The organism is Thalassospira sp. Z349TD_5 (assembly GCF_056173045.1).
This window is the reverse complement of record NZ_CM149654.1, coordinates 1,535,344-1,752,500: the sequence shown is the minus strand read 5'-3', so window position 1 is coordinate 1,752,500 and position 217,157 is coordinate 1,535,344. Positions and strand designations below refer to the sequence as shown.

At 52.6% G+C, this 217,157-nt stretch carries 188 protein-coding genes, 4 tRNA genes and 6 pseudogenes (2 of these 198 only partly in view); 86 read left to right on the top strand and 112 right to left on the bottom strand.

Annotated features, from left to right (window positions below):
- From AC0VXT_RS07855 to AC0VXT_RS07845, 3 genes are all read right to left on the bottom strand, one after another.
- A protein-coding gene (locus tag AC0VXT_RS07855; protein WP_475548191.1) for an IS1182 family transposase crosses the window boundary here: on the bottom strand, window positions 1–148 show its start. The gene continues 1,280 nt to the left of window position 1, outside the view; 148 of the gene's 1,428 nt are visible here — the first part of the coding sequence; its start codon is at window positions 146–148; its stop codon lies beyond the left edge, outside the window.
- 117 nt (window positions 149–265) lie between these two features.
- Complete coding sequence (gene upp, locus AC0VXT_RS07850) at window positions 266–916, bottom strand: uracil phosphoribosyltransferase (RefSeq protein WP_022733600.1); 651 nt, start codon at window positions 914–916, stop codon at window positions 266–268.
- A 283-nt stretch (window positions 917–1,199) separates the two neighbouring features.
- Window positions 1,200–2,291 carry an SPOR domain-containing protein gene (locus AC0VXT_RS07845; RefSeq protein ID WP_475548190.1) on the bottom strand — a complete coding sequence of 364 codons (1,092 nt, stop codon included), beginning with the start codon at window positions 2,289–2,291 and terminating at the stop codon, window positions 1,200–1,202.
- A 685-nt stretch (window positions 2,292–2,976) separates the two neighbouring features.
- On the opposite strand from AC0VXT_RS07845, the gene AC0VXT_RS07840 reads away from it, so the two are divergent.
- Window positions 2,977–5,292 (top strand): methyl-accepting chemotaxis protein, encoded by a 2,316-nt coding sequence (locus AC0VXT_RS07840; protein WP_475548189.1) that lies wholly within the window; start codon window positions 2,977–2,979, stop codon window positions 5,290–5,292.
- A 102-nt stretch (window positions 5,293–5,394) separates the two neighbouring features.
- Here the strand turns inward: AC0VXT_RS07840 and pepN are convergent, their stop codons facing one another.
- On the bottom strand, window positions 5,395–8,034 hold the full coding sequence (pepN, locus tag AC0VXT_RS07835) for an aminopeptidase N (protein WP_475548188.1): 2,640 nt from the start codon (window positions 8,032–8,034) through the stop codon (window positions 5,395–5,397).
- A gap of 417 nt (window positions 8,035–8,451) precedes the next feature.
- On the opposite strand from pepN, the gene AC0VXT_RS07830 reads away from it, so the two are divergent.
- Together AC0VXT_RS07830 and AC0VXT_RS07825 are read left to right on the top strand one after the other, a co-directional pair.
- Window positions 8,452–9,123: a response regulator gene (locus AC0VXT_RS07830; RefSeq protein ID WP_101303961.1), complete on the top strand. Its 672-nt coding sequence runs from the start codon at window positions 8,452–8,454 to the stop codon at window positions 9,121–9,123.
- A 157-nt stretch (window positions 9,124–9,280) separates the two neighbouring features.
- Window positions 9,281–10,048 carry an outer membrane protein gene (locus tag AC0VXT_RS07825; RefSeq protein ID WP_475548187.1) on the top strand — a complete coding sequence of 256 codons (768 nt, stop codon included), beginning with the start codon at window positions 9,281–9,283 and terminating at the stop codon, window positions 10,046–10,048.
- Window positions 10,049–10,220: 172 nt separating this feature from the next.
- Here AC0VXT_RS07825 and AC0VXT_RS07820 read toward each other — a convergent pair whose 3' ends face one another.
- Window positions 10,221–10,799: a TetR/AcrR family transcriptional regulator gene (locus tag AC0VXT_RS07820; protein ID WP_475548186.1), complete on the bottom strand. Its 579-nt coding sequence runs from the start codon at window positions 10,797–10,799 to the stop codon at window positions 10,221–10,223.
- A 110-nt stretch (window positions 10,800–10,909) separates the two neighbouring features.
- Here AC0VXT_RS07820 and AC0VXT_RS07815 point away from each other — a divergent pair.
- The 5 genes and pseudogenes from AC0VXT_RS07815 to AC0VXT_RS07795 all read left to right on the top strand — a co-directional run.
- Window positions 10,910–11,002, top strand: a pseudogene (locus AC0VXT_RS07815) (hypothetical protein); the annotation flags it as partial.
- 72 nt (window positions 11,003–11,074) lie between these two features.
- Entirely contained in the window at window positions 11,075–11,710 is a 636-nt protein-coding gene (locus AC0VXT_RS07810) for a YdhR family protein (protein WP_475548571.1), read from the top strand.
- A 222-nt stretch (window positions 11,711–11,932) separates the two neighbouring features.
- Window positions 11,933–13,147 carry an AI-2E family transporter gene (locus AC0VXT_RS07805; protein ID WP_475548185.1) on the top strand — a complete coding sequence of 405 codons (1,215 nt, stop codon included), beginning with the start codon at window positions 11,933–11,935 and terminating at the stop codon, window positions 13,145–13,147.
- A gap of 135 nt (window positions 13,148–13,282) precedes the next feature.
- Entirely contained in the window at window positions 13,283–14,068 is a 786-nt protein-coding gene (locus AC0VXT_RS07800) for an AraC family transcriptional regulator (protein ID WP_475548184.1), read from the top strand.
- 221 nt (window positions 14,069–14,289) lie between these two features.
- The gene (locus AC0VXT_RS07795) at window positions 14,290–14,904 is read left to right on the top strand and encodes a LysE family translocator (RefSeq protein WP_475548183.1); all 615 of its coding nucleotides are present in this window, start codon (window positions 14,290–14,292) and stop codon (window positions 14,902–14,904) included.
- A gap of 80 nt (window positions 14,905–14,984) precedes the next feature.
- On the opposite strand, the gene AC0VXT_RS07790 is transcribed toward AC0VXT_RS07795, so the two are convergent.
- Together AC0VXT_RS07790 and AC0VXT_RS07785 are read right to left on the bottom strand one after the other, a co-directional pair.
- Entirely contained in the window at window positions 14,985–16,058 is a 1,074-nt protein-coding gene (locus tag AC0VXT_RS07790) for a hypothetical protein (protein WP_475548182.1), read from the bottom strand.
- Window positions 16,059–16,132: 74 nt separating this feature from the next.
- The gene (locus AC0VXT_RS07785; protein ID WP_475548181.1) at window positions 16,133–20,104 is read right to left on the bottom strand and encodes a hybrid sensor histidine kinase/response regulator; all 3,972 of its coding nucleotides are present in this window, start codon (window positions 20,102–20,104) and stop codon (window positions 16,133–16,135) included.
- A 147-nt stretch (window positions 20,105–20,251) separates the two neighbouring features.
- Between AC0VXT_RS07785 and AC0VXT_RS07780 the strand changes: the two genes are divergently transcribed.
- A complete protein-coding gene (locus tag AC0VXT_RS07780) occupies window positions 20,252–20,665 on the top strand; it encodes a hypothetical protein (protein WP_475548180.1) in 414 nt (137 codons plus the stop codon).
- Between the two features lie 74 nt (window positions 20,666–20,739).
- Here AC0VXT_RS07780 and AC0VXT_RS07775 read toward each other — a convergent pair whose 3' ends face one another.
- The 3 genes from AC0VXT_RS07775 to AC0VXT_RS07765 all read right to left on the bottom strand — a co-directional run bounded on the left by AC0VXT_RS07775 (window position 20,740) and on the right by AC0VXT_RS07765 (window position 23,884).
- The gene (locus AC0VXT_RS07775) at window positions 20,740–21,840 is read right to left on the bottom strand and encodes a TRAP transporter substrate-binding protein (protein ID WP_276653885.1); all 1,101 of its coding nucleotides are present in this window, start codon (window positions 21,838–21,840) and stop codon (window positions 20,740–20,742) included.
- 275 nt (window positions 21,841–22,115) lie between these two features.
- On the bottom strand, window positions 22,116–23,207 hold the full coding sequence (locus AC0VXT_RS07770) for a TRAP transporter substrate-binding protein (RefSeq protein ID WP_475548179.1): 1,092 nt from the start codon (window positions 23,205–23,207) through the stop codon (window positions 22,116–22,118).
- A gap of 158 nt (window positions 23,208–23,365) precedes the next feature.
- Window positions 23,366–23,884 carry a hypothetical protein gene (locus tag AC0VXT_RS07765; RefSeq protein ID WP_022733582.1) on the bottom strand — a complete coding sequence of 173 codons (519 nt, stop codon included), beginning with the start codon at window positions 23,882–23,884 and terminating at the stop codon, window positions 23,366–23,368.
- Window positions 23,885–24,125: 241 nt separating this feature from the next.
- Here AC0VXT_RS07765 and AC0VXT_RS07760 point away from each other — a divergent pair, with 241 nt between their 5' ends.
- Entirely contained in the window at window positions 24,126–25,451 is a 1,326-nt protein-coding gene (locus AC0VXT_RS07760; protein ID WP_475548178.1) for a protoglobin domain-containing protein, read from the top strand.
- 161 nt (window positions 25,452–25,612) lie between these two features.
- On the opposite strand, the gene AC0VXT_RS07755 is transcribed toward AC0VXT_RS07760, so the two are convergent.
- Window positions 25,613–26,476 (bottom strand): helix-turn-helix transcriptional regulator, encoded by an 864-nt coding sequence (locus tag AC0VXT_RS07755; RefSeq protein ID WP_475548177.1) that lies wholly within the window; start codon window positions 26,474–26,476, stop codon window positions 25,613–25,615.
- 322 nt (window positions 26,477–26,798) lie between these two features.
- Between AC0VXT_RS07755 and AC0VXT_RS07750 the strand changes: the two genes are divergently transcribed.
- The 4 genes from AC0VXT_RS07750 to AC0VXT_RS07735 all read left to right on the top strand — a co-directional run bounded on the left by AC0VXT_RS07750 (window position 26,799) and on the right by AC0VXT_RS07735 (window position 30,459).
- Window positions 26,799–28,424 carry a TonB-dependent receptor plug domain-containing protein gene (locus AC0VXT_RS07750; protein ID WP_475548176.1) on the top strand — a complete coding sequence of 542 codons (1,626 nt, stop codon included), beginning with the start codon at window positions 26,799–26,801 and terminating at the stop codon, window positions 28,422–28,424.
- Window positions 28,425–28,500: 76 nt separating this feature from the next.
- On the top strand, window positions 28,501–28,815 hold the full coding sequence (locus AC0VXT_RS07745) for a hypothetical protein (RefSeq protein ID WP_475548175.1): 315 nt from the start codon (window positions 28,501–28,503) through the stop codon (window positions 28,813–28,815).
- 110 nt (window positions 28,816–28,925) lie between these two features.
- Window positions 28,926–30,071, top strand: coding sequence for an ABC transporter substrate-binding protein (locus AC0VXT_RS07740; RefSeq protein WP_475548174.1), 1,146 nt, complete (start codon window positions 28,926–28,928; stop codon window positions 30,069–30,071).
- A gap of 94 nt (window positions 30,072–30,165) precedes the next feature.
- Window positions 30,166–30,459, top strand: coding sequence for a DUF2218 domain-containing protein (locus AC0VXT_RS07735; RefSeq protein ID WP_475548173.1), 294 nt, complete (start codon window positions 30,166–30,168; stop codon window positions 30,457–30,459).
- 69 nt (window positions 30,460–30,528) lie between these two features.
- Here AC0VXT_RS07735 and AC0VXT_RS07730 read toward each other — a convergent pair whose 3' ends face one another.
- The 10 genes from AC0VXT_RS07730 to AC0VXT_RS07685 form a co-directional block, all read right to left on the bottom strand.
- A complete protein-coding gene (locus AC0VXT_RS07730) occupies window positions 30,529–31,488 on the bottom strand; it encodes an energy transducer TonB (RefSeq protein ID WP_475548172.1) in 960 nt (319 codons plus the stop codon).
- A gap of 1 nt (window position 31,489) precedes the next feature.
- Entirely contained in the window at window positions 31,490–31,897 is a 408-nt protein-coding gene (locus AC0VXT_RS07725; protein WP_102782624.1) for an ExbD/TolR family protein, read from the bottom strand.
- Window positions 31,894–32,283: an ExbD/TolR family protein gene (locus AC0VXT_RS07720; protein WP_475548171.1), complete on the bottom strand. Its 390-nt coding sequence runs from the start codon at window positions 32,281–32,283 to the stop codon at window positions 31,894–31,896. The genes AC0VXT_RS07725 and AC0VXT_RS07720 overlap by 4 nt, the downstream gene beginning before the upstream one ends.
- 23 nt (window positions 32,284–32,306) lie before the next feature.
- The gene (locus AC0VXT_RS07715; RefSeq protein ID WP_475548170.1) at window positions 32,307–33,206 is read right to left on the bottom strand and encodes a MotA/TolQ/ExbB proton channel family protein; all 900 of its coding nucleotides are present in this window, start codon (window positions 33,204–33,206) and stop codon (window positions 32,307–32,309) included.
- A 268-nt stretch (window positions 33,207–33,474) separates the two neighbouring features.
- Window positions 33,475–33,550, bottom strand: a tRNA-Lys gene (locus tag AC0VXT_RS07710).
- Window positions 33,551–33,808: 258 nt separating this feature from the next.
- Window positions 33,809–33,884, bottom strand: a tRNA-Lys gene (locus AC0VXT_RS07705).
- A 152-nt stretch (window positions 33,885–34,036) separates the two neighbouring features.
- Window positions 34,037–34,540, bottom strand: a complete 504-nt coding sequence (locus AC0VXT_RS07700; RefSeq protein ID WP_102782620.1) for a peptidylprolyl isomerase — start codon at window positions 34,538–34,540, stop codon at window positions 34,037–34,039.
- Between the two features lie 62 nt (window positions 34,541–34,602).
- The gene (gene coaD / locus AC0VXT_RS07695) at window positions 34,603–35,130 is read right to left on the bottom strand and encodes a pantetheine-phosphate adenylyltransferase (RefSeq protein WP_101303930.1); all 528 of its coding nucleotides are present in this window, start codon (window positions 35,128–35,130) and stop codon (window positions 34,603–34,605) included.
- Window positions 35,131–35,141: 11 nt separating this feature from the next.
- On the bottom strand, window positions 35,142–37,946 hold the full coding sequence (gene gyrA / locus AC0VXT_RS07690; protein WP_102782619.1) for a DNA gyrase subunit A: 2,805 nt from the start codon (window positions 37,944–37,946) through the stop codon (window positions 35,142–35,144).
- A gap of 165 nt (window positions 37,947–38,111) precedes the next feature.
- Window positions 38,112–39,107, bottom strand: coding sequence for a DMT family transporter (locus AC0VXT_RS07685; protein ID WP_475548169.1), 996 nt, complete (start codon window positions 39,105–39,107; stop codon window positions 38,112–38,114).
- 355 nt (window positions 39,108–39,462) lie between these two features.
- Here AC0VXT_RS07685 and AC0VXT_RS07680 point away from each other — a divergent pair, with 355 nt between their 5' ends.
- The gene (locus AC0VXT_RS07680) at window positions 39,463–39,699 is read left to right on the top strand and encodes a hypothetical protein (protein WP_475548168.1); all 237 of its coding nucleotides are present in this window, start codon (window positions 39,463–39,465) and stop codon (window positions 39,697–39,699) included.
- Between the two features lie 32 nt (window positions 39,700–39,731).
- Here AC0VXT_RS07680 and AC0VXT_RS07675 read toward each other — a convergent pair whose 3' ends face one another.
- A complete protein-coding gene (locus AC0VXT_RS07675; protein ID WP_475548167.1) occupies window positions 39,732–40,598 on the bottom strand; it encodes a DUF547 domain-containing protein in 867 nt (288 codons plus the stop codon).
- A 163-nt stretch (window positions 40,599–40,761) separates the two neighbouring features.
- Here AC0VXT_RS07675 and AC0VXT_RS07670 point away from each other — a divergent pair, with 163 nt between their 5' ends.
- The gene (locus tag AC0VXT_RS07670) at window positions 40,762–41,700 is read left to right on the top strand and encodes a putative metalloprotease CJM1_0395 family protein (RefSeq protein ID WP_475548166.1); all 939 of its coding nucleotides are present in this window, start codon (window positions 40,762–40,764) and stop codon (window positions 41,698–41,700) included.
- 76 nt (window positions 41,701–41,776) lie between these two features.
- Here AC0VXT_RS07670 and pyrC read toward each other — a convergent pair whose 3' ends face one another.
- Window positions 41,777–42,820: a dihydroorotase gene (pyrC, locus tag AC0VXT_RS07665; protein ID WP_475548165.1), complete on the bottom strand. Its 1,044-nt coding sequence runs from the start codon at window positions 42,818–42,820 to the stop codon at window positions 41,777–41,779.
- 185 nt (window positions 42,821–43,005) lie between these two features.
- Here pyrC and AC0VXT_RS07660 point away from each other — a divergent pair, with 185 nt between their 5' ends.
- Window positions 43,006–43,563, top strand: a complete 558-nt coding sequence (locus tag AC0VXT_RS07660) for a hypothetical protein (protein WP_475548164.1) — start codon at window positions 43,006–43,008, stop codon at window positions 43,561–43,563.
- 150 nt (window positions 43,564–43,713) lie between these two features.
- Here AC0VXT_RS07660 and AC0VXT_RS07655 read toward each other — a convergent pair whose 3' ends face one another.
- Both AC0VXT_RS07655 and AC0VXT_RS07650 read right to left on the bottom strand, forming a co-directional pair.
- Entirely contained in the window at window positions 43,714–44,724 is a 1,011-nt protein-coding gene (locus AC0VXT_RS07655; protein ID WP_475548163.1) for a serine hydrolase domain-containing protein, read from the bottom strand.
- Window positions 44,725–44,957: 233 nt separating this feature from the next.
- Window positions 44,958–45,034 (bottom strand) — tRNA-His (locus tag AC0VXT_RS07650).
- 333 nt (window positions 45,035–45,367) lie between these two features.
- On the opposite strand from AC0VXT_RS07650, the gene AC0VXT_RS07645 reads away from it, so the two are divergent.
- Window positions 45,368–46,369 (top strand): Gfo/Idh/MocA family protein, encoded by a 1,002-nt coding sequence (locus tag AC0VXT_RS07645; protein WP_475548162.1) that lies wholly within the window; start codon window positions 45,368–45,370, stop codon window positions 46,367–46,369.
- A gap of 83 nt (window positions 46,370–46,452) precedes the next feature.
- Here the strand turns inward: AC0VXT_RS07645 and AC0VXT_RS07640 are convergent, their stop codons facing one another.
- The gene (locus AC0VXT_RS07640) at window positions 46,453–47,625 is read right to left on the bottom strand and encodes an aminotransferase (protein ID WP_475548161.1); all 1,173 of its coding nucleotides are present in this window, start codon (window positions 47,623–47,625) and stop codon (window positions 46,453–46,455) included.
- A gap of 580 nt (window positions 47,626–48,205) precedes the next feature.
- Here AC0VXT_RS07640 and AC0VXT_RS07635 point away from each other — a divergent pair.
- The 4 genes and pseudogenes from AC0VXT_RS07635 (at window position 48,206) to AC0VXT_RS07620 (ending at window position 53,801) form a co-directional block, all read left to right on the top strand.
- Complete coding sequence (locus AC0VXT_RS07635) at window positions 48,206–48,544, top strand: P-II family nitrogen regulator (protein ID WP_007091888.1); 339 nt, start codon at window positions 48,206–48,208, stop codon at window positions 48,542–48,544.
- A gap of 62 nt (window positions 48,545–48,606) precedes the next feature.
- Window positions 48,607–50,017: pseudogene (gene glnA, locus AC0VXT_RS07630) on the top strand (type I glutamate--ammonia ligase).
- Window positions 50,018–50,219: 202 nt separating this feature from the next.
- On the top strand, window positions 50,220–51,974 hold the full coding sequence (locus tag AC0VXT_RS07625; protein WP_475548160.1) for a tetratricopeptide repeat-containing sulfotransferase family protein: 1,755 nt from the start codon (window positions 50,220–50,222) through the stop codon (window positions 51,972–51,974).
- Between the two features lie 102 nt (window positions 51,975–52,076).
- A complete protein-coding gene (locus AC0VXT_RS07620) occupies window positions 52,077–53,801 on the top strand; it encodes a tetratricopeptide repeat-containing sulfotransferase family protein (protein ID WP_475548159.1) in 1,725 nt (574 codons plus the stop codon).
- 71 nt (window positions 53,802–53,872) lie between these two features.
- Here the strand turns inward: AC0VXT_RS07620 and AC0VXT_RS07615 are convergent, their stop codons facing one another.
- Window positions 53,873–55,534, bottom strand: a complete 1,662-nt coding sequence (locus AC0VXT_RS07615) for a diguanylate cyclase domain-containing protein (protein ID WP_475548158.1) — start codon at window positions 55,532–55,534, stop codon at window positions 53,873–53,875.
- Between the two features lie 159 nt (window positions 55,535–55,693).
- The gene (locus tag AC0VXT_RS07610) at window positions 55,694–56,035 is read right to left on the bottom strand and encodes a hypothetical protein (protein ID WP_101303906.1); all 342 of its coding nucleotides are present in this window, start codon (window positions 56,033–56,035) and stop codon (window positions 55,694–55,696) included.
- A 200-nt stretch (window positions 56,036–56,235) separates the two neighbouring features.
- Here AC0VXT_RS07610 and AC0VXT_RS07605 point away from each other — a divergent pair, with 200 nt between their 5' ends.
- The 3 genes from AC0VXT_RS07605 to AC0VXT_RS07595 all read left to right on the top strand — a co-directional run bounded on the left by AC0VXT_RS07605 (window position 56,236) and on the right by AC0VXT_RS07595 (window position 59,099).
- Complete coding sequence (locus tag AC0VXT_RS07605; RefSeq protein WP_102782606.1) at window positions 56,236–56,640, top strand: OsmC family protein; 405 nt, start codon at window positions 56,236–56,238, stop codon at window positions 56,638–56,640.
- 151 nt (window positions 56,641–56,791) lie between these two features.
- Window positions 56,792–58,108, top strand: a complete 1,317-nt coding sequence (locus tag AC0VXT_RS07600; RefSeq protein ID WP_475548157.1) for an alpha/beta hydrolase — start codon at window positions 56,792–56,794, stop codon at window positions 58,106–58,108.
- A gap of 49 nt (window positions 58,109–58,157) precedes the next feature.
- A complete protein-coding gene (locus AC0VXT_RS07595; RefSeq protein ID WP_475548156.1) occupies window positions 58,158–59,099 on the top strand; it encodes an alpha/beta fold hydrolase in 942 nt (313 codons plus the stop codon).
- Window positions 59,100–59,112: 13 nt separating this feature from the next.
- Here the strand turns inward: AC0VXT_RS07595 and AC0VXT_RS07590 are convergent, their stop codons facing one another.
- A complete protein-coding gene (locus AC0VXT_RS07590; protein WP_475548155.1) occupies window positions 59,113–60,057 on the bottom strand; it encodes a cupin domain-containing protein in 945 nt (314 codons plus the stop codon).
- Between the two features lie 148 nt (window positions 60,058–60,205).
- Between AC0VXT_RS07590 and AC0VXT_RS07585 the strand changes: the two genes are divergently transcribed.
- Complete coding sequence (locus AC0VXT_RS07585) at window positions 60,206–61,177, top strand: phytanoyl-CoA dioxygenase family protein (protein ID WP_475548154.1); 972 nt, start codon at window positions 60,206–60,208, stop codon at window positions 61,175–61,177.
- A gap of 98 nt (window positions 61,178–61,275) precedes the next feature.
- On the opposite strand, the gene AC0VXT_RS07580 is transcribed toward AC0VXT_RS07585, so the two are convergent.
- The 3 genes from AC0VXT_RS07580 to AC0VXT_RS07570 all read right to left on the bottom strand — a co-directional run bounded on the left by AC0VXT_RS07580 (window position 61,276) and on the right by AC0VXT_RS07570 (window position 65,255).
- Complete coding sequence (locus AC0VXT_RS07580; RefSeq protein ID WP_475548153.1) at window positions 61,276–62,250, bottom strand: adenosine deaminase; 975 nt, start codon at window positions 62,248–62,250, stop codon at window positions 61,276–61,278.
- 71 nt (window positions 62,251–62,321) lie between these two features.
- Window positions 62,322–64,097 carry a tetratricopeptide repeat-containing sulfotransferase family protein gene (locus AC0VXT_RS07575; RefSeq protein ID WP_475548152.1) on the bottom strand — a complete coding sequence of 592 codons (1,776 nt, stop codon included), beginning with the start codon at window positions 64,095–64,097 and terminating at the stop codon, window positions 62,322–62,324.
- Window positions 64,098–64,394: 297 nt separating this feature from the next.
- Entirely contained in the window at window positions 64,395–65,255 is an 861-nt protein-coding gene (locus tag AC0VXT_RS07570) for a helix-turn-helix domain-containing protein (RefSeq protein ID WP_475548151.1), read from the bottom strand.
- A gap of 135 nt (window positions 65,256–65,390) precedes the next feature.
- Here AC0VXT_RS07570 and AC0VXT_RS07565 point away from each other — a divergent pair, with 135 nt between their 5' ends.
- Both AC0VXT_RS07565 and AC0VXT_RS07560 read left to right on the top strand, forming a co-directional pair.
- A complete protein-coding gene (locus AC0VXT_RS07565; protein ID WP_475548150.1) occupies window positions 65,391–66,980 on the top strand; it encodes an adenylate/guanylate cyclase domain-containing protein in 1,590 nt (529 codons plus the stop codon).
- A 167-nt stretch (window positions 66,981–67,147) separates the two neighbouring features.
- On the top strand, window positions 67,148–68,218 hold the full coding sequence (locus AC0VXT_RS07560; protein WP_475548149.1) for an EAL domain-containing protein: 1,071 nt from the start codon (window positions 67,148–67,150) through the stop codon (window positions 68,216–68,218).
- Window positions 68,219–68,224: 6 nt separating this feature from the next.
- Here the strand turns inward: AC0VXT_RS07560 and AC0VXT_RS07555 are convergent, their stop codons facing one another.
- A complete protein-coding gene (locus AC0VXT_RS07555) occupies window positions 68,225–68,794 on the bottom strand; it encodes a TetR/AcrR family transcriptional regulator (RefSeq protein ID WP_475548148.1) in 570 nt (189 codons plus the stop codon).
- 222 nt (window positions 68,795–69,016) lie between these two features.
- Between AC0VXT_RS07555 and AC0VXT_RS07550 the strand changes: the two genes are divergently transcribed.
- Window positions 69,017–69,850, top strand: a complete 834-nt coding sequence (locus tag AC0VXT_RS07550; protein ID WP_475548147.1) for an NAD(P)H-binding protein — start codon at window positions 69,017–69,019, stop codon at window positions 69,848–69,850.
- A gap of 85 nt (window positions 69,851–69,935) precedes the next feature.
- On the opposite strand, the gene AC0VXT_RS07545 is transcribed toward AC0VXT_RS07550, so the two are convergent.
- Window positions 69,936–71,972, bottom strand: a complete 2,037-nt coding sequence (locus AC0VXT_RS07545; RefSeq protein ID WP_475548146.1) for an oxidoreductase — start codon at window positions 71,970–71,972, stop codon at window positions 69,936–69,938.
- A gap of 149 nt (window positions 71,973–72,121) precedes the next feature.
- On the opposite strand from AC0VXT_RS07545, the gene AC0VXT_RS07540 reads away from it, so the two are divergent.
- A complete protein-coding gene (locus tag AC0VXT_RS07540; RefSeq protein ID WP_475548145.1) occupies window positions 72,122–72,748 on the top strand; it encodes a TetR/AcrR family transcriptional regulator in 627 nt (208 codons plus the stop codon).
- Window positions 72,749–72,776: 28 nt separating this feature from the next.
- On the opposite strand, the gene AC0VXT_RS07535 is transcribed toward AC0VXT_RS07540, so the two are convergent.
- The 6 genes from AC0VXT_RS07535 to AC0VXT_RS07510 all read right to left on the bottom strand — a co-directional run bounded on the left by AC0VXT_RS07535 (window position 72,777) and on the right by AC0VXT_RS07510 (window position 78,251).
- Window positions 72,777–73,493 carry a GntR family transcriptional regulator gene (locus AC0VXT_RS07535; RefSeq protein WP_475548144.1) on the bottom strand — a complete coding sequence of 239 codons (717 nt, stop codon included), beginning with the start codon at window positions 73,491–73,493 and terminating at the stop codon, window positions 72,777–72,779.
- Between the two features lie 55 nt (window positions 73,494–73,548).
- Window positions 73,549–74,829 carry a TRAP transporter large permease gene (locus AC0VXT_RS07530; protein WP_102782591.1) on the bottom strand — a complete coding sequence of 427 codons (1,281 nt, stop codon included), beginning with the start codon at window positions 74,827–74,829 and terminating at the stop codon, window positions 73,549–73,551.
- Window positions 74,829–75,281, bottom strand: a complete 453-nt coding sequence (locus AC0VXT_RS07525; protein WP_475548143.1) for a TRAP transporter small permease — start codon at window positions 75,279–75,281, stop codon at window positions 74,829–74,831. Before AC0VXT_RS07525 ends, AC0VXT_RS07530 begins: the two co-directional genes overlap by 1 nt.
- Window positions 75,282–75,369: 88 nt before the next feature.
- Window positions 75,370–76,350, bottom strand: a complete 981-nt coding sequence (locus tag AC0VXT_RS07520) for a C4-dicarboxylate TRAP transporter substrate-binding protein (protein ID WP_101303871.1) — start codon at window positions 76,348–76,350, stop codon at window positions 75,370–75,372.
- A gap of 487 nt (window positions 76,351–76,837) precedes the next feature.
- Window positions 76,838–77,773 carry a helix-turn-helix domain-containing protein gene (locus AC0VXT_RS07515; protein ID WP_475548142.1) on the bottom strand — a complete coding sequence of 312 codons (936 nt, stop codon included), beginning with the start codon at window positions 77,771–77,773 and terminating at the stop codon, window positions 76,838–76,840.
- 133 nt (window positions 77,774–77,906) lie between these two features.
- A complete protein-coding gene (locus tag AC0VXT_RS07510; protein WP_475548141.1) occupies window positions 77,907–78,251 on the bottom strand; it encodes a hypothetical protein in 345 nt (114 codons plus the stop codon).
- Between the two features lie 160 nt (window positions 78,252–78,411).
- Between AC0VXT_RS07510 and AC0VXT_RS07505 the strand changes: the two genes are divergently transcribed.
- The 5 genes from AC0VXT_RS07505 to AC0VXT_RS07485 all read left to right on the top strand — a co-directional run bounded on the left by AC0VXT_RS07505 (window position 78,412) and on the right by AC0VXT_RS07485 (window position 82,603).
- Window positions 78,412–79,311 (top strand): LysR substrate-binding domain-containing protein, encoded by a 900-nt coding sequence (locus AC0VXT_RS07505; RefSeq protein WP_475548140.1) that lies wholly within the window; start codon window positions 78,412–78,414, stop codon window positions 79,309–79,311.
- Window positions 79,312–79,483: 172 nt separating this feature from the next.
- Window positions 79,484–80,392 (top strand): DMT family transporter, encoded by a 909-nt coding sequence (locus AC0VXT_RS07500; RefSeq protein ID WP_475548139.1) that lies wholly within the window; start codon window positions 79,484–79,486, stop codon window positions 80,390–80,392.
- 225 nt (window positions 80,393–80,617) lie between these two features.
- Window positions 80,618–81,670: a DMT family transporter gene (locus AC0VXT_RS07495; RefSeq protein WP_475548138.1), complete on the top strand. Its 1,053-nt coding sequence runs from the start codon at window positions 80,618–80,620 to the stop codon at window positions 81,668–81,670.
- Between the two features lie 95 nt (window positions 81,671–81,765).
- Window positions 81,766–82,110 carry an ArsR/SmtB family transcription factor gene (locus AC0VXT_RS07490; protein ID WP_475548137.1) on the top strand — a complete coding sequence of 115 codons (345 nt, stop codon included), beginning with the start codon at window positions 81,766–81,768 and terminating at the stop codon, window positions 82,108–82,110.
- Window positions 82,100–82,603 (top strand): SRPBCC family protein, encoded by a 504-nt coding sequence (locus AC0VXT_RS07485; protein ID WP_475548136.1) that lies wholly within the window; start codon window positions 82,100–82,102, stop codon window positions 82,601–82,603. Before AC0VXT_RS07490 ends, AC0VXT_RS07485 begins: the two co-directional genes overlap by 11 nt.
- Window positions 82,604–82,655: 52 nt before the next feature.
- On the opposite strand, the gene AC0VXT_RS07480 is transcribed toward AC0VXT_RS07485, so the two are convergent.
- Window positions 82,656–83,543, bottom strand: a complete 888-nt coding sequence (locus AC0VXT_RS07480) for an SDR family oxidoreductase (RefSeq protein ID WP_475548135.1) — start codon at window positions 83,541–83,543, stop codon at window positions 82,656–82,658.
- 141 nt (window positions 83,544–83,684) lie between these two features.
- On the opposite strand from AC0VXT_RS07480, the gene AC0VXT_RS07475 reads away from it, so the two are divergent.
- Both AC0VXT_RS07475 and AC0VXT_RS07470 read left to right on the top strand, forming a co-directional pair.
- Window positions 83,685–84,623: an AraC family transcriptional regulator gene (locus AC0VXT_RS07475; RefSeq protein WP_475548134.1), complete on the top strand. Its 939-nt coding sequence runs from the start codon at window positions 83,685–83,687 to the stop codon at window positions 84,621–84,623.
- Between the two features lie 37 nt (window positions 84,624–84,660).
- Window positions 84,661–84,912, top strand: a complete 252-nt coding sequence (locus AC0VXT_RS07470) for an EamA family transporter (RefSeq protein ID WP_475548133.1) — start codon at window positions 84,661–84,663, stop codon at window positions 84,910–84,912.
- Window positions 84,913–85,359: 447 nt separating this feature from the next.
- Here the strand turns inward: AC0VXT_RS07470 and AC0VXT_RS07465 are convergent, their stop codons facing one another.
- The 4 genes from AC0VXT_RS07465 to gstA form a co-directional block, all read right to left on the bottom strand.
- The gene (locus tag AC0VXT_RS07465) at window positions 85,360–85,578 is read right to left on the bottom strand and encodes a hypothetical protein (protein WP_475548132.1); all 219 of its coding nucleotides are present in this window, start codon (window positions 85,576–85,578) and stop codon (window positions 85,360–85,362) included.
- 118 nt (window positions 85,579–85,696) lie between these two features.
- Entirely contained in the window at window positions 85,697–85,918 is a 222-nt protein-coding gene (locus AC0VXT_RS07460; protein ID WP_475548131.1) for a tautomerase family protein, read from the bottom strand.
- Between the two features lie 3 nt (window positions 85,919–85,921).
- Window positions 85,922–86,302: a nuclear transport factor 2 family protein gene (locus AC0VXT_RS07455; protein WP_475548130.1), complete on the bottom strand. Its 381-nt coding sequence runs from the start codon at window positions 86,300–86,302 to the stop codon at window positions 85,922–85,924.
- On the bottom strand, window positions 86,302–86,910 hold the full coding sequence (gstA, locus tag AC0VXT_RS07450) for a glutathione transferase GstA (protein ID WP_475548129.1): 609 nt from the start codon (window positions 86,908–86,910) through the stop codon (window positions 86,302–86,304). The genes AC0VXT_RS07455 and gstA overlap by 1 nt, the downstream gene beginning before the upstream one ends.
- A gap of 112 nt (window positions 86,911–87,022) precedes the next feature.
- Between gstA and AC0VXT_RS07445 the strand changes: the two genes are divergently transcribed.
- Window positions 87,023–87,910 (top strand): LysR family transcriptional regulator, encoded by an 888-nt coding sequence (locus tag AC0VXT_RS07445; RefSeq protein ID WP_475548128.1) that lies wholly within the window; start codon window positions 87,023–87,025, stop codon window positions 87,908–87,910.
- Window positions 87,911–88,039: 129 nt separating this feature from the next.
- A complete protein-coding gene (locus AC0VXT_RS07440; protein ID WP_475548127.1) occupies window positions 88,040–88,240 on the top strand; it encodes a hypothetical protein in 201 nt (66 codons plus the stop codon).
- A 715-nt stretch (window positions 88,241–88,955) separates the two neighbouring features.
- On the opposite strand, the gene AC0VXT_RS07435 is transcribed toward AC0VXT_RS07440, so the two are convergent.
- From AC0VXT_RS07435 to cysE, 13 genes are all read right to left on the bottom strand, one after another.
- Window positions 88,956–89,032, bottom strand: a tRNA-Met gene (locus AC0VXT_RS07435).
- Window positions 89,033–89,211: 179 nt separating this feature from the next.
- Window positions 89,212–90,357, bottom strand: coding sequence for a tRNA 2-thiouridine(34) synthase MnmA (gene mnmA / locus AC0VXT_RS07430; RefSeq protein WP_475548126.1), 1,146 nt, complete (start codon window positions 90,355–90,357; stop codon window positions 89,212–89,214).
- A gap of 117 nt (window positions 90,358–90,474) precedes the next feature.
- On the bottom strand, window positions 90,475–91,173 hold the full coding sequence (gene tenA / locus AC0VXT_RS07425) for a thiaminase II (RefSeq protein ID WP_417823456.1): 699 nt from the start codon (window positions 91,171–91,173) through the stop codon (window positions 90,475–90,477).
- A gap of 146 nt (window positions 91,174–91,319) precedes the next feature.
- A complete protein-coding gene (gene iscX, locus AC0VXT_RS07420; protein WP_022733520.1) occupies window positions 91,320–91,517 on the bottom strand; it encodes a Fe-S cluster assembly protein IscX in 198 nt (65 codons plus the stop codon).
- Window positions 91,518–91,577: 60 nt separating this feature from the next.
- The gene (locus AC0VXT_RS07415; RefSeq protein ID WP_475548125.1) at window positions 91,578–91,913 is read right to left on the bottom strand and encodes a ferredoxin family 2Fe-2S iron-sulfur cluster binding protein; all 336 of its coding nucleotides are present in this window, start codon (window positions 91,911–91,913) and stop codon (window positions 91,578–91,580) included.
- Window positions 91,914–92,059: 146 nt separating this feature from the next.
- The gene (gene hscA, locus AC0VXT_RS07410; protein WP_475548124.1) at window positions 92,060–93,958 is read right to left on the bottom strand and encodes a Fe-S protein assembly chaperone HscA; all 1,899 of its coding nucleotides are present in this window, start codon (window positions 93,956–93,958) and stop codon (window positions 92,060–92,062) included.
- Window positions 93,959–93,984: 26 nt separating this feature from the next.
- Window positions 93,985–94,629 (bottom strand): Fe-S protein assembly co-chaperone HscB, encoded by a 645-nt coding sequence (hscB, locus tag AC0VXT_RS07405; RefSeq protein ID WP_475548123.1) that lies wholly within the window; start codon window positions 94,627–94,629, stop codon window positions 93,985–93,987.
- Window positions 94,630–94,801: 172 nt separating this feature from the next.
- Window positions 94,802–95,143, bottom strand: coding sequence for a HesB/IscA family protein (locus tag AC0VXT_RS07400; RefSeq protein ID WP_022733516.1), 342 nt, complete (start codon window positions 95,141–95,143; stop codon window positions 94,802–94,804).
- A gap of 44 nt (window positions 95,144–95,187) precedes the next feature.
- Entirely contained in the window at window positions 95,188–95,592 is a 405-nt protein-coding gene (iscU, locus tag AC0VXT_RS07395; RefSeq protein WP_022733515.1) for a Fe-S cluster assembly scaffold IscU, read from the bottom strand.
- A 74-nt stretch (window positions 95,593–95,666) separates the two neighbouring features.
- A complete protein-coding gene (locus tag AC0VXT_RS07390) occupies window positions 95,667–96,890 on the bottom strand; it encodes an IscS subfamily cysteine desulfurase (RefSeq protein ID WP_101303720.1) in 1,224 nt (407 codons plus the stop codon).
- 28 nt (window positions 96,891–96,918) lie between these two features.
- Entirely contained in the window at window positions 96,919–98,046 is a 1,128-nt protein-coding gene (locus AC0VXT_RS07385) for a cysteine desulfurase family protein (protein ID WP_475548122.1), read from the bottom strand.
- Window positions 98,047–98,106: 60 nt separating this feature from the next.
- Window positions 98,107–98,589, bottom strand: coding sequence for an Rrf2 family transcriptional regulator (locus tag AC0VXT_RS07380; protein ID WP_022733512.1), 483 nt, complete (start codon window positions 98,587–98,589; stop codon window positions 98,107–98,109).
- A 97-nt stretch (window positions 98,590–98,686) separates the two neighbouring features.
- Window positions 98,687–99,415 (bottom strand): serine O-acetyltransferase, encoded by a 729-nt coding sequence (cysE, locus tag AC0VXT_RS07375; RefSeq protein WP_475548121.1) that lies wholly within the window; start codon window positions 99,413–99,415, stop codon window positions 98,687–98,689.
- A 245-nt stretch (window positions 99,416–99,660) separates the two neighbouring features.
- Between cysE and AC0VXT_RS07370 the strand changes: the two genes are divergently transcribed.
- Entirely contained in the window at window positions 99,661–100,299 is a 639-nt protein-coding gene (locus AC0VXT_RS07370) for an alpha/beta hydrolase (RefSeq protein WP_022733510.1), read from the top strand.
- Between the two features lie 48 nt (window positions 100,300–100,347).
- On the opposite strand, the gene AC0VXT_RS07365 is transcribed toward AC0VXT_RS07370, so the two are convergent.
- A complete protein-coding gene (locus AC0VXT_RS07365) occupies window positions 100,348–101,463 on the bottom strand; it encodes an anhydro-N-acetylmuramic acid kinase (protein ID WP_475548120.1) in 1,116 nt (371 codons plus the stop codon).
- 199 nt (window positions 101,464–101,662) lie between these two features.
- Here AC0VXT_RS07365 and tyrS point away from each other — a divergent pair, with 199 nt between their 5' ends.
- A complete protein-coding gene (tyrS, locus tag AC0VXT_RS07360; RefSeq protein WP_475548119.1) occupies window positions 101,663–102,916 on the top strand; it encodes a tyrosine--tRNA ligase in 1,254 nt (417 codons plus the stop codon).
- A 99-nt stretch (window positions 102,917–103,015) separates the two neighbouring features.
- On the opposite strand, the gene AC0VXT_RS07355 is transcribed toward tyrS, so the two are convergent.
- Window positions 103,016–106,540, bottom strand: coding sequence for a YhdP family protein (locus AC0VXT_RS07355; protein ID WP_475548118.1), 3,525 nt, complete (start codon window positions 106,538–106,540; stop codon window positions 103,016–103,018).
- 289 nt (window positions 106,541–106,829) lie between these two features.
- Here AC0VXT_RS07355 and AC0VXT_RS07350 point away from each other — a divergent pair, with 289 nt between their 5' ends.
- From AC0VXT_RS07350 to adhP, 5 genes are all read left to right on the top strand, one after another.
- On the top strand, window positions 106,830–109,802 hold the full coding sequence (locus AC0VXT_RS07350) for a bifunctional [glutamine synthetase] adenylyltransferase/[glutamine synthetase]-adenylyl-L-tyrosine phosphorylase (RefSeq protein ID WP_475548117.1): 2,973 nt from the start codon (window positions 106,830–106,832) through the stop codon (window positions 109,800–109,802).
- Between the two features lie 157 nt (window positions 109,803–109,959).
- On the top strand, window positions 109,960–110,424 hold the full coding sequence (gene bcp / locus AC0VXT_RS07345; protein ID WP_475548116.1) for a thioredoxin-dependent thiol peroxidase: 465 nt from the start codon (window positions 109,960–109,962) through the stop codon (window positions 110,422–110,424).
- Between the two features lie 162 nt (window positions 110,425–110,586).
- Complete coding sequence (locus AC0VXT_RS07340) at window positions 110,587–111,420, top strand: PleD family two-component system response regulator (RefSeq protein ID WP_475548115.1); 834 nt, start codon at window positions 110,587–110,589, stop codon at window positions 111,418–111,420.
- A gap of 142 nt (window positions 111,421–111,562) precedes the next feature.
- The gene (locus AC0VXT_RS07335; RefSeq protein ID WP_475548114.1) at window positions 111,563–112,387 is read left to right on the top strand and encodes a ferritin-like domain-containing protein; all 825 of its coding nucleotides are present in this window, start codon (window positions 111,563–111,565) and stop codon (window positions 112,385–112,387) included.
- A 123-nt stretch (window positions 112,388–112,510) separates the two neighbouring features.
- On the top strand, window positions 112,511–113,536 hold the full coding sequence (adhP, locus tag AC0VXT_RS07330) for an alcohol dehydrogenase AdhP (RefSeq protein ID WP_475548113.1): 1,026 nt from the start codon (window positions 112,511–112,513) through the stop codon (window positions 113,534–113,536).
- Window positions 113,537–113,584: 48 nt separating this feature from the next.
- On the opposite strand, the gene AC0VXT_RS07325 is transcribed toward adhP, so the two are convergent.
- The 9 genes from AC0VXT_RS07325 to AC0VXT_RS07285 form a co-directional block, all read right to left on the bottom strand.
- On the bottom strand, window positions 113,585–114,106 hold the full coding sequence (locus AC0VXT_RS07325) for a methylated-DNA--[protein]-cysteine S-methyltransferase (RefSeq protein ID WP_475548112.1): 522 nt from the start codon (window positions 114,104–114,106) through the stop codon (window positions 113,585–113,587).
- An 11-nt stretch (window positions 114,107–114,117) separates the two neighbouring features.
- The gene (locus tag AC0VXT_RS07320) at window positions 114,118–115,635 is read right to left on the bottom strand and encodes a DNA-3-methyladenine glycosylase 2 family protein (RefSeq protein ID WP_475548111.1); all 1,518 of its coding nucleotides are present in this window, start codon (window positions 115,633–115,635) and stop codon (window positions 114,118–114,120) included.
- 46 nt (window positions 115,636–115,681) lie between these two features.
- Window positions 115,682–116,287, bottom strand: a complete 606-nt coding sequence (locus AC0VXT_RS07315) for a deaminase (protein ID WP_475548110.1) — start codon at window positions 116,285–116,287, stop codon at window positions 115,682–115,684.
- A 134-nt stretch (window positions 116,288–116,421) separates the two neighbouring features.
- Window positions 116,422–116,676 (bottom strand): hypothetical protein, encoded by a 255-nt coding sequence (locus tag AC0VXT_RS07310; RefSeq protein WP_101303699.1) that lies wholly within the window; start codon window positions 116,674–116,676, stop codon window positions 116,422–116,424.
- Between the two features lie 265 nt (window positions 116,677–116,941).
- Window positions 116,942–118,070 (bottom strand): peptide chain release factor 2 gene (gene prfB / locus AC0VXT_RS07305; RefSeq protein WP_475548109.1). Its coding sequence is split into 2 segments (ribosomal slippage): window positions 116,942–118,000 and window positions 118,002–118,070, totalling 1,128 coding nucleotides; the frame shifts between segments, so codons are not numbered across the junction.
- A 171-nt stretch (window positions 118,071–118,241) separates the two neighbouring features.
- Complete coding sequence (locus AC0VXT_RS07300) at window positions 118,242–119,813, bottom strand: alkaline phosphatase D family protein (protein ID WP_475548108.1); 1,572 nt, start codon at window positions 119,811–119,813, stop codon at window positions 118,242–118,244.
- Between the two features lie 255 nt (window positions 119,814–120,068).
- A complete protein-coding gene (locus tag AC0VXT_RS07295; protein WP_475548570.1) occupies window positions 120,069–120,761 on the bottom strand; it encodes a penicillin-binding transpeptidase domain-containing protein in 693 nt (230 codons plus the stop codon).
- A complete protein-coding gene (locus AC0VXT_RS07290) occupies window positions 120,694–122,427 on the bottom strand; it encodes a penicillin-binding protein 1A (RefSeq protein WP_475548107.1) in 1,734 nt (577 codons plus the stop codon). Before AC0VXT_RS07290 ends, AC0VXT_RS07295 begins: the two co-directional genes overlap by 68 nt.
- Window positions 122,428–122,800: 373 nt before the next feature.
- Window positions 122,801–124,096, bottom strand: a complete 1,296-nt coding sequence (locus AC0VXT_RS07285; protein WP_475548106.1) for an N-acetylmuramoyl-L-alanine amidase — start codon at window positions 124,094–124,096, stop codon at window positions 122,801–122,803.
- 691 nt (window positions 124,097–124,787) lie between these two features.
- Between AC0VXT_RS07285 and AC0VXT_RS07280 the strand changes: the two genes are divergently transcribed.
- The gene (locus tag AC0VXT_RS07280; protein ID WP_475548105.1) at window positions 124,788–127,853 is read left to right on the top strand and encodes an Rne/Rng family ribonuclease; all 3,066 of its coding nucleotides are present in this window, start codon (window positions 124,788–124,790) and stop codon (window positions 127,851–127,853) included.
- 283 nt (window positions 127,854–128,136) lie between these two features.
- Here AC0VXT_RS07280 and AC0VXT_RS07275 read toward each other — a convergent pair whose 3' ends face one another.
- Genes AC0VXT_RS07275 through AC0VXT_RS07255 form a run of 5 tightly spaced genes read right to left on the bottom strand, consistent with a single transcriptional unit; the run spans window position 128,137 to window position 133,049 of the window.
- On the bottom strand, window positions 128,137–129,339 hold the full coding sequence (locus AC0VXT_RS07275; RefSeq protein WP_475548104.1) for a M20 metallopeptidase family protein: 1,203 nt from the start codon (window positions 129,337–129,339) through the stop codon (window positions 128,137–128,139).
- A gap of 55 nt (window positions 129,340–129,394) precedes the next feature.
- The gene (locus AC0VXT_RS07270) at window positions 129,395–130,375 is read right to left on the bottom strand and encodes a TRAP transporter substrate-binding protein (RefSeq protein WP_412775969.1); all 981 of its coding nucleotides are present in this window, start codon (window positions 130,373–130,375) and stop codon (window positions 129,395–129,397) included.
- Window positions 130,376–130,394: 19 nt separating this feature from the next.
- Complete coding sequence (locus AC0VXT_RS07265; protein ID WP_475548103.1) at window positions 130,395–131,210, bottom strand: creatininase family protein; 816 nt, start codon at window positions 131,208–131,210, stop codon at window positions 130,395–130,397.
- Window positions 131,211–131,240: 30 nt separating this feature from the next.
- A complete protein-coding gene (locus tag AC0VXT_RS07260) occupies window positions 131,241–132,518 on the bottom strand; it encodes a TRAP transporter large permease (protein WP_475548102.1) in 1,278 nt (425 codons plus the stop codon).
- Window positions 132,519–132,527: 9 nt separating this feature from the next.
- Window positions 132,528–133,049, bottom strand: a complete 522-nt coding sequence (locus tag AC0VXT_RS07255) for a TRAP transporter small permease (RefSeq protein WP_475548101.1) — start codon at window positions 133,047–133,049, stop codon at window positions 132,528–132,530.
- 138 nt (window positions 133,050–133,187) lie between these two features.
- On the opposite strand from AC0VXT_RS07255, the gene AC0VXT_RS07250 reads away from it, so the two are divergent.
- Entirely contained in the window at window positions 133,188–134,111 is a 924-nt protein-coding gene (locus AC0VXT_RS07250; RefSeq protein ID WP_475548100.1) for a LysR family transcriptional regulator, read from the top strand.
- Window positions 134,112–134,186: 75 nt separating this feature from the next.
- Here the strand turns inward: AC0VXT_RS07250 and AC0VXT_RS07245 are convergent, their stop codons facing one another.
- Both AC0VXT_RS07245 and AC0VXT_RS07240 read right to left on the bottom strand, forming a co-directional pair.
- The gene (locus AC0VXT_RS07245; protein WP_475548099.1) at window positions 134,187–135,338 is read right to left on the bottom strand and encodes a pyridoxal phosphate-dependent aminotransferase; all 1,152 of its coding nucleotides are present in this window, start codon (window positions 135,336–135,338) and stop codon (window positions 134,187–134,189) included.
- Between the two features lie 81 nt (window positions 135,339–135,419).
- Window positions 135,420–136,808 carry a gamma-glutamyltransferase gene (locus tag AC0VXT_RS07240; protein WP_475548098.1) on the bottom strand — a complete coding sequence of 463 codons (1,389 nt, stop codon included), beginning with the start codon at window positions 136,806–136,808 and terminating at the stop codon, window positions 135,420–135,422.
- Between AC0VXT_RS07240 and AC0VXT_RS07235 the strand changes: the two genes are divergently transcribed.
- From AC0VXT_RS07235 to AC0VXT_RS07225, 3 genes are all read left to right on the top strand, one after another.
- On the top strand, window positions 136,795–138,162 hold the full coding sequence (locus AC0VXT_RS07235) for a M48 family metalloprotease (protein ID WP_475548097.1): 1,368 nt from the start codon (window positions 136,795–136,797) through the stop codon (window positions 138,160–138,162). The two genes, AC0VXT_RS07240 and AC0VXT_RS07235, sit on opposite strands and share 14 nt — an antisense overlap.
- Entirely contained in the window at window positions 138,159–138,872 is a 714-nt protein-coding gene (locus tag AC0VXT_RS07230; protein WP_475548096.1) for a hypothetical protein, read from the top strand. Before AC0VXT_RS07235 ends, AC0VXT_RS07230 begins: the two co-directional genes overlap by 4 nt.
- A 76-nt stretch (window positions 138,873–138,948) precedes the next feature.
- The gene (locus AC0VXT_RS07225; protein ID WP_475548095.1) at window positions 138,949–139,710 is read left to right on the top strand and encodes a DsbA family protein; all 762 of its coding nucleotides are present in this window, start codon (window positions 138,949–138,951) and stop codon (window positions 139,708–139,710) included.
- Window positions 139,711–139,837: 127 nt separating this feature from the next.
- On the opposite strand, the gene thiS is transcribed toward AC0VXT_RS07225, so the two are convergent.
- Window positions 139,838–140,836: a sulfur carrier protein ThiS gene (gene thiS, locus AC0VXT_RS07220; protein ID WP_475548094.1), complete on the bottom strand. Its 999-nt coding sequence runs from the start codon at window positions 140,834–140,836 to the stop codon at window positions 139,838–139,840.
- 14 nt (window positions 140,837–140,850) lie between these two features.
- Window positions 140,851–141,636, bottom strand: a complete 786-nt coding sequence (locus AC0VXT_RS07215; RefSeq protein WP_475548093.1) for a hypothetical protein — start codon at window positions 141,634–141,636, stop codon at window positions 140,851–140,853.
- Window positions 141,637–141,873: 237 nt separating this feature from the next.
- On the opposite strand from AC0VXT_RS07215, the pseudogene AC0VXT_RS07210 reads away from it, so the two are divergent.
- The 5 genes and pseudogenes from AC0VXT_RS07210 (at window position 141,874) to AC0VXT_RS07190 (ending at window position 145,473) form a co-directional block, all read left to right on the top strand.
- A pseudogene (locus tag AC0VXT_RS07210) lies at window positions 141,874–142,215 on the top strand (type II 3-dehydroquinate dehydratase).
- Window positions 142,216–142,243: 28 nt separating this feature from the next.
- Complete coding sequence (locus AC0VXT_RS07205) at window positions 142,244–142,687, top strand: acetyl-CoA carboxylase biotin carboxyl carrier protein (protein ID WP_475548092.1); 444 nt, start codon at window positions 142,244–142,246, stop codon at window positions 142,685–142,687.
- Window positions 142,688–142,704: 17 nt separating this feature from the next.
- Window positions 142,705–144,045 (top strand): acetyl-CoA carboxylase biotin carboxylase subunit, encoded by a 1,341-nt coding sequence (accC, locus tag AC0VXT_RS07200; protein ID WP_022733479.1) that lies wholly within the window; start codon window positions 142,705–142,707, stop codon window positions 144,043–144,045.
- 255 nt (window positions 144,046–144,300) lie between these two features.
- Window positions 144,301–144,948 carry a leucyl/phenylalanyl-tRNA--protein transferase gene (gene aat, locus AC0VXT_RS07195; RefSeq protein WP_101303675.1) on the top strand — a complete coding sequence of 216 codons (648 nt, stop codon included), beginning with the start codon at window positions 144,301–144,303 and terminating at the stop codon, window positions 144,946–144,948.
- A gap of 42 nt (window positions 144,949–144,990) precedes the next feature.
- Window positions 144,991–145,473 carry an N-acetyltransferase family protein gene (locus AC0VXT_RS07190; RefSeq protein ID WP_475548091.1) on the top strand — a complete coding sequence of 161 codons (483 nt, stop codon included), beginning with the start codon at window positions 144,991–144,993 and terminating at the stop codon, window positions 145,471–145,473.
- 158 nt (window positions 145,474–145,631) lie between these two features.
- On the opposite strand, the gene AC0VXT_RS07185 is transcribed toward AC0VXT_RS07190, so the two are convergent.
- Complete coding sequence (locus tag AC0VXT_RS07185; protein ID WP_475548090.1) at window positions 145,632–146,606, bottom strand: ElyC/SanA/YdcF family protein; 975 nt, start codon at window positions 146,604–146,606, stop codon at window positions 145,632–145,634.
- 227 nt (window positions 146,607–146,833) lie between these two features.
- Window positions 146,834–148,075, bottom strand: a complete 1,242-nt coding sequence (gene serA / locus AC0VXT_RS07180; RefSeq protein ID WP_475548089.1) for a phosphoglycerate dehydrogenase — start codon at window positions 148,073–148,075, stop codon at window positions 146,834–146,836.
- A gap of 227 nt (window positions 148,076–148,302) precedes the next feature.
- On the opposite strand from serA, the gene AC0VXT_RS07175 reads away from it, so the two are divergent.
- Together AC0VXT_RS07175 and AC0VXT_RS07170 are read left to right on the top strand one after the other, a co-directional pair.
- Window positions 148,303–149,457 carry a GNAT family N-acetyltransferase gene (locus AC0VXT_RS07175; RefSeq protein WP_475548088.1) on the top strand — a complete coding sequence of 385 codons (1,155 nt, stop codon included), beginning with the start codon at window positions 148,303–148,305 and terminating at the stop codon, window positions 149,455–149,457.
- A gap of 104 nt (window positions 149,458–149,561) precedes the next feature.
- Window positions 149,562–151,030 (top strand): annotated as a pseudogene (locus tag AC0VXT_RS07170) (IS1182 family transposase).
- Window positions 151,031–151,076: 46 nt separating this feature from the next.
- On the opposite strand, the gene AC0VXT_RS07165 reads toward AC0VXT_RS07170, so the two are convergent.
- The 6 genes and pseudogenes from AC0VXT_RS07165 to AC0VXT_RS07140 form a co-directional block, all read right to left on the bottom strand.
- Window positions 151,077–152,759, bottom strand: coding sequence for a methyl-accepting chemotaxis protein (locus tag AC0VXT_RS07165; protein WP_475548087.1), 1,683 nt, complete (start codon window positions 152,757–152,759; stop codon window positions 151,077–151,079).
- A gap of 11 nt (window positions 152,760–152,770) precedes the next feature.
- Window positions 152,771–153,388, bottom strand: a complete 618-nt coding sequence (locus AC0VXT_RS07160) for a hypothetical protein (protein WP_475548086.1) — start codon at window positions 153,386–153,388, stop codon at window positions 152,771–152,773.
- 531 nt (window positions 153,389–153,919) lie between these two features.
- Complete coding sequence (locus AC0VXT_RS07155) at window positions 153,920–154,459, bottom strand: hypothetical protein (RefSeq protein ID WP_475548085.1); 540 nt, start codon at window positions 154,457–154,459, stop codon at window positions 153,920–153,922.
- 103 nt (window positions 154,460–154,562) lie between these two features.
- Window positions 154,563–156,880, bottom strand: a pseudogene (gene clpA / locus AC0VXT_RS07150) (ATP-dependent Clp protease ATP-binding subunit ClpA).
- A gap of 3 nt (window positions 156,881–156,883) precedes the next feature.
- A complete protein-coding gene (gene clpS / locus AC0VXT_RS07145; RefSeq protein ID WP_022730317.1) occupies window positions 156,884–157,210 on the bottom strand; it encodes an ATP-dependent Clp protease adapter ClpS in 327 nt (108 codons plus the stop codon).
- A 280-nt stretch (window positions 157,211–157,490) separates the two neighbouring features.
- Window positions 157,491–158,315 (bottom strand): phasin family protein, encoded by an 825-nt coding sequence (locus tag AC0VXT_RS07140; protein WP_475548084.1) that lies wholly within the window; start codon window positions 158,313–158,315, stop codon window positions 157,491–157,493.
- On the opposite strand from AC0VXT_RS07140, the gene AC0VXT_RS07135 reads away from it, so the two are divergent.
- Window positions 158,302–158,610, top strand: coding sequence for a hypothetical protein (locus AC0VXT_RS07135; RefSeq protein ID WP_475548083.1), 309 nt, complete (start codon window positions 158,302–158,304; stop codon window positions 158,608–158,610). The two genes, AC0VXT_RS07140 and AC0VXT_RS07135, sit on opposite strands and share 14 nt — an antisense overlap.
- A gap of 3 nt (window positions 158,611–158,613) precedes the next feature.
- Window positions 158,614–158,946 (top strand): hypothetical protein, encoded by a 333-nt coding sequence (locus tag AC0VXT_RS07130; protein ID WP_475548082.1) that lies wholly within the window; start codon window positions 158,614–158,616, stop codon window positions 158,944–158,946.
- A 226-nt stretch (window positions 158,947–159,172) separates the two neighbouring features.
- Here AC0VXT_RS07130 and AC0VXT_RS07125 read toward each other — a convergent pair whose 3' ends face one another.
- Window positions 159,173–159,922 (bottom strand): hypothetical protein, encoded by a 750-nt coding sequence (locus AC0VXT_RS07125; protein ID WP_475548081.1) that lies wholly within the window; start codon window positions 159,920–159,922, stop codon window positions 159,173–159,175.
- Between the two features lie 181 nt (window positions 159,923–160,103).
- Here AC0VXT_RS07125 and AC0VXT_RS07120 point away from each other — a divergent pair.
- Window positions 160,104–160,857 (top strand): annotated as a pseudogene (locus tag AC0VXT_RS07120) (D-alanyl-D-alanine carboxypeptidase family protein); the annotation flags it as partial.
- Between the two features lie 84 nt (window positions 160,858–160,941).
- Entirely contained in the window at window positions 160,942–161,409 is a 468-nt protein-coding gene (locus AC0VXT_RS07115) for an SPOR domain-containing protein (protein WP_475548569.1), read from the top strand.
- A gap of 111 nt (window positions 161,410–161,520) precedes the next feature.
- Here the strand turns inward: AC0VXT_RS07115 and pgmG are convergent, their stop codons facing one another.
- The 6 genes from pgmG to AC0VXT_RS07085 all read right to left on the bottom strand — a co-directional run bounded on the left by pgmG (window position 161,521) and on the right by AC0VXT_RS07085 (window position 167,863).
- Window positions 161,521–162,936: a phosphoglucomutase/phosphomannomutase PgmG gene (pgmG, locus tag AC0VXT_RS07110; protein WP_475548080.1), complete on the bottom strand. Its 1,416-nt coding sequence runs from the start codon at window positions 162,934–162,936 to the stop codon at window positions 161,521–161,523.
- 7 nt (window positions 162,937–162,943) lie between these two features.
- Entirely contained in the window at window positions 162,944–164,260 is a 1,317-nt protein-coding gene (locus tag AC0VXT_RS07105; RefSeq protein ID WP_475548079.1) for a UDP-glucose dehydrogenase family protein, read from the bottom strand.
- An 82-nt stretch (window positions 164,261–164,342) separates the two neighbouring features.
- Window positions 164,343–165,230 (bottom strand): UTP--glucose-1-phosphate uridylyltransferase GalU, encoded by an 888-nt coding sequence (gene galU / locus AC0VXT_RS07100; RefSeq protein WP_022730311.1) that lies wholly within the window; start codon window positions 165,228–165,230, stop codon window positions 164,343–164,345.
- 113 nt (window positions 165,231–165,343) lie between these two features.
- Window positions 165,344–166,171, bottom strand: a complete 828-nt coding sequence (locus AC0VXT_RS07095) for a DnaJ domain-containing protein (RefSeq protein ID WP_475548078.1) — start codon at window positions 166,169–166,171, stop codon at window positions 165,344–165,346.
- A complete protein-coding gene (locus tag AC0VXT_RS07090; protein WP_475548077.1) occupies window positions 166,171–166,893 on the bottom strand; it encodes a VWA domain-containing protein in 723 nt (240 codons plus the stop codon). The genes AC0VXT_RS07095 and AC0VXT_RS07090 overlap by 1 nt, the downstream gene beginning before the upstream one ends.
- A 70-nt stretch (window positions 166,894–166,963) precedes the next feature.
- Complete coding sequence (locus AC0VXT_RS07085; RefSeq protein WP_475548076.1) at window positions 166,964–167,863, bottom strand: division plane positioning ATPase MipZ; 900 nt, start codon at window positions 167,861–167,863, stop codon at window positions 166,964–166,966.
- 360 nt (window positions 167,864–168,223) lie between these two features.
- Between AC0VXT_RS07085 and AC0VXT_RS07080 the strand changes: the two genes are divergently transcribed.
- The 4 genes from AC0VXT_RS07080 to AC0VXT_RS07065 all read left to right on the top strand — a co-directional run bounded on the left by AC0VXT_RS07080 (window position 168,224) and on the right by AC0VXT_RS07065 (window position 172,417).
- Window positions 168,224–169,252, top strand: a complete 1,029-nt coding sequence (locus AC0VXT_RS07080) for a hypothetical protein (protein WP_475548075.1) — start codon at window positions 168,224–168,226, stop codon at window positions 169,250–169,252.
- Window positions 169,253–169,308: 56 nt separating this feature from the next.
- Window positions 169,309–170,445 (top strand): NAD(P)/FAD-dependent oxidoreductase, encoded by a 1,137-nt coding sequence (locus AC0VXT_RS07075; protein ID WP_475548074.1) that lies wholly within the window; start codon window positions 169,309–169,311, stop codon window positions 170,443–170,445.
- Window positions 170,446–170,547: 102 nt separating this feature from the next.
- Window positions 170,548–171,708 carry a hypothetical protein gene (locus AC0VXT_RS07070; protein WP_475548073.1) on the top strand — a complete coding sequence of 387 codons (1,161 nt, stop codon included), beginning with the start codon at window positions 170,548–170,550 and terminating at the stop codon, window positions 171,706–171,708.
- A gap of 118 nt (window positions 171,709–171,826) precedes the next feature.
- The gene (locus AC0VXT_RS07065) at window positions 171,827–172,417 is read left to right on the top strand and encodes a DsbA family protein (RefSeq protein ID WP_475548072.1); all 591 of its coding nucleotides are present in this window, start codon (window positions 171,827–171,829) and stop codon (window positions 172,415–172,417) included.
- Window positions 172,418–172,521: 104 nt separating this feature from the next.
- Here AC0VXT_RS07065 and AC0VXT_RS07060 read toward each other — a convergent pair whose 3' ends face one another.
- Complete coding sequence (locus tag AC0VXT_RS07060; protein ID WP_022730303.1) at window positions 172,522–172,755, bottom strand: hypothetical protein; 234 nt, start codon at window positions 172,753–172,755, stop codon at window positions 172,522–172,524.
- A 584-nt stretch (window positions 172,756–173,339) separates the two neighbouring features.
- Between AC0VXT_RS07060 and AC0VXT_RS07055 the strand changes: the two genes are divergently transcribed.
- Window positions 173,340–174,398: a Glu/Leu/Phe/Val dehydrogenase dimerization domain-containing protein gene (locus tag AC0VXT_RS07055; RefSeq protein WP_475548071.1), complete on the top strand. Its 1,059-nt coding sequence runs from the start codon at window positions 173,340–173,342 to the stop codon at window positions 174,396–174,398.
- Window positions 174,399–174,506: 108 nt separating this feature from the next.
- Here the strand turns inward: AC0VXT_RS07055 and AC0VXT_RS07050 are convergent, their stop codons facing one another.
- The 3 genes from AC0VXT_RS07050 to putA form a co-directional block, all read right to left on the bottom strand.
- Window positions 174,507–174,740 carry a (2Fe-2S)-binding protein gene (locus AC0VXT_RS07050; protein ID WP_102785386.1) on the bottom strand — a complete coding sequence of 78 codons (234 nt, stop codon included), beginning with the start codon at window positions 174,738–174,740 and terminating at the stop codon, window positions 174,507–174,509.
- 155 nt (window positions 174,741–174,895) lie between these two features.
- Window positions 174,896–175,525, bottom strand: a complete 630-nt coding sequence (locus AC0VXT_RS07045) for a BON domain-containing protein (RefSeq protein WP_475548070.1) — start codon at window positions 175,523–175,525, stop codon at window positions 174,896–174,898.
- 300 nt (window positions 175,526–175,825) lie between these two features.
- The gene (gene putA, locus AC0VXT_RS07040) at window positions 175,826–179,629 is read right to left on the bottom strand and encodes a bifunctional proline dehydrogenase/L-glutamate gamma-semialdehyde dehydrogenase PutA (protein WP_475548069.1); all 3,804 of its coding nucleotides are present in this window, start codon (window positions 179,627–179,629) and stop codon (window positions 175,826–175,828) included.
- A gap of 204 nt (window positions 179,630–179,833) precedes the next feature.
- Between putA and AC0VXT_RS07035 the strand changes: the two genes are divergently transcribed.
- From AC0VXT_RS07035 to AC0VXT_RS07005, 7 genes are all read left to right on the top strand, one after another.
- Window positions 179,834–180,307 (top strand): Lrp/AsnC ligand binding domain-containing protein, encoded by a 474-nt coding sequence (locus tag AC0VXT_RS07035; RefSeq protein ID WP_475548068.1) that lies wholly within the window; start codon window positions 179,834–179,836, stop codon window positions 180,305–180,307.
- Between the two features lie 127 nt (window positions 180,308–180,434).
- Complete coding sequence (locus AC0VXT_RS07030; protein ID WP_022730297.1) at window positions 180,435–181,046, top strand: 2-hydroxychromene-2-carboxylate isomerase; 612 nt, start codon at window positions 180,435–180,437, stop codon at window positions 181,044–181,046.
- 282 nt (window positions 181,047–181,328) lie between these two features.
- Window positions 181,329–182,939, top strand: a complete 1,611-nt coding sequence (locus AC0VXT_RS07025) for a carboxyl transferase domain-containing protein (RefSeq protein WP_475548067.1) — start codon at window positions 181,329–181,331, stop codon at window positions 182,937–182,939.
- A gap of 7 nt (window positions 182,940–182,946) precedes the next feature.
- Window positions 182,947–183,759, top strand: coding sequence for an enoyl-CoA hydratase/isomerase family protein (locus AC0VXT_RS07020; protein WP_475548066.1), 813 nt, complete (start codon window positions 182,947–182,949; stop codon window positions 183,757–183,759).
- 1 nt (window position 183,760) lies between these two features.
- Window positions 183,761–185,764 carry an acetyl/propionyl/methylcrotonyl-CoA carboxylase subunit alpha gene (locus AC0VXT_RS07015; protein ID WP_475548065.1) on the top strand — a complete coding sequence of 668 codons (2,004 nt, stop codon included), beginning with the start codon at window positions 183,761–183,763 and terminating at the stop codon, window positions 185,762–185,764.
- Complete coding sequence (locus tag AC0VXT_RS07010; RefSeq protein WP_475548064.1) at window positions 185,764–186,693, top strand: hydroxymethylglutaryl-CoA lyase; 930 nt, start codon at window positions 185,764–185,766, stop codon at window positions 186,691–186,693. The genes AC0VXT_RS07015 and AC0VXT_RS07010 overlap by 1 nt, the downstream gene beginning before the upstream one ends.
- A gap of 3 nt (window positions 186,694–186,696) precedes the next feature.
- A complete protein-coding gene (locus AC0VXT_RS07005; protein ID WP_475548063.1) occupies window positions 186,697–187,203 on the top strand; it encodes a GNAT family N-acetyltransferase in 507 nt (168 codons plus the stop codon).
- Window positions 187,204–187,233: 30 nt separating this feature from the next.
- Here AC0VXT_RS07005 and AC0VXT_RS07000 read toward each other — a convergent pair whose 3' ends face one another.
- From AC0VXT_RS07000 to AC0VXT_RS06980, 5 genes are all read right to left on the bottom strand, one after another.
- Window positions 187,234–188,607, bottom strand: coding sequence for an MATE family efflux transporter (locus tag AC0VXT_RS07000; protein ID WP_475548062.1), 1,374 nt, complete (start codon window positions 188,605–188,607; stop codon window positions 187,234–187,236).
- Between the two features lie 74 nt (window positions 188,608–188,681).
- Window positions 188,682–190,034 (bottom strand): hypothetical protein, encoded by a 1,353-nt coding sequence (locus AC0VXT_RS06995; protein ID WP_475548061.1) that lies wholly within the window; start codon window positions 190,032–190,034, stop codon window positions 188,682–188,684.
- Between the two features lie 402 nt (window positions 190,035–190,436).
- A complete protein-coding gene (locus AC0VXT_RS06990) occupies window positions 190,437–190,952 on the bottom strand; it encodes a DUF934 domain-containing protein (RefSeq protein WP_022730289.1) in 516 nt (171 codons plus the stop codon).
- The gene (locus tag AC0VXT_RS06985) at window positions 190,939–192,594 is read right to left on the bottom strand and encodes a nitrite/sulfite reductase (RefSeq protein ID WP_475548060.1); all 1,656 of its coding nucleotides are present in this window, start codon (window positions 192,592–192,594) and stop codon (window positions 190,939–190,941) included. Before AC0VXT_RS06985 ends, AC0VXT_RS06990 begins: the two co-directional genes overlap by 14 nt.
- Window positions 192,595–192,605: 11 nt before the next feature.
- Complete coding sequence (locus AC0VXT_RS06980) at window positions 192,606–192,899, bottom strand: DUF2849 domain-containing protein (protein WP_101304476.1); 294 nt, start codon at window positions 192,897–192,899, stop codon at window positions 192,606–192,608.
- Window positions 192,900–193,118: 219 nt separating this feature from the next.
- On the opposite strand from AC0VXT_RS06980, the gene AC0VXT_RS06975 reads away from it, so the two are divergent.
- Window positions 193,119–193,535 (top strand): DUF1489 family protein, encoded by a 417-nt coding sequence (locus AC0VXT_RS06975; RefSeq protein WP_475548059.1) that lies wholly within the window; start codon window positions 193,119–193,121, stop codon window positions 193,533–193,535.
- A gap of 20 nt (window positions 193,536–193,555) precedes the next feature.
- On the opposite strand, the gene gcvA is transcribed toward AC0VXT_RS06975, so the two are convergent.
- Entirely contained in the window at window positions 193,556–194,497 is a 942-nt protein-coding gene (gene gcvA, locus AC0VXT_RS06970) for a transcriptional regulator GcvA (RefSeq protein WP_475548058.1), read from the bottom strand.
- A 139-nt stretch (window positions 194,498–194,636) separates the two neighbouring features.
- On the opposite strand from gcvA, the gene AC0VXT_RS06965 reads away from it, so the two are divergent.
- From AC0VXT_RS06965 to AC0VXT_RS06955, 3 genes are all read left to right on the top strand, one after another.
- A complete protein-coding gene (locus AC0VXT_RS06965; RefSeq protein WP_475548057.1) occupies window positions 194,637–194,894 on the top strand; it encodes a DUF1127 domain-containing protein in 258 nt (85 codons plus the stop codon).
- Window positions 194,895–195,082: 188 nt separating this feature from the next.
- A complete protein-coding gene (gene ppk2 / locus AC0VXT_RS06960; RefSeq protein ID WP_475548056.1) occupies window positions 195,083–195,961 on the top strand; it encodes a polyphosphate kinase 2 in 879 nt (292 codons plus the stop codon).
- A 134-nt stretch (window positions 195,962–196,095) separates the two neighbouring features.
- On the top strand, window positions 196,096–196,965 hold the full coding sequence (locus AC0VXT_RS06955) for an NAD(P)-dependent oxidoreductase (protein ID WP_475548055.1): 870 nt from the start codon (window positions 196,096–196,098) through the stop codon (window positions 196,963–196,965).
- 137 nt (window positions 196,966–197,102) lie between these two features.
- Here AC0VXT_RS06955 and AC0VXT_RS06950 read toward each other — a convergent pair whose 3' ends face one another.
- Together AC0VXT_RS06950 and AC0VXT_RS06945 are read right to left on the bottom strand one after the other, a co-directional pair.
- Window positions 197,103–198,530, bottom strand: a complete 1,428-nt coding sequence (locus AC0VXT_RS06950) for an IS1182 family transposase (RefSeq protein WP_475548054.1) — start codon at window positions 198,528–198,530, stop codon at window positions 197,103–197,105.
- A gap of 104 nt (window positions 198,531–198,634) precedes the next feature.
- A complete protein-coding gene (locus AC0VXT_RS06945) occupies window positions 198,635–200,035 on the bottom strand; it encodes a S41 family peptidase (RefSeq protein ID WP_475548053.1) in 1,401 nt (466 codons plus the stop codon).
- 432 nt (window positions 200,036–200,467) lie between these two features.
- Here AC0VXT_RS06945 and AC0VXT_RS06940 point away from each other — a divergent pair, with 432 nt between their 5' ends.
- The 7 genes from AC0VXT_RS06940 (at window position 200,468) to rsmA (ending at window position 210,050) form a co-directional block, all read left to right on the top strand.
- On the top strand, window positions 200,468–202,249 hold the full coding sequence (locus AC0VXT_RS06940) for an acyl-CoA dehydrogenase (protein ID WP_475548052.1): 1,782 nt from the start codon (window positions 200,468–200,470) through the stop codon (window positions 202,247–202,249).
- 242 nt (window positions 202,250–202,491) lie between these two features.
- Window positions 202,492–203,565 carry an LPS export ABC transporter permease LptF gene (lptF, locus tag AC0VXT_RS06935; RefSeq protein WP_475548051.1) on the top strand — a complete coding sequence of 358 codons (1,074 nt, stop codon included), beginning with the start codon at window positions 202,492–202,494 and terminating at the stop codon, window positions 203,563–203,565.
- Window positions 203,562–204,665 (top strand): LPS export ABC transporter permease LptG, encoded by a 1,104-nt coding sequence (lptG, locus tag AC0VXT_RS06930; RefSeq protein WP_475548050.1) that lies wholly within the window; start codon window positions 203,562–203,564, stop codon window positions 204,663–204,665. Before lptF ends, lptG begins: the two co-directional genes overlap by 4 nt.
- A gap of 64 nt (window positions 204,666–204,729) precedes the next feature.
- On the top strand, window positions 204,730–206,847 hold the full coding sequence (locus tag AC0VXT_RS06925; protein WP_475548049.1) for an LPS-assembly protein LptD: 2,118 nt from the start codon (window positions 204,730–204,732) through the stop codon (window positions 206,845–206,847).
- Window positions 206,848–206,853: 6 nt separating this feature from the next.
- Window positions 206,854–208,134, top strand: a complete 1,281-nt coding sequence (locus AC0VXT_RS06920) for a peptidylprolyl isomerase (RefSeq protein ID WP_475548048.1) — start codon at window positions 206,854–206,856, stop codon at window positions 208,132–208,134.
- Window positions 208,135–208,157: 23 nt separating this feature from the next.
- A complete protein-coding gene (pdxA, locus tag AC0VXT_RS06915; protein ID WP_475548047.1) occupies window positions 208,158–209,174 on the top strand; it encodes a 4-hydroxythreonine-4-phosphate dehydrogenase PdxA in 1,017 nt (338 codons plus the stop codon).
- A gap of 6 nt (window positions 209,175–209,180) precedes the next feature.
- On the top strand, window positions 209,181–210,050 hold the full coding sequence (rsmA, locus tag AC0VXT_RS06910; protein ID WP_475548046.1) for a 16S rRNA (adenine(1518)-N(6)/adenine(1519)-N(6))-dimethyltransferase RsmA: 870 nt from the start codon (window positions 209,181–209,183) through the stop codon (window positions 210,048–210,050).
- A 24-nt stretch (window positions 210,051–210,074) separates the two neighbouring features.
- On the opposite strand, the gene gmk is transcribed toward rsmA, so the two are convergent.
- Window positions 210,075–210,707 (bottom strand): guanylate kinase, encoded by a 633-nt coding sequence (gmk, locus tag AC0VXT_RS06905; RefSeq protein WP_022730273.1) that lies wholly within the window; start codon window positions 210,705–210,707, stop codon window positions 210,075–210,077.
- Between the two features lie 23 nt (window positions 210,708–210,730).
- Window positions 210,731–211,615, bottom strand: a complete 885-nt coding sequence (locus AC0VXT_RS06900) for a YicC/YloC family endoribonuclease (RefSeq protein ID WP_475548045.1) — start codon at window positions 211,613–211,615, stop codon at window positions 210,731–210,733.
- 207 nt (window positions 211,616–211,822) lie between these two features.
- Between AC0VXT_RS06900 and AC0VXT_RS06895 the strand changes: the two genes are divergently transcribed.
- Window positions 211,823–212,611 carry an SDR family NAD(P)-dependent oxidoreductase gene (locus AC0VXT_RS06895; RefSeq protein WP_475548044.1) on the top strand — a complete coding sequence of 263 codons (789 nt, stop codon included), beginning with the start codon at window positions 211,823–211,825 and terminating at the stop codon, window positions 212,609–212,611.
- A 119-nt stretch (window positions 212,612–212,730) separates the two neighbouring features.
- Here AC0VXT_RS06895 and mltG read toward each other — a convergent pair whose 3' ends face one another.
- From mltG to fabD, 5 genes are all read right to left on the bottom strand, one after another.
- Window positions 212,731–213,705: an endolytic transglycosylase MltG gene (mltG, locus tag AC0VXT_RS06890; RefSeq protein ID WP_475548043.1), complete on the bottom strand. Its 975-nt coding sequence runs from the start codon at window positions 213,703–213,705 to the stop codon at window positions 212,731–212,733.
- A gap of 33 nt (window positions 213,706–213,738) precedes the next feature.
- The gene (gene fabF, locus AC0VXT_RS06885; RefSeq protein WP_102785361.1) at window positions 213,739–214,998 is read right to left on the bottom strand and encodes a beta-ketoacyl-ACP synthase II; all 1,260 of its coding nucleotides are present in this window, start codon (window positions 214,996–214,998) and stop codon (window positions 213,739–213,741) included.
- A gap of 87 nt (window positions 214,999–215,085) precedes the next feature.
- On the bottom strand, window positions 215,086–215,322 hold the full coding sequence (locus AC0VXT_RS06880) for an acyl carrier protein (RefSeq protein ID WP_022730267.1): 237 nt from the start codon (window positions 215,320–215,322) through the stop codon (window positions 215,086–215,088).
- 169 nt (window positions 215,323–215,491) lie between these two features.
- Window positions 215,492–216,232 (bottom strand): 3-oxoacyl-[acyl-carrier-protein] reductase, encoded by a 741-nt coding sequence (fabG, locus tag AC0VXT_RS06875; RefSeq protein WP_022730266.1) that lies wholly within the window; start codon window positions 216,230–216,232, stop codon window positions 215,492–215,494.
- 43 nt (window positions 216,233–216,275) lie between these two features.
- Window positions 216,276–217,157, bottom strand: partial view of an ACP S-malonyltransferase gene (gene fabD / locus AC0VXT_RS06870; protein WP_475548042.1) — the 3' portion only. Its footprint extends 60 nt past the window's final position; only the last 882 of its 942 coding nucleotides appear in the window; the start codon falls outside the window, past its right edge; its stop codon occupies window positions 216,276–216,278.

Here is a 217,157-nt window from a genome sequence, read left to right as displayed (position 1 = left end):
CGGCGCAATACAAATGCGCGACACGGTCATGGATGAAACTGAAATCAATCACTGCGTCAATCTTGCGCAGCAGATGATCCGATGGCACCAGAGATGACAAGGTCACCATCTCAAGTTCTTCCTGATGGGATGTCTTCTTCTTAAGCATCCCTCATTGAATCAAAAGTCCCCGCCAATGGCGAGGACTTTGTCAGCAGTCTGAGCCCGGCTTCTTGCCGGGCTTTTTTAATGGTCGTTTTTCGATCGCCCCGTCGTCTTGCAGAGACTAGCGCGTTCCAAACAAACGGTCGCCCGCATCGCCGAGCCCTGGCACGATGTAAGCTTTTTCATTCAGCTTCTCATCAAGGCCAGCGGTATAGATCGGCACATCTGGATGCGCATCCTGGAAGACCTTGACCCCTTCGGGGGCGGCAACCAGTGCCATAAAGCGGATGTCCTTGTCCGCGACACCGTATTTATTGAGCGTATCGATTGCTGCCACAGCCGAGTTCCCGGTCGCCAGCATCGGATCAACCAGAATAAAGGTGCGGCCTTCGACTTCGGGCAATTTCACCAGATATTCAACCGGCATATGGGTTTTGGGATCACGGTACAGACCAATGTGACCGATACGTGCAGACGGCATCAGTTCGATCAAGCCATCGGCCATGCCCGACCCCGCACGCAGGATCGGCACAACGGCAAGTTTGCGCCCCTGAATGGTCGGTGCCTTCATCGCGCAAATCGGCGTCTGGATTTCCTCATAGCTGACGGGCAGTTCGCGGGTAAGCTCGTAGCCCATCAACAGTGCAATTTCCTTGAGCAACTGCCGGAAGGTTTTGGTCGAGGTATCGACCTTGCGCATGTGCGTCAGCTTATGCTGGATCAGCGGGTGATCAAGAATATGAAGATTGGGGAAATCCTTATGCGTGGTCATGTTCTGCCAGCCATCCTGTCTTGCGGCGCAGCAGCCAAAGAAACATTGCTGCCACCTGTAATGAGCTTATGGGCCTACCGCCTAAAGCCTTTGCCCAGTGATGGCAAGTAGAATGCCGCAAAAGAAACGCAAAAACAAACCCCATCCGGGCAAATTCACAAAATCGGACCAAGACGTCGGGGTAACAAACAAAGACGGGGCGATACATTGCTGTATCGCCCCGTGAAACAAGCGCGCTGTAATCGACAGCGACCTTTATATGCCGACCAAAATTGGGATGGCCCTATTTGACTTCGCGGTCATTGGGTTCCGCGCGTACCGGGAAACCATCAACGCCCTGATTCTTTTTGATCTTTGCCGCATCATCGCGTGCCTGTGCGAGATTGGCATATTTACCAACACGGACATAATACCATGCCCCCTCGCCCTCTGGACCGCGAATGACCACCGCGACTTCGAGCCCGGTTTTGCGCAGTTCTTCGGCACGCTGACTGGCATTTTCATGCACCTTGAAAGCACCAACCTGAACCGAGAACGGGGTCTCTTCGTTGGACGCCGCCGCCGTGGGCTCGGATTGTTTTTCTGCTGGTTCCGAGGTCATTGGCTCTGAGGTCTCCGGTGCTTTTTCGGCGGTATCCGTTTGCTGTGCGGTAGCGGGTTCTTGTTCCTCTGCGGCCGGGGCTTCGGCTTCTGCTGTTTCAGCAGGCTCTTCTGTTTCACGAATTTCCGGCGCACTCAGAGCTTTTTTATCGGCCGGTTCATCCAGATCCGGAGCCGCTGGTGTTTCCATCGGCTCTGATGCGGCATCCGCATTGTTTGAGGTCGTCTCATCCCCTTCGGGCGCATCTGGTACCGTTTGTGAGAGCGTATCGGTGCGTTCCGCGATCAGATCGCCAACGGGATCATTGCTCGTTGTATCTGTTTGCGCATTGCCTTGTGACGGAGCCGGTTCCATTTCAGGGTCAGGCACCGGTTCGCTCATTACGGGCGCGTCCGGTTCGGTTGCCAGCATTTCAATCGGTGCCGGGTCTTTTTGTGCAACGGTGTCGGTATCACTGGACTCCATGAACAGGCCTGCACCGACCAGCATGCCCGCAAAGAACAATACCAGGCCCAGCATGCCAGCCCCGGTCACGAGGCCAAGGAGAGTTTTACGATCCATATCACCTATCCATGCATTGAAGTTTTGCCGATCAGCAAAGCGGTTGCCCTGTCCTTGTGCATCACCACGTCCGTCCCGACCATAAATGAATGCAGGAAGTGGTGCATCCTTTTGTTCGGGTTCGGGTTTTTGTTCGGGTTCGGGCGTTTGCCCGGCATCCGGATTTGGGTCTGCCCGCAAATCGGGTTTGTTGGTCGGGTCCTCGCCAGCCATCCGCTTGGCCTTTCTTCACGACATTAAGGGTAAGGAGTTTTGTAACCGCCAGCCCGTTTATAAAACCCTAAAGCCGTTCAATCAGAGACATAAAGGTCGCAATTACGTGCAATTGCGGCAAAAAAGCCGATGCCCGATGATGAGCATCAAAAGCCATCGTCGCATTCAAACAGCATAAGGACAGAATTTTGGATAAAAAAAGGGGGCTGGTATTTTCCCCGGCATTGTCCCGCACAATGATCCGGATACCAGCCCCTCGAGTGAGAGAGATCGACCTTCGGGGAGAGAGAGTCCCGAAGATAAACAGGTCATCAGCTACGCCATGTCAGTCTGATGACCGGGTCACAAACGGCATTGCCGTCTGCATTTGACGAAGACAGTCATAGAACATCGAAAAAGTAATTGCAAACGATTATCACACACATTCGCATATTTTTTTGAATATTTTCAATGCGCCCCATCGAAACCCTTCTTTGAAACGCCAACCAATGCGCGAAATTCACCCCGAAAACCCACGAATTTAAGTTGCCACGCCCAGCAATTTCCGCACGGGACACCAAGTAAATGATTGTTTTCCGAATTAACCTCTGATTGGATTAGTGGAGCTACTCTTAAGAAGTAGGTCCGGCGGGAGTGAGACACCCAATCAAAACTAAAAACAAACGGTTTGCTCTGGAGTGTTTGAATGACGGGAGAAAAAGCCGCAAAGACGGCTATGACAGAAGGCAGCAACAGCCTTCTGACGTTACGGCGAATCTTGCTTGTAACGGGATTACTATTGTCAGGTGCTGTCACCTGGATGTTACTTTGGACTGGCGATACCTATCGCAATTTTGCCATTGAAACCTTGAACAATTCGGTCAGTGGCACAGTCAATTTCTTTGTCGGATCCCGCGTGGCACAGGATTACGGCGACAAGGTTACCCCCATTGTCAACGAATGGTCGCGACTAGGCAGCCTGGTCAAAAGCTTTCAGGAAAATGATCAGACCCGCATGAAGGCGGAGCTGAACATTCTGTCGAATGCCCGTCAGGTGGTGCAAGGCGAGCTCGATCTGATCGAAACGGTGGCCTATGACGAGAACTTCACCAAACTGGCAACATCGGATTCCGAACTTGGTGCCAGCATCACCGATGATCCAGCGGTTCTGGAATATCTGAAAAACCGTGAGAAGGCAGAAGCCCGTAAACCGGCGACCTATATGTGGTCAACACCGGACGGACGCCCTGTGTTTAGTTTTATCCTGCCCGTGGGCGGTTTCCGCGCGGTTGGTTTTCTTGAAGTTGTCACTGATCCGCTGCCGACATTGGCGGGCATTGGCAAGGTGCTTGGTGGCAATTTCCGGATTTTTGATACTGATGGAACTCTTTTGTTTGAAAGCCTTGAAGATGGGCAAACAAGCGAAGGGGATGAACAAATTGCCGCTGCTGACGGTAGTGATGCGGCAGAACCCGGCGACACCGAAACAACGCCCCCCGAGGCGGCCAATACACAAGACAGTGAAAATGCCAGCGCAAAACAGCGTGCTGCGGTTGACATCTTGATTTCTGATGGACGCGGCGGCACTTGGGCCAAGGCGACATTTGACCGCGACATTACGGATTTCTATTCCCAGACCAACGACCTGCGGATGCTTTCGATTGAAATCCTGGTTGCGGTGCTTGTGGTGGGCTGGTTTGCCGGATGGGTCTTGTTGCGCACAACGGTATTTCGCAACTTGCGGGCCTTTGCCCGTGCCATGACATCCATCTCGAACGGCGATACCAATGTTGATCTGCCCAAAGTCGGGTCGGATGAAATTGGGGATATGAAAAAAGCCCTGATTGGTCTTCGCGAATCAGTCCGACAAGCCATGATCTTGCAAAACATGGTGGAAAATACCCCCACCATGACAGCGTTGATTACACCTGCGGGCACTTTGAGTTATCTTAATGCCAGTGCGCAGGATTATGTTGGCGGAAATACCGATACAGTTTCGGGTGACTTCCTTAATCTTGGGGATGATTTCCAGACCAAGCTTTCGAACCCCGACAATCTTCCCTTTACCGAGGTCATGCAGAATGACCGCGATTACCTTGAACTTCTGGCGGCCCCGGTGCGCGACAAGGACAATGTTCTTTTGGGCACCATGCTGGCGTGGAACAAGGTAACCGAACGTGAAGAAAGCCGCATGGCGATCACGGAAATGATGGCCGAGGTTGCGCGTGTTGCCCAATCGGTGACGGAACAATCCGAAGGGTTGCTTGGCCTTGCCAGCGAACTGACAAACCAGTCGGAAAATACCGTCGCGCAATCTGGTGGGGCACTTGACGTGTCGCGTGAAGCGGCCTCAAACACCCAGAATGTTGCAACGGCGGTCGAGGAACTTTCATCGTCGATTGCCAAGATCAACCGTCAGGCATCCGAAGCATCCAACGTGACCAATCGGGCACAGCAGGAAGCCGAGGAAAGTCAGCGCAATATCGGGTCGCTTGAAAAGGCCAGCTCGGAGATCGGATCGATTATTGATCTGATCAACGATGTTGCCCACCGCACCAAGCTTCTGTCGCTTAATGCGACAATCGAAGCCGAACGTGCCGGGCCACTTGGCAAGGGCTTTGCCGTGGTTGCCAACGAGGTTAAATCGCTTGCCGATCAAACCGCAAGTGCGACCGGAAAAATCGGCGAACTTACCGCCGCCATCCAGCAGGAAGTCCAGAAGGCTGCGCATTCTATCAGCACGGTTGGCGACGTTATTCATCAGCTCAATGACATCCAGTCAACCATCACCCAGTCGGTGGATGAACAGCGGCGCGCAACTGGCGAGATTTCCGAAAACGTGCAGCGAATTGCGGCGGGTGCCGGATCAATGGATGAAATGATCCAGTTTGTGAATGACGGTGCGCAAAGCACCGGTAAAAATGCCCATGACCTCAACACCGCCAGCCATCAGCTTTCGGAAATGGCGCGCAACCTTTCAGAACGGATGCGGGCCTTTAGCGAGCGGATGAAACTGACGTAATCTAATCCCGGCATTCTCGCCAACACACATAACGCAAAAGGCGGCCCCGCAAGGAGCCGCCGTTTTTAATGGAGATCGCAAAATCACCGTGCGGATAACCTGTTACGCCGCCGCGGATTTTGACGCGATTTCATACAGATCGCGCGAGATGTCTTCCTTGGCCAGAATGCGCTGCAAGGCAGCCTTCATCATGTCGGCCCGGTCGTCATCATATTTCGCCCATTTGCCAAGCGGTGCGCACAAACGTGCGGCCACCTGCGGGTTGATGTCATCAAGTTCAATCAGACGATCGGTATAGAATTCATAGCCCGAGCCATCCTTGGCATGGAAATGACGCGGATTGCCAATGGCAAATGCGCCAATAAGCGACCGGACCTTGTTGGGATTGCGCATGGTAAAGGCCGGATGCCCCATCAGATCCTTGACGCGCGCCAAGGTATCATCGCGCGATGACATCGCCTGAAGCGCGAACCATTTATCAAGAACAACACCGTCCTTGGCAAAGCGATTTTCAAAATCAGCCAAGGCATCCGCACGGCCCGGATGATCAAGATGGTTGAGCACCGAAAGGGCTGCCATCTGATCGGTCATGTTATCGGACGCCTTATACTGATCAGACGCCAGATCGGCAAAGCGGGCTTCGCCAGATGCGACCAGATAGCCAAGAGCCGTTGCGCGCAAGGCACGTTGCCCGGCCGATAGAGCATCGGGGGTAAAGGCCGCGTTCGAGGCGTTTTGATGATAGGTGTTTTCGAAGTCATCCATCAGGGCCACGCCAATGCGCTTGCGCAGGGCATTGCGGACCTGATGGATGGCGTCCGGGTTGGCAGGTTTGCGTTGCTCGGAAATAAACTCCTCACCCGGCAGAACCAGCGCATCCGCACGGAACGCCTTATCAAGCCCGTCATTCAAAAGAGTCGCCTGCATCGCGCCAATAAAGGCATCCACCGCAACTGCCACATCATTTAAGGCCGTATCGGCATTGCCGTCATTTTCCTCAAAATTGGAAATCGCCGACAGGATCAGGCGGGTGGCGTATTTCTGCCCCGCTTCCCAGCGGTTAAACGCATCGGCATCATTGCCCATCAGGAAGGCAAGTTCTGCGTCGGGCTGATCGGTCATGACATTGACCGGGGCCGAGAAACCACGATTGAACGACACGACCGGTTTTTCGGTCACACCGTCAAAGACGAAGTCCTGGGTTGCTTGCGTCAATTCAACCGTTTTGGCCGCCAGGTCATTGCCATCGGCACCAAGAAGCCCGATCGATACCGGCATATGCAGCGGTTTTTTATCGCTCTGACCCGGGGTTGGGTCGGTTTTCTGGGTCAAGGTGATACGGTATTGTTTGGCATCGGCGTCGTAGTCGCCTTCCCACCAAAGTTTCGGCGTGCCGGCCTGTGAATACCAAAGTTTGAGCTGGGTGAAATCGATGTCGTTGGCATCTTCCATGGCCTTGGCGAAATCATCACAGGTCACGGCCTGCCCATCATGGCGATCAAAGTAAAGGTCAATGCCCTTACGATAGCCATCGGGCCCGAGCAGCGTATGCATCATGCGAATAAGTTCGGCGCCCTTTTCATAGACCGTGGCGGTATAGAAATTGTTGATTTCCATATAGCTGTCGGGACGGACCGGATGGGCCAGCGGCCCGCCGTCTTCGGGAAACTGACGGGCACGCAATTGCGCGACGTCCTTAATCCGCTGCACCGGACGGGATCGTTGATCGGCGGAGAATTCCTGATCGCGGAAAACGGTCAGGCCTTCTTTGAGCGACAATTGGAACCAGTCGCGACAGGTTACCCGGTTGCCCGACCAGTTGTGGAAATATTCATGGGCCACAATGGATTCTATCAATTCGAAATCCATGTCGGTCGCGGTATCGGGCTTGGCGAGAATGTATTTGGCGTTAAAGACATTAAGGCTTTTGTTTTCCATCGCGCCCATATTGAAGTCCGACACGGCAACGATGTTGAACAGATCAAGATCATATTCAAGACCATAGACGTCCTCGTCCCACTTCATGGAGCGTTTCAGGCTGTCCATCGCATAGTCGCAGCGATCTTCGTTGCCATGTTCAACAAAGATGCGCAGCGCAACATCGCGCCCCGAAACGGTTTTAAAGCTATCCTCGACACAGGCCAGGTCGCCCGCCACCAGTGCAAACAGATAGGACGGTTTGGGGAACGGATCTTCCCACACCGCGAAATGACGCCCGCCGTCGAGATCACCGTTATCAATCAGGTTGCCGTTTGACAGCAACACCGGGCAGGATGATTTATCCGCATTGATGGTGACCTTGAAGGCCGCCATGACGTCGGGACGATCCGGGAAATAGGTAATGCGGCGGAAACCTTCGGCCTCGCACTGGGTGCAAAAGGCACTTTGCGAAACGTATAAACCTTCTAGGCGCGTATTGTTGGCTGGTGAAATCTGGGTTTCGATTTCCGCGATGAAGGCTTCGCGGGGTGCCGTAAAACGCAGACCTTCCTGATCAACGGTGAAATCGCCCGATGCAAGACGGCGCTCATTGATGCTGACTGAAACAAGTTTCATGTCCTCGCCGTGCAGGAAAACTTCGTCGTCAACGCCGGTACCCCGCGCAGGATTCGCATGTATGAAAAGGCGCGATTTGACGTTTGTGACCTCTCGTTCCAGATCAAAGACCAGTTCGACCTTTTCTACAAAAAAGTCAGGTTCTTTATAGTCTTTACGCGAAATCACGTGGCGCTGATCAGACATTTTTGCGTCCTTTTTCCCTTGGTCTGCGCGGTATTGGAATGGATTGTATAAAATCCACTTTTTTGCACCGCGATGTGGTTTGTAAGAACTGAATTTCGTTCATTACCCTAAGTGATAGGATAAAATTCATTTTTCGACAAATGCGGAGTTTACGGCGCCGAATTTAGTATGCATAATCCCAAACGGTGGCGCGAGGGGGGCCGAAGTTTCACATTTCGTGGGGCGAGAGTGATCTTTGGTTTCCCTCACTCCTTCTGCCCGCCAGTGGCTGTGCAGACGGACGCAATCCGGGTCGCACCCAAGCCAATAATCAAACTATCCCAATCATATTCTCACCTTCTGTTTTGTGAGTCCGATTAATCGGAATAGAATAATTGCGACCTGACGGGGAAAAATCACTTCCAAGGGAAATCGCCAATGTCCGAAACGTTCCAGATTCTGATCGCAGATGATCACCCGCTTGTGCGTGGTGCCCTTAAACAAGCATTGTCAACAGAACTGGATAACGTGACATTATATGAGGCCGGAAGCCTGTTTGAAGCCATCGAGCAGATCGAAGCCCACAAGGGCGATATCGATCTTGTTCTTCTTGATCTTCATATGCCCGGTATGAACGGTTTTACCGGCCTGTTTACCCTGCGCGCGTCGTATCCCGACATCCCGGTATCGATTGTTTCGGCCAGTCAGGACATGCCGGTTGTGCGCCGGTCCATCGAATACGGGGCATCGGCATTCGTTCCGAAATCCGCCCCGGTCGATCAAATCGGTCTTGCGGTCAAAACCGTTCTGGATGGCGGGATGTGGATGCCCGACTGGGCACGCGATGCCATGGAAAATGGCCCAGCCGACGACGAGGCCACTAATCTGGCGGAAAAAATTGGCCAACTGACCCCGCAACAGCTTCGTGTTTTGAATATGCTGACCGAAGGCAAGCTTAATAAGCAGATTGCCTATGAGCTTGATGTCACCGAAGCCACGGTGAAGGCCCATGTATCGGCGATCCTGCGCAAACTTTCGGTCCATAGCCGTACTCAGGCCGTAATCATTGCCCGTGAGTTACAGCTTCAGGAACCGGCAATCGAGACATAAAGTCACCCGGCTCGCGAAGCACTTCTTCTACGCAAGTTTCTTCTAGACAGCCTTGTAGTCATCGACTTAGGTTAGGAAGTTCTGATGTTTTGTCGGTAGATTCACCAGATAAAACTGTCCAGAATCAGATAATCGCGCCATTTCAGGAGGAACACAGGTGCATCGTTCTTTAAAAGCATTCGCCGTCGTTTGCACTGCTCTGAGCAGTTGCACGTTTTTCACAACCATCGCTTCTGCCGATCAAACTGCAAATTGGCAGGGTCTGTATGGTGGCTTGGCGCTTGGCGGTTCCTACAGCGCAGTAAAACCTGACAGTCGTGCGCTTGAAAGCGATTACTTTACGAACAACGGTACAAGCAGCGATAGCGCACAACTCAATCCACTCCTGAACCAAAACATTGAGGATCTGGATGTTACCGGTGCCGCCCTTTTTGGCTACGATTTCCAATCGGGCAATATGGTGTACGGTTTTGAAGGTGATTTAAGCTTCATTTCCTTTTCAGAGACAGAAGCAATAAGCCGCATTTACAACACCAACAACCAACCGTTTAACAGCGAATTGAAAGTTGAAAGCGACTTCTCGCTTAGCCTGCGCCCAAAGATTGGGTATGCAGTTGACAACTATCTGTTGTACGCGTCTTTCGGACCGTCAGTAAGCCGGTTCAAAACAACCCACAAGTTTAGTGACAATGCAGAAAGCCTGACATTTAGCGACACAAAGACAGTGCTTGGCCTGTCATCAAGCATTGGCGCCGGGTATCAACTCGATAGCGATTGGGTCCTGCGCGGCGAGTATCTGTTTAGCTATTATCCGGGTATTGTAAACGGCTCCGGCTATTTAGACGCTGGAAACACTGCTGATTTCGACTATGATGCTGACTTCATGTCCCACAATATTCGCTTTGCACTGATCAAACGCTTCTAATTATGTGATAGTGGATAACCAAATCGAAACGGCGTCCAGACGGATGCCGTTTTCGTTTTAGGTCCGTTGAATTACAAAACCGCCAGCATAAGTTTCGCCCTGCCGGGAGGCCATCCATGTTGGTGAGATGAAGTGTGCATTCGCCAGAGTCCAATTCGTGATCGTCAACACATCAGGCTGTCAAAAGCCCTGCTGCGGCGACCTTGATCGCGACGGAGACGTCATCTATGGCGCTGTCGTCACCTAAGGCGCGCGCCATGGTCAGCCCGCCGATCAATATCCCCAGAAAAGCCCATGCCTTGGCGCGTTGCTGTTGCGGATCGAACTGCGGCAGTCCTTTGGCAATCAAGGTTGCGATGGTTTGCATTTTGCGGTCGTACAGGGCGCGCGTTTGCGCATCTGCGCGCGTCATTTCCGGCGAAAGACTGGTCATCGCACAGCCACACGCAAAATCATCGCGATGCGCACGCCCGAGATAATACTCAATGAAGGCGTCGGTCCAGCCATCGCCATACTCACGCTGAAACCGTGGGATACCATCGATCACTTCATCAAGCCCAAGATCAAGTGCGGCCCGAAATGCCCCATCCTTTGACCCAAAATGGGCATAAAATGCGCCGGACGTCGCATTGGCCGCCTTGGCAATGCCATCAACCCCCACCCCGGCAAATCCGTTTTCACGAAAACCGCGACTTGCCGCGTCCAGCATGTTGCGGCGGGTTTCTTCCTTGCGCGTCAGGTTTTTAACCATGGGATCCTCAAAATATATCGGTCGTTATATTTTTAATTGACAGCCACACGATTGTCGATCATTCACTTATATAACGTTCGTTATATTTTTAACTTTACGGATCAACCACGATGACATCCGACATCAAACATACCGTGGATTTACCCCCAACCCAGATTGACCGCCGTGAATTCTTGACGTTCGCGGCGGCCGGCTTGGCCGCAACAGGCACAGGCCTTCTTATCCCGTCTTTGGCCGATGCCGGCCCCCTTTCGCAGAAAACAGGAACCCATCCCATGTCACAGAAAGCTTTTGTCTATACCGAACTTCAAATCTCGGCCCCTTTTGATCAGGTGCCGTGGCAGCAGATCAACGAGACGATTAAAACCAAACCGGGATTTTTGAACAAGACGTGGCTGTCGGGGGTTGGCAACAATTCGGCAGGCGGTATCTATGCCTTTGACTCAATCGAAAATGCGCAAGCATTCGTTACCGATTACTTCCCGGCCGAGGCCCGCAATTTCGGTGTCGCCCAGACCACCCGCATTTTTGACGCCACCGCAACAGCCGAGGCCAGCATTGATATGAATTCAGTGCATTACGGCGCGTCCCCGAAAACAACCCCGGCCGCATTTGTCTATACCGAGGTGCAACTTCATGTTTTGCCGTTTGATAATGGGCCATGGCGGGCATTTAATCCGGTTTTGAAACAACAACCGGGCCTTTTGTCCAAAACCTGGCTAAGCGGCCTTCACACCGGAACGGTTGGCGGTTTCTATGCCTTTGACTCCCTTGAAAACGCCCGAAAATTTGCCCTTGATTACTTCCCGGGTGAAGCCAAAACGTTGAACGCGGCCTTTTATACCCGCGTGTTTGATGCCCCGGTTACCGAGGCGGCAAGCCGTGACATGGCATCGCCCTTTTATGGCTGAGTGCTGAAACCTTCTTGATCAAAATCTTTGGGCGCACCATGCATTTGATGGTGCGCCCTTGATCTATTTGCGTGATTTTGCGTGATGCGGCACACTGATCACTACATACTTTGCCATCTGAGAACCCGATAGTGCGGAACATCCCCATCCGACAGGGCGTTAAACACGCGTAATGCTGCCGCTTGCAATTTTGCCCGGCAGGGACGAAGCGGAGCAAATTGCATGAGCGATCCAATCGCAGCGCAAGAAGACAGTCTGGATCAAACCAAAGCCAATGATACCCGGCAAGATGATGCCCGACAAGCAGCACGCGCGCGTGCCTACCGCCGTGCGCGGACAATATCGGTGATCGGGACGTTTGGGGTTCTGAGCCTTGGCTGCATTTACATCGCGCAGGACCTTTTATTCCCCATCACCCTTGCCTTTTTGCTGTCGCTGGTCTTTTCACCCGTGGTTCGGACATTCGCCCGGGTGCGTATTCCGCGTGTCCTGACGGCCTTTACGATTGTGCTGGGCTTAACTGCCACGGCCATTGCCGGGGTTTACGGGCTCAGTGGGCCGGTATCGGGCTGGATCGATGAAGCCCCGCAAATCGAACGGCAATTACGCTTGCGTCTGGCTGATCTTGGCGAACCGCTTGATAAGCTTCGCGATGCGCAAAAACAGGTGTCAGAGGCCACCGACCAAAACAATGAGGGCGACGACATTCAAAAAGTTGTCGTCGCCGAACCCAACCTGATCAGTCAGGCTGCCCAGGGCGCACCGGGCATTGCCACAGGCATTGCGCTGATGCTTGTTTTGTTGCTGTTTATCCTGTCGGGTGGGGATTTGGTTTATGAAAAAATGGTGCGCGCCCTTCCGACCTTTGGCGACCGGCGCAAGGGGTTGCGGATTGCCCATGACGTTGAACGCGAAGTATCGCGGTATCTTGCGACGATTTCGGCAATCAACATCATCCTTGGCATTGTCATTGGCACGCTTATGGCCGTTATTGGCATGCCCAACCCGTTCCTGTGGGGTGTTGCCGCCGCGGTTCTGAACTTTGTTCCGGTCCTTGGCGCGCTGTGCGGGGTCATGCTGGTGGGTGTTGTTGCATTGGTATCGGTCCAAACCACGAGCGAGGCGTTACTCGCCCCTGCCCTGTATCTTGCCTGCACCGCCCTTGAGGGACAGCTGATCACACCCGCCCTTGTCGGCAACAGGCTTCGGATCAACTCCATCGCCATCATTCTGGCGATTGCGTTTTGGGGTTGGCTTTGGGGCTTTGTCGGGGTGCTGGTTGCCGTACCGCTTTTGATTGTCACCAGTGTCATTGCCAATCACGTCGAAGGGTTGGGCGGGTTGCGCGAACTTTTGGGCCCGCATGTACCGGGCAATAACGGGACGGGTCTGGCACGGGGCAAACCCAAACCACCGGCACAAACCGAAACGCCGTAGGGTCATGTCGTCAAATTTCGGTACTCTTTCGCCCATCTGATGATTGCCAATCGCACGATATGCTGCCACCTTTGCGCCATGTCGCGCGATGAAATCACCATCCTTTCCCATGATTGCACAGGGGTCGAGGCCATTATGGCCAAGACACGGCACAGCTTTGCCAAACACACCCATGAAACATTCGGGATCGGATATATGTATGCGGGGGCGCAAAAGTCCGCATCCGGGCGCGGCATGGTCGAATCCGGTGCGGGCAACATCATCACGGTCAATCCGCGCGAAGTGCACGATGGTCATCCAATTGGTGATGGGCCGCGTGGCTGGAACATGCTGTATTTCGCGCCCGACCTGATTGCCGATGCCGCGCGCGATATGACGGATGGCAAAAGCGACCAATATAGCTTCGTCCAGCCGGTGATGGACCGACCAGATGTCCGCAACTGTTTTGCCGCCCTTTTTGATGCCATCACCAACGGCACAGCCAACGCGGCGCGATTGCGCCGTCAGGAAATGTTGTTGATCTTGCTGCATCATGCGGTGATGACACCGGACCACCCCGGCGCGCCGGGCTTGCCCACAGCATCACGCACCGCAGTTGCCAGCAACCGCATCCGGAACGCCAAGGCATTGCTTGACGATGCCCCGACCACATCGCACAGCCTTGACGACCTTGCCAAGGCAGCAGGCTTGAGCAAATTTCAAACCCTGCGCGATTTCACCCGCGCGACGGGCCTGACCCCACATGCCTATTTGATCCAGCGGCGTATTGACCTTGCACGCGATATGATCAAACGCGGCGAAACGCTTGCTGATATCGCCCATGGGGCGGGCTTTGCTGATCAAAGCCACCTCAACCGTCATTTTGTCCGGGCCTTTGGCATGACACCGGGCCGCTATGCCCGTGCAGTGCGGGAGAACTGAGCCAAGCATTCACAGACGACAAACAAAACAACAACCAACCAACCGTCATTCCCACGAAGGTGGGAATCCACCTTAGCCTCGACAGCCCATGGATTCCGGGCCTCCGCTTCGCTCCACCCGGAATGACGGACTTGGCGAAATCATCCTGCAATTTCGTTCAAGAATGCCCTGCCCGATCCGCCTATTTTGGCGATCAGTACAGCCAATTGAACGGAACCGCCATGATCACTTTTGAATATCTTCTGACATCGCTGATTGTTGTTTTACTGCCGGGAACCGGCGTGATTTATACCCTTGCGCTTGGATTGGGGCGCGGCACAAAAGCCAGCATCTGGGCGGCCTTTGGCTGCACGCTTGGCATTGTGCCGCATATGGCCGCCTGCATCCTTGGCCTGTCCGCCTTGCTTCATACAAGTGCGGTTGCGTTTGAGGTCGTGCGCTATCTTGGGGTGGCGTGGTTGCTTTATATGGCGTGGGGGATGTGGCATGGCACGGGCGCGATGAAAGTCACCGCCAATGACAGCCCGGCCAGCATCGCCAAAATCATCCGCGACGGGATTTTGCTTAATTTGCTCAATCCCAAACTGTCGGTTTTCTTCCTCGCCTTCCTACCGCAATTTGTTAGCGCTAACACGCCCGATACGACTGGCGAAATGACCCTGCTTGGCCTTGTTTTCATGGCGATGACGTTTGGGGTGTTTGTGGTGTATGGGGTCTTTGCTGCGGCCCTGCGCCGCCACATCATTGAACGCCCGAATGTCATGGGCTGGCTGGGCAAAGGTTTTGCCGGAGCCTTTATTGCAATGGGGACAAAGCTTGCGCTTACAAATGCCTAACACCGTTTGTTGAATTATTTGAGAGCGACAAACTGATTTACGTTCAAGATGTCCTGCTGACAAAGTCTCAGGATGACCTATTAATCATCATTGGAAATTTCCAACATGCCCGCAAAGTCCATGGAGCGGCAATAATTATACTCAGCTGAGCGTGTCAGTTGATCCACGTATCCTTCGACTGACAGTACACTCTTGCAGTAAAAGTCATCAAAAAACGCAAATCGATAACATAAGTTCAATTTGTCCGGATGGTTTTCATCACACCAGTTAAGCGGGCTATCTCGTTCAAAAGACTTGTAACGTTGCACCCAATCCTCTACGGCCTCAGGAAGCGTAGATTTAGCGTACTGATTTGCTGCCTCACGCAGTTTAAAAATCGATAATTCATCTACATTTTCGAGTTCCCACGCGTGAGACATTTCAGTAACAAAAAACTCGGAAATCAGTTTTGGCTTGACCGCATGAGTAGAAATGAAATTCTCAACATGCTCACAGTCATTCTCTCGAAGCAAAACAAGCATTTGTGCAAATTCAGGGGCCTGCCAATAGTGCTCAAGAACAAGCGGCTCGGGCGCAGGTGGATTCTTGCTTGGAAACACGGTCGAATAAAAGCAAGTTCTGTTCAAATGGTTGAGCAACTGATTGACTGCACTTAAATGCCCTGTGCCCAGAGGCTTGAGGTTCTCAACATAGTTTCCCGCCCACTTTTTGTCCCTAAACAGCCCCATGTAAGTTACGTAGGCACTTCCGTACAAACTACCGCGCTTTACACTTTCAAAAAGATACGAATATGTCTTCCGGCCCTTATCGCTAGCAGTGAGCGCGCCCTGTATGAAACTCTTACGTATGCTGAACGCCTTGAAATAACTTTCGGCGGATTTTTCTGAATCCGGCACAGCCAAATCTTCAATGACGTGCTCTTCCTGATTACGGTATAGCCCTATTAATGCGCTCTGAAGGTAAGAGTGCCCTAACGCTTCATCTTTGCATTTTTCTGCCAGTTCGACCGTCTCATCAATCTCCGTATCCGAGACAAAGATAATCGAAGATAAATCTGAACATTCTTTTATATCAGTGGCATTGGCCCCATCCATGGCACTTACACCAAAGAAGACAAAAGCAGCACAAGGAATCAAAAACCGATATATTGCCACGCCTTACCACCGAATTATTTATTCGCCTTAAAGTAGTAGGTTAATGCAGCCACACCTTAAGTGACAAATAATTATTACTCCGCCGCATCACTCCCCAACCGATTAAGTGCGCGCGTCATCAATGCCCGCAGTTTCGCTGGCCGCAGAGGCTTGTTGAGCAGCGAGAAACCCTGATCGCGGATCAGGTCGCTGGTTTCTGTGGCGCGGTCGGCGGTGATGAGCACGCCCGGTACGTTAACGCCGTGAACATCGCGCAGTTTGATCAGGCAGTCGAGGCCGGTCTGGCCGGAATCAAGGTGATAATCGGCAAGGATGATGTCGGGTGCAAAGGCTGGTTTGCCATCTGTGCCGTCCTTGGTCAGCATTTCTTCGGCAACTGCGCCAGAGCGCGCGGTTGCGACGACGCAATCCCAGTTTTCGAGCATCGCGCGCATGCCATCCAGAATATCGGGTTCGTTGTCGATACACAGCACGCGCAAGCCCCCCAGTTCGCCCGCCATGCGGCGTTTGGGCTTGGTCGCGGTTTGCGGGGCGGCGATGCCCAGTGGCACATCAACGGAAAACACCGTGCCGCGTCCGGGGCGGGATCGCACCGAGACAGCGTGATCAAGGGACCGGCCCAACCGTTCGACGATGGCAAGGCCAAGCCCAAGGCCCTTTACATCGGTGGTTTCGGGGCCTTCAAGGCGATGGAATTCGCGGAAGATGATTTTCAGTTTATCCTCAGGGATGCCCGGCCCGCTGTCCCAGACCTCCACCCGCACATGATCACCGCGCACACGGCACCCGACCACCGCCCCGCCGGTTCGGGTATAGCGCATGGCGTTGGAAATGAAGTTTTGCAGGATACGACGTAGCAGGCGTGAGTCACTTCTGACCCAAAGGTCGCGTTTATGGACCTTAAAGCTAAGCCCCGCGTGTTCGGCGACCGGGCCAAATTCGGTTTCAAGCGCGCCCAACACATCGCCCAGCGCAAAGTCGCGAATGGTTGGCTTCATCGCGCCTGCATCAAGTTTGCAGATATCAAGAAGCTCGTTGAGCAGTTCCTCAACCCCCTTAAGCGATAGGTCCACCTTACCGACCAGATCAAACACATCCTCGGCCAGGCCATGCTTGCCGCCAAGGGCGACGGTGAACAGACGCGCGGCGTTGAGCGGTTGGAGCAAATCGTGGCTGGCGGCGGCAAAGAACCGTGTTTTGGTATCGTTGGCGGTTTCGGCCTGTTCCTTGGCGACCGACAATTCGGAATTAAGGACTTCCAGTGCGTGGGTACGTTCGGTGACGCGGGCCTCAAGCCCTTCGTTGGCTTCTTTGAGCGCCTGTTCGGCGGTTTTGCGTTCGGTGATGTCGTGATAAATACAAAAATAGCCCAGCACTTCGCCGGTTTCGTCAAAGTGCGGGATATAGGTGCCTTCGGCATAGCGGCCTTCGCGCACGCCGAGAATTCCGCGCTCGTCATTACGGTTGCGCGTGATCGCCGGGAATTCGATTTCAAAGCTTTGGCGGTATCCTTCAAGGACGAGCGCAATCATCGGGGCAAGATGGACATAGCGTTCCTCACCCACCGCTTCGCGGACGGCCATGCCATGCGCCTCAACCCGGCGCAGGCCAAACATCTTTTCATAGGGGCGGTTGGTAAAGCGAAGGCGCTGATTTTTATCGGCATAGGCGATCATTACCGGAATATTATCGGTGTAAATGCGAATGTTGCGTTCGCTTTCGCGCAAGGCCTCTTCGGTGCGCACACGCGCGGTGATGTCGGCAATGGTGGCGACAAAGCCGCCATCGGGCATCGGGTTGGTGCGGATTTCAAGCACCATGCCGTCGGACCGTTTGCGCTCATAGGTATGGGGCAAGCGGCGCATTTGCGGGGCGGCATTGCGGCCGAGGATAATATCAATATCAACCGCGCGCACAGTGTTTTCACGGCAAATCGCGACCAGTTCAGACAGGGGCAAGGTGACCTGAATGTCGCTGGTGGCAAGGCCCAGAAGATCAATGAAGCGATGATTCCAGGTTGCCAGACGCAGGTTCTGGTCAAACACCCCGACCCCCTGGGAAATGTTTTCAAGCGTATTGAGCAAAAGGTCGCGGTTAAACTTGATCGCCTCGGACGCCTCATCAAGCAATTCCATCGCATCGCGGCGCGATACGGCCTTATCGGGCAACAGCAACGCCATCACCACGCGCGATGATGCGGCACCAACCGCGCCAGATAGCAAATGTTCGGTAAAGTTTGCGGCATCAACATCGGCAATGTCGGACCGCTTGGCCGCACCCGCGCGTTGTTGCAGGTAATTGCGAAACGCACGCTGCGCCCAGTGTTTGCCCAAGAACCGTGCGGCGAGGTCTTCAAGATCGCCCAGCGTCACCCTGCCCGGCCATGTATCGGTGCGCGCACGGGTGTCTTTGCGCCAGACATCGACAAAGCGTTGGGCCTGACGACGTTGGGTCACCCCCTGCACGCCGACAGCCGACCCAACAAACATCAGAACGAAGTTCAGCCCCAGCGACCAGACCACCCCATGGGTCAGCGGATCTTCGATCCCAACACCCAGCAAGGCCTGCGGGCGCAAAATGCCGATGCCAAACGGCCCGTCGGTCAGGATCGATACCGGCAACAGACCACCCTGAACAAAGCCCGGCAGCAAAAGCGTATAGGCCCACAGAATGAACCCCCACGCCAGACCAAGGCGCACCCCGGTCCGGTTGATTGATTTGAGGTAAATCGCAGCCAAAACCGCCGGGGCAAATTGCGCCATCGCGGCAAAGGACAGCATGCCGATATCAGCCAGCGCATATTTTTCCGACAGAAACCGGTAAAACCCATAGGCCAGAAACAACAATACAATCACCGCCGCCCGGCGAACTTTGAGCAACACCTGACTGACATCGCCCGACATGCGGCTTTGCAGTTTTTCCGAGCGCAGCAAAAGCGGCATGACCAGATCGTTACAGACCATAGTCGAGACCGCGACGCACGATACAATCACCATCCCCGTACTGGCTGACAACCCGCCAATAAAGGCCAAAACCGCCAACCAGTTTTGCCCGGCCAATAAGGGTAAGGTCAGAACGAATGTATCGGGATTAACCGTCGGATCACCGCGAAACAGAAACAGCCCCGCCACCGCAATTGGCACAACAAAGATATTGATCGCAATCAGATAAGCGGGAAACAGCCAGCGCGCACTGGTCAGGTTGCGGCTGTCGTCGTTTTCCACAAAGGTCACATGGAACTGACGCGGCAGACAGAAAATCGCAAAAGCCGCCAGAAGCGTTGAAATAAAGAAATGCGAGGTTAGCCACGTATCGGGTTTAAATATTTGGCGCACGGTCGGATCGGCAATGGCGCGCGCATTCATATCGCCAAATCCGTCAAATAGCCCATAGACGACAAACACACCAACCAGCAAAAGGGCGACCAGTTTGACGATGCTTTCGAAGGCCACCGCCAGGATCAAGCCGTCATGATGTTCTGATGCGTGGATGTAGCGCACGCCAAACAGGATGGCAAAAACCGCCATCAAAATCGTGACATAAAACGCGGTGTCCTTGGAAAAGTCCGATGCCGAATGGCTGACGATCTGTTCGCCCAACTGACCAATCAAAACATCGAACGACAAAGACACGGCTTTGAGCTGAAGCGAGATATAGGCAAGCACACCCACCACTGCGATCACCGCAACAAGGGCGGCCAGACTTTGGCTTTTGCCATAGCGCGATCCCAGAAAATCAGCAATCGAGGTGATGTTTTGTTCGCGGCAGACCGTGGCGATTTTGGCCATGATGCCAAAACCGAAAATCATGATCACCAATGGCCCGATATAAATCGGCAGGAATGCCCAGCCGCGTGTTGCCGCCGTCCCGACCGAGCCAAAGAACGTCCAACTGGTGCAATAGACCGCCATGGAAAGCGCATAGATGGTCGGCTTAAGCTTGGACGCCCGCCATTTATCGGCATACTTGTCACCATAATGGGCAATGGCGAACAAAAGCCCGATATAGGCCATGGCAACAATAAAGATCAGTCCGCCCTGAAGCATCCGTGAATGGCCCTGTATAAGTATCTGTAATCTGGCTGCCAATTCAGGCAGTTATAATTATCTGTTATCGGGACTATACCACGACTGACATATTGTCTAAAACGACCCAAATCTCATTGCGACCAAAGACCTAAGAGAGTTGTTAAAATGGCTTCCGATTACGGATTTTACGCTGGTATTTTGCGCTTTGTCGCGAAGAAAACTGAAACCGAAGACCGGGAAATTCGCATCATGATGGGCCATCTGGCAGGGATTGCCGATGCGATTGAACAGACCGGGCGCTTCATGGTCGAACGCGATAATTGCGAAAGTGCCGCGCGCGCCTTTGCCGGTGTTGCCAAATTCCTTCAGGAACGCATCCTGCCCGAAGCATTGAATGCTGGCAATGAAGCCGCGGTCGAGCAGCTTAAATGGACAATTGAGACATCGTTGGTGCTGGCGGCTGAACTGGTCAAACGGGCGGCGAATGAGGAGCTTAAGGATCAGGACGCCTTTACGTTTGATGTGCCTGCTGCACCTGGCACCCAGCCTTCGGCATCGGGCGCGCCGACCGTCCACTAAGCCAATCGCAGCACACAAACAAAAAGGCCGACACCCGAAAGTGCCAGCCTTTTATTATTGTCAAATTCCTGCAATCAGGAAGCGTCGCGGGCAAATACCTTGGCGCGCTGCAAGAGTGCCGTTGCCTCGAATTCCTTACCATACGGTGCGGCTTTTTTGGCAAAATCCATCATCGACGCATAGATACGACCATTCAGGTCGTTCTTGTTCGCGATTTCTTCGACTGCGGCCTTGGACGCATCAGCAAAGGCAAGGATCAGATCGTCGTTGAAGTGACGGATTTCCGTCCCCTTATCAAGGATCGCCTGATAGGACTGAACGTTATTGAACGCAAAGTCGGCAAGGGTCTGATCGGTGTTGGCCTGTGCGGCAACCGCAACGATTTCGCGTAAATCTTCTGGCAGCTCGGCAAGTTTGTCCTTGTTGATAAAGACTTCAATGCCCGAACCCGGTTCGGCGAATGCCGGGGTGTAGTAATATTTGGCGACACTTGCCAGCCCGAACGCGTAATCGTTCCAGGGGCCGACCCATTCCGCCGCATCAATCGCACCGGACTGCAAGCTTGGCAGAATGTCGGAAGCCGGAAGCAGGGTCGGATTTGCACCGAGACGGCGCATGGCTTCGCCACCGATACCGGCATAACGGACTTTAAGGCCCTGAAGGTCATCAACGCTGTTGATTTCCTTATTGAACCAGCCACCGGCCTGAAGGCCCGTGTTGCCCGCGAGGAACGGCTTGGCGTTGAACTGGGCGTAAAGTTCATCCCAAAGTTCCTGACCACCGCCAAAGCGCAGCCAGCCGGAAAGTTCCCAGCCCATCAGGCCAAACGGAATGGTGGTAAAGAACGAAACCGCCGGGTCCTTGCCAAACCAGTAATACGGGGTGGCGTGTGCAAGGTCAGCAACGCCCTGCTCAACCGCATCCATGCATTCAAGGGCCGGAACCAGTTCACCCGCACCATAAACGGTGATGTTCAGACGACCACCGGACATTTTGTTCACACGCTGTGCAAACAGTTCACCATTGGCACCAAGGCCCGGTGTACCTTTCGGCCATGGCATTACCATCCGCCAATTGATGGTTTCTTCGGCTTTGACGATGGCTGGTGCGGCGGCTGTCGCGGCAAACGCGCCCGCTGCAACACCAGCACCGCTCAGAAACTGACGACGTTTCATTGTGGGGCTCCCAATCTTTTATTGGCAAATTTTTGCGTTAAACGATCACGAAGGTAATTTCGTAACCTTACATGCAGCCAAAGTTACGGTTTTTGCCGCCCCCAACAATTCATCTTTGCGGGATGCTGCATCACGCGCCTTGCATGGCATTTACATTACTTCCTTACAGTTCACCCTGTGGTTTCCATGCGAAAGGGACGGCCACATGGCCGCCCCTTTGTCTGACGGGACTTAAACGTCCCCAATGTGTGGTTCGTACGATGCGCTTTTTGGGCTTAGAAGCCCCAGACTTTCGCGCGGTGCAGAAGACCGGTGGCCTCGAACTCCTTGCCGTAGCGTGCGCCCTTCTTGACCAGATCAAGATAGCTTGCGGCAATGCGGCCAGACAGTTCATCCTTAGCGGCAATTTCATCAACAGCGGCCTTGGACTGTTCGGCCAGCGCCATGATGACTTCATCAGGGAACTGACGGACTTCAACACCCTTGTCGATCAGCGGTTGATAGGACTGCAGGTTATTGAAGGTAAAGTCCGCAAGGGTGTTTTCAGCAATCGCCTGTGCGGCATAGCGAATGATCGCCTGCATATCAGGTGACAGGCTGTTGAACTTGTCCTTGGAGATGAAAATCTCAAGCCCGGGTCCGGGTTCGTGGAAGGCCGGGGTGTAGTAGTATTTGGCGACCTGATACAGGCCAAATGCCAGATCGTTCCATGGACCAACCCACTCGGCTGCGTCAATCGCGCCACTTTGCATCGCAGGCATGATTTCGCCCGGCGGGATCATGGTCACGTTTGCACCGACACGGCGCATGGCTTCACCACCCAAACCGGCATAGCGCATTTTAAGGCCCTTAAGATCCTCAAGCGAATTGATTTCCTTGTTGAACCAGCCACCGGCCTGCATGCCCGAGTTGCCGGCATAGAACGGAACAACATTGAATTCGTCGTAGGCTTCTTCCCACAATTTCTGTCCGTCACCAAAGCGCAGCCAGCTGGACAATTCCCACGCGGTCAGACCAAACGGAATGGTCGAGAAGAAGTTCAGCGCCGGATTTTTACCCTGCCAGTAATACGGGGTGCCGTGGGCCATTTCGACCACACCCTGTTCCACCGCATCCATGCATTCGAACGGCGGGACGATTTCACCACCGCCAAAGACGGAGATGTTCAAACGGCCACCCGACATTTCCTTAACCATGGCGGCGAATTTTTCCGCATTGGTTCCAAGGCCCGGCGTGCCCTTTGGCCATGGCATCACCATGCGCCAATTCAGGCTTTCCTGCGCAGAAACAACTGCCGGTGCGGCAACGGATGCGGCAACCGCGCCGACACCGACACTGGCCCCTTTAAGGAACTGACGACGTTTCATTGGAATCCCCTTAAATTCTTATAATTTGGTGGTTTTTTGCGCGACCACCGACGTTCGTTGGGGGATTTTGGCTAAAACAGGCGTGGGTTTCCACTATTTTTGCGAAATCGATGAATTATTTTTTCATCGACGTTACGGAAAGCAGAGCTTAGAGCCCCCTACCCGATATAACGTTGATAGTCGGCAACGAACTGTTCGGGCGTTCCGGCACCAAGCGGGGTGTTGTAATACTGCTTCCAATAAGCCGCGAGTGCATTGATATCGTTTGGATCAGACGGCATTGCTGCGGGGGCGCGGTAATAGCGAATACGACACATCGCCGTTGCATAGGCCAGGTTGGTCGCAAGCTGGCTCGCCTTATCAGGCTGATCACCCGAACCGGTTGACGACGCCACAGCCGGACTGACGGCAAGATACGCATCGACCTTTGCCTTTAACGCCGCCCGGCTGGAATAATCGAGATAGTTTTCATAGCAATCATTTAGCGTGGCCGGCTCCATCTGATAAATGCCCATTGCCGGGCCGCCGCCAACCTGCTTGATGAAATCGCCCAGATGGCTTTCATGGGCGGCGGTCCCCATGATCAGATTTTCGGCCACATCCGGAGCAGACAGATCCAGCGCGGCAAGAACCGGGCGGACGACGAGGGTACGTAATTGATCGGGATTAATTGGCATGTTCGCACCTTTGCGATCTATGTGAATGAAACCATCAGACACACGACGCGGCAGGTCGGGTTTTGGGAAAAATTTCAGCCCGTTTTGACGTTTAAAACGTCTTGCAAAGGTAAAACTATTCTAACGGAAGGCGGGAAACCATACCAACGCATAGTTCACAATGAAGATCAGTACCCAACCTAGACTTACAGAAGGATATCCAATCACATAGAGCGCATTTTATCGCCTTGGGGGACAATACATGCATCCGGAAATTCGACGTCGCCTTGAATTTATTGATTTCAACGACACAAAGGCCAAATTGCTTAAAAAAGCGTGGCCGGTCATTGATAAGAACATCGCGCCAATTCTGGATGTGTTTTACCAAAAGGTCATGGGACGCCCGGACCTGGCCAAGATCATTGGAGACCCATCGAACATCGACAGCTTAAATAATGCGCAGCGCAAACATTGGGGAAAGCTGTTCGAGGGCACGTTTGATGATTCATTCTATGAAGATGTCCGGCGTATTGGCAAAGCCCATGAACGCATTGGTCTGACGCCTGAGTCCTATGTCTCGGCCTATAATTTCATGCTTGGTGAAATTACCTCCCTGTTGTTGAAGCATTTCCGCAAGGATGCAGATGTATCCATGATGGTGGTTGCGGCGACCAATGCCTTACTGGTTGATGTGGAAATGGCCATCACTGTCTATTACGAGGAAACTCAGAATACCTACAACCGCAAACTTCATGACATGTCGACCGAGTTTGAAACAACCATTGGCACCGTCGTTTCCGCGGTTGCGACATCTGCTGACGAAATGTCGCATGCGTCAAACACGCTTCTTGCCAGCATGAATGAAACCCAGTCCGAAGTTGAAAAGGCACGCGGTGCTGCGGAAATATCGGCTGATAATGCTACGACAGTTGCCGGGGCGGCAGAAGAACTTGATAGCTCCATCCGTGAAATATCCAGTCAGATTTCACGCGCATCGACCATATCAAACGAGGTGGAAGCATCGGTCAAATCGACGTCCGATACGATCGAAACCTTAAATACCGCAGCAGAGCAAATTGGTACCGTTGTTGATCTGATCGATAAAATTGCCAGTCAGACCAACCTTCTGGCCTTAAATGCGACGATTGAGGCTGCCCGCGCGGGTGAAGCCGGCAAAGGCTTTGCCGTGGTCGCAAGCGAGGTCAAGAATCTTGCCAATCAAACCGCCAAGGCAACCGGCGATATCACCGAACAAATTGATTCTGTTCAGGCAAGCACCGGTGCAGCTGTGACGGCGATCCGTGAAGTCGCGGGGCAAATCGGTGCGATTGTTGATGCCGTAACCGCTATTTCAGCCGCTGTTGAACAACAGGCCGCTGCCACCACCGAAATCAGTGGCAACATCAATACAGTTTCCTCGGCCAATCGGGATGTGAATACCAGCCTTGAAACCGTCAACGGGACGGCCAGCAGAACCAGTTCCGTCGCAGCAGAGGTGTCCGAAGTCTCGAAAACACTTCAACGCAATTCTGAACAGTTGCGTGCTGATGTTGATGCCTTTGTTAAACGTCTGACATCTAACGACTAAGCACGGCCCAAATCCATCCGCAGCCCAAAGCAGGCGCAAGGAACGTCCTCCTTGCGCCTGACGTCGTTTTACCGTGCAGGTGTTAGACGTAAACCAAGGCAAAGTAGGTTGATTAATGATGTTCCAATTTAATCATATAATCAGATAAAATGATCTGTTTCTTAACGATCACGAGAATCTGACGGGGACATGCCAAAGACGCGTTTGAAGGCCGTGGCAAAATTGGCTGGACTTGAATATCCAGCCAGCCAAGCGGCCTGTCCAATGGTCAGGCCGTCTTTTTCCATGGCATCCCGCGCAGCGACAAGACGGGTTTCTCGGATAAAATCCTTAATTGTCGTACCATAAGCATTCTTGAAAATACGCTGTAGATTGGCAACGCTCATCCCCAAAGATAGTGAAAGAGTGGTCAGGCTCAAATCATCAGGTATATGCTCAATGATAAATTCACGAATTTCTTGTGCTTTGAAATACTGATCAATCGGATCTGGTTCTTTCTGGGTATTCTCTTCCGCCTGTAAGGCGCCAAGAGCTTCGGCAAAAATCTCAAGACCACGGCTTTCAGAATAAAGCTCACGAAGCAGCGGCTCGTCCGTCTGTGGATAGATCAACTGATTTGCCAGCGCAAGTATCCGTCGCGAAGGCTGCCAGGTACGTACGGAAATACCCGATTGAAAAAAATCGACAATTCCACGATAGCGCGACGGTGATTTTTTCAATTTCTCGACAACCCAATCCAGATGGGCCGAAATCATGACTTTGCTGATTTCGCTTCCTTTATGGATGTAGCGCCGCACCTTGGATGGCTGTGACACGGACCAGATAAAACCAACCGGATGGTCACGTGCGTCCAGATCAACCGGGACGCCATCAAACTCCGCCTGCACACGTCCTTTAAGAACAATGGCAACCTTGACCGCTGCCCCGACTTCATAATCGGCAATTGCGTCCGTCATCTCCATCGTATCGGAGGTGTGAATGTCAAGATATGAACGGGTATCGCTAAATGACATTCGACCGCTCATAAGCGCCCCGCCTCCTGCCAATAGTCCGCCCATGCCTTTGACACGGGAACCAAGTTTTTCCAATTCGCTCCTGGTAATAGAATCACGCCGTGTTACTGGCCGTTGCACTGTTACCACCACAAACCTCTCCTGCCGTTCCGACTTTTACGAAGTAGCATTAAGCAATTGCGCGAATGGCTAAAAATGCCTGTTGCGCAAGCACGTTTGACGATTCCGCAAACATCTCCGGCGATTTCGCAAACATCATTCCTGTTGCCTTACCGCTCTAGATAATAATATTCACAATCATTCGCATTTGCAATTTATTTGATAGGGAATGAACATGCCTCAGTTACACTTGCAAGACACATCTCCCCGGTTCGGGGGGCTATTCCGTTCCACCCTTCTTGCCGGTGTTGCTATAGCCGTGCTGCCTGTTGCAGCCTTTGCCCAAGCCAATCAAACCGATGAGGCCGAGAACGTTCTTCCGCCTGTGGAAGTTACCGCGTCCGTACAGTCCGGGCCAAGTCTTCCAGGTGGTGTGGAAATTGATCAGGACGATCTAGACCGTGCCAACCCGCAAACCATCAAAGATGTGTTTGCCAATGAGCCCTCAGTTCAGGTTTCTGGACCAACGGCAATTTCGCAAAAGATTTATGTTCAGGGCATTGAGAACACCAAACTCAATGTGCAGGTCGATGGCACCCGGCAGGTTGATTCCAGCTTCCACCATATTGGCACGGCGATCATTGATCCGGGCATGCTGAAATCAGTTGGTGTCGAGGCCGGAATTGCCCCGGCAGACGCAGGTCCGAACGCACTTGGCGGTTCCATGTCATATGAAACCAAAGATGCGCGCGATATTCTTGACGAAAATGATCCGTTCGGTGGCTGGGCAAAAATCCAGTACAACAGCAACACTCAAGGCTTCAGCGAATGGTTGACGCTTGCTGGTCAGCACGAAGGCTTTGAAGCACTGGCCTATGTTCAGAACAGCAATCAGGGCAACTATAAGGATGGTGACGGCAACGAAGCCGCTGGCACCGCTGATGGCAGCGAAAATGGCATGGGGAAATTTGCCTTTACCGGAAATGGTGGCGGTCGGTTTGAAGCATTTGCCAGCCACCTTGAAGATGAAGGTGTTCGTCCTGCCCGTCCGAACTTTGGCTCCTTGACCAACGGGGCTTCTCCCCAATGGATTTCATACAAGGATACTTCGCTTGGTGTCAGTTATGTTGATGAACAACCATCCGACATGTTGGCCCCGGACCTTAGCCTGAATTACAGTAAAACCCATCTTGATATTCCAGCACTCAATGGCAATACCCATCTTGAAGCCGAAATTGAAACACTTAACGGTAAAGCCGCCAATACCTTTGATATCGGCATGGGCAATATCACAACCGGTGTTGATTTCTATCACGACGAGGCAACCGGCGGCGGTGACACGGCCCGTCCTGGCGGTCTTGCAGGCCGGTTCACGGAAACATCGACGAATATCGGCCTATTCACCCAAGCGCGCCTGTCGCTGACGAATCGTTGGCGTGTCTCGGTTGGCGGTCGTGGTGACCAGCAATGGTTTGAAGGCATCGACGGATCGGATTTCAGCGAGTTTGGCCTAAGCGGCAACGCCAACACCGAATATGACCTGACTGATGACCTGATGGTTTATACCGGAATGGGAACGTCATTTGGCGGTCTTCCGATCGGGGAGACAGCAATTTATAACTATTCGGGCATGTGGGATTATACCGGATTCAAACCTTCACGGTCACACAACTATAAGGCAGGAACACGTTACCAGATTGGCCAAATGTCCTTTGACGGTAGCTTGTTCTACAACAAGATCAATGGTTCCCATTCGCTTGAATACACGACACGTAACACCACAAGCGAACTCGACACCCGCGGGTATAACCTGTTCGACAACCTGGAACTATGGCCCAGGCTTCGCACGCGTTGCTTATAGCCATACCGATGTTGAACGAAACGGTGGTGTTCCGCTGAGTAACGATGCGTCATACCAAGGTGTCCTTATTGGCGACATGATCAACTTCGAAGTCGGACATCGCTTTGAGGATTTGGGTATCCTGGTTGGCGGCAATTCCGAATTGGCCTTGGCCAACGATGATCCGGAAAAAGTTGGTAATGAAAAGCTAGATACCTATTTCGTTGCCAATCTTTACGGCGAATGGACGCCAGAGGCTCTTTCACGTTCTGTGACACTGCGTGTTGACGCGCTAAACATCTTTGACCGCGATTACGTGGCCCGCACAACTCCGGGCTATGACAGCAGTGCAATTGAGCCCTATCACGAGCCGGGCCGGACCTTCCTTGTCTCGGCGAAGGTTACATTCTGATCAGGTTCCTTATCCATAAACTTTCAATCCGTAATGAGTGACATTCTGTGCCGCTCATTACGGCGTTTTAGCCAAAATTCTTTGCGCATATCCCAACAGGATCAATCGAGATGAAATTAAACCGTTTCTTGAGCTTTCTCGCTGCAACCGTCATCGGCACCAGTGTGGCACAGGCTGGTGAGACCGTCACACTCGTTGACGTTTCGGGACGTGAAGTCACCGTTGAGGTGCCGGTGAAACACATGATCCTTGGAGAAGGACGTTTTTTGCCGTCTATCGGGATTCTCGATCCTGAAAATCCGGTCCGCTGGATTGCCGGGATGATGGGAGAGTTCAAACAACTCGATCCAGCATCCTTCGCCCAGTATCAGGCAAAATTCCCTGAAATTGACGACATCCCGCTGATTGGACGCAGTAATGAAGCGACCTTTTCAACCGAAAAGGCGATTACGGTTGAACCCGATGTCGCGGTCTTTGGGCTGTCTGGCGGGCATGGACCGGGATCAAGCAGCCACACAGTCCTGTCGCAGCTTGGTGCGGCCCATATTCCGGTGGTGATGATCGATTTTCGCAGCAAGCCGTTTAAAAATACGCCCAAAAGCATTCGCCTTCTGGGCAAACTGATGGGCAAGGAAGATCAGGCTGAGGCGTTCATTGAATTTTATACCAAAAATCTGACCAAGGTGACTGACCGCACCAAAGACATGACCGACAAGCCCAATGTTTTCCTTGAAAGCCGGGTTGGGCTTCAGGACCATTGTTGCGAAGCAATGGGCAATGAAATGATCGGGAAGTTCGTTCAGGTTGCAGGCGGCACCAATATTTTTGCCGATGACATCCCCGGTGTGATCAGCCAGATTTCGGTCGAGAAGCTGCTGGTTACGCAACCCGACATCTATGTCACCACAGCGGTTGGTTCAAACGGACTGGATGCCGAACAAAACGAAAAACGCATTGTTTTGGGGGCATCGACCAATGCCGAAAGTGCGCGAAAGTCACTTGCGCATAGTATGACACGTGTTGGCTTACCCGAGCTTGACGCCGTCAAATCCGGGCATGTCTATTCCGTTTGGCATCATGTCTATAACAATCCGGTCAATGTCGCGGCCCTGCAAGCCATGGCCAAGTGGTTCCACCCGACCGAGTTTGCCGATCTTGACCCGGATGCGACGCTAAGCGAGTTTTTTGAGCGTTTTCAGGCCGTCGATCTGAATGGTGTTTACTGGATTGGTCTTGATCAGGCGTCATCCTTGTAAACAACCACAGACATCGGAGCACATGATGAAAAACTACGCCAACGGCGCAGCATCTGCTGCGCCGCCGCTTTCGCGCCCGTAAGGAGACACAAAGATGTTTACCACCAAGGGATCGGTCAAAACGGATCATGCGGCAAAATACCTACAACAGCTTTGCAAGCATTTCGCCCACAAGGTTGCGGTTGAGCTTGATGATGTCAAAGGCGAGGTTGCCTTTCCAATGGGCCCCTGCACCATTAAGGCAACCAAGGGATCGCTGACCTTTTCCGGTCAGTCGCACAAGGCCGAAGGCATTGAAAAGATGAAAGCCGTGATCATTGTCCATCTTGATAAATTCGCGTGGCGTGAAGTCCCACTTGATTACCAGTGGGAAGATGGTACTGCCTGATCGGCATTGCGTCCCATTTCTCCAAGCAAAACCAAGAACGCCGACCAGATAAATGGTCGGCGTTTGTTTTTAGCGAATATTGTAGATCACAGGAATCGTGAGTGTGATCCGTTCCTCGATCATGTGCTCAGGAAAGGGCGGGAACTGTTTGACGCGTTCGATCATGCGTTGGGTTTCCCGATCCAACAGTTTTGATCCGCTGCCTGAAATCATCTCGAACACTTCAATCGATCCATCCTTGGCGATCACAACACGGATGCTGTTCTGACCCTCGATCCGGCGGCGCTTTGCCCGTTCGGGATACTCGCGGTAGCGGTTGAGCATCTGAACAACCGACGATTTATAATCAACCATGGCGGCCCGGCTGGCGGCCCCACCCCCACTGCCGCTTGATGAACTGGCAGCCTGACTTTGCGCGACCTCACCAACCGTCCCTTCGGAGTGGCTGGAATTGGTTGCCCCGGCGGGCGGTGTTGGTGCCGGTGCCTTTTGCGGTTTCGGGGTCTCGACCTTTTTGACCGGTTTGGGGGCTTCCACCTTTGTTACCGGCGGCTTTGGCTTCATCTGGACCGGCATCACATCGGCAAGTTTTTGAACCACGACCGGTTCGGGTTCAGGTTCCGGGACCGGCTCAACGATTTCAGGTTCGGGTTCGGGTTCGGGTTCTGGCACCGGTTCAGGTTCGACGACTTCGTCAACGACCGGTTCTGGTTCCGCAATTGGCTCGGGTTCCGTGACGGGTTCTGATTCCGGCTCCAGCTCGACCACCGGTTCGGGCTCTGGTTCCGGCTCGACCTCTTCAACCGGTTCTTCGGCCATACGGCTTTCGACGGAATCGGCGGCCTGCTGATCGGTTTCGGTTTCACCTGTCGTTGCTTGCCCAGCACCAAGCGAGATGCTGATACTTTGAACAGATCCCGCCCCGCCCCAGCCAGAAGGCTGCGGATCGGGCATCGCCAAGACGACACCCCCGGCAAGAACAAGCCCGGTCAGCCCGGTTGCAATCAGGAAATCTACGCGTTTTGACATATCATTCCTGTTCGGCTTCCATCGCGGTCATCAACTGCACTTTATCGATGCCAAGTTCCTGCAACCGTTTAAGCAATGCGACGACCTTTACACCATCTGTTTCACGATCAGCGCGGATTTCCACAGGACGACCGATATAATCAACCGGCAAGAAGGATGACAGGTTTTCAAGTGTGCCTTTCTGATCATCAATGCCGACCTCGCCCGCCTTGCCGAACCATAGAACGATGGTGTCTTCGGGCTGGCTTTCGGCCGTCTGGCTTGCTGGTGGATTGACGTCAAAGGGCCCTAGCTTTTGCAGGCTGCCGGCAATCATGAAGAAAATCAGCAGCAGGAACACGATGTTGATCAGTGGCAGCATCGGTTCTTGAACCGGACTATCATCGGCAATCTGAATACGGCGCTTCATTCCACAAGATCCACATCAGTAACGCCACCCCGGCCCAGCGCATCCATCACTTCGATAAGATGTTGCAAGTTTGCCCCGTTGATTGGGCGCAAGCGCACCGGCGCGCTGGCGTGATCACGCACCAGCATCTGTGCCAGCGCACTCAGCGATACAGCTTCGCCATTAAGAGATAGCTTGCCGTTTGCATCAACATTGATGGTCACGGGGCGGACATCGCTTTGACTGGTTGCCTTGCCATCCGTAATTGCCACCGACATCTCAAAGCCCTTCCAGTCAAGGAAGCTTGAGGCCAACATGAAAAAGATCAGCAGGATGAAGACGACATCAATCAGCGGCGTCAGACCGATCATCGGCGAAGAACCGCGATTACGTTCACGCAATTGCATTGGGCGTATTCCGGGATGGGTTTCTATTCAGCTGCGTGCCGCAGCTCTGCGACGTTGGAAGCCGGTGCGTGTGCCTTGTGCGACAATTCGTTGCGATTGACCACGATGGTACAGACGTCTTCCATAACGGCTGCTGTACGGCTGATAACGCCCTGCATCCACATATGAAACGCCGTTGCCGGGATCGCCACGACCAAACCGATTGCCGTCGTCAGAAGTGCCAACCAAATACCGCCAGACAATATTGAAGGATCAATGCGGCTGCCCGCCCCTTCCATCTTCTGGAAAGCATCGATCATGCCCATCACGGTCCCCAGAAGCCCAAGCAGCGGACTTAGGACTGCTACGGTCAACATAATGCGTAAACCACCACTAAGGCCGTCCACCTCCTTGCGTGCGCGTGCAGCAATCAAATCAGATGCCGCTTCACGCTCGGACGGGGACGCAACCGAAAGGCTCATGCCCGAAAGCCCGATACGTGCCGCAGGATGACGGCGGCGCGCCATCAGTTCGGCGGCTTTGGCCTCATCGCCATTGATCAGGTGGCGTTCAACATCACCGACGAAACCGTCTGCAAACACCCCGCGGCGCAGGAACCCGACAAGCTTGTAAAAGAACACCACCAACCCGATCAGGGCCATGGCCGCCAGAACCCAGCCGACAACACCCGCACGGTCCACTTGCTCAATCAACGGCAGCCCCATCAAACCATCGCCAAGAAAGCTTGTCTGGGTCGTTGCTGTGGTATCGACCGGCAGCCCAGTACTTGGGTCAACCAATACGGTTCCGTCCGCAGCAAGAGTTCCGGTCGCAGGTACATCGGCGGTCGCCACCGGCGGGTTTTGCAGCGCGCTTTGCATCGAGCTTTGCGGGGAGACTTGTGCATCACCGGATGTGACCTGCGGATTTACGGGTTCAGGCATGTGTCTATTCCGATCAAATATGTGATCATCACCGGAGACCCTGCTCCGGTGCGGGTGAAAATGATTTGCATTCTTTACATGAAATAGAATTGCGATGCAATCGCAACAGAACAGTTTTGCAGCTTTTTCGTGCATATCAGCGTCGCACCTCGTGCGCGGCCAATTGCCGTTACAGACAAAACACGCAGGACCAAAGACGGGAAAATAAAGTGGACCAAAGCCCGAATAAGCAAAACCCCCGGAACGTTTGGTTCCAGGGGTTTTGAAATGGTGAGCCCGACAGGATTCGAACCTGTGGCCAACTGATTAAAAGTCAGTTGCTCTACCAACTGAGCTACGGGCCCTCAACGTTGGTGAGCGGCGTTTTAATGGGACTGGCGTCATCGGTCAACCCCCCTTTTTACAGGAAATTGCATGCCTGCCATTCCGCCTGCGGAAAAGCTCCGAAAACCGAGCGTTTTTTCCATCAAAAAAACAGCCCCAAAATAACATTTCAAACGCCTGATTAAAATGTAAGGTAAAACAGGTGCTTGGCCTCGGCAGGATTGAAAAGTTCCGGAAAAGAAAAAACCTCCGAAACCGAAAAGGTTTCAGAGGTTTTTTGGTGAGCCCGACAGGATTCGAACCTGTGGCCAACTGATTAAAAGTCAGTTGCTCTACCAACTGAGCTACGGGCCCGTCGTGTTGGTGAAGCGCGTTTTAATGGCACAGGCGGCGCTGGTCAACACCTCTTTTCCATATTTTCCCGCTTTTTATGCTTTCAGGCCCTAAAACGCGAAAGCCGCCCCACAAAGGGACGGCTTTCGGTTGCAATTGATCGGGTCGCGCGCTTAGCTGGCGTCGGCTGCAACCTGCATTTTGATAATCTGATCAGGATCAGCGACCGAGCCATTGGCCCAAGGCGCACCTTTCTTGATCATATCGACATATTCCATCCCTTCGGTCACCTGCCCCCAGATGGTGTATTGGCCATCAAGGTGCGGTGCATCGGTAAAGCAGATGAAGAACTGTGAGTCTGCACTGTTCGGATTGGCCGAACGGGCCATGGAAACAGTGCCGCGACTGTGATGTCCCTTGGAAAATTCGGCATCGAGTTTCTGGCCGGAGCCCCCCGTACCGTTTCCGTCAGGATCACCGGTCTGGGCCATAAACCCTTCGATCACACGATGGAACACCAGTCCATCATAGAACCCCTCGCGGGTCAGTTCCTTAATACGGGCCACATGATTGGGCGCAAGGTCGGGGCGAAGCTGGATTACAACGCGGCCATCTTTCAGATCAAGATAAAGCGTGTTTTCCAGGTCCTGCGCACCGGCGTCGTTTGCGTTGGACATGGTTACAATTCCTAGTGCGAGTACAAATAGCGATAAAATACGAATAAGACGCATGGCCTGCGTTATTCCTTTTCCTCTGCCAGCTTCTGATGCAGGCGTTTAAGCACGTTGGCAGGGACGAATTCAGTAACGTCGCCCCCCAAACGGGCAATTTCCTTCACAAAGCGCGAAGAAACAAACTGCTGCTTTTCAGAAGCCATCAAAAAGACGGTTTCAACTTCCGGGGACAGCCGGGCATTCATCCCGGCCATCTGGAATTCATATTCAAAGTCAGAAACAGCCCGAAGTCCACGGAGGATCGTGCTTGATCCGTTTTCTTGGGCAAACTGCATCAAAAGCGAAGAAAATGGCTTTACCGAGGTACGGGCAGCAACCTCGCCCCCCGCAGCCTTAAGGGCCTCTTCAACCAATGTACAGCGTTCGTCTACACCGAACATGGGACCTTTGCCGGCGTTGATCGCAACGCCGACAATAAGCTTGTCCACAATTCGGGTCGCACGACGAATAATATCCATATGCCCCTGGGTAACCGGGTCAAAGGTGCCCGGATAAATCCCGATACGTGAGGCGGTAGCAGACATTTCAGTCATCGAACTTCCACTTAATCGTCGCTGTCCACACCATCGGATTCCGGTGCATCACCGGCATCTTCGGCACTTGTCGGCACGGCGTCATCGGTGATTTCGACGGCATCTGCGACACCTTCGATCAGACCTTCTTCGCCCTCGATTTCGTCATCACCACCAAGATTTGACAAACGTTCAACAGCAACGACTTCTTCGTCCTGTGCTGTCCGGAACAGTGTCACACCCTGCGTCTTACGACCGGCCATGCGAATGTCATGGGTTGGCATACGAATGACCTTGCCACCATTGGTGACCATCATCAGTTCGTCGCCTTCTTCAATTACGAAGGACGCGGCAACGTCGCCATTACGTTCAGACATTTCGATGTTGGCAAAGCCCTGACCGCCACGACCGGTTACACGGTACTCGTAGGCCGAGGTCCGCTTGCCATAGCCGTTTTCCGTCACAGACAGGATCATCTGATCGCCGCTGAGAATTTCCTGATAGCGTTCTTCGGACAATAGTTCGAGCGGAAGGCTATCCGCCGTGATTTCCTCGCGACGCAGTTTACCTGCAATCGAAAGATACTCACCGCGTTCTTCCATCGAAACGTGGTTGCCAAACAGAACCGACATCGCGATGACTTCGTCTTCGTCTGCCAAACGGATACCGCGGACACCAACCGAATTACGGCCGGTAAACACGCGCACGTCCGTCACACGGAAACGAATGCATTTACCCTTGTGGGTAGTCAGCAAAATGTCGTCATCATCGGTACAGGTCTGAACCGCAATCAGTTTATCGCCACGATCTTCTTCAAGTTTCATGGCGATCTTGCCGTTCGATTTCACATTCACGAAATCGGCAAGACTGTTACGCCGCACATTCCCGGTCGAGGTTGCAAACATCACATGCAGGTTCGGCCATTCTTCCTCATCCGGAAGAGGGAGAACGGTAGTGATATATTCGCCCTCAGACAATGGCAGCATGTTCACAAGGGCCTTCCCGCGCGATTGCGGTGTGCCCTGTGGCAGACGCCAGACTTTCATTTTGTAGACCATCCCCTCGGAGCTAAAGAACAGCACCGGTGTATGGGTATTGGCAACAAACAGTTTGGAAACGAAATCTTCTTCGCGGGTCGCCATGCCTGAGCGCCCCTTGCCACCGCGACGCTGTGCGCGATAGGTCGAAAGCGGAACACGCTGGATATAGCCAGTATGAGACACGGTCACGACCATATCTTCACGTGCGATCAGATCTTCGATGTCATGTTCAAAGTCGCCTTCCTGAATTTCACTACGACGTTCGTTGGCGAACTCGTTGCGCATTTCAGTCAGCTCATCCTTGAGGATCGTCAGCTTCCGCTCACGCGAGGCCAGGATATCAAGGAAGTCTTTGATTTTCTCACCCAATTCGGTCAATTCGGCCGCGATCTTGTCGCGTTCGAGACCGGTCAGGCGATGCAGGCGAAGTTCAAGGATCGCACGGGCCTGTGCTTCGGACAGACGATACTGACCATCGGTGGAGCCCACCTGAAGCGGATCGGCAATCAATTCGATCAGCGGCACAATGTCGCCAGCCGCCCAATCGCGCGCCATCAGCTGTTCACGTGCAATCGTCGGATCGGCAGCAGCCCGGATCAGTCGGATCACTTCGTCAATATTGGCAACCGCAATCCCAAGACCCACGACAACGTGGGCACGATCACGGGCCTTTTTAAGAAGGTGGATGGTCCGACGCGTAATGACTTCTTCGCGGAATTCGACGAATGCCTGAATGATTTCCTTCAGGTTCATCAGTTCCGGCTTGCCCCGGTTCAGGGCCAGCATGTTAACGCCAAAGGACGTCTGCAACGCGGTAAAGCGGAACAGCTGGTTTAGGACAACATCGGAATTGGCATCGCGTTTAAGTTCGATCACCATACGCACGCCTGAACGATCAGACTCATCGCGCAGATCGGAAATGCCTTCGAGTTTTTTGTCGCGCACCAGATCAGCGATTTTTTCCATCAGGCTCGCCTTGTTCACCTGATAGGGAACTTCGGTGACGATGATGGCTTCGCGGTTGGCACGGACTTCTTCGACATGGGTGCGGGCCCGCATGATCACCGACCCACGGCCGGTTTTAAATGCAGAATGGATGCCCGAACGGCCCAGAATAAGCGCGCCTGTCGGGAAATCCGGACCATGGACGAATTCCATCAGGCCTTCGATGGTGATTTCCGGGTCATCGACATAGGCCATGCAGCCATCAATAACTTCACCAAGGTTATGCGGCGGAATGTTGGTTGCCATACCAACCGCAATACCACCCGCACCATTGACCAGCATGTTGGGAAAACGTGCTGGCAGAACCGATGGTTCCTTGGTGGTTTCGTCATAGTTGTCGCGGAAATCGATGGTGTCTTTGTCGATATCTTCGAGCAGGAAGTGCGCGGACTTGGCCATGCGGGCTTCAGTGTAACGCATGGCGGCGGCTTTATCGCCATCCATTGACCCAAAGTTGCCCTGCCCGTCAATCAGTTGCAGGCGCATGGAGAAGCTTTGCGCCATACGAACCATCGCGTCGTAAATCGCGCTGTCGCCGTGCGGATGGTATTTACCCATCACGTCCCCGACGACACGGGCCGATTTACGGAACGGCTTGTTATAGTCAAATCCGTTTTCATGCATGGCGTACAGAATACGTCGATGCACCGGCTTCAAACCGTCTCGGACGTCAGGCAGCGCGCGGCTGACGATCACGCTCATTGCGTAATCGAGATAGCTTCGGCGCATTTCTTGTTCGATGGATACCGGGAAAATATCGCGGCTCTCGGAATTGGTCTCTTTGGTGGACAAAGGCCGTGACCTCTTAAACGCTTGATCTGAAATGATTCAATCGGCGTGACACGTACCTGTTTTCAAGCACATGCCGGACCAGAAAGGCGGAAAGTATCAGGTTTGTCGTTGACAAACAATATTGACAAATCCCATCTGTCCGCATTGGACGACAAAGTTCGGTTTTTATCGCTTATTTTGGCTTTTCGTACTGACCTGACTGGATTTTTCAAGGGTGTCTTTTTCCAGCACCGGCGCAATCGGATCAGCTTGTGTATCACTGTTTTCGACCCGCAGCGATTTTCGTGTGAAACGCACCTGCGATGCGGCAATACCTGCAAGAATAATCACCATCGCCAGGATCGCGGTTGGCTGGGGCACTTCGCCCAGAACAAGGAAGCTGATCAAAACCCCGACTGCGGGCACAAGATAGTTGTTAAACACCAGAAAACTGGTGCCCGCTGCGGCAACCAGTTGCAGGATCAAGAACATCGCAATGCCGGTCGGAAACACGCCAAGATACATGATCGAAAGCGCGCCTTCGACGTCCCATGTCATGGTCCATGGCTGATCAAGGATCAATGTAAACGGCATCAGCATCAGGGATGCGAATGTCAGAATGACGGCCGTTGACCCAATGCGCGGCTGATCGCGCAGGTTCCGGGTGATCAGCGATGACACGGCATAGCCGACTGCGGCAATCAAAATCGCCAACTGGAACAGGAATTCACCGCCCAGCCCCGACAGGGTTTCCGGCCCAACCAGAACAACAACCCCGATTGTGCCCAGAATAATCCCGACCACCTTGCCCAGTGTCAGCTTCTCATCGGCGGTAAAGAAGTGCGCAAGCACCACAGCCGTCAACGGTACGGTGGACATCAAAATGGCCGCCAGACCAGCATCGACCTGAGTTTCGCCATAGCTGATCAAAAAGAACGGTATGGCGTTACCAATCAGGGCAATGAAAAAGGTCGAAACCCATGCTTTTTTGCCCTTGGGCAGTTCGGATTTACGTACCCATGCAAACCCCCACAGCACAAGTGCGGCAAACGTCAAACGTCCGCCGGCAACCACCAGTGGCGAATAGGCATGAACGCCAATTTTGATAAAGGTGAACGAGCTGCCCCACATACCGGCCAAAAGCAGCAGCAGAACATATTCGCGAATTCCCGGACGTGTCATCTTCAGAGCCTGTTTTTGCCATATTTATTGGGCTTTATAACAACGGCAATAAAACCGGGTTACAGCGTTAGAGGTGACGCATCAAAGAATCAAGAAAATAGCGGCACGGGCATTGACCCCATAACACTTTGAAGCTGTGGCGTTAACGCCTCTGTCGAAGCATGAAGGCCAACAAGCGACGGGAAACCCCGCCCGCAAACGCGCGCCGTGAAGACGGCATAGCTTACGGTGATTGGGATGATGACCTGGAACATAATCGGAAAGATCGAAAAAAGTGCTTCAGACACAACTTTTTAATTGCGAATGACTTTCAATATCATTACACTACAAATAACAAAAAACGGGATATGAGCAGATGAGTTACGTTGATCAGGAATTGTCGGTCGAAGATATGCTTGCCGACCCGATCGTGCAGACATTAATGCGCTATGATGGCATTTCTGCCAGTGACGTTCGTCACACGATGAAACAAGTAAATCTAAACCGCCCTGACATGCCGGCCGGCGCACACAAGAAATCCCTTGATGGCACCAGCAAACATTGGGGCACGCCGCGCCCGATCAACGGCGGCGCACGCCACAAAGCCGCCTGAGCCAAGACGGTTGGTGCCCTGCCCGCCATGCATCATTTGGCGGCGGCGTTTAACGTCCAGTCATATTCATACCCGGCAATATCCAAACGCGGCGCATCGGCCTTTAGCTGCGCGGCAAGCCCCGGCCCTGCATAGCGGGTTAAATGCCTGATGAAATCCGCATCACTTTTGCCAAAATCATCCCGATACCAATCATATAGCTGTGACAGCACAAACGCCCCATCCCTGTTGCGGCGCACAGACCGGGGATGATTGATGAACCCCTTGGCCGCCTGATCAAGTTGCGCGTCAAGAATGTCTGCATCATAGGCCATTGGCGCCAATGCCGGACAGCCAATGGACGCGCAATTAACCGCGTAATGAATACGCGGGTCGTGCCAGATCGGGCGTAAAATACGATGTTCGATGTCATCAAGGCTCAGCGTGCGGCCTTCGACCGTGATCAGCTTCTTACCCCACGGCCCGGATGAAAACAGCCCCGGCGAAATGTCGATATCGCGGATGGATGTGACCGGATAGTGATCAAGCACCACCTGCACGGTCAGGGCGTTATATAGATTAACCCAATAAGCAAATTGCTGATCACGGTTGAGACCATCAACGTCAACCTGCGCCATTGATGCGATATAGCCCGATATGGCGTCATAACCGCCTGACTTGGCCGACGCATAATCAAACGCGGTGACGCCGGGTTCAACCACCACCAAATACCGATCCAGAACGTTTTGCCATGCGCTGTGATCCACCTTATCCGTGCTTTGCGGATCATGGGCCTGCCAATCGGGCCAAAGGTCGGCATCAGGTGCGCTGTGCGCAGCGCCGGGGCACAGCAACAAGACCAAAACCATAAAGATCGAGACACGCATCATCGACACCATATTCCAACGTGATTGCAGCAAGCTTCCAGCTGCTTTTCGCAAAAACCATTGATAGCCTTGCCCAGCCGCCGCAGTCACATCAAACCAACGTGATCGCCCCAGACGCAAAATCAATTGGTTAAGTCAGGCATTTCATCCATCGGCCTTATATACATTTAACCCAAGGTTGGGTTATAATGGCCCCATGATACAGGCAGGTGCCATACAGGTTATCCCCGGAAGTGGTGGGCAACTTGGCCAAGTCATAGCCACACGCGCCCTGCCCGGCTCCGGGAGCCAACCGACGGTCAATGGATCGGGCGGAACCAATACCGTTGCGCCATCGACCCAGCCCGCCGCCGTTGCGATTGCTCCGCTGGCCTCAAACGCCCCGAAACCGCTGCCGCCCGCATCGTCACCGCCAACCTATCAGCAAGCATCGCAAACCACATCCGCACAAGCGCTCAATAACCAAAGTGCTACGGGGCAAAGTGCGACTGGACAAGGCGCTGGTGGGCAACCTGCCGTGCCGCAAACCCCAGCCGCACCACCACCGCCACAGCAAACTACGCCGATCCAAAGTGCGGCCTCGGTCGTTACCATCATTCAGCAACTTGATCCGCGCGACATTGACGGCGAAGCCGCATCCCAGCAAACCGACACCCAAAGCCCGACCGAACGCCAGCAGCAGGAGCGCGAAGCGACACCCCAAAACGCACGACAACCAACATCCAATCCGGCGATTTTAACCGCCAGCGAACGCGAGATTATTCAGGAATTAAGTGCGCGTGATGCCATCGTTCGCACCGAAGAAGAAAGTCACCAGACCTTGGCCGGAGCCAATGCCGGCATGATCAGCTACAGCTATAGTGCGGGGCCAGACGGGCGGCTTTATGCCACCGGCGGGAAAGTCAGCATCTATCCGCTTCAGGGGCTGGATGGCATTGCGGCGATTGCCAATCAGGCCGCCATTTCGCGTGCCGCATCGGTGCCGGGAAGCTCCGCCGCCGATTTTAACGTCGCCAAGGGTGCCTCAAAGAATATCTCGACCATGATCGCATCACAGGCCAGCGCCGCAGCAGAAAGCTACCGCAACACAATTGGCCTCAATGCCGCCCCCGGCACCGTTGATTTGAGCGGGTAAAAGCCCCAACCCAGCCACACAACAAAAAAAGCGGCCCACATGGGAGCCGCCTTTTATGTGGGTTGATCGCCGTTGATCAGGCGTAATGCCAGAACACGTCAAAGCCGGGATTAAATACTGTCACCGGACCTTCGCCCGTTTCGATCTTCTCAGCAAACTTGGCCGGTTCGGCACGTTTTTCCAGCGTGATTTTATCGCCATTCAGCGGCAGGCCATAAAACTGCGGGCCATTCAGTGACGCAAACCCTTCGAGCTTATCAAGGGCGTCTTCCTGCTCAAACACATGGGCCAGCAATTGCACGGTGTTATTGGCGGTAAAGATACCGGCGCAGCCACACGGGCTTTCCTTACGTTCATCGGTATGCGGGGCTGAGTCCGTGCCAAGGAAGAAACGGCGATCACCCGATGTTGCCGCCGCACGCAGTGCCAAACGGTGCTTTTCACGCTTGGCCACGGGCAGGCAATACATATGCGGATGAATGCCGCCAACCAGAATGGCATTGCGGTTAATGATCAGATGATGGGTGGTGATGGTCGCACCAAGGTTCTTGTCATGCGCCTTGACATACTCAACACCGTTTTCGGTGGTGATATGCTCCATAATCACGCGCAAGTCCGGCACCCGTTTGCGCAAAGGGTCCAGAACCCGGTCAATAAACACCGCTTCACGGTCGAAAATATCAATCTCGGGATCAGTCACTTCGCCGTGGACACACAGCGGAATGCCAAGTTCAGCCATACGCTCCAACGCAGGCATTGCCTTGTCAAAATCACGCACGCCACTGTCGGAATTGGTCGTCGCCCCGGCCGGATAAAGCTTAAGTGCAGTGATCACACCGGCCTTATAGCCTTCCTCGATATCATCGGGATTGCTGCCCTCGGTCAGATAAAGCGTCATCAGCGGGGTAAAATCATGGCCCGCCGGGATGGCGGCGGTAATCCGGTCGCGATAGGCCACCGCATCATCGGTTTTGACCACCGGCGGCACCAGATTGGGCATGATGATCGCACGGGCAAAATGCTCGGACGTTTCGCCAATCACCGATTTCAGCATATCGCCATCACGCAAATGCAAATGCCAGTCATCGGGACGGCGAAGGGTAATGCGGTTTGTTGACATGCGGGGATCTCCTAGCAAGCAATGAAACACAATCTGTAAAAGTGCTGCGGTTACCTAGCAGATTGGTTGAGATTTTGGAATTGGAATTGAAAACAGAACCTGATCAACTATGAATGGACGCTACCGCTTGATCACCCCATACGAAAGCGGAAAAATCTATTTAATATTTTCTGGAAGGTGCGGCTATGAGCCACGAAGAGAGATGGTTGAATATCGTTCCTTTAACTATTTTAGTGATGGTTGCCTTCCTCATCGGAACTATTTACGGGCAACAATACGAGAATGTAAGTTGGTCAACAATTTTAGCAGGGTTTTTAGGCTTAATTGGCGGGTCCTTCGCATTCTTAGCTGCAGTACATCATCGAAACAGGGAACAATCTCAGAAAACGCTCGCCTTCAAAATACGGCTGAAACAGGCCCTAGGAAGAATACAATTGCGTGCAAATCTCTTCATTGAGCCACAAATATCATCATCAATATATGATGGGTTTTATGATTGGGACCGCAGCGATACAACTTCACTGGATTACGTTCGCAAAGCACTTGAAGAACTGCCGGAAAATATTCCAGACGAAATCATCACAGAAGAACTGAATGAAGCGCACCTGAGCTTGCGCACTCTCCTCACCTCTTATGAGTATCTTTTTAGCCAGCGGCACGCTGTCGAAAAGCGTAACATTGAAAATTGCTTCTTAGAAATATCGAAACATTGCCAGAATTACTTGTCGCTGCTGGAACAATAGACATTTCAGGCACACAAACGAAAAAGGCCAAGCATTTCTGCCTTACATTTTCACAGTGGGACGATTGATTAAAAGGAGAAAATGGGGACAGATTTATTTTTCTGCATCCATCCTGTCCGCCCCTTTTTTTCATGCTCTTTGTCGCCGTATTCAGGCCAGTGAAAGCACTGGTCCCTCAAGCAGGTCCATCAGTTGCCCAAAATATCCGCCTGATCGTGCGGGCGACGTCGGATCAGAGGTGATGGCCACCGCCAGGTCCTGTTCCGGATGTGCCGCGATGATCTGACCGCCATAGCCGCGTGCGATAATGAAGCCGCTGCGGGTCAGGAACCAGCCATAGCCATAATCAAAGCCCGAATAAGGTGATCGGGTGCGGGCTTGGGTTGATTGGTCTATCCAGTCGGCCGGAATGATCTGGTCACCATCGAACCGGCCTTGGTCACGCATAAGAGCAGCGATGCGCAACATCCCACGCGGTGTCAGCGCCATCTCGTTGCCGCCGAAATAATAGCCTTGCGGATCCTGTGTCCAAGCTGGAATTTCAATGCCGAGCGGCTGACCAAGGACAGCGCGCGCCTGCGCGAGCAAGCTTTTTCCTGTCGCAACCGCAAGCACAGCGCCAAGGATATGCGTGGTGCCGGTGGAATAGATCATACGCCCGCCCGGGCTTGCGACCATCGGGCGGCGCAGCGCAAAGGCAACCCAGTCTTCGGAATTGACCCAAGCGCCGTAGTTTCTCCCTGATGTGCCCTCAAGCCCAGCCCTGAGCGTCACCAGGTCTTCGATGGTCAGGTCTTCCACACCGGGGGTGGCATTCGAAGGAATGAGAGACGGCGCGATTTCGCCTATGGTGGCATCGACAGACGGGATCGAGCCTTGTGCGATCGCGTTGCCCGTCAGCAGACCGATGATGCTTTTCGAGCAGGACTTGATGTTCGCAACCCGATCCAAGCCGCGCCCGCGGGGTGCTTCGGCAACGATAATCTCGTCACCGCGCTGCACCAAAATTGCATGAAGCTGGGACATTTTAGCAATTCGCGAACGAATGTCGGACGGCGCCTGTGCGAAGGCCTTGGCGGAAAAGGGAACGGCCATCACCCCCAGAAGGGTCGCCGAAAAGGCACGACGGGTCAGCATCGGGTTTGGTCTGTCGCTGGGCATATCCATCAGTCCTTGGAGGTAGGGATCATGTGCGTGCCCAAACTATTCGCAGTCCATATGACCACGGGCTGCAACACACAACTTTCCAGTCAATCGGCCCGGAAGAAAAAACCATTATTTGGAATTATTTAGTCAACAATGTGACACCAAACCAAAATCGGACAAGACCGTGTCGCAGCGTTTTGTAACCAGAACCGAAAAAGGCCAGGCATTTCTGCCTGACCTTTTCACAATGGGGCGAGTGATGGGGATTGAACCCACGGCCTCCAGTGCCACAAACTGGCGCTCTAACCGACTGAGCTACACCCGCCATCGTGTGGCGCGGTTTATATGGCCCGAGGCCCCCAACGTCAAGCGCATATTTTGACTTTTTTGCAGCGTTTTCCCCAACAAAGCACAAAGCGCCGATTTTTGCGGCCTTTGAGTATCGCCGCCGGTAAATCGCGATTGATTTGATCACAAATGCCCCAACCTACCCGTCCGAACATCTTGCATGTCACGTCATATGCCTTAATTAATTCAATTCAATACCACATCCTGTTGGTATCGCGTTCGGCCAAGGGCTGATTGCGACGCCGATGATCAGGACTGCCTGTGTTTATCAATGCAGGCCACGAACGAGAAAAACAGACGGAGTATCGGAATGAAGTGGGGCGTTATCAGCACCGCCAAGATTGGCACGGAAAAAGTCATCCCGGCCATGCAGGAAAGCGATCAGCTGGAAATACTGGCGATTGCCGGCCGCGATCTTGGGAAAACCCGCGAGGTTGCCGAAAATCTTCGCATCCCGCGCGCCTATGGCTCCTATGAGGAGCTTCTGGCCGATCCGTCGATTGAGGCGATTTATAATCCCCTGCCCAACCACTTGCATGTCGAATGGACCATCAAGGCACTTGAAGCAGGCAAGCATGTCCTGTGTGAAAAGCCGATTGGCCTCGATACCAATGATGCCAAGCGCCTGATTGAAGCACGTGATAAAAGCGGCAAACAGGTGCTTGAGGCATTCATGGTCCGCCATCATCCGCAATGGGTTGAGGCGCGCAAGATCATTGAAAGTGGTCAGATCGGCGAGCTGACCACCGTGCAAAGCATCTTTACCTATTTCAATGCCGATCCGAACAATGTGCGCAACAAGAAGGATATCGGCGGCGGCGGTTTGCTTGATATCGGCTGTTACTGCATTGTTGGTCCGCGCTATGTTACGGGCAAGGAACCGATACGGGTGGTATCCCTGATGGACAAAGACCCGAAATTTGGCACGGATCGGCTTGTGTCGGGCATGCTTGATTTTGGATCAGGGCTTCAGGCAAGCTTTGTCTGTGGCACACAGTCCGCCGCAGTTCAGCGCGTGCATATCCTTGGCACCGAAGGTCGGATTGAAATCCTGATGCCGTTTAACCCGATCCCGGAAAATCCGGCGATCATTCGCGTTGCCGGACAGAAACAGCCGGGCTTTGACGACGCACGCGAAATCAAATTCCCGATTTGCAATCACTATACCCTGCAAGGTGAGTCCGCGACCGCGATATTCAAGGGCGAAAGCCCGGTCGATTATCCGATCGAAGACGGCATTGCCAATATGCAGATTTTGGATGCCATGGCGCGTTCAGCCAAAACCGGTAGCTGGGAAATGGTCAAGACCTGATCATCTCATTATAACCAGACAAAAAGCCGCAAAGCATACGCTTTGCGGCTTTTTTAATCTGCGTTTTGACTGCACAAGCAGACTTACTTGGCAAAGGCCTTTTTCATCCGCTCGATGGCTTCGGCCATTTTGGCTTCTTCCTTGCAGAAGCAGAACCGCACGAAATTACGCACGCCGCCGTCTTCGCCCTGGTAGAAGGCCGACACAGGAATGGCGACAACGCCGGCTTCCTTGATCATGATCTGGCAAAACTCGACATCATCACAATCATAGCCAAGCGGTCGGAAATCACAGGTGATGAAATAGGTGCCTTGGGAATCAAGCACATCAAACCCGACATCCTTGAGCCCCTTCATCAGGAAATCACGCTTTGCCTGCATTTCCGCGGTGAAGTTTTCAAAGTACGCATCGTCCTTGTTCAGGCCATAAGCCACCCCATGCTGCAATCCTGGTGGCACGGTGAAAACAAGGAACTGGTGGGCCTTTTTGATCGGCTCCATCAACCGTGCACAGGCGGTGACATAGCCGATTTTCCAACCTGTCAGCGAGAATGTCTTCCCGGCCGAGCCAATTCGAACGGTGCGGTCATGCATCCCCGGGAAGGTCATCAAAGGTTTGTGTTTGCGCCCGTCAAAGACAAGATGCTCATAAACCTCGTCACACAGGGCGATCACATCATGTTTGATGCACAAATCAGCGATAAATTGCAGTTCATCGTCGCCATAAACCTTTGAACACGGGTTTTGCGGCGAGTTGATCAGGATCAGTTTGGTTTTTTCAGAAAAGGCCGCAGCCAATTCATCGCGCGGCAAATCCCAGTGCGGCGGGGTAACGCGAACCAGTTTTGGGATACCACCGGCCAGCTTCACAATTGGAAGGTAGCTGTCATACAGCGGCTCAATCAGGATGACTTCATCGCCCGGAGCGACAAGACCAAGGATCACATCGGCCAACCCTTCGGTCGCGCCGACGGCGACCAGGACTTCGGTTTTGGGATCAACATCAATGCCATAGAAACGCTTGTTGTGATCGGCTACCGCCTGCAAAAGTTCCGGCACCCCGGCAAGTGGGGGATACTGATTGGACAGTTCCATCGTTGCGCGGGCAGCGGCTTCGCGGATATCGGCCGGGCCATCGGTATCGGGCGCACCCTGCCCCAGATTGATGGCCTGATGTTTCTGGGCCAGTTCGTTCATCACTTCAAAAATCGTGATGCCGCCCGAAGCAAAAAGAGGATTACCGACAAATTCGGTCATGAGGCGTCCTTTTCTTTGTGGTCCTGTTACCGGATGGTGGCGCCATGGTAGATTACGGTGGCGTCCGGCATTTGATCCCAGATATTTATCCAACCCTGATGCCATGACTATATACTATATCGCCAGCGATACATCGTATCGACATGATCCGCCGACGCAAAGCCAGCAACAAACATTCTGATTTGGTCCCGTTCAGGACCCCGAAAAGTCCGCAGTCCGGCACCAAGATCGAAAGATCGTCGAGTCACCCGCATCATACGGATTTTTCAGTAACATTTGATCTGTTATGCCAAATTCTGTCGCATGACGGGGTAAACTTGGCAAGTGCTGATCCGTCTCAGCCCGGCGGCGACACGCCGACAACACGGATTTGCATATTTTTTGATCATCTTGCCTAAAACTAAGTCACACCCATCGCAGAAAATGTGAAAAATTTCATGGGTTTTGCTGGGTTTTCATGCAGAGAATCCCTAGAATGCGTTGGCGGACCTGAATTGGCATGGTCCGTGCAAATAGAGAGCGAGCGAAGCATTATGCTTTCCGAGTTCTACGCAACTCTCGCAAAAGCAGAGGGCGCTTAATGAAAAAGATTGAAGCCATCATCAAGCCATTCAAGCTTGACGAGGTAAAAGAGGCCCTTCAAGAGATCGGCCTCAAAGGGATTACCGTCACCGAAGCCAAAGGTTTCGGCCGTCAGAAAGGTCACACGGAGCTGTATCGCGGCGCCGAGTATGTCGTGGACTTTCTGCCGAAGGTAAAGCTGGAAATCGTTGTCGAGGACACGCTTGTCGAGCGTGCGATTGAAGCAATCCAGCAAGCCGCTCATACCGGCCGTATCGGCGACGGTAAAATTTTCGTTTCCTCTCTTGAGGACGCGATCCGTATTCGTACCGGTGAACGGGGCAATGACGCGATCTGATCGGTCTTGTCTGTTATTGAACACCGTACGGTAACTAATTTTGAGTTTTAAAGGGTTGCATCATGTCTGACGCCGCTTCTGTACTTAATCTGATCAAAGAAAAAGGCATCCAGTTTGTCGATCTGCGCTTTACCGATTCCAAAGGTAAATGGCAGCATACTGCGCAGGATATCTGCACGATCGACGAAGACGTCTTTGTTGACGGCATCATGTTCGACGGTTCGTCGATCGCCGGTTGGAAAGACATCAACGAATCCGACATGATCCTGATGCCGGACCCGGCATCGGCTGTTGTTGATCCGTTCACCGCACAGCCTTGTCTGATCCTGTTCTGCGACGTTATCGAACCGGCCACCGGCCAGGGTTACGAGCGTTGCCCGCGTTCGACCGCGAAACGCGCACTTGCTTACATGCAGTCGGCTGGCATCGGTGACACCGCATACTTTGGTGCAGAACCAGAATTCTTCCTGTTTGACGACGTCCGCTGGACCACCAGCCAGGACAGCATGGCTTACGCGCTTGACTCCGAAGAAGGTCCGTACAACACCGGTACCGAATTCGAAGGCGGCAACCGTGGCCACCGTCCGGGTCCGAAGGGCGGTTACTTCCCGGTTCCACCAGTTGAACTCGGCAAACGATATTCGTGCCGAAATGGTGAACTACATCAACGAAATGGGCGTGCGTTGCGAAAAGCACCACCATGAAGTTGCACCGTCCCAGCACGAGCTGGGCATTGCCTTTGGCACCCTAATCGACCACGCCGACGCGATCCAGATCTATAAATATTGCATCCAGATGGTTGCACACCAGTATGGCAAAACCGCAACCTTCATGCCGAAGCCTGTCTTTGGTGACAACGGTTCTGGCATGCACGTGCACCAGTCGATCTGGCACGAAGGCAAACCACTGTTTGCTGGCAACGGCTATGCCGATCTTTCTGACACCGCACTTTACTACATCGGCGGTATCATCAAGCATGCCAAAGCACTGAATGCTTTCACCAACCCGACGACCAACTCCTACAAACGTTTGGTCCCGGGCTTTGAAGCGCCGGTTCTGCTGGCATATTCAGCCCGTAACCGTTCGGCTTCCTGCCGTATCCCGTACACTGCTTCGCCAAAAGGCAAGCGTGTTGAGATCCGCTTCCCGGATGCCCTGGCAAACCCGTACCTTGCATTCACCGCAATGCTGATGGCTGGTCTTGACGGCATCCAGAACAAGATCCACCCGGGCGATGCCATGGACAAAAACCTCTATGACCTTCCGCCGGAAGAGCTCAAAGACGTTCCGACCGTTTGTGGTTCGCTGCGCGAAGCACTTACCAGCCTTGATGCAGACCGCGAGTTCCTGAAAAAAGGCGACGTGATGACCGACGACCTGATCGATGCATACATCGGTCTGAAAATGGAAGAAGTCATTCGCTTCGAACAGTCACCGCACCCGGTCGAATTCGACATGTACTACAGCGCATAATCCTTTCACCCGAAAGGACGACGCCAAAGCGAAACGCCCGGTCATCACGACCGGGCGTTTTTCTTTGGGATTTAAACAAAACAGCCTTCCGAATAGTGTTTGACCCATATTTAGTATAGTCATTAAATAGATTTACGGACGAGGCATCTGCAACTGATAGCTTTGTCCCCAATGCACCAAACACTCTCAGGAGAGCGTCTGCATGGCAGCACAGCATTTGTCGGAGAAATTTCACGACAAGCAACTTCAAAAGATCAAGGACCAGTGGAAAAAGGGCGACCGCCAAAATGCGGTCAATCAATGTCAAGAAATATTGCGTAGTGCACCGCAGTATGCACCGGCCCATTTGATCTATGCTGGTTTTCTAAATGATAGTGGCAATGCACAGGAAGCAGCCAAACACTATGAAGCGGCCTGCAGCCTCCCCGAAACAGCGCCGGAATGCTTCCTTGACTTTGCCGACTTTCTTAAACGGGGCGGTCAGCGGCTTAATGCTCAGGAAGTTCTATCAGTTGGCATTAAGAAGTGGCCTAAAACTGCAGTGATAGCGCGCGAACTGGGAGTGCTACTGTCGGAAAACGACCAGAACCACCAAGCACTTCAGATGTTTGAACATTGTTTGAAACTTCATCCCGATGACTGGATTTGCTGGAACCACTTGGGCTGCAGTCGAGTACAAAATAACCACGCCGAAACCGCACTCGAATGTTTTGACAAGAGCCTAGCACTTATAACCAAATCGCCACTGCAAATGGCCACTGGGCGTGACATCGAAAATATAGAACTTAATAAAGCCAGTGCTCTAATCCACGCAGGCAAGACAGAAGTCGCACGCCGAATGCTTGAAGAAATTTTGGCGAAGACTCCAGAAAGCCATAGAGCGTGGCCCATGCTTGCGAAACTTATAAAATGTAGCCCTGAACAACTAGAACAGATGGAAATCTGCGTTCAAAATGCACAAAATTCGGGGGACGAGGACGCACTACGTGATCTTCATTTCGCACTTGGCCGAGCCTGGGACAATGCGAAAGACCCCAAAAGGTCTATGACCCATCTAGATGCAGGAAACAGGATTGTTCGCTCTAAACTGGACTATGATTCTTTTGCTGTCTGTCACCGTATCCGGCACACACCCGATTTCTTTCCCCCCAAGACCTTCATAAATATCGAGAAACAACGCAAATCGAACAAGTTAAATTTACGACCGATTTTTATTGTTGGAATGCCACGTAGTGGATCTACCCTAACCGAACAAATTATTGCGTCGCATCCTCAGATTATCGGCGCCGGGGAACTGACGTCCTTGCCCGTCATAAAAAAAGGGCTTCTCGGCGCGGATTTCCCAAGCCGCCCGGAACATCGAGCTCTCGCGCATGCCCCTGAAACAATAAGTCAGCTCCGCAAGGCCTATCTAGATGAGATTGCACGCGTTGTTTGTGACCTTCATCCCGACCACGACCTTGAAAAGGATCAATTTCTTGTTGTCAACAAGATGCTGGGAAACTTCGATATGATCGGCATGATCTTGCAAGCTATTCCTGAGGCGCAAATCATTCATTGTCGGAGAAACAAGATCGACACCTGCTTGTCTTGCTACTCCATGCGGTTCAGCTCCCCGGTTAACTATTCATATGACCAAAAAGAATTGGCCGAGTTCTATAACGCCTATGAAGAACAGATGAAATATTGGCACGCACATGCCCCCCCCTCGTCCCTGATTGAAAGTCGGTATGAAGACATGATCGCCGACACAGAGGGACAAGCACGTAAACTGCTCGATTTCCTTGGCATGCCTTGGGATTCGAAGGTGCTCGACTTTTACAAGCAAAAGCGAACAGTAAGCACAGCCAGCATGTCTCAGGTCCGTAAACCGATATACAAAAGCAGTGTGGAACGTTGGCGTCCATTTGAACCCTATATACGACCAATGTTGGACATTCTGGGCGAGGACGGTTAGCCGCATACTAAGCTTTCTTTATCGCCTGCAGTACTGCGCCACTACAAAATGAAAAACTTCCGCAGCATTGGGTAACTTGGATAACGAACAAGGCAGCTAAACATGAGCGACACCGCACGGAAGAAAAATCTTTTGGCCACGGCCTTTAGGCAATTCAACTCAGGAAACCTGGCTGCGGCAAAGAACGCTTTATTCGAGTTACAGACGTACTCGGTATTAACGTCTGGCGTGAAGCATCTCGAAGCCAAAATCCTGCAAGTGAATGGAAAACTTGCCGAAGCGGCCAAGGCTTATGAAGTCGCCTGCAACATGTCGGATACACACCCGAACTGCTTCCTTGACCTCGCCGACATGATGCGGCGCACAGGTAATAAGAAGCAGGAACGCGAAATTTTGGTCGTGGCGTTCAGGCGCTTCCCCCAGGATGCCCGCATTGCCGCCAAACTTGGATTGGCGATGTTCGACGAGGGACACATGAACCAAGTACGAAAGCTGTTAGAATACGCACTTAAGACTGACGAAAACAACATTGATGTACGTCAGGCTGCAGGCACATTCTATCGTGCTATTGGACAGCCCGATTTAGCCACAACACATTTCAAGCAGGCCTTGAAAGTCACGGGAAAAACCACAGGAACGAAAAATACACCGAGACGTGAAGAACTGTTCTTATTGGTGGCCGAGGCTGCGAGGGATAACGGGGATATACTGACAGCAGAAAACACATTACGCCGAGTAATAAGGCTCAATCCTAAAAATACCCGCGCATGGCTAATTCTGAGCGATATTATCCGGTTCACCCCAAGCGCACCAGAGATTACGAAAATGTCCAGCCTTCTGGTAGACCGAAAGAGCATTCTCTCTGCGTCTGACCGAATTGACTTGGGCTTCGCTCTTGGCAAGGCATTCATCGATTCCGGTCAGCCAAAACAGGCAATGGAACATTTGATCCCTGCCAATCGCCTGCGCCGAGATCAATTATCCTACGATATTGATGCTATCTGTCGCAGACTGGAAAATTATCGCACGTGTTTTTCCCCGAAGATTGTACAACAAAGGCGTGCATCTTTACAGGACCAGAACGAATCCGGACCAGCCCCAGTTTTCATTGTTGGCATGCCTCGTTCAGGAACAACACTGATTGAACAAATACTTGCAACCCATGAACAGGTATTCGGCGCAGATGAACTCACCACCCTCCCCCGACTAAAACGTACAATTTTCGGGCCTGATTTCCCCGATGTTGCCGGCAGCATCGATTGGGCAATGTCAAAAGAGAGGCTGTCTCTCCTTGCTGCATCCTACACCAACGAAAGTCGGCAATATATTGACAAACCGACAAACCACTACCGTTACCTGATTGATAAACTGCCAGGAAACTTTGTGTTCTCCGGGTTAATTACGATGGCCATGCCCAATGCCCGGATTATTCATTGCCACAGAAACCCGATCGACACCTGCCTGTCTTGTTTCAGCAAGTATTTCGTATCGGGACAGAGTTTCAGTTATGATCTATCTGAACTCGGTCGTTACTACCGCGCCTATGAACAACTGATGGCACATTGGCATAATGTGTTGCCCGCCAGCAACTTCATCGAAATCCGTTACGAAGATATGATTGCTGATACTGAAACCGAGGTCCGGCGTCTAACAAACTTTCTTGACCTTGACTGGGATCCGGCGTTGCTTACTTTTCACAAAAACCGCCGCTCAGTCCGCACCGCAAGCGCCAATCAGGTCAGAAAACCAATTTATAGTAGCAGTGTCGAGCGCTGGAAACCTTACGCCCCATACATCCAGCCTTTACTTTCAGCACTGAACAAATAACCGCGCAAACGTGATCAGGTGTGCGTTTATGGCTCACGACACTTGAAACTTGCAAACCTAGGTCTATGCCCCTACTCGACATCATCCTGATGAATTTCAGGTTCAAGGGCTGGACTATACAAGCAGCTTTGCGCTTTTCCGGAATTTTTGGCCTCATACATGGCCTTATCCGCGCGGCGGAGCTGTTCACTCATATCGCTGTTTCCGCCCGCGAAGACAGAAAAGCCGATCGAGGCAGAAATACCGCAATCATGCTCTTGCCAAATGAACGGCTTTGACATTTCCGCAAGGATGTCATCTGCCATCTTGGTCATTTCGTCTTCTGTGCCCTTGTTGATGAACAACAGACAAAACTCGTCCCCGCCAAGACGTGCGACTTCATCAGCCCTCCGCGAGACACGTTTTAGTCGCTTGGCCGTTTCCACCAGCACCCAATCCCCCGCAGCATGCCCCTTGGTGTCATTCAGATTCTTGAACCCATCCAGATCTAGAATAAAGATCGATGCCGGTGTATCTGTTCCGCGTAAAACAGCTTCGCACTGATCAAGTTTTTGCATGAACCGCGCGCGGTTCGCCAAACCGGTCAATTCATCATTATTGGCTTTGTTTTGAAGTTCGCGCGCTGCGTGCTTTTGCTTGGTGATGTCACTTGTCCACCACAGAACGGCTTCTTCGCCTTCGAACGTCAGCGGCTCAAGCGACGTTTTCAACCATCGGGCTTCTGACATGCCAGGCCGCCGCAATCGCAACTCGACATCTTTCAGTTCGCCAAGCATGTCCATGTCTTTAAGCGACTGCTTACGGTAGCGTTCTGACAGCAAAATGGAATCAGTTGGGTCTTTTACCTCGGCTATATCAAGCAGGGTTTCAAATGTGCGGTTAAAGAAGCGGAAAACACCGTCATCACGGTTTGAGATCGCAACCCCGACCGGCGCACTTTCAAGAAGCCCCGTCAGACGCTGAGTTGCTTGCGCCACCTCAGTCTGGGCCTTTTTAAGCGAACTGACATCAATCAAGGATCCAATTGTACCTGCGATGGCGCCACTTGGTGCTTTAAGACTTGATGCGGCAAATAAAGCCACGCGTTCCTGATCGCCAAGCATGAAGGCAATTTCATCACGCACCTGACCTTCATGCTTTAAAAGCGGTGCTTCGTGGTCGGCAACCGTTTTATTGAGGCTGTCCGGGGCTATTTTGCTGAACCTTGCCCCAATGACATCTTCCGGCTTTTGTTCGAAAAACGCGGCGAAGGCCCCATTGCAGCGGCTGATCACCCCATCAAGGTTTTTGATGTAAACTGGCGTGGGCAGAACATCAATCAGGTGCTGAATGAAGATTTTGTGGTCGGCCAGTGCCTTGGCAAGTTCCTGCGCCTTGCCAGCATCGCGCAAAACAAGTGCTGTCGTATCTAACGGACCCTTGGCGCAATGCCACGTGAATATCTTGCCAGACAACCGAAATCCGGGCAAATCGGCCTGCTTACCTGCTGAAATACTTGCCAGTGCATCACGCACGGCACCCACACCGTCGCCGCTGACGAATTCGCCATTCTTGGCAAGATAGGCAAGGAACTGTTTAATCTCTGTTCCTGCCCGCATAACGGACTTGGCATCTTCAAGATACGTTGCCGCAGCCGGGTTGGTATGCACGACCTTAAGACTGGATCGTTCAAGAAGAATAAGACTATCGCGCGACAATGCCGCCGTCGCAGCAACTTCAGGACTTATTGACAATACACCCGTAACGCCGAAATACGGCGCACTCCCACGTTGGTATTTTCAGTGATGTCCCAAACCCAGCAGACCTTGTTTTTCGGTCTTTGTCTTTATACGCAAGCCATTACATATACAGAAGAATAAGTCATTATAATTCTTATGGAGAGGTATAATCAACTATGATTTTGCCGCCGAAACCGGCAGATCGATATAACCACGGTCGATGCAATGCTCCAGCTCACGCGCAGCAGCCAGCATTTCCTGATAGGTTTCACGAAGATGCTTTAGCTTGGCAAGTTCTTGCTCAGTCGGGTGCTGGTCGGTACGGTCTGCACTTAATTTGAACGCGTACTTCAGGTATTCCGCACGCAAACGGGCGACCGTAATCATCAGTGGCACGGCGTTTTCAACCGACATATCGGGAATTGCCGGACTAATGATCTCGTGATTGATTTCGCGAAGCACATGTTCCATGCCCATCATGAAACGGCTTTTGCTGCGAGCTGCATCCTGCGACATGACCTATACTCCTTATGCCATAAGGGTCTAATTCTGACGTAAGTATCACGCCGGAAAGTAAAAACTCCAATAACAGTTTACCACCAACGGTCGCATTAATCCCGCGCTGTGTTGTGGGGACAAAACTGATCGTAACTTGCAGGCACGCGCCAACCGCGCTAGACGATGGGTCAACAGTTTTCAAAAACAGGAATTTGATCATGGAAGCACGGGTAAAGTGGCTTGAGAACCTGACCTTCACAGGCACCAGCGGCAGTGGCCACGGTGTTGTCATGGATGGCGACCGGGAAAATGGCTTTGGCCCAAGCCCGATGGAAATGCTTCTTCTGGGCATTGCCGGGTGTTCGTCAATTGATGTCGTTCATATCCTTAAAAAAGGACGCGAGAACGTTCTGGATGTGCAAACCGATGTCAAAGCCGAACGTGCTGAAACCGATCCTAAGGTTTTCACCAAGATTCACCTGCATTTCAAGGTGAAGGGGGATAACCTGAACGAAGCTAAAATCGGTCGGGCCGTTGAATTGTCTGCGGAAAAATATTGCTCTGCCTCGATCATGCTGTCCAAGGCGGCAGAGATCACCCATAGCTGGGAAATCATGGAATAACCAAGACACACCATGATATCTCGATGCCGAAAGTTGACATACTTTCAAAGCGGTCTGATAAAGGCCGCTTTTTTTGTTGCTCGCACATGATCGATGCCCGCGTTAAGGTTGCAGTTGATCAACACACTCGCCCCAGTTCTGGAGATGCCCCATGTCCGTCCGTCACGCGATAGGATTACGACTTTGTTCCATCAGTATCGCAACCGGCCTGCTTGCGGGGATAAGCACAATACAGGCCGCCAACGCCGATGCCCTTTCCCCATCTGGCATGGCAGTTCAGGCCCCCTCGCCCAATGGGACATTTCCTGACTATGTCAAAAACACTCGCAGTCAAATTCGCGAGGTGTTGAAAAACACACGTTTCGCCGATGAAAAACAGCCGTTTGGATCGTTCGGTCTGGATGAAGTTGTTGAAATGCGCGCACCTTACGACATTGCGCCAGACCAGAAATCCTGTGCGGATGGTGACGTCACCTTATCGCGCGGCGAGAATCTGGGCTTTGTCATGGTCCATGGGCTTACGGACAGTCCATATTGGTTAAGTGATGTGCGCGATGTGTTACGCGATAAATACCCGTGCGCATCGTTCCATGGTGTGTTGTTGCCTGGGCATGGCACGGTTCCCGCCGACCTTATGGACGTTGCGTATCAGGACTGGATGGATACGGTTAAATTCGGTGTTGAATCGTTTGGCCCGGAAGTAGAACAGATCATTCCCATCGGCTTTTCAACCGGTGCGGCCCTGATTGGGCGTTACTATGATATGGCTGATCACGATGATCGCCTGAACGCCCTTGTCATGCTGTCACCCGGCTTTTCTGCGCGCAGCGGCATGGCATGGCTCACCCCCTATGTCCGCTATGTCAAAGACTGGGCGGGCAAGGGTGAGAACAATGATCCGGGGAAATATGGCTCGATGGCGATGAATGGTGCGGCAGAGTTTCATTTGCTCACCTCCCCCTATCGCGATGGATCAATTGGCGCTGTTGACATTCCGGTATTCGTTGCGGTCAGTTCGGATGACCAAACCATCGACCCGCTTGTCGTACTTGATTTCTTCTGTGAAAAGGTGACTGTCCCGAACCGTCATATGGTCTGGTATCAAGGGGAAATCGAAATCCCCGACGAACAAACCCAATGTGACGGTATTGACGTTGTTAAGTCTGCAAATGCGGACTTCAGAACGTTAAACCATGCTCATACCGGCATTACTCTTTCGCCGAACGATCCTGTTTACGGGCTTGATGGCAAACACCCTGATTGCGGCCACTATGACAACAAAGAAGACAAGGAAACCTGCGAAACAGCACCCGATGCAGTTTACGGTGAACGCAACCTTGTTGACGGTGCGACACCCGGAACCCTGCGACGTGCGACGTTTAACCCGGATTTTGACACCATGATGAAGAAAATCATGCATTTCATCGCGGTGTCACGTGCCCCGGCGACCCCAAATCCCTTAGAATAGATATGCGGTTTTGACGTCGGCTTGAACGGAACTTGAGACAGGCATTTGAATGAATTTCTCCCTGCATCACGTAACCAATAAAGATGGCGTGCGGTTACGCTATGGCATCAGCCCGCCTTCTCGGGATAATTCGGATGCCTATGTCCTTATTCTGCAGGGGCGCGGCGAATATATCGAACGATATCAAGAAACTGCCGAGGACCTGACCCAACGCGGGTTGGGCTGCGTCACGTTTGATTTCCGCGGGCAAGGTGGTTCTGATCGCGCGACGTCAGATCCCATCATGGGCTATATCAAAGATGTCATGGAGTATGTGTCTGATACCGGGTGTATTATGGCCCATATCAAAGATCAGCATGACATAACATGCGAAATGCTTTTAAGCCATTCGACGGGCGGGCTCGTGGCCATGAAGATGCTGCTATCGCAACCAGATCTTTGGAAAAGTGCTGTGATGTTGGCCCCGTTTTTTGGCATGGGTGGTCCGGATTGGCTGACGATTGCGGCACAGTTCTTATCCGCCAGCCTCTGCCGATACGGTTTTGATCGGCAATACCTTCCGGGTCAAAAAACATTATCACCGCTGAATGCATTTGAGCCGGAAAACCTTTTGACTTCGGATGCCGAACGATATGCTCGTAATGTTGCGCTGCTGACAGCTCAGCCAGACCTTGTCATTGGCGGCGTTTCTGCAGGGTGGCTTGATGCCTGTTTTCGTACTCAGGCCAACCTCATGGGCAAACTTTCAGCACCTTCAGGCGCCATGGAACTGCCGCCTATCACCATGGTTCTCGCTGGCAACGATCAGGTTGTGTCAAACACCACGACAAATGACCTTTTTGGCAACCATCCCAATGTGACCATGTGCGAAATTCCCGAAGCCCGGCATGAAATCCTGCAAGAGCAGGACTATCTTCGCGATCAATTCTGGGCAGCATTTGATTTGCATGTTTCACGCCATCATGCCGAGTGGCTTTCAAATGCTGGCTGACATCCCAAACAACTCACCGGGATGACGTGCTGATTTCTACCCCGTCAAAGCGCATTTTTCGAAATGCACTTGGCGCCACGCCACGATGACGACGGAACTGACGGTTAAAGTGTGACAGATTCTGAAAACCGGCTTCCTCTGCTACGCAGTAAATCGGCATATCTGATGACAGCAACAGACTGACCGCACGCCCAAGCCGCAACCCCATCAGATAATCCTGAATATTTGTGCCCATATGGCGCTGAAAAAAGCGCCGCAATGTCCGTTCGCTCATACCTGCATTTTGTGCGATCACACGACTGCTGACGGGCTCGACATAGGCACCATGCAATTGATCAAGCACCTTGCCGAGCCGACTGGCATCGTCGCGACCCGGAACATCGGTATTAAACCGATCAGAGGCCAGCGGCTTGAGGTCTTTGGCTTCAATCAAAGTGCGCAGGACTTCGATCAAAAGCACAAGCTGATCTGCCGGTTTTCCCTGATCAAAATTTGTTGCAAGCTTGGCCACCTTACGCGCAATTTTTGAATCGAACTTCACGCCACGCCGCGACAGAAGCAGGATTTTTCCCAGCGATGATAATTCGGGGATGGTTTTGCAGATCGAATTGATCCAGTCCACCGTGAACCAGAAAACAAACGCCTGATGCCCCTTACGCCGTCCCTTAACCTGAAGGGCTGCGTCATGAGCACGCATACCACCCGGCGTTACCGACGGTGGGCCGGCATTTTTTGAGTGCCATGTGTGGGGTAAATTCGGCCCCAATAGAACCAAGTCATCCTCGCCATACGACCCGATATGGTCGCCCACGTATCGCTGTCCATGGCTGCCTAGCGTCAGGGTTAGTTCATATTCAGGATGGAAATGCCATTCGAACGGAATTGCTTCCAGATTACGGTGCAATCCCTTCCAAGACCGGTCTGCTGCAATCTGGACATGCTCAAACAGCAACTTCATTTAAATACCAATCACGCTTATACGGCATATATATCGAAAAATATTGACCGAATAGTATCAGTATTTGTCCGTGCTGTCAGTGGGCAAATTCCCGGATCAGAGGTTAGAATTCAACCTGTCACAAACAAAGCACTCGGGAGATACCGCAATGTCGATGCTGGCAAACGCCCCAATGTCAAACACCCCCAATGCCGATCGTCCCGGCAATGCGTCGGTTAAGGAGGTTCGTGGTGCACAGTTGCGCGACCTTGCAAAGACGTTACCGCTTCGCGTTTTATCCGAGGATGATTTTACCCATTGGCAGACCTATGGCTATGTCGTCGTGCCAAATGCGGTTCCCGATGAACAGGTCCGTGCGACCCGCGATTTCCTGTGGGAATTTCAGGAAATGGACCCGAATGATCCGGCCAGTTGGAGCCGGCCGCAAATGCGCGATCACGCAATGACCGAACTGAACAATTCAGGCATGGTCGAAGTCTATAATCATCAGACACTTTGGGACAACCGTCAGACACAGTGGGTTTACAACGCCTTTGTTGATATTTGGGATCGAACTGATCTTTGGGTGTCGATTGATCGTGCCAACCTGAACACGCCCAATACAGGTAAACGTGCATTTGACGGCTTCATTCACTGGGATACAGATACGACGGTCGATCCTTTGCCAATTAATGTGCAGGGTGTTTTATCGCTGGTTGATACCACCGACGATATGGGTGGCTTTCAATGCGTGCCTGATTTATTTGCCAATTTCGAGCAATGGCGCAAAACGGCACCATCAGGTCGCGACCCGTTCCGCCCGGATATGGACAGCATCCCCTATGAACCAAAGCGCATAGCGATGAAGGCTGGTGACCTTGTGATTTTCAACAGCTTGCTGGCGCATGGCATTCGCGCAAACCGGTCGGATCAGTCGCGTATTGCGCAATATATCTCGATGGCACCGGCAACGCCCGAGGAACAGGACCTTGTCGACTGGCGGGTCAAAAGCTGGTCCGAACGTCTTCCCGCCCGCGGCCATGCCTTCCCCGGCGATCCACGCAACTGGGAACAAACCTGTTATGATCGGGCAAACCTGACGCCGCTTGGCGAAAAGCTTCTGGGGAAAACGCGCTGGTAATCCAACCCTGCACGCATCATTTAAAAAGCGCCCTTCTGACAGGGCGCTTTTCATTTAGGACAGAACTCACCTTGCTGTCATAGACAGCAGAAACGCGGTCAAAGCTTTGCGATCAGCAAAGCTTTGGTGTCGTCATCGACAAAGGCCGCTTCAAGGGCGGTTCGGGTAATGCCAAGAAGTTCCGCATCACTGAACCCGAAATCATCCTGCGCACACTGATATTCATCCGCCAAACTTGTGTGGAAGAACGGCGGATCGTCAGATCCCAGCGTCACCTTGACCCCGGCATCATAAAGTTTACGCAAAGGATGCGCCGCAAAATCGGGATAAACCGAAAGTGCGATGTTTGATCCCGGGCACACCTCAAGAACGATGCCACGCTTAACAAGTGTCTCAACCAGTTTCGGGTCTTCGATTGAGCGTACACCATGCCCAATTCTGGTCACTGGCAGTTTATCAATCGCATCCCAAACACTCTGGGGACCTTGAACCTCGCCCGCATGGGTCGTGCAGCCAAGACCGCCATCTGCGGCAACCTTGAATGCCGGGTAAAAGGTTTCTTGCGAAAACATGCTTTCATTACCGCCCATGCCAAAGCCAACGACATAGGGGTGGCCGCATGCAACAGTATCTTTGGCAACTTCAACGGCGATGTCACCGCCGACATGGCGCACGCAGGTCATGATGATCCGGCCAATGATGCCACATTCCTTTTCTGCGCGGTCAATGCCATCAGCAACCCCGTCAAGGTGATCATCAAACGAAATCCCGCATTCAGCCGCATGGGTTGGCGAGCAGAACAGCTCGACATAAAGCGCACCTGATTTGGCCTGCTCGGTCAGATAGAAATGCGTCAGATCGGTATAATCTTGCTTCGTGCGGATCGCGGCACTTGCCTTATCAAAACTCTTGAGAAACTCGGGAAAATCCGACCAGATATACCGATCCTGGTCATCATAAATCCCAGCAGGCAACGTAAGGCCATTTCGCTTGGCAAAGGACCGTACAAGCGCCGGCGTCATCGCACCTTCAAGATGCAAGTGCAGCTCTGCTTTTGGGATTTTATAGGTCATTTGGGCGCTCCGGCATTTTCATGTTTCTTGATCTTGTAAGAAACCTTTCTAACCCGAAAGCCCCAATGACGTCACGCCGCAAACGTTTTGCGGGACGATTTCTTATCTGCTTTTTTATCAGGCACTCCGATGTTGACAGCCAAATCGGCAAGTGGTCCGATAAAGGGCTCAAACCGTTGCCACTTACCAAGGGAATCCTTATTAATCGGGCGACGCACCTGTATCATGCTTGCAGTCGTCGATGTCTTACCGTCGCGATAGAATTCAAGGCATTGCTCATGCCAATCCAATCCGCAGTGAGCAAGATAATCTTTGGCAACAGCTTCGGGGTTTGCGACCAGATCTTCATAGCGCAGGTCATAAAGCATCCCGTGCTGATCGGTTTCAAAGAACACGTTCATCAGAGTATTATAGCCACGATAGTAATCGGCTAAATCGCCAAGATCATCGGCAAAGCGCATCGGCACAGCAAACGGCGTTGTATAGATAGAAAGACACGTCGCCAGAGGATGACGATGCGTGTGAATGATCGGCGCATCTGGAAATATACGGCGGATCGCTTCTAATCGCAGAAAATTGGCAGGTGTCTTGTTCGCGACAAATCGTGAATTCGGTGCATATGCCGTCATCGCCGCAAGATAGCGTTTGCGAATTTCAGCGATGTTTTTCTTAGTCAACCGCGCAACCTGCTCAGCAATGGAGTAACGACCTACGACCTCAGTCAAAATCCGTGCAAGGTCGCCAATTTCTCCCGCGGCATAGACATCTGGGTGCGCCCCAAGAATCCGCTCGCACAGAGTAGTTCCCGATCTCGGCATGCCAACAATAAAGATCGGCATGGGCCCATCTTCTTTCTCCGCCGAGACGTCTTTGACATCGCCAAGATCGACGGTGACGTTATCACGCGCCAATTCTGCGATACGCTTCATTTCGTGAAACTCTGCGACCATGTCAATTGGTCGTGCTCTGCGGTTTGCATCATGTCCGGTTTGATACCAGTCGAATGCGGACTTCATATTGCCATCGGCCTCATCCATCCGCGCCAACGCGAATGACGCCTTATAAACCTGTCCCGCATCGTTTTGCGGGTTAATGGCAATCTCAGTCAGAACCTCGCGTGCGTTTTCCGGCATGGATTGCGGGCGCATAAATGAAATGATGATAAAAGGCTGCGCCCCTGCATCAGGAAAATCATGGATGATTGCAAGACTGGTTGAAACGGCTTTTTCAACTTCCCCAGCAATCGCATAACTGGACGCCAACAGCTCACGTAACGCCCTGTTTTGGGGTTGCTTTTGGGTGATATTTTCAAGCAATGGAAACGCTTTTTCATGCTCTTCTTGATACAGATAAATCCGCGCTAAAAGTGTTTGCATGTCTCGATAGCACGGGTCAGACGGTGCCGTGTTTTCCAGAAGTTCAATTGCCTGAGCCAGTTTTGGCGCATAACTGCGCCCCGGACTTAACTTGCATTGGTAACGGAAAATGACATCCGCAAGCATCAAGGCAAAAACGGAATGCTGCGGCGCGGCGCGATGGCGTTCTTCCAGCACCGACTCGACTGAACTAAAGTCATTTGTAATATAAGCATATTGCAGAAGATTCTGCGATATAGGCCCAAAAAAACGGTCATTCGGAAGTAATGTGCGGAAGATACGTCGTAATCTCTGCCCGGCCTGCAGAGGGTTCTTTCCCTGCATCTCGCTCACAGCAGTCATGACCTGTATATCGGTTCGCTTTGGGTGCAGCCTTAGAATCCGGGCACCAATTGTGGCCGCCTTGTCAAACTCAGCGGCCGACATTGCCAATTTTAAATCCTGTGCAATGTCCGCTTTTACCTGCGTCATTTACGTGTCCTTGGTGCGTAAAATATTACAAACGCCCCCTCCCCAAGTACCGGGCGACTATAAGTCATTTACATAACACTGCACAGCACAAATATATGTATTACTACGTATGGTCACGTAAATGTGAGTGCGGCATCATTTCATGCGACACGACAGGAGCACCGGCGAAGATCATCAAACATCCAACGACGATGGTCCGCGTTACCTCCATTTTGCCAAAGACGACACCCAAAATTATGCTGAGCAGCGCCCTACCTACTGCAATCGATCCGACAAAGTTTTTTGATTTTTGTGTGGTTAGATGTCACCCAACTGATCGGGTAGCTGGCGAAGCATCCTGATTGGGGGATGTCCGAACCGGCGTGAAAACGCGCGCGAGAACGCGCTTTGATCGGTGAACCCGACCTGCGATGCCACTACCCCGATTGAGGTCTGTTCATCAGAACCAAGCAATAATTGACGTGCGGCAAGCAAGCGTTGCGCGGTAAGCCAGCGCATCGGCGTTGTGCCAAGATATCGCTGAAAACTGACAAAGAAGCTGCTTTCCGACTGAACCGCAACAGCAGCCATATCCCCAACAGTAATCGGGTCGGCCATTCGTACGTCGGCCCAATCGAGAACGCGTTGCAAACGGGATGGCAAAACACCGGGCAACTCCCAATCATCAGCAGACGTCGTCAAAGCCGCCGACGTTCCCGACAAAATGCGCCGTAAACCGTCGCAAACAATCCCGTCTTCACCTGTTAGGTCATCAATCATGGCCCCGCAGTCGCCAACCCGGCTCGGCAGTCTGATATGATTGCCGTCGCGCATGGTTTTTGACAGAACCTGCAACAGGTCGGAAATCACCGCCTGTTGACCCGCCGCCATTTGAAGATAAGGTGATGCATTGGTGTTCCGACGCCACAGCTTTTCAATACCGGTCCGCTGGGCAACGGCAATATCGACATCAAGCACAAGAAACCTGTTTAATCCCTCGGCTCGATAGGCATGCGTATCACCAGCGGGCACAAAGGCCATCTTTGTACCGCGCACCTGACCGCCACGACCTTCAATTTCCATTTCCAGAAGTCCAAGATCGGAAATGATAATCTGGTGAAAATCAGTGTGGTTGTGGCTTGCTGCCTCTGCCTGATACTGTCGAAGACTAAACTGCATGATTTTCCTATCTGCCCCACATCATCATAGGTGCAGCAAGGCACCCTGCCAACCTGACTTTGACTGCATCTAATCGAGATCAAATGAACCTGATTGCCGTTCTGCTCGTATGAATTGAAAACAACAGGAAAATCCGTGACCCAGGATATGAGCAACATCGCACAAAGCATTTTGCGCCCGACAACGGTAAGCACCGATCAATCCGCATCGGCACCCTTTGTCGTGCGCTATGTCGTTGCGATGATTGGTATGGCAATTATTGACGTGTGTTTTTCTGGGGCGTATGTCCTGATTTCCGGTAACACATCCCTGATCTGGCGCGCAGCCCTTGTCAATATCGCCATTCTGGTCGGGTTAAACGCGATTGGTGCATGGTTTTTATTCCACCCAATCAGTAAAATGATCGCCGGCTTGCACACCAACTCGTCCCAGCGCCTTAGCCCGGGATTGCGCAGGCTACGGCAGCTTGCGCTTGCTTCATCCATCTGGGCGTTTTGTGTTGGACTGATCTATTCTGTTGCAGCATTTGGACTTGGCATTTTCAATACCTATCCGGAACTTTCCGCACAGGTGCCAACCATCTTGAAGGTCTATGGCAGCCTTTGGTTCAGCTTTGCCTATGCTGCCCATTTTGCGATTTACGCCTTCTTTGCTGCGGCCGCATGCAGCGAAACAATCAAGCACGACATCCATAAAAAATGGGGATTTAATTTCCGTCCCGGTCGCGCGCGGATCGGTCATCGGCTGGCGGTTGTTATCCTTGCCCTGACCTTGATTTCGTCAATGGCCATTCTTTTGGACCTGACAGTCTTTCGCGACATTCGCGCGACGCAAGGCCTAAGTGTCGAACAGGCCGTGATTTTGGACGTCATTGCGACCGAAACAGCCGCTGTTCTGTGTCTGTATTTCATCAACCGCACCCTGACCTCCCCCATCAGCCGCCTGACCGAGGCAGTCCGCGACATCGGCCAGGGCAAGATAGACACCCGCATTGCCGTCACCAGCGACGACGAAGCCGGAAAACTGGCCTTTGAATTTAACCGCATGGCCGAAGGCCTATCGGAAAAAGATCGCATGCGCCGGGCTTTTGAACGCTATGTCAGTCAGGATGTTGTCAATCTGGCAATGGAACGTGAACGCAACGATGACCCACGTGCATCGGGCGAGTTGCGCTATGCGACAGTGATGTTCACCGACATCAGCGGCTTTACCCGCATGGCAGAGCAACTTGAACCGGCAGAAGTTATCTCGTTACTCAATGAATATTTTGATCTGGTGAATGCCCCGATCCGCGATCATGGCGGGGCGGTACTTAATTATGTTGGTGACGCGCTGCATGCCGCCTTTAATGTGGTCCATGATGATCCTGATCACGCGGCGAATGCCGTGCGCGCGGCCATTGCCATGCAAAAACTTGGCCGTAAACATCTGTTTGCAGGCCATCAAAAAATCGAAACCAGAATTGGCATTCATACCGGCCCTGTGGTTGCCGGTCCGGTCGGCTCACGTGATCGGGTCGATTTTACCATTCAGGGAGATGCTGCCAATCTGGCATCGCGACTTGAAAACATGAACAAGGAAACTGGTACTGAAATCCTGATCAGTGCAACCACAAGTGCGCTATGTCATGAGCTTGAAGACGCCGGTGTCGACTTTCGTGCGCTTGGCACCTTTGACATTCGCGGTCGCCAACAAACCATCGACTTGTTCACCATCGATATTTGAGGTGCTGCTTCCCTTGATCTATCCCTTTAGAATTGAAATTTTTTCAATCTGGGCTCTCGTGCTTTGGCACGGCAAGGCCCAAATGGCACTATTATGGGCCATTCAAATTGCCACCTAATCTCTTTTCGTTCAGTATGTTGGGCAAAGATGACACCGGGGAGGAACAAGTGACCTACTGCAATAAGTGTGATTCCATTCCGGAAATCGCCCCGAAAGAAGGTCAGCTGTTTTTATGGCCACCGGTGTCACACATAACGGGCAAAATTCTTGCCGCGGCCAAGTCTATCGACCTTCCCGTTGAAAAAACGGCGTCCGTTGCAACATTGACCATCAATTATACCCGCCCGGGGTTGCGTGACCTGATTGATGCGATTTCAAAAGATCTTCTACCCGAAGAAATGGCCGCAACCAAAGCATTGATCATGCCCCCCAAACAATCACCGGAAATCGATGATATTTCCCGGATCACAAGCCTGAATGCGATCAGAGCTGCGATTGGCGCAGAATGGCTGGGGGATGTTTTACGCGAAAGCCGCCTGAATTCCGCATTTCAGCCGATCTTCCCGATCAGCGACTTCACCGCACCCTATGGACATGAATGCCTACTGCGGGGTGTTGCCGCAGACGGCAGCGAAATTACACCCGGGCAACTGTTTGACGCCGCACAATCCGCGACACTTTTGTTCCAGCTTGACCGCGCCGCGCGTGCGGCAAACGTGCGCAATGCTCATAAGGCAGGCGTGAATGGCAATCTGTTTATCAATTTCACGCCGAGTTCGATTTACGATCCCGATTTCTGCCTGCGATCCACCATCGAGGTGGTCGAAGAATGCCAAATTGACCGCAGCAGCATTGTCTTTGAAGTCATTGAAACCGAAAAAGTCCGCAGCACGTCGCATCTTGGCCACATCCTGCGATCATATCGGGACTCAGGTTTCAGGGTCGCACTTGATGATGTTGGGTCAGGATATTCGACGCTCAACATGTTGCCGGATCTGCGTCCGGACATCATTAAAATTGACCGCGAACTGATCGACCATGTTGATCATGACAACTACAAACAGGCGATTGTCAGCAAACTGATCGACCTTGCCAAACAGCTCGGCATCGAGGTTATTGCCGAAGGCATTGAACGACAGGAAGAACTCGACTTCCTGACAGAGCACAAGGTCGATTATGTGCAAGGCTTCCTGCTCGGACGTCCGGGACCAAAACCATTCACGACAGGCCGCGCATAACCGTCCCTATGACGCATCAAGCATTTCAGTGATTTCACGGCGCGTCATGCGCTTATAGCTGCCAACAATTTCGCGACCTTCGTCAACCGGAACAGAAATCGCCAATCTCATGGTGGCCTCCCCCATGCTCATGATCAAAAGACACCGGGCCGAAATGGACGGGTTGGCAGTCTGTTCATTGCGCAATCGCGCGATTGTCCGGGCAAGGAACGCACCATTTTCCCTACTGACTTCAAGCTCCATATCACGCAGCGTCTTATCGGCCTGCGTACCCGTCCAGATGTCGCATATGACCGGTTCGGCAAGGAACAGTTCGAAATAGGTATCAATCAGATGGTCAAAAGCCGCGATCAAGTTGTGCGCAGACGTGACCTCTGACAGTGCTTCTTCGATACAGTGGCGGGATTCATCGTTGTAGCGATCGGCCAGCGCATGAATGATCGCCGCCTTATCGGGAAAATATTGATACAGCGATCCGATGGAGACTCCCGCCTTTTCTGCGAGTTCTCCCATCTTCATCCCGTCACTTCCCTGCAATGCAATCAGCTCGCACGCCACCTTAAGGATGTTTTGCACCCGCTCGCGACTTCTTTTTTGCGTGGGGGCACGGCGCATCTTTTTCGCGTTATCTGACAAATACTTACGTCCTGTTTTCATAAACTCAGCTAGGTGTTTTTAGGCAACAGCAGCAGGCCGGTTCCCTGTCAACTCTCTTGACGAACAGAATACGAGGATTTATCACATTTAGCAAATGTGAGGATTTATCATATTTAAACCCCCAATGTCAGGAGCCCAAAAATGACAGTAAGAACCCGTTTTCTCGTGCTTGGCGCAACGGCCAAAACCGGCCGACGTGTCGCTGAACAACTGCAAAACCTTGGCCATTCGGTACGTGCTGTATCGCGCGGCACCACGCCATCGTTTGACTGGACGAAGCCCGACACATGGGATGATGTCTTACGCGACATTGATGCCGTTTATGTCACGTTCCAGCCTGATCTGGCTGTTCCCGGCTCGGATCAGATCATCGCTGATTTTACAGCCCGCGCCCTAAGCCATGGCGCGAAACGACTTGTGATGTTGTCGGGCCGTGGGGAAGATGCTGCACAGGATGCGGAACGCACATTGCGAAATTCGGGGGCTGAATGGACCGTGCTCCGGGCCAACTGGTTCTTCCAGAATTTTAGCGAAGACCTGTTCTTGCCCTATCTTCAAAACGGCGTACTTGCCCTGCCTGCTGGCGACATTCCCGAGCCGTTCGTTGATGCCGACGACATCGCCGAATGTGCGGTCACAGCCCTTCTTGACCCAACGCATATTGGCAAGACGTACGAGCTTTCAGGACCTGATGCCCTGACCTTTGAAGAAGCAACCGCCATCATCGCCAGTTCCGCCAACCACGACATTGCCTTTGTTCCCATCACACTTGATCAGCTTGATGCTGGCCTTGAACAGGATGGCGTACCCGACGACGTCCGGGGTTTGATCCGCTATCTGTTTTCAGAAGTTCTGGACGGTCGGAACAAAACACCGACAGGTGACGTTGAACAGATCCTTGGCCGCAAACCAAAACCCCTTCGGACATATGCCCATGAGGCTGCACAAACCGGCGTTTGGGGCACCCCGGACTAATCCTGACCTTGGATGCGTGCCGCAAATAATGTGCGGCACGCACCAGTTCATTGGGTAATAGCACAACCGACCTGAGGACGACCGCCTAAATATCCTTCAGGAGCCTGAGGGCATCATAAATCGCCGCATGCGTGTTGCGTGCCGATACCGCATCACCAATGCGGAACAACTGGAACGTTCCGTCCGCGTTGCGCACAACTGACTGGGGCTTTCCGGCAATCAGTTGATCATGCGACATCTCGCCATGGTTTGAGGATGCCGATTTGAGCTCAAAGTAAAGATCATCAAGCGGAATGGTCCCATGATTAATCACTACCTGATCAACCGTGCGCTGTTTGGCAACGCCACCATAATCACTTCCGACATGGGCCGTCAGATGATTGCCGTCTTTCTCAACCGCCGCCAGACGATATGTCACCGTAAACGTCACATCGAGTTTTTGCATGGAGCGCATGTAGGGAACAAGGTTCATCGCCATGACTTCCGGCGCGAATGAACGGTCCGGGGTCATGATTTCAACCTTTGCACCAGACTGCGCGATAAGTTCGGCAGCCTGAAGTCCTGAATGATCGCCTGCGTCATCAAACACCAGAACATTGGTACCCGGCTTGACGTCACCGGAAATAATATCCCACGAAGAAACCACCAGATCGTTGCCGCGTGACAGCACTTCGGTATCGGGCAAGCCGCCGGTTGCAATAATCACAACGTCGGGATTTTGAGCCTGAACGGTGTCAACTTCCGCCCATGTATTGAAATGGAAGGTAACACTATGCTTTGCGCACTGGTTCATACGCCAATCGATGATACTGATCATTTCCTTACGGCGTTTGTTTTGCGCGGTTAACCGCACCTGCCCGCCCGGTTTGTCGGCGGCTTCAAAGACAACAACGTCATGTCCGCGTTCACCTGCAACCCGTGCCGCCTCCAACCCCGCGGGGCCGGTCCCGACAACGACAACCTTTTTGCGGGTTTCCGCTTTTGGGATGATATGGGGCATGTCCAGTTCACGCCCGGTCGCCGCATTATGGATGCAATAGGCCGCCCCACCCTGATAAATACGGTCAAGGCAATAGTTCGCGCCGACACAGGGGCGAATTTCCTCTTCGCGTTTCTCAATGATCTTACGCACAACATGCGGGTCGGTCATATGGGCACGGGTCATGCCAACCATATCGACCTTGCCCGAGGCAATCGCATGACGTGCGGTTGCGACATCGGGGATTTTCGCCCCATGGAAAGTCGGGAAGTTGGTCGCAGCCCGAATTTCACCGGCAAAATCAAGATGCGGCGAATTTGCCATCCCCTGGATCGGGATCACATCGGTAAGGCCTGCATCGGTATCAATATGGCCCCGAACCACATTGAGAAAATCGATCATTCCGCTGTCTTTCAGGCGCTTTGAGATCGACAGACCGTCTTCTTTTGTCAGACCACCCTCAAGGCATTCATCCCCGGAATAGCGCACACCGACGATAAAATCGGGACCGACCCGTTTGCGAATTTCGGTAAGAACGTCAAAGGTAAACTGCAACCTGTTATCGATTCCCCCGCCATATGGGCCATCAAGATCGTTGGTCAGCGGCGACCAGAACTGATCCATCAAATGGCCATAGGCCTGAAGCTCAATCCCATCCATGCCGCCCGCTTTCATCCGTTCGGCTGCATCGGCATAATCCTTAATGATCCGCTCGATGTCCCAGTCTTCCATCTTTTTGGGGAAGGCACGATGGGATGCTTCGCGGTTGTGCGATGGCGACACAACCGGCAACCAGAATTCTTTATCCCACCGCGTCCGACGGCCAAGATGGGTTAACTGGATCATCACCGCCGCACCGTGTTCGTGAATGGCATCGGTCAAATCCTTCATCCACGGCACAACTTCGTCCTTATAGACAAGCAGGTTGTTGAAAACCGGCGGGCTGTCCCTGGATACCGCAGCAGACCCCGCTGTCATGGTCATCGCCACACCACCCTTTGCGCGTTCCACGTGATAAGCGCGGTAACGTTCCTTTGGCATGCCATCCTCTGGATAGGCTGGCTCATGAGACGTCATGATAATCCGATTGCGCAGGGTAAGATGCTTGAGCTGATAGGGCTGAAGAATGGGATCGTTGGACATGTGCGGGACTCCAGTTTCGAACTCTCTCTTCTCAACCATATGGATAAATGTACACTTATGTCAATTTTAAGTTCATAGGTGTATATTTATAGTGCATTCATGTTTAGTTTGCTTGTTGTGCACCCCGCAGTTTGCTATGGACTGAAGCCATGGAAGAACAATCACAAAATGGTGGCTGGCGCGGTTCGCCCGACGTCTGGCTGAATGCGGCCTATGACGCGCTGCTTGAAACCGGAGTGGACGGGGTTAAAATTCAACCCCTTGCCAAGCGGCTTAACCTGTCACGAACGAGTTTCTACTGGTTTTTCAAGGATCGGAAGGAACTGTTGGATGCCTTGATCACGCAATGGCGCGAGAAAAACACCGGCAACCTCATCAAGCAGACAAAGGCATTTGCCGAAACCGTGACCGAGGCGATGCTCAATGTCATTGATTGCTGGTTAAAGCCGGAACTGTTTGACGCCAAATTTGAATTTGCCATTCGGGGCTGGTCCGTCCGGTCCCCGGCATTGCTCAGGGAAATACAGTCTGCCGACGAACAACGCCTTGATGCGCTTAAACAAATGTTTATGCGCTTTGGCCAGAACGAGCGTCTGGCTGATACCCGTGCAAGAACCACATATCTGGTGCAAATCGGCTATATCTCGATGCAGACAGACGAAGACCTTGCGGTACGCCTGCAGCGCATTCCCGAGTATGTCGAAGTCTTTACCGGTCAACCGCCCGCGCAACGAGAACTCGATCGCTTTCTTGCCCGAAATCAACATCCGGCCTAACGATCAACGATGAAAGACATAAGGATGGTTAGGAAAACAGATCCTTGTTTTCCTCGATAATCTGGGGCAAGCGTTCCATTGTTCCTGAGAGGTGCTGACGCATCTGCGTGGTCGCCTCATAACCATCACCTGATTGGATGGCGGCAATAACGGCCTTATGGCCTTCGAGAACCGAAAACATTTTTCCCGCACGTGGCAAATCAAGGGTCCGAACCCTTTCAAGATGCCCACTACGCGCGGTAATCTGCAAATGCAGGTTGGACTGATTGACGCCATTAAAAAGTGCCGCGTGGAAGCTTTCATCGAGCTGTTTGAACAGATCAATCTGTTCAATATCGCCGACCAGCGCTTCTTGCATTTTGACAATGCCCTTGGCCTTGACAACCGCACCTGTTTCCGGTGCTTCAGACAATTGACGAACCGCTTCACATTCTGCAGCCACCCGCAGAAAATGCTCTTCGCGAATGCGCGCAACATCAATCTTGGTCACAACTGTCCGTGACTGCGGATAGGACACAACCAATCCGTCTTGTTCAAGCCGCATGATCGCTTCACGCACGGGCGACTGGCTGACACTAAAACTGTCAGCCAGCTCCGCACGCACAAGCGTTGTTTCAGGCAGAAGCGTCAAAGAAACAATCTGTCTTCTGATTTCTTCATATACCAAGGCAGAGGCAGGTACATGAGCGTTGGTTTTAATCCCGCCCCCCTGCACCGCAATCAATCCACCAGTAGAAGTCTTCATGTTCGATATATCTCCTTGGCAATTCTTCTGGTGCCTGAATTTCTCAGGTCATCGATTACATCAATGTATTGGGCAAGATCAACGTCAAGCTTGGTACTGCAGCCATCAAAATGAAAAATATTCCCATCGCGATAAAAAACGGGATGGACGCGCGGCTATAGGCGCCAGTCTTGACATCAAGAATGCCACAGACCGTAAACATGATGACCCCGACAGGCGGTGTCAGCCCGCCAAAATTGATCAATGTGACAATCAGAATGCCCATGTGCACAGGATCATAACCAGCACTGATCAGCACCGGCATGACAATCGGTGTAACCAGAAGAATATTGGCTGCCCCCTCAAGAAACATGCCGCTGACCACCAGAACCGCGACCACCAGCATCAATATCATCGTCGGGTTTTCCGTCAGCGTCGTGACAAATTCGGTGATTTGTTGTGGGGCACGTTCGATGGTCATCGCATAGCCAAGAACAGCAGCCATAATGATCAGCAACATGACCATTCCCAGATCGGAAATTGAGCTTGTCACAGCTTCGCGGAACTTCTTGAAATCAAGTTCACGATAAATGAACAACCCGACGCCAAGCGCGTAGAAGACAAGGAAAGCACCGGCTTCGGTCGCGGTAAAAATGCCAAAGCGGAATCCGACAATCAGAATGACCGGGAACGCCAACGCCCAGACACTTTCAGAAAAACTCGACACCAGTTCCTTGCCACTTGGGACGGTTGGTAGGTCGGGCTTGTATCCGTTTTTGCGCGCAACCAGCCAAGTTGTGATCATCAAAACGATTGTCAGGAAAATACCGGGCACAACCCCGGCAAGGAACAGGCGACCAATAGAGACCTCGTTGACAAAGCCAAACAGGATCAAGCCGATGCTCGGCGGAATGGTTGCGGTAATCACCGAACCAAAAGCCAAAACAGCGGCCGTCATCGCCTTGGAATACCCCTGCTTGATCATGCTGGGGCCCAGAAGGCGTGCCTCCATCGAGGCATCAGCAACAGCCGAACCGGAAATACCGCCCATCATGAAGCTCAGCACAATGGAAACCTGCGCCAAACCACCCGCCATCCAGCCGGTTAGCAATCGGGCAAATTTAACCAGGCGATAGGTAATGCCTGTCACGTTCATCAGGTTGCCGGCAAAAATAAAGAAGGGTACAGCCAAAAGCGGAAAACTTTGTGTTGCCGTCACCATTTTCTGAATAACCACCGTCGGTGGCATGGCGCCGCTTACAACAAAAACCGGAATAGATGCGAGCCCAAGCGCAAACGCCACAGGCATGCCGATAATGAGGAAAACCGTGAATAGAACCGCGATCAAGATCAACATCAGTTTGCCTCCCTGCGTCGCGTACGTCGGATAAGTTGCGATACCATGGTGCGGATCATCAAAAGGATGCCAACGACCATCGACGCATGAATGTAGGAAGCATTGATCTGGGCCGCACCGACAAGACGCGGATGCATCAGAACCATGTTGCCCCAAGCGTAATAAAGGAGAAACGCGAGGAAACCGATGATCACAATGATGTTGAAAACCTCGATCAGATCGGCAGTACGCGCAGAAACAACTTCCCTTACGATTTGAAGCCCGAAATGCCGGTCTTCCTGCATGGCGATATCTGCTGCCAACATGCACAGCCACGCAAAAATCAGCTGAGCCATTTCGACCGACCAGATAATCGGCGTTCCCATTGCCCTTGAAACGGATGCGACGGCAACAAGTAACACAACGGTGACAAGCAGCATTCCGCCAAAGGCAAACTCAATTCGCTTGAGCATGTATTCAATTCCATCTTGAAATTTGAAGTGCGTTGCTGCGCAGGCGCGGCAACGCACTTTTGTTCGGCACGTTTTCTAAGCGCTGGAATTAGCGTCCAAGAACCTTGTTGACGATTTCTGCCTCGGCTTCGAGATCAAGCATCTGATAAACCGGAGCAACGGCTTCCTTGAACGGAGCCAGATCAACTTCACTGACCTCAACGCCACTTGCCGCAACGTCTTCAAGCGCCTTTTCACCAAGTTCGATGGTCAGCTTGGACGCATATCGACCATTTTCGACAGCCAGATCACGGACAATTTTCTGATTTTCCTCAGAAATCTCGTCCCAGGCATCTGCGCCAACAACAAGTGCTGTAACCAGCTGGATATGTCCTGTTTTCGTGACATTCTTGATCACTTCGTAAAGTTTGGCATTCCAAATCGCCGTTGGCTGAGCTTCAGCCGCATCAATTGTGCCAAGCTGCAATGCGCTGTAAACCTCACCCCAAGCAATCGGGGTGGGCTCAGCCCCCATCGCACGGATGGTTTCAATCCACACAGGCGCTCCGATGGTCCGCATCCGAACACCAGAAAGATCATCCGGACCCGAAATAGGTTTCTGGGTCAACGCATGACGTGCGCCCTGATACCAATTCGATGCAATCATCAAGAGGCCGGATTTCTCGCGAAGTTCTTCACCCCAAGCAAGGTATTCATCGGAAAGGGCGAATTTGTCCGCCTGTTCATAATTATCAAACAGAAACGGTGCCGACATAATGGCAAGTGACGGTACAAAACTGGAAAGACGGGCAACATCGGTCACCGTGCCAACAGCAGCACCCGCACGAGCCTGATCGATCATTTCGGTGGTATCGCCCAATTGGGAATTATGGAACACCTCAATGAGGACGTCGCCATTGGTCGCTTTTTCGACGTCGGTCTTAAACTTTTCAAGCCCCTGTCCCATCGGATCATTCGGCGATAAAACCGTTCCGATACGCAGCGTGGTCTCTGCGTAAGCTGACAGAGGCGCGGCAAGTGCGCCTGCAAGCACCGCACAGAGTCCGAGTGTTTTGAACGTGGTTTTCATTTGGATATCCTCCCGTTGGATTGGCTTTTGCCATTAATTGATATTTTAGTTGTTGTAAAATCTTAGATACCAAACGCCAATCTTGTCAACGAAATTATCAACTTGTAAAAATTGATTAATACCAACAACTTAATAAAATTATGTCATTTTCTGATCGCCAACTTGTAATCAACCGCAGCACGATTAACCGCAAATGCACATGGTGCGAGACAGAAATCATCGCTGCGAATTGACGAACACACCATCACGGCGGCAATCGTTTTCGGGCCTTATGGGGGATCATTTGCGAACAGCCACACAAGTGTCTTATGCGTGCTGATACGCGCCAAGGTGATGATGGAAATGGGCTAGAAAAAATAAGGAAAACAAGTAAAAGATCATGGCAACCGATGGTCACGCGACCAGACCGTACTTGTCATGACAAAAAGCCAGACGGCACATGCCCCTTGCACGATGTTAGCGCTAACACTCTTTTGAAATCAGTGCCTTAAGATATATCGCGGTATTTTGCCGGTGTCACACCGGTCATGGCGCGAAAACGGGTGGTCAGATGCGCCTGACTGGAAAAGCCGGTGGCATGCGCAATTTCCGCCACCGCATACTGCCCGGATCGCAACATCGTCATCGCCAGTTCGATCCGACGCCGCAAGACAAACTTATGTGGTGCTTCGCCGACCGATTTTCGAAACATGCGGGCAAAGTGATAGGGCGACAGGCCGGAAACCGCCGCCAATTCCTCAATCGTCAGGGCTGCCTCCAGATTGGCATCGACATAGTCAAACACCCGGCGTTTGATCACTGGGGACAATCCACCGCGCACCTTAAAGCCCAGATCACGCCGCGTTGAATAGCTGCGCAACATATGGCCCATCAACGATTGCCCGGCATGTGACATCGCCATCCGGTCGGCCGGAATATCCCAATCAAGGGGCAACATGGCATGCCGCACGGTTTGTTCGATCAAGGGATCAAGAAAGAAGGTCTTTTCGGGGACTTCGACGCCGTTGGGTTCAATGTCAAAGGCCTCAACCACCGCCCGTTCCCAAGACGCATGCGGGATATAAAGGTGAAACAGTTCCACCTCGCCCTGAACAACCCAGTCTGACGTCATGTGTGCTGGCATCAGACAACAGCGCCCGGGCCCACCGCCCGTCAAGGGATCTGCACCGATTTTACGCTGAATGCCGGTCCCGCCATTCACATAAAGACTGATGGTATGATGGTCCGGATCGGTATAGCGCGTCAGGACATCGGCCTTACGCCGCCAGTGTGCCACCGAAATGCTGTCACCAAAATCCCCCGCACGCAGCAGATTTGCATCGCCAATCAACTGATTGAAGACTTCAAATTTCTGATAGCGCCCATTGGGTTCGAACTTTGCCTGCTCGGCCCCGGGGACAGATGCGAATTGCGGTTCTGGCATCGGTATTCCTGACTTTCTGAACACAGATCATCGCACCGTGCATCTCAATTGCAAAGCCCCATGCGCGCATCCCTGCCCTGTTTTGCGCAAGAATGTGAAAACAGGGCAACACGGATGTCGTTTTCAAAACGCCTCAATCCTTTTTCTTTGGGCTGGGCCACGCCAAAACCATACCGGCAAGCACATCGTGCGCGCCAAATCCCCGCCCGGTTTGACGGCCGTTTGGGCCCTGCATCTGTTCGAACAATTCGGCCGCCGTCATGCCCGAAATATCGCGCAGTGTTTCCGGATCAAGCGACAGCGTTTTCTTCAATGATTTTTGCTTCTGACGATTTTCGCGCCATGCCGTCAAGGTATTCAGGAAACGCCTGACAAAACCCTCAGACTTTGAGGATGACAGCGTCACACCAGCCTGAGCACACGCCTGTGACGCATGGGTTCGTTGAGTGTTTTCGTAGGATATGAAGGATGCAGCCATGAGAATCTCCAATCGTTGTTTTTAAAACAATGAACATTTCTCATTGATGAGACAAACGAGAAGATTTAACATCATGGATTAGATATTCTCATAGATGTGGCTTTCTGTCGGTGGCAGCACTCACAACAAGATGCCATTCACCAAAACAATGAGGCTGGCGATGAACACGACACCCGCCCTGATTCATAACCTTGATCTGGACCTTGCCCGAACCTTCGTTGCCATCTGCGAAACCGGTAATTTTTCGCGCGCGGCCGAAAAGGTCCATCGCAGCGCATCGGCCATCAGCCTGCAGGTCAAAAAGCTGGAAGGCATGGTGGAACGCGAACTGTTCAAACGTGAAACCCGCCGCGTCAGCCTGACCGAAGACGGCGAAGTGCTTTTGGGCTATGCGCGGCGGTTACTCAAACTCAATGACGAAGCCATGTCGCATTTTCATGCGCCGGAATTTTCCGGAATCGTGCGGCTGGGCGTTCCCAATGATACCGGCATCATCGCCATTCCCGAAATCCTCAAACGCTTTGCCGACAGCCACCCGCATGTTGATATCGACGTCCATCTTGGCCCGACCTATAATCTGCGCCATCGCGTTTCCGATGGTGAAATTGACGTGGCGGTGTTTAGCTACGATCCCGAACTTGACCCGCAACCACCGATACATTCCGAACCGCTTGCCTGGCTTGGCGCGCGGCATGGAACGGCCCTTGATAAACGTCCGGTCCCAATGGCGATGGCCGAGCAGGGGTGCTATTGGCGGACCATGGCGCTCAAGGCGCTTGACGAAGCCGACGTCAATTACCGCATTGCCTATACCAGCGAGTTTTGTCAGGCCCAGATTGCCGCAGTGCGTGCAGACCTTGCGATTGCGCCCCTACCGATCAGCGTGATTTCCGATGATCTGGTGCATCTTGGCCCGCGCCATGGCTTGCCGAAACTGGGCGAATACCGCATGACCCTTGCCAAACGTGATGGTCACGGCCCGGTCGAAGAAGCCCTTGCCGCGCATGTTGTCGCCGGATTCAGAAAAATATCGGAACGCGGCATGCGGCTTTTTGCCTGATCCTGCCTTCTGCGCAAAAAACATAAAAAACACCGCAAGAACGTGAAAGCCATCGCAGCGGTTTTCGGGCTTAATCAGGTGTATCGGGTATGCCCCACATATCCGTTGCACACCCTTGGCCACCCCCTCGCGCGCCACCAATCGCGCCTGCCTTTGATTGAAAGCCCCGCATATGACCGCCCTTCTGTTTGTCATCGTTACCGCCTGCTGGGGATTTACCTGGTACGCGATCAAGCTTCAAATCGGGCCGATCCCGGTTGAAACATCGATCTTTTACCGTTTTGCGCTGGCGGCCATTGTGCTGTGCGGGTTCTTGCTGATCAGCCGCAAATGGCGCCCGGTGCCATGGTGCGCCCATCCGTGGTGTGTGCTTCTGGGCTGCGGGCTGTTTAGCATCAACTTTATCCTGATGTACTCCGCCACCGCCTACATCGCCAGTGGCATTGTCGCGGTGATCTTCACCACCTCGACCATTTTTAACGCGCTGGGCAATTGGGCGTTTTATGGCAACCGTCCGGGGATGCGCTTTGTGTTTGGTGCCGCCTTCGGTCTTGCCGGGATTGCTTGTCTGTTTGCCAATCAGATTTACGCGCTGTCGCATAATCCGCATGCCATCACTGGCATGTTGCTGGCGCTTGGCGGTACGGCGGTGTTTAGCTGTGGCAACATGGTGTCGGTCAAACTGCATGCCATGGGCATTCCCAACCGAGATGCGGTGGCGCGCGGCATGGTCTATGGCACGGTACTCTTGTTTATCTTTGCAGGTTTGCGCGGCCAAACACCGGTGATGCCGACAGAACCGCTTTATATCGGTGGCTTGCTCTATCTTGCCATTCCGGGGTCGGTCGTTGCCTTTCTGGCCTATCTGGCGCTGGTCAACCGGGTTGGGGCTGACCGGGCGGCCTATGTCACCGTGCTGTTCCCGGTCGTGGCCCTTACGGTATCGACCTTCCTTGAAGGCTATGTCTGGACACCGATTGGCGCCTCGGGCCTTGCGATGATCCTGCTGGGTAACATCACCATCTTTGCCAGACTGCCAAAATTCATTGGTATGAGGAATAAAACAGCCCCTGCCGACTAACGATTTTTACATCACACAACAAACGGGGCGGTTCGATTTTCGGGCCGCCCCGTTTTGCGTTTAAGGAGACCACGGCGGCAATCAAGTCCGCCAGACATCCATCATCCTTGCAACATCTTATGCTCACATCCCGACTGGCATTCACGTCCGAAAGTGGCCAGCCGTCCGATTGGTTTTGCCATAGGCTCCGTTTGTCATCACGCGCCACATAGGATGGAACAAACGATGTTGCCCCATGAAACAAAGACACGCCGCCTTGAACTTGACGAATATGCCGATAGCCGCACCAGTGGTCACACCGACCGTGCACGACATGCGCCTTCCCCACAACAAATCAAACCGTCCGCACGGAAAACCAACGCGATGGATGGCAAAAGCTGGTTGATGCTGATTGTGCTGTCGATCCTGTGGGGTGGATCGTTTTTCTTTACCGAAATCGCGCTTGTCGATTTGCCACCCTTTACCCTTGTGCTGTGCCGGGTGGCGATTGCATCGCTGATCCTGTGGTGGGTGGTGTTGCTGCGCAATGTTCAAATCCCGCGTGATCCGAAATTCTGGGGTGCGATTGCGGTGATGGGGGCGCTGAATAACCTTGTGCCGTTTTCGCTGATTGTCTGGGGCCAAACCCATATCGCCAGTGGCCTGGCGGCGATCCTCAATGGCACCACGCCACTTTTCACCATCATTATTGCCCACATCGCCACCGACACCGAAAAACTGAACCTGCGCAAGGCGGCGGGCGTTTTAATCGGCTTTGCCGGGGTTCTTGTCGTGATTGGCATGCCAGAGGCAAAGACATCCGTCGCGACGGACCTGCTTTCCACGCTCGCCCCCTGCGCGGTTCTGCTCGCCGCGATATCCTATGGCTGTGCCGGGGTATATGGCCGCCGGTTTAGCACCACATCCCCAATCCTGACGGCGGCGGGCATGACCAGCGCATCCAGCCTGATGCTAATCCCGTTGGCCGGTTTTATCGACAAACCTTGGGAACTGCCGACCCCATCCACTGACACAATCTTTGCGGTTTTTGGTATCGCAGCACTTAGCACTGCACTCGCCTACATTCTGTATTTCGCGATCCTCAAACGGGCGGGTGCAAGCAACCTTCTGCTCGTCACCTTCCTGATCCCGGTCAGCGCAATCTTGCTTGGGGTTGGGTTTCTGGGCGAAGCGCTGTTGATGCAGCATATACTTGGTATGGGCGTGATTGGGGTCGGGTTGGCGGTGATTGATGGCCGATTGCTTCCCCGCCTCAGGAAAAACCCGGTCATCGACTAGGGATCAAAACCCAAAACAACCGGGGTATAGAGACAACATCCCGCTCATATACTTAGCCATTGACCTAACTTTATAATGAAACTATAGTTAGCCATATGGATAAGTATAATGAACCACTCGACACCATCTTTCACGCACTGGCCGACCCGACCCGCAGGGCGGTGGTCCAGCGTTTGGTAAAAGGTCCGGCACCGGTCAAGGAATTGGCAGCGCCGTATAATATGGCTCTGCCTTCCTTCATGAAGCATATCAGCGTGCTGGAACAGGCAGGACTGATTGCCTCACAAAAACAGGGCCGCGTGCGCACCTGCACGTTTAATCCCGACAAATTGGCGGCAGCAGAAAAATGGTTCGAGCAACAGCGTGCCATCTGGGCAAGCCGCTTTGACAATCTCGACAATCTACTGACAACCCTTCAGGGAGAAACCGATGAAACCTGATCTGCGCTTTGACTTTATCGCCGACATGCAAAAAAGCACCCTGACCGTCCGGCGCGAATTTGCCGCCAAACGGCAACTGGTGTGGGATTGCTATACCAAGTGCGAACTTCTCGACCAATGGTACGCGCCCAAGCCGTTGACAACGAAAACCAAGTCTTTTGATTTCCGCGAGGGCGGGCATTGGCATTTTGCCATGATCGACCCGAATGGCACCCATTACTGGAGCCGCACGGATTACGAAACGATCACCCTGATTGACGGCTATACCGGTTATGACGGCTTTACCGACCAGACCGGGGTGATCAATCCTGATCTGCCGCGCTCTCACATCAACATGACATTTACCGACAAGGGGGAACATACGCTGACCGAAACGGTGGTGAGCTATAATGCACCCGAAGACCTGCAAACGGTCATTGATATGGGCATGGAGGGTGGCATGGCCTCGACCCTTGAGCGGCTTGACGAATTGCTGGTGAAATTGACGGCTTAAACTACCGTCCAAAATGCAAACAGGACCGGAACTGCCCGGTCCTGTTTCTGTTTCATGCAGCAAAATATCCGGCGTTTTTCATATCCGTGATCAGCCCCACCTCGCCGGGTTTCCAGCCCAGTGATTTTTGCGTCATGGCGCTCGATGCCCGGCAGTCAATTGCGGCGAAATGGGTAAACCAAGTAAAGTAATCTTTGGCCTGCTCCATCGTCAGGGACTTGAGCGGCACGCCCAAACCTTCGCTGATTGCATGGGCGATATCGGCAAAGGCAATCGCACCTTCACCGACCGCATGATAAACCCTATTTAGCGCGCCCTGTTCAATTGCAAGCCGATAGGCGCGTGCCGCATCAAGTCGATGCACCGCCGCCCAATGGTTTTCGCCGTCATCAATGCAGGCTGCAAAACCCTTTTCACGGGCCAAATTGATCAGGATCGGAATAAACCCGTGATCACCAGCCCCATGAACCGACGGCGGCAAACGCATAAGTGATGCATTAACCCCCTGTGCTGCAATTTTCGCGACGGCTTCATCAGATGCCTTGCGCGGCGTATCTTCCCCGACCGTGTCGGTTTCAACAACGGGACGGTCAGCCCGCAATAAAGCGATCCCCGATGTCACAATGAACGGGCGGTTCGACCCCACCAAGACCGACCCCATCGCCTCAATCGCAAGACGGTCTTTTTCGCAATTTTCGGCAAATTTCGAGAAATCGTGATTAAATCCAGTATGGATGACCGCGTCGCAAGACGCCGCCCCGCTTTTAAGGCTTTCAAGGTCCTCAAGATCACCTCGAAAAACCGTTGCACCCGTTTTGGCAAGCTTTTGGGCCGATGCATCAGACCGCACCAGACCAAGCACCGAATGCCCATGATCCAGAAGTTCACGCACCACCGCAGAACCAACAAACCCTGTCGAACCGGTTACAAAAATACGCATGCTTACTCCATCCTGACATTTGGAAAACAACCGGGAAACATAACCTTCCCGTTTCAAGCAAGATACCGCCTGTCATCTGGATGATCTATGCGTTACACTCCATTATTCATCTTCAATCGTCCAATTACGCAGGTTTTTCCCATGGATCCGCTTTCCGATATTCTGTCTTTGATCCGGCCCGATAATTACCTGTCTGCCGGGTTTGATATCGCAGCCCCTTGGGCGATCCAGTTCCCCGATCAGGGGCAAAACATCAAAACCGCTGCCGTGGTCAAAGGCGAATGCTGGCTTGCTGTGGATGGCGTCGCCGATCCCGTAAACCTGAAAACCGGCGATTGCGTGCTTTTGCCGCATGGCAAGGCGTTTCTGATGGGAAGCAGCCTTGACGCGCCACCGATGGAAGCTGGGAAAACCTTCAAACCTACCGGATTTGGCCAAATCCGCACGCTGAACGGTGGCGGTGATTGTGTGGTGGCGAGCAGTCGCTTTGGCCTTAAAGGCCCGCAGGCGGATTTGCTGCTTAAAATGCTACCACCTCTTGTCGTCATTCGCGACCGGGCGGAAAGTACGGAACTTCGCTACTGCATTGAACGCACCATGGCCGAAATGCGCAAAAACGATCCGGGCAGCAAACTCATCCTGCAACATCTCGCCCACATGATGCTGATCCAGGCATTGCGGATGTACCTAAATGAAGACGCCAAGGGGGTTGGCTGGTTCTTCGCCCTTGCCGACCCGCAAATCAGCACCGCCATCTCCGCCATCCACGCCGCTCCGGCGCGGAACTGGACTGTGGAACGCCTCGCCCAAACCGCCGCTATGTCCCGCTCCGCCTTTGCGGCCCGCTTCAAGGATAAGGTCGGCCAAAGCCCGATGACCTATCTTACCCACTGGCGGATGCTGCTCGCGGGTGAAAAGCTGCTCAATTCCCGTGAACCGATCTCACAAATCTCGCTGTCACTGGGATATGAGTCCGAAAGCGCGTTTAGTACGGCCTTCAAACGGGTGATGGGATGTGCGCCGCGCGGGTATTCGAAAGCATTGGAAAGCATTCCGCACTCGTCCCCTGTGCCATCCTAATTGCAGCTTTAAGCTATGGCCTGCGACCACCACCATTATGGCCGTGCTGGGGATTGCCGCACTCAGCACCGCCCTCGCCTATATCCTCTATTTCGCCATTCTCAAACGTGCAGGTGCCAGCAACCTGCTGCTTGTTACCTTCCTGATCCCGGTCAGCGCGATTTTGCTCGGGGTTGGTTTTTTGAGCGAAACATTGTTGATGCAGCAGGTCGTTGGGATGGGCGTGATTGGGGTCGGGTTGGCGGTGATTGATGGGAGGTTGATGAGGCAGCAGCGCGGAGATGAATAAATCTGTACCGTTTTTCTGCACACATAATTTTTAAGTTGCAAATCATATTAAGGCGACGTCAAATAGCTGCGTTATTCGTATTTCAGAAAGGATAATAAAACAATGCAAGTGCTTCCACAATCGATTGAAAGCCTTCAAAAAATCGGCGATAATTTTGTTAACTTTAGAAATATACCAACGGGTGTCACAACCCTTGTTCAACCCTAGCGCCAATCAGAATGGAATGATAATACGAACACTCCATATGGCGCTAGATGCAGAGACCAATGCATCTATATTCGTTTCTTCCACACCACCAAGTGGCCCAGAGGACACAACGAAACGCTCGTTGATTTTCTATTGGGGAGCAAACGTAGATAACATTATCTATCCCTACCAAGTCTTTATCCCAGCGGGCGAAGGTATCTATCTCGCGAACGAACCGGCTGGCGGACGTCTTTCTCTGACTTACGACTTAGTTGGCTGATCAATTTCAAGAACGATAAAAAAGGGACTGTCCCCTTTTCCCAATAATGTCCCAGCAAGCAGCGCAGCCAAAAACACGGCAAAAACCGCTGTCGGGGCGCCGACCCGCTGGCCGACTTCTGCGCTCATTGAAGCCATGATGGGGATCGCCACCCCGACCACAACCATTATCATATAGGCTCCACCACCGCCTGCAGTCATTCTGTTTACTTCCGGTCCTGCCAAGCAGCATGAGTTCAACGATTTGATGCACGCCGGTCCCGAACTTTGGGAACCGGCGTACTGTTGATTTAGTCGTGTCTGCATAAATGATCAGGGCTTAGCTTTCTGTCGCCCTGATATCGCGCACGGATCGTCCCGACATGCCCCAATCATCAAGTGACACCTCGTCAATCACGACGAACGTGGTTGCTGGCGACTTATTCAGAACGTTCTGGAGCAGGTCCGTAACGCCCTTGATCAATTGCGTTTTTTCCGCTGGTGTTGGGCCGGTTCCGTCCGGCCCACCTTCGCGGGTTACCTTGATATTGACGTAGGGCATCGCTCAACCCTCCTTTTCCTGATAGGCAAAAACCTTGGTGAGCACCTGCCAGCCCGCATCGGTATGAATCAGCGTAAGCAGGTCTTGATAATCCCGGCCCATCATCGTCATGCGGGCTTGTACCAAGCCCATTTGACGACTGATTAGCTTGACCCGATCAACGCTTTCGCTGCGATTTTCGCCGCGTTTGGCCGGGGGCTCGCGGTTATCGATCCGCGTCATATAGGCCTCAAGATCCATGAATTCGTGATTACCTTCGCTGGCATTGATGTAGGCAAGCTTAGGATGAAACACCGTGCGCAGAACCTCACTGTCGGAGTGATAAAGGCCATCGAAATAGCGCTCCATCAACGCTTCGACTTCCAATTCATCAGTGGATTTCATCACACAAGCCCCTCGGCCTTCATCGCAGCCAGCGTCGCCGGGCGTGCCTGAACGCGTTTGACGAACTTGGTAAGGCGCGGCCAGTTATCGAGGTCGATGTCTTTGACATTCGCCCAGTTCACCAGAACAAACGTATAGGCATCGGCGACAGAAAACTGGTTCGCGACAAGGTAATCACGGCCGTCCGCCAAAACGCTTTCGAGATGGTCAAACTTTGTTGCGACCTTGCCCTTTGCAGCGGATTTATCCACCTCGCTCGACCCATCAGTAAAAAGGGGGCCCCAGGATTTATGCAGCTCTGCCGCGGCAAAGTTTAAAAACTGCTGAAGGCGCGCACGGGCTACCGAACCGGGCTCTGGCGAAAAGGCACGGTCCGGGTGGGTATCGGCAATGTATTGGAGGATTGCGACACCTTCGCTGAGGTATTCACCCGTTTCGATCTCAAGTGCTGGAACATAGCCATTCGGGCTGATGTCGCGGTATGTGCGGCCGCTTTCGGTGCGCCCTTCCTGAGTATCGACGCCTTCGATATCAAAACGGGCACCCACTTCATGCAACATGATGTGGCTGGCGAGCGAGCATGCGCCGGGCATATAATAGAGTTTCATAGGTAGCTCCTTTGGTTTGATGTATGGCCTCTGTATGCCAACCCAAACGAGCAATTGATAATATTGACTTTTCATATTAATGATCGATAAATAAGATCATGTTGAGGCACGGATGAACCTGGAACAACTCATTGCCGTTGACGCAGTTGTCAGCACCGGCACATTTCGCGGCGCTGCAGACCGGCTGAACAAGGCGCAATCGGCGATCAGCCATCAAGTTCGAAAGCTCGAAGATGAGCTGGGTTTTGCCATCTTCTCACGCGAAGACTACCGCCCTCGCCTATCATCGGAGGGCGAGGTCTTTTTGCGCGAGGCGACCCGCGTGCTTGATCAGTTTCGCAAGCTTCAGGCGACAGCGCAGGAACTGCGCAGTACACAGGAACCGCTCGTTCGTATCACGCTTACGGCAACCATATCGCTCGAACCTATCCTGAAAGTTCTGGGTCAGATCGGTGACAAGTTCCCCAATACCCACATCGCTGTCGCAACCGAGATGATGGGCGGTCCCCTGGCTCGATTAATGAAGGGGGATGCCGATCTGATTGTCGCGGGTCTCGAGGGTGTAGAGATCGATCACGTCGAAACCACGCCTGTCGGCTCTGTCGTAATACGCCCCGTCGCGCATCGCAGCTTCGCCGTCGCCCAACGCAGTGGCATGCGATCACGCATGGAAATGCAAAGCTATGTTCAAGTCATCGTCTCTGGCACCGGCGGACCGGATTACGATCAGACACGCGATGTCCTTGCTGGCGGTCGGCGTTGGACCGTATCGGATTTTGCCACCAAAAAATCGATCATTATGAATGGACATGGATGGGGAGGCCTCCCCGAACACATGATCACGGATGAGCTTAAAAGCGGCGAACTCGTCGTGCTTAATATCGAAGGATTTCGCCCCCGCCACACCGAAGTCTTCGCGATACGACGACGCGATCAAACCATGGGTCGGGTAATGGGTAAAATCTGGCGGGCGCTTCAGACGCAGGCTGGGGTGACTTAGGCCAGACACTCCGCGATACCTACGAAGGATGGAATTGTAAGAATCAGCCTTTGGGCTGCTTTTTATCCTTGGGCTTTGCCCGGCGGACCGTTGCGCGTTCCCCGCAAAGTCTCTCGAAAGCTGCGTGCCTTGCTTTCTCGGGGTAATGAAAAAGGGGACAGTCCCCTTTTTTCTCCGATCGGGATTGTCGCGATTACCGCGACCATTCCGGGGAAAAAGCGACGCATCAACCTGACACTTGATGCCAACCTGATCGATCTGATCGAAGCCAAATACGGCAAGCGAGCGGTTTCAAGTTTTCTTGAGGAAGCTGGGCGCAAGGCGCTTTAACCGTTGATGCTAAAAAACGGGACTGTTCTTTTTGGGAAAATAAATCTGTCTCCTTTTTCCTCGTGCCCCCTTTAAAATATTTACCCGTTAAAAGGGTAATTTTCTTTAGACATACTTTCCAATTAACATTAGTGTTTTATGAACTACAAGAATCTCTTCGGTCGAATAGTGCTATTATGTACTGAAAAACCATTTTCAGAGATTAGCGAAACCGAAAATTGAAATAAAATCACAAAAGGACTTATCTAATGGCCATAAAATGTAACAATACAGAAGCATTAATGGAATTTGTAAAATCAAAACACACCTCAGCAAAAATTGAACACCCCACAGGACTCCAAACAAAAATAACCTTTACTTGCGGATTAATTATGAATGTTTACAACACAGGAAGCATTAATTTTCAAGGAAAGAGCTTTGAAAATCATACAGCCAGTGACTTGGTAAACGTAATAGAGGCAATAAATAGGTAGTTAAATATTTTTACATGTTGCGAAAAAAAGACAGCCACCTTTTCTATAAGGACGATTGACCAACTTTGAAACCGGGGACAGATTTATTTAATTTTCAGAAACCAAAATCACTGCTCACGTGAACAAACCGGAGGGAATTGTAAGAATCAGCCTTTGGGCTGCTTTTTATCCTTGGGCTTTGCCCTCTCCGAGGGAGCCAATAAAAAAAACCCGCCAGGCCTTTACCTGACGGGTTTTTTAATTGGTAGCCGAGGAGGGACTTGAACCCCCGACACGCGGATTATGATTCCGCTGCTCTAACCAGCTGAGCTACTCGGCCACAGGATATTCTGTGGTGTTCCGCAACGTTTGGAACGAGGCGGTTTTTAAGTCAGGGATGGCTCCCCGTCAAGCGCCTTTTTGACGTTTTGATCAAAAAAGATATCCACAAAACCAGTGGGCGAGGAACATCTGCCCTCGCCCACCGTAATCGTTGATCCGTCGCTGATCCATTGGGGATCAGGCCGCGGTTGCAGCCCCGGCCATCAGTTCTTCGCGGGTGATCCAGCCGCCACCAAGGACGCGCTCACCCTGATAGAACACACCCGCCTGCCCCGGCGCGATGCCAAACTGGGCATCGTGAAGCTCGATCCGGGCTTCGCCGGTCGCTTCGGGGTAAACGGTGGCGGTGGTCGGTTGCATGGCCGAGCGCAGTTTGACTTCGACTTCAACACCGTTTTCATCAATCTGATCGCCATCAAGCCAGTTAAGGTCTTTGACATAGACCAGTTTCTTGGCCAAGGCGGCCTTTGGCCCCACAACAACCTGACGTTTTTCGGGCACCAGTTTGACCACATAAAGCGGTTCTGCGGTGCCACCGATGTTCAGGCCGCGACGCTGACCAACCGTGTAATGGATCAGCCCCCGGTGATCGCCCATGACATTGCCGTCAACGTCAACGATCTGGCCGGGTTCACCGGCCTCAGGGCGCAGACGTTCGACCAGACGGGCATATTTGCCATCCGGGACAAAGCAGATGTCCTGACTGTCGGGTTTGTCGGCCACTTCAAGGCCGAACTTGGCGGCCAAAGCACGGGTTTCGGCCTTGCTCATCAAATGGCCGAGCGGGAAGCGCAGGAAATCAAGCTGTTCCTGTTTGGTGGTAAACAGGAAATAGCTTTGATCGCGGTTGGCATCGGCTGCGCGGTGCAATTGCGCCTGCCCGTTGGCACCCAGTTTACGCTGCACATAATGGCCGGTCGCCATGCAGTCCGCACCCAAGTCGTGCGAGGTTTCGAGCAGATCGCGGAATTTGACGGTCTGATTGCATTTCACGCAGGGGATCGGGGTTTCGCCGCGCATATAGCTGTCGGCAAAATCATCGATCACTTCTTCGCGGAAGCGTGATTCGTAATCCAGCACGTAATAGGGAATATCGATATCCTCGGCCACTTTGCGCGCATCATAGATGTCACGCCCGGCACAGCAGGATTTCGCACGGGTCGGGGCATTGGCCCCCATATCATAAAGCTGAAGCGTAATGCCGACCACGTCGTAGCCTTCTGATTTCAGAAGGGCCGCAACGGCGGAACTATCGACCCCGCCCGACATGGCAACAACCACGCGGGTATCTTCCGGGGCTTTATCAAAGCCAAGAGAGTTCATTTTTTCTCACCCATCCGCGGGTCAAGGCCGCAGCGACAAGAGGTTAATACAAAAGGCAACGGGTGGCCTTCAAACCACCCGTAAAATTCGGTTCGCACTCATATAAGGGATTTCACCCTATTTTGCCAGATCAAGTCCCATTTGCCAGAAATCGGCTTCAAGACGGCTTGCCATGGCGAATGTTTCAGTCAGGCTTTCGATCCGGGCATGCCCGCCACGCTTGGCAGCAGTATGTTCCAGCAGATCAATTTCGGCCTTTGCCACATCCTGAAACTCATCGGACGCATACATTTCAATCCATGCCCGATATGGATTGCCGTCAAGCACTGTATCAGAACTTGCCATCAAGCGGTTTGCGATTTCGGCATAGCCCACCATACAGGGCATCAGAGCGACCTGAAGGTCCACCACATCGCCCTGAACGCCGCGGTCGAGCACATAGCGCGTATAGGTGACGCACGCCCGTGCTTCGGGCTCTGCGATGATGTCAGCCTCGGAAAGACCCCATCCTTTGCAAAATTCAAGATGCAGGCTCATTTCCATATCAAGGATCGCATGCACAGTGCCGGAAAACTGACGCATCGCGCTTAGGTCTTCGGCCTTATAAACCGCCAGCGCATAGGCACGCGCAAACTGGATCAGGAACAGGTAATCCTGAATAAGATAATGCTTGAATGATGCTTCGGGCAGTGTGCCATTGCCAAGCTGCTTGATAAAATCATGGCAGACATAGCTTTGCCATGCATCGGGGGCTTGGGCGCGCAATTTGCCAAACAGGCTGTCGGCCGGGATGATGTCAGTGAAGGTTTGGTTCATGGTCGCCCTGCTCTGATCGGTTATGCATATATGCGGATATGAAAAGGCCAGCCTGCGGAATATTTCCGGGCTGGCCTTAACGATATGGAACGATGCAGCGATGGATTCCCGCCTGCGCGGGGATGACACATCACCCAAGCGCGACTTTAATCTTCGCGTTCGTCGATCCAGGCCATCTGAATGGCTTCGAGAATTTTCTCGTTCGATTTTTCGGGATCGTCGTCGAACCCTTCAAGCGCGCAGACCCATTTGTGCAGGTCGGTATAGCGCAGGTTGAGGTTATCCTTCTCAGGATGGGCATCCTCAAGCTCGATCGCGATGTCCTGAATATCTGTCCAGCGCATATCAGTCTCCTTTGGTGGCCGAATGCCACGATGTGCATCCGGTCAAAAAGAAGGTCAAACTTACTTGTTGACCATCATATTGCGGGTCGCAGACGGCAGCTTAACGCGCAGCCCATCAAGTTCGTCACTCATGATGATCTGACAGCCAAGACGCGAGGTTTCGGTCAAGCCGAAAGCAAGGTCAAGCATGTCTTCTTCATCTTCTGACGGCTCGTCAAGTTTATCAAACCAGTCTTCATCCAGAACGACGTGACAGGTCGAGCACGCAAGCGAACCTTCGCACGCACCTTCAAGGTCGATGCCGTTTTTATGGGCGGCTTCCAGAACGGACAAACCGTCGGCGACGTCGAATTCTTTTTCGGTGCCATCCGGCTCAACAAAAACGATCTTAGGCATCTGTGCCTTTCTCCTCGGTAATACTTTTTGTTCGATCTCTGTTTAACACCCAATCAAAGATTTGGGTGCTGTGTCCGACCTGACCTTTGGCGGTTGCACGGGACAATCGCCGCAAGTGGCCGGTTTGTCAATTATTCGGGTCGTGTTTAGTTAACAGCATCCACATTCTGCCCGGTCAGGGCCTGACGAATGCGGCTATCCATCCGGCTTTCGGCAAACGGGCGCGATGCATTTTCAAGCGCCTCGGCCGCGTCATTAATCACATCTCGGTCATCGCCGCCCATTGCCGCTTCAAGTTTGGCAATGGCGTCATTGATGTTTTTGTCATCCTCAGGCGTTAGCAACGCGCGGTCTGCGTCCATCGCGGCCTGAACGGCAAGGATGTTGCGTTTTGCCTCAACGCGGGCTTCGGTCAGAAGACGCATCAGCATATCTTCGCGGGCATGGACCATGCTATCGCGCAGCATGTTGGCCATATCCACCTCATTGATGCCATAGGTCGGTTTGACCGCGACTTCCTGCTCAACGCCGGTGGTTTCTTCACGGGCCGACACGGTCAAAAGACCATCGGCATCAACATTGAACTGTACGCGAATGCGCGCGGCCCCTGCGGCCATCGACGGAATACCAGTTAGGGCAAAACGGGCAAGGGACCGGCACTGATCAACCATTTCACGTTCGCCCTGCACCACATGGATCATCATGGCCGACTGACCATCCTGATAGGTGGTGAATTCCTGTCCCTTGGCGACCGGGATCGGGGTGTTGCGGTCAATGACCTTTTCAACAATCCCGCCCATGGTTTCCAGACCAAGCGACAGCGGTGTGACATCCAAAAGAAGGTTATCAGACCCACCGGTCAATGCTTCGGCCTGAAGGGCTGCACCAAGGGCGACAACTTCGTCCGGGTCAATGTTGGAAAGCGGTTCTTGTTCGAACAAATCGGCCACGGCCTTACGCACCGCAGGCACACGGGTTGAGCCGCCAACAAGAACCACGCCCTTGACGTCTTCGGGCAACACATCCGCATCATCAAGAACCTGCTCGGTAATCGCGGTTGTCCGCGAGACCAGCTTGGCAATCATGGCCTCAAAATCGGAACGGGTCACAGAATGGGTGGTTTTGGTGCCATTAAGGTCCACCGCAACGTTGACCGCATCGCTATCGGTCAGGCCTTCTTTGACCTTACGCGCAGTTTTAAGCAGACGTTTGGCATCCGACGCGTCAAGGGCATCGGTCGCACCGCCGTCTTTGCGCAAAGCCAAAAGATGTTCGGCAATGGCGTGATCAAAATCATCACCACCAAGGGCGGCATCACCGCCGGTTGCCTTGACCTGAAAAACGCCTTTTTGCATTTTAAGCAGCGAAATATCAAACGTCCCGCCCCCAAGATCGTAAACGGCATAAAGCCCCTCTGCCCCGTTATCAAGGCCATAGGCAAGGGCAGCAGCAGTTGGCTCATTAACCAGACGCAGGACTTCAATCCCGGCAAGGGTCGCGGCATCCTTGGTCGCGGTGCGTGCACCATCATCAAAATAGGCAGGCACCGTAATCACCGCCTTTTCGACCGGCTGATCAAGGCTTTCTTCGGCGCGCGTACGAAGGGCACGCAAAATATCGGCCGATACTTCGACCGGGGTCAAAACGCGGTTACCGACATTAAGGCGCACCATCATCGGACCTGCGCTATCATCATCGGATTTTTCGGGAATTTCAACGTCATAGGGCAAAGTGCCCGCAAGCGATTTGACGTCTTCAATGCCGCGCCCCATCAGGCGTTTGACCGACGAGACAACCCGACTTGCGTCGGTGTTGATATGATCACGGGCGGCTTCGCCGACCACGGGGGTGTCTTCACCGTAATAGACAACAGACGGCACAATCGCATTGCCACCCGATTTATCGCGCAGGACTTCTGGGGTTTCATCGCGTGAAATTGCAACCACCGAATTGGTGGTCCCAAGATCAATACCGACCGCAATCTGGCGTTCGTCTTCGTGGGGAAGTGGCGTTTCGCCCGGTTCGTGAATCTGTAGCAAGGCCATGAATTCTATCCGTTATCTTGAAATGATCAGGCTGCCGCGAGACGCGATTTCTTCGCGCGCGCTTCCTCGGTCATTTTCATCAGGTATCTAAGACGGGTGGTCAGTTTTTTTGCCGCATCAAAGGCATCCTTGGCAAACGCATTGGCAAGATCATTTTCGCATGCACGCGCCTGTTTGCGGGTATCCTTGATCATGGCATCAACCGTCATACGGTTGTCAGCATCATCAAGGGCTTCGCGCATTTCCATCGCTTCCATCAGAAGTTCAGGATCATTGACCGTATGCCCGCCGCCGCCTTCGGGCTCAACCCCGGCCAGACGCAACATATAATGCGCCCGTGCGACCGGATTTTTCAGCGTTTCGAAGGCTTCGTTGAGGCTGGCGGCCTGCTGCGATGACAGCGCCTGTTCACGCCCGGATTTCGATGCGAAACGATCCGGGTGCAGTTTTTGTTGCTGCTTAAGGTACGTCGCCTCAACCGCATCGATATCGACAACAAAGGATCGTTCAAGACCAAACCGCTTGAAATGATCAAGCTGACCGGGGGCCTGAATGGCGTTGCATGTATCGCAAAACAGCGCACTGGCCTCAACAGGCCCCTTACAGGACCAGCAAACCTTATGTGCGGGGTGTTTCATCGTACCCGTATCTTCGGTACCGGTGTTGCTCACGCTATGCACTTCCGAGGATTTAAAACAAATTCAAATTACATCTTACGTCGAACAGGACATATGCAGGTGCAAACAGCCCCATTCAGGCGACGGCCCCGGTGAATTCCTGCGAACTCACTGGGGCCATAACCATCTTCAAAGCAGGTAAAGACCTGACAATCCGCAGGTGATCCTAGATGTGGAAGGACTCACCACAACCACAACGACCTTTTTCGTTGGGATTGCGGAAGACGAACCCTTCTTCCATCTTGGTGACCTCATAATCCATTTCTGTTCCAAGAACGAACATCATGGCTTTTGGGTCAATCAGGATTTTCACGCCATCCTCAAGCTGGACAACTTCTTCAAAGCCACTGGCTTCGTCGGCATATTCCAGCGTGTAGGACAAGCCCGAACACCCTTTGCTGCGCACACCAAGCCGGATGCCTTCGGACGGTTTGCCGCGGCTATCAAGCAACGCCTTGATATGAACAAGCGCTTCTGACGTGACAGAAATCGGTGACGGTAATGCCATGGTCTTCTCCCAAATTCCCGAAAACGGGGGAAAGGCAAAGCTGCTTATTCAGCAGCTTCGACTTCGCCCTGACCGTTTTTGGTTTTGTAGTCGCTGATTGCGGCTTTGATCGCATCTTCGGCAAGGATCGAGCAGTGAATTTTAACCGGCGGAAGTGCCAGTTCTGCTGCGATCTGCGAGTTCTTGATCGAACCAGCTTCATCAAGCGATTTGCCCTTGACCCATTCGGTGATCAGCGAGCTCGACGCAATGGCCGAACCGCAACCGAAGGTCTTGAACTTCGCGTCCTCGATGATGCCTTCCGGGGTTACTTTGATCTGCAGTTTCATAACGTCACCACAGGCCGGAGCACCAACAAGACCGGTACCGACGAACGTTTCATTTTTGTCCATCGAACCAACGTTACGCGGGTTTTCGTAATGGTCGATCAGCTTTTCACTATAAGCCATGATAGGAATCCTCCTAAAAGTTCTGTGTCTCTCTCACGAGATAAAAAACGTCGATAAGTCGTCGTCTGTCGTTCTTAGTGCTCAGCCCACTCGATCGACTTGATGTCGATGCCTTCCTGGGCCATTTCCCAAAGCGGGCTCATGTCGCGAAGACGCTCAACCGCAACACTGATTGACTCGATCGCTTCATCAAGCTCTTCCTTGGTCGTATAACGGCCAATCCCGATACGTAGCGACGTATGGGCGAGTTCTTCGTCAACACCCAGCGCACGCAGCACATAAGACGGCTCAAGCGATGCCGACGTACATGCCGAGCCCGAAGAAACCGCAATGTTTTTGATGTCCATCTGCAGGCTTTCGCCTTCGACGTACGCAAATGAAACATTGAGGTTACCCGAAACGCGGGCTTCTTCGTCACCGTTGAGGTAAATGTCAGCCAGACGATCACGGAACTTCTTAAGCGTGTAATCGCGAAGCTCGGTGATGCGGGCGTTTTCTTCTGCCATTTCGTTCGACAGAATATCACACGCCTTACCAAAACCAACAAGCAACGGTGTCGGCAACGTGCCCGAACGCATGCCACGTTCCTGACCACCGCCGGTGATCTGTGCGATAACGCGGACACGTGGGCGACGGCGCACGAACAATGCACCAACGCCTTTCGGGCCATAAAGTTTGTGGGCGGAAATCGACATCAGATCAATGTTCATGTCTTCGACATCAAGATCAATCTTGCCAACAGCCTGTGCGCAATCGGTGTGGAAGAACACTTTGCGTTCACGGCAGATAGCACCGATTTCCTTAAGGGGCTGAATCACACCGATTTCGTTGTTCACACCCATGACGGACACGAGTGCAGTTTCATCGGTGATGGCCGCTTTAAGTTCTTCAAGGTCGATCAGGCCGTTATCCTTAACGCCAAGATAGGTAACCTTGTACCCTTCCTGCTCAAGGTGACGGGCACTGTCGAGCACGCATTTATGCTCGGTCACGACCGTGATCAGATGCGGCTTTTTCTTACCATAGAACTTCATCACACCTTTAAGTGCGAGGTTGTTCGATTCTGTCGCACCCGAAGTAAAGATAACTTCCTTGGCCGATGCACCAATGACCTTGGCAACCTGTCCGCGCGCGACTTCAACCGCGTCTTCGGCTTCCCAGCCAAAGCTGTGGTTGCGCGAATGCGGATTACCGAACTTCTCGGTGAAGTATGGCAGCATCGCATCCACCACCCGCGGATCGGTCGGCGTCGTTGCCTGGTAATCCAGATAGATCGGCTTTGCTTTAAGCTCGTTCATAATTAAGACTTCCTCACTCACTCTCTTGTCAGGCAGCGTGACGCGCCTTCTTGCGCGCTGCATTGCCCCTCATCCGGCTCCAAACTCGGACAAACGTATCGATATCTTCGTCGGTTGTTTCCAATCCCAGACTGACCCTGATGGCCGATCCGGTATCGGAAATTCCCATTTCCTTAAGCACGTGGCTTTCACGTACCTTGCCTGACGAACAGGCAGATCCCGAACTGATGGCAACACCACCTAAATCCAGTGCCATCACCTGGGTTTCCCCGGGCATTCCTGGCAGGATCAGGCAACTTGTATTCACCAGCCGCTTCGTTCCTTTTCCGGCAATAACAAGCTCAGGGGCTTCTGATGCCAATTCCGTTTCAAGACGGTCGCGCATGGCAGCAACATCCGCCATTTTCGCCATTCCGACCTCGGCACGCTGGGCGCTGGCGGCAAAGCCTGCGATGCCCAAAACGTTTTCCGTGCCGCCACGGCGGTATTTTTCTTGGCCACCACCGCGAATTTGCGGCACCAGCATCACACCGGGCGCAATCGCAAGGGCGCCAATTCCTTTGGGGCCGCCGATCTTGTGGGCCGAAATCGACACCATATCAACCAGCAAACGTCCCATGTCTAACGGTATACGGCCCAAAGCCTGTACTGCGTCACAATGGACTTTTGCCCCGTATTCGCGCGCCAGCAAAGCAACCTTTGCCACGGGCTGGATCACGCCGGTTTCGTTATTGGCCAGCATGACCGAAACCAAAACCTTTTCACCCTTCTGCGATGCGTCTTTCAGCATTGCCTCAAGGGCCGTTAGATCAATCACCCCATCGCCATCAACCGGGATGCGCTTGGCATCGGACCGGGCCTCGATCACCGATGGGTGTTCAACCGCACTGGTGAAAACCGTGACATCTTCCAGCCCATTCAGGGCAAGGTTGTTAGCCTCGGTCCCGCCGCTTGTAAAGATCACCCGTTCGGGATCACCCCCAAGCAGATCGGCAATGGTACGGCGCGCATGATCGACAATCTTGCGAGCTGCGCGGCCGCTGGCGTGAACTGAGGACGGGTTCCCCGTGATATCCATCGCAGCGATCATTGCCTGTTGTGCCTCGGAGCACAGCGGCGCGCTTGCGTTGTAATCAAGGTAAACCTGATCGGTCATCAGTTTAAAATCATCCTTATTCGCATTTGCCGTCCCTATACGCACGATATAGAGGACTAATCACTGTGCCGCAACCTGTGACGGCTCTTCTATTTGCGTGGTTTTCGACGGGAAAACCCGCAAGGAACCACTGACGTTGCGTCCAACCACATCGGCCAGGCTAACGGACGCCAGATAAAGGTAAATCTGATTGCCAAGTTCTTCCCACAATTCATGGGTTTGGCAGCGACCCTGATTGGCCTTGCATCCTTTTGGCGACCCGGACTTACAGCGGGTTGCGCGGATCGGCTCATCAACAGCCAAGATCACATCGGCAACGCGGGTTTCCTGCGCTGTGCGCGCCAGAAGGTATCCGCCTCCCGGACCACGCACGGAACGGACCAAGCCGCCTTTGCGCAATTTGCCAAAAAGCTGTTCAAGATAAGACAGTGAAATTTCCTGACGGTCCGCGATATCCGCAAGTGCTACCGGTCGGTCCTTGCTGCTTTCAGCAAGGTCGACCATCGCCATCACGGCATAGCGGCCTTTGGTACTCAGCTTCACGGTTCATCCTCCTGCCTTGCTGCTCCGGTTATGCTATTTTGGTTGCAAACCTGACAGCGGGCTCTGTTCGTATTCGTGGCGCGAACCTGCGCCTAACTCATTCCGATGACGCGACGATGCGTGGCTTGTCGGCAATCACATCACCATCATCAGATGACTTGTTATCTGTTTTAAGCTCTGCAACCTGACCACGCAGTTCCGTTACTTCTCGACCAAGCTCTTCAAGCGCACGCGCCACGGGATCAGGCAGATCACCAATCGGCGTGCCATAGGCACAGAAACGATCATCGGCTTCGTGGCGTACGATCTTGGCGGGGATCCCGACCACCGTCGCACCTTCAGGCACTTCCGACAGCACCACCGCATTACCACCAACACGCGCATTCTTGCGCACCGTAAACGGGCCGAGAATTTGCGCGCCCGAGCCAACAATCACGCCATCTTCAAGCGTAGGATGGCGTTTAAGGCCACGTTGGCCGTCGCTATTAACGCTCGGCGACGTTCCACCAAGGGTCACCCCTTGATATAATGTCACGTCATCGCCGATCTCGGCCGTTTCACCAATCACAACGCCCATGCCGTGGTCGATAAAGAACCGTTTGCCAATTTTTGCGCCCGGGTGAATTTCGATCCCGGTCAGCCAACGCAAAATCTGCGAAATGAAGCGGGCTGTGATACGAAAACCACGCTGCCACAGCCAGTGTGTGCCGCGATATCCCATGATTGCGTGAAACGCCGGATAACAGAGCGCGATCTCCAAACGGGAGCGTGCCGCAGGATCGCGGGCAATCATCGCGTCAATTTCCTGACGAATTAGCTTGAACATGGGGCGGTCCACTGTGTAATTAGTATCTTCGATTCCCGGCAACCACGCCAACACCCGGCCTTACGCAAGACGTAAGATCGGGTTTACATGGCGCCATTGCGTTAGCCGGAATATAGGATAACCGAGTAACTTGGTCAAGTATTTGCCCAAAGCAATTTATGCGCAAACACGAAAAAACTTACAAAAACACTCGGATATTTTTGTTGCACACATTATTCCATTCGTGGACAGGAGCAGTCTGATCCATGCCTGAGGTCATTTTTAACGGCCCCGAAGGTCGCCTTGACGGTCGCTACCACCATAACAGCGCTGACGATTCGCCCATCGCACTCATTCTCCATCCGCACCCCCAGCAGGGCGGCACAATGAACAATAAATTGTGCTTTAACATGTTCAACATGTTCAAGGATCGCGGTTATTCGGTCATGCGCTTTAACTTCCGCGGCGTTGGTCGCTCGCAGGGCGTCTATGATCAAGGGATCGGTGAGCTGTCTGATGCGGCATCGGCTCTTGACTGGATGCAAACTTATAACGCCAATGCGCGCGCCACGTGGGTCGCAGGGTATTCGTTTGGGTCCTGGATCGGCATGCAGCTTTTGATGCGCCGCCCGGAAATTGACGGGTTCGTTTGCGTCGCACCGCCGGCCAGCGAATATGACTTCACCTTCCTGGCACCCTGCCCGTCATCGGGTCTGATGATCCATGGCACGCAGGACAGCAACATTCCGCTGGCATCGGTCAATAAACTGGCTGACAAGCTTAATGCCCAGAAGGGTATTGAAGTGGATTTGCGCACGATTGACGGTGCCGATCACTATTTTGCCAAACAGCAAGACGACGTAATCAAGCACACGGCTGCTTATCTTGAGAAGCGTGGCGCGTAAAGCGACCCGCCGCGAGTAGGCAACGACAATAGACCAAAGGCCGCCTGATCAGGCGGCCTTTTTCGTTTGGTATAGCTTTCCACCGCAACAGGGCTCCGCCACCCCGGTTGTGCCCGGAAAGCTCAGCGGTAAATTGCGCAGATGGCGCACGGCCAGATAGCCAAAACATTCGGCCTCAACCGCATCGCCGTCCCAATCGAGTTCGTCAACTGATCGCACCGGAACTCCCAGCCGTTCATTAAGCTGTGCCATAACATATTGATTATGCCGACCGCCGCCACAGACGAACCAGCCTTTGGGGGCTGTCGGCAGATGGTTCACCCCGGCAACGATGGCCGCCACCGTACAATTGGCAAGGGTCGCCGCCCCATCCGCCATGCTTAGCTTTGCCTCGGCTACCAGCCCATCAATGGTTACGACCATGTCTTCACGGTCAAGGGATTTCGGTGGCACGCGATCAAAATACGGGTCTTCAAGAAATTTCACTTCAACCATCGGATCGGCCTGCCCGGACGATGCCGTTGCACCGTTCATATCAACTGGTGTGCCGGTATGGCGCAGCATCCAGTCATCAAGGCGTGCATTGCCCGGCCCACAATCAAACGCCAGCAGCGCATCATCCGGGCCGATCCATGTCACGTTGGACACACCGCCGATATTTAGAACCGCGATGGGCATTTCAACGCCTGCACTTTTCATCAGAGCCGCATGGTAGACTGGGGCAAGTGGCGCACCCTCGCCCCCGGCGGCAACATCAGCAAGGCGAAAATCGGCAACAACGGGAATGCCCGTTTTTTCCGCCAGCATATAAGGCGTTCCGATCTGGCGCGTGATCCCGGAGGCCGGTTCATGGAAAACCGTCTGGCCATGAAATCCGATGACGCCTATTTCACCCACCACCACACCAGATTTCTCCAGCAACATATTAACAGCATTAACATGAACGTCTGTCAGATCATCTGCCACTACCTGTTCGCTGTTGGTGGCCGCGCGGTTGCCAAAGCACGCCCGCATCCGTTCACGAAGGGCTACATCATAGGCCACAAACACCGAATGACCGGTACGGCGAACCTCGATCCCATCGGTTTCAATTAGCGCAGCATCAACGCCGTCTAGTGACGTTCCGCTCATCATTCCGATTGCCTTGATCCAGCCGTTCGTCATTGGAAACTCCGTATAGGTTTTCTGGGTGTTTTGCTGCGTTGTGGAGCAGATTAAAATCAATTTATCGCGAAATCGTTACCGCCATAGCAGAACTGCATGTCGATGCGTTGCCCCGCGAATGTTTTTTGTGCTAGATCATCGCGTCCGCAGTAATAAGCGGCTCGATTTTTTTATCACAACCAAACATAGCGCAAAAACCATGACTGAACTTAAGTCTGATTTTCTCCGCGTCATGAATGACCGCGGTTATATCCACCAATGTACGGACCTCGAAGGTCTTGATACCTATGCGACGGAAAATACGGTGGTGTGCTATGTGGGCTATGATTGCACCGCAGACAGCCTTCATGTCGGATCGCTTGTATCGATCATGATGCTGCGCTGGTTACAAAAAACCGGCCATAAACCGATTGTCCTGATGGGGGGTGGCACCACACGTGTTGGCGATCCAACCGGCCGTGACGACGCCCGCCCGGTTCTGACTGATGAAATCATTGCCGCCAACATGGCTGGCATCAAAAAAGTGTTTCAGCAGTTCCTGACATTTGGCGATGGCCCGACCGATGCGATCATGGTCAACAATGCCAACTGGCTTGATAAACTGAACTACATCGAATTTCTGCGTGATTTTGGGCGGCATTTTTCGGTCAACCGGATGCTGAGCTTTGACTCGGTTAAAATTCGTCTGGAACGTGAACAGTCGCTGAGCTTCCTTGAGTTCAACTACATGATCCTGCAGGCCTATGACTTTGTAGAACTGAACCGTAATTATGCCTGCACGCTGCAGATGGGCGGATCGGATCAGTGGGGCAATATTGTCAATGGTGTCGAGCTTGGTCGTCGTGTTGATGAAAAGTCACTGTTTGGCCTGACCACGCCGCTGATGACCACCGCGTCAGGGACCAAAATGGGCAAGACGGCTTCTGGCGCTGTATGGCTCAACGAAGAACGCCTGTCGTCCTATGATTACTATCAGTTCTGGCGCAACACCGAAGATGCTGACGTCATCAAATTCATGCGTTTGTTTACCGAAATGTCGCTTGAACAGATTGCGGAATACGAAAAGCTCGAAGGATCGCAGATTAACGAAGCCAAAAAGGTTCTCGCCCTTGAAGCGGTCAAGCTGTGCCGCGGTGAAGAAGCCGCCCTTGCCGCTGCTGAAACCGCGCGCAAGACCTTTGAAGAAGGCGTTTTTGCCGACGACCTGCCAACCGTCGAAGTTGCCAAGGCTGAACTTGATGCGGGCATTCCGGCATTTGATCTGTTCCGCCGGGCGGACCTAGCCAAAACCGGCGGTGAAGCACGCCGCCTGATCAAGGGTGGCGGGGCCAAAATCAATGATGAAAAAGTCAGCGATGAAAACGCCACGATTAATGCCGATGCCATCAATAAAGACGGTGTGATCAAGGTTTCTGCGGGCAAAAAACGCCACGTCCTGATCAAGCCGGTCTGATCAAGGCATCTCATCAAAATACAAAAACCCCGCAGCCTGTGCTGCGGGTTTTTTACATTCAAAGACGAAGACATGCCCGACAATATCGCCTGGAGGACGTTACCCCGGTTCCGCCCCGGTGATGAGGTTGCGAAACACCCCCGGCACAAAGGTCGATAGCGGGTTCACATTGACATCCGGCTCATTCAGATCACCTTCAATGGTATATGTCGGGGCAAAGATGCCACCGCCCTCTTCGCCAACCAGAAGGTCTCCAAGGATCGGAATAACACCAAGGGCAGAGTTCAACGCATAGATCGGCACAATTGATCCCGCCAATCGGATTTCAGATTTCGCAAGATCAATCGATCCATTCGCCGTCACCCCGACAGCCGTTCCGTTTGCCGCCACCTTCCCAAGGGTCAGCACATCGTTGACGTAGGTGAAATCACCGTTCAGTTCGTCAAAGGCAATGCCATTACCCGCCAAAACATCACCTAAGCCTGTGAGCGAGGCCGCGCCGAGTACCCGTGCCGCAATCGGTGCATTCACCACCCGGAATTCATCCATGTTGATTTTGCCAGTGAACGGTTGGGCTTCATCGCCCTCATCGACCGTTCCTTCGACCACCATACGCCCGCCCAGAAGATTGTCGTACATGTCCAGCGCACGCAAAAACCGCCCGGCATTTTCGGATGTCAGCCTGACGGTACGGGTTTTGAAATCAGTGCGTTCAACCTGGGCGAAAATGTTGGCACGATCGCCAAGGGTCCCGTTCAGAACGAGGCTATCCCATTCTTCGCCGATCATATGGATCGCGCCTTCAACCTCATTGATCAGTTCGCCATTGGCCATGACCATCTGATCAACATTCACGAAAACATCTGTTTTGCCACCAACCCGTGATGCCCTCTCTCCGATCCCACCACTGTTGGGGTTATTGCCCGCAGGCAGATCATTCTGATCGCTGTCATCACTGACAATCCATGGGGTTAAAATCGCCTGTTGGGCATTGATTTCGATTTCCTGATTTTCACCCATCTTGTTGAGGATGATTTTGCCCCCCGTCAATGTGGGTTCATCCCCCTTTATCAGGAAACGATCCCCCGCAAGGGTAACCTTTGTATCCTGCGCAATCGGAGTTTCTGACGTTGTGGCCGCAGCATCGTTTGTATGACTCTCAACAAAGGGCCGCAAATCAAATTGCTGCCCGCGCAGATCAACAAACAATTTCTGATCTTGAGACAGCCGAACCGATCCCGAAAGACCAAGGTTCTCACGGAAATTCGAACTATCAAAGTTAAGCGCCCAAACATCGGAAATCTTGCTGTCGCCACTCCATTTCGCTTTGCCATTTGCGTTAAGCAATGGTGCAGAAACGCTAAACGTATTCAGACTGCCGCTGTTATCACCAAGAACGACAAGATCAAATGTCGCCGTCGCAGGAACATTCACTGCCTTTTGATAGTCAACTGCGTTAATGCTGATCGCCACCTGTTTAAGGCCGACATCACCAGTCACCCCAACGGTGTTTTCCCCAACCTTGATGTTGACAGTTCCATCTGCAACGCCGGTCAAATAGGGGGCAACATCAAGATCGACTTTTGCCAAAGCCGACAAATCAAGGTCCCCCGACAGGGTGTAATGGCTGCGCAGTGCGGTTTTATCGGCGAAACTTTCAATCCAATTGATGTTGGTTCGCCCCTTCCCGATAGCTGCATCACCGCTAAGATCAAGCCCCTTGGTATTGACCTGCAATTCAAATGCACCGTCTGCGATATCAAGATCACGAAATGCTTTGGTCACTTTGGCATTTTCAATCCGGGTGGCGGCAGCCACCTCAACGTCATCAAATGTGACCGCACGTAATAGTGGGAAATAAAGCCTTACGCGGGTTGCCTGATCGCCCGTGATCTGCTTGGGGTCAATCCCCAGACGCTTTGCAAAACCAAGCGGCTCGGCATCAATCAGCTCAAGAGCTTTTTGCACACTGCCGTGGGCGACGACTTCGATATCTGCCGATGGGACAGGTTCATCAAGCTTGGTAAATTCGATGGATGCATTTTCAACAATCAGGCCATCCGCATTGCCTTGATCGGCATAGATTTTAAAGCTGGTTGCATCAAACTCAGCCCGCCCGGCCGCGTCAAGAACCACAGGCATCTCGCCAAGATAATGCACTGTGACCCCCGACATCGTCATCTGTCCGCCCAGAGCATCCAGAATGACTTCACCGGCCTCATCCTGATGCAGCTCGGTATGCATGGTTGCCTGATGAACAATGCCCTCAGACAGGTTTTCAATCACCCATTCGCGCGCATCATACCCGACGTTTTCCGGCCATAACCGGTTTAAATCATTGGTCGCAACGTCTGTTGCCGACACATCCAGATTGATTTTCCAGTCTGAAAACGGATCAAGGACAACCCCCTTAAGGCTTGCCACCGAAGCACCGACATTCAGAGTAACATCATCAAAGCTGATCCGACCGGGTACATAGCTTGTGGCAATACGCCCGCCCGTCACACGATAGGTTGCGCGCATTTCTTCTGGCAAGGAAACAACGCCACTTCCGACAGACAAATCCGCACTGGCCGAAATCAACTCGCCATTCGCGTCATACTTTGCCTTAAGCCCCCCGGAAACCGGTACAAAAGCATCGCGCAGGCCATCAAATACATTTGAAATGGTCGCAAGTTCCGCAAGCTCAATCTCGCCAAGCTTAGCGGTAAGGTCAATCTCGCCGGTTCGGGTGCTGTAGTCGCCGGTGACATCAATATGGGTTGCAACAGAACCAGCTGAAACCTGCATGGATGCTTCGGCTGAAACGCCGAACTTCCCACGTGACAAAAGAATATCTGCCTGCGGGGCGGCCCAGATAACACCAATCTTTTCATCACGCACCTGCAGGTCAGCATTTACAACGCCGAAGTTTTCAAAGTAATCCGCTGCGGGGAAGTCTGTCCGTGCGCCCGACAGAATATCAACAATATCGCGCAACGCCTGACTGCCGGAATGCACATCCGATCCAGGATCAGCGTCATTCGCACCATCCTCGGGCAACGCGTCTGTCCCCTGATCATCCCCCGGAACTGGCGGCAGATCAATCACAAGGGATGGCACGCTGTCTGACTGATTTAAAGCGTCCGTTGATGCGCTGTCTTCTGTCGAAAGGCTGCTGCCATCCGCTGCTCGATTTGCGTCATCTAACACATCCCCCTCGGCGGCATATCCGATATTCACCGTGCCATCGCGTCCCCGTTCTAGCCGTATCCGCGGTCCGATCAGGTTTAATTCGCGCAGGGCAAGGACACCTTCAAAAAGTGCCTTGGTTGAAAACACGACGTCTGCCTCGGGGACTTGCAGAAGTTCGCTATTGTTTGGCCCGCGCACCGACACATCGCGCAGACGCACATCAAACTTTTCGTCCCAGCCGCGCCAATACAAAACAAGGTCGTCAACGGACAGGCGGTTTTCGCCCATCGACTGATTAAGACGATCCACGATGTAAGGCGTAATACGATGCAGCGAGACAGGTCCCTCTGCGACGCGCCAGACAGTAACCGCGCCAAACACACCGACAAAAAGGACGAGGGCCCCAAATATCAGCCCCAACCATCCAGAAAAGGTTTTTAACAGGCGCACCCTATTTACCTTGAATTTTCGGTGTCATACACAGATTTACCAATAGCCAAAAACAGTCCAATACAGTTTATCGCACGAAACACCGTGCTAAAACCGGTAAAAGAAACAAACTGTTATTGATCTTATCCCTTTTTACCGATCCACAGAAAAGATAGGGTCGGCGTCGTAACTAGAAACATGTTTCCCCGGCCCTCGGGATCACGATACCATCATAGGTCTTATGCTATCAGCCGTAAATCTGTGCATAGCCCGGTTCGTCACCCTTTCGCAATACAAGGAAAGCAATAAAGTGTCTCTTTCCTGGATATCACATGATCTTCCCAAACCATTTGATCCTGAACGCACAGCCAACGCATTTGAACGCTGGCGGGCATTGGCAGAACGTTCTGCCTTTGAAAGTATTTCTGATCAAATTGTCGAGATTGCGACAAACGCGCAAACATCGTCTGTTTTGGCGGCTCTTTTTGGCAACAGCCCGTATCTGACGAACCTGTGTTTGCGCGATCCGGGCACGGTCTGTGATGTCTTTGCCAATGGCCTTGATGATGCTTTTAAAACGGCTCTTGATCCGGTCCGTGAAAGTGCCAATGCCGCCCCGCTTGATCAACCAACCACCATGGCCATCGTTCGCACCGCAAAACGCCATGCCGCATTGGTGATCGCCATTGCCGATATCACAAACGCATGGTCGCTTGATAAAATCACCGCTGCGATCAGCGACACGGCCGAGCTTACCCTTGGCTTTACCATGGCCCATTGTTTATCCGCCTTGGCACGTCTTCGCAAATATGATCTGCCAAATCCGGAAAACCCACTGAAAGGCAGCGGGATTTTCGCCATTGGCATGGGAAAACTTGGTGCGGGTGAGTTGAATTATTCATCCGATATCGACCTGATCTTCCTGTATGATCAGGATGTTGTGACCTATGTTGACCCGGACCGTATCCATCAGGATCTGGTGCGTATGGTCCGCGATATTGCTCGCATCATGGAAGAACGCACCGGCGACGGATATGTGTTTCGCACCGATTTACGGTTGCGCCCCGACCCATCATCAACCCCACCAATTTTATCAATGCTGGCGGCTGAAACCTATTATGAAACAGTGGGGCAGAACTGGGAACGTGCGGCCATGATCAAGGCCCGCATTGTTGGCGGCGATCACAATGCTGGAAATGCGTTTCTTGAAATATTGCGCCCCTTTGTCTGGCGCAAGCACCTTGATTTTCTGGCAATCCAGGACATTCATTCGATCAAACGCCAGATCAACGCCCACAAGGGCGGCAGCAAGATCAACATCCCGGGGCACAACATCAAGCTTGGCCGTGGCGGCATTCGCGAGATCGAATTTTTTGCCCAGACCCAGCAACTGATTTGGGGCGGACGCGAGGTCTCCCTACGCTGCAAGGCAACCTGCGAAACATTGCGCGAATTGACCAAATTCGGACAAGTATCAGAAAATGTCCGCGATGAAATGCTCAGCGCCTATGCGTTCCTGCGCACCGTCGAACATCGGCTGCAAATGATCGATGATCAACAAACCCAGACCCTGCCGGAAAGTGATGAAGGCCTGCATGCCTTGGCAACCTTCCTTGGCTATAACGACCGGGTCGGCTTTGTTGCTGACTTGTTGCAGCATTTGCGCAACGTTGAAAACAATTACGCAGAACTGTTTGAGGATGACGTTCCCTTGGCCGGTGCGACCGGCAACCTTGTCTTCACCGGCACCGAAGACGACCCCGAAACATTGGCAAACCTGCGCCAAATGGGGTTTGAGAATGCCGAGAATGTATCGGTTACGGTGCGCGGCTGGCACCATGGCCGATATCGCGCCACCCGGTCGCGTCGCGCGCGCGAAATCCTGACTGAACTGATGCCAACCCTGCTTGGTGCCTTGGCCAAAACCACCAATCCGGGCATGGCATTTCGCGCCTTTGATGATTTCCTCAAAGGACTTCCGGCAGGTGTTCAGGTTTTCTCACTGTTTACCGCCCACCCGGAACTTCTTGAACTGCTGGCCCAGATTGCCGGGACCGCCCCGCGCATGGCCAAATACATTGGCCGGAATGCGGCGGTCCTTGACTATGTGCTGATGTCGGGCTTTCATGAAGAACTGCCCGATGCGCAGGATATGATCATGGAACTTGACGCGCGCCTGTCGCGCGAAGACATGGTTGAAGACTGGCTTGATTGCGCCCGGCGCTGGGCCAATGATCAGAAATTCCAGATTGATGTACAAACCATCCAGAACCGCCATACCCCGCATGCTGCGGGGCGCGCCTTGGCCGATGTCGCCGATGTTGCCATTCGGTCCCTTTTCCCACGCATTGCCGATGATTTTGCCACCAAACATGGGCAATTCGAAGGTGGTGGCTTGGCGGTATTTGCACTTGGCAAGCATGGCGGTCAGGAACTATCGCCGGGCTCGGACCTTGATATGGTCTTTATCTATGATGTACCCGAAGACGCCGAAGAGTCAGATGGCGATAAACCGTTATCACCGGGGCATTATTACATCCGGCTAAGTCAGAGATACATCAATGCCCTGTCGGCCCCGACCGCCGAGGGTATCTTGTTTGAAACCGACTTGCGCCTGCGTCCCAGTGGATCAAAAGGCCCGCTTGCGACCCATTTCAAAAGTTTCGATACCTATCAAAACAACGACGCATGGACTTGGGAACATATGGCACTGACCCGCCTGCGTCCGGTCTATGGTCCGGAAAATCTGTGTAAAAAGGTCGTTGCGACGACCAATGCGGTGCTGTGCAAAAAGCGGGACCCTGATCGGTTGGTGCGCGAAGTCTTTGACATGCGAAACCGCATGGATGCTGGCAAGGGCGACAATCACCCTTGGGCAATCAAAATGCGGCGTGGTGGTCTGGTTGATCTGGAATTCATTGCACAGTATCTGCAATTGCGCCACGCCCATGATCATCCTGAAATATTGTCGCCAACCACCCGCGATGTGTTCAAAAATCTTGATGCAGCGGGAATTCTGGATGGGGAACAGGCAAAGTTTCTTGCCAATTCCGGATCGTTCTGGCTGGCGATACAGGCCATGTTGCGGCTCACCACCGAGGGCCCGTTTGATCCGCAAACGGCCAGCACCGATTTGCGCAAAATGCTGGCCACAGCCGGGAAATGCGACGATTTCGAACAATTGCAGGCCAAGGTTGACGAAACAGCCACCAAAACCAAGGCCATCTATGACCTGATCATTAGCGACCCGGCCGAAAAAGCGGGCCCGATCCCTGAAAGCTGATGAAAGCCTACGACAATGGTGAAAATATCAATGATCCGGATGCCCTTGCCATCCCTATAATGGATTATATTTTTATGCCCGCGCCTTCAAACACGGCGAACGATGGATGCGCGACACTGCGGATCACACATGCGCACGAACAGACAAAGGATAGAACATGACACTTGATACAGGCGCGACAGCCCCGGATTTTGAACTGCCGACCGACGGTGGCGGCAGCGTGAAACTGTCTGATCTACGCGGTAAGCCGGTGGTGATCTATTTCTATCCCAAGGACATGACACCGGGCTGCACGACAGAATCCTGCGAATTCCGTGATGCCGAACCAGATTTTAGCGCCGTTGACGCACAGATCATTGGCATTTCCAAAGACAGTGCGGATCGCCATGACAAGTTCAAAGCTAAACATGACCTGAACTTCATTCTCGCCTCTGACGAGAGTGGCACCACCTGCGAAGACTACGGTGTGTGGAAGGAAAAAAGCATGTATGGCAGGAAATTCATGGGCATTGAGCGAACCACCTTTGTCATTGATGCCCAAGGGACAATCCGTAATGCGTGGCACAAGGTCAAAGTCAAAGGCCACGTCGCAGAGGTTCTTGAAGCCGTCCGCGCCCTTTAAAAACTGCGCCATGATACGTTAAGGCCCGACTATCATCCTGTCGGGCCTTTTTTATTCGATCTTAAAATGCTTTAAGTTCAATGTCGTGACCGATGAGGCCCATATTGATTTGGTTGCCTTACCTTGTTTCTCAGGCTAAGAATTTGAATATGGGAATAATAGGTGAGCACAAATTTCACCTATCAGGAGAAAACAAACCGGTTCACCGGCAAGGCGGGTAATTCAATGAACAAGAATGTTGTCGATCTTGACGATCAGATGCTTGCAGACTTTCGCGATGAAGCCCACGACATCATCAATTCGATCGATGTCCATTTGCAGAATGCGCGTGGTAAAACCGACCCCATCCACCTGACAGCCATTCAGCGCGAAGTTTTCAATTTGCGGTACAAAGGCAAATCGGTCGCCGCCCCGCTGATCAATCTGACCAGCCATCGCCTTGCAGATTATGTCACGACCTGTAAGGAACTCAATGAAGGTGCTATCGAAGACATTCAGGCCTTTGTCGATAAAATCCAGACCCTTCTTGACGGTGACATGACCGCAGGCGGCACCGATACTGCCGAGTTCGTCCGCGAATTGCCCTCAAAACGCACACCAGACATTGATCCCAACTGGCTCAAACAAACTAACGTCGAGGCCCTTTTGGTCATTCCGCAACGTTCAATGGCGGTTATTGTTGAACGTGAACTGGCTGCTTGCGGATATCGCAGCTCCGTGACCCAGACATCGTTTGAGGCCATCGAACTTGCTGTGCGCACCCGCCCAGATTTCATTATTGTCGCCAAGACCATCGATGAACTCAGCGGCGTTGATCTTGCCAATGCGCTGCAAGCCATGCCCAAAACGCGCAACATCCCAACCGCGGTTCTGACATCGGATGCGCCGAACCATCCGTCCTTGCAGGACCTTCCCTGCCGAACTGCGATCATCCGCAAGGGGAACTCGTTTGGAGAAGACCTGGCAGAAGCCCTTGCGCGCTTTAACATCACCTGATCAAACGATCAGATGATCATCCATCTTTGCGGGCGTTCCGGCATTGTCATGCTGGACGCCCTTTTTCTTTGCCCATTGACCAGACGTCTGGCAGATGTCAGACACAGCCTGCCCTTAACTCCTGTACCAGTTCCGGATGATCATGACCAAACTGACCCTCGCCGAAGCCGCCAAGCGTGCCCTGCTCACCGTAGATGCCATTGAGAAGGCGAATGTAACCGCCGAAATGGCTGCACTGTGGCGCAATGGCGAGATCACGGAAGTTGGATCAACCGATCTTCCTGATCGTCCGGGACGCCCGGCAAAGCCGGAACTGCTGCCACCCAACAAAATGCCCAAACGCAAAAAAGGCAGTGTTCAGGGACGTATCAGCCTTTTGCATGCGCTGGCCCATATTGAACTCAATGCCATTGATCTGGCATGGGATTTATGCGTGCGCTTTCCCGATGCAGAGATGCCAAAACACTTCCATGATGCATGGGTTCAGGTCGCAGATGACGAAGCCCGTCATTTTAAAATGATCGTTACACGGTTGGGCGAAATGGGGGCGGCCTATGGCGACCTTCCGGCTCATGACGGGTTGTGGGAAACATCGATGGATACGGCCTATGACATTTTGCCACGTCTGGCCGTGGTGCCGATGGTGTTTGAAGCACGCGGGCTTGATGCCGCCCCGCCGACCATTGAACGGTTAATGGCCCACGGGGACACCGAAAGTGCCCGTATTCTCGAAATCATCGCCCATGATGAAATCGCCCACGTCGCAGCAGGCCGGAAATATTACGAATATGTCTGCGATCAGCGCCGCCTTCCGTACTACACAACCTGGCATGACATGCTGCGCAAGCATTTCCGTGGCTCGTTAAAGCCCCCCTTTAACGACGAAGCCCGTTACGAAGCCGGCATGCCACCTGATTATTATCAGGACTATGTGCTTGAACTGCCTGATATCGGTTATGACGCCTGATTGATCTTTTCCGGCAAGATTGATTCAAAGCAAGGCTTTCAAACGCCCATCGCCCTATTCTTTTGACGTGAATTAAACAGACCCAAGCAAACGGGTCTTTTCCTTCCGTCAGGAGGTCCGAACATGCCTGCCACGATGAAAGCTGCCTTAGTCCGCGAATTTGGCAAACCCTTGTCGATCGAAGAAGTCAAAGTACCCAAAGTCACACCGGGCAAGATCCTTGTAAAAATCGAAGCGTCGGGCGTGTGTCACACCGACCTGCACGCCGCTGAAGGCGACTGGCCGGTAAAACCCAATCCGCCGTTTATCCCCGGCCACGAAGGTGTCGGGATTGTTTTCGAAGTTGGCGAAGGTGTCACATCCGTCAAGGAAGGCGACCGTGTAGGTGTGCCGTGGCTGCATTCGGCTTGTGGTCATTGTCATCACTGCGTTACCGGCTGGGAAACCCTTTGCGGTGAACAAATCAATACCGGCTATTCGGTCAATGGCGGTTTTGCTGAATATGTTCTGGCCGATCCGAACTATGTCGGGCATCTGCCGGACCGGCTTGAATTTGGCAATGCGGCACCTGTGCTATGTGCCGGTGTCACGGTCTATAAGGGACTTAAGGAAACCGAATGCAAACCGGGTGAAACGGTTGTCATTTCGGGTATCGGCGGCTTGGGCCATATGGCCGTGCAATACGCCAAGGCCATGGGCATGAAGGTCATTGCGGTTGATATCAGTGACGATAAGCTGACCTTGGCCAAGGATCTTGGCGCAGACTGGACGCTGAACGCCAAGGAAACCGATGTGGTTGCCGAAGTCCAAAAACAAATGGGGGGAGCCAACGGGGTACTGGTAACAGCCGTTTCCAAGTCCGCCTTTTCCCAAGGCGTTGGCATGCTGGGCCGTCATGGCACCATGGCGCTATGTGGATTGCCGCCCGGAAAATTCGAACTTGATATTTTCGATACAGTTCTATCGCGCAAAACCATCCGTGGGTCGATTGTCGGCACCCGCGCCGACCTTCAGGAAGCGCTTGATTTTGCGGGCGACGGCAAGGTGCATTCGCATTACACCACCGAACCGATGGAAAACATCAATTCGATCTTTGACCGCATGCGGGAAGGAAAAATCGATGGCCGTATCGTGATGTCGATCTCATAACGTCATGCCGGAAAAGAACGGGCAGCCGTCTGGCTGCCCGTTTTGGCGTTAGGCTGCTTTTGCCAAAATGCTGGCTTCGTACTCCAGCAACCACTTCTTGCGCTCCAGCCCGCCAGCATAACCGGTCAGGGTGCCGTTTGAGCCAATCACCCGATGACACGGCACAATGATCGACACCGGATTCAAGGCGTTCGCCCGCGCAACTGCCCGTACGGCCTTTGGGTTGCCCAGCTGATCGGCCAGCCCGGCATAGGATACGCTTGTGGCAAACGGGATCGTGATCAGTGCATCCCACACGGATTTCTGAAAATCTGTACCGATCATATTGATATCGGCCATCGGCAAAGCTGAGCATTCACCATCAAAATACCCCTCCAGCCATCTGATGACAGATGCTGGAACGTTACCGTTTTCAGCCCATTCAAGATTTTTGAAACGGCGGTTCTGAATGGTTTTAAGTCGATCATCATTGCCGTCAAAATCCAGATGCACCAACTTACCCTTAACACTTGCAAGGCTCAGCATCCCAATCGGGCTGTCATGGCGTGCGACATTGATTTTGGTGGTCATGGTTGTTGTCATCATCCTTCTCCTTCAAGGGCAGACCAAAGATATTGCGCCGCATAGGCACGCCATGGCCGCCAGCTTTCCGAAAGTATTTCGAGTGCCTTGGCTTTATCTGGCCCTCCGCCCATGGCCGATGCCTTTAAAATTCCAAGGTCGGCGGCCGGGAAAGCATCGGGATCGCCTAAACCGCGCAGGCCAAAATAATTCAGGGTCCATGGCCCGATCCCCTTGATCGCTGTCATTTCCGTGATCAAGGCATCGCCACTTTTCTGATCGCAATCGGGGGCGGCAAACATATCAATCACATCCGACACGGTTTGTGCGCGCCGTCGCGTTAACCCAATGCCAATCAAGTCCAACCCCAACAGTCTGTCAGGCTGTGGAAACACGTGATTAACGCCGGTATCCTCGGTCAGATCGTCCGGCAAAGCATCGCCATATCCCTCTACCAATCGCCCGGCCAGCGTTCGGGCCGCGGCCACCGAAACCTGCTGCCCCAAGACAGCCCGGATCGCCAATTCAAATTGATCCCAGCATCCGGGCACACGCAGCCCCGGACGTTTATCAATCAACGGGGCAAGCAACATGTCATTGGCAAATTGTGCGGTGATGGACGGGACATCGGCATCAAGATCAAACAGACGTCGTACCCGGGACCCAATTTCAAGAACCGCCCCACGGGCAGGACCGCGTAAGATTACCTCTACCCCGCTGTTATCATTTGGGAAACGACAAATCATCAGACCAATCAAACCGCCAATCCGAAAGCCCCGCACATACGTACGATCGCCAACCGTTTCCAAACCGGGAATGGCGCGCGCACGGAAAAATGCCAAAAGGTAATTGGCATCAAATGGCTGTCGGGCGCGCAGGCGCAAAACCAAATCATCATCGCGGCGCGCACTTGGATCATCTTTTTTCATGCCCGCGAGTGGTGGCGATTTCAGGCCCCGACGAAACGCCGTTGGCGCCTGCCCATAGGCCTTTTTCATCGCATCATTAAACCGGCGCAAACTGCCAAACCCGGCAATGTCGGCAATGTCTGTCATTGAAAGGTTGCTATCGACAATCAATTGACGGGCGCGGAGCAATCGGCGCGCCTTGGCGTGATCTTGCGGGGTGACACCGGTATGTTCCTTGAAAATTCGGCGCAAATGCCGGCCCCCAACGCCCAGCCTGTCTGCCAGATCGGCAATCGAGCCGGTTTCCAGCATGCCCTGATCAATCAGACGCACCGCACGTGCGACCGTGGCATGCACCCCTGCACTGGCGGGGCTGCCGGGGGCGGCTTCGGGTCGGCACCGCAAACACGGGCGAAACCCGTGGGCGATGGCCGATTCTGCGCTGGGGTAGAATTCGACATTCACCCGCTTGGGCGTCACGGCCGGGCAAATCGGGCGACAGAAAATCCCGGTGGTCAGAACGGCGGTATAAAACCGTCCGTCAAACCGACGGTCCCGGGTTTTGAGTGCTTGATAGCATATGTCATTATTGAGCTGTTCCATGCCGCACAGTGTAGCAGAACGCGACAATAAAACTCGCCAGTTTCGGACTCAGACGTCAAACCGCCAACATGCTTTAGTTCAGCGGAATGTCGTTGTCCGATTTTGTGTCCTGATACTGTGTGGAAAGCTGATCATACTGATCTGAAATTGACTGCGCACGCGCAAGGTATATACCTTGCTGGTCTTTGGGCAGTTCAGCGATCATGCCCATCATCGAATGACTGTCCCAGAACGCGTTTGATTTATTGTATTCGCCGTCTTTCAGGGTGAATACTTCCTGCATGATCTTGAGATCATGGGGAATGGCGAACGCATCGCGGGAATCCTCATACGAAAAGAAATAATAGAAATTATCAAACCCGGCCCAAGTAATTGCCGACAGGCACATCGAACAAGGTTCGTGGGTTGATAGGAAGATAAGGTCTGATGTTGCAGGTCGCTGACCGGCAGGCATTTCATAGAACCGCTTCAAACAATGGACTTCGCCATGCCACAGCGGGTTTTCCATTTCATTATTGGTTTCGGCAATCACCAGCGCATGGTCGGATTTACGCAAAATAGCGGCGCCAAAGACCTTGTTGCCCGCCGCAACGCCAGATCGTGTTTTGGGTAAAACATCGTTTTCCAGAACGGAAAACAGGGTATCAAGCAGTTCCGTTTGCAACGTTCCGTGTGACATGTTGGCGGCCCCTGATGGCATGGATTGAAATTTGATCCATTTCACCGCGTGTGGGCCGCCATGCCAACTTCTTTCTTGCGAACATTCTCGTGAAACAGCCTATTGCCCGATAGTATAATCGCGCAGCATGCACCTCAGGAACCGCGCAAGATGCCATCGTTATCAGCAGTTTGGCGGTTTTCCGGTGCAACCGGAATGTAGAAGTCACGGTTCAACAATGTGGTGACGGCAATAAGGGTTGGCGATTTGGTATCCCGGACTTTTGTGATCTGGGCGTGATCAACGGGCTTCATTTCACGGATTTTAACCACCACGAAGACCGGACCATTGGGAGTTGCAAGTTTGAACTGGTCGCCGACTGCGACCGGGCCTAGGGACTGTTGGGCCATTTTGGACTTCACCTGAATGATAGACGTTTGCTCAGAGCTGTTCCTGCCAGGAACCAGTCATGATCTGGTCATTTGTTATTGCTTGGCAGGTGTCGCTTAGCCACACCGTGACAGGCATATCCGGCAATTGTGTGACAGAAATGGAATTTTTACGGGCAAAGCGCAGAATTATGCAGGTTAACGCCCGGTAAACACGCCAAGCCTTTGAAATAGAACACCCCGCCAAAACCGGCGGGGTGTTCTCATTTCGATCACTTTGGTGCGATCAATCAATGTCTTCGATTTCGCCTGCTGATCCGGTGACTTTTGCCGCCAGGGCAGCCGCCATAAAGGCATCAAGATCACCGTTCAAAACACCCTGAGTATCGGATGTTTCGGTTCCTGTCCGCAGATCCTTGATCATCTGATAAGGCTGCAGTACGTAGGACCGGATTTGATGGCCCCAACCGATGTCGGTTTTGTTGTCTTCAACGGCCTGTGCTTCGGCTTCGCGTTTTTTAAGTTCCGCCTCATACAGGCGGGCTTTGAGCATCTTCATCGCCGTGTCGCGGTTTTTATGCTGCGATCTGTCGTTCTGGCACTGGGCAACAATCCCGGTCGGGATATGGGTCATACGTACCGCGGAATCGGTCCGGTTGACGTGCTGACCACCGGCCCCGGATGCACGATAGGTATCAATGCGAAGATCCTTATCGAGAATTTCGATCTGAATATCGTCATCAATCACCGGATACACCCAGACCGATGAAAAGCTGGTATGGCGACGTGCCGAACTGTCATAAGGCGAAATACGCACCAGACGATGCACCCCGACTTCGTTCTTTAGCCAGCCATAGGCATTGTGACCAGAAATCTTATAGGTCACCGACTTGATACCGGCTTCCTCGCCATCGCTTTCTTCGAGCATCTCAAGCTTGTATTTTTTAGACTCTGCCCAACGATAATACATGCGTGCCATCATGCTTGCCCAATCCTGCGCCTCAGTACCACCGGCACCAGCATGGATTTCAAGATAAGCATCATTGCTGTCGGCTTCACCTGAAAGCAGGCTTTCAAGTTCGCGCTGTGCGGCAATCTTGTGGATGGACCGCAGGCCGTCTTCGGCCTCAGCAACAGTATCGTCGTCGCCCTCGGCTTCGCCAAGTTCGATCAGTTCGACATTGTCATCAAGCTCTTGCGCGAGCTTTTTATAGCCGTTAATCGCATCGTCAAGCTGGGTACGTTCGCGCATGATTTTCTGCGCATTGCCCGCATCGTCCCAAAGGGTTGGGTCTTCGGCCAGTGCATTCAGTTCGTCCAGGCGCCTAAGTGCGTTATCCCAGTCAAAGATGCCTCCTCAGCAGCGCCATCGACTGCTTGATTTCATCGACCAATGCCTGTGCTTCAGCGCGCATTGATGTCTCCGTTATTCAAATGAAATTCTGTTCGACCATACATGACATATGGCCATGTAGGCGGCGGTTATAACAGTTTTTGTCTCAGTTGAAACCCCTGCAACCATGCAAAAACCCGGCACAGTGAATGTGCCGGGTTTCATCAACAGGACAAGGCCCGAAAACTAAGCGTCAGCTATAAACCGGATCGAGTGTCACGGTGTAAAGCTCTTCGTCGGCAACATCGCGCAACGACACTCGGAACTGTTCAGTGTCGGCATCAATGTCAACGAGACCAAAGAACTGCATCCCAAATGATGGCGGCAGGTTGATGCCTTGTTCTTTGCTGGGATGCTTGGTGAATTTCACCTGTGGACCGAATGTATTGTCCATGTCCTGGGGGCCGAATGTCCCGGCATGGAGCGGACCTGAAACAAATTCCCAGAACGGTTCGAAATCCTGGAACTGGGCCTTGTTCGGATCATAATAATGGGCGGCGGTGTAATGCACGTCAGCTGTCAGCCAGACCGTGTTATTGATTTTGGCCGATTTGATAAACCGCAACAATTCGACGATTTCCAGCTCTCGCCCCTTTGGTGCACCATCCCCATTTGCCAGATTTTCAAATGTGCTTTTGGACTTCCAGTCATCATACACAATCATGCCAATCGGCATATCTGCTGCGATGACCTTCCAAGTTGCCTTGGAATTGAGCAGGCTGCGTTTAAGCCATTCAATCTGTGTGCGGCCAAGGAAATCCGTATCATTGGTTGGAACCGGGCTATCATTCGCATCGTTCGGCCCGCGATAGGTCCGCATATCAAGGAAGAAAATTTCAAGAGACGGTCCATAGGACACCTTGCGATAAACACGGCCAGGTTCGGTATCAAACTCGGTAATCGGCAGCATTTCCCGGAAGGCCCGATTGGCCCGCGATGCCAAAAGCGAAACCGACTTTTCGCTATAACGGTCATCACCGGTCAATATTTCACCCGGATACCAGTTATTGAGAACTTCGTGATCATCCCATTGATAATAAACCGGCATCATACGGTTGAATTCCAGAACGTTCTTATCAAGCATGTTGTATTTGTAGTTACCCCGAAACTCGTCAATCGTTTCTGCAACCTTGCCGGTGTGTTCGGTGGTGATATTTTTCCAAACGTCACCATCTGGCATTTTCGCCTGTTTTTCGAACGGCCCATCAGCATAAATCGTATCACCCGAATGGATAAAAAAATCGGGATTGTGCTTGGTTACGGTGGCATATGTTTTCATACCGCCGCGGTCCTCATCAATGCCCCAGCCTTGCCCGGCGGTATCACCAGACCAGCCGAACCGGATATTGCGTTTGGCTGCCGGAGCAGTTCTGAAATGACCGATAAGCGGTTCGGATGACGCGCGGCCATCGTCAAGGTTTTCAAAATGAACCTTGTAAAAGATGTCCTGTCCGGCAGGTAAATCCTGCAATGTCAACTTGCCCGCGAAATCACGCTGGGGCACGACATTCATATGCGGAATACGCACCGAGTTCTTGAACCCTTCGGTCGTTGCAATTTCGGTCACCATCTTTGATGCACGGTCAGCACGCCCCCAGATGCAGGCGCTATTTGCGGTAACATCACCACTTTGTACACCATGGGTAATCACTGGGCGATCCGCAGCACGCGAAATCGACGGCATGAAAAAGCCGCCCACCGTCGATGCGGCACCAGCTGTTGCCGTAGTGGTGAGGAACTTGCGGCGGGAAAGACGAAAAGTCATTTTTAAACCTCTTCAAGGCATGAACTGAAATCTTGAAGATCATGACAAAACTGCATGACATGCCAGTGTCACACGGTTGATGATTTTATCAATATTTGATGACGGTTGATGGGGTATTTTCGGCCCAAACGAACGTAAATTCTTTCAGACGAACACTCGCAAACACAGAAAAAGCCGGATGCTGCTCACATCCGGCTTTGTTCATATATTGAGTGTCATAAACATCAAATTTACGACTCTCGCATTTCGGCGTGATCAGTAAATTCCGCCTGGTCCCGAAACGGCACCACTGCCGCCGTCTGATCCGCTGTTTCCGTCATAACCGCCATCAATAACATTATCATTTGAGGCCGGAATGGTGCCGGGCTTGAAGGCTTCCCAGATCACATCCTGAGCCCCCGGACCGGCCGGAAGCCCGGTACGGGAATCCACCCGGACCATACGGATACCCGGCGGGGTACGGAATGGAATGGCTTTGGTGCCTTCGAGTGCGCCGCGCATGAACTCTTTCCAGATCGGCGCTGCGGCACTTGCCCCCTGTTCGCGATCGCCAAGGGATCGGTTATCGTCAAAGCCAACATACACCCCAACTGCCAAGTCAGGCGCAAAACCGACGAACCATGCATCACGGGAATCATTGGTTGTCCCGGTTTTACCGGCCAAAGGATACCCAAGTTCAGCAATCGTCCGGCCAGTACCGCTTTGAATCACACCTTCCATGATGTGGACCATCTGGAACGCACTGGCCGGGTCGGTCAGCTGTTCACGGGTATCAGGCAAATCTGGCGGCATTTGATTGCGGAACGCAACATCCTGGCACTGCGCACAGTCACGTTCATCACGGCGATAAATCACACTGCCGCGACGGTCCTGAATACGATCAATCAGGGTCGGGGTGATTTTCTTGCCCCCATTGACCAGTTCGGCATAGGCCGCAGTCAAACGCATCACTGTCGTTTCCGCAGCACCAAGCGCCATGGAAAGAACTTCCGGCAGTTTGTCGAACAATCCCGAAACGTTCGGCGTAATCGGCAACCACCGGCATGCCAATGGTTTGAGCCAAACGAACAGTCATCAGGTTTCGCGATTTTTCAATCCCAAGACGCATGGTCGAGGGACCATAGAAATTACCGCTATAGTTGCCTGGCTTCCATTTCCCAAGCCCCGGCCCCTGATCAATCACGAACGGTGCATCAAGAACCAGTGTAGACGGGGTAAAGCCCTGATCAAGGGCCGCCAGATAAACAAACGGCTTAAACGCTGAGCCCGGCTGACGACGCGCCTGTGTTGCGCGGTTAAATTTTGACAGGTCGTGCGAAAAGCCACCCGACATTGCCAAGACACGTCCGGTGTGCGGATCCATCGCCACAAGCGCCCCATTCACGTTGGGAATCTGACGCAGACCATACGTGTTGGGTGGCAGTTGTTCTCCATCCAGTTCGGCAAAATGCTTCACATAGATCACATCTCCAGCATTGATCACATCGGATGGTTTATTTACCACCGGCCCCAATGTCTGACCTTTTTGCCACGGACGCGCCCATGTCAGGAACCGTTTCGGAATACGACCCTGCTCGCCGGTCATAAGGCCAAGAATTGCCTCATCGGCGTCCGTCAACAAGACAACAGCCCGGTCCCACGGGATATCGGCAGGGACTTCAACTTCACGCAGTTTTTGTTGCCAGTCATCGGCAAGCTCAATTGTCGTGATCGGACCGCGCCAGCCATGGCGGCGGTCATAATCCACCAATCCTTCAAGCAGGGCTTTGTCAGCAATTGTCTGTATGCGCGGATCAACGGTTGATCGCACCGAAAGTCCGCCGTCATAGAGCATCCCCTCACCGTAGCGATCCACCAGTTGGCGACGTACTTCCTCGGCAAAGAAATCAGCCTGATAGGTATCGACCAACTCACGTGTTTTGCCAATCAGCGGAGCCGCCCATGCGGCCTGCGCTTCGGCCTCGGTGATGTATTTTTCTTCAAGCATCCGACCAATCACCCAATTGCGACGCGCCTTGGCTTCGTCGTGGTTGAGGACCGGATGATAATTTGAGGGTGCCTTTGGCAGTGCCGCCAGATAAGCCGCTTCTTCGACGTTCACCTCATCAAGCGATTTATCGAAATAGCGAAGGGCCGCTGCGGCAACGCCGTAACTGCCACTGCCAAGGTAAATCTCGTTGAGATACAGCTCAAGAATATGCTGTTTGGAAAAGGCGCGCTCGATGCGGAATGACAGGATGGCTTCCTTGATTTTCCGTTCGTAGGAAACTTCGTTGGTCAAAAGGAAGTTTTTTGCAACCTGCTGGGTAATTGTTGACGCCCCAACCGGACGACGCCCGGTGCCAAGGTTGACGACATTGGTCACAGCAGCGCGCAACACCGATGCAAAATCAATTCCCGGATGCGACCAGAAATTCTTATCTTCGGCGGCAACAAAAGCGTCCGTGACTTTGTGCGGGATGGCGGTGATTGGCACAAACACGCGTTTTTCGCGGGCATATTCCGCAATCAAGGCACCATCGGCCGCATGGACACGCGTCATGACCTGGGGCTCATAGTCTTCAAGCTGTGTGTAGTCAGGCAAATCCTGACCAAAATGCCAAAAGATCGCCATAACACCGGCGCCCCCCGCGACAGCCATCAAAAACAGAAAGCCGAAGATAATCATTAATATTCGCATTTATGCAGGTCTTTTTCGTTTTGTTGGCCGGATCGGAAAGATCGCGCATCATCATGCACAATCCCCCCAAATGCAATCATCCCAAAGGAACACGCCGCTGTTGAGGCATATCCCCCTCACTTAAGATGACTATAGCGGTTAAAAAGTGACGAGGTTGTGACAGCTCGCACTGTCATTGTTTTTTCCATCGACATGGCTTTTTCAACCGGCCCGATCCCATCATTACGATATTGGGCTTTTGCGTGTGTGAAAAAGCCCCGTGCAGGCATAATTTTGAATTTTCACACGGACCGGAAAGGCCGCTGTCTTAGAATTTGTGGGTATCGAAATAAATATCGATGGCCCGCATGACAGCCTCGGCAACTTTTTTACGGTGGGCGGGACTTTGCAGAAGCTTGGCATCCTGCGCGTTTGAAAGATACCCCATCTCAAACAGTGCCGAGGGAATATCAGGTGCCTTGAGCACCGCAAACCCGGCAAAACGGTGCGTTCTGCGCTGCAATTCGATGCTTTTCGCCAACTGGCTGACCATATTGGCCGCAAGGGTTGCCGACAGGTTCATGGTTTCGCGCTGGGCAAGATCAATCAGGATACTTTGTACCAACGTATTTTCGTCTGACAAATCAAGACCGGCAATCACGTCGGCCTTGTTTTCCTTGGATGCCAGTGCGGCGGCTTCTTTATCCGACGCATTTTCAGACAAGGTATAAACAGACGCGCCGCGATGTTTCGGATTGGCGATAAAATCGGCATGCAACGAGATGAAAAGGTCTGCACCGTTTTTACGTGCAATTTCGACACGCTGACGTAATTTCAGGAAAACGTCCTTATCGCGAGTCAAAAGAACGCGATACCGGCCCGATGCGGTCAGGGTATCGGCCAATTGCCGGGCCGCCGCAAGGGTCAGGTTTTTCTCGTAAACACCATCAACCCCGATGGCACCGGGATCAACACCGCCATGACCGGCATCGATTGCAATCAACGGCTTATTATCCCCCGGACGTCCTGATTTGACAGCCACATCAGCACTTTGTTCGGTTGCACTGGTATCATTTCGGCTGCGTGCGGAATAGGCGACCATGCTTTCACGCGATGCCTCCATAAAGGCTTCGCGCTTGGCCGGGGTTAAATCGACGACAAGCCGGTTCGGTTTATCCGCCGATGCTGGAAGCGAGAAAATCTTTGATACCAGCGATGGCTCGGCAACATCCAAAACAACACGGAACGTACCGGGCTTAAACAAGCCATAGCGCAAGCCGGAAATCAGTCCGCCGCCCGACGTTACATTACCCGGAGGCGCGCTCCAGTCGATTTCGGGCATATCGATAATGATGCGATACGGATCGGGCAGAAGGAAATATGTGAAATCAACATTCCGATCCAGATCAATCACAAAACGGGTGTAATCCGGATACACGCCAAGGCGCGCACCAAGGACTTTGGCACTGTCGGCCAGTGCTGTTCCCATGGCAAAGTGAAGGAAAAACAGGAACAAAAACAGCAACGTAACCGCCTGCCCGGTTTTGCGAGTAGCGTTACCGACGCGACCGGACCATTTTACATTTTGTGCATTGCAATGCACGTTTGCCGCTGGTGATGCCATTTACCCTGCTGTGCCCATTTTCACGATTGGAGCCATTGATAAGCGCTTATAGCAACGCGTTGGTTAACGGGCAATTGACCAAAGGCTGACTTTAGGGTCTGAACCCAATTGAATGCTTGAAATGGGTTCAGACCCTAATCACAAGGATGATCACTATTTCGAGAACAAAGGCATTTTAATGCCCCGGTTAAAAACATTGCGTTTTCATAGATTTGCCCGACATTGGCCGTGCGCGGCGAAATAGAGCGGAAAACTTCCTGATTTTTGAACAAGACACCAAAAACACGACAAAAGATGTAACAAAACTGTTTGTCGCAGACGCATAAACCAGATATGTTGCAGACGAGATTCCTAATGCTTTGTGGTAAGACACTAAAAATCCACCAAGTTGAGGACGCGACTAGAGTAGTTCTTACGGTCGGTGTCTCGGTGACGCGGCAATTCCCGCTCCCGATAGAGCCCTCCTAAAAAAGGCTGTCTTGGCGCGCTCGAAAATACGCAACCAAGTTTTTTTTTCAACACCAAGACCAGGTCCAAACCGGAAGAGCAGCCGACACGCGATGAACCAGAGACATACAGGACATATCGCGGACTCAATGTACGGCGCCTCCGGTCACGCCGGTTTGTTTGCATATCAGCACAACTACGCTTTAGGCATTGAACTGGCGGGGCCTCCAGGAACAGGTTCCGAATGGTTAAACGCATGCTCATCGATGCAACGCACGCGGAAGAAAGCCGCGTCGTTGTTATTAACGGAAATCGCTTAGAAGAATACGACGTCGAAACTTCGACGAAGAAACAAATCAAGGGAAACATCTATCTCGCGAAAGTGACGCGAGTAGAACCGTCATTGCAGGCGGCATTTGTTGACTATGGCGGAAATCGCCATGGTTTCCTTGCTTTTAGCGAAATCCATTCCGATTATTATCAAATCCCGGTTGCTGACCGCGAAGCCTTGACGCAAAGCCATACGCGCAACGTCAAGGATGCTGAAATTGTCGAAGACAATGTCAGCGACGGTGAAGACAGCCCGAAAAAAGAAAAGAAACCGACGCGTTCGCGCCGCAAACCGCGTGCGAAAGACAAGGACGAGACGGTTGAAGCCGCAGACGGGGATGCTTCGCCAGTCGAAGCAACCGCAACGGCGGACGCAACAACATCCCCTGACAGCAAAAACGATGCGACCACGGGCTCGGACGAAGAAGACGCCAAACCGCGTCGTCGCCGGACGCGCAACCGTCGTAAAAAATCCGATGAAGTAGATGCTTCAACGGCCGATGCCGATGCAAAAGACGCCTCACCTTCTGAGGATAACACGTCAGATGCAAACACCGGTTCTGATGGTGATGACACCCCGACGGGTGGCAATGCCGCGATGTCAGCAGAAGTCGCTGAACTGACGGTCAACATTGATGCCGATGGCAGTGATGGCGATACGGTTTCTGAAATCAACGCGAAATCAGACGAAGAAGACATCGAAGACCTTGGCGGTGACGATGCCGACGAGTTTGTCGAATCGCACAGCCGTCAGCTTCAGAAACGCTACAAGATTCAGGAAGTTATCAAACGTCGCCAGATCCTTCTGGTACAGGTTGTTAAAGAAGAACGCGGCAACAAGGGTGCTGCACTTTCGACCTTCCTGTCGCTTGCAGGTCGCTATTGCGTTCTTATGCCCAACACCCCGCGTGGTGGCGGCATTTCGCGCAAAATCACCAATGCGCAGGATCGTAAGCGTCTGAAATCCATTCTTGCCGAGCTGGAAATTCCGGACGGCATGGCTGTAATCGTTCGTACAGCAGGTGCCGAACGGACCAAAGCCAAGATCAAACGCGATTTTGATTATTTGATGCGTCTGTGGGATCGTATCCGCGAAACCACCCTTCAAAGTCAGGCACCTTGCCTGATTTACGAAGAAGCCGATCTGATCAAACGCTCCATCCGCGACCTTTATGCACGTGATGTTGATGAAGTTCTGGTTGAAGGTGACGAAGGTTACCGGATCGCCAAAGACTTCATGAAAATGTTGATGCCGTCACATGCCAAGCGTGTGCAGCCTTACAAAGATCAGGGCGTTCCGCTGTTCCATCGTTTCCAAGTGGAAAGCCAGCTTGATGCGATGCTCAATCCGGTCGTTCAGCTTAAATCGGGTGGTTATATTGTTATCAACCCGACCGAGGCCTTGGTCGCGATTGACGTTAACTCCGGCCGTTCGACCCGTGAACGCAACATCGAAGAAACTGCTTACAAGACCAACCTTGAAGCCGCAGAAGAACTGGCACGCCAGCTGCGTCTGCGCGATCTGGCCGGTTTGATCGTTGTCGATTTCATCGACATGGAAGATCACCGCAATCAGGGTGCGGTTGAACGCAAGATCAAAGAAGCCATGCGCAATGACCGTGCACGTCTTCAGATCGGTCGTATCAGCCCGTTTGGTCTGCTTGAAATGTCGCGTCAGCGCCTGCGTCCGTCGCTGGTTGAAAGCGCATTTGAAGTTTGCACCCATTGCCGTGGTGTTGGCCTTGTCCGTTCGATCGAAAGTGCGGCCCTTCATTTGCTGCGCGTGCTCGAAGAAGAAGGCATGCGTCGCCGGTCCGGCTCCCTGACCGTTCATGTTGCAAGTGAAGTCGCCCTTTATATCCTGAACCGTAAACGCGAAACGCTTGCCGAGATCGAACATCGTTACGGTTTCACGGTGATGATCTTTGGCGATGACAGCTTGATTTCGCCTGATCATCGCATCGAACGCTCACGTGCGAAGAAAGGCGATGAGCTCGAAGACGTTCCTGCCGTCCTCAATACCGACAGTGTTTCACTCACCGCGATTGAAAACCCGGTCGATACTGACGATGACGACGAGGAAGAAGAAGAAGCTCCGTCGGCCAAAAACACTGCGCAGGATGACGAAGAACAGGGCGGCAAACGTCGCCGTCGACGTCGTCGCCGTCGTGGTCGCAATGATGACCGTGATGATCGCAATGATCAGCAGCAGGAAGCGTCAGACGCCGAAGCAGGCAATGACGACAATGCAGATCAGAACAGCGACAACGAAGATGACGACGACGAAGAAAGCCAGCGCAAACGCCGCCGTCGCGGCAAACGTGGTGGTCGTCGCCGTTCGCGTCGTCAGGACTTTGAAGCCAAAAGCACACGGTCGCCAAATGATGATCCGGCCCTGACGGCAGCACGCCGTAACCGTGATCACGAAGCACCGGACGGTACCGAAGAAAGCACTGTGATTGACGCCGAAAGCGAAGGTCAGGATGCCGACAGCTTTGATCAGGAAGGTGTTCGCGAAGGCCGTTCACGCAGTACAACTGCACCAGCCCCTGCGCGCCCGCGTCGTGATCGCAATGACAACCGTCGTAACCGTCGTGATCGCAATGATCGTCCTCGTGGCAAAGACAGCAACAACGACGGCGGCAATGATCGCGGTGATGTGAAAAACATCCCGATCCAGAGCGGCCCGGCCCCTGAAGCAGATGCAAACAGCAAACCTGACGTCACCGCAGCAGCCCCTGCTGCTGCACCGGCGGAAGTAGCTGCACCTAAGGCAGCCACACCGGCACCAAAGCCAGAAGAAAAGGTCGCACCGAAAGCCGAGAAACCGGCAGAAAAAGCACCTGAACCTAAGGCCGAGGCAAAACCGGAACCGGTTGCTGCTGAAAAACCGGCACCAGAATCAGCTCCGGCTGCAGAACCGGCAAAAGATAAAAAATCCGAACCGAAGAAACGCGGTTGGTGGAGCCTTGGTCGCTAAGACGATTGGCCGATAAACGTCAGAGGCACATCTCAGAGCGTTAACCAAACATTTCAAAACCCCGTCATTTTTTTGTGGCGGGGTTTTGTTTTGGTCGCTGGTTGGGCGATGCACAAACGATGCAACAGCATCAGGCCAGTTGGTGTCATCACTTGTAACAGATAAACAGCACATAAAAAAAGACCGAGCTCAAAGAACTCGGTCAGTCGTCGCGGCGAATAGTAATATCCGCCTAAATGTGGCCAGTTGAAAAAGTGGGTGGCATTCAACCGGCGAGGGAGACCTATTTCGCGGCGTTTAGCCACACGACAGCGTTTGCAATTACACGAACAGCTGTGGCGATGCAGATTTCGTCAAGATCAAAATTGCTGCGATGAAGCATTGTCTTGCGATCTTTTGCCTTAGAACCAATGCGCAGATGCGCACTTGGAATACGTGAAGAAAATTCTGCAAAATCTTCGCTGCCCATGGACCCTTGGGGCAAACAGATAACGTTATCCTCGCCAAGCACATCGCGCGCGCAACCGACAACATTTTCAAGGATGTCAGGATCGCTTTTGACAACGCCAACCCCTTGTAAGAACGCAACGTCAATCTTGGTGCGCGACGCAATTGCGACACCATCGGCGATGCGCAAAATGGCATCTTTGGTCGCTTCGCGTATTTCTTCGGAATGGGTGCGAATAGCGCCCTGAAGGGTCACGGTATCAGGGATCTGGTTACGGGCGGTACCACCCTCGATTTTGCCGATGGTCACAACCGCAGAACTCAGTGGTGCGACTTCGCGAGAAACAATTGATTGTAGCTGCGCGATTAATTGACTAGTGGCGACAATCGGGTCAACAGACAGATGTGGGTGCGCACCATGTCCCGACATCCCGGTGATTGTCACATCGAACGGATCGGATGAAGCAAACGATACTTCCGGATGCCACCCAACAGTACCACCGTCAAGCAAAGGCCAATTGTGATAACCCAGCATGATATCTGGTTTGGTTTGATCGAAGACGCCATCAGCAAGCATTGCGCGCGCGCCGCCCAGCCCCTCTTCTGCTGGTTGGAAAAGCACCATCGCCGGTCCGGCTTCTTCGGAGGACAGTCTGGACAGAACCGTCGCAACGCCAAGTGCAATGGCGGTATGGGCGTCATGACCACACGCGTGCATTACACCCTTATTTTCAGAGGCAAACGGAAGGTCTGATTCTTCGGTGATTGGCAACGCGTCAATATCGCCGCGAATACCAACAAGCCGACCCGCTGCCTCAGGATTGATAAGGGCTGCTATCCCGGTTTTGCCATAACCGGTTTGATAGCTTATGCCCAGATTATCGAGATACTTCTGGATCTGTCCCGAAGTCCGAACCTCTTCAAATCCAAGTTCCGGATGACGGTGCAAATCACGGCGAATTTCAATCAGTTCATCACTAATCTCATCGACGATTGCATCAATTTTACTCGAAATCTCGCTGGTGGCGCGTGGGGACATATTCATCAATCCTGTTTGGTAGCGGGCCGGTTTTGTTCGTTGGTGTAACTAAGGATCAGTCGAAGTCTTTCTGACCGATCTCAGACACCTTCTTGTAGACTTCCTCACCCCACATTTCGGTTCCCAACTCGTCACGTACCGACTGGGTTGCTTCAATGAAAGGCTTGGTATCTGGGTGGGTGAAGACGATGCCCGCGGCCTTCATTTCCGCGATCATTTTCTCAGTCTGCACTGGAAGCTTTTCAGCAATAACCGCATTCGAGGCATCGTTCGCCTTTTTCAGGAGTGCCTGGTCTTCCGGGCTCAATTCCTGCCAGAAGGCATCACTGATCATCACATATGCCGGTTTCTTGATGTAATTGACCATCGCGATAGATTTCTGAACTTCGTAAAATTTGCCCGCGTAGATGGTTTCAATCGGGTTTTCCTGACCATCAACGACACCGGCTTGCAAACCGGTATATACCTCGGCAAAGGCCATTGGGGTCGGGTTTGCACCCAGTGCGCTCAGCGATTTGACATAGTAATCACGTTCAGGAGAACGCAGTTTCAACCCTTTAAGATCATCAATGCTATTGATTTCGATATCCGCACTGATCTGGCGCGGATTACGCGGCATAAAACCAAGAAGGCGAATTTCCCGCTCATCAATCAGCTTTTGATTCCATTCCTGACCAAAGTCAGTATCAAGAACCGCACCATAGTTTTTGATCCCCTTCATCAAATAAGGGATCGCAAGATATTCGATTTCCTTGATCCCCGGATCGCCACTTGCCGAAATCTGGGTTACCCCCAAAGCAAGCTGGGTGAACAATTCACGTGGGGTGCCAAGCTGATCGCCCCCATAGACAGAAACGGTGTAACGTCCGTCAGACCCTTCTTCGACAACGCGTTTGAATTCAAGTGCGCCTTCGTACTGAGCCTCGCCCTGATTGGCCCAGATCGCATAGCGAATTTCTGTTGCGGCGTGGGCCTGAACAAAGCCGAGTGCCGATAGACCAGCTGCAAAAATTGCGGTTGTAAGTGTCTTACGCATGCTAAAACTCCCTGATTGGTTATGCTGCGGTTTTTGGATTTTGAGTAGAAAAGTAAGTCACGAAATCGGCGCAATAACCGACGAGATAATCGACGATTTTCTGCCCCTTTTCGGCACTTGATTGTGCAGGTTCGCCGCCTGCTACGCCGTTGCCACAGCGATCAGTAACATCGACGGCAAGCGCAATTTCATTGTCCTGGAAACGGATTCCGGCCAGACCTGCGGTTGGCAGGCCAAGCATTTCGCCTTTTTTGTCTTCCTTGGACAGAAGATCCATTCGCATCAGTTCCGGGAAAAGGTGCAAATAAACCGAGGTCAAGGGATCACCACCATGACCAAATGCCTTCATGCCGAGTTCCGGGTGCAGTTCTTGCCACATCGAGGCGGGGATCAGGCGCCAGAGGTTAAGACATGGAATCAAAAGACCTTTGTCACGTTTCATTTTGCGAATGACCTGATCGATCAACGGGTAGTTCCCGCTATGACCATTCAAAACAACAATCTTGCTGATGCCGTGATCGGTGAAGTTTTCAATCATGTCGGTCAGGATCGCGCAGAATGTTTCAGGACGCAGTTGCATGCCGCCCGGAACAGTTCGGAAATAATCCGCATAGCCAAACGGCATGATGGGGGCAGCAATGGCACCAGACTTTTGGGCAATGCGACCAGCTAAAACGTCGGTCAGCATGTAGTCACCCATTGGTGCAACAGGGCCTTGTTCTTCCTGTGAGCCCAACGAAATCAGGATTACAGGATCTTCGTCCATACGTTCGCGAAACTCGACGAAGGTCATGTCTTTAAGCAAGTGCTTGCGTGCAGCGTTTTTCGCTGTCATGTGGGGCTCCGGTATTCGGGTTGGTGGGTATTAGGAACCGAACACAAGGTTCGGCAGTAACAATGTGATCTGCGGGAAGGCAGCAAGCAGAACCACGGCAAAAAAGAGCGGGATGTAGAACGGGATCATTGCCCGCACCATCTGAGCGTGAGAGATCTTTGCAATGTCTTGTGCAATGAACATCAAGATGCCAACAGGGGGCGTCGCACCGCCAATAATCAGGGTAAAAACCATCAAGACACCAAAATGGACCGGATCAATGCCAAACTGCATCACGACAGGCACCAGAATGGGGGTCAGGACAATTTCGGCAGACGACGCCACCATGAACAGCCCGACCAGAAGCAGAACGACAAGGACGATGCCAAGCACAATCAGTGGCTGATGTGAGATTGTCGAAATAGCGTGACCAATACCTTGGGGAACATTTTCACGCACCATCACCCAGCTAAAGGCTGCGGACGCCGCAACGATCAATAGAATTCGGCAACTGCCAAGGCCAACATTGACCATAACCGTACATAGTTTTCGCAGGCCCATTTGGCGATACAAGAACCCCAAAACCAGACCATAAAGTACGGCAACAGCAGCGGCCTCAGTCGGCGAAAAGACACCAAGCAGGATACCGCCAACAATAATGACCGGGAACAGCAGTGCCGGGCCACCATCCTTGACGGACTTCGTAATCTCACCAAGGCTTGCGCGCGGATACCTTGGGTAGCCACGCTTACGTGCGATGAAATAGGTGAATATCATCTGCGACGCGATGATCACGAAGCCTGGAATAATGCCCGCAACCAGCAAGCGACCAATCGAAACATTAGCAAGCGTGCCGTAAATTACCAGTGCAACACTGGGTGGGATCATAGGACCAACAAGCGCAGAGGCCACCGTAACAGCGGCAGAAAATGGCGCTGGATAGCCTTCCTTTTTCATCGCTGGAATCAACACAGACCCAAGTGCCGTAGTGTCGGCCGTTGCTGAGCCGGACATGCCCGAGAAGATCATGCTGGCAAAGATATTGACCTGTGCCAAACCACCATGAATATGCCCAACAAGCGCACGCGACATGTTGATAATCCGATCCGTCAATCGGCAGGCATTCATCAATTCGCCTGCCAGATAGAAGAACGGAATGGCAAGGATTAGAAAGCTGTCGACAGACGCGGTCATGCGCTGGGCCAACATGCCCGCATCAATGCCAGTCATATACAGATACACAGTCGTAGCGACACCCATTGCAAAGGCGAGTGGCATGCCTGTAAGCAATAGAACAATCAGTATGGCAAGAATAATAGTGACGGTCATGATTTGCCCTTACAGCATCGAGTGTTCGTTGTTGTCGGACTGTTTTTCATGAATCCGACGTGAGAAGAAAAGCCGCGAAACAATGGCAACAATCATGAGGATCGCCCCGACGGTGGCAGCAAGACGGACAGTCCCCGCCGGGAGCGGCAAGATGCTCATTTCCTGAAAATTCTCTAGCTTAACGATCCTGAAGCTTTTCCAGGTCAGTACGCATAAAAAAACAAGGGCAAGAAGTTGATTGATCACCCGCAGCACTCTCTGAACACCGCGCGGCAGATGGCTGACAAAAACATCGACAGACAGATGCCGCCCCTGCCAACAAACCACCGCCGCACCGATAAATGTCATCCAAACGACCATCAAACGGCTCAGTTCGTCGCTCCAAAGGAGGGGGCTATCAAAAAAGTAGCGTAAAACAACCTGCGCCAAGGTAAGCGCAACAATAATTGCCAAGGCTGCGCCGACGGCAATTTTGAACGGAAGTGTAAAGTCGAATTGTCGCTTGGCCGGAGCCTGTTCGTTTGGCTGCATAAGCTGTCTCTCCAATATGGTGTTCCCAGTGCACAAGGCTTCTTGTTGTTCTCTTGAATCTGGGTCCGCCTCCTATGTGCATCAAATCAGGCGAGCATTAATCTTGTCAAATATATAAATTAAGCCTATTTATATCCAATGGATATCAATTATCATATCGAATTACGGCATCTGCGTTACTTCATTTATGTTGCTGACGAGATGCATTTTGGTCGTGCTGCAGAGCGACTTGGAATTGCCCAGGCGCCACTAAGTCAGCAGATCAAGCAGCTTGAAGAGCGTGTTGGCGTTCAGTTATTTGAACGTACAACCCGTTCCGTGCGCCTGACCCATGCTGGTGAGGTGTTCCGCGAAAAGGCCCTTCTTGCCTTGGGAAATGTCGGAGACGGGATCGAAGCGGCAAGACAGGTTATGGGCAAAGCGAATCGAAAGCTTACGATTGGTTGCGTTTCACCCGTAATTTTCACATGCCTTCCGGAAATTCTACGTACATTCCACGCAAAGCGTCCGAACACCCGAATTGACATTAAAATCCTGACCACGGACGAACTGCTCGATGCAATGGTCGAAGGACGCATTGATGTCGCGTTCATTCGGCCCCCCAGGGCCAAGGCACATCTAAATATCGAACATTTGTTTAGTGAGGCTTTTGTGGGACTCGTGCCGAGCGATCATCCGTTAGCTTCGAAAGACGATGTGACACTTCATGACTTTGCAGAACTACCATACATCGCCTATGCGCCCATCCTCGGCGTTGGATATCAAAATGTCGTCATGCAGCATGCCCGCAATATTGGCGTATCGATTAATATCGTCGAAGAGGTTGGACACACGCTGGGGATCGTTGCCTTGGTTGCTGCGGGTATGGGTGTCGGTATCGCCCCCAGTTGGGTTACGCATATGCCACATCCAGGCGTAACCTATCTCCCGATGCATGATCTTCCGGGAGATGCCGTAACACTGGCACTGGCTTGGCCAATCGACAGCACGTCATCCGTCGTCGGAGAATTCGTTGAATGCTCCCGCGCCTTCGTTGCAGAAATGACGGATCGCAACATTTAATTTTTCAGACGATGAGGTTCACGCAAAGTGCAGACAAACCCCGTCATAGTTTAACGGGGTTTGTCGCGAAGCGCGCTAACGCTTCCAGTCCTGAAGTGCCTTAACCGCACCGATCATGGTTTCTTCGCTGTGCGCGAAGGAAAACCGCACATATCCCTTGCCACGCATCCGGTCAAAATCGGTTCCCGGCGTGGTTGCAACGCCGGTTTCATCAAGCATCCGTTTGCAGAACGCTTCGCTGTCGTTGGTCAGTTCGCGCACATCGGCATAGAGATAAAATGCACCATCCGCCGGGGCGAATTTGGTGAACCCGGCCTTCGGCAACCCATCAAGCAGGATTTCACGGTTGCGCGCATAGGCTGCGATGTTGGCCTGAAGTTCGTCTTCGCAATCAAAGGCCGCAACAGCGGCAATCTGGGACAATGCGGGGGCAGAAATAAACAGATTTTGCTGCAAGCATTCCACAGCGCGCATCAAATCAGGCGGAACAACGGCCCAGCCAAGACGCCAGCCGGTCATCGAGAAATATTTCGAGAAACTGTTGATGATGATCGCATCATCGCCGAACTCAAGTGCGGTGCAATCCTTGACGTCACCAAAGGAAATCCCCTGATAGATCTCGTCACTGATCAAGCGAATGCCATTTTCCCGGCAATAGGTTGCCAGTTCCCGATACGTTTCAACATCAATCATACTGCCCGCGGGGTTTGACGGGCTGGCAACGATCAAACCGTCAATCGGGTCTTCGAGGTCGCGCAACATTGAAACCGTCGGCTGATAATGGGTTTCTGGCCCGGCAGGAAGATTGACCGTCTCAATCCCAAGCGCACTTAGAATGTTGTGATAGGCCGGATACCCCGGTGCGGCCATCGCCACTCGATCACCCGCATCAAAGGCCGCCAGAAACGCCAACACAAAGATCGAGGACGAGCCACTGGCAACACAGACCCGTGCCGGATCGACCGATACATCAAACTTGGATTTGTAATGCCCCGCAATGGCTTCGCGTAGGGGATCAATGCCCATGGCATTGGTATAGCCAATCAAATCGGTCTCAAGGGCCTTGGCCGCGGCTTCGCGTACTTTGCGCGGTGCAGGCGTCCCGGGCTGACCGACTTCAAGATGAAAGACAGCCTTGCCGTCATTTTCGCGCGCATTGGCCGCACGCATCACGTCCATAACGATAAAGGGTGAAATTGCACCGCGAAGCGACTGTTTCAATGCCATGTGTGGGTCCTGCATTATCGTGAAAAGCAACAGGGCAAGACCGACGCCATGCCCTGTGATCTCAAACCTGTATGTATCGGTTTATCGGGTTCCGGCCATGCCGCCGCCTGCCGGATCGGCAATGAAGCGGCAACTTTCCGGATGAAGTGGCGTTCCTTCAAGGCAGCGAATGACATTGACCGACGCTTTCCCGTCTGTACTCATCGCAATCCCTGACGCAGCCCCTGAACCAATCAAATCTTCGGCCATGGTCGCAATCTGTTTGGTCGCACCTGCCGGTGTGCCGGTGCCTGCAATACCGTAATAGTATTCCCAAACATACGGGTTCACCATCAAGGCTGGCCCGATCAAGGGGGTCGCAGCATGGGCAACATCCCCGGCGGCAAGGCCAAGGCCGAAGGCCTCTGCCCCCAGTCCGGCACCAAACGGTTTGTTCATCGTGGTGACACAGGCGACCGCATTGGCCGCGCGGTCCACAACAACAAAGCCACTGCGCCCTGACGCAGCCTGTGCGCTATTGTCACCTGCGGTAATATCGGCAAGGTAACGGTTTAAGATGTCACCAAGTTCTTCGCCTTGACTGATTACCGACGGACCACTATCGGAGCGCGGCGGATAGGCAAAATAAAGGGTTTCATTGCCAACCTTGACCTCGGTCGCGGTTTTCCATTCCGGGCGATAATTGCGCAGATCATCCGCCGTCAGCGTCCCACCGGCTTCCTGAACAGCATCGGCAACACGCGCACCAAGGGCACTGTTGTAAAACTCGCCCGGCCCCTGAACCCGCAAGGATGTCAGAAGGGCTGCAAGGTTAACTGATCGAATGCGATCGCCGACCTGCAATACCTTGCCATTGGGCATAAGGCTGTTACGCAACATCGGGCTTGCGTAAACCTGATCCTGGTTGGCTTCAATATCATTAACCAACGAACGCGACACCGGCACGCCAAGACGGGCATATTGTTCCGCGGTACTAAGCAACGAGCGCCATTCAAGACGACCATAACGCGCACTTAGGGCATAAAGCCCGCGCGGCACAGCTGGAATGGTCGTTGCAATCTGATCAGATGACGTCCGGGTGCCCGGGCGAGGCCAGAAATCAAGAACTTCGACTTTTTTCGATACGCGATCGTGGACAACACACACACCGCCGCCACCAATCCCGGCAACCGATGGTTTGGTAACCGTCATGGTCGCATAAAGGGCGACAGCCGCATCCGCAGCCGTGCCGCCGGCAGAAAGAACATCGCGTGCATTGCGTACAGCGCGCGGTTCATCAGCAACCACGCCCCCAAGATAACCGCTTACTGCCCCGATTTGACCAATATTTTCAGGTTCATTGGAACTGCAAGCCGCCATACCAGCAGTCATTGCGATTGCGACCGCGATCCGCCATGATGGCTTGCGCGTCGGACGCGACCCGACATCAGATGAACGAAAATATGGAACGCACATTTTGCTCAGACGCATTGTAACTCTCACTGCCATTTTCCTTGTTGCCCTGCCTAGCATGGTTTTCGCACAGGGTCGTTCTTTTATCCGCGATACCGAGATCGAGGAAACCTTACGTATGTATGCCACGCCGATTTTTCAGGCGGCGGGGCTCGATGCGAATGGTGTGTCTGTTTACATCGTTTCCGACAACAGCCTGAACGCATTTGTTGCAGGCGGCCAAAAGCTTTTTATCAATACTGGGCTGTTGTTAAAAGCAGATACTCCAGAACAAGTTATGGGCGTCATGGCCCACGAAACCGGGCACATTGCCGGTGGGCACCTTTCGCGCATTCATGATCAGCTGCGTAACGCGTCTGCAATCTCCATTCTTTCGACCTTGGCTGGTGTTGCGGCTGGCGTTGCCGCGGGGCGTTCCGATGTTGGTACCGCGGCAATTCTTGGCGGCCAGAATGTTGCTCAGCGTAACTTTCTGGCCTATTCGCGGACACAGGAAAGCAGCGCAGATCAGGCGGGCGTCAAATTCCTGACAGATGTTGGCATTTCATCGCGCGGAATGCTGGACTTCATGAAAAAGCTTGAAGGTCAGGAACTTCTCAGCACCTCCAGTCAGGACCCGTACCTGCGCAGCCACCCTTTGACCACAGAACGTGTTGATTTTTTGGCAAACTTTGTGGCCAACTCCAACCTTAAGGACAAAAAGGTCAGCCCGGATCTATACAAACGCCATGCCCGCATGCGCGCCAAGCTTTATGCCTTTACCAATCACATCCAGAATACATTACGCACCTACCCCGAAACCGATACCAGCATCGCAGCACGCTATGCGCGCGCCATTGCCTATTATCGCGATTCGCAGCTTGATCCCGCCCTTGAAATCATCAAGGGCCTGATCGCTGATGAACCTGAAAATCCCTATTTTGAAGAACTTGAAGGTCAGGTCCTGCTTGAATTCGGGCGTGCCGCAGATGCCGTGCCGCCGTTGCAAAAATCAGTAGATCTTTCTGGTGGCGCGCCGCTTATTCGTTTGCTTTTGGCCCATGCGATGATTGAAACCGGTGATCCGGCAATGCTCGAACCGGCAAAAGCCAATCTGATCGGGGTTCTATCACGTGAACGTGGCAACTCATCTGCGTGGCGTTTCCGTGCCATTGTCGAAAGCCGTCTTGGCAATGAAGGCGAAGCATCGCTTTCACAGGCTGAATACAGCCTTCTTTCCGGCGACCGGCAGGCCGCGAGCTATCACGCGGTTCAGGCTGAACGAAAATTGGAAAAAGGGACTGCTACTTGGTTGCGGTCGCAGGATATTCTTCAGGCCACCGATCCAGACGGGCAAGACAAAAAGAATGCAGAGAAAGACGCACCGAAGTGACCGGTTGCCTTGGCAACCACCCACAATTTGATGCATGGATATCAGCACTGATTACAGGTCATCGTCGTTTTCGCCTGTTTGGCCTTCTTGTGGCTGCGGGTTTGCATTTATCTGCGTGCACATTGCCCGGGTCCGGGGTCGATGTCGGCGGCGATTTAAAATTGCTTTATGCGCCTTTTTCTCTCTCGAACCCGCCAAAATACTGGCAATACAATCATCAGACCAATGCTTCTACGCCGGGTCAGTCACCGTCGGCGGCACTTGAATGGCAGGACAAGGACGGCAAAATTGCACTGGCTGCACGCCCGGCGGCAGGCCCGTTTGAGTTGGGGCGTCGCACCAATATTCTAGTGCTCGCATCCCCTTATTTGTCGTTTGACTGGCAACAAAACAGCACCGCACAGGTCGGTGATGTTGAGCTTGTTCTGGGATTTCGTCTGCAAGATCAAGGCGATTGGGGCGAGAATGACCTTGGCACGGGCAAACCACCAACCGACCACACCGTCCGTATCCCGGTTGGGAACAGGCAGGTTACCTATGGCCAATGGCAACGCGAATATTTCGACCTTGCGGGCGTCTATCGCCGGTATTGGCCAGATGCACCGGGTGACGAGGTTCGGCTGGTCTGGATCGGTATCGCGTCAGGCAAGGATAAGTTGGCTGCTGTGACCAGCGTAACATATCTAACGCAGATTTTACTTTCCCGTTAGCCACTCGATCCCGTATCACAGAGCAATGACATTTTCCGTCGGGTAAAATACTACCCAATGACAATAAGGACGTCCTATGAATTCTCAGATCGTTAAACGCCTTCTTGGTGGTGCTGGTATTGCCGCAGCCATGCTGTTTGCTGTTCCGGCTGCACAGGCAGATGACCAATTCAGCCCGGCGCAGAAAACCGAAATCGACGCGATGATCGAGGAATATCTGATTAAGAATCCGGATGTTCTTTTGCGTGCGATCCAGAATGTTCAGAGTTGGCAGGCTGCTGAACAGTCCCGTCAGCAATCCGAAGCCATCATCCCGGTCTGGGATGCATTGGTCGCGGATGCTTCGGTTCCATCCATTGGCCCCGCCGATGCGCCCGTCACCGTGATTGAGTTTTTTGATTACCATTGCGGCTATTGCAAACGTGCGCTTGATGGCGTGATGGAGATTGTCGAAAATTCCGATGGTAAGGTCCGGACCATTTTCGTCGAACTCCCCATCCTACGCGAAGAAAGTGCAACCGCCGCACGTGCCGCCTTGGCTGCGGCCAAGCAAGGCAAATACATGGAAGTCCATCAGGCCTTCATGACCAATCGTGGTTTACTTGACGAAGACCGCATCAATGATCTGGCGGCTGCTGCCGGTGTTGATGTTGATCAGATGCGCGCAGATATGCAATCGCCGGAAATCAATGGCATGCTGGCGCAATATTCCGCCATGGCACAGACTGTCGGGATCAGTGGAACCCCGGCCTTTATCATCAATGGCACCATGGTCTCGGGTGCGGATATGGAACGGGTCAACGCGCTGGTACAGGCGGGTCTTGAAAAGGCATCTTGATCGCGGATTAGACGCTGACTGACTACATTTGCAGTCAAGCCGTTTCGTATACCCAACAAACAACAAAAGGCCGTTTCGTTCATGAAACGGCCTTTTGTTTGCACGGATTACCGTCGAGCAAGCGTACTCAGATGATCCCGGCCAATGGCGATGACGGATCAGCATATTGTTTCTTTGGCATCCGTCCAGCCAGGAACGATTCACGTCCGGCAATGATCGCATGCTTCATCGCACGCGCCATACGAATTGGGTCCTTGGCACCAGCAATGGCTGTATTCATCAAAACCCCGTCACAGCCAAGCTCCATCGCAAAGGCCGCATCCGACGCCGTCCCGACCCCGGCATCAACCAGAACCGGAACATTGGCGTTTTGCTTGATCAGGGCGATGTTCACCGGATTAAGAATGCCCATACCCGACCCGATCAAGGAGCCAAGCGGCATAATCGCACAGCATCCCATGTCTTCGAGCATCTTGGCCTGAATAGGATCGTCGCTGCAATATACCATGACATCGAAGCCATCCTTGATCAGCGCTTCGGCCGCCTTGAGTGTTTCGGGCATGTTCGGATAAAGCGTTGCCTGATCGCCCAGAACTTCAAGCTTCACCAGATTCCACCCCCCCGCTTCGCGCGCGAGACGCAAGGTCCGCACGGCATCATCAGCGGTAAAGCAGCCTGCGGTATTGGGCAAATACGTGTACTTCTTGGGATCAACGTAGTCAACCAGCATCGGCTGGTTCGGGTCGGTCAGATTGACGCGGCGTACAGCGACCGTGACAATTTCGGCACCCGATTGCTCAATCGCGATACGGGTTTCATCGAAATCCTTGTATTTCCCGGTGCCAACCAGCAAACGCGACGAGAACTTTTTACCCGCGACAACAAACCCGGCGTCATCGGCTGCTGCCAAATCAGCTTCCTGCGAGCCGCCGCCAATGAAATGAACGATTTCGAATTTATCGCCATCAATCAGCGGGGTATCGCCATAAGCTGTCTTGGGTACGATTTCCAGATTGCGTTCGACAGCAACCTTGGTCGAGGGGATCCCTAACGATTCAAGTAAGGTCAAAACATTGGAAACATTGGCTTCCGGGACGAAAGTCTCACCGTTTAATTCGATATTCATTCTTGTCCAACGCTTTAAAATTCTACGATTGGTGCATTCGGGTATATGTAGTTGAAATAGTCATAGACGTCCATGACCTCATCCCCCCGAATACGATGAATTGTGAAGGTCTTCTCAATATCGAATTTGCTTCGACTCAAAAGGAAAACGTCACGATCTCGGTAATATACACCTTTGTAAAAATCGTTTTTCCCTACAGTCGTCTTGAGCACGCGATCTGTCAGGCATCCACTTTCGTCACAAGTTCTAAAATCGCTGGGAACCGTCAACTTCATCAGATCACTAAGAGACGCCGTCGCACCGTCTGATCGTAGATATTTCACATTGAAGTCTACATCATGAACCTCAAGGCGCCCCGTCTCAGGGTTGGATGCTTCAATCACAACATGACTATTTTGATTGGGATTCGCCCCTGTATCATTATAAAGATAAACGGTGTCTGCCGATATACCGTCAGCGGCGAGAAGACTTTTCATTGCCTTTACACGCCATCCACACGCAAGATCAGGTCGTTCAGCATCTGATGCAGATATGGCCGTCTTATAAAGGTGCTCCAAGACATACGGCAGATCTTCCGCGTGGGCTTTGTACCAGTCACTTTCCATGTCGTGATCGGTATTGCGGAAAACAAAGACGCGTGCTGCATCTACATAAGGAACATCCAGCTCTTTGGCTAACGCCTGCACCAGTGGACGCGAGAGCTCTGCAAACTTCTCCGTCTCACCCGCATCATACCAATCCTTTACGGTCAAAGCTCCATAGGTAACAAACCCAATAGCCACAAACGTGCATGCCGCCAACAAGACTTTCCACTTTGATGGTAATAAACGCCTCATAAACCTGTCTCACGTTAATAAGTTATATTCACAACAATAATATACTATCTGAAGAAAGGTTGCATTTAGTTCTAACGTTGCCTGTCAACGTGAAAGTGTTATAAAAGCTGCACAAAATGTTGGGCATGTGGGAACGAATGACGAAACCCGTCTACATTCAAAATGAGCCGAATTTGAACCTGTCAGGGTACATCCGCGAGGATTCCTTGGGCGCGGGAACACTCAATCGATCAGGAAGACTGTTACAATGACAGCACATCCCGTGTCGTTCGTGTTATCAGCCGTTCAAGCTCCCCTAAAGGCGGTTCGGTTGACTGGAATGAGCACGCCCAACAAGAAGATTCTGGTATTCTTATCGATGCTGGGGCATATACGCACATATCGGTTGCGATCTTTGAGGTCCATCTGTCCAATTTTTAAAAGCGGAATGCCTTCAGACATCATTCTTACGTCTCGAAAGCTGCAAACGGCATGATCTACGGGTTTGGCTCCCAGAGCTATATACACGTTATATCCACGCCCTGGATGCCATGCGCGGATTGATCCACTCACCATCATAAAAGATATCGAAATGAGCAAGTTCAACATCGACAATGACGCCATTCGCCAGCTCGCCGAGCTGCTTGACGACACCAAGCTGACCGAAATTGAAGTTGCCGCTGGTGACAACCGCATTCGCGTTGCCCGTCAGGGCACCATGGTTGCCGCCGCACCGGCAGCAGCCCCGGTTGCAGCAAGCGCACCTGCTGCAATTGCAGCACCGGCCGATGCAGGCGCCCATCCGGGTGCTGTCAAATCACCAATGGTCGGTGTGGTCTACTTTGCACCGGAACCGGGTGCAGCACCTTTCATTTCGGTCGGTTCGTCCGTTACCGAAGGTCAGACTCTTATGCTGATCGAAGCAATGAAAACATTCAACCCGATCCGTGCGCCGAAATCCGGCAAGGTGTCCCAGATTCTGGCCACCGACGGCCATCCGGTCGAATATGACGAACCGCTGATCATTATTGAATAAGCCGGGGCAATAACCGCATGTTCGACAAAATCCTGATTGCCAACCGTGGTGAAATCGCGCTGCGTATTCAGCGCGCCTGCCGCGAAATGGGCATCAAAACTGTCGCGGTGCATTCGACCGCCGATGCAGACGCAATGCATGTCCGCTTGGCCGACGAATCGGTCTGTATCGGACCGCCCGCATCCAAAGACAGCTATCTTAACGTTCCTGCCATCCTGTCGGCCGCCGAAATCACCGGGGCAAACGCCATCCATCCGGGATATGGTTTCCTGTCGGAAAGTGCCGACTTCGCATCGATGGTTGAAGAACACGGCTTTACCTTTATCGGTCCGACGCCAGAACACATCCGCACGATGGGTGACAAGATCACCGCAAAACAGACTGTGGAAAAGCTTGGTATTCCGGTTGTTCCGGGGTCCGACGGCGAAATCACGACGGTCGAAGAGGCGCGTAAATGTGCCAATGAAATCGGCTATCCGGTGCTGATCAAGGCATCTGGTGGTGGTGGTGGCCGCGGCATGAAAGTCGTAGAGCGCGACGAAGACCTTGTTGATGCCTTTTCCATGACCCGTAAGGAAGCATTGCAGAACTTTGGCAATGCAGCCGTTTACATCGAAAAGTATCTCGGCAAGCCGCGCCACATCGAACTGCAGGTGATTGGCGACACGCATGGCAATGCCGTGCATCTGTTCGAACGTGACTGTTCGTTGCAGCGTCGCCATCAGAAGGTTCTGGAAGAAGCACCTTCACCGACCTTAACGCCCGAAGAGCGCCAGCGTATCGGCACCACGGTCGCCAATGCCATGATCGGCATGGGCTATCGCAATGCCGGCACGATCGAGTTCCTCTATGAAAATGGCGAGTTCTATTTCATTGAAATGAACACCCGTCTTCAGGTCGAACATCCGGTCACGGAAATGATTTCCGGCGTTGACCTTGTCCGCGAACAGATCCGCGTCGCAGCGGGTCTTGAGCTGTCGTTCAAGCAGGAAGACCTTGAAATCCACGGCCATGCGATTGAATGCCGCATCAATGCCGAGGACCCGGAAACTTTCGTTCCGTCACCGGGCAAGATCAAGGAATACCATGCACCGGGTGGTTTGGGCGTGCGTGTCGATAGCGGAATTTACACCGGCTATTCGATCCCGCCCTATTATGACAGCATGATTGCAAAACTGATCGTGCATGGTCGTGACCGCGAAGAATGCATGATGCGCCTGCGCCGTGCGCTGGCGGAATATGCGATTGGCGGGATTAAAACCACCATTCCGCTGCATCAAAAGCTTCTTGCCAACCCGGACATCCAAAAAGGGGATTACGACATCCACTGGCTGGAAAAGTTCATGGGCATGAAATAAGCAATCAATCGATTGCCACGAAAAGCGGGGACCTTTCAGGTTCCCGTTTTTTTATGATCTGCCGTCATTCGCCAGATAAATCATGCAACTTTCATTTGTCTTGCCAACGATTGGCATCAAATATTTAATCAAAGGCGCCTAAGATGAAAAAAACATCATAACCAAACGCCTTGAACAGTCTTGTCAGGGCGAACGACCGCCACATATGTACAGTGTCGTCAGATAGACAGGACGGAAACCATTATCACTGCCATCATGTCAAACCAACTGACACCTGATCTATTGATCCGGGCATATTCTGTCGGACTTTTCCCGATGGCCGAAAGCCATGACGATCCAACCCTTTATTGGATTGATCCGGAATGGCGCGGTATATTGCCCCTTGATGGATTTCACGTGCCGCGCTCCTTGCGAAAGGCCGTGCGCAAGGGTGATTTCAAAATCCATGTTGATCGGGCTTTCCCGGATGTGATTCGCGCCTGTGCAGAACCAACTGACGACCGTGATGACACATGGATCAATGACAATATTCTCGATGCCTATTGTGCGCTTCACAAAATGGGTTGTGCACATTCCATCGAAGCCTGGAAAGACGGCCAGCTTGTCGGCGGCCTTTACGGGGTCAGTCTTGGCAAAGCCTTCTTTGGCGAAAGCATGTTTTCACGTGCGACCAACGCATCAAAAATCGCCTTGGTCCATCTTGTCGCGTTAATGCGCCAAGGCGGCTACAGCCTGCTGGATACTCAGTTCGTCAATGATCACTTAAAACAGTTTGGCGTTCTCGAAATACCACGTGAGCGGTATCGCAATGAACTCGCACAGGCGCTTGCCGGGCGGGCGAACCTTCCGTTTGAGGTCGAACCGGAATTTCTTGAACTCACACTGTCGGGCGGCGATAAATAGAAACACATTATCGTGTCTCACAGTTTAGAAGTTTGCCATCCCATGCACATCCGAGAAGCCGCCCCACGTGACAAGGATGCCATCCTTGCCATTGTCGAACCGATCCTGCGCGCGGGTGATACCTATGCGATTGATCCCAACCTGACACGCGACCAGATCGCCGATTACTGGCTGGGCGCCGACAAGACCACACTGGTCGCAGAGCAAGACGGTCAAATTCTTGGCACCTATTACATCCGGACCAATCAGGCCGGTGGTGGCGCACATGTCTGTAATTGCGGCTATATGGTTGCCCCAAACGCCAGCGGGCAAGGCCTTGCACGCAAGATGTGTGAAGACTCGCTTGTTCGGGCCAAGGGCCTTGGCTATCGCGCGATGCAGTTCAATTTCGTCATCGCCAGCAACGCCGCCGCCATTCACCTGTGGCCAAAACTCGGCTTTGAAGTTGTCGGCCGCCTGCCCGATGCCTTCATGCATCCAACACTGGGTCAAACAGACGCACTGGTGATGTATCGTAAACTTTGATCTTTTTGCTGCGTCACCAAACATAAACTGACGCCCGCCGGGCGTCCGTTTATTGATTTACCGGGAATTTTAAATTGTTTGATTATTGCTGCAAGCCCGGAAACGCCCAAATGCCCGATACGCGCAGCATATCGCGAAAAACGACAAGCTTTTCGCTGTCACTGACCTTCGATGCTGTCAAAATCAAGTGCAATCAGCGGATGAACCGGTGCATCAAGACCATATTGATCAAACGCGTCCTGAATTACTGTTTTGGCACGGCGCATGTGACTGGCACTGGTGACCAGAATGACGTCATCGGTTGTGTGCCGATTCAAAAGGTTTGCGATATTAAGCATATTTCCGACGGTGTCTTTTGATTTGTCCTCGACCATGATCCGGTCACGATCAACGCCCTGCTCAACCAGCCAGCGCATCATCATATCGCCTTCGGTTACGCCGGATTTCGGCTGACCGCCGGTGACCATCACACGGGCGGTCGGATTTGCTTTGGCCGCTTTCAGACCGATTTCAAGACGCTGCATCAAAGGGTCACGCATTGTACCGTCTTCGGCAAGCGCATAGCCCAGAATGACGATGGTCGATTTTTCACCCAGAACCGGTACATCCTGATTGGGGGCTTCGGCCATATTAGCATCGGCGCGCAGGAAGCGTTTGCGGTAAGCATCTGCATTGTCGCGGTCAATCCCAGCCATCGCATCCATATAGTTGCAATACTGATCATCATCGCCACGGATATGCGCCAGTGCTGCCAGCCACGTATAAGCATCAAAGGCATGCGGATCGACACGGGTAATGCCGATATAGGTCTCCGCCGCCTCGTCGAGCTTCTTTTGCAAAATACGGGCTGATGCAATCGCATAACGCAGATCAATCCGTTCGGGTGCCAGTTTGGACGCCTCGGCAAAGGCCTGTTCGACAACATCATATCGCCCATGCAAGGTGATGCCCTTGAACACCTCGGCCTCGGCTTTTTTAATGTCGCCACCCGACCAGTAATAATGCATTCCCGTATCAACCAGTTCACGGATACGGGCACCTTCCGTGGCATCGGCCGCCATTGCCGGGGCAAAGGCAGCCCCCGCCAACATCAGCGATACACCAAAACCAGCTGCCATTCTTTTTATTGTCATTTTTATTCTCATACTGTGAAGCCAACCAAACGCAGCAGGACAATCCAAGCATGAAAAATACCTTTTGAATACCACAATGTTACATATTTATGACAATTCTAGGTTTTTCGAGGGATTGGTATTTATTGGTATTTCTTTAAAGATACCAATTATCTCTGGACTATAGAAAAAGGGCGGGTCCCTTCTGGCACCCGCCCTTTTAAATTCAATGCATCACTCTACCTTGATCAGAACAGGAAGCGCACCCGCAATGTACCTTCGATTGCAGCCAGTTCCTTGCGCACGCCAAGGCCCGGTTTGATTTCCTCGTCGACTTCGACGACGACATACCCAACCCCCCCTTCGGAGCGCAAGTACTGGCCACTGATGTTCATGCCGCGCGTTGAAAACACGTCGTTGATTTTCGACAGAACACCCGGAACGTTGCGATGAATGTGCATGAAACGGGTATGAGTGCGGTCCTTGACCGGAAGGGAGACTTCCGGGAAGTTTACAGCCCCCAATGTCGAACCATTATCGGAATATGTGATCAGCTTATCCGCAACTTCAAAGCCGATATTTTCCTGTGCTTCCTGCGTCGAACCACCGATATGCGGGGTCAGGATCACGTTGTTCATACCGCGCAGCGGACTTTCGAACTGTTCATCCTTACCTGCCGGTTCAACCGGGAACACGTCAAGCGCCGCACCGGCCAGATGACCACTTTCAAGGGCAGCAGCCATATCTTCGATCACAATAACATTGCCGCGTGCCGCATTGATCAGATGTGCTCCAAGCTTCATTTTGCCGATCTCAACTGCCGTGATCATGTTTTTGGTCTGATCATTGGCCGGAACATGCAGTGACACCACATCCGATTGCGCCAGCAATTCATCCATCGATGTGCACGTGGTTGCATTGCCCATGGCAAGCTTGTTGATCACATCATAGTAAATGACGTTCATGCCAAGCAATTCTGCCAGAACTGACAGCTGCGAACCGATATGACCGTAACCAATAATGCCAAGCGTCTTGCCGCGTGCCTCATAGGACCCTTTGGCATTTTTCAGCCAGCCCCCCGCATGGGCAGCAGCATTACGCTGCGGAATACCGCGCATCAACATGATGATCTGGCCCAGAACCAATTCAGCCACCGAACGGGTGTTTGAATAAGGCGCGTTAAAGACCGGAATACCACGCATGGCAGCCGCCTTCAGATCGACCTGATTGGTGCCAATACAGAAACAACCGATTGAGGTCAGCTTGCCTGCTGCGTCGATAACTTCTTCGGTCAGTTTGGTGCGAGAACGGATGCCCAGAAAATGCGCTTCGGAGACAACGGATTTCAATTCATCCGCGTCGAGCGCAGCAGGGTAATGGTCAACATTAGAGTAGCCGGCCTGTTTGAACATCTTTACAGCGTTTTCATGGATACCTTCGAGCAGGACGATCTTGATCTTGTCCTTCTCCAACGAAAGTTTGCTGTTCACGGCGCACCATCCTTTTCTTAAGCGAGGGCGACACGGGAAAATCCCGAGCCGTCAGTGATCGTCACAGGACAATCATGGCCCAATGGAATAGGACTTTGAGACATCTGCGTCAAAGGCTTTCCCTTGCGTAACTACGCAATGCGCCTATCTTCTGAACGCATATACCGGCTACTGCGTATAAAACTGGCCACCCGTTGCGATCAGAATACAAGTCAGGGGACTGCAACTTGCCCGCCGAAATCAAGACCATCACCGATATCCATGAAATCGGGCAAGCCCAATGGGACAAATGCGCTGGTTCTGACAATCCCTTTGTCAGCTTTGCATTTTTATCGGCCATGGAAGACAGTGCCTCAACCTGCGCTAAAAATGGCTGGCAACCCTTTCACCTTTTACTTAAAAACGAAGATGCTCTGGTGATCGGAATCGTTCCGCTCTATGTCAAGGCACACTCCTATGGGGAGTATGTTTTTGATTGGGCTTGGGCCGAGGCCTATGAACGTGCCGGCGGTCAATATTACCCCAAACTGCAATCAGCCGTCCCCTTCTCACCGGTCCCCGGCCCCAGGTTGCTTGTGGCAAACGATCATCCCGACCCCGACAGTGTGCAGCGCATGCTGATTGAAGGCCTTTCGATGCTGCCCGAAAAGCTGGGCATGGCGACCTTGCATGTCACCTTTTGCAGTGATGACGAAAGCAAACAGATGCGCGACGCCGGGTTCCTGACACGCACCGGTTTGCAATATCACTGGCATAATCGCGGTTATCAGACCTTTGACGATTTCTTAGGCGCGCTAAATTCGCGCAAACGCAAAAACCTGCGCAAGGAACGCAAACAGGTTCTTGAAGCGGGATATACGTTCAAGGCCCTGCGTGGCGATGACCTAAAGCCCGAACATTGGGACAGATTTTACCATTTTTATCGCGATACATCGGACCGAAAATGGGGGCAGGCATATCTGACCCGGCAGTTCTTTGAATTGCTGCATGAACGGTTGCGCGACAGAACGGTTTTGGTGGTGGCATTCCATGACGACGAAATGGTCGCCGGCGCGCTGAACCTGATCGGGACCGAAACCCTTTATGGGCGCAACTGGGGCACAATGGACCGCGCCCCGCTTTTACATTTTGAAACCTGTTATTATCAGGCAATTGATATCGCGATTGAACACGGCCTGAAAACGGTCGAAGCAGGTGCTCAGGGCGAACATAAAATCCAACGTGGCTATGAACCGGTCATCACCCACTCCGCCCACCTGATCGCCGATCCTGGCCTGCGCCGTGCGGTCGCGCAATTCCTAGCTCAGGAAAAAGATCACATCGCACAGGATCAAGAATTCATTAAATCCGAACACAGCCCGTACCGGCAAGATCAAGGGTAATTCGACCACCAAAAGTCGGTCATAAAAAAAGCGCGGAATGAAATCCGCGCCCAGATTGCTGACAAAGTCCTCGCCATTGGCGGGGACTTTTGATTCAATAGGGTATGCTTAAGAAGAAGACATCCCATCAGGAAGAACTTGAGATGGTGACCTTGTCATCTCTGGTGCCATCGGATCATCTGCTGCGCAAGATCGACGCGGTGATCGATTTCAGTTTCATTCATGACCGAGTTGCGCATTTGTATTGCGCCGATAACGGGCGTCCGGCACTTGATCCGGTGTTGTTATTCAAGATGCTGTTTGTCGGCTATCTGTTTGGCATTCGCTCGGAACGCCAGTTGATGCGCGAGATCGAGGTCAATGTAGCCTATCGCTGGTTCCTGCAGCTTCGCCTGACCGACAAGGTGCCCGATGCCAGCACGATCAGCCAGAACCGTCGCCGTCGGTTCAATGACAGCGATATCTGTCAGGAGATTCTCGACGAGATTGTCGAACAGGGGATCCGGGCGGGGCTTGTCGATGGCACCGTCCTCTATAGCGACAGTACCCATCTCAAGGCCAATGCCAACAAGAACCGTTTCGACCGTCAGGTGGTCGAGAAGTCACGTGCCGACTACCTTGCCGCCCTTGATGCTGATATTGCCCGGGACCGAGCCGGTCACGGCAAGAAGAGAAGGACCGTCAGCCTGTTACCAAAGAGACGAAGGTCAGCCGCACCGATCCCGACAGCGGCTATATGGTGCGCGATGGCAAGCCCAAGGGCTTTTTCTATCTCGATCACCGAACTGTGGACAGCGCCCATGCCCTGATCACGGATATCCATGTCACGCCGGGCAATGTCCATGACAGTATTCCCTATCTGACGCGCCTGGACAGGCAGCGCGCCCGGTTCGGCTTCGATGTACGGGCAGTCGGCCTGGATGCGGGATATGCCACAGCAGGGATCGCCAGAGGATTGGAAGACAGGGAGATTGAGGGGGTGATCGGCTATCGCCGTCCGACCCATCGCAAGGGCTATCTGCGCAAGCGAGACTTTGAATATCTGCCCGGGATCGATGGTTATCAATGCCCGCAAGGAGAAATCCTCAAATACAGCACCACCAACAGAACCGGATATCGGGAATACAAAAGCAGCCCGAAGGTCTGCAAAACCTGTCCGTTGCGTGATGCCTGCACGCAAAGCCGCAATCACACCAAGGTCGTCACACGCCATATCTGGCAGAAGAGTTTTGAGAAGATCAACGCCAACCGGCTCAGCCCGTGGGGCAAGCGGATATATGAGCGCCGCAAGGAAACGGTAGAGCGCAGTTTTGCAGATGCCAAGCAACTGCATGGCCACCGTTACGCACGCCTGCGCGGCCTGCGCAAGGTACGCGAGCAGTGCCTTTTGGCGGCAACCGCCCAGAACATCAAGAAGATCGCCCTGATACTGACGCGCAACGGGGCTTTTTGTGACGTTGTTTTGTTGGCTGTCGCGCATAAATCCGGCGCTATCCTGCGGCCACCAAAAAAACATCTCTCGCCCCTAAAACAAAACCCCGCCTCAAAAAGGCGGGGTTCGTCAACAGTCTGAGCGCGGAATGAAATCCGCGCCTTTTCCTATGCATTGATGTTTGGGACTAAACGGTCCGAACGTCGTCAAGGAAACCGGTTACATGGCTTCGCAACTCGTCGTTGGCGGCCGCCAATCGACCGACACTGTCAAGCTGACCGTTGGATAGGTCCCCGCTTTCCGTTGTGGCATCTGCAACGTTCTTAACGGCATCAGTGATTGCGTTATTGCCATTGGCCGCCCCCTCGACACTGCGTGAGATTTCCTCTGTTGCAGCCCCTTGTTCTTCGACAGCACTGGCAACCACCGACATCAGTTCATCAATTTTGTGAATGGTATCAGCAAATCCACGCACGGCTTCGGACGCGGCACCAGTTTCACTTTGCATTTCAGAAATTTTTGCTGTGATTTGCTCTGTGGCCTTAACGGTTTGTGATGCGAGGTTTTTAACCTCACCGGCAACAACAGCAAATCCTTTGCCGGCTTCACCGGCACGGGCAGATTCAATGGTCGCATTCAGTGCCAGCAGGTTGGTTTGGTCAGCAATATCGCTAATCAGGTTAACCACCTCACCCACACTTTGCGCGGCATCGTTGAGCTTCGCGACGCGTTCGTTGGTGCGTTCGGTTTCATCAACGGCCATCTGCGTGATTTCAGTAACACGCGCAATTTGCGCCGAAATCTCGGAGATGGAGGCCGAAAGTTGTGCGGTTGCAGATGCAACCGTCTCAAGATTGGTTGAGGATTCCTCAGCCTGTTCCGACACATTCTGCGCATCATGATTGGCCCGCACCGCATGGGACGACAAGGTCTCGGACGCAGAGCGCACTTCATCCAGTGCTTTATTCACGGACGTCAGGACGTCTTGGATTTTCTCGTCAAAGCCAGCAGCCAAAACACCCATGCGCTTGCTGCGCTCGACCTGACGTTCGGCTTCGACTTTTTCCTGCTCGGCCATACGCGCCCGTTCGCGGGCATTTTCACGGAAGACTTCGAGAGATTTGGCCATCGCCCCGACTTCATCAGCCCGTTTCATGTCCAGAATTTCGATGTCAAGATTACCGGACGCCAAACTGCCCATGGCGTCTGTCATTTTGCGGATTGGCGTTGCAATCATGCGAGACAATGTCCCGCCGAACAGACCAGCCATCGCGATCAACAAAATGACCCCGACGCCCAATGTGATCTGGAAAATATTCATCGCCTGTGCGACCTGTGCTTCAACGTCGAGGACGAGTTGATCAATGTTCTTTGCCAACTCATCAGCAAGCAAGCTGACCTCGTCTGCCAAAGCACGGGGCTCACCGGATGCCTCAATTGCGCGCGCATGGTTGACGGTTAAATAGTGATGCATCAGCTTGGCCTGCTCGGCAGCGATTTCTTCCCACCGATCAATTGCCCCATCCATCTGTTCTATCAAGTTGGCGATTTCAGGGTTTATGGTTCCATATCCTTTGAGAACATCTGTTCGGATATCAATTTCCTGAAGCAATTCCTCGTACCCTTCCAAACCTTCTCGATCGCCAGTGGTCAGAAAGTAAATAAGCTCCTGACGTGCTTGAAGGTATGAGCGGTCAAGGCCGCGATAATCGCGTTCGAACTCAGACAAGTAATCACGCTGTTCGTTTGCGCCCTCGACCTTCATGGTCGCAAATATGCCCGCAGCAGCAACCATTAGAATAACTGCAATCATCACGGCAAAACAGGTTGTCAGTTTTGCTGGAATCGAAAGATCCTTGAAAAAATTCATCACACTTCTCCCTACTGGCTACTGCGACGTGCAAGTTCGTTCAGATTGACTTCGATGGTCACAGCCCCGATTGGTTTACGCTCTTCGTTGCTCATGGTCATGCTGAGCTGCGAGCGCCACGTGTCAAAGTCTTCATTATATTCCGCCTCATCAATAAAGACGGCGTCAGGTCCATTCGGGAATGTGTTCTGAAACTTCGCTTCGTCACCCTGCCAGAAATCTGAGGTGATGGAGCTTTGCCCCACATTCAGGCCGACAGCGTCCATGACAAAAATTTCAGCAAGCAAGCCGCCCGACCTTGCCTGGACCTGTGTCAGATAGCCAGAGAGCGGATTGGTAACGATTGCAGCGACGAGAGGCTGATCTTCGGCTTCACGCTCTTCACGCCATTGCTTGTCGGCAGTATCGATCTTTTCCTGCGTCAAATCTTTTCGTAGGCGGTTCTGAGAGTTGATCGATAAAGAGACAACCGGGTTGGCAAGCCATTCACGCGCGTCCTGAATAAACTTGTCCGTAATAAGTTCCGATGGATCGCCGGGGAGTTCCGATTTGGCAAAGGAAACTTGCGGCAAACACAGGAACCCTGCGGCAATAATTCCCGAACAAAACACATTTTTTAGAGACTGCATCGACCCCACTCCTACACCAAAATCGCCATCGCATGAAAGACACTAACTCAAAGTATAGGTATTTATACTAAAGAAATTATTTTCATACAACTTTTTTGCGAAAAGGCAGAACAGAGAAAACGTAAAAGACAGCATTACACATGTCTTGGTTGTTGTTTGGATCATCACAAAACAACAAAAAATTAGTGTTCATTAAGATTAGGCAAGAAAAAAGCGGCGGATTAAACCGCCGCTGAGTTTGGTTGGGACACGAGCAAACTGCAGAAGATTACGTTGTTCCAGGCGCGAAACGCGCCCCTGCAAAGAACAACTGTCCGACATCACCTAAGCATGACGCGTGCCAACTTTTACCAAACGCAGAAAATCGCCTATTTAAGCAATTCAGAGACAACACTTCGCCCCCTCATCATGCAGATCAAACAATATTCTCCCATTTTGCAAATCTCATCTTCGCAAATTGCGAATATCATTATTTGCATTTTGCAATGTTATGTCTGTGAAAACTGATATCACCAGAGGACAATCTTCCCGCTACTTCTTCCGTTTTTTCTTTCTATCGCCGAAATTGAGCAAAGCTGGCGCGTGCTCAATAATTTCTTCGAGGATTTCCTTGGCCGTATCGAGATCATCACGCGCAGAATCATCAAGCTGACTGATATAACGCGGATCAGAAATCATGCGCTCTGCCTCATAAAGCGTTCGAAGTTCGCTTTGAAACATTTCGCGCGCCCCAAGAGGCAACACAGTCTTTGCACTCATAACAAAGAAGAATTTCAGACTGGTTTTAATCACAATGCGCAACATCACGACTTGAAGCTTATGAAACTGCTCTTCTAACTCTTCTTTTTTGGGATGCTTTTCAAGCTTGGCAAACCGCTCCGAGATCACCAGTGACAGCGCCTTAAAGTTATCAACCTCTTCGCGAAACGGGCGATACCCCGTAACATCAGATTTACTTGCCTGACGTTCAAGCTCGTCAGCCAATGCAACCAGTATGCGTGCACGATGCTCAAGCCAAGACAGGAACTCTTCGACCTGATCTCGATATTTTCTTTGAGTAGATTGGTTCATTTTATTTTGGCGTCTTTATAAATTGGTACCCGGGCTCGTATCCCAGGCACCAACGTAACCTGCCATTCATTAACAACAAGCACAAAAAGACTTATTCAGCTTATCAATCAGCTAACTCAGGATCTTTTTCCTGAAGCTTACCACCCGGCGCACCATCCGGATACTTAAAGACAACAGCGTCATCTTCTATATCGACCAACACAGCACCACCTTTTGAAAGCTTGCCAAACAGAAGCTCCTCAGCCAGCGGCTTCTTGACATGCTCTTGAATGACCCGGCCAAGAGGGCGCGCACCAAAGGCAATGTCATAGCCGCGTTCTGCCAGCCATGTTCGGGCTGCTTCGGTAAGCTCAATGGAAACATTCCGGTCTTCAAGCTGAACTTCAAGCTGCAGAATGAATTTATCGACCACCATTTTGACGACATCGGCTTTCAGATTGGCGAATGGAATGACCGCATCAAGACGGTTGCGGAATTCCGGACTAAAGGTGCGCTTGATTGCCTCTTCATCCTCACCAATACGCATTTCGCGCTTAAACCCGATCGGTGGCTTGGCCATATCGGATGCGCCAGCATTGGTTGTCATGACCAGAACGACATTCCGGAAATCAACGGTTTTGCCGTTATTATCGGTTAGCTTCCCGTGGTCCATCACCTGCAACAGGATATTGAACAAATCAGGATGGGCTTTTTCGATTTCATCAAGAAGCACAACGGCATGCGGATGCTGATCAACAGAATCGGTCAACAAACCACCCTGATCAAAGCCGACATAGCCCGGAGGCGCACCGATCAAACGTGAAACGCTGTGGCGTTCCATATATTCTGACATGTCAAAGCGAATGAACTCAATCCCCATGACATTGGCAAGTTGCTTGGTGACCTCGGTCTTACCAACACCGGTTGGACCAGAGAACAGGTAACTGCCAATCGGCTTTTCGGGTTCACGCAAGCCAGCACGGGCCAGCTTAATCGCACTGGCAACCGATTCAATTGCACCGTCCTGACCAAACACCACGGTTTTAAGGTCACGTTCAAGATTGGCAAGCGCCTTGCGATCATCGGTCGAAACCGATTTTGGCGGGATGCGGGCGATCTTGGCGACAATTTCTTCAACGTCACGTTTGCTGACGGTTTTTTGCGCTTGCTCGGCGCAACCAGCATCCGCGACGCACCAACCTCGTCAATCACATCAATCGCACTGTCGGGACGCTTACGGTCATTGATATAGCGCGACGCCAGCTCCACCGCAGAGCGAATGGCTTCGTTGGTGTATTTGACCTTGTGATGCTCCTCATAATAGGGCTTGAGGCCCTTGAGGATTTTGATTGTGTCTTCCGGGGATGGTTCTTCGACATCAATTTTCTGGAACCGGCGCACAAGCGCCCGGTCCTTTTCAAAATGACCCCGGAATTCCTTATAGGTCGTTGACCCGATGCATCGCAGCGTCCCGCTTGCCAAAGCAGGCTTAAGCAGATTGGACGCATCCATCGCTCCGCCCGACGTTGCACCGGCACCTATCACGGTATGAATTTCATCAATAAACAGTACGGCACCGTCGTAATCTTCGAGCTCTTTGACAACGGCCTTAAGGCGTTCTTCAAAATCACCGCGATAACGCGTTCCGGCGAGAAGTGCGCCCATATCAAGCGAGAAAATCGTCGCATCGGCCAGAACTTCGGGCACGTCACCATCATTGATCCGGCGCGCCAAGCCCTCTGCGATGGCAGTTTTGCCAACGCCGGGATCGCCGACATAAAGCGGATTGTTTTTCGTACGACGGCACAGCACCTGAATGGTACGCTCGATCTCGCTTTGGCGACCGATCAGCGGATCAATTTTCCCGTTTTGCGCTTTGACATTCAAGTTCACGCAATAGGCCTTGAGCGCTTCGCCCTCGGCTGGTCCGGTTTCATCGCCTTCTGGCGACAGGCCGGATACGGCTTCTTCGTCAGCACCACGCGGGATGCGACGCTCATTGAGCTCAGACGCCTTGGCGATGCCGTGCGAAATGTAATTGACCGCATCAAGTCGCGTCATATCCTGAAGCTGCAGGTAGTAAACAGCATGCGATTCACGTTCGGAAAACAGCGCGACAAGTACATTTGCGCCGGTGACTTCTTCGCGCCCCGAAGATTGAACATGAATGGCTGCACGCTGAATAACACGCTGGAACCCGGCTGTGGGTTTCGGATCGACAAGACGCGCACTGATCAGACCGGAAAGTTCACTGTCGGCGAACTCCAAAAGGTCGGCGCGCAGGCGATCAACATCAACCCGGCAGGCTTTTAAAACGGCAAGTGCATCCTGATCCTCGGTCAAGGACAGAAGAAGATGTTCGAGCGTTGCATACTCGTGCCGACGCTCAGACGCATAGGCGAGCGCACGATGCAGGCTTTCCTCAAGATTGCGCGATAGCATACGTCACTCCTTCTCTAAGGTGCACTGCAATGGATGCTGGTTCTGACGCGCCAGATCCATGACCTGATTGACCTTGGTTTCCGCAATTTCGTAGGTGAAAACACCACAGACCCCGACACCCTTTTGGTGGACCTGAAGCATGATTGCGGTAGCTTCTTCCCGACCCTTCTCGAAAAACCGTTCCAGCACGTGAACAACAAACTCCATCGGAGTATAATCGTCGTTTAACAACAGTACCTTGTACAACGACGGCTTTTTCGTTTTAGGCCGCGTTTTGGTAACGATCCCTGTATTCGGCAGATCAGTGCCGTCATTATCCTGTTCAGTCATCGTCTAATTACCGGAACCCTTATTTCCTGCATGAACTCCATGATAGGTCATTGCCTGTCTCTTTCAAAGGCCGCAGCACATTTTGTGGCGACTAATTTATTGTCTATCCAGAATTCATGTAAGCCGTGAATGTTCCGCTGCAAGATCAAGGAACAAACTTCCTTATTTTATATTGGATAATACGGCGCAAAACGGCCAAAAGATCTTATTCTTGGCAAATAAAAAGGCGGGCACAGCCAACTGCCATGCCCGCCTTTTCCGGCGAATAGAAAGATCTAGATTATTTCATGCCAGCATTTGCAGCCTTGTTCATTGCCGAAAAACTATCCGAAAGTGCTGAAAACATCATTTCCTGAACTTTCTCACCCTCGGCCAAACCACTTTCAACGCAACGGTTGAGAATACGCGAATTGACCTCTTGAATATCTGACAGACTTTCAGCTTTTGAAAGTGCCTCAATATCAGCCTGCGATGCATCCATCTCGCGCTGAGCCCAGGAAACCAGCTCAGTCCCAACACCACCACTTTTTTCCATCAGCGCGGCTGATGCGTGCCAGATTTCTTCAAGGTTTTTCTGCTGCGTTTCCACCAGCTCTTCGTACTGGGCAACAACCCGTGACCCGGCACCGGAAAAAACATCAGACTGACCGGTCATTGTTTCAAACATTCTTGAAAAGGCCTCATTTGCGGCCGAAAGACTGTCTTCAAAGGCGTCATTGCTGGCCGTGAAAATCGCATCGACTTCAGGGGTTTTCCACATATCGAAAAACTTTTCCATCGCATTGGTATCCATAAACATCGCACCCATGCCAAAAACATCGCTTGGTGCATCTTCGGGGGCCTTTTTTGCCGCGGGCTTGGGCGAGGATGCCGTTGCAGGTGCCTGCGATTCTTTTTGGGGCACTAACTTTGGTGGTGAGCTTGGTGTTACCGTTTTCTGTGTCGTTGACGCTTTAGATGAGGAGGCTTGGGCCTTCGCGGACGCAGCCGTTTTCTTGGGCGCGGTTACCTTGGCATCGGCCGGCTTGGCCGCCGCCGCAGATTTGGTTGTCTGAGTCACGGTACTGACCTTTTCTGCTTTGGGGGACGGTTTGGATGCAGCCATTTTTTTTGACACCGGCTTTTTAGCCGCAGCACTTCGTGCCGCACCAGACTTCGCGGCCGGTTTTGCCGCAGATTTAACTGGCTTGCTCTGCTTTGAAGCGGGAGATGATGTTGCAGGTGCCTTGGCGCGGGTAGCGGTCGTTAACGCCCCAGCGGGGCTGGCTTTAACCTCAGCACCGGTGCTTGCATCAACCTTTACCACCGACGCAGAGTCGGGCGTATTCGCAACCGGTATTTGGTCTGCTTTCTCAGAAGATGACGCCGAACTAATCGGTTTCACATCCTCCGCAGAGTGAGCCTTGTCCTTTGGCGGCGAAGCAGCGGGTTTTGCAGAATTTTTCTCCACCGACGAGATGTCATCGGATTTCTTTGCAGCCGCTTCGATCTCAGACGAGGTCATGACCACACGTTTGGTCACAACATCGTCCTTATTCCCGGACGTCTGCGTACTTGGCGTCAACGCACTTTTTTTCGCGGCGACAGATGTTTTCTGTGGTTTTCCAGAAGCCTTCGGTTTGGAAACAGCCATTGCACCAACCTCCTGCTTATTGGGCTTTACGGCCCAATGTTATGCCGCATTGCAACATAACCCTAGATGGAACAACCCTCCAACGTCAAGAACAGTTTGGTGACAGTTGCACGAAAGGTCTTTGTGAAAACGGCCCTAACCAAGTCACCTTGAAACGCCAAGTACCGCGAAGTTTTGTAAAACAGTTTCTGTTTGCAAACCCTTAGCGCCGTACCCCGAGCCTGATGCAACAACAAAAGGCGCGCCAAAACATGACGCGCCTTTAAAAATATTGTGTCCCGACATCAGGACTTGATCAAAATCTGCGGAATTTTGACGTCAAACTTTGTTCATCGCAACGTGTTGCCTCGCACAGTGCGATAAAAATTCCGGGAGTCGGCATCTCGGTCATTCTTGCTGTAAAACGGGTCAGGCAATTTGGGGGCGTCCGCCGCTGGTGGCTGTGGCAACGCGCGCTCAATACCTGAAAGGTTGGCGAGGACCGTGGGGAACCGCAGCGCATTCAGGTTATCTTTTGCCGATGCCCAAGCCGCCAATGTGATCTGCTTGGACGAACACCCGATTGCAACCCAATAGTAATCATCGGAATGAAGGCGCAACCCATCGCGCTCCTGATAGCCAAAACCATCTGACTGAAGCGCATCGGTTAACCGTACATACGACTCCCGATCCAGTCTGTCTGTCGCTTCATCGCCGCCAAACGCACCAAGCGGAGCATTCACATCCACGTTGATCTGACTAACTTCTGCCGGACCAAACACGCGCGACACCATGTTAAATTGATCAAAACCAACTTGCGGCTGGATTTCAAAGCTGCGGACTTCTTTATAATAATCCGCGTTGTAAACAAGCCTGATGCGGCCTTCTGCCTCACCGGCAGAACATGCAACGCGCAGATCATCGGCATTAAGGTATGAGAACCAGGATGCCTTGCGTGTCAGAGGGTTTGAGATATCGCTCCCTTGTGTAAAAGCACAGCCAGCCATCAAGGATGTGGCCAAGGTCACACCGGCGATACGGCTGAAAACTGCGGGGCTAAAAGCTATCTTACTGACAAATGGGAGAATTATTTTACGCATTCGATCCTCGATTTTTTCCCGTTCTGCGGATATAACTTGAGACTGATGTGAAAATAAGGCCAATGCAAGGCCACATATGGAATGTCACGCAATCCTAACTCGTTAAACGTTTGTTTAAGCCTACGGTGCGAGACTGTTCGTATTTAGATCTTGGGGATTACCGAAAGCCGAGCCCGATACAATGCGTTTTATGACCCTGTCAGGGCCAACAACAATGGCCAAATCAACTCCGTTGCGCAGCAGTGACCGCATGCGTAGCTTTGCCGTCGCACTTATGTGCCTGACGGTGCTTTTGTGTGCGACTGTTCTTGCGCCTGCAAGTGCCGTTGCCCGAACGTATACGGCAATGGTCATTGATGGTGACACTGGCGAAGTTCTTCATGAATACCGCGCCGATCACAAAGTCTATCCAGCGTCGCTGACCAAGATCATGACGCTTTATATGCTGTTTGATGCACTCGATCACGGCAAGGTATCGCTTTCGACACCGATGAAAGTGTCCAAGCGTGCATGGGGACAGGCGCCGTCCAAACTTGGCCTTAAGCCGGGTGAAAGCATTTCGGTCAAAGACGCGATTCTGGCCCTTGTGACCAAATCGGCAAATGACATTGCCGTGGTTGTCGCCGAACACCTTGGTGGTACGGAGATCAAATTTGCGCAGATGATGACGTCGGAAGCGCGTCGCATTGGCATGACGCGTACGACGTTTCGCAATGCGTCCGGCCTCCCCAACCGCGGCCAGATGACCACAGCACGCGATATGATCAAGATGGCCGTCGCCCTTCGCAAAAATTACGGTGATTACTATCACTATTTCTCGAACTCAGAAATTCCGCTTTGGCAATCGCACTTATGGTAACCACAACAATCTTCTGGCGTCATATTATGGCACCGACGGGATCAAGACCGGCTATATCAATGCGTCGGGCTTTAACCTGGTTGCCTCGGTCAACCGCAACGGAAAACGTCTGATTGCGGCTGTCTTTGGCGGGCGCACTGCACGTACCCGTGACGATCAGATGAAAAAGCTTCTGGACCGGGCGTACCTGAAATTGAAAGAAGACGGCGAAATCATGCCGCCGCGCCCACGTTTTAGCCCGGATGAGAAAATCCTGCCTGCGGATGCGCAACTTCTGATCGCCAAACTTGAATCGCAACGTGAAGCAGAACAGCCCGGTCGCGTTGACACCCAAACCGTTGTCAGCCGTATTAAGCCCGAAACAGCCACAGATGGCTGGGCCATTCAAGTTGGCGCCTTCAGCGACCAGCGGCGTGCGCAGGAAGCGGTGCTTGCAGCGGCACGCACTGCACCGGATGTTCTGCGCCTGACCCGTGCAGCCGTTGAACAACAGACCAGCGGAACTGGCGTAGTCTATCGTGCCCGCCTGCTTGGCTTTGAAGGTGAAACAGCGGCGCGTGCCGCCTGTGCGGCACTTCGCCGTGAAAAGGTTGCATGTATCCCGGTAAATGCCGGTAGTGCGGGCTGAAGTTAGTTCAGACCAGCTCGCGTCCCAACCCCAAACACCAAAAAGGCCGTCAGAACATTCTGACGGCCTTTTTAAATAGGGCACACTTAGCGCGTATCAGAAGCGATACGATTAGTGACCGCCGCCAAGTGCAAAGAAATCATCTGACGACAATCCGCTTTTCACCAGTTGATCGGTGACTTGCGCCTTCAAACGCACAAGTCCGGCATCATCAGCAGCTTCGCAGCGTGCGACAATGGCGGGCTGCGTGTTGGATGCACGCAGCAACCACCAGCCATCATCGGTACTGACACGCACACCATCAATGCCACTAACTTCGGCACCCGCCTCGGCCAGACGCCCGCGAACTTCTTCGATCAGGTCAAACTTGCGATCATCCGGGCAATCAATCCGCGTTTCCGGTGTGTTGACGGCAACCGGCATCGCAGCCCGCCATACGGCAAGGCTTTTGCCACTTTGCACCAGAATGCGGTACAGGCGCACAGCCGCGTATGTCGCATCGTCATAACCGTAATACCGTTCGGCAAAGAAGATATGGCCACTCATTTCACCGGCAATCGGTGCTTTTTCCTCGATCATTTTGGTTTTGATAAGGGAATGACCGGTTTTCCACATGATTGCCTTGCCACCAAGCCGATTGACCTCATCAAACAATGTCTGGCTGGCTTTGACATCGGCGATGATCGCGGCACCGGGTTGGCGTGCTAAGACGTCTGCAGCATAGATCTGCAACAGCTGATCGCCCCAAAGCACATTGCCCTTGCCATCAATCACGCCAATACGGTCACCATCGCCATCAAATGCAACACCCCAGTCGGCATTGTGTTTGGCAACGGCGGCCTTAAGGTCCACCAGATTAGCCTCAACCGTCGGATCCGGATGATGGTTGGGGAACGTGCCGTCAACTTCATCAAATAGGAGATGATGCGTGCCGGGCAATTGGGCGGTTAACTTACGAACAACGTCGCCAGACGCACCATTCCCGCAATCCCAGACAATGGTCATTGGCTTTGCGACGTCGCAATCAAGCTCGGCAACAAGACGTGTTACATACCGGTCTTCGATATCAATGTCGGTAACCGACCCGGCCCCGACTTCAAAATCACCGTTTGCGGCAATCTGTCCAAGTTCCTGAATGGCTTCGCCAAACACCGATTTGCCGGCATTGAGCATTTTGAATCCGTTATAGTTTGACGGATTGTGGGATCCGGTCACCATGATGCCAGCATCGGTTTTTTCGTCATATACCGTAAAATACAGCATTGGCGTTGGCCCACGGGCGATCCGTACAACGTCACACCCGGTCGAAAGGATCCCTTCGATCAGGGCTACTGCCATTTCGGGCGAACTGATCCGACCGTCGCGTCCGACAGCAACTTTCTTGCCGCCTGACCGACGTACTTTTGTCCCAAAGGCCTTGCCAAGCGCGTTAGCGTCCGCTGCATGCAGGGTTTCCCCGACAATGCCACGCACGTCATATTCGCGGAGTACCGAACTGTCAAACGTGTATCCAGCAGATAAAGTCATATTGGTATTAGCCTCCAATTGATGCGCGCCCGACACAGGAATAGCTAAAGCCGTTTTCGGCCATTTCAGCCGGATCATAAACGTTTCGCAAATCCACAACGGTCGGATGTTTCAGCACGTCTTTGACACGGTCAAGGTCCATGCCACGGAACTCGTTCCATTCGGTCAGAACAACCATCGCATCAGCGCCATCGATGGTTTCATAAGCATTTTCGCAATAGTTTACGCCTTCCAGAAGCTTCTTGGCTTCTTCCATTGCCTCTGGATCATAGGCTTTGACCGTCGCCCCCGCCGCAATGAGGGCCGGTACGATGTCAAGACTAGGCGCGTCACGCATGTCATCGGTGTTTGGTTTAAATGCCAGCCCCAGAATGCCGATGGTTTTGCCTGCAACCGAACCACCGCACGCAGAAACAATGCGATTCGCCATCGCCTTTTTACGCGCCGCATTCACATTGACCACCGTTTCGATGATCCGAAGCGGGCTATCATATTCCTGAGCAGTCCTTACAAGGGCCAGCGTATCCTTGGGGAAACAGGACCCACCATAGCCCGGCCCCGGATGCAGGAACTTTTTGCCAATCCGGCCATCCAGGCCGATACCGCGCGCAACGTCATGAACGTCCGCGCCAACCTTTTCACAAAGATCGGCAATTTCGTTGATGAACGTGATCTTTGCAGCCAAAAACGTATTGGCGGCATATTTGATCATTTCCGATGTTTCGCGTGACGTAAACACAATCGGTGTTTCGATCAGATACAGCGGACGATACAAGTCCGACATGACTTCGCGGGCCCGTTCATCACTGGTACCGATCACGACACGATCCGGGCGCATAAAGTCGCCAATCGCCGAACCTTCACGCAGGAATTCGGGGTTTGACACCACCGCAAATTCCGCATCCGGGCGTTTTTCACGGATGATCCGTTCAACTTCACGGCCCGTTCCGACCGGAACTGTTGATTTGGTAACGATGACCGTAAATCCGTCCATCGCCTCGGCGATTTCTTCGGCTGCGGCATAAACATAGCTGAGATCAGCATGACCATCACCACGACGGGTCGGCGTGCCAACAGCAATAAACACTGCATCGGCATCTTTTACGCCAACCTTAAGGTCCGTGGTAAATGTCAGACGCCCTGCTTTGACGTTGTTTTCAACCAAAACATCCAGACCAGGTTCGTAGATCGGCATGATGCCATCTTCAAGACGGGCGATTTTTTCCACATCTTTGTCGACACAGATGACGTCAGTACCGAATTCGGAGAAACAGGCACCGGACACAAGTCCAACATATCCGGTCCCGATCATTGCTACGCGCATGGATGTTTTACCCTCGTAAAGTTATTGCCGGCCGGAACAATTCAACAGACGATCCCGGCCGGTTATAATTGAAATGAAATGATTATTCGGCTGCTTCGCCTGAAGCAAAATCATGAATAAGCTGACGAACGTCATCGCGCATGTCTTCACGCGCCAAGGCAAATGACATTGTAGCCTTCAGGAAGCCAATCTTGTTCCCGCAATCAAAGCGCTGACCTTCGAAGCGATATCCATAAAAAGGTACTTTTCCGATCATTGCCGCCAATGCGTCGGTAAGCTGGATTTCGTTACCAGCCCCGCGCGGAATGTTTTCAAGGACTTCGAAAATACCCGGATCAAGGATGTAACGACCAATTGCCGACAGTGTTGACGGGGCTTCTTCGGGCTTTGGTTTTTCAACCATGCCACATGCACTGACCAGACGGCCATTCGTACCTTCGACTTCCAACACACCATACCGCGCGGTTTCTTCGCGCGGCACATCCATGACGGCAACCATATTGCCGCCCGTGCGGCCATAACTTTCGACCATTTGCTTCATGCACGGCGTTTTCGACTGGATAAGGTCATCTGCCAGCAGAACAACAAATGGCTCATCACCCACCAACGATTTTGCACACAATACAGCGTGCCCAAGGCCCAAAGGATTGCCCTGACGGGTATAGGTGACGCGACCATTATCCGGGATCATCTCAAGTGCCTTGGCCAGCGCGTCTTCTTTCCCGCGCTCTTTGAGGATGGCTTCAAGTTCGGCAGATCGGTCAAAGTGATCTTCGATCGCACTTTTGCCACGTCCTGTCACAAAGATGAATTCTTCGATACCCGCTGCGATTGCCTCTTCGACGGCGTATTGAATCAGCGGCTTGTCAACGACTGGCAACATTTCTTTGGGCATTGCCTTGGTTGCAGGCAAAAACCGGGTGCCCATGCCTGCGACCGGGAAAACAGCCTTTTTGATTCGTTTCGACATTCAAAAATTTCCTTTTTCAACCGCTGCAGGCCAGCCCTATCAAGAACTGTCTGCATGTATGCTTTTGCCACAATTCCGGAACGGGGATCAAGCAAGCGTAAGCATAATTGACGCTAATCTTTACATAGCCGTAACAAAAGGCTTCGTGCCGCATTGAGCTGCGATGCCAGATAATCTGACCCACCATGATCGGGATGGACCGTCTTGATCTGTTTTTTATAAGCCCGATTGATCTCCTCGCGGGTTGCGTCTTTGGCAACATCAAGGATTTTACAGGCCTCATCAGCAGTCATATCACTGGTACTAGAACGCCTGTTGTCATATTGGCCACTCTCGTTTTCGTAGTGGCCGCTTCCCCCAGTATATGTGCCATTGTTACCATTGTCTGTTTTGGACCAACCTTGCCACCCCGAGCAATCGGGACGACGTTCAAAATAGGCTTCCAAAACAGCTTGGCTTTGATCAGTTGCACCGCAACATTGAACATAAAGCAACTGCAGGTCGTCAAGCTCCAAGCTGTCAAGATCTGCTCCGGCGTAGGTCCCGTTATGCACGGAGCCTTGCATTTGGCCGGTTTCGAGATCAAGCAGCATATAAAGATAATCCGTTCTGATTTCTGACGTTCTGCCGGCACCACGCCCCTGCTGGCCAAAGCCACCAGGACGGGCAGTCCGACGCGACGACGCAAATATCTTGCGTAAAAGTGGCAATAAAAAGCCTAGTTTCATCACCCTAATCAGGAACGGAACGGCGGCGGCCAAAGCCGCGACCATCGCAGCCAGCTTGCCTGTCAGCAGCATCCAGCCCGCCAGAACCACCAGCAAAGTGATGGTCACAATCATGCCAATTTTGCGAATTTCTTTTGGTTCCGCCTCGGTCATCCAGCGAATGAAGAACCCAACACCGACAAACAGCGCAATACCAACCAACAACCATTGCATTATGGTTTTTTCCGCAATTGATTGCCTAGCAACAACACGTCATTTGATCTGGTTTTTTTCTGATAAACAGCAAGTCCGTCTTGCCCGCCAACGGCATAACTTGCCACCGCACCAAGTAAATCACGCAGTTTTTGGACGGCACTGGCATCAAACTGCATAAAAGCCCCATCGGTAATCCGCGCAATTTCCCCAAACGCAAATTGCGCCTTACGATCAAAGCCTTCCTGAAACATGAATGCCTTTACCCCCTTAAGCGCCAGTTTACCGGCAATTGGAGCCAGATCATCGGGGTTTTCTTCGATACAGTCGCCGACATATATCAAGGCATCGATCTTCTTATTTTCGGCTTCACGTTCAACATGGGCCAATACACGCTCGATCTGGGTATGCCCGGCGCGACAACTTACTTTGGTCATGTAAGTGCCAAATGCTGCCGCGTCGCGGCACCAGCCACTTGCCTTACATTCAGAAATTCCGCGAAAGAAAACAAGTTGGATATCAAGTGCACCAAGCCCCGATACGGCGTCAAACATTTCTGCCTGCAGCATCGTGGCACTGTCCCAGCTTGGCTGGCGGCTGGCGGTTGCATCCATGGCAAAGATCAGCCGCCCCTGTGCCGGGCCTGCTGCAGGCGCCCGCACAGAAAGATCACGCGCCTTACTCAGAAAGTCCGCGACGTCTTGCTTATTGGATGTTTCCGCGACGATGTTTTTGCGTACCAAGTAAAATCTACCAGTTCAGCTTGTCGATCAGACACCATGATGTGCCCCTAAAGATATAGGTTGCAACCGATCAGATCGGCAACTCTTCACCATCGGACGGTTTGAATCCGATCACTTCAAGCAAGGAACGGACTTCCTGACGGGCTGCCATATGCGACATGCTCATCGGGATACCCACACCCTTTTCGCGCAGATCCAAAAGGGTCAGCCCTTTGAGGAACAATTCACGATAAATCACACGTTCGCCAAAGCCCGGTGCCGGACGGAACCGAATGCGCCCTGCGAGCTTTTCAACAATTTCCGCGATATCGCGTTTGTTGCGCGCATCAAGATGTGAAAGACGGTTGCGCATAACAATCCAGTCAATGGTCCCACCGTCAATACCAGCACGACGTTTACGGGCATCCCAGACCATTTCGGCATAGATGCTTGGCCCTTTGATATCCAATGTATCCGGATCAATCCGTGCGAGCATATCAAGGTCGATAAAACTGTCGTTGATAGGTGTAATCAACGTATCGGCACAGGCATGCGCCAGACGTGACAGGTAATTGTCACTGCCCGGGCAATCCATAACGACAAAGTTGCATCCGACGACCATTTCGCCCAAGGCATTCGTAAACCGGTCACGCTCATCAAGTTTGGCCTCGTTGCCATCGGAAACTTCGCTGCGATAAATCGGGCGATGTTCGGGCGTGGGCAATTTCAAACCTTTTTTGGCGTTGAACGCTGTGCGGTTCTCGATATAGCGGGTCAGTGTTCCCTGACGCGCATCGATATCAAGTGATCCGACCGTAAAGCCCATTTTCATCAGGGAAACGATCAGATGCATCGCCGTTGTCGATTTGCCCGATCCCCCTTTTTCATTGCCGATAACAATTACATGGGCGCGGTTGGACTGCGGTTGTTTATCTGTCGCAGTCTGCTGGCCTGCGCTGTCCCCGCCTGCGCTGGTCTCTTGCACCGTCATGGCTGTTTGCTCCGTTATTCAGGCATCTTGATATTGTCCCCAAGTCCAATCTTCCCAAAGAGCCACTTTGTCCCCAAAAATCAAGGATAAAAGAAACCTGTCAGCATGACATCCTTGGACTGACCGTCAGCACAAAACTCATTCACATCATCGCGCGCATCGTCTGGATATCTTGAGGAAGCGCTTCGCATCCCCAATCTTAACCGGTGAAACACTCTGCTGTTAGTGCTTTTGCTTGTATTTCACGGTCATACCGGCTGTCGATGCAATCACATCAATGAGTCTCTGACCCTAGCCAACTTAACAACACAAAGGTAAAGATAAGGGTAGCGCAAAATATAGATGCGCCTGAAAAACATATTGAAAGGACGCAAAGTGCAGTATCGGGGGGCTTTGATTGGTGGCGTTTTGGGTAGCCTTCTGATCGCAACCATGCAATGTGCATCCGCGCAGCAAGTTGGCGGTTTTGAACAGGTCCCCGAAGACCAGATCCCGATGGAATTTGCGTCAAAAGCGGACGGCAAAAACGTCTTCCTGCGCCAGTACCGAGACAACAGCACCGTCTTCGTCGGTCGCTGGTTTGCTCCGCGTACGGCAAAAGAACAACCGCAATCGGCAAGTGATCTGTATCTGGAAACCGTCTTTACGACATCTTCTGCCGGTTTCACGTTCAGTACGGCAATGGCCCCGAACCAGCTTTTAGACATGTTTGATTCACTCAAATCCGGAAGCAAGGTTAATGGAGCCAGTTTCACGCAGGAAACCCGGATTGGTCCGATTTCGATGGTGCCGTTTGCGCGCAATCAATCACAGTGCATTTCCTTTGTTGGTCAGTGGGACCCGCAAACCCAAAGCCAGCGCGGAAGCCGTCTTCTTGGCTTTTACTGTACGCCAGTAATGCAGCAGGCTGTGGCAGGCTCGGTCACCGTATCCACGCCAATAAGCATGATTGATGCTCAGGAATTCGCTGCGGGCTTTATGAACCGGTTCACAGTGCAAATCCCCGACAATGTCGCCAAGCCTGTGGCTGCGGCAACGCCCCCTGCACCGCAACCCGAAGGGTCGGTCACCACCCCGCCGGAAGATGGCATTCCAATCACCACCAATTGGCAAGGTGCACGGGGTGTTGGGACCTTGAAGTTTGATCAGCCATCGGGCGAAGGTACGATGATTGTTGATGACGACCAGCGTCATTGCGAGGGCATCTGGCGCCATGAAGGCGGCGCGTATCAAACCGGCACCCTGCCATTTGGCAGCTGGTATGTTTATTGTAATGACGGCAGCTTCGCGCGCGGAAATTACACCAGCGAGGGTCCGGCATCGGTCACCGGTGACGGTCAAGACAACAATGGACAGGCGGTTTATTTCCGCCAGCAAAACCAGGGTTAACTTAGGCTACGACCGCCCCACCCATATCGTATCGTCCCAAAGAAGAATTACCCAATATGACCACAGATATTCAAACCATTGTCATTGGCGCCGGTGTTGTTGGGCTGGCCTGTGCCCGCTCTCTCGCCCGTGCAGGCCGTGAAGTCCTGATCATTGAACGTCATGACGCCATCGGCACAGAAACCAGCGCACGCAACAGCGAAGTCATTCACGCCGGGATCTATTATCCGAAAGACAGCCTTAAGGCGCAGCTGTGCGTCGAAGGACGCGACCTTCTATATCGCTATTGCGCCGAAAACGGCATCGACCACAAACGCACAGGAAAACTGATCGCCGCCACGAAAGATGATCAGATTGATGCCCTGCGCAGCATTGAAAAGAAGGCGCAAGAAAACGGGGTTAATGACCTTGTCTGGCTTAGCAAAGCCGAAACCCTTAAGCGTGAACCGGCCCTGAAATGCGTTGGCGCACTGCACAGCCCATCGACCGGCATTGTTGATTCCCATCAGTTGATGGTGACCCTTTTGGGGGATGCGGAAAATCACGGCGCCACACTGGCATTAAATACGGATGTGATTTCGGTCAACCACGACAAGGATGTCTACACGGTCAATACCCGTGATGCTGATGGCGAAGAAATGAGTCTGACCTGCGCCGAACTGATTGTTGCAGGCGGACTGCACAGCCAGACGCTGGGGCGTAATTTTACCGGCATGAACAAAAACACCGTTCCCGCACAGCATTACGCGCGCGGCTGTTATTTTACTCTGTCGGGCAAGGCGCCATTTTCAACATTGATCTACCCTGCCCCGGAACAAGCCGGGCTTGGCATTCATCTTACCCTTGATATGGGAGGACAGGCGCGCTTTGGTCCAGACGTCACGTGGGTTGATGCGCCGAACTACGACGTACCGGAAGAACGGCGCCACGATTTTGCCGAGGCCATACGCAAATATTATCCTGATCTTGATGAAAACGCCCTTCAGGCAGGTTACGCAGGCGTGCGGCCGAAAATTCAGTCGCCGGATGAAGCAGCCCATGACTTCATGATTGCCGATGTAAAATCGCATGGCCTTAATGGTCTTGTAATGCTCTATGGTATTGAATCGCCGGGATTGACAGCATCACTTGCAATTGGCGCATTGGTCTGTGACCGCATAACGCGCCAGAGCGACATGCGCGCCGCGTCCTGATGTGGCTCTACGGCGGCAGAGCATACAAAACCATGACGCGTCAGACGTGCTAAATATCTGATAGCAGATACACGAGAAGCAAAAATGGGCAAGGAACGCCAGATGACGGGAAAAAACAGCAAGAAGGATGTCCAAAGCAGATCAGCAATGCATCCTGCTGGCAAAGAACTGTCCCGACGTCGTTTCATTGAAGGCAGCATAGCCGGGTTGGGCGCAGCACTGGTCTCAAACACCCCGTTACTGGCTCAGGCACAGCAGCTCGAACCCTTTACGCCCGTCCCCAACAGCTTAAGCGCGCCAAATACCCAAGGCGCGCAGAACAACAAGCCGAAAATTGATTTCACCGAAAGCATGCGCGATTACGTGGTCGATATCAGTCGCTGGGCCAAGGGATATCGCAGTGACTTTTCGATCATCGCGATGAACGCACTTGAACTGACCGAGTTTCTTGAAACAACGCTATTTGCCACGCGCGGCACCGCTGAACCCGCAAGAGATTATCTGCGCGCACTTGATGGCATCCTTATCGAAGCCCCGTTTTACGGCTATGACAAATATGGCGAGCCTACCAATACCGAGGAAACCAAATATATTCTTGGTTATCTCGAACGCTTGAAACTTGAAGGCCTGCAATACCTGTTGGTTGATTACACCAATAAGGTCGATGACATGCAAAAGGCACGTCAACAAGTAAGCGGCCTTGATGCCCTGTATTACGCGGCTCCACCGCCGGGCATGCAACTGTCATCGCTGGCATCGGTACCGCGCACGCCAATCGGGTCCAATCCACACATTATCGACAACATCAGGTCGGCTAAAAATTTTGCCATGGTGCTCGACAGTTCACCTTATGGCACCAAGACGGCCTATCTTGATGCCTTGATCGCAACCAATTACGACACGTTGATCATTGATCCGTTCCACCGCGGCACCATCCCGCTTACCTATGAAGACATGAAACGTCTGCGGTATAAAAGAGTTGGAACACCGCGCACCATCATGGCCTATATCAATGTCGCGACAGCCAAGACATATCGTTATTACTGGCAAAGCAACTGGCGCGCCGGATCGCCTGATTTCATCAGCGAAGGCAACATGATGGCCCGCTGGGGACAGGAACATCACGTTCATTACTGGACACCTGAATGGCAACGCCTGATTTTTGGGACCGAAGGCAGCTATCTTGGCGGAATCATGAAACTTGGCTTTGATGGTGTGGTGCTTGGTGGGCTTGGTGAATATGCCTGGTGGCAGGATTACTGATCACAATCACCTGAACTGTCCTTGAAAAGCGCGACGGCATTTGACGCGCCCGGTTGCGTTGGGCACTGTTGCATACAGTTAAGAACACATGCTGCAAGCACAGCAAAAGGAGGCCAATTTGTCCAACCCAATCATTCATTATTTCTTTGTTCAGTCCCCTTGGTCGTTTTTCGGGTTCCGCCGGGCAGTTGAAATTGCCCAGAAACACGGCGTAGAAATCATTCATAGGCCATGCCGGGCCGCAGATGTCTGGGAACATGGCGGAGGCGTGCCATTGGCAAAGCGCCCCAAAGCCCGGCAGGAATACCGCATGGCAGAACTTAAACGCTGGTCCACACATCTGGGCATTCCAATTAACCTGCAACCGAAATTCTTTCCCGTTGATGAGACACTGGCCGCACGGACCATCATTGCCGTGCAGGATGACGGTAAAGATGCGTCCGCATTGATTGAGACGTTGATGGGAGATGTCTGGCTGCACGAACGCGATATCGCAGAACCGCAAACCGTGCGCGACGCCCTGATCAAATGTGATCTATCGGCCGAGTATCTGGAAAATGCCGATTTGCCCGCCATTGCCGGAATTTATGACGCCAACTGTCAAGCCGCCCGAGATCACAATATATTTGGTGTCCCAAGCTATGTGGTTGGCTCCGAGCTGTTTTGGGGCCAGGACCGGCTTGACTTTGTGGACCGCGCCCTATCTTAGCCTGGCATCCGCCTGCTCGACCACTCCTTAAAAAAACAAACCGGGCGGGAAAACATCCCGCCCGGTTTGTATATGGCCTTTACCGGCCAGAATTCATCTTCCCCTCAGGCAAGGCGTTTGACGTGATCGACAACAAACCCATCTGATGAAGGATAGGTGTTTTCGATCATGGCAAGAGCCTTACCCTCGTTGCTTGCGGCAACTTCGTGGATTTGCACGTCGGCCCAGCGATCATCAAAGATTTCGTGGGAACGGTTCTCTTTGACGCATTCGCGAACGGCCTGATTGTGCAGTTCAACCTCGAATACGGTCTGGCGATGGTCTGTGAACGCAGACATTTCCGCCGATCTCCTTACTTTTTGTCCGGCGGCGCCGCCCAGACGCCGTCGTGTCCTGAACTGGGAATCTCAACCACAAGATACCCAACCATCACTCTACGTTTCGCACCTTAACGAGCCGTAAATTATCCGGTTGTTTTGTATTTCAACACAAATCGCTCCGGTTTCAAGCCCCAATTTGTCATAGCCCTATCACCTCAAACGCCGACAACTGCGGGTTTTAGAACTTATCCTGCCAAATGCGCCATTTTGGAAAATAAATCGCTGAAATATGGGACTGATACCCGCTGAGGTGCCGTTCCCGCCAGATGAAAAATCGATAAAAAAGAATCATTTTATCGAGGGCTTTTACATAAAACATCCTTTGCCTGCGATTGTGCAGCGCACACGTCGCGCAACAATATTTCAAAAGCAATCTGCAGGGATCATAAAGTTCCGTCCTCGATCCCCCTACCCAACCGAAACGATCTTTTTTCAATCTTGCCTGAATTTAAAATTGATCAAATGGCCAATGCATCAAACATACAAGGATAAGCAAGCCCGTCTTGCACCAGAACAAACATGCTGCCAGGAGGCTGCCGAGGATGAACGTTTTTTCCGATACCGCATTTGACGGCCACGAACAGGTTGTTTTTGCCAGTGACACCGCCAGCGGATTGAAAACCATCATCGCCGTTCACAATACCAATCTTGGGCCATCGCTTGGTGGATGCCGAATGTGGCCCTATGCCAGTGAACAGGAAGCCATCCACGATGCGCTGCGCCTGTCGCGCGGTATGACGTATAAGTCCGCCCTTGCAAACTTGCCCCTTGGTGGTGGCAAGTCCGTCATCATCGGTGATCCACGCAGCCAGAAAACACCTGAACTGTTCCGTGCCATGGGCCGTGCCGTCGAACAGGTCGGTGGCCGTTATATTGTTGCCGAAGATGTCGGCACCAGCCCGGCAGATATGGAACAGATTGCCAGTCAGACAAAACATGTCGGCGGGATCAGTGATGGCAAGGACCCGGCACGTACCGGAGACCCGTCACCCTTTACCGCCTATGGTGTATTCATCGGACTGAAAGAAGCCGCGCGGTTTAAAAACGGGCACGATGACCTGACCGGCATGCGCGTTGCTGTTCAGGGGCTTGGCCATGTCGGCTATCATTTGAGTCAGATGATTTATGACGCCGGTGCAAAACTTGTGGTCGCAGATCTTAATCAGGCCAGTGTGACCAAGGCGGTAGATGCATTTGGTGCCACCGCGGTTTCAGTTGAGGACATCCTGTATGTCGATGCCGATATCCTTGCTCCTTGTGCATTGGGGGGCGTGATCAATGATCGAACCCTTGAAAAACTTCGCGTCGGAATCATTGCCGGAGCCGCCAACAACCAGCTTGAACACGCACGTCATGGTGACATGCTGCGCGAAGCAGGCATTTTGTATGCCCCTGATTACGTCATTAATGCCGGCGGTGTTGTTGAGGTCCATTACTGCCGCGAAGGCAAACCGGTCAGTGAAACCAACAAACACATCGAAGGAATCGGCGCGACCGTGCGTGAAATCTTTGATCGCGCCAAACAACAAAACCAATCGACCAGCTTCGTTGCCGACCGGTTGGCCGAAGAACGGTTTGGTTTGCGCCAACACGCAGCATGATCGCCTCTATCATGCAGACATGAACCCAAAACGACAAAAGGCGAGGCCCATAACGGCTTCGCCTTTTTTTGCATTCAGATGCAGATTTGGAAAACGCCCTTTGTAGCGTTATTCCGCGGCTATCGGCTCGTAGTTTGCTGTAACCGCGGCAGCATCATCGCAATCGCAATTGCCACAGGTGTTTGAATTAATCAGTTCTGCCCGCATATGGCACGCGCATTTACCACATTGTGGCGCACAGCCATGAAAACGGAACACCTCAGCCGGACGCGTCGCACCACCTTCTTCGGCAGCCCGTCTAACGTCTTTTTCTCTAAGCGCATTACAAACGCAAACATACATGGTGCAAATGCAATCAGTTATTAGTTACAGAGCCAAAGCTGTACGGTAAATGCGAATAGTTTTCAAACACTTTTAATACTCCTCGGACAAAAAAATTCCCCGCAAACCGCCAGATTTGCAGGGAATTTCAAAAAAGTCGTTTAATCAGAAGGAGATCAGGCAAGCGTGATATGACTGATTACGCGTTTAACACCTTTGATGCGACGCACGATCGAAAGCACTTTTTGCAGTTCCGGATCGGTCTGCGCCTCGCCCATGATGTAAACAACATTATTTACCGACTGCCAGCGGTAGTTCACCGAACTGACGCCTTTTTCAGCCAATAACAAGGCTTTGATCTGGCCTTCAATCCAGACATCGGACACGGTTTGGGTCGCCGAATCGGTTGGAACGGCATTTTTGCCATACTCGTCTTCAGCCGCGCGATAGGCCTCAATGGATTCGGCATCGGCAATCTCAAGGTGATCATGAACGGTTTTAATGCGGTTATCCTGTTTGATCAGGGACATCACGTCATAATATTTACCTTTTGAGTCAACCATCCCGGTGACCATGACCTCCTGCTTCCAGATGTCGACATTCACATCCATCAGATAGGTGTGGTCAACTTTGGAAAACTCGCCAAGGATACCCGATTTAATCTGGGTATCGAGCCACTGGTCATTGCCTGTGCGGTCTTCGAGCGGCATCTGTAATGGCCCACAGGCAGCAATTGGAGCCGCCAACAGCACACATACCGAAACCGTTTTGACAACACTGCGCCAGCCTCGGGAAACCTGGATCATTTCGGTACTCCTTTTACGCCCATTGGGCATGTTCAATTATTATTCGGACCGTCGAACGTTCATGCGGCCATTCTAATCCTTACCAGATGAACGCCGCATGGCGTGTTCTGTTCCGGGCTGTATCTATTGCAGTGAATTTTGACGAAAAAAAGCCCTAAACAGTTTTAAACCGGGCCACATTAGCGAAAAGTTGATGAGCAACAAAAAATGGACCGGGAATTTCTTCCCGATCCATTATATCGATACATCAATCAGGCAGGCGTATTACCAGAATGTCTGGCACCTGCCAAATGAGCCCGATCACCCCTCGTCCATCGACATCAGGGAGGCGTTGCCCCCAGCAGCCGTGGTGTTAATCGTGATGGTTTTTTCCGTTGCGAAACGGTGCATAAACGCCTGATCTGGCAGTGCGCCGTCATCTTCCGCACCGCTATCAGAAATCAACGACAGGATCGCACCATCGCGCTTTGCCAAAAGTTGCTTGAACGATGTCACACGATCAAGTGACGCCACACACGAAACACCGGCAATATCACCATCATACATGGCACCAAGGCCGGTATTGGCGCTGACCGCAGTCAGAAGCTTTTTCGGCATACCAGCCGAAAATGCAAGGCCTGGAAGGTCAGCGAACCATTTCTGATCACCTGCCAGAATAACGGCATTGCCCGCAGCAAGTGCCGCCCCCAAATGGCGGATCACGTGGGCTGGGTCGGCATCCTTGTCTGCCTGCACCAGATAAACACCGCGACCAAGGCAATACAGATCGTTGGTTTCACCGGTTGGACCGGGCATCCGTTTGGGCGCAACAAATCCGTTTTCCGAAAGGGCGGCAAAATCAGCAATGTGGTCGGCACCAGAAACCAATTCTTCTTTTGAAGAGTCACTTAGTTTTGATGCCAGTTTTTCAAGGATGCGAACTCGTTCATTGCCATCGAAAAACTGCCATTCTTCTTGTGCTGACAGCATATCGGCGTACTGGCCTTTAGACAGGACATCCTTGACGATAATCGGCGAACGGTCATCGTGGATATCCGCGTTCTGTGTGCTGCTTGCCGTAGCAACTGGCTTGGCAAACCGCTCGACATAATGCGGGCCGCCCGCCTTTGGACCGGTACCTGATTTGCCCTGCCCGCCAAACGGCTGAACACCGACAACTGCACCGATCTGATTTCGGTTCACATAGCAGTTACCAACCCGAAGCTTGTGCGAAATTTCACGCACCGTGCTGTCGATACGCGAATGAATGCCAAGGGTCAGCCCATAACCAGACGCGTTGATCTGATCAAGAACCTTGCCAAGATCACGCGCCTTAAAGCGGACAACGTGAACAACCGGACCAAAGACTTCGCGTTCAAGCACATCAATCGACGGGATTTCAAAGCAATGCGGGGCAAAGAATGTGCCGTCCTTGCATTCAGGCAGCACATCACACGCATGAAGCAATTTGGCTTCTTTCTTCATGCGCGCCGCATGTTTTTCAAGAGTTTTGCACGATTTCTCGTCAATCACCGGCCCGACATCGATATCAAGGAATTTCGGATCGCCGACCCGAAGTTCCTTCATCGCGCCGACCAGCATATGACAAAGTTTGTCGGCAATGTCTTCCTGCACGAACAAAACGCGCAAAGCCGAACACCGCTGACCAGCGGACTGGAAGCCGGAAATCACCGCATCCTGAACCACCTGTTCTGGCAATGCGGTCGAGTCAACGATCATCGCGTTCTGACCACCGGTTTCGGCAATCAGCGGCAATGGAACACCCGGACGTTTTGCCAACGCCTGATTGATCAATTGTGCGGTCTCCGTCGAGCCGGTAAAGGCCACACCCGCAATACGCCGATCATTGATCAACTGATTGCCGATCACACGCCCCGGTCCCGGCACCAGTTGGAAGGCAGAACCGGGAACACCGGCCTCAAGGATCAGTTCGGCGGCACGCGCCGCTACAAGCGACGTCTGCTCGGCCGGTTTGGCAATAACCGCATTCCCCGCAGCAAGGGCTGCAGTCACCTGGCCTAAGAAGATCGCAAGCGGGAAGTTCCATGGGCTAATGCAAACAAACACCCCACGGCCTTCAAGTGGACCACCGTCGCGGAAAGCTTCTTCGGCGCGGTTGGCGTAATAACGGCAGAAATCAACGGCTTCTCGAACTTCGGCAACACCGTCCGAATAAAGCTTGCCCGCTTCGCGCTGACAAATGGCAATGAACTCGTCCATATGATCTTCAAGCAGATCACCAAGACGCCGCAATGCGACAGCCCGATCCGCACCAGACGTTGCATTCCACGCGTCATAGCCCTTAACGGCGGCAACAATAGCCGCCTCAACATCGGCCTCGGTCGCCTGAACAAGGTCACCGACCTTTTCGCCAAGTTTGGCTGGGTTCATGACATCAATTGGCGTTCCCGAAACCAGCTTGCCATCAATCAGTGGTGCTGCGTTCCAGGTTTTGCCCTGCATCGCGGCGAGTTTTTCATTCAGAGGCAGAAGCTTGTTGGTATCGGTTAGATCAATACCGCGTGAATTCACACGCCCTGCCCCATAAAGATCAACCGGTGCCGGAATCTTCGGATGGGCTTTCCTCGGAAGGGCCGCCATCTTTTCAACCGGATCGGCGATCATTTCTTCGATTGGCAGTTGTTCGTCCTGAATACGGTTCACAAAGCTTGTATTGGCACCGTTTTCCAAAAGACGCCGCACCAGATAAGCTAAAAGGTCTTCGTGACTGCCAACCGGAGCATAGATACGACAAGGCACATTTTCACCCGCCTTATCAACGATCTGCTCATAAAGGGCTTCGCCCATGCCGTGCAGACGCTGGAATTCGAATGTGCGATCATTGCCCGCCATCTCAAGGATGGAGGCAACCGTATGCGCATTGTGGCTGGCGAACTGGCAATAAAATGCATCGCGGCGCGACAACATCAGTTTCGCACAAGCCAGATAGGAAACGTCTGTTGACGCCTTACGGGTAAAGCACGGATAACCGTCAAAGCCGTTTTCCTGACTGAATTTAACCTCAGTGTCCCAATAGGCCCCTTTGACAAGACGCACCATCATCTTGCGGCCGACCTTGGTCGACAGACCGGCAAGCCATTCAAGCACATGGTAAGCGCGCTTCTGATAGGCCTGAACCGCAAGTCCATATCCCTCCCATCCATCAAGGTCGGGATCGGCAAACACATCGCCGATGACGTCAAGCGACAGATCAAGGCGATTGGCCTCTTCGGCATCGACAGTGAAACCGATGTCATATTTCTTGGCCAGAAGGGCAAGTTGCTTGAGACGCGGGGTCAGCTCGGTGACAACCCGTTCGTAATTGGCAAAATCATAGCGCGGATGAATGGCCGACAACTTGACCGAGATGCCCGGACTATTGATCGGGCCGCAGCCCTTGGCAACACGGCCAATATCGTGAATGGCATCTTCGTATGCCTTGTAATAGCGATCCGCGTCTTCCATCGTGCGGGCAGCCTCGCCCAGCATGTCATAGGAATAGCGATAGCCTTTTTCTTCGTTCGCCTTGGCGCGCACGGATGCTTCGTCAATCGTGCGGCCCATGACGAACTGGCGGCCCATAATGCGCATGGCATGGTTGAATGCCTTCCGGATAACTGGTTCACCAGACCGTCCGATCATGCGTTTGAGCAACCGGCCCGGATCGGCTTTTTCCGCCTTGCCAAATTTGATGACCTTCCCGGTCAGCATCAAACCCCAGGTCGAGGCATTAACAAAGAAACTGTCAGAATGACCAAGGTGGCTCTGCCAGTTGGCATCAAACAGTTTGTCCTGAATAAGTTTGTCAGCAGTAACCGCATCGGGAACACGCAACAGGGCCTCGGCAAGACACATCAAAATGACGCCTTCCTTGCTTGACAGCTCATACTCGTGAAGCAGCGCATCAATCCCGCTTTTGCCGTTATCGGCCTTACGGACACGTGCGACCAATTGATAGGCGCGGTCCTGAACGCGGGCGGTTTGCTCGGGCGACAACCGGGCGGCCTCTATCAGTCGTACGACAGCTTCTTCCTCGTCGGCGCGATAGGCGTTGCGAATTTCAGTACGAATATCGTTTGGTTGGGGCAATTCTGTACGAAACATTTTGTCTTTTTTCTCCCTGCGGTTCACTTGCAGCCTGTCAGAAGATAAATGCAGCGATTTCGTCTTCAGACCCTGATGGTACCTCTATAACGACTGAGAATAATATTCTATCTGAAAAATGTGCTGCCATTTTTGCAAAAAATACGATATATCATCCATCAGTTTCCTTATTGAATAGTCACAAACACTGGTTAGAAAGCCAAAATGCAGAAGAATCAAAAAAATCTCGACAAAATCGACACACAGATCCTTCGTGAGCTGCAAAATGATGGGCGCATGTCGAATGTCGAACTGTCGCGCCGCGTTAACCTGAGCCCGACACCATGCCTTGAACGTGTCCGGCGCCTTGAGCAGCAAGGCTTTATTACCGGCTATATGGCGACCATTGATCCGCGCAAGTTGAACCAGTCACTGGTCGTATTTGTCGAAATTACGCTTGATCGCACGACCCCGGATGTCTTTGACGTCTTTGCAGCTGCGATCCGTAAACTGCCCGAAATAGAAGAATGTCACATGGTTGCTGGCGGCTTTGACTATCTCGCCAAACTTCGGGTTGAAGACATGTATGCTTATCGTGAATTCCTCGAACGTCTGTCTTCGGTTCAGGGAGTCAGCCAGACTTATACATATGTTGTGATGGAAGAAGTAAAAGTCCGCCCCGGTATCGTTATCCCCTAAGCATCTGTTTTTTAATTGCTTTGCACAGGCTCAATGGCGCACAATCAGGTTCGGTCCAAATGGGCACAAGACCTGTAGGGCCCGGCTTTTGCCAAATGACAATTAAGAACAATCAGGTGCAGGAAATATGTCGGAAGTCCGGTTTTACTTCGATTTCTCATCACCGTATGGCTACCTCGCTGCCGAGCGTATGGAAGAATTCGAATCGCGTGTCGGGGTAAAAGTCATCTGGCGACCTTTTATGATTGGTGCCGCCTTTAAACAAACCGGACAAAGCCCGCTTCTTGAGCAACCCATTCGTGGCGACTATTTCCGTCATGACATGGAACGCTGCGCACGGGCACAAAACACCCCGTTCTGCATTCCCCAAAACTTCCCATACTCGGCGTTGATGCCAACACGCGCCTTCTACTGGCTTGAATCGCGATCTCCCGCATTGGCGCGTAAATTTGCCAAGGATATCTATCGCGGCTATTTCGCCGATGGACTGGATATGTCCAACCCGGAAAACGTTCTGGCAGCCGCCACACGCCACTCGATCAATCCGGGCGAAATGCGTGCTGCTGTCGAAGAACAGCGCTGGAAAAGTCACACCCGCGACATCACAGACGAAGCAATCGAAATGGGCGCGTTCGGATCACCGTTCTTTTTCTATGAAGGCGAACCGTTCTTTGGCAATGACCGGATAGATCAGCTTGAGCAGTGGATTAAACTGCACAAATCCCGAAACGACAGCTAATCTGCGCATGCCTCGTCCGTGAACGCAAAACGGATTGAACGGACCGACCTTGCGAACCTCAGGGCATTGATAGCCACACCTAAAATCCACCGTCTCCCCTTTTTTTAGCAGCTGTAAAACGCCGAAAACCCTAGCTTTTGAGCCTATATCATTGTATATAGACAATTTCGGTACTAAAATACCTATTTAATATTGACGCTTACGTAAGCTTCCCCCATAACAACACCCAGAACGTCATTCAACTCGGGCGCAAAACCCGCAACAAAATGGTGTAATTGGACAATGACGGTACTGAAATCTGCGGTAAATTCCCGTTCGGAAGAATTCCGCACCAATGCCGAACATATGGAAAAGCTGGTTGGGGATCTGCGCGATCAGATAGCGCAGGTCAAACTGGGCGGTGGTGAACGGGCACGCGACCGACATACGGGACGCGGCAAGCTGCTACCGCGTGAACGTATTCGCCAGTTGCTTGATGTCGGCTCCCCGTTTCTGGAGCTCTCGCAACTGGCCGCACACGGCATGTATGGTGACGAAGACGTCCCTGCTGCTGGCATCATTACCGGCATTGGTCGCGTATCGGGTGTTGAATGCGTGATTGTCGCCAATGATGCGACGGTCAAGGGTGGATCGTACTATCCCATGACCGTAAAGAAGCATCTTCGCGCACAGGAAATCGCGCTGGAAAACAATCTGCCGTGTATTTATCTGGTCGATAGTGGTGGGGCCAACCTGCCCCGTCAGGATGACGTTTTTCCCGATCGCGACCATTTCGGACGGATTTTCTTTAATCAGGCCACCATGTCATCCAAGGCCATCCCGCAAATCGCGGTTGTCATGGGCTCCTGCACCGCGGGCGGTGCATATGTCCCGGCGATGTCAGATGAAAGCATCATAGTCCGCAAGCAGGGCACGATCTTTTTGGGCGGACCGCCTTTGGTGAAGGCTGCCACAGGCGAAGTTGTCTCGGCTGAGGATTTGGGCGGTGCGGATGTTCATTGTAAAACATCGGGTGTTACCGACCATTACGCACAGGATGACAGCCACGCATTGTCGATTGCACGCGATATCGTCAAAAACCTGAACTGGCACAAGAACCCCGGCCTGACATTGACCGCACCGCGCGCACCGGCCTATGACCCGCGCGAAATTTACGGCGTTGTCCCAACCGACACCAAGAAACCCTATGACGTGCGCGAAATCATTGCCCGCATCGTTGATGGGTCCGAGTTTGACGAGTTCAAAGCCCAATACGGCACGACCCTTGTCACTGGTTTTGCACGCATTTTTGGATATCCGGTTGGCATCATCGCCAACAACGGCATTCTGTTTTCTGAAAGCGCGCTCAAAGGTGCGCATTTCATCGAACTCTGCTCACAACGCGGCATTCCATTGGTATTCCTGCAAAACATCACCGGTTTTATGATTGGCCGCAAGTATGAAGCCGGCGGCATTGCCAAGGATGGGGCCAAACTTGTCACCGCCGTTGCCACCGCCAATGTTCCAAAATTCACCGTTCTGATTGGCGGCTCATTTGGCGCAGGCAACTATGGCATGTGTGGCCGCGCCTATAGCCCGCGTTTCTTGTGGATGTGGCCCAATGCCCGCATTTCGGTCATGGGCGGCGAACAGGCAGCAAATGTTTTGACCCAAATTCGCAGCGATGCAGCGGAAAAACGCGGCGAAACATGGCCCGAGTCCGAACAGGAAGCCTTCAAAGGCCCGATCCGTGATCAATACGAAGCACAGGGGCACCCCTATTATGCATCGGCCCGCCTTTGGGATGATGGCGTGATTGATCCAGCCGATACCCGCATGGTTCTTGGCCTTGGCCTCTCAGCAGCACTCAACAAACCGGTCGAAGACACCCGGTTTGGCGTGTTTAGAATGTGAGGCCATTATGACCAATGTAAACACCAACAACATTGATGATGCAGCTATCTGCGAAATTGCCGATACCGGCGTTGCGCGCATCACCCTGAACCGCCCTGACATCCACAATGCGTTTGACGACGCACTGATTGCCGAGCTGACCGCCAAGATCGAAACACTTGATGCAGATCCGGCTGTACGTGTCGTGATCCTGACAGGGTCTGGCAAAAGCTTTTCAGCCGGGGCCGACCTTAACTGGATGAAGCGCATGGCGACATACAGCCACGCGGAGAACCTTGACGATTTACGTGCATTGGCAAAGCTGATGAAGGTTTTGAATTTCACCTCAAAGCCCACCATCGCACTGGTCAACGGGGCCGCCTTTGGCGGCGGGGTTGGCTTGGCCGCATGCTGCGACATCGTGATTGCGTCGGATCGTGCGAGTTTCTGCCTGTCAGAAGTCAAACTCGGTCTGATCCCGGCGGTGATTTCGCCCTATGTGGTTGAGGCCATCGGGGTTAATCAGGCGCGGCGTTATTTCCTGACGGCCGAACGATTTAATGCCCAAGCCGCCAAGGACATCGGACTCGTGCACGAAGTGGTGCCAGGTGATGAACTAACAGCACGCGGCGATGAGATGGCGCAGATCCTGCTGGCGAACGGGCCACAGGCGATGCATGCCGCCAAGGACCTGATTTACGCCGTTGCCAACACACCGATTTCCGATGCCGTGATTGATGACACCGCCCATCGCATTGCCGATCAGCGCGCAAGTGCCGAAGGCCGCGAAGGTGTCGGTGCCTTTCTGGAAAAACGTCCTGCGAACTGGAGCAAGAAATAACATGCCGCGTAAACTTCTGATCGCCAATCGCGGTGAGATCGCCTGTCGTGTGATCAAAACCGCCCGTCGCATGGGCATCCAGACCGTTGCCGTTTATTCCGATGCGGATGCCAATGCCCTGCACGTCAAATCTGCGGATGAGGCATATCATATCGGTGCTCCTGCCCCCAAAGACAGCTATCTTCGCACCGACCGGTTGCTTGAAGTGATCGTGCAATCAGGCGCCGATGCCGTCCATCCGGGCTATGGCTTTTTGTCGGAAAATGCAGGCTTTGCCGACGCGCTTGAAAAAGCTGGCTGTGTCTTTGTCGGCCCACCGGCAAGTGCCATCCGTGCGATGGGATCAAAATCCGAAGCCAAGAAAATCATGGGCAAAGCCGGTGTACCGCTGGTTCCGGGCTATCATGGTGCGGATCAGAACCCGGATTTCCTTGCGACCGAGGCCGAAAAGATCGGCTATCCAGTTTTGATCAAGGCATCAGCCGGTGGTGGTGGCAAGGGCATGCGCGCGGTTGAAACGGCTGCTGACTTCAAAGATGCCCTGATCAGCTGTAAACGCGAAGCACAAAGCAGCTTTGGCGATGACCATTGCCTGATTGAAAAGCTGATTGTCACCCCGCGTCACGTTGAAATTCAAGTCTTTGCTGATAGCCACGGCAATGCGGTATATCTGTTTGAACGCGACTGCTCGCTGCAACGCCGCCATCAAAAGGTGATTGAAGAAGCTCCAGCACCCAATATGAGCGAAGAATTACGCGCACAAATGGGCAAGGCCGCCGTCGATGCCGCCAAGGCAATTGGCTATCAGGGGGCGGGTACGGTTGAATTCCTGCTTGATGCTTCGGGTGCGTTTTACTTCATGGAAATGAACACCCGCCTTCAGGTCGAACATCCCGTGACCGAGAAAATCACTGGCGAAGACCTTGTGGAATGGCAATTACGCGTTGCCGATGGCGAGCGTCTTCCAAAATCACAGGACGAACTGACCATCAACGGGCATGCGTTCGAAGTTCGCATCTATGCCGAAGACCCTCAGAACGATTTCCTGCCCGCCACCGGCAAACTGGTCCATATGCGCATGCCCCGTGAAAGCGACCATGTCCGTGTTGATACCGGTGTCTATGAAGGCGGCGAAGTCTCAATCCATTATGACCCGATGATCGCCAAGTTGATCACGTGGGATGTGGATCGCACATCGGCCCTGCGCCGCATGGCATCGGCCTTAAATGATGTGCAGATCGTCGGGGTGATCACCAACACCGGTTTCCTTGGCAACATCGCCCGACATCCGGCGTTTGAGGCCGGCGAAGTCGAAACCGGCTTCATCCCGATGTATCACGACGACCTGATCCCTGCCCCAACGACACCGGATAACGAGGCCCTGGCCTTTGCCGCCCTTGATGTGTTGCGCACCCGTGATGCTGAGGCAGCCCGTTTTGCGGCCCAAAGTAACGATCCCTATTCCCCGTGGCACAGCACTGCAGGGTTCCGGCTGAATGATGACAATCATCATGATTTGATATTGCGCCATGATGGTGATGATATTGCCGTCAAAGTCCACTACCGTGATCATGGCTATGTCATGGATATGCCCGATGGTAGCGCTATCATCGCCAGTGCCGAAAGTGATCAGGGTCGGGCCATTCTTGCCAGTCTGAACAATGTGCGCAAACGCGCCACCGTGCTGCGTGATGGCAATCGTCTGACGATTTTCCGCGATGGTCGCACCGACCGGCTGGAAATATTCGACCCACTGGCCGCCGCCGGTGCAGCTGAAGGGACAGGTGGCGGATTAACCGCTCCCATGCCCGGCAAGATCATTGCCGTCATGGCAAAGACCGGACAAGCTGTGACGGCGGGCGACAAGCTTGTGGTGATGGAAGCCATGAAAATGGAACACACCATTTCAGCCCCGGTTTCGGGCACGGTCAAAGAGGTCTTCTTTGACGTCGGCGATCAAGTCGAGGACGGTGCGGAACTGATCGCGATTGAGGAAGCCGAATAATGGCCCTTCTTTCCGGTTTACCAACTAGCGTTAAAATCGTTGAGGTCGGCCCGCGCGATGGCCTTCAGAACGAAAAGACGATGGTTGCGACCGCCACTAAGGTCGAACTGATCAATCGCCTGAATGATGCGGGACTGTCGGTGATCGAGGCCACCGCCTTTGTCAGCCCGAAATGGGTTCCGCAAATGGCCGATGCGTCCGAGGTCATGGCAAAGATCACCCGTAAATCCGGCGTAACCTATCCCGTTTTGGCCCCAAACACCAAGGGGCTTGAGGCCGCCATTGCCGCAGGTGCGACCGAGGTGGCCGTTTTTGGTGCGGCATCGGAAAGTTTCTCGCAGAAGAATATCAATTGTTCGATTGCCGAAAGCCTGGACCGTTTCCGCCCGGTGGTTGATGCGGCCCGCAATGCGGGGCTTTCTGTGCGTGGCTATGTGTCCTGTGTGCTGGGTTGCCCGTATGAAGGCGACATTGCCCCGAAAAAAGTCGCCGAGGTCGCCAAGGCGCTATATGATATGGGGTGCTATGAAATCAGTCTGGGCGATACGATTGGCACGGGTACACCGGCCAAGGCACAGAAGATGATTTCTGCCGTGGCACATCATATCCCAACCGAACAACTCGCCGCCCATTTTCATGACACCTATGGTCAGGCGCTTGCCAATATTTTGGCCGCTTTGCAAATGGGGGTGGCAACGATTGATAGCTCGGTCGCCGGTCTGGGCGGCTGCCCCTATGCCAAGGGCGCCAGCGGCAATGTCGCAACCGAGGACGTGGTTTATATGCTCGACGGGCTTGGGATTAAAACCGGCATTGATCTTGAAAAGCTTGCCGCGACAGGCAGCTGGATTTGTGATCAAATCGGACGATCAAGCGCGTCAAAGGCCAATCTGGCGATTGGGGCAAAGCGCAACACGAACGAGGGATAGCGCATGAAGGGTCCGTCACCGTATAGCTTCCGACGGGCCATCCCCAACGACCTTTCCATGATCCGCCGCTGGCTATATTTGCCGGAAGTCGTTCGCTGGTGGGGCAATCCGGTCGAACAGATAGAAATCATCACCGAAGACATCGAACTGGCCGAAATGGCAACGCTGATTGTGTCATATCGCAATCGACCGTTTGCCTTTGTCCAGCATTACGACGCCCATCAATGGCCACAGGACCATTTCGAAAACCTTCCGGCGGGGACACGCTGCATGGATAGCTTTATCGGGGTGTCGGCCATGATGGGATGCGGGCATGGTCAGATGTTCTTGTCAATCCTCATACAAATGATATTTGAGCGTGGCGCGCCCATGATCGCCATTGATCCCGATCCAAAAAATGAGCGCGCCATTCGCTGTTATGAGGCAATCGGTTTTATCGGACATCGTGAATATGACACCAATCAAGGCCCCTGCCTTTTGATGACCTTTGATCCCAAAAGGCAGGGATAGCAAACCGTCCACCGTGCATTCCTACTACACTTAAACCTCCGATCTGGAGCGTGATTTGACTGAGGGTTCGCTTGCAGGTGGCATTGGGAGGCAGGCCAGTCGGTAACTTACCATGCCAGTGCCAAGACCAAACAACACGACACCCGCAATCTGACCATACAAAACGCCCAGTGCACCAAAACACAGGCTGCCCAACCAAACCAGCGGGATCACCCCCAGTAGTTCCTTTGTCAGATCGGCCACCATGGCAAGATTGGGCCGCCCGGTGACGTTAAAGAACGTATGTGATGAATATTGCAGGCCCAGAAACATATAAAGCGGCGCGATCATGGTACAGAACACCGCAAGCAATGCCGATGTTTCCGGAGCCGCATGGAAAAGTGCCGCCAGCCGGTCTGATAAAAGATACAAAATCGTGGAAACAATCAGTCCATAGGCAATGATCAGCCCCCAGACCGTGTGCCAAAGGGCGCGAATGCGCGCAGATTTTCCGGCCGCAAAGTTCTGCCCAATGATCGGGCCAATCGCCTGTGGCAGCGCCATATAGCCAACGAAGGCAAACGGGGCGATACGTTCAATAATCGCCATGGCCGCCACGGCATCCGGCCCAAACTGCGCCATGGAGGCCATGATGAAGCCGCTTGCAATGGGTGGGCCCATTTTGGCAAGGCCGACAGGCACTGTAACCTTGGCAATTTCGCCGATGTCCTTTCGAAAAAGCGCCCTATCAAACCGACCCAGCATTGGATGCACGCGATACACCCCATAAAAAGCGATCACCATGATGGTGATGCGCGACAAGACAGTCGCCCATGCCGCCCCCTCAACACCCCAGCCAAACCCGAAAATAAAAATTGGATCAAGCACGGCGTTCACAGTTGCCCCGGCGATCTTGGCCCACATTGAGAGCCGCCTTGCGCCAATGGCACGCAGAAGTGCGCCTGATGACATGCTAAGAACAAGCACAGGTAGGCACAGCATGACGATCTGTAGATAGCTTGTGCCAAGTTCATGGGCGCGCCCGGTTGCCCCCAAAAGCGACAACATATAGGGGGCCGACAACCACAGCACGACTGTCATCAGAGCCGAAAGAACACCGCCGAAAACCAGAATATGGGTTGCAAATATCTTTGCACGGTCACGATCCCCGCGTCCCTCAGCGCGGGATACGAGGGCCGTCATCGCTGTTGAGATACCAAGCGAAACCGCCAGGGTAAAAAAGATCAACGGCCAGGCAAAACCAAGCCCTGCGATAACATCAACGTCACCAAGAAAACTTAGAAACAGCAGATCGAGCGCATCAACCAACACCAGTGCCACCAGCGCAAACATGCTGGTATGTGCCATACTGAAAATATGGCGCAACATCGAACCACTGACGAAATATTGCGGTTGCAAGGCCATCTTATGCCGTCTCGTCCAGTTCAAATGACATGAGAGGAAGAAACGCCCGATAAAACAGTTGCCCAAGACATCTGTCAGTCATTTTTAAATGAGCCGGCCAATGTATCCGCACTCGCCGGAAACCGGGGCCAACGCGGCATATCGCGGCGGTCCAATGTCATCGCCGTTTTGGTTGCGGGCACTACGGATGGCTTGGCCACCAGATGCAAGTCCGTACCGGCCTTCCATTTCGCAGCAATGATACTGGGATTATCGGCACAAAATTCATTAAGCCGTGCAATCACCCTGTGCTGGGTTTTCACAGCTTCCGGGAAAGTTTGAGCGGTCCAGAACCGTTTGCGCGGGCGGAAATACCCGACTTCATCAAGAAACGACACACCAAAATAGTGGCACGATTCAAGCGAGTTATAAAACTGCCCATCAAAGACGAAGCTACCATCCCGTCGCATGGAATGTTTGAGACACCAGCTGAGCATCTTGTCGATCTGGCCCGATGCAAAGTCCTGCTCGGACGGTGTCATATGCGGCCATCCGTGGCGAAACAGCTTCGCCACATCATAATTGTTATGGTTGTTAAACTGTCCCCGGCTAAGCCAGCCCAGAGGATACTCCGCATCCCGTCGGGCAAGGGTTGTATTGATGATATGGGGCCATTGCCGCACATTCCCCTTTCGATAGGACACAATGTGAAACGTATAGCTCAAATCATCAAACCGGTGGATTTCACCATCGGATGAATACCATGGGCCCCAATAGCCGGTTTCAGGGTTCTGAATATCATCAAGAAATTCGGTAAATGCCGCGATGTAGGCATCATCAAGAGCAATGCCCTGAACGTTTTCACGGGCAAAATTGCGTAACCGTGGTTTGAAACACAACTGAGCCAAACAGCACAGAACACTGCCCAGTTCATCGCGCTGATTGCGACCGGTTGCTGCAACGTCCGAGATCAAAAGGCTTTCAAGATAAGCCTGCATTTTAGGAATGGTTGAGACCGGTTCAAGAAAATGAAGCGGATATCGTGGCGCGCGTTTTTCAGAAGCAAGCTCGTGCAGGCGCACAATGGTTGCATCAAATTTGTGATGGAATTCGGTATATTGCCAGCCCCACGACCCATCGATTTCCGATTGTCGTGCGACATAGCTTTGATCGGTTTCGTCAAAACTGCTTTCAAGCTTTTCAACAAGATCATCCAAGCGCGGCCAATATGCCGTATAGCGCGCCAGCCATTTGGCATAGATGTAAAGCTGCTGGGACGCCAGCATGGTTCGGCTGTATTCGCTAAACCGGCGCAGAATTGCTGCCATAACACCAAGATGGTCGTTATATCGCTGTACCTTGTCGTGATAGGCACGATCATACCGGGTGAAATCCCGTTCAATGACGCATCCATCTACAGTATTTGCCAAATGCAGAACTGACGACATATGTACCCCTGATGTGTTGCCGAGGGTGAAAGCCACTTTTCGTGTCGGTGACACCGATCTGCACGAACCACAGACGGCATTGGTTTAAATTCTCCGACAACCATGACAACTTTATGGTTGTCTTATGTTCAAGTCAAAACAGCTATTAAGTGTATAGCGATTCTTCGCGCCAAAGGCTACTCCTTTGGCGAAAGTCCCAATGAGACATGCTACCTAAGAATAAGATGGTGCGTGACGGGAAACTTAACAAACACCCACGCGATAAACATTATAGATCATATAGTTAGCGATGGTGTCTTGCGGTGTTCAGACAAAAAGAAAGGGCGCCCAATTGGGCGCCCGGCAATTAAGTCATAAGAGATATGTCCAACTGTATAGGATGTTAGTACATCAGTATGCTGACTAATCCAGTGCCACACGGCGACGATCGCGTAGCGATGCGGCCGTTGCCCGGCCATCACCGGTTGGCTGATAATAAACCGACATTTCCTTGAGCGCGGCACGGACCTTTGTCAGGGCCGTTTCATCGTCAACATTAAGGTCATAGGAATCAAAGCCGCAACGGTGCATATAAAGCACCTGATCGCGCAAAACGTCCCCAATGGCACGTAATTCGCCCTTAAAGCCCATGCGTTCGCGCAAAACGCGACCATAGGAATAACCACGCCCATCGGTATAAGCCGGGAAATTCACCGTAATGATCGAAAGGCGATCAAGGTCATCGGCCAGATCTTCGGGGGCGTCACCGGGATTAAGTTGCACCCCCAGCCCACCATTGCGACCGATCAGATCATCACGTTGATCCTTAAACCTTGCCAACGGCACAATCAGGTTTTCATCGCTGGCCGGAAGGCCGCCCTCGGCATCAACCGTAATCCATTCCTGTTCGATCACGCTGTCATTCTTAACGATCGCCATAAAGCACCTCCTTGAACGGGTCCGTGCCAACACGACGGTACGTGTCGATGAAGCGTTCGCCTGCATCGCGGATATCAATATATTTGGTGACCAGACTTTCGATGGCATCAACAACTTCGGCCTCGGAGAAACCGGCACCAACAATTTTGCCAATTGATGCGTTCTCGCTGGCGTCGCCACCAAGGGTAATCTGATAAAACTCTTTGCCCCGTTTATCGAGGCCAAGAATACCAATATGCCCGACATGGTGATGACCACATGCATTGATGCAGCCGGAAATCTTGATTTTCAGTTCGCCAATATCATGCTGACGATCCAGATCACCGAAACGTTCAGAAATACGTTGCGACAGCGGGATCGAGCGCGCCGTTGCCAGCGCACAGTAATCAAGCCCCGGGCAGGCAATAATATCGGTCACATAGCCAAGGTTTGCCGTCCCGAGATTGGCCTTGTCCAGCTCCGTCCAGAGTGCGAACAGATCAGCCTTTTTGACATGCGGCAGAACAAGGTTCTGCTCGTGGGTCACACGCACATCCGAGAAGCTGTATTTTTCCGACAAATCGGCAACCAGTTCCATCTGAACATCGGTTGCATCCCCTGGAATACCGCCAATCGGCTTGAGCGACACACTGGCAATCGCATAACCGGGTTGTTTGTGTTCGATAACGTTCGAACGCACCCAGTTTGAAAAACCACGATTTTCAGCCTTATGACGCTCAAAGTCGGCATCATCGTCAGACAGCGTCTCAAAGGCAGGTGGCGCGAACTGTTCGATGTACTGCGCAATTTCGTCGTCGCCAATACGAAGCGAACCATCCTTGATCTGCGCCCATTCTTCTTCGACAAGGCATTGAATTTCTTCGACACCTTCTTCATGAACAAGGATCTTGATGCGGGCCTTGTATTTGTTGTCGCGACGGCCAAAGCGGTTGTACACACGCAGGATGGCTTCGAGATAGGAGAACAAATCGTTCTTGCCGATGAAGTCACGCACAGTCTTGCCAACGAAAGGTGTGCGGCCAAGTCCCCCACCCACAATGACTTCAAACCCGGTTTCACCGGCATCGTTCTGATGCATGCGAAGGCCGATATCATGGACCTTGACCGCCGCGCGGTCGTTGGGCGAACCGGTCACGGCAATTTTGAATTTGCGCGGCAGATAGGTGAATTCAGGATGGAATGTTGACCACTGACGGATCAGTTCGCAATAAGGGCGCGGATCTTCGATTTCATCGGCCGCAGCACCGGCATACTGATCGGTCGTTGTATTCCGAATGCAGTTGCCCGATGTCTGGATGGCGTGCATCTCGACATTGGCAAGATCAAGCAGGGCATCGGGAATTTCGTCAAGCTTCGGCCAGTTATACTGAATATTCTGGCGCGTGGTGAAATGGCCATAGCCCTTGTCATATTTACGCGCAATGCCACCAAGCTCACGCAACTGATCAGCGCGCAGCGTACCGTATGGGACGGCGACACGTAGCATGTAGGCGTGCAGTTGAAGATACACACCATTCATCAGACGCAACGGGCGGAACTGTTCTTCGGTGATATCACCGGCCAGACGGCGCTTTACCTGTTCACGGAATTGTTCGGTACGTTCCTGAACAAGTTGGCGGTCGAAATCGTCGTAACGATACATGGGGTCTCTCCTTATACCGCCTGATAACCAAGGTCTTGGCGCACACTTGGACCTTTGGTGCGCAGAACTTCACGGTATTTTGTCGGAACCAGTCCACCGTCGCCCTGTTCAACATCGATTAAATACGGCCCGACAATGACGACGTCGAGTTCAGGTGCGCTTGCCTCTTTAAGAAGAACAGCAGCAGCCTCTTTTCCATCGGCAACGCGGGAATCGTGGATGTTTTCGCTCCAACCGCCATCAGCAGTCAGAAACACCACGAGCCCGTCATCCAGACGGTTTGCCGTGACAACTTGCAGGGACATTCGGTTCTCTCAGCTTGTAAATCTCTCGGGCTTGGTCCTGCGGGCGGACCTTTTCTGCATCAGAATTTGGCTGATTAACCCCTATTGGTCAAGTTTTTTTGTGAAATAGACTTAACAACACAATTTATTGTGTTTAATTAATCCGCTCTTGACCGACGAACGTACTGGTTCTAGGTCAGGGCACTGACTGTTTCGCAGCAATAAAAAGCCGTCTTGGAAATGCCCCTTCACATCATTAAACTCAGCGTTGGAACCGAAACGCCAGAAGGTCTGCGCGAATGGCAGACCTATTTTCAGGCGACTTACGGGCGGGTCTATCACACCACCCGCATGACACCGAAACGCAAGGCCGAGATTCTGGACGGCGGATCAATCTATTGGGTTTTCAAAGGTGCAATACGCTGTCGGCAGCAGGTTCTTGACCTTGAAGAGTTTGTGAATGAAGAAGGCACGAAATATTGCCGGATCGTCCTTGACCCCGAACTGATCGAAACACGCACCTATCCACATCGCGCGTTTCAGGGATGGCGTTATTTAAAAGAGGATAAATGCCCGCCTGACGACAAACAGGGCGGCGGCACAGAGGCTCTGCCCGATGACATGGCCGATGAATTGCGTGATCTTGGCCTGATCTGACATTTCCACGAAAACGTGGCTTACGCCTCCGGACCTGCTCCGTCCTCGTCAATGTCTTTTAAGGTCGCGGCAACTTCGTTCTTAAGCCAGCTTACAAAGGCCAGAACCCGTGGGCGCTTAAGATGATCTTCGGGATAGACAAGGTAATAGGCGCCATTTGACGCCACACTTTGCACGAAGGGTCGGACAAGGTTTCCAGCCTTAAGATCAAGGGCCGCAAGACTTGTTCTCGCCATGCCAAGCCCCTGCCCGATCAATGCCGCCTGAATGACCATATCACCGGAATTAAACCGCAACCCGCGACTGACATCGACGTCTGTGACGTCAACAGCATTAAGCCAGAATTCCCAGTCCGCGGCATGGGGATGATCCATCACCACCGTTGCGTCGTGCAGCAACTGATGCCCTGCAATATCAGCTGGGGTATTCAATGGCGGATGAGCCGCCAGATATGCCGGACTACACACCGGAAACAATTCATCATGCATCAGCAATTCGCAATGCAGGTTTGGATATTCCCCGTTCCCAAAGCGTACCGCCAGATCAATGCTTTCGGTATGCAGGTCAACCAACCGGTCATCGGCATGAATGCGCACGTCAATATCGGGGTAAGCTTCGCGAAAATGTCCCAGACGCGGCACCAGCCATTTAACAGCGAAGCTTTGCAGTACACTGACCGTCACAACGCCTGTGTCCTCCACCGCCTTTAACCGTTCGATTTCATCGGCGATTTTGGAAAACCCGGCACTGGTGGCACGTGACAGTCTGGCCCCTTCTTCGGTCAGATGAATTTGCCTTGGCAATCGGTGAAACAACCGAAACCCAAGATATTCTTCCAGTTGCCTGACCTGCTGACTGATGGCGCCCTGGGTCACGAACAATTCTTCGGCGGCACGGGTAAAACTTAGATGGCGCGCCGCCGCATCAAAGGCCCGCAAAGATTGCAGTGGGGGTAAACGCATGAGGCCTTCCTGACAGGGAATGGATTAGATCTTCTAATACATAACTGCAGAATTACTCGTTTGTCACGGCGATATTTTAAAGGGAATATGTTGACAACACGAAACAACGCATTAGCGAAATTACATCAAGGAGGTCGCAATGTCTTATACCCCACATCCGACCCAATGCCTGTCAGCATCCTGTGAAGTGTCGTCATCCACGCAGTGTCGCGACACACCACATCAGACAAACTGGATGAAACAGATCAACAGTTTTGCCAATTTCTTCGCACTTGTGCTGCAACGTCGCGCACAACGCCGTGCTCTTATGCGCCTGAGCGATGCGGCCCTGGCAGATATCGGCCTTACCCGCGCACAAGCAGAAGAAGAATACCGCAACTCTTTCCCCCTGCTGTAGGGTGCCGACAAAAGGCGTTCACCCCACCATCCATCGCATTGCCCCTGTAGCGTCCCGGCAAGAGTTTTGATGCCCCTTGCGCCACCCGCATTCATCGCGCACTCTTGTTACTGGAATTTATCCTTAAGCTGCAGGGGCATGACGCGATGGCATCGGATGACAAATCCCAAAAAACAGACGAGACAAAATTGGACGACGGTGCTCCCGGCAAAGATGCTGGAAGCACCCTCCCATCAAGCATTGCGGCCCAGCTTTCTGTACAGCCGGAAACGGCCGACCTTCCCCCTGACGTCAGTCTTGACCCGCAAGAACGCGCATCAAGAATGCCATCGAAACAGTATTTGCAACTGATCACACCGCTGCACATTCAACTGTTGCGGCTTCAAAACTGGATCAAAGAGCAAAACGTCAAATCATTGATCATTTTTGAAGGTCGTGATGCCGCGGGTAAAGGCGGTACAATCAAGCGTTTTACCGAACATCTCAACCCGCGTGGTGCGCGGATTGTCGCATTGGCCAAGCCCAACGATAGCGAAGCCACCCAATGGTATTTCCAGCGGTATATCGAACATCTGCCAAGTGGCGGCGAAATCGTTCTTTTTGACCGATCTTGGTATAACCGCGCGATGGTCGAACGGGTAATGGGGTTCTGTGACATGTTCGAAGTTACAGAGTTTCTGCGCTCTGCCCCGGACCTTGAACGCATGCTGATCCGGGCAAACATTCACATGACCAAATTTTACTTCTCGGTCAGTAAGAAAGAACAGGCCAAGCGGTTTAAGCAACGCAAAAACGACCCGCTAAAACAATGGAAGCTCAGCCCGGTTGATCTGGCGTCTCAGGATCTTTGGGATGCGTACGCAGAAGCCAAACGCGACATGTTCTATCATACGTCAACAACAGATAGCCCGTGGGTGATTGTGAAATCCGACGACAAGAAACGCGCGCGGATTAACGCCATCAGATATTACCTGTCGGGTTTTGAGTATCCGGGGAAGCGCCCCGAACTTTTGACCTATGATCGCCGGATCATTCACAACGTCGCCGAAGAACTCGACGAAGGGTGATTTCAGCCCAAAACGATGTATTCGGGCAAAATCCTTCCAGATCGTGAAAACATTGTCCCGGTAACATTTGCGCTCATTGACATTACAAGCCTTGCCACCTTTACTTGCACCATCAAATATTTGGGAGGCAAACAATGGCTAAATGTGCATTTATCGGTTTAGGTGTCATGGGATATCCCATGGCCGGTCACCTGCAGAAAGCGGGCCACGACGTTACCGTCTATAACCGTACTGCGGCAAAAACAGAAAAATGGGTTTCCGAATATGGTGGCGCATCGGCTGCCACCCCGGCAGAAGCAGCCAAAGGGGCCGAGTTCGTCTTTTCCTGTGTCGGCAATGATGATGACCTGCGCAGTGTCACCACGGGCAGTGATGGCATTCTATCAACCATGGAAAGTGGTTCGATCCTCATCGATAACACCACCGCATCCGCAGATGTCGCCCGCGAGCTTTATGCTGCGGCCAAGGAAAAAGGCGTTTCACTGATCGATGCGCCGGTATCAGGTGGTCAGGCGGGTGCCGAGAACGGTGTTTTAACCGTTATGTGTGGGGGCGATCAGGCTGCATTTGACCGCGCAGCCCCGGTCATTGATGCCTTCGCCAAATCATGTAAATTGATGGGCGAAAGCGGTTCGGGTCAATTGACCAAAATGGTCAACCAGATTTGCATCGCCGGGCTTGTACAAGGACTTTCCGAAGGGATCAATTTCGGCGTCAAAGCCGGTCTTGATATGGAAAAAGTTCTTGATGTTATTTCCAAGGGTGCGGCAGGCAGTTGGCAAATGGAAAATCGCGGCAGCACCATGGTTGAGAACAAGTTTGATTTCGGCTTTGCGGTTGACTGGATGCGCAAGGACCTTGGTATTTGCCTTGAAGAATCCAAACGCAATGGCGCCCGCCTACCGGTAACGTCCCTGGTCGATCAGTTCTATGCCCAGGTGCAGGAACGTGGCGGTCAGCGTTGGGATACGTCAAGCTTGATTGACCTGCTTTCACGCGGCTAACCGATCCAATCCGATACCAAACGAAAAACGTGGCCAAGGGCCGCGTCAGACTGTTGACGAACCCCGCCTTTTTGAGGCGGGGTTTTATTTTAGGGGCGAGAGATGTTTTTTTTGGTGGCCGCAGGATAGCGCCGGATTTATGCGGGTGATGCCCGCCAGAAGCGGGGTCTGAAGGCGATATGCGCGACAGCCAACAAAACAACGTCACAAAAAGCCCCGTTGCGCGTCAGTATCAGGGCGATCTTCTTGATGTTCTGGGCGGTTGCGGCCAGCAGGCACTGCTCGCGTACCTTGCGCAGGCCGCGCAGGCGTGCGTAACGGTGGCCATGCAGTTGCTTGGCATCTGCAAAACTGCGCTCTACCGTTTCCTTGCGACGCTCATATATCCGCTTGCCCCACGGGCTGAGCCGGTTGGCGTTGATCTTCTCAAGGCTCTCCTGCCAGATATGGCGTGTGACGACCTTGGTGTAATTGCGGCTTTGCGTGCAGGCATCACGCAACGGACAGGTTTTGCAGACCTTCGGGCTGCTCTTGTATTCCCGATATCCGGATCTGTTGGTGGTGCTGTATTTGAGGATTTCTCCTTGCGGGCATTGATAGCCATCGGTCCCGGGCAGATATTCAAAGTCTCGTTTGCGCAGATAGCCCTTGCGATGGGTCGGACGGCGATAGCCGATCACACCCTCAATCTCCCTGTCTTCCAGTCCTCTGGCGATCCCTGCTGTGGCATATCCCGCATCCAGGCCGACTGCCCGTACATCGAAGCCGAACCGGGCGCGCTGCCTGTCCAGGCGCGTCAGATAGGGAATACTGTCATGGACATTGCCCGGCGTGACATGGATATCGGTGATCAGGGCATGGGCGCTGTCCACAGTTCGGTGATCGAGATAGAAAAAGCCTTTGGGCTTGCCATCGCGCACCATATAGCCGCTGTCGGGATCGGTGCGGCTCACCTTTGTCTCTTTGGTAACAGGCTGACGGTCCTTCTCCTTAAGCGGTTTCTTGCCGTGACCGGCTCGGTCCCGGGCAATATCAGCATCAAGGGCGGCAAGGTAGTCGGCACGTGACTTCTCGACCAGCTGACGGTCGAAACGGTTCTTGTTGGCATTGGCCTTGAGATGGGTACTGTCACTATAGAGCACTGTGCCATCGACAAGACCCGCCCGGATCCCCTGTTCGACAATCTCGTCGAAAATATCTTGGCAGATGTCACTGTCATTGAACCGACGGCGACGGTTCTGACTGATCGTGCTGGCATCGGGCACCTTGTCGGTCAGGCGAAGGTGCAGAAACCAGCGATAGGCTACATTGACTTCGATCTCGCGCATCAACTGGCGTTCCGAGCGAATGCCGAACAGATAGCCGACAAACAGCATCTTGAACAACATCACAGGATCAAGTGCCGGACGCCCGTTATCGGCGCAATACAAATGCGCAACTCGGTCATGAATGAAACTGAAATCAATCACCGCGTCGATCTTGCGCAGCAGATGATCCGATGGCACCAGAGATGACAAGGTCACCATCTCAAGTTCTTCCTGATGGGATGTCTTCTTCTTAAGCATCCCTCATTGAATCAAAAGTCCCCGCCAATGGCGAGGACTTTGTCAGCAATCTGACGCGGCCAAGGGCCGCGTTTTTCTTTATCCACAGAACCGTTTGCGTAAACCTACAGCCCGGCACGCAAAAGCGGCTCAACCTGATCACGGTAATTGGCAAGCGGCCCATTACTGAAATAGCCAACGGCACATTCAAGAACCGAGTCCCTGAATGCTTCGGCTGGCGTTTCATCGTCTTCATTTTCCGCATCGAGGTTTTCACGGCCAGCCTGTGCACCAAAACGATCAATTTTGATATCGCGTTCACAGGTTTGTGCTTCTATCGAAGCCAATGATTGACGTGGATCGCGACGACGGGATGGCAAGGCATGGGCAAGATCAATCTCGCGTTCAAATTCCTCGACATCTTTGCGGTGCACTTCAATATCCGGAATAACGCCATGTCCCTGAACAATGTGGTTTTCCGGCGTGGTATAATATCCAGTGGTGATTTTAAGACCACCGCCAGATGTCAGTGGCATAATACGTTGCATCGAGCCCTTGCCAAATGAACGCTCCCCAATGATTACGCCCCGACCGTTTTCACGTAACGCAGCCGCCATCAATTCAGCCCCCGATGCCGACCCACGGTCGAGCAAGATCACCATCGGCACACCATCAAAGAAGTCTGAACGATCTGCTTCGTAGCGGCGCAATTTACGTTCGCCCCGACCTTCTGTCGCAACAATCAAACCGTCGCTCAAGAACTGATCGGCAATGTCGGCAGCACTATCAAGCAACCCACCCGGATTGCGGCGTAGGTCCACAATGATCCCACGCGGTGACGCGATTTTATCTTCGAGCTGCGAAAGATAATCCTGCGTTTGTTCAAGCGTTGTCGCATCGAACCGTGAAACCCGAATGTACCCGATATCATTATCGATTGTTCCGGCGGTCACCGATGGCACCTCAATCCGGGCCCGTTTTACCGTGACATCGAAACTGTCCTTGGTGCGCAAAATCGTTAAGGTCACAGGATCCCCGATCCGTCCACGCATGCGACGCACGGCCTCAGATATCGGTTCGCCATTCATTTCATAACCGTCAATATGGGTAATACGGTCATCAGGTTGCAACCCGGCACGTGCAGCCGGCGTGTCATCAATCGGTGAGACGACCCGAATACGTTTGTCGTCATCAAGCGAGATCACAATGCCAACACCGGCAAAGCTGCCTTCTGTACTTTCCTGCAAACGGCGGAACATGTCATCGGTCATATAGGCGCTATGCGGATCGAGTTCATGCAAGCTGTCATCAAGGACAGCACCGACGATGCCTGTCGGCGACGTATCATCGACTTCCAGCCCATCAAGTGCGGCAATGCTATTTTGGACAAAGACCGGCGTATCAATGTTCTCGACATAGGTTTCAGAAAGAACCTGCAGCGCTTCGGTATAGAGCTTGTCGGCGCGGGCAAACTGATCTTCCGTCGCATTGACCGTCACGTGATCGCGATATGCGTCAAGAAACACGCGTCCTTCATCGCTGGGCCATGCAGGCCCTGCACAGGCGACCAACCTTGTCCCGGCGAACGAAATCAGCACCGCAAACAAAATCGGTAATATTCCTTTGCGCAGCAACAGCCCACTCCTGTCTTTTATCATCTGGTTTACGGATCGAAATCCGATTTCATAATTCTCAAGTCTATCCTGCCTTTTTCTGATTGGCGAGCCCTCGACTTGCTTTATCGTCTGATTAATATCGGATGCTTTTGCTCTCTTTGCCAGTGGCAACCGTTTACACACCATTGCGACCAATGTCTGAGACGCATTTTAATGCTTCTTTGCGAAACAGAACTCGCTCTTGTGACTTTGCCCCGTTATGCTGCTTTCTAACAAACAAAGTTGGCGAAAAGCTGACTGTTCCGAGCGGGCGGCTCACATCTCAGGGAGACGTCTTTTTTCATGACTGACTTTACGCCACCAATTCAGGATTTTCGTTTTCTAATCCACGACGTGATCGGGCTTGATACGGTTGCAAGCCTGCCCGCTTTCGCGGAGGTCAGCCCGGATCTTGTCGATGCCATCCTTGAAGAAGCATCCAAACTTGCGTCATCGGTCCTCGCACCACTAAACCGTATCGGCGATCAGGAAGGTGCGAAACTTCTTGATGACGGCACTGTTCGTACGCCAACCGGATGGAAAGAAGCCTATGCACAGTTTTGTGAAGGTGGCTGGCAAGGTATTTCCGCGCCAGAGACCGAAGGCGGCATGGGCCTGCCAATTCTGCTCGGCGCCGCCGTTGCGGAAATGTGGCATGCTTCAAATATGGCCTTTGCGCTTTGTCCGATGTTGACCGCAGGCGCGATCGAAGCCCTCACAATCCATGGCTCAGATCAGCAACGTGCACTTTATCTATCCCGGTTGGTTAGTGGCGAATGGACAGGTACGATGAACTTGACGGAACCGCAAGCCGGGTCCGACCTTTCAAAAGTACGCAGCCTTGCCGTCCCCCAAAAGGACGGCACCTACACCATCACGGGCCAAAAAATCTTTATCACCTACGGCGATCACGAGATGACGGAAAACATCGTCCATCTTGTTTTAGCCAGAACACCTGACGCGCCTGATGGTGTCAAAGGCATATCGCTGTTTATCGTTCCAAAGTTCCTTGTCTCGGAAACCGGTGAAATTGGAAATCGCAACGATGTTTCATGCGTCTCGCTTGAACATAAACTCGGTATCCATGCCAGCCCGACAGCCGTGTTATCATTTGGCGACCAAGGTGGGGCAATCGGATATCTTGTTGGCGAAGAAGGCAAAGGCCTTGCCTGCATGTTCACCATGATGAACAACGCACGCTTGGCCGTTGGCCAGCAAGGTGTGGCAATTTCAGAACGTGCCTATCAGCAGGCGGTTGATTACAGCCAACAACGCAAGCAGGGCAAATCCCTAACAATCGACGATGCCCCAATCATCATGCATGGCGATGTGCAGCGCATGTTGATGCGTATGCGATCCTCCACCGAAGCGGCACGCGCGCTTTCTCTGTATGCGGCGGCTCAACTTGACCTTGCCCATCACCAACCTGATGAAAACCAACGCGCGGCGGCACAAGCCCGCGCAGACCTTCTGATCCCGCTGGTCAAGGCATGGTCAACCGATCTTGGTGTCGAGAATGCGTCTCTTGGGGTGCAAGTGCATGGTGGCATGGGCTTTATCGAAGAAACCGGTGCAGCCCAACATTTACGGGATGCGCGCATCGCCCCGATTTATGAAGGCACCAACGGCATTCAGGCAATTGATTTTATTGGAAGAAAGGTTTTGCGTGATCGTGCTAGCGCATTAAACATCCTGATTACTGAGGCAAGAGATACCGTCAAAACAGCGAATTCGGGCGATCAAAACGGCACAGTACAAACTGCTGCGCAGCAAGTGCAAAACGCACTTGAACAACTTTCAGAAAGCACCGACATTGTTCTTGATCGCTGCAGCAACGATGCGGCCATGGCGCAGGCTTTGGCATCGCCGTATTTGCGTCAGGCTGCCCTTTGTGTTTCTGGCTGGTTAATGTTGCGCGCGTTGATGACTGCCAGCAGTTCCCCTGAAGCAACTGATTTCCTGTCAGGCAAGGTCAAATCCTGTCAGTTCTTCTTTTCCCAACTCTTGCCGGAAGCGGCTTTCATGGCAGCTCAAATCGCTAATTGCAGCGAAAGCGAACTCCACGAACCCCAGCCACTATTTTGACAAACTCATTTCCCAGAGTCAGCTGCGCCATCGCTATTGCAAGGTGACGGTGGCACGTTGGTTTCTACCCTGCCTGTTCATCCCTCTGAACAAACTGTCCGCGTCAATTGCCCACATTCGGAAATTCCGCACGATTTGAAGGCATTTGAGAACAATTTCCTGTTTCGGTTTCTGATTGCTTGTCTATAATCCGCCCGATGAATCGCTTAACCCGATATATGCTAAAACAGCAGCTAATTTTGATGGTCTTTGTGACACTGGGGCTTCTCTGTGTCATTTGGCTGTCGCAAAGCCTGCGTTTTGTGGAAATGATTGTGAACCGGGGCCTATCCGTCTCGGTGTTTTTGCAACTGACGTCATTGCTGCTACCAAGTTTTCTGGCCATCATTCTGCCGATCTCGTTGTTTTTTGTTGTGGTGTTTACCTACAACAAACTTATTCAGGATCGTGAGCTGATTGTGATGCGCTCTGCGGGCCTAAGCCAATGGGCGCTTGTAAAGCCGACCTTGATGCTTGCCGTTATGACTGCTGGTTTTGGCTACTTCCTGACACTGTTTTATTTGCCCTACAGCTATCAACAATTCAAGGAACTGCAATTCTCGATCCGCAATGATTTTTCATCTGTCCTGCTTCAGGAAGGCAGCTTCACCGACCTTGATGGATTAACTGTCTATGTCCGTGAAGTGGGCCGTGATAACGAGCTTCTTGGCATTCTTGTCCATGACTCCCGTGATCCCGAAAAACAAACGACAATGATGGCAAAGCATGGTGCACTTGTTCGCACCGATGAAGGCCCCCGGATTGTCCTACTTGATGGTAACCGGCAGGAGGTAAACCCGGACGACGGAACCATGTCGATCCTGTATTTCGACCGCTATGCCGTAGATATTGCCCATAGTACAGAAGACCCGGCGTTGCGCTATCGCGAAGCGCGCGAACGCAATGTCTTCAATCTTCTGACAGGTGTACCGCCAAACATTTCATCAAACGATATTGGCGCATTCCGTGCCGAAGGTCATGACCGTTTGATTTCGCCGCTTTATGCTATCGGGTTTGCCAGTATTGCGTTGGCTGTTCTCGTTTCGAGTAGTTTTTCGCGACGCGGGCAAAGCGGGCGCCTACTCGGCGCCATCGGGGTTATGGTTCTTAGTCAGGCTGTGGCCATTGCCATGAAAAACTTGGCAGCAAAGAACCCGGCACTTATTCCACTGATGTATGCCAACGCTCTGCTGCCAATTATTTTAGGGCTTTACTGGACATTCCGCGGACCACAAATTCGCGCCAGCCGCGCGGCCAGCGAAGAGGCCAAGGCATGAGAATATCTCCAACGCTGACGTGGTATTTTGGCAAACATGTCCTGCTTTCGATTTTGGCTATCCTCGCCCTTCTTATCGGTTTAATCATGATTGGCGACAGCATCGAATTGCTGCGCCGTGCGGGTGGAAAGCCGGATGCAACAGTCAGTATCGTCTTCCAAATGGCAGCAAGTCGCATTCCGTTCATGACGGAAAAGGTTTTGCCGTTTGCGGTTTTATTTGGCTCAATGTTCTCGTTCTGGAAACTTACGGGCAATCAGGAACTTGTCGTCACCCGTGCAGCAGGTGTTTCTGCGTGGCAGTTCCTGCTACCGCCCTTTATGTGCGCACTGGTCCTTGGCACGCTGCAGGTTGCGGCACTTAACCCGCTGTCATCGATATTGCTGCAGCGCTACGAGATGCTTGAGGCACGTTACCTTCAGAACAATGTCAACGTAATGAACTTGTCATCAAGCGGGCTTTGGTTGCGCCAAGGCACTCAGGATGGCCAAGCTGTGATCTATGCTCGCGAAGTGCGCAGTCAGGACGGTGACAAAATTGATCTGCGTAATGTGACTGTTTTCCGGTTTGAAAATTCTGATGACTTTACAACGCGCCTTGACGCGAAACGTGCGATGCTGGAGCCGGGTACTTGGCATTTTTATGATGTCTGGACGTTTAATCCGGGACAGGCCAGTACGTTTAACAGTGAATTGATGCTGCCGACGAACCTTACCGCACGCAAAATTCAAGATAGTTTCGCATCACCTGAAACCATGTCGTTCTGGGATTTAAAACCATTCATCAACTTGCTGGAACGTGCAGGTTTCAATGCCACCCGCCACCGAATTCATTTCCACAGCCTGCTCTCACGTCCCTTACTTTTATGTGCTATGGTCCTGATTGCAGCGGCCTTTTGCCTTAAATTTTCTCGACGGCGGCGTGTGTCTCTTGTTATCGGTGGGGGGGTTGCCACCGGCTTTATTCTTTATTTCTGTACGGATGTCATTTCGGCACTGGGTGTATCAGGCGGCATTCCACCAATTTTATCGGCATGGGCACCTGCTGGTATTTCTTTGTTGCTAGGGGTTTCAACATTGCTACATCTTGAGGATGGCTAGTTAAATGGCCATGACAGGGGGAATGATCAAAAAACTCGCCGCCAATACCATATTGGGATGCGGAATGTTTTTTGTTGGGTTCAGCATCAGCACAGCCAAGGCGCAGGCAACATCTTCCCAAGCAGGCGAAGAAGAACCGGCACTTTTGTTTAGTGCCGATGAAGTAGATTATAACCGCGAGCTTCAAACTGTAACCGCACGCGGCAACGTTGAAATATCGCGCGAAGGCCGTATTCTTCTTGCTGACACCGTCAGCTATGATCAATCTCAAGACGTTATGACCGCCTCAGGAAACGTCAGCATCACAGAGCCAAACGGCGAAGTGACGTTTGCAAGTTATGTTGAACTGAGTGGCGATTTTAAAAACGGCATTGTCAAAGACATTTACATTCTACTGGATGAAAATACACGCATTGCGGGCACCGGCGCACGGCGTAGTGGCGGAAACTTTACTGAGATAGCCAAAGCCGTCTATTCACCGTGCAAGGTATGCGAAGACGACAGTGAAAGCCCTCCTCTTTGGCGCATTCGCGCCGCGCGCGTGATCCACGACGCCGAAGCAAAGACAGTTGAATACAAAGACGCCAGATTAGAAGTTGGCGGCATTCCGATCCTATACACACCGTATTTGCAGCATCCGGACCCGACAGTAAAACGCCAATCAGGCCTCCTTGCGCCATCCTTTGGCAGCACAAGCTATGTTGGCTCTTTCTTTGCGCAGCCCTATTACGTGGCTATCGACAAAAGCAAAGACGCAACTTTAACGCCGATCTATACCACCGATGAAGGCCCTGTTCTGGCGACAGAATATCGTCAACGGTTTGACAGTGGTGAGATGGAATTTGATGGCAGTGTGACCCGCGATAGCGATGACCGTTTTCAAGGCCATATCGACGCCGAGGGCCGGTTTGACATTGATGAGACTTGGCGCTGGGGCTTTGATGCAGAGCAGGCATCTAACAAAACATATCAGTCACGTTACGGATTTGATTCGCCGTCTGTCTTAACCTCCAACCTGTTCACGGAGGGATTCCGGGGTGCCAGTTATAGTCGTATCGACGGATATTATTTCCAGGGGCTGAAGGAAGATGATGACCGCGACACAACCCCTATCATCTTGCCCCATATGCAGTTCCACGGCCAGACTGAGCCCGCGAAGTATGGCAGCTACACAACATTGGACCTTGATGGGCTTTCACTGACCCGCGAAGATGGTGCGGATTCGCACCGTGTCTCTGCCAAAGCCGGATGGGCTCTTCCGTATATCGGATCAATGGGCGACGTCACCAAACTTAGCTTATCCGTGCGTAGCGACAACTATATTGTCTCAGACGTCGAACGAGATGGCAAAAGTGACTATAGCGGATATACTGGGCGGCTACTGCCCTTGGCTGCGATTGACTGGAGTATGCCTTTCGTCAGTGATCAGGGCGAATACCACCATATCATCAAGCCAATGGCCATGGCCGCATGGTCGCCCAATGGCGGCAACCCCGACGAAATTTCAAACGAAGATTCCCAATCGTTTGAATTTGACGATATTAACCTGATGGCGCATGACCGTTTCGGTGGACTTGACCGGGCGGAAGATGGTTTCCGTGCAAGTTACGGCTTGGAATGGGGCGTATATGGTCAGTCTGGTGGTTACACCAGTGCTATGTTTGGCCAAAGCTATCGCGCAAATGACAACGATACCTTTGCCCCAGGGTCTGGCCTTGACGAACATCTGTCTGACTACGTGGGCCGCGTAACCGTTTCACCGAGCCAATACCTTGACCTTACCTATCGCTATCGTCTCGATAACGATGATTTTTCTGCCAGACGTAATCAGGTATCGGCCACTGTTGGCTCGATGGATACACTGCGTCTCAACACGACCTACGTACATTTCACCGACGATGCCGGCAGTGAAGAGTTCAACGAGCGCCAAGAACTCTATTTCAAAGCCGAACGCCAGTTTAGCGAATTCTGGTCGGGCATGGCCTATAGCCGTTATGACATTGATCAGGATGACCCACTTGAGTACGGTGTCGGCTTTGTGTACGAGGATGAATGCTTCATCTTTGATGGTCGGGTTCGTCGTACCTTCTATCAGGATCAGGACTTGGGTGAGTCCGACGAATTTTTGTTCCGCCTCGTATTCAAGACCCTGGGTGAATTTGCATCTGCAGCCGGATTGTAAGATAGAATGATTTCAAAATTTTCGACCGTCGCATTCAAGAACGTCCTCTTCATTCTAAGCACAGTCATACTGGTGTCTGCCGGTGGTATCGCACGCGCCCAGTCACCAGTTGGCGTTGCTGCCGTCGTTAATGACGAGCCAATTTCGATCATCGATCTTGTCGAACGCATTAAGTTGATTGCCGTTTCGTCAAACATCGAAATGACCCCGCAAAAAAGCAATGAGATGGCGCCGCAAATTCTGCAACAGCTAATCAATGAAAAGCTGCAAATGCAGGAAGCAGAACGTCGCGGCATTGAAGTGACGCAAAGCGATATCGACCTTGCAAAATCAACGATCGAGCAAAATGCCGGATTGGCAAGCGGGATGCTTGATAAATTCCTTGAACAACGTCGGGTCGCAGCAGGCACCATCGAAGATCAAATCAAACCGCAGGTCGCATGGCAAAAACTGCTGGGCATGATGCGCCGAGACGTACAGATTTCTGATGCTGAAATTGATGAAAACCTTGCCCGCATCGAAAGCAACCAGGGAAAGCCGCGCAACCGGGTACAGGAGATTTTCCTTCCTGTTGATAATCAGCAAGACAGCAGCAAGGTCTATCAAACGGCACAGGAAGTCCTCAAAGCGCTGGATCAAGGGGCGGATTTCGGTGGTCTTGCCCGACAGATTTCCGCCAGCACGAGTGCACCAGCAGGTGGTGACTTGGGTTGGCTGTATGCCGGTGAAGTAGCAAGCGAACTGCAACAGGCCATCAATCAGCTTGAACCCGGTGACGTAAGCGCGCCGATCCAAACCATACGCGGCTACTACATCATCAAGCTTCTGGATCGCCGTCGCGGCGATGCGGCGGCCATTACCGATACCCGACTTGATCTTTACCAGTTGTTTGTTCCGGTTGCCGCCGACACACCACAAGACCAATTAAATGCAAAGCTCGCAGTCATGGATAATGCCAAGAAAACTGCTGACAGCTGTCAAGCCTTGGCAAATGTTGCTGTTGATCTTGGTTCTGATCTCAGTGGCGAGATGAAAGGCATTTCACCAAATGACCTTTCCGGTCCGGTAAGCCGTGCTGTTGGTGGCCTAGACAAAGGCCAAATTTCGGATGTGATCCGTGTCAACGGTGGTGCGCTTCTGGTAATGGTTTGCGACAAGATCGAAAAAAGCAACCTTCCGGATCGCAAAAGTGTCGAAAACAGGCTGATGATGGAACGGCTTGATATCTTGGCCCGGCGGAAGCTTCGCGAGCTGCGCCGTGAAGCCTTTATCGATATTCGGATATAATCTGGTCTCTGGGATATATTTCAATGAGCAAGATCGCGCCGATTGCCTTAACCATCGGCGAGCCCGGTGGCATAGGCCCGGAGCTTGCACTAAAGGCATGGCAACGCCGAGCCGATGATGCGTTGTCACCGTTTTGCGTGTTGAGCCCGATCAGAATCTTAAAACAGGCGATAGATCAAACAGCAATTGATATCCCGCTTGTTCGTCTTTCCGACATTTCAGAAACGGCCACTGCGTTTACAAGTGCGCTACCTGTTCTTGATGTCGAAGATACAAACGCGTCAATCATTCCCGGCACAGCGTCGCCCGCGACGGCAAATATCGTGATTGACAGCATCACGCGCGCGGTAGAGTTAACAAGATCAGGTGCGGCAAGTGCCGTTGTGACAAACCCGATCCAGAAAAGTGCCCTTTATACGGCCGGGTTCAAACATCCCGGTCACACAGAATTTCTTGCGGAACTGGCCGGACCGGACATTGTGCCGGTGATGATGCTGGCAAATGCAAAGCTTCGCGTGGTTCCCCTGACAATCCACATTGCACTTGCAGAAGTACCCAAGCAATTGACGCCCGCTTTGATTGGTACCCTTTGTCACATAACGGCAAAGGCGCTACAACGCGATTTCGGGATTATGCACCCACGCCTTGCGATTTCGGGACTAAACCCGCACGCTGGTGAAGACGGTACCATGGGCATTGAAGAACAAACCATCATGATACCCGCTATAAAAAAACTACGGGACGAAGGCCTTGATGTCATTGGTCCGCTGCCAGCGGATACCATGTTCCATGAGGAAGCCCGTGCGCAATACGACGTGGCACTTTGTCCGTATCATGATCAGGCGCTTATTCCGGTCAAGACTCTTGATTTCCATGGTGGTGTAAATGTCACCTTGGGATTGCCATTTATCAGAACATCGCCCGATCATGGCACCGCCCTTAACATCGCGGGCAAGGGCATTGCACGTCCTGATAGCTTGATCGCGGCCCTTAAAATGGCGTCTGACATGGCGCACAAACGTATTTCAACGGGAGCCTGACCGAACGTGTCAGAAGACAACACACCATCTGGCAAACTTGCCAATGACTGTTTGCCGCCGCTGCGTGAGGTCATTGCGACCCATGATCTGTCGGCGCAAAAGAAATTCGGTCAGAACTTCCTGTTTGATCTTAACCTGACCGGCCGGATAGCCCGGGCTGCGGCTCCGCTTAACGATGCGACAGTCATTGAAATCGGACCGGGCCCCGGCGGCTTAACACGGGCCTTGCTGTTCAATGGTGCCAACAACCTGACGGTGATTGAGCGCGATCCACGCTGCCAACCGGTTCTTGAACAGATCAGCAATCATTACCCCGACGCATTGCACGTGATTGACGGTGATGCGTTGGATGTCGATGTCACAACGCTTGGCCCTGCCCCGCGTAAGATCGTCGCCAACCTGCCTTATAACGTCGGCACACAGCTTTTGATTAACTGGCTCATGCAGATTGACCAGTTCACCAGCCTGACCTTGATGTTCCAGAAAGAAGTTGCCGAACGCGTCGTCGCCCGCCCCAAGAGTAAAGCTTACGGGCGCCTTTCGGTGCTGTGTCAGTATCTGTGTGATTGTGACATTCTGTTTGATGTCCATCGTAGCGCCTTTACACCACCGCCAAAGGTGACGTCGGCTGTGGTGCAATTGCGCCCCAAAGAAGATCGCGGAACGAAAATCGACCTGACCAGTCTGGCAAAAATCACACAGGCCGCATTTGGCCAACGCCGTAAAATGCTGCGCGCCAGCTTAAAAACGCTCAACATCAATGTGGGTGAATTGCTGGCAAAGGCCGAAATTACGGAAACATCCCGGGCTGAAGAACTCAGCGTTGCAGATTTCGTTCGCCTAACGCAAATCCATGACGAAATGGCCGCTTCGTAAGGAGGCCATTTCCTGGAGTCAGGATCAATCTGTCAGAAGCTTTTTAACAAAGCCCGGCAACCCGGTTTGCCGCGCCCGTTTCACGCGCTCTGCCCCAATGATATGTTCCACATCGGCAAGGCAGCGTTCCAGATCATCATTGATCAGGACGTAGTCGAATTCTTCCCAGTGACTGATTTCAGCACCGGCCTTGGCCATGCGCTTCATAATCACATCATCGGCATCCTGTCCGCGATCGCGAAGACGACGTTCGAGTTCGCCTGACGACGGAGGTAGGACAAACACCGAAACAACGTCATCACCGCCCTTTTCGCGTAATTGACGGGCACCTTGCCAATCAATATCAAAAAGAACGTCGTGCCCCTCTGACAGCGCCTTTTCGACCGGGGCCATCGGCGTGCCATAGTAGTTGCCAAACACTTCGGCCCACTCAAGAAGCTCGTCATCGGCGATCATGTGCTTAAATTCATCAACCGATTTAAAGAAATAATGCGTGCCTTCGTCTTCACCGGGCCGTGATTCACGGGTGGTCGCCGAAACCGACAACGAAATCTTGTGGTCTTTTTCAAGGAGCTGGCGGGTGATGGTTGTTTTGCCAGCCCCTGACGGCGCACAGAAGACCAGCATAAGGCCACGGCGGCTTGCCTGTTCAGTCATATCGCGTTTCCTTCCCTACCCGCTTATTCGACATTCTGGACCTGCTCGCGGAGCTGATCAATGATCACTTTAAGCTCCATCCCGCAATTGGTCAGTTCAATATCATTGGCTTTGGAACATAGCGTGTTGGCTTCCCGATTGAATTCCTGACACAGGAAATCAAGTTTACGGCCAATGGCTCCACCTTTGGTCAACATATCGCGTGCGGCGATAATATGGGCCTTAAGTCGGTCAATCTCTTCGCGAATGTCGGCCTTGGTCGCCAGAAGGGCCGCTTCCTGATGGAGGCGTTCAGGATCAAATTTTCCAGCATCCATCAGTTCGTCGATCTGGCGTTTCAGTCGTTCCTTGATCGCATCTCCGCGCGCCGATGCACAGCTTTCCGCATGGGTAACGGTCACCTCGATATTATCGACATGTCCACGCAGCATCGCATCGAGTTTGGCACCCTCTTCTGCGCGATGTGCATCCATCTGATCAATCGCATCGCTCAAACTGGCAAGGACCGCACCATCACGGGCGTCCCGACTTGCATCATCTTCCTGCGTTTCAACGGTCTCAAGCACGCCGCGCACGTTCATCAAATCCGCAATTGTTCCGGCTGAAAGGCTGCTGGTGTTGTCAAATTCTTCAGCAAGGGAAACCAGTTCAGAAAGCAGTTCCCGGTTAACCTGATAGGTACTTCCGTCCGACGCGCGCACAACATTGAGGGTAACGCCCATATTGCCGCGTTTGAACCGCTTTGACACCGCATCGCGGACCTTGGCTTCAAGGCGTTCAAAACCGCCATTCAAACGCACACGGACATCAAGGCCCTTGCCATTGACACTGCGCAGTTCCCAGGTCCAGCCAAAGCCGTCCGCAGCACCATCTGTGCGCGCAAATCCGGTCATGCTTGATACGGTCATATTTTCATCCAGTCTGATTTCATGTTTGCGTGTTTATAACGGTTGCCCCCAACCACGCCAAGGCCGAACACGGCGCCGATTGAGATAACATCAAACAGTTCCCGACAATATGCTATGTCTGAGCAGTATTTCATAATGCTGCCCCAATGCTGCAGCATGTTCCGCCAAAATAACACATCGACACATCCGAACTGCATACGAGCAACCATGTCATTTCAATACCATGCCATCCTGATCACCGGTGCCAGTTCCGGTATCGGTGCAGCCCTTGCCCGTCAATTTGCCCGTACGGGTGTCACCCTGTTCATCAGTGGCCGTGATCAAACACGCCTGCGACTGGTTGAAAATGAATGCCGTGCTGCCGGTGCTAACGTCTTCGCAGACGTCCTTGATGTCACTGCGCGCGAAACCATGGCGGCCTATGTGTCGCAATGCGACGAGATCGCTGCACTCAGCCTTGTCATTGCTAATGCAGGCATCTCAGCCGGTACAGGGGGCGACGGCGAAAGCCCCGAACAGGTCCGCGATATCTTTGCCACCAATGTTGCCGGCGTGCTTAACACCATTGATCCGGCGATTGAAAAGATGCGCATCCGTGGACACGGTCAAATCGCTGTCGTTGCCTCACAGGCATCCTGGCGGGGATTACCATCCGCCCCGGCATATTGTGCCAGTAAGGCCGCCATTCGCACCTATGGCGAAGGTTTGCGTGGTGCAATGGCCCCATCGGGCATCAAGGTAAACGTCATTTGTCCGGGGTTCGTTAAAAGCCGGATTACCGATGCCAATGATTTTCCGATGCCCTTTTTCATGCAGGCAGACAAAGCCGCACGTAAAATCGTTCGCGGGCTGGAAAGAAACAAAGGCATGATCGCATTCCCGTGGCCGATGAATATTCTGATCAGCATGCTTAAAATGGCCCCGCAATGGGTGCTTGATTTGGCAGCGTCACGCATCCCAAAGAAAACGTCAGGCATTAAGCAAATCGGAAACTAGGTCCCGCCCGGCAGACTTATGCAAAAACCATTCGAAAATGACAAAAGCGGTCTTTTTAAGAGACCGCCTTTTTTATCGATTTTCAGCATCGAACATCGTTTGACGAAGACTAGATTACCTTACTGGCTGTCACGCAGGCGCCGCCATTTGGCAACATTGCGATTATGCTCGTCAAGGGTGCGGGCAAAGGCATGACCGCCTGTGCCATCCGCCACGAAATAAATATCTTCTGTTTCCGACGGATGTAAAACCGCGTAAATCGCATCACGGCCCGGATTGGTAATCGGCGATGGCGGCAACCCGGCGGTGACATAAGTATTATACGGGCTTTCAAAACGAAGATCGTTACGGGTCAAAGCTCGATCAAGACGTTTTTTCGGACTAACCGCATAGGCCACCGTCGGATCAGATTGAAGCCGCATGTTGCGGTTCAGGCGGTTGACAAAAACCCCCGCCACGCGGCCACGTTCGGCCGCCACTCCTGTTTCGCGTTCCACAATCGACGCCAGAACAACCGCTTCGTTAATGGTATCGAATGGAAGCTCCGAATCCCGGCCCGGCCATAGTTCATCGACCAGCGCATCATGCGCAGCTCGCATCCGATCAATGATGCTTTGCTTCGTATCACCGTATGAGAACTGATAGGTTTCGGGCAACAGGGTCCCGTCCTTGGGGATATCGGTGATATCGCCGGTTAGACCATCGACCAGATTGATCCGGTCTATGATTTCTCCTGATCTCAACCCTTCGGGGATGGTGACGAACCGCCGAACGGTCTCACCACTTGCCAAAACCTCCGCGGCCTGACGGGGACTGACCCGGGCGGGAAAATGATATTCGCCCGCACGCAAAGAACGATCCAGCCCGGCAACACGCACCCCGGCCAAAAAGATCAAAGGTTCTTCGACAATCTGTTCACGTTGGAAAATTTCGGCAATGCCGCGCACCCCCGTCCCTTGCGGGATGATGATGTCGCTACCCTGCACAAGTTTGCTTGGTGATGTGTATTGCACATAAACATACACCGCCGCCCCACCAATGGTGAGAGCGGCGGTGATGCATAAAAAGCCAAGAACAAGCAGAAAACGCTTCAAGGGATAGCTCCCGGTAAGGTTGGATCTGCTGTTTTAGACGCTCTTGAACACCAGCGATGCGTTGGTACCGCCAAAGCCGAACGAGTTCGACAATGCGACATTTACCTTACGCTGCTTGGCTTCAAGCGGAACCAGATCCATACCTTTGCAGGCTTCAGACGGATTTTGCAGGTTCAGGGTCGGTGCAACCACACCTTCGTAGATCGCAAGGATCGAGAACACAGCTTCAATCGCGCCAGCCGCACCCAGCAGGTGACCGGTTGCCGATTTCGTCGATGACATCGAAAGTTTCGATGAGTGATCACCAAACAGGCGCTTGACCGCACCCAGTTCAATTTCATCACCCAACGGAGTCGACGTACCATGAGCATTCACATAGTCGACGTCTTCCGGGTTCACACCGGCATTGCGCAACGCATTGCGCATCGAGCGGAAACCACCATTCCCATCCGCAGCCGGAGCCGTGATGTGATAGGCGTCGCCCGACATACCGTAACCGCCGACTTCGGCGTAAATTCGTGCACCACGTGCCTTGGCGTGCTCGTATTCTTCAAGCACCACACAACCAGCACCTTCGCCCATGACGAAACCGTCGCGTCCTTCGTCCCACGGACGGGATGCTTCGGTCGGGGTATCGTTGTAACCGGTTGAAAGTGCACGGGCAGCCGCAAAGCCAGCCATACCAAGACGGCAAACAGCAGCTTCTGCACCGCCAGCAACCATCACATCGGCATCACCAAGCATGATCATGCGCGATGCGTCACCAATGGCGTGGGCACCGGTCGAACATGCGGTAACAACAGCGTGGTTCGGCCCTTTAAGACCGTGTTTGATCGATACCTGGCCAGAGACCAGATTGATCAGGCAAGACGGAATGAAGAATGGGCTTACGCGGCGGGTTTTGCCATTATTAACCAATTCTGTGGCTTCAGAGATCCTTGGAAGACCCCCGATACCTGAACCAATCAGAACACCAGTATTTTCCTGATCTTCGTCGGTTTCAGGTTTCCAACCGGAATCGGCAAGAGCCTGATCGGCCGCAGCAATCCCATAGACGATAAAATCGTCCATTTTCTTCATGTCTTTAACAGAGACATGATCTTCCGCGTTGAAAAGTCCGTCACCCTGACCACGTGGCACAAGACCCGCGATCTTTGCAGGGATATCGGACACATCGAAAGTATCGATGTTCTTGATTCCAGATTGGCCAGCCAGCAGTTTCTGCCACGTGTTCTGTGCGCCGCTTGCAAGCGGTGTAACAGCACCAATACCGGTAACAACTACGCGTCTCATCCCGCACTACGCCTTTATTTTATGAATCCAGCAAAGACGAAAAGGGCGCCTGAGGATGCCCTCTGGCGCCCATGTCTCACAGCAAAATTAGCTGTTAGCTTTTTCGATGAAGTCAATCGCGTCTTTGACGGTCAGAATTTTCTCGGCTGCGTCATCAGGAATTTCACAACCAAATTCTTCTTCAAACGCCATAACCAGCTCGACAGTGTCCAGGCTGTCTGCGCCCAGATCGTCGATGAAGCTGGCGTTTTCAGTGACCTTGTCTTCTTCAACACCGAGGTGCTCGACAACGATCTTCTTCACGCGATCTGCGACATCACTCATAGCTCAAATCCTTCAATAGGTTTTCTGTCAGTTATCGTTTGCGTGGTCCCGGTCTGCTCCCCCTATTGAAGGAACTTCCTGGGACCGGAAACCGACAATACCCATTGCCGGTTTCAAGATTTTTTATAGCGGCCTCTTTTAAACAGAAAAGCAAGCAACCCGCAACGGGTTAAATCATCGCCATTCCGCCATTCACATGCAAGGTCTGTCCTGTGACATATGAAGCTTCGTCACTGGCAAGAAACAGAACCGCAGCTGCGATCTCTTTGCTGTCGCCCATGCGACCGGCAGGAATACCTGCCAAAAGTTTCTCTTTCTGTGCATCACCGAGCTCTTCGGTCATTGCCGTGGTGATGAACCCCGGTGCAACACAGTTAATCGTAATACCGCGCGCAGCAACTTCCTGTGCCATCGATTTTGACCAGCCAATCATGCCTGCCTTCGCCGCCGCGTAGTTTGCCTGTCCCGGATTCCCCGTGACGCCAACAATCGACGTAATGTTGATGACACGACCATGACGGCGCTTCATCATGCCACGCAAAGAATTCCGTGCAAGCTTGAATGCAGATGTCAGGTTCACATCAAGAACCGCCTGCCAGTCTTCGTCTTTTAGACGCATCGCAAGCTGATCTCGGGTAATGCCGGCATTATTAACCAGAATATCAAGCTGACCACCAAGGGCTTCTTCAGCCGCCTTGATCAAACCGTCAACCGATTCTGTATCCGAAAGGTTCGCTGGAACAACAACGGCGTTTTCACCGATCTCGGCAGCAACCGCTTCGAGACGTTCCGCACGGGTCCCCGACAGAGCAACCTTCGCACCGGCCTGCGCCAAAACCTTGGCGATTTCGCCACCAATGCCACCCGTGGCACCAGTTACAAGTGCGGTTTTCCCTGCAAGATCAAACATAAACTTTCTTTCCCTTTTTGGGTTCGTCGTGGTCACGACACTCTTACAAAGTGCCGAGGAATGCTTCGATATCAGCCGGTCCATTAACCGAAGTGCCGGTCAGGTCGCGGTCGATACGACGTACCATTCCCGTCAAAACCTTGCCCGCGCCAATCTCGACAAGATCGGTAATACCCTGTGTCTTCATATAAAGAACAAACTCGCGCCAGCGCACGGTCCCGCAAACCTGCTCCACAAGGAGTTTACGAATGGTTTCCGGATTGTCAGTTTTTTCTGCCGTGACATTCGCAACAACCGGTTTACCGGGCGCATTCATCGCCACTTCGGCAAGGGCCTCAGCCATACGATCAGCAGCTGGCTGCATCAACGAGCAATGGAACGGCGCAGACACCGGCAGAAGAACGGCGCGCTTGGCACCTTTTTCCTTGGCAATTTCAATCGCGCGTTCAACAGCGGCCTTATGACCAGACACCACAACTTGTCCATTGGCATTGTCATTCGCAGCGGTGCAAACTTCGCCCTGTGCGGCTTCCTCAGCTACGGCAACCGCATCGGCAAAGTCCAGCCCCAAAAGGGCTGCCATCGCACCGACACCAACCGGAACTGCGGCCTGCATGGCCTGACCACGAATTTTCAAAAGACGTGCCGTATCGGCAACCGCAAAAGTCCCCGCCGCAGCAAGTGCTGAATACTCACCAAGCGAATGCCCCGCGACCAGATCGCATTTGTCGGTCAGCGTGAAGCCACCTTCGTTTTCCAGAACGCGGGTAATAGCAAGACTGACAGCCATCAGCGCAGGCTGTGCATTTTCCGTCAGGGTCAGTTCATTTTCCGGCCCCTCAAACATCAGCGCGCTTAGTTTCTGTGAAAGCGCGTCATCAATTTCCTGAAAAACTTCGCGGGCAACCGGGAATGCATCCGCCAG

Coding starts and splice junctions, on each gene's coding strand:
- upp (WP_022733600.1), bottom strand. CDS start 916: ATGACCACGCATAAGGATTTCCCCAATCTTCATATTCTTGATCACCCG.
- AC0VXT_RS07845 (WP_475548190.1), bottom strand. CDS start 2,291: ATGGCTGGCGAGGACCCGACCAACAAACCCGATTTGCGGGCAGACCCA.
- AC0VXT_RS07840 (WP_475548189.1), top strand. CDS start 2,977: ATGACGGGAGAAAAAGCCGCAAAGACGGCTATGACAGAAGGCAGCAAC.
- pepN (WP_475548188.1), bottom strand. CDS start 8,034: ATGTCTGATCAGCGCCACGTGATTTCGCGTAAAGACTATAAAGAACCT.
- AC0VXT_RS07830 (WP_101303961.1), top strand. CDS start 8,452: ATGTCCGAAACGTTCCAGATTCTGATCGCAGATGATCACCCGCTTGTG.
- AC0VXT_RS07820 (WP_475548186.1), bottom strand. CDS start 10,799: ATGGTTAAAAACCTGACGCGCAAGGAAGAAACCCGCCGCAACATGCTG.
- AC0VXT_RS07810 (WP_475548571.1), top strand. CDS start 11,075: ATGTCACAGAAAGCTTTTGTCTATACCGAACTTCAAATCTCGGCCCCT.
- AC0VXT_RS07805 (WP_475548185.1), top strand. CDS start 11,933: ATGAGCGATCCAATCGCAGCGCAAGAAGACAGTCTGGATCAAACCAAA.
- AC0VXT_RS07800 (WP_475548184.1), top strand. CDS start 13,283: ATGGCCAAGACACGGCACAGCTTTGCCAAACACACCCATGAAACATTC.
- AC0VXT_RS07795 (WP_475548183.1), top strand. CDS start 14,290: ATGATCACTTTTGAATATCTTCTGACATCGCTGATTGTTGTTTTACTG.
- AC0VXT_RS07785 (WP_475548181.1), bottom strand. CDS start 20,104: ATGCTTCAGGGCGGACTGATCTTTATTGTTGCCATGGCCTATATCGGG.
- AC0VXT_RS07780 (WP_475548180.1), top strand. CDS start 20,252: ATGGCTTCCGATTACGGATTTTACGCTGGTATTTTGCGCTTTGTCGCG.
- AC0VXT_RS07775 (WP_276653885.1), bottom strand. CDS start 21,840: ATGAAACGTCGTCAGTTTCTGAGCGGTGCTGGTGTTGCAGCGGGCGCG.
- AC0VXT_RS07770 (WP_475548179.1), bottom strand. CDS start 23,207: ATGAAACGTCGTCAGTTCCTTAAAGGGGCCAGTGTCGGTGTCGGCGCG.
- AC0VXT_RS07765 (WP_022733582.1), bottom strand. CDS start 23,884: ATGCCAATTAATCCCGATCAATTACGTACCCTCGTCGTCCGCCCGGTT.
- AC0VXT_RS07760 (WP_475548178.1), top strand. CDS start 24,126: ATGCATCCGGAAATTCGACGTCGCCTTGAATTTATTGATTTCAACGAC.
- AC0VXT_RS07755 (WP_475548177.1), bottom strand. CDS start 26,476: ATGAGCGGTCGAATGTCATTTAGCGATACCCGTTCATATCTTGACATT.
- AC0VXT_RS07750 (WP_475548176.1), top strand. CDS start 26,799: ATGCCTCAGTTACACTTGCAAGACACATCTCCCCGGTTCGGGGGGCTA.
- AC0VXT_RS07745 (WP_475548175.1), top strand. CDS start 28,501: ATGATCAACTTCGAAGTCGGACATCGCTTTGAGGATTTGGGTATCCTG.
- AC0VXT_RS07740 (WP_475548174.1), top strand. CDS start 28,926: ATGAAATTAAACCGTTTCTTGAGCTTTCTCGCTGCAACCGTCATCGGC.
- AC0VXT_RS07735 (WP_475548173.1), top strand. CDS start 30,166: ATGTTTACCACCAAGGGATCGGTCAAAACGGATCATGCGGCAAAATAC.
- AC0VXT_RS07730 (WP_475548172.1), bottom strand. CDS start 31,488: ATGTCAAAACGCGTAGATTTCCTGATTGCAACCGGGCTGACCGGGCTT.
- AC0VXT_RS07725 (WP_102782624.1), bottom strand. CDS start 31,897: ATGAAGCGCCGTATTCAGATTGCCGATGATAGTCCGGTTCAAGAACCG.
- AC0VXT_RS07720 (WP_475548171.1), bottom strand. CDS start 32,283: ATGCAATTGCGTGAACGTAATCGCGGTTCTTCGCCGATGATCGGTCTG.
- AC0VXT_RS07715 (WP_475548170.1), bottom strand. CDS start 33,206: ATGCCTGAACCCGTAAATCCGCAGGTCACATCCGGTGATGCACAAGTC.
- AC0VXT_RS07700 (WP_102782620.1), bottom strand. CDS start 34,540: ATGTCCAACGCAAACGACGCCGGTGCGCAGGACCTGGAAAACACGCTT.
- coaD (WP_101303930.1), bottom strand. CDS start 35,130: ATGACTGAAATGTCTGCTACCGCCTCACGTATCGGGATTTATCCGGGC.
- AC0VXT_RS07685 (WP_475548169.1), bottom strand. CDS start 39,107: ATGACACGTCCGGGAATTCGCGAATATGTTCTGCTGCTGCTTTTGGCC.
- AC0VXT_RS07680 (WP_475548168.1), top strand. CDS start 39,463: ATGAGTTACGTTGATCAGGAATTGTCGGTCGAAGATATGCTTGCCGAC.
- AC0VXT_RS07670 (WP_475548166.1), top strand. CDS start 40,762: ATGATACAGGCAGGTGCCATACAGGTTATCCCCGGAAGTGGTGGGCAA.
- pyrC (WP_475548165.1), bottom strand. CDS start 42,820: ATGTCAACAAACCGCATTACCCTTCGCCGTCCCGATGACTGGCATTTG.
- AC0VXT_RS07660 (WP_475548164.1), top strand. CDS start 43,006: ATGAGCCACGAAGAGAGATGGTTGAATATCGTTCCTTTAACTATTTTA.
- AC0VXT_RS07655 (WP_475548163.1), bottom strand. CDS start 44,724: ATGCCCAGCGACAGACCAAACCCGATGCTGACCCGTCGTGCCTTTTCG.
- AC0VXT_RS07645 (WP_475548162.1), top strand. CDS start 45,368: ATGAAGTGGGGCGTTATCAGCACCGCCAAGATTGGCACGGAAAAAGTC.
- AC0VXT_RS07640 (WP_475548161.1), bottom strand. CDS start 47,625: ATGACCGAATTTGTCGGTAATCCTCTTTTTGCTTCGGGCGGCATCACG.
- AC0VXT_RS07635 (WP_007091888.1), top strand. CDS start 48,206: ATGAAAAAGATTGAAGCCATCATCAAGCCATTCAAGCTTGACGAGGTA.
- AC0VXT_RS07625 (WP_475548160.1), top strand. CDS start 50,220: ATGGCAGCACAGCATTTGTCGGAGAAATTTCACGACAAGCAACTTCAA.
- AC0VXT_RS07620 (WP_475548159.1), top strand. CDS start 52,077: ATGAGCGACACCGCACGGAAGAAAAATCTTTTGGCCACGGCCTTTAGG.
- AC0VXT_RS07610 (WP_101303906.1), bottom strand. CDS start 56,035: ATGTCGCAGGATGCAGCTCGCAGCAAAAGCCGTTTCATGATGGGCATG.
- AC0VXT_RS07605 (WP_102782606.1), top strand. CDS start 56,236: ATGGAAGCACGGGTAAAGTGGCTTGAGAACCTGACCTTCACAGGCACC.
- AC0VXT_RS07600 (WP_475548157.1), top strand. CDS start 56,792: ATGTCCGTCCGTCACGCGATAGGATTACGACTTTGTTCCATCAGTATC.
- AC0VXT_RS07595 (WP_475548156.1), top strand. CDS start 58,158: ATGAATTTCTCCCTGCATCACGTAACCAATAAAGATGGCGTGCGGTTA.
- AC0VXT_RS07590 (WP_475548155.1), bottom strand. CDS start 60,057: ATGAAGTTGCTGTTTGAGCATGTCCAGATTGCAGCAGACCGGTCTTGG.
- AC0VXT_RS07585 (WP_475548154.1), top strand. CDS start 60,206: ATGTCGATGCTGGCAAACGCCCCAATGTCAAACACCCCCAATGCCGAT.
- AC0VXT_RS07580 (WP_475548153.1), bottom strand. CDS start 62,250: ATGACCTATAAAATCCCAAAAGCAGAGCTGCACTTGCATCTTGAAGGT.
- AC0VXT_RS07575 (WP_475548152.1), bottom strand. CDS start 64,097: ATGACGCAGGTAAAAGCGGACATTGCACAGGATTTAAAATTGGCAATG.
- AC0VXT_RS07570 (WP_475548151.1), bottom strand. CDS start 65,255: ATGCAGTTTAGTCTTCGACAGTATCAGGCAGAGGCAGCAAGCCACAAC.
- AC0VXT_RS07550 (WP_475548147.1), top strand. CDS start 69,017: ATGACAGTAAGAACCCGTTTTCTCGTGCTTGGCGCAACGGCCAAAACC.
- AC0VXT_RS07545 (WP_475548146.1), bottom strand. CDS start 71,972: ATGTCCAACGATCCCATTCTTCAGCCCTATCAGCTCAAGCATCTTACC.
- AC0VXT_RS07540 (WP_475548145.1), top strand. CDS start 72,122: ATGGAAGAACAATCACAAAATGGTGGCTGGCGCGGTTCGCCCGACGTC.
- AC0VXT_RS07535 (WP_475548144.1), bottom strand. CDS start 73,493: ATGAAGACTTCTACTGGTGGATTGATTGCGGTGCAGGGGGGCGGGATT.
- AC0VXT_RS07530 (WP_102782591.1), bottom strand. CDS start 74,829: ATGTTGATCTTGATCGCGGTTCTATTCACGGTTTTCCTCATTATCGGC.
- AC0VXT_RS07525 (WP_475548143.1), bottom strand. CDS start 75,281: ATGCTCAAGCGAATTGAGTTTGCCTTTGGCGGAATGCTGCTTGTCACC.
- AC0VXT_RS07520 (WP_101303871.1), bottom strand. CDS start 76,350: ATGAAAACCACGTTCAAAACACTCGGACTCTGTGCGGTGCTTGCAGGC.
- AC0VXT_RS07515 (WP_475548142.1), bottom strand. CDS start 77,773: ATGCCAGAACCGCAATTCGCATCTGTCCCCGGGGCCGAGCAGGCAAAG.
- AC0VXT_RS07510 (WP_475548141.1), bottom strand. CDS start 78,251: ATGGCTGCATCCTTCATATCCTACGAAAACACTCAACGAACCCATGCG.
- AC0VXT_RS07505 (WP_475548140.1), top strand. CDS start 78,412: ATGAACACGACACCCGCCCTGATTCATAACCTTGATCTGGACCTTGCC.
- AC0VXT_RS07500 (WP_475548139.1), top strand. CDS start 79,484: ATGACCGCCCTTCTGTTTGTCATCGTTACCGCCTGCTGGGGATTTACC.
- AC0VXT_RS07495 (WP_475548138.1), top strand. CDS start 80,618: ATGTTGCCCCATGAAACAAAGACACGCCGCCTTGAACTTGACGAATAT.
- AC0VXT_RS07490 (WP_475548137.1), top strand. CDS start 81,766: ATGGATAAGTATAATGAACCACTCGACACCATCTTTCACGCACTGGCC.
- AC0VXT_RS07485 (WP_475548136.1), top strand. CDS start 82,100: ATGAAACCTGATCTGCGCTTTGACTTTATCGCCGACATGCAAAAAAGC.
- AC0VXT_RS07480 (WP_475548135.1), bottom strand. CDS start 83,543: ATGCGTATTTTTGTAACCGGTTCGACAGGGTTTGTTGGTTCTGCGGTG.
- AC0VXT_RS07475 (WP_475548134.1), top strand. CDS start 83,685: ATGGATCCGCTTTCCGATATTCTGTCTTTGATCCGGCCCGATAATTAC.
- AC0VXT_RS07470 (WP_475548133.1), top strand. CDS start 84,661: ATGGCCGTGCTGGGGATTGCCGCACTCAGCACCGCCCTCGCCTATATC.
- AC0VXT_RS07465 (WP_475548132.1), bottom strand. CDS start 85,578: ATGACTGCAGGCGGTGGTGGAGCCTATATGATAATGGTTGTGGTCGGG.
- AC0VXT_RS07460 (WP_475548131.1), bottom strand. CDS start 85,918: ATGCCCTACGTCAATATCAAGGTAACCCGCGAAGGTGGGCCGGACGGA.
- AC0VXT_RS07455 (WP_475548130.1), bottom strand. CDS start 86,302: ATGAAATCCACTGATGAATTGGAAGTCGAAGCGTTGATGGAGCGCTAT.
- gstA (WP_475548129.1), bottom strand. CDS start 86,910: ATGAAACTCTATTATATGCCCGGCGCATGCTCGCTCGCCAGCCACATC.
- AC0VXT_RS07445 (WP_475548128.1), top strand. CDS start 87,023: ATGAACCTGGAACAACTCATTGCCGTTGACGCAGTTGTCAGCACCGGC.
- mnmA (WP_475548126.1), bottom strand. CDS start 90,357: ATGAACTCTCTTGGCTTTGATAAAGCCCCGGAAGATACCCGCGTGGTT.
- tenA (WP_417823456.1), bottom strand. CDS start 91,173: ATGAACCAAACCTTCACTGACATCATCCCGGCCGACAGCCTGTTTGGC.
- iscX (WP_022733520.1), bottom strand. CDS start 91,517: ATGCGCTGGACAGATATTCAGGACATCGCGATCGAGCTTGAGGATGCC.
- AC0VXT_RS07415 (WP_475548125.1), bottom strand. CDS start 91,913: ATGCCTAAGATCGTTTTTGTTGAGCCGGATGGCACCGAAAAAGAATTC.
- hscA (WP_475548124.1), bottom strand. CDS start 93,958: ATGGCCTTGCTACAGATTCACGAACCGGGCGAAACGCCACTTCCCCAC.
- AC0VXT_RS07400 (WP_022733516.1), bottom strand. CDS start 95,143: ATGGCATTACCGTCACCGATTTCTGTCACGTCAGAAGCGCTTGTTCAT.
- iscU (WP_022733515.1), bottom strand. CDS start 95,592: ATGGCTTATAGTGAAAAGCTGATCGACCATTACGAAAACCCGCGTAAC.
- AC0VXT_RS07390 (WP_101303720.1), bottom strand. CDS start 96,890: ATGAACGAGCTTAAAGCAAAGCCGATCTATCTGGATTACCAGGCAACG.
- AC0VXT_RS07385 (WP_475548122.1), bottom strand. CDS start 98,046: ATGACCGATCAGGTTTACCTTGATTACAACGCAAGCGCGCCGCTGTGC.
- cysE (WP_475548121.1), bottom strand. CDS start 99,415: ATGTTCAAGCTAATTCGTCAGGAAATTGACGCGATGATTGCCCGCGAT.
- AC0VXT_RS07370 (WP_022733510.1), top strand. CDS start 99,661: ATGCCTGAGGTCATTTTTAACGGCCCCGAAGGTCGCCTTGACGGTCGC.
- AC0VXT_RS07365 (WP_475548120.1), bottom strand. CDS start 101,463: ATGACGAACGGCTGGATCAAGGCAATCGGAATGATGAGCGGAACGTCA.
- tyrS (WP_475548119.1), top strand. CDS start 101,663: ATGACTGAACTTAAGTCTGATTTTCTCCGCGTCATGAATGACCGCGGT.
- bcp (WP_475548116.1), top strand. CDS start 109,960: ATGACACTTGATACAGGCGCGACAGCCCCGGATTTTGAACTGCCGACC.
- AC0VXT_RS07335 (WP_475548114.1), top strand. CDS start 111,563: ATGACCAAACTGACCCTCGCCGAAGCCGCCAAGCGTGCCCTGCTCACC.
- adhP (WP_475548113.1), top strand. CDS start 112,511: ATGCCTGCCACGATGAAAGCTGCCTTAGTCCGCGAATTTGGCAAACCC.
- AC0VXT_RS07325 (WP_475548112.1), bottom strand. CDS start 114,106: ATGACCACCAAAATCAATGTCGCACGCCATGACAGCCCGATTGGGATG.
- AC0VXT_RS07315 (WP_475548110.1), bottom strand. CDS start 116,287: ATGTCACACGGAACGTTGCAAACGGAACTGCTTGATACCCTGTTTTCC.
- AC0VXT_RS07310 (WP_101303699.1), bottom strand. CDS start 116,676: ATGGCCCAACAGTCCCTAGGCCCGGTCGCAGTCGGCGACCAGTTCAAA.
- AC0VXT_RS07300 (WP_475548108.1), bottom strand. CDS start 119,813: ATGACTTTTCGTCTTTCCCGCCGCAAGTTCCTCACCACTACGGCAACA.
- AC0VXT_RS07295 (WP_475548570.1), bottom strand. CDS start 120,761: ATGCGTTTGACTGCGGCCTATGCCGAACTGGTCAATGGGGGCAAGAAA.
- AC0VXT_RS07290 (WP_475548107.1), bottom strand. CDS start 122,427: ATGGCGATCTTTTGGCATTTTGGTCAGGATTTGCCTGACTACACACAG.
- AC0VXT_RS07285 (WP_475548106.1), bottom strand. CDS start 124,096: ATGGCATCACCAGCGGCAAACGTGCATTGCAATGCACAAAATGTAAAA.
- AC0VXT_RS07280 (WP_475548105.1), top strand. CDS start 124,788: ATGGTTAAACGCATGCTCATCGATGCAACGCACGCGGAAGAAAGCCGC.
- AC0VXT_RS07275 (WP_475548104.1), bottom strand. CDS start 129,339: ATGTCCCCACGCGCCACCAGCGAGATTTCGAGTAAAATTGATGCAATC.
- AC0VXT_RS07270 (WP_412775969.1), bottom strand. CDS start 130,375: ATGCGTAAGACACTTACAACCGCAATTTTTGCAGCTGGTCTATCGGCA.
- AC0VXT_RS07265 (WP_475548103.1), bottom strand. CDS start 131,210: ATGACAGCGAAAAACGCTGCACGCAAGCACTTGCTTAAAGACATGACC.
- AC0VXT_RS07260 (WP_475548102.1), bottom strand. CDS start 132,518: ATGACCGTCACTATTATTCTTGCCATACTGATTGTTCTATTGCTTACA.
- AC0VXT_RS07255 (WP_475548101.1), bottom strand. CDS start 133,049: ATGCAGCCAAACGAACAGGCTCCGGCCAAGCGACAATTCGACTTTACA.
- AC0VXT_RS07250 (WP_475548100.1), top strand. CDS start 133,188: ATGGATATCAATTATCATATCGAATTACGGCATCTGCGTTACTTCATT.
- AC0VXT_RS07245 (WP_475548099.1), bottom strand. CDS start 135,338: ATGGCATTGAAACAGTCGCTTCGCGGTGCAATTTCACCCTTTATCGTT.
- AC0VXT_RS07240 (WP_475548098.1), bottom strand. CDS start 136,808: ATGCGTCTGAGCAAAATGTGCGTTCCATATTTTCGTTCATCTGATGTC.
- AC0VXT_RS07225 (WP_475548095.1), top strand. CDS start 138,949: ATGAATTCTCAGATCGTTAAACGCCTTCTTGGTGGTGCTGGTATTGCC.
- thiS (WP_475548094.1), bottom strand. CDS start 140,836: ATGAATATCGAATTAAACGGTGAGACTTTCGTCCCGGAAGCCAATGTT.
- AC0VXT_RS07205 (WP_475548092.1), top strand. CDS start 142,244: ATGAGCAAGTTCAACATCGACAATGACGCCATTCGCCAGCTCGCCGAG.
- accC (WP_022733479.1), top strand. CDS start 142,705: ATGTTCGACAAAATCCTGATTGCCAACCGTGGTGAAATCGCGCTGCGT.
- aat (WP_101303675.1), top strand. CDS start 144,301: ATGTCAAACCAACTGACACCTGATCTATTGATCCGGGCATATTCTGTC.
- AC0VXT_RS07190 (WP_475548091.1), top strand. CDS start 144,991: ATGCACATCCGAGAAGCCGCCCCACGTGACAAGGATGCCATCCTTGCC.
- AC0VXT_RS07185 (WP_475548090.1), bottom strand. CDS start 146,606: ATGACAATAAAAAGAATGGCAGCTGGTTTTGGTGTATCGCTGATGTTG.
- AC0VXT_RS07165 (WP_475548087.1), bottom strand. CDS start 152,759: ATGAATTTTTTCAAGGATCTTTCGATTCCAGCAAAACTGACAACCTGT.
- AC0VXT_RS07160 (WP_475548086.1), bottom strand. CDS start 153,388: ATGCAGTCTCTAAAAAATGTGTTTTGTTCGGGAATTATTGCCGCAGGG.
- AC0VXT_RS07155 (WP_475548085.1), bottom strand. CDS start 154,459: ATGAACCAATCTACTCAAAGAAAATATCGAGATCAGGTCGAAGAGTTC.
- clpS (WP_022730317.1), bottom strand. CDS start 157,210: ATGACTGAACAGGATAATGACGGCACTGATCTGCCGAATACAGGGATC.
- AC0VXT_RS07140 (WP_475548084.1), bottom strand. CDS start 158,315: ATGGCTGCATCCAAACCGTCCCCCAAAGCAGAAAAGGTCAGTACCGTG.
- AC0VXT_RS07125 (WP_475548081.1), bottom strand. CDS start 159,922: ATGCGTAAAATAATTCTCCCATTTGTCAGTAAGATAGCTTTTAGCCCC.
- AC0VXT_RS07115 (WP_475548569.1), top strand. CDS start 160,942: ATGAAAAAGCTTCTGGACCGGGCGTACCTGAAATTGAAAGAAGACGGC.
- pgmG (WP_475548080.1), bottom strand. CDS start 162,936: ATGACTTTATCTGCTGGATACACGTTTGACAGTTCGGTACTCCGCGAA.
- AC0VXT_RS07105 (WP_475548079.1), bottom strand. CDS start 164,260: ATGCGCGTAGCAATGATCGGGACCGGATATGTTGGACTTGTGTCCGGT.
- galU (WP_022730311.1), bottom strand. CDS start 165,230: ATGTCGAAACGAATCAAAAAGGCTGTTTTCCCGGTCGCAGGCATGGGC.
- AC0VXT_RS07095 (WP_475548078.1), bottom strand. CDS start 166,171: ATGCAATGGTTGTTGGTTGGTATTGCGCTGTTTGTCGGTGTTGGGTTC.
- AC0VXT_RS07085 (WP_475548076.1), bottom strand. CDS start 167,863: ATGACGGTGCAAGAGACCAGCGCAGGCGGGGACAGCGCAGGCCAGCAG.
- AC0VXT_RS07075 (WP_475548074.1), top strand. CDS start 169,309: ATGACCACAGATATTCAAACCATTGTCATTGGCGCCGGTGTTGTTGGG.
- AC0VXT_RS07070 (WP_475548073.1), top strand. CDS start 170,548: ATGACGGGAAAAAACAGCAAGAAGGATGTCCAAAGCAGATCAGCAATG.
- AC0VXT_RS07060 (WP_022730303.1), bottom strand. CDS start 172,755: ATGTCTGCGTTCACAGACCATCGCCAGACCGTATTCGAGGTTGAACTG.
- AC0VXT_RS07055 (WP_475548071.1), top strand. CDS start 173,340: ATGAACGTTTTTTCCGATACCGCATTTGACGGCCACGAACAGGTTGTT.
- AC0VXT_RS07050 (WP_102785386.1), bottom strand. CDS start 174,740: ATGTATGTTTGCGTTTGTAATGCGCTTAGAGAAAAAGACGTTAGACGG.
- AC0VXT_RS07045 (WP_475548070.1), bottom strand. CDS start 175,525: ATGATCCAGGTTTCCCGAGGCTGGCGCAGTGTTGTCAAAACGGTTTCG.
- putA (WP_475548069.1), bottom strand. CDS start 179,629: ATGTTTCGTACAGAATTGCCCCAACCAAACGATATTCGTACTGAAATT.
- AC0VXT_RS07035 (WP_475548068.1), top strand. CDS start 179,834: ATGCAGAAGAATCAAAAAAATCTCGACAAAATCGACACACAGATCCTT.
- AC0VXT_RS07030 (WP_022730297.1), top strand. CDS start 180,435: ATGTCGGAAGTCCGGTTTTACTTCGATTTCTCATCACCGTATGGCTAC.
- AC0VXT_RS07025 (WP_475548067.1), top strand. CDS start 181,329: ATGACGGTACTGAAATCTGCGGTAAATTCCCGTTCGGAAGAATTCCGC.
- AC0VXT_RS07020 (WP_475548066.1), top strand. CDS start 182,947: ATGACCAATGTAAACACCAACAACATTGATGATGCAGCTATCTGCGAA.
- AC0VXT_RS07015 (WP_475548065.1), top strand. CDS start 183,761: ATGCCGCGTAAACTTCTGATCGCCAATCGCGGTGAGATCGCCTGTCGT.
- AC0VXT_RS07010 (WP_475548064.1), top strand. CDS start 185,764: ATGGCCCTTCTTTCCGGTTTACCAACTAGCGTTAAAATCGTTGAGGTC.
- AC0VXT_RS07005 (WP_475548063.1), top strand. CDS start 186,697: ATGAAGGGTCCGTCACCGTATAGCTTCCGACGGGCCATCCCCAACGAC.
- AC0VXT_RS07000 (WP_475548062.1), bottom strand. CDS start 188,607: ATGGCCTTGCAACCGCAATATTTCGTCAGTGGTTCGATGTTGCGCCAT.
- AC0VXT_RS06995 (WP_475548061.1), bottom strand. CDS start 190,034: ATGTCGTCAGTTCTGCATTTGGCAAATACTGTAGATGGATGCGTCATT.
- AC0VXT_RS06990 (WP_022730289.1), bottom strand. CDS start 190,952: ATGGCGATCGTTAAGAATGACAGCGTGATCGAACAGGAATGGATTACG.
- AC0VXT_RS06985 (WP_475548060.1), bottom strand. CDS start 192,594: ATGTATCGTTACGACGATTTCGACCGCCAACTTGTTCAGGAACGTACC.
- AC0VXT_RS06980 (WP_101304476.1), bottom strand. CDS start 192,899: ATGTCCCTGCAAGTTGTCACGGCAAACCGTCTGGATGACGGGCTCGTG.
- AC0VXT_RS06975 (WP_475548059.1), top strand. CDS start 193,119: ATGCCCCTTCACATCATTAAACTCAGCGTTGGAACCGAAACGCCAGAA.
- gcvA (WP_475548058.1), bottom strand. CDS start 194,497: ATGCGTTTACCCCCACTGCAATCTTTGCGGGCCTTTGATGCGGCGGCG.
- AC0VXT_RS06965 (WP_475548057.1), top strand. CDS start 194,637: ATGTCTTATACCCCACATCCGACCCAATGCCTGTCAGCATCCTGTGAA.
- AC0VXT_RS06955 (WP_475548055.1), top strand. CDS start 196,096: ATGGCTAAATGTGCATTTATCGGTTTAGGTGTCATGGGATATCCCATG.
- AC0VXT_RS06950 (WP_475548054.1), bottom strand. CDS start 198,530: ATGCTTAAGAAGAAGACATCCCATCAGGAAGAACTTGAGATGGTGACC.
- AC0VXT_RS06940 (WP_475548052.1), top strand. CDS start 200,468: ATGACTGACTTTACGCCACCAATTCAGGATTTTCGTTTTCTAATCCAC.
- lptF (WP_475548051.1), top strand. CDS start 202,492: ATGGTCTTTGTGACACTGGGGCTTCTCTGTGTCATTTGGCTGTCGCAA.
- lptG (WP_475548050.1), top strand. CDS start 203,562: ATGAGAATATCTCCAACGCTGACGTGGTATTTTGGCAAACATGTCCTG.
- AC0VXT_RS06925 (WP_475548049.1), top strand. CDS start 204,730: ATGTTTTTTGTTGGGTTCAGCATCAGCACAGCCAAGGCGCAGGCAACA.
- AC0VXT_RS06920 (WP_475548048.1), top strand. CDS start 206,854: ATGATTTCAAAATTTTCGACCGTCGCATTCAAGAACGTCCTCTTCATT.
- pdxA (WP_475548047.1), top strand. CDS start 208,158: ATGAGCAAGATCGCGCCGATTGCCTTAACCATCGGCGAGCCCGGTGGC.
- gmk (WP_022730273.1), bottom strand. CDS start 210,707: ATGACTGAACAGGCAAGCCGCCGTGGCCTTATGCTGGTCTTCTGTGCG.
- AC0VXT_RS06900 (WP_475548045.1), bottom strand. CDS start 211,615: ATGACCGTATCAAGCATGACCGGATTTGCGCGCACAGATGGTGCTGCG.
- AC0VXT_RS06895 (WP_475548044.1), top strand. CDS start 211,823: ATGTCATTTCAATACCATGCCATCCTGATCACCGGTGCCAGTTCCGGT.
- fabF (WP_102785361.1), bottom strand. CDS start 214,998: ATGAGACGCGTAGTTGTTACCGGTATTGGTGCTGTTACACCGCTTGCA.
- AC0VXT_RS06880 (WP_022730267.1), bottom strand. CDS start 215,322: ATGAGTGATGTCGCAGATCGCGTGAAGAAGATCGTTGTCGAGCACCTC.
- fabG (WP_022730266.1), bottom strand. CDS start 216,232: ATGTTTGATCTTGCAGGGAAAACCGCACTTGTAACTGGTGCCACGGGT.